The 185,091-nt window shown below is 28.1% G+C and carries 168 protein-coding genes and 25 pseudogenes; 119 read left to right on the forward strand and 74 right to left on the reverse strand.

From position 1 onward, the window contains the following. Position 1 precedes the first annotated feature (1 nt). Positions 2 to 973, reverse strand: a complete 972-nt coding sequence (locus N5A56_RS16345; protein WP_265724304.1) for a transposase — start codon at positions 971 to 973, stop codon at positions 2 to 4. 441 nt (positions 974 to 1,414) lie between these two features. Here N5A56_RS16345 and N5A56_RS16350 point away from each other — a divergent pair, with 441 nt between their 5' ends. The 3 genes from N5A56_RS16350 to N5A56_RS16355 are packed head-to-tail and all read left to right on the forward strand — an operon-like array spanning position 1,415 to position 3,262. After that, positions 1,415 to 2,239, forward strand: coding sequence for an ATP-binding protein (locus tag N5A56_RS16350; protein ID WP_265724449.1), 825 nt, complete (start codon positions 1,415 to 1,417; stop codon positions 2,237 to 2,239). After that, on the forward strand, positions 2,182 to 2,520 hold the full coding sequence (locus tag N5A56_RS17780) for an AAA family ATPase (protein ID WP_420793215.1): 339 nt from the start codon (positions 2,182 to 2,184) through the stop codon (positions 2,518 to 2,520). The genes N5A56_RS16350 and N5A56_RS17780 overlap by 58 nt, the downstream gene beginning before the upstream one ends. Further along, complete coding sequence (locus tag N5A56_RS16355; protein ID WP_265724448.1) at positions 2,513 to 3,262, forward strand: hypothetical protein; 750 nt, start codon at positions 2,513 to 2,515, stop codon at positions 3,260 to 3,262. The genes N5A56_RS17780 and N5A56_RS16355 overlap by 8 nt, the downstream gene beginning before the upstream one ends. Before the next feature lie 169 nt (positions 3,263 to 3,431). Here the strand turns inward: N5A56_RS16355 and N5A56_RS16360 are convergent, their stop codons facing one another. Next, positions 3,432 to 4,424, reverse strand: a complete 993-nt coding sequence (locus tag N5A56_RS16360; protein ID WP_265724292.1) for an IS110 family RNA-guided transposase — start codon at positions 4,422 to 4,424, stop codon at positions 3,432 to 3,434. A gap of 271 nt (positions 4,425 to 4,695) precedes the next feature. Here N5A56_RS16360 and N5A56_RS16365 point away from each other — a divergent pair, with 271 nt between their 5' ends. Together N5A56_RS16365 and N5A56_RS16370 are read left to right on the forward strand one after the other, a co-directional pair. Continuing rightward, the gene (locus N5A56_RS16365; protein WP_013549080.1) at positions 4,696 to 4,941 is read left to right on the forward strand and encodes an AbrB/MazE/SpoVT family DNA-binding domain-containing protein; all 246 of its coding nucleotides are present in this window, start codon (positions 4,696 to 4,698) and stop codon (positions 4,939 to 4,941) included. Continuing rightward, positions 4,932 to 5,255 carry a type II toxin-antitoxin system PemK/MazF family toxin gene (locus N5A56_RS16370; RefSeq protein ID WP_265724447.1) on the forward strand — a complete coding sequence of 108 codons (324 nt, stop codon included), beginning with the start codon at positions 4,932 to 4,934 and terminating at the stop codon, positions 5,253 to 5,255. Before N5A56_RS16365 ends, N5A56_RS16370 begins: the two co-directional genes overlap by 10 nt. Positions 5,256 to 5,330: 75 nt before the next feature. On the opposite strand, the gene N5A56_RS16375 is transcribed toward N5A56_RS16370, so the two are convergent. Beyond that, positions 5,331 to 6,302 (reverse strand): IS110 family RNA-guided transposase, encoded by a 972-nt coding sequence (locus N5A56_RS16375; protein WP_265724446.1) that lies wholly within the window; start codon positions 6,300 to 6,302, stop codon positions 5,331 to 5,333. A gap of 407 nt (positions 6,303 to 6,709) precedes the next feature. Here N5A56_RS16375 and N5A56_RS16380 point away from each other — a divergent pair, with 407 nt between their 5' ends. From N5A56_RS16380 to N5A56_RS16390, 3 genes are read left to right on the forward strand one after another with little or no spacing between them, the layout of a single operon-like run. Beyond that, on the forward strand, positions 6,710 to 6,958 hold the full coding sequence (locus tag N5A56_RS16380; protein ID WP_265724445.1) for a type II toxin-antitoxin system ParD family antitoxin: 249 nt from the start codon (positions 6,710 to 6,712) through the stop codon (positions 6,956 to 6,958). After that, positions 6,951 to 7,250 carry a type II toxin-antitoxin system RelE/ParE family toxin gene (locus N5A56_RS16385; RefSeq protein WP_265724444.1) on the forward strand — a complete coding sequence of 100 codons (300 nt, stop codon included), beginning with the start codon at positions 6,951 to 6,953 and terminating at the stop codon, positions 7,248 to 7,250. Before N5A56_RS16380 ends, N5A56_RS16385 begins: the two co-directional genes overlap by 8 nt. A 45-nt stretch (positions 7,251 to 7,295) precedes the next feature. Then, a complete protein-coding gene (locus N5A56_RS16390; RefSeq protein ID WP_265724444.1) occupies positions 7,296 to 7,595 on the forward strand; it encodes a type II toxin-antitoxin system RelE/ParE family toxin in 300 nt (99 codons plus the stop codon). 157 nt (positions 7,596 to 7,752) lie between these two features. On the opposite strand, the pseudogene N5A56_RS16395 reads toward N5A56_RS16390, so the two are convergent. Further along, positions 7,753 to 8,725, reverse strand: a pseudogene (locus tag N5A56_RS16395) (IS110 family transposase). Positions 8,726 to 9,099: 374 nt separating this feature from the next. Between N5A56_RS16395 and N5A56_RS16400 the strand changes: the two are divergent. The 4 genes and pseudogenes from N5A56_RS16400 (at position 9,100) to N5A56_RS16410 (ending at position 11,384) form a co-directional block, all read left to right on the forward strand. Further along, positions 9,100 to 10,098: a hypothetical protein gene (locus tag N5A56_RS16400; protein WP_274270602.1), complete on the forward strand. Its 999-nt coding sequence runs from the start codon at positions 9,100 to 9,102 to the stop codon at positions 10,096 to 10,098. 66 nt (positions 10,099 to 10,164) lie between these two features. Then, positions 10,165 to 10,782, forward strand: a complete 618-nt coding sequence (locus N5A56_RS16405) for a BAR domain-containing protein (protein ID WP_274270603.1) — start codon at positions 10,165 to 10,167, stop codon at positions 10,780 to 10,782. A gap of 53 nt (positions 10,783 to 10,835) precedes the next feature. Next, positions 10,836 to 10,892: pseudogene (locus tag N5A56_RS17785) on the forward strand (hypothetical protein); the annotation flags it as partial. An 81-nt stretch (positions 10,893 to 10,973) separates the two neighbouring features. Then, positions 10,974 to 11,384 carry a hypothetical protein gene (locus tag N5A56_RS16410; protein WP_274270604.1) on the forward strand — a complete coding sequence of 137 codons (411 nt, stop codon included), beginning with the start codon at positions 10,974 to 10,976 and terminating at the stop codon, positions 11,382 to 11,384. 44 nt (positions 11,385 to 11,428) lie between these two features. Here the strand turns inward: N5A56_RS16410 and N5A56_RS16415 are convergent, their stop codons facing one another. Next, on the reverse strand, positions 11,429 to 12,400 hold the full coding sequence (locus N5A56_RS16415) for an IS110 family RNA-guided transposase (protein WP_265724441.1): 972 nt from the start codon (positions 12,398 to 12,400) through the stop codon (positions 11,429 to 11,431). Between the two features lie 425 nt (positions 12,401 to 12,825). Here N5A56_RS16415 and N5A56_RS16420 point away from each other — a divergent pair, with 425 nt between their 5' ends. Then, positions 12,826 to 13,125 (forward strand): type II toxin-antitoxin system RelE/ParE family toxin, encoded by a 300-nt coding sequence (locus tag N5A56_RS16420; protein WP_265724440.1) that lies wholly within the window; start codon positions 12,826 to 12,828, stop codon positions 13,123 to 13,125. A 3-nt stretch (positions 13,126 to 13,128) separates the two neighbouring features. Next, a complete protein-coding gene (locus N5A56_RS16425; RefSeq protein ID WP_265724439.1) occupies positions 13,129 to 13,413 on the forward strand; it encodes an addiction module antidote protein in 285 nt (94 codons plus the stop codon). 53 nt (positions 13,414 to 13,466) lie between these two features. Here N5A56_RS16425 and N5A56_RS16430 read toward each other — a convergent pair. Next, positions 13,467 to 14,439 (reverse strand): annotated as a pseudogene (locus tag N5A56_RS16430) (IS110 family RNA-guided transposase). A 382-nt stretch (positions 14,440 to 14,821) separates the two neighbouring features. On the opposite strand from N5A56_RS16430, the gene N5A56_RS16435 reads away from it, so the two are divergent. Beyond that, positions 14,822 to 15,004 (forward strand): hypothetical protein, encoded by a 183-nt coding sequence (locus N5A56_RS16435; RefSeq protein ID WP_265724438.1) that lies wholly within the window; start codon positions 14,822 to 14,824, stop codon positions 15,002 to 15,004. A 341-nt stretch (positions 15,005 to 15,345) separates the two neighbouring features. Here the strand turns inward: N5A56_RS16435 and N5A56_RS16440 are convergent, their stop codons facing one another. The 4 genes and pseudogenes from N5A56_RS16440 to N5A56_RS16455 form a co-directional block, all read right to left on the reverse strand. After that, the gene (locus N5A56_RS16440) at positions 15,346 to 17,574 is read right to left on the reverse strand and encodes a TonB-dependent receptor (RefSeq protein WP_265724437.1); all 2,229 of its coding nucleotides are present in this window, start codon (positions 17,572 to 17,574) and stop codon (positions 15,346 to 15,348) included. A 20-nt stretch (positions 17,575 to 17,594) separates the two neighbouring features. Continuing rightward, positions 17,595 to 18,890 carry a tetratricopeptide repeat protein gene (locus N5A56_RS16445; protein ID WP_265724436.1) on the reverse strand — a complete coding sequence of 432 codons (1,296 nt, stop codon included), beginning with the start codon at positions 18,888 to 18,890 and terminating at the stop codon, positions 17,595 to 17,597. 77 nt (positions 18,891 to 18,967) lie between these two features. Beyond that, positions 18,968 to 19,531: a DUF4331 family protein gene (locus tag N5A56_RS16450; protein WP_265724435.1), complete on the reverse strand. Its 564-nt coding sequence runs from the start codon at positions 19,529 to 19,531 to the stop codon at positions 18,968 to 18,970. A 28-nt stretch (positions 19,532 to 19,559) separates the two neighbouring features. Beyond that, positions 19,560 to 20,211: pseudogene (locus N5A56_RS16455) on the reverse strand (DUF4331 family protein). Positions 20,212 to 20,402: 191 nt separating this feature from the next. On the opposite strand from N5A56_RS16455, the pseudogene N5A56_RS16460 reads away from it, so the two are divergent. The 3 genes and pseudogenes from N5A56_RS16460 to N5A56_RS16470 all read left to right on the forward strand — a co-directional run bounded on the left by N5A56_RS16460 (position 20,403) and on the right by N5A56_RS16470 (position 22,721). Beyond that, positions 20,403 to 21,232, forward strand: a pseudogene (locus tag N5A56_RS16460) (ion transporter). Further along, a pseudogene (gene miaA, locus N5A56_RS16465) lies at positions 21,232 to 22,142 on the forward strand (tRNA (adenosine(37)-N6)-dimethylallyltransferase MiaA). Before N5A56_RS16460 ends, miaA begins: the two co-directional pseudogenes overlap by 1 nt. A gap of 60 nt (positions 22,143 to 22,202) precedes the next feature. Beyond that, positions 22,203 to 22,721, forward strand: coding sequence for an OmpH/Skp family outer membrane protein (locus N5A56_RS16470; protein ID WP_265724430.1), 519 nt, complete (start codon positions 22,203 to 22,205; stop codon positions 22,719 to 22,721). A gap of 110 nt (positions 22,722 to 22,831) precedes the next feature. Here the strand turns inward: N5A56_RS16470 and N5A56_RS16475 are convergent, their stop codons facing one another. Both N5A56_RS16475 and N5A56_RS16480 read right to left on the reverse strand, forming a co-directional pair. Next, positions 22,832 to 23,056, reverse strand: a complete 225-nt coding sequence (locus N5A56_RS16475) for a hypothetical protein (protein ID WP_265726089.1) — start codon at positions 23,054 to 23,056, stop codon at positions 22,832 to 22,834. A 99-nt stretch (positions 23,057 to 23,155) separates the two neighbouring features. After that, the gene (locus N5A56_RS16480) at positions 23,156 to 24,493 is read right to left on the reverse strand and encodes an MATE family efflux transporter (protein ID WP_476445313.1); all 1,338 of its coding nucleotides are present in this window, start codon (positions 24,491 to 24,493) and stop codon (positions 23,156 to 23,158) included. Between the two features lie 368 nt (positions 24,494 to 24,861). Here N5A56_RS16480 and tpx point away from each other — a divergent pair. The 9 genes and pseudogenes from tpx to ribB all read left to right on the forward strand — a co-directional run bounded on the left by tpx (position 24,862) and on the right by ribB (position 31,587). Next, positions 24,862 to 25,358, forward strand: a pseudogene (tpx, locus tag N5A56_RS16485) (thiol peroxidase). Between the two features lies 1 nt (position 25,359). Continuing rightward, a complete protein-coding gene (locus N5A56_RS16490; RefSeq protein WP_265724429.1) occupies positions 25,360 to 25,740 on the forward strand; it encodes a diacylglycerol kinase family protein in 381 nt (126 codons plus the stop codon). A gap of 148 nt (positions 25,741 to 25,888) precedes the next feature. Next, positions 25,889 to 26,301 (forward strand): annotated as a pseudogene (locus N5A56_RS17790) (DNA translocase FtsK 4TM domain-containing protein); the annotation flags it as partial. Positions 26,302 to 26,604: 303 nt separating this feature from the next. Beyond that, positions 26,605 to 28,251 (forward strand): annotated as a pseudogene (locus N5A56_RS16495) (DNA translocase FtsK); the annotation flags it as partial. Between the two features lie 19 nt (positions 28,252 to 28,270). Continuing rightward, complete coding sequence (gene lolA1, locus N5A56_RS16500; protein WP_274270606.1) at positions 28,271 to 28,945, forward strand: outer membrane lipoprotein periplasmic chaperone LolA1; 675 nt, start codon at positions 28,271 to 28,273, stop codon at positions 28,943 to 28,945. A 61-nt stretch (positions 28,946 to 29,006) separates the two neighbouring features. Next, complete coding sequence (locus tag N5A56_RS16505; RefSeq protein WP_274270607.1) at positions 29,007 to 29,765, forward strand: LptF/LptG family permease; 759 nt, start codon at positions 29,007 to 29,009, stop codon at positions 29,763 to 29,765. After that, entirely contained in the window at positions 29,699 to 29,944 is a 246-nt protein-coding gene (locus tag N5A56_RS16510) for a hypothetical protein (protein ID WP_274270608.1), read from the forward strand. Before N5A56_RS16505 ends, N5A56_RS16510 begins: the two co-directional genes overlap by 67 nt. A gap of 59 nt (positions 29,945 to 30,003) precedes the next feature. After that, on the forward strand, positions 30,004 to 30,438 hold the full coding sequence (locus N5A56_RS16515; protein ID WP_476445314.1) for an LptF/LptG family permease: 435 nt from the start codon (positions 30,004 to 30,006) through the stop codon (positions 30,436 to 30,438). 3 nt (positions 30,439 to 30,441) lie between these two features. Continuing rightward, positions 30,442 to 31,587 carry a 3,4-dihydroxy-2-butanone-4-phosphate synthase gene (ribB, locus tag N5A56_RS16520; protein WP_265724426.1) on the forward strand — a complete coding sequence of 382 codons (1,146 nt, stop codon included), beginning with the start codon at positions 30,442 to 30,444 and terminating at the stop codon, positions 31,585 to 31,587. Between the two features lie 21 nt (positions 31,588 to 31,608). On the opposite strand, the gene pepE is transcribed toward ribB, so the two are convergent. Then, positions 31,609 to 32,310, reverse strand: coding sequence for a dipeptidase PepE (gene pepE, locus N5A56_RS16525; protein WP_265724425.1), 702 nt, complete (start codon positions 32,308 to 32,310; stop codon positions 31,609 to 31,611). Between the two features lie 138 nt (positions 32,311 to 32,448). Here pepE and N5A56_RS16530 point away from each other — a divergent pair, with 138 nt between their 5' ends. The 6 genes from N5A56_RS16530 to N5A56_RS16555 all read left to right on the forward strand — a co-directional run bounded on the left by N5A56_RS16530 (position 32,449) and on the right by N5A56_RS16555 (position 39,154). Continuing rightward, positions 32,449 to 33,219, forward strand: a complete 771-nt coding sequence (locus tag N5A56_RS16530) for a carboxypeptidase-like regulatory domain-containing protein (protein ID WP_265724424.1) — start codon at positions 32,449 to 32,451, stop codon at positions 33,217 to 33,219. Between the two features lie 25 nt (positions 33,220 to 33,244). Next, positions 33,245 to 33,562: a hypothetical protein gene (locus N5A56_RS16535; protein WP_274270609.1), complete on the forward strand. Its 318-nt coding sequence runs from the start codon at positions 33,245 to 33,247 to the stop codon at positions 33,560 to 33,562. Positions 33,563 to 33,642: 80 nt separating this feature from the next. Next, positions 33,643 to 34,005, forward strand: a complete 363-nt coding sequence (locus tag N5A56_RS16540; protein WP_274270610.1) for a hypothetical protein — start codon at positions 33,643 to 33,645, stop codon at positions 34,003 to 34,005. A gap of 129 nt (positions 34,006 to 34,134) precedes the next feature. Beyond that, the gene (locus N5A56_RS16545) at positions 34,135 to 34,632 is read left to right on the forward strand and encodes a DUF6702 family protein (RefSeq protein WP_265724422.1); all 498 of its coding nucleotides are present in this window, start codon (positions 34,135 to 34,137) and stop codon (positions 34,630 to 34,632) included. 30 nt (positions 34,633 to 34,662) lie between these two features. Continuing rightward, complete coding sequence (locus N5A56_RS16550) at positions 34,663 to 36,771, forward strand: M1 family metallopeptidase (RefSeq protein ID WP_274270611.1); 2,109 nt, start codon at positions 34,663 to 34,665, stop codon at positions 36,769 to 36,771. Positions 36,772 to 36,937: 166 nt separating this feature from the next. After that, entirely contained in the window at positions 36,938 to 39,154 is a 2,217-nt protein-coding gene (locus tag N5A56_RS16555; RefSeq protein ID WP_265724421.1) for a M1 family metallopeptidase, read from the forward strand. A gap of 186 nt (positions 39,155 to 39,340) precedes the next feature. On the opposite strand, the gene folE is transcribed toward N5A56_RS16555, so the two are convergent. The 6 genes from folE to nadC all read right to left on the reverse strand — a co-directional run bounded on the left by folE (position 39,341) and on the right by nadC (position 44,977). Beyond that, positions 39,341 to 40,030 (reverse strand): GTP cyclohydrolase I FolE, encoded by a 690-nt coding sequence (gene folE, locus N5A56_RS16560; protein ID WP_265724420.1) that lies wholly within the window; start codon positions 40,028 to 40,030, stop codon positions 39,341 to 39,343. A gap of 249 nt (positions 40,031 to 40,279) precedes the next feature. Further along, positions 40,280 to 41,908: a histidine--tRNA ligase gene (hisS, locus tag N5A56_RS16565; RefSeq protein WP_265724419.1), complete on the reverse strand. Its 1,629-nt coding sequence runs from the start codon at positions 41,906 to 41,908 to the stop codon at positions 40,280 to 40,282. Between the two features lie 100 nt (positions 41,909 to 42,008). Beyond that, entirely contained in the window at positions 42,009 to 42,947 is a 939-nt protein-coding gene (locus N5A56_RS16570) for a YihY/virulence factor BrkB family protein (protein WP_265724418.1), read from the reverse strand. An 81-nt stretch (positions 42,948 to 43,028) separates the two neighbouring features. Continuing rightward, on the reverse strand, positions 43,029 to 43,364 hold the full coding sequence (locus N5A56_RS16575) for a four helix bundle protein (protein ID WP_337994861.1): 336 nt from the start codon (positions 43,362 to 43,364) through the stop codon (positions 43,029 to 43,031). A gap of 100 nt (positions 43,365 to 43,464) precedes the next feature. After that, on the reverse strand, positions 43,465 to 44,034 hold the full coding sequence (locus tag N5A56_RS16580; RefSeq protein WP_265724417.1) for a pentapeptide repeat-containing protein: 570 nt from the start codon (positions 44,032 to 44,034) through the stop codon (positions 43,465 to 43,467). Between the two features lie 85 nt (positions 44,035 to 44,119). Further along, entirely contained in the window at positions 44,120 to 44,977 is an 858-nt protein-coding gene (nadC, locus tag N5A56_RS16585; protein WP_265724416.1) for a carboxylating nicotinate-nucleotide diphosphorylase, read from the reverse strand. A gap of 242 nt (positions 44,978 to 45,219) precedes the next feature. Between nadC and rlmH the strand changes: the two genes are divergently transcribed. The 7 genes from rlmH to N5A56_RS16620 all read left to right on the forward strand — a co-directional run bounded on the left by rlmH (position 45,220) and on the right by N5A56_RS16620 (position 51,341). Then, on the forward strand, positions 45,220 to 45,693 hold the full coding sequence (gene rlmH / locus N5A56_RS16590; RefSeq protein WP_265724415.1) for a 23S rRNA (pseudouridine(1915)-N(3))-methyltransferase RlmH: 474 nt from the start codon (positions 45,220 to 45,222) through the stop codon (positions 45,691 to 45,693). Between the two features lie 49 nt (positions 45,694 to 45,742). Further along, complete coding sequence (locus N5A56_RS16595; RefSeq protein WP_265724414.1) at positions 45,743 to 46,675, forward strand: hypothetical protein; 933 nt, start codon at positions 45,743 to 45,745, stop codon at positions 46,673 to 46,675. A gap of 7 nt (positions 46,676 to 46,682) precedes the next feature. Further along, positions 46,683 to 47,258, forward strand: coding sequence for a non-canonical purine NTP diphosphatase (locus N5A56_RS16600; RefSeq protein ID WP_265724413.1), 576 nt, complete (start codon positions 46,683 to 46,685; stop codon positions 47,256 to 47,258). 70 nt (positions 47,259 to 47,328) lie between these two features. Continuing rightward, positions 47,329 to 48,357 carry a FecCD family ABC transporter permease gene (locus tag N5A56_RS16605; RefSeq protein WP_265724412.1) on the forward strand — a complete coding sequence of 343 codons (1,029 nt, stop codon included), beginning with the start codon at positions 47,329 to 47,331 and terminating at the stop codon, positions 48,355 to 48,357. Between the two features lie 11 nt (positions 48,358 to 48,368). Then, positions 48,369 to 48,821 carry a GNAT family N-acetyltransferase gene (locus N5A56_RS16610; RefSeq protein WP_265724411.1) on the forward strand — a complete coding sequence of 151 codons (453 nt, stop codon included), beginning with the start codon at positions 48,369 to 48,371 and terminating at the stop codon, positions 48,819 to 48,821. A 106-nt stretch (positions 48,822 to 48,927) separates the two neighbouring features. Beyond that, the gene (locus N5A56_RS16615; protein ID WP_420793214.1) at positions 48,928 to 49,626 is read left to right on the forward strand and encodes an ABC transporter ATP-binding protein; all 699 of its coding nucleotides are present in this window, start codon (positions 48,928 to 48,930) and stop codon (positions 49,624 to 49,626) included. Positions 49,627 to 49,694: 68 nt separating this feature from the next. After that, positions 49,695 to 51,341 (forward strand): M28 family metallopeptidase, encoded by a 1,647-nt coding sequence (locus tag N5A56_RS16620; RefSeq protein WP_265724410.1) that lies wholly within the window; start codon positions 49,695 to 49,697, stop codon positions 51,339 to 51,341. Here N5A56_RS16620 and recG read toward each other — a convergent pair. Then, positions 51,334 to 53,430, reverse strand: a complete 2,097-nt coding sequence (gene recG / locus N5A56_RS16625; protein ID WP_265724409.1) for an ATP-dependent DNA helicase RecG — start codon at positions 53,428 to 53,430, stop codon at positions 51,334 to 51,336. The genes N5A56_RS16620 and recG overlap by 8 nt on opposite strands. A gap of 78 nt (positions 53,431 to 53,508) precedes the next feature. Here recG and N5A56_RS16630 point away from each other — a divergent pair. From N5A56_RS16630 to N5A56_RS16640, 3 genes and pseudogenes are all read left to right on the forward strand, one after another. Further along, positions 53,509 to 54,715, forward strand: a pseudogene (locus N5A56_RS16630) (RsmB/NOP family class I SAM-dependent RNA methyltransferase); the annotation flags it as partial. A 117-nt stretch (positions 54,716 to 54,832) separates the two neighbouring features. Then, complete coding sequence (locus tag N5A56_RS16635) at positions 54,833 to 56,989, forward strand: endonuclease (protein WP_274270633.1); 2,157 nt, start codon at positions 54,833 to 54,835, stop codon at positions 56,987 to 56,989. Between the two features lie 3 nt (positions 56,990 to 56,992). After that, on the forward strand, positions 56,993 to 59,008 hold the full coding sequence (locus N5A56_RS16640) for an endonuclease (protein WP_265724407.1): 2,016 nt from the start codon (positions 56,993 to 56,995) through the stop codon (positions 59,006 to 59,008). A gap of 56 nt (positions 59,009 to 59,064) precedes the next feature. Here N5A56_RS16640 and N5A56_RS16645 read toward each other — a convergent pair whose 3' ends face one another. Beyond that, positions 59,065 to 60,462, reverse strand: a complete 1,398-nt coding sequence (locus N5A56_RS16645; RefSeq protein ID WP_265724406.1) for a cytochrome c peroxidase — start codon at positions 60,460 to 60,462, stop codon at positions 59,065 to 59,067. A gap of 182 nt (positions 60,463 to 60,644) precedes the next feature. Here N5A56_RS16645 and purL point away from each other — a divergent pair, with 182 nt between their 5' ends. The 3 genes from purL (at position 60,645) to N5A56_RS16660 (ending at position 65,612) form a co-directional block, all read left to right on the forward strand. After that, positions 60,645 to 64,316, forward strand: coding sequence for a phosphoribosylformylglycinamidine synthase (gene purL / locus N5A56_RS16650; protein WP_265724405.1), 3,672 nt, complete (start codon positions 60,645 to 60,647; stop codon positions 64,314 to 64,316). Positions 64,317 to 64,384: 68 nt separating this feature from the next. Next, positions 64,385 to 65,392: a threonine/serine exporter family protein gene (locus tag N5A56_RS16655; protein WP_274270612.1), complete on the forward strand. Its 1,008-nt coding sequence runs from the start codon at positions 64,385 to 64,387 to the stop codon at positions 65,390 to 65,392. After that, on the forward strand, positions 65,286 to 65,612 hold the full coding sequence (locus tag N5A56_RS16660; protein WP_274270613.1) for a threonine/serine exporter family protein: 327 nt from the start codon (positions 65,286 to 65,288) through the stop codon (positions 65,610 to 65,612). Before N5A56_RS16655 ends, N5A56_RS16660 begins: the two co-directional genes overlap by 107 nt. Positions 65,613 to 65,758: 146 nt before the next feature. On the opposite strand, the gene N5A56_RS16665 is transcribed toward N5A56_RS16660, so the two are convergent. Beyond that, a complete protein-coding gene (locus N5A56_RS16665; RefSeq protein WP_265724402.1) occupies positions 65,759 to 66,505 on the reverse strand; it encodes a head GIN domain-containing protein in 747 nt (248 codons plus the stop codon). A gap of 472 nt (positions 66,506 to 66,977) precedes the next feature. Here N5A56_RS16665 and N5A56_RS16670 point away from each other — a divergent pair, with 472 nt between their 5' ends. Next, positions 66,978 to 67,691, forward strand: coding sequence for a helix-turn-helix domain-containing protein (locus N5A56_RS16670; RefSeq protein WP_337994871.1), 714 nt, complete (start codon positions 66,978 to 66,980; stop codon positions 67,689 to 67,691). Positions 67,692 to 67,866: 175 nt separating this feature from the next. Then, on the forward strand, positions 67,867 to 68,673 hold the full coding sequence (locus N5A56_RS16675) for a helix-turn-helix domain-containing protein (RefSeq protein ID WP_265724400.1): 807 nt from the start codon (positions 67,867 to 67,869) through the stop codon (positions 68,671 to 68,673). 447 nt (positions 68,674 to 69,120) lie between these two features. Here N5A56_RS16675 and N5A56_RS16680 read toward each other — a convergent pair whose 3' ends face one another. The 5 genes from N5A56_RS16680 to N5A56_RS16700 form a co-directional block, all read right to left on the reverse strand. Continuing rightward, positions 69,121 to 71,478: an ABC transporter permease gene (locus tag N5A56_RS16680; RefSeq protein WP_337994872.1), complete on the reverse strand. Its 2,358-nt coding sequence runs from the start codon at positions 71,476 to 71,478 to the stop codon at positions 69,121 to 69,123. Positions 71,479 to 71,536: 58 nt separating this feature from the next. Next, entirely contained in the window at positions 71,537 to 73,900 is a 2,364-nt protein-coding gene (locus tag N5A56_RS16685) for an ABC transporter permease (RefSeq protein ID WP_265724399.1), read from the reverse strand. A 61-nt stretch (positions 73,901 to 73,961) separates the two neighbouring features. Then, the gene (locus N5A56_RS16690) at positions 73,962 to 76,388 is read right to left on the reverse strand and encodes an ABC transporter permease (protein WP_265724398.1); all 2,427 of its coding nucleotides are present in this window, start codon (positions 76,386 to 76,388) and stop codon (positions 73,962 to 73,964) included. A 72-nt stretch (positions 76,389 to 76,460) separates the two neighbouring features. Beyond that, complete coding sequence (locus tag N5A56_RS16695) at positions 76,461 to 77,162, reverse strand: ABC transporter ATP-binding protein (RefSeq protein WP_265724397.1); 702 nt, start codon at positions 77,160 to 77,162, stop codon at positions 76,461 to 76,463. A gap of 104 nt (positions 77,163 to 77,266) precedes the next feature. Next, the gene (locus N5A56_RS16700) at positions 77,267 to 78,511 is read right to left on the reverse strand and encodes an efflux RND transporter periplasmic adaptor subunit (RefSeq protein ID WP_265724396.1); all 1,245 of its coding nucleotides are present in this window, start codon (positions 78,509 to 78,511) and stop codon (positions 77,267 to 77,269) included. Positions 78,512 to 78,674: 163 nt separating this feature from the next. On the opposite strand from N5A56_RS16700, the pseudogene N5A56_RS16705 reads away from it, so the two are divergent. The 9 genes and pseudogenes from N5A56_RS16705 to N5A56_RS16735 all read left to right on the forward strand — a co-directional run bounded on the left by N5A56_RS16705 (position 78,675) and on the right by N5A56_RS16735 (position 86,986). Beyond that, positions 78,675 to 80,044, forward strand: a pseudogene (locus N5A56_RS16705) (sigma-54-dependent transcriptional regulator). Between the two features lies 1 nt (position 80,045). Then, positions 80,046 to 80,948 (forward strand): hypothetical protein, encoded by a 903-nt coding sequence (locus tag N5A56_RS16710; protein WP_265724395.1) that lies wholly within the window; start codon positions 80,046 to 80,048, stop codon positions 80,946 to 80,948. Positions 80,949 to 81,061: 113 nt separating this feature from the next. After that, on the forward strand, positions 81,062 to 81,367 hold the full coding sequence (locus N5A56_RS17795) for an ATP-binding protein (protein WP_420793216.1): 306 nt from the start codon (positions 81,062 to 81,064) through the stop codon (positions 81,365 to 81,367). A gap of 58 nt (positions 81,368 to 81,425) precedes the next feature. Continuing rightward, complete coding sequence (locus tag N5A56_RS16715; protein WP_265724394.1) at positions 81,426 to 82,205, forward strand: pentapeptide repeat-containing protein; 780 nt, start codon at positions 81,426 to 81,428, stop codon at positions 82,203 to 82,205. Positions 82,206 to 82,415: 210 nt separating this feature from the next. Further along, a pseudogene (locus tag N5A56_RS17590) lies at positions 82,416 to 83,608 on the forward strand (AMP-dependent synthetase/ligase); the annotation flags it as partial. A 45-nt stretch (positions 83,609 to 83,653) separates the two neighbouring features. Further along, a complete protein-coding gene (locus N5A56_RS17800; protein WP_420793217.1) occupies positions 83,654 to 84,175 on the forward strand; it encodes a hypothetical protein in 522 nt (173 codons plus the stop codon). 78 nt (positions 84,176 to 84,253) lie between these two features. After that, on the forward strand, positions 84,254 to 86,032 hold the full coding sequence (locus tag N5A56_RS16725) for an AMP-dependent synthetase/ligase (RefSeq protein ID WP_265724393.1): 1,779 nt from the start codon (positions 84,254 to 84,256) through the stop codon (positions 86,030 to 86,032). 18 nt (positions 86,033 to 86,050) lie between these two features. Further along, entirely contained in the window at positions 86,051 to 86,458 is a 408-nt protein-coding gene (locus N5A56_RS16730; RefSeq protein WP_274270615.1) for a BLUF domain-containing protein, read from the forward strand. 99 nt (positions 86,459 to 86,557) lie between these two features. Then, on the forward strand, positions 86,558 to 86,986 hold the full coding sequence (locus N5A56_RS16735) for a GNAT family N-acetyltransferase (RefSeq protein WP_274270616.1): 429 nt from the start codon (positions 86,558 to 86,560) through the stop codon (positions 86,984 to 86,986). Here the strand turns inward: N5A56_RS16735 and N5A56_RS17600 are convergent. The 6 genes from N5A56_RS17600 to holA all read right to left on the reverse strand — a co-directional run bounded on the left by N5A56_RS17600 (position 86,983) and on the right by holA (position 89,769). Then, positions 86,983 to 87,132 (reverse strand): hypothetical protein, encoded by a 150-nt coding sequence (locus N5A56_RS17600; protein WP_337994864.1) that lies wholly within the window; start codon positions 87,130 to 87,132, stop codon positions 86,983 to 86,985. The genes N5A56_RS16735 and N5A56_RS17600 overlap by 4 nt on opposite strands. Positions 87,133 to 87,143: 11 nt before the next feature. Then, positions 87,144 to 87,434: a hypothetical protein gene (locus tag N5A56_RS17605; protein WP_337994865.1), complete on the reverse strand. Its 291-nt coding sequence runs from the start codon at positions 87,432 to 87,434 to the stop codon at positions 87,144 to 87,146. Beyond that, positions 87,434 to 87,589, reverse strand: coding sequence for a hypothetical protein (locus tag N5A56_RS16745; RefSeq protein WP_265724389.1), 156 nt, complete (start codon positions 87,587 to 87,589; stop codon positions 87,434 to 87,436). The genes N5A56_RS17605 and N5A56_RS16745 overlap by 1 nt, the downstream gene beginning before the upstream one ends. Before the next feature lie 11 nt (positions 87,590 to 87,600). Continuing rightward, a complete protein-coding gene (locus tag N5A56_RS16750) occupies positions 87,601 to 88,101 on the reverse strand; it encodes a hypothetical protein (protein WP_274270617.1) in 501 nt (166 codons plus the stop codon). A gap of 85 nt (positions 88,102 to 88,186) precedes the next feature. Next, entirely contained in the window at positions 88,187 to 88,765 is a 579-nt protein-coding gene (locus tag N5A56_RS16755; protein WP_265724387.1) for a Crp/Fnr family transcriptional regulator, read from the reverse strand. A gap of 2 nt (positions 88,766 to 88,767) precedes the next feature. Continuing rightward, positions 88,768 to 89,769, reverse strand: coding sequence for a DNA polymerase III subunit delta (gene holA, locus N5A56_RS16760; protein WP_265724386.1), 1,002 nt, complete (start codon positions 89,767 to 89,769; stop codon positions 88,768 to 88,770). A gap of 152 nt (positions 89,770 to 89,921) precedes the next feature. Here holA and N5A56_RS16765 point away from each other — a divergent pair. Both N5A56_RS16765 and N5A56_RS16770 read left to right on the forward strand, forming a co-directional pair. Beyond that, positions 89,922 to 90,364, forward strand: a pseudogene (locus N5A56_RS16765) (type I restriction enzyme HsdR N-terminal domain-containing protein). 66 nt (positions 90,365 to 90,430) lie between these two features. Then, complete coding sequence (locus tag N5A56_RS16770; protein ID WP_265724385.1) at positions 90,431 to 91,429, forward strand: glycosyltransferase family 2 protein; 999 nt, start codon at positions 90,431 to 90,433, stop codon at positions 91,427 to 91,429. Positions 91,430 to 91,446: 17 nt separating this feature from the next. On the opposite strand, the gene N5A56_RS16775 is transcribed toward N5A56_RS16770, so the two are convergent. The 9 genes and pseudogenes from N5A56_RS16775 to nusB form a co-directional block, all read right to left on the reverse strand. Further along, positions 91,447 to 92,067 carry an L-threonylcarbamoyladenylate synthase gene (locus N5A56_RS16775; protein WP_274270618.1) on the reverse strand — a complete coding sequence of 207 codons (621 nt, stop codon included), beginning with the start codon at positions 92,065 to 92,067 and terminating at the stop codon, positions 91,447 to 91,449. Between the two features lie 71 nt (positions 92,068 to 92,138). After that, positions 92,139 to 92,840: a response regulator transcription factor gene (locus tag N5A56_RS16780; protein WP_265724384.1), complete on the reverse strand. Its 702-nt coding sequence runs from the start codon at positions 92,838 to 92,840 to the stop codon at positions 92,139 to 92,141. A gap of 10 nt (positions 92,841 to 92,850) precedes the next feature. Then, entirely contained in the window at positions 92,851 to 93,714 is an 864-nt protein-coding gene (locus tag N5A56_RS17610; protein WP_337994866.1) for a sensor histidine kinase, read from the reverse strand. 436 nt (positions 93,715 to 94,150) lie between these two features. Further along, positions 94,151 to 94,405 carry a hypothetical protein gene (locus N5A56_RS17615; RefSeq protein WP_337994867.1) on the reverse strand — a complete coding sequence of 85 codons (255 nt, stop codon included), beginning with the start codon at positions 94,403 to 94,405 and terminating at the stop codon, positions 94,151 to 94,153. 328 nt (positions 94,406 to 94,733) lie between these two features. Continuing rightward, positions 94,734 to 95,114 (reverse strand): dephospho-CoA kinase, encoded by a 381-nt coding sequence (coaE, locus tag N5A56_RS17620; protein WP_337994868.1) that lies wholly within the window; start codon positions 95,112 to 95,114, stop codon positions 94,734 to 94,736. Positions 95,115 to 95,117: 3 nt separating this feature from the next. After that, positions 95,118 to 96,056 carry a YbbR-like domain-containing protein gene (locus tag N5A56_RS16795; RefSeq protein WP_265724382.1) on the reverse strand — a complete coding sequence of 313 codons (939 nt, stop codon included), beginning with the start codon at positions 96,054 to 96,056 and terminating at the stop codon, positions 95,118 to 95,120. A 103-nt stretch (positions 96,057 to 96,159) separates the two neighbouring features. Further along, positions 96,160 to 96,479 (reverse strand): annotated as a pseudogene (gene yajC, locus N5A56_RS16800) (preprotein translocase subunit YajC). A gap of 5 nt (positions 96,480 to 96,484) precedes the next feature. Then, a complete protein-coding gene (locus N5A56_RS16805; protein WP_265724381.1) occupies positions 96,485 to 96,946 on the reverse strand; it encodes a DUF1573 domain-containing protein in 462 nt (153 codons plus the stop codon). Positions 96,947 to 96,996: 50 nt separating this feature from the next. After that, a complete protein-coding gene (nusB, locus tag N5A56_RS16810; protein ID WP_274270619.1) occupies positions 96,997 to 97,935 on the reverse strand; it encodes a transcription antitermination factor NusB in 939 nt (312 codons plus the stop codon). A 149-nt stretch (positions 97,936 to 98,084) separates the two neighbouring features. Here nusB and N5A56_RS16815 point away from each other — a divergent pair. After that, positions 98,085 to 99,838 (forward strand): annotated as a pseudogene (locus tag N5A56_RS16815) (ABC transporter ATP-binding protein). 79 nt (positions 99,839 to 99,917) lie between these two features. Continuing rightward, positions 99,918 to 100,286 (forward strand): PUR family DNA/RNA-binding protein, encoded by a 369-nt coding sequence (locus N5A56_RS16820; RefSeq protein WP_265724380.1) that lies wholly within the window; start codon positions 99,918 to 99,920, stop codon positions 100,284 to 100,286. 109 nt (positions 100,287 to 100,395) lie between these two features. Here the strand turns inward: N5A56_RS16820 and N5A56_RS16825 are convergent, their stop codons facing one another. Further along, the gene (locus tag N5A56_RS16825) at positions 100,396 to 101,451 is read right to left on the reverse strand and encodes an isochorismate synthase (protein ID WP_265724379.1); all 1,056 of its coding nucleotides are present in this window, start codon (positions 101,449 to 101,451) and stop codon (positions 100,396 to 100,398) included. 1 nt (position 101,452) lies between these two features. After that, entirely contained in the window at positions 101,453 to 101,869 is a 417-nt protein-coding gene (locus tag N5A56_RS16830) for a PaaI family thioesterase (RefSeq protein ID WP_265724378.1), read from the reverse strand. Between the two features lie 73 nt (positions 101,870 to 101,942). Between N5A56_RS16830 and N5A56_RS16835 the strand changes: the two genes are divergently transcribed. The 6 genes and pseudogenes from N5A56_RS16835 (at position 101,943) to uvrB (ending at position 111,034) form a co-directional block, all read left to right on the forward strand. Then, entirely contained in the window at positions 101,943 to 102,443 is a 501-nt protein-coding gene (locus N5A56_RS16835) for an IS1096 element passenger TnpR family protein (protein WP_265724377.1), read from the forward strand. A 2-nt stretch (positions 102,444 to 102,445) separates the two neighbouring features. Further along, the gene (locus N5A56_RS16840) at positions 102,446 to 102,577 is read left to right on the forward strand and encodes a hypothetical protein (RefSeq protein WP_265724376.1); all 132 of its coding nucleotides are present in this window, start codon (positions 102,446 to 102,448) and stop codon (positions 102,575 to 102,577) included. A gap of 130 nt (positions 102,578 to 102,707) precedes the next feature. After that, positions 102,708 to 103,607: pseudogene (locus N5A56_RS16845) on the forward strand (ABC transporter ATP-binding protein). 17 nt (positions 103,608 to 103,624) lie between these two features. Further along, positions 103,625 to 104,470, forward strand: a complete 846-nt coding sequence (locus tag N5A56_RS16850) for an ABC transporter permease (RefSeq protein ID WP_265724374.1) — start codon at positions 103,625 to 103,627, stop codon at positions 104,468 to 104,470. 44 nt (positions 104,471 to 104,514) lie between these two features. Next, on the forward strand, positions 104,515 to 108,978 hold the full coding sequence (locus tag N5A56_RS16855; RefSeq protein ID WP_265724373.1) for a T9SS type B sorting domain-containing protein: 4,464 nt from the start codon (positions 104,515 to 104,517) through the stop codon (positions 108,976 to 108,978). A gap of 67 nt (positions 108,979 to 109,045) precedes the next feature. Further along, a complete protein-coding gene (gene uvrB / locus N5A56_RS16860) occupies positions 109,046 to 111,034 on the forward strand; it encodes an excinuclease ABC subunit UvrB (RefSeq protein ID WP_265724372.1) in 1,989 nt (662 codons plus the stop codon). Here the strand turns inward: uvrB and N5A56_RS16865 are convergent. The 4 genes from N5A56_RS16865 to N5A56_RS16880 all read right to left on the reverse strand — a co-directional run bounded on the left by N5A56_RS16865 (position 111,029) and on the right by N5A56_RS16880 (position 116,171). Continuing rightward, a complete protein-coding gene (locus tag N5A56_RS16865; protein ID WP_265724371.1) occupies positions 111,029 to 111,397 on the reverse strand; it encodes a hypothetical protein in 369 nt (122 codons plus the stop codon). The two genes, uvrB and N5A56_RS16865, sit on opposite strands and share 6 nt — an antisense overlap. A 237-nt stretch (positions 111,398 to 111,634) precedes the next feature. Beyond that, positions 111,635 to 112,882, reverse strand: a complete 1,248-nt coding sequence (gene capB / locus N5A56_RS16870; protein WP_265724370.1) for a cysteate-C-fatty acyltransferase — start codon at positions 112,880 to 112,882, stop codon at positions 111,635 to 111,637. Between the two features lie 81 nt (positions 112,883 to 112,963). Continuing rightward, entirely contained in the window at positions 112,964 to 113,959 is a 996-nt protein-coding gene (gene capA, locus N5A56_RS16875) for a cysteate synthase (protein WP_265724369.1), read from the reverse strand. Positions 113,960 to 114,056: 97 nt separating this feature from the next. Further along, the gene (locus N5A56_RS16880) at positions 114,057 to 116,171 is read right to left on the reverse strand and encodes a S9 family peptidase (RefSeq protein ID WP_265724368.1); all 2,115 of its coding nucleotides are present in this window, start codon (positions 116,169 to 116,171) and stop codon (positions 114,057 to 114,059) included. A 144-nt stretch (positions 116,172 to 116,315) separates the two neighbouring features. Between N5A56_RS16880 and N5A56_RS16885 the strand changes: the two are divergent. The 5 genes and pseudogenes from N5A56_RS16885 to N5A56_RS16905 all read left to right on the forward strand — a co-directional run bounded on the left by N5A56_RS16885 (position 116,316) and on the right by N5A56_RS16905 (position 120,020). After that, positions 116,316 to 116,638 (forward strand): annotated as a pseudogene (locus N5A56_RS16885) (YbaB/EbfC family nucleoid-associated protein). A gap of 26 nt (positions 116,639 to 116,664) precedes the next feature. Next, positions 116,665 to 116,940: a DUF2752 domain-containing protein gene (locus N5A56_RS16890; RefSeq protein WP_265726086.1), complete on the forward strand. Its 276-nt coding sequence runs from the start codon at positions 116,665 to 116,667 to the stop codon at positions 116,938 to 116,940. A gap of 12 nt (positions 116,941 to 116,952) precedes the next feature. Continuing rightward, the gene (locus N5A56_RS16895; protein WP_265724367.1) at positions 116,953 to 117,285 is read left to right on the forward strand and encodes a CCC motif membrane protein; all 333 of its coding nucleotides are present in this window, start codon (positions 116,953 to 116,955) and stop codon (positions 117,283 to 117,285) included. A gap of 270 nt (positions 117,286 to 117,555) precedes the next feature. Continuing rightward, positions 117,556 to 119,061 (forward strand): AsmA family protein, encoded by a 1,506-nt coding sequence (locus N5A56_RS16900; protein WP_274270620.1) that lies wholly within the window; start codon positions 117,556 to 117,558, stop codon positions 119,059 to 119,061. Between the two features lie 203 nt (positions 119,062 to 119,264). Continuing rightward, positions 119,265 to 120,020 carry an AsmA-like C-terminal region-containing protein gene (locus tag N5A56_RS16905; protein ID WP_476445312.1) on the forward strand — a complete coding sequence of 252 codons (756 nt, stop codon included), beginning with the start codon at positions 119,265 to 119,267 and terminating at the stop codon, positions 120,018 to 120,020. A 64-nt stretch (positions 120,021 to 120,084) separates the two neighbouring features. On the opposite strand, the gene N5A56_RS16910 is transcribed toward N5A56_RS16905, so the two are convergent. Together N5A56_RS16910 and rocD are read right to left on the reverse strand one after the other, a co-directional pair. Continuing rightward, positions 120,085 to 120,534 (reverse strand): DUF5362 family protein, encoded by a 450-nt coding sequence (locus tag N5A56_RS16910; RefSeq protein ID WP_265724365.1) that lies wholly within the window; start codon positions 120,532 to 120,534, stop codon positions 120,085 to 120,087. Positions 120,535 to 120,639: 105 nt separating this feature from the next. Beyond that, positions 120,640 to 121,884, reverse strand: a complete 1,245-nt coding sequence (gene rocD, locus N5A56_RS16915; RefSeq protein ID WP_265724364.1) for an ornithine--oxo-acid transaminase — start codon at positions 121,882 to 121,884, stop codon at positions 120,640 to 120,642. A gap of 193 nt (positions 121,885 to 122,077) precedes the next feature. Here rocD and N5A56_RS16920 point away from each other — a divergent pair, with 193 nt between their 5' ends. The 16 genes and pseudogenes from N5A56_RS16920 to N5A56_RS16990 all read left to right on the forward strand — a co-directional run bounded on the left by N5A56_RS16920 (position 122,078) and on the right by N5A56_RS16990 (position 132,677). Continuing rightward, positions 122,078 to 123,229 carry a mechanosensitive ion channel gene (locus N5A56_RS16920; protein WP_265724363.1) on the forward strand — a complete coding sequence of 384 codons (1,152 nt, stop codon included), beginning with the start codon at positions 122,078 to 122,080 and terminating at the stop codon, positions 123,227 to 123,229. Positions 123,230 to 123,529: 300 nt separating this feature from the next. After that, a complete protein-coding gene (locus N5A56_RS16925; protein ID WP_265724362.1) occupies positions 123,530 to 124,006 on the forward strand; it encodes a hypothetical protein in 477 nt (158 codons plus the stop codon). Between the two features lie 17 nt (positions 124,007 to 124,023). After that, positions 124,024 to 124,719, forward strand: a complete 696-nt coding sequence (locus tag N5A56_RS16930; RefSeq protein ID WP_265724361.1) for a YiaD family glycine zipper/OmpA-like lipoprotein — start codon at positions 124,024 to 124,026, stop codon at positions 124,717 to 124,719. 101 nt (positions 124,720 to 124,820) lie between these two features. Then, positions 124,821 to 126,274: pseudogene (rlmD, locus tag N5A56_RS16935) on the forward strand (23S rRNA (uracil(1939)-C(5))-methyltransferase RlmD). Between the two features lie 79 nt (positions 126,275 to 126,353). Next, the gene (locus tag N5A56_RS16940; RefSeq protein ID WP_265724360.1) at positions 126,354 to 126,578 is read left to right on the forward strand and encodes a type II toxin-antitoxin system ParD family antitoxin; all 225 of its coding nucleotides are present in this window, start codon (positions 126,354 to 126,356) and stop codon (positions 126,576 to 126,578) included. Between the two features lies 1 nt (position 126,579). Then, positions 126,580 to 126,882 carry a type II toxin-antitoxin system RelE/ParE family toxin gene (locus N5A56_RS16945; RefSeq protein WP_265724359.1) on the forward strand — a complete coding sequence of 101 codons (303 nt, stop codon included), beginning with the start codon at positions 126,580 to 126,582 and terminating at the stop codon, positions 126,880 to 126,882. A gap of 83 nt (positions 126,883 to 126,965) precedes the next feature. Further along, positions 126,966 to 127,262, forward strand: coding sequence for a 4a-hydroxytetrahydrobiopterin dehydratase (locus tag N5A56_RS16950; RefSeq protein ID WP_265724358.1), 297 nt, complete (start codon positions 126,966 to 126,968; stop codon positions 127,260 to 127,262). A 4-nt stretch (positions 127,263 to 127,266) separates the two neighbouring features. Beyond that, positions 127,267 to 127,722 (forward strand): DUF6452 family protein, encoded by a 456-nt coding sequence (locus N5A56_RS16955; RefSeq protein WP_265724357.1) that lies wholly within the window; start codon positions 127,267 to 127,269, stop codon positions 127,720 to 127,722. Further along, a complete protein-coding gene (locus N5A56_RS16960) occupies positions 127,703 to 128,428 on the forward strand; it encodes a DUF6048 family protein (RefSeq protein WP_265724356.1) in 726 nt (241 codons plus the stop codon). The genes N5A56_RS16955 and N5A56_RS16960 overlap by 20 nt, the downstream gene beginning before the upstream one ends. A 27-nt stretch (positions 128,429 to 128,455) precedes the next feature. Then, positions 128,456 to 129,403: an isopenicillin N synthase family dioxygenase gene (locus tag N5A56_RS16965; protein ID WP_265724355.1), complete on the forward strand. Its 948-nt coding sequence runs from the start codon at positions 128,456 to 128,458 to the stop codon at positions 129,401 to 129,403. Between the two features lie 71 nt (positions 129,404 to 129,474). After that, positions 129,475 to 129,798, forward strand: a complete 324-nt coding sequence (locus N5A56_RS16970) for a translation initiation factor (protein WP_265724354.1) — start codon at positions 129,475 to 129,477, stop codon at positions 129,796 to 129,798. Positions 129,799 to 129,847: 49 nt separating this feature from the next. Beyond that, complete coding sequence (locus N5A56_RS17625) at positions 129,848 to 130,063, forward strand: hypothetical protein (RefSeq protein WP_337994869.1); 216 nt, start codon at positions 129,848 to 129,850, stop codon at positions 130,061 to 130,063. Between the two features lie 83 nt (positions 130,064 to 130,146). Beyond that, positions 130,147 to 130,791, forward strand: coding sequence for a hypothetical protein (locus N5A56_RS16975; protein WP_337994870.1), 645 nt, complete (start codon positions 130,147 to 130,149; stop codon positions 130,789 to 130,791). Beyond that, positions 130,792 to 131,660: pseudogene (locus N5A56_RS16980) on the forward strand (nucleoside phosphorylase). It begins immediately after the preceding gene. Further along, on the forward strand, positions 131,661 to 132,521 hold the full coding sequence (locus tag N5A56_RS16985; protein ID WP_265724353.1) for a substrate-binding domain-containing protein: 861 nt from the start codon (positions 131,661 to 131,663) through the stop codon (positions 132,519 to 132,521). Positions 132,522 to 132,539: 18 nt separating this feature from the next. Then, a complete protein-coding gene (locus N5A56_RS16990) occupies positions 132,540 to 132,677 on the forward strand; it encodes a hypothetical protein (protein ID WP_265724352.1) in 138 nt (45 codons plus the stop codon). Positions 132,678 to 132,758: 81 nt separating this feature from the next. Here N5A56_RS16990 and ung read toward each other — a convergent pair whose 3' ends face one another. After that, on the reverse strand, positions 132,759 to 133,421 hold the full coding sequence (gene ung, locus N5A56_RS16995; RefSeq protein WP_265724351.1) for a uracil-DNA glycosylase: 663 nt from the start codon (positions 133,419 to 133,421) through the stop codon (positions 132,759 to 132,761). 37 nt (positions 133,422 to 133,458) lie between these two features. On the opposite strand from ung, the pseudogene N5A56_RS17000 reads away from it, so the two are divergent. After that, positions 133,459 to 135,665 (forward strand): annotated as a pseudogene (locus N5A56_RS17000) (endonuclease MutS2). Positions 135,666 to 135,805: 140 nt separating this feature from the next. Beyond that, a complete protein-coding gene (locus N5A56_RS17005) occupies positions 135,806 to 136,153 on the forward strand; it encodes a hypothetical protein (protein ID WP_265724350.1) in 348 nt (115 codons plus the stop codon). A 115-nt stretch (positions 136,154 to 136,268) separates the two neighbouring features. Here N5A56_RS17005 and N5A56_RS17010 read toward each other — a convergent pair whose 3' ends face one another. The 3 genes from N5A56_RS17010 to sucC all read right to left on the reverse strand — a co-directional run bounded on the left by N5A56_RS17010 (position 136,269) and on the right by sucC (position 139,284). Beyond that, positions 136,269 to 137,165, reverse strand: coding sequence for an anti-sigma factor (locus N5A56_RS17010; protein WP_265724349.1), 897 nt, complete (start codon positions 137,163 to 137,165; stop codon positions 136,269 to 136,271). 77 nt (positions 137,166 to 137,242) lie between these two features. Beyond that, entirely contained in the window at positions 137,243 to 137,914 is a 672-nt protein-coding gene (locus tag N5A56_RS17015; protein ID WP_265724348.1) for a Crp/Fnr family transcriptional regulator, read from the reverse strand. A gap of 173 nt (positions 137,915 to 138,087) precedes the next feature. Further along, positions 138,088 to 139,284 (reverse strand): ADP-forming succinate--CoA ligase subunit beta, encoded by a 1,197-nt coding sequence (gene sucC, locus N5A56_RS17020; protein WP_265724347.1) that lies wholly within the window; start codon positions 139,282 to 139,284, stop codon positions 138,088 to 138,090. A 431-nt stretch (positions 139,285 to 139,715) separates the two neighbouring features. Between sucC and N5A56_RS17025 the strand changes: the two are divergent. The 7 genes and pseudogenes from N5A56_RS17025 to N5A56_RS17055 all read left to right on the forward strand — a co-directional run bounded on the left by N5A56_RS17025 (position 139,716) and on the right by N5A56_RS17055 (position 147,778). After that, positions 139,716 to 141,961, forward strand: a pseudogene (locus tag N5A56_RS17025) (DUF5916 domain-containing protein). Between the two features lie 85 nt (positions 141,962 to 142,046). Further along, positions 142,047 to 142,705: pseudogene (locus N5A56_RS17030) on the forward strand (ABC transporter ATP-binding protein). A 6-nt stretch (positions 142,706 to 142,711) separates the two neighbouring features. Then, positions 142,712 to 143,476 carry a TIGR02757 family protein gene (locus N5A56_RS17035; RefSeq protein ID WP_265724345.1) on the forward strand — a complete coding sequence of 255 codons (765 nt, stop codon included), beginning with the start codon at positions 142,712 to 142,714 and terminating at the stop codon, positions 143,474 to 143,476. Positions 143,477 to 143,551: 75 nt separating this feature from the next. Next, complete coding sequence (locus tag N5A56_RS17040) at positions 143,552 to 144,685, forward strand: BatA domain-containing protein (protein WP_274270621.1); 1,134 nt, start codon at positions 143,552 to 143,554, stop codon at positions 144,683 to 144,685. Positions 144,686 to 145,496: 811 nt separating this feature from the next. Next, on the forward strand, positions 145,497 to 146,753 hold the full coding sequence (locus N5A56_RS17045; RefSeq protein WP_265724343.1) for a dihydroorotase: 1,257 nt from the start codon (positions 145,497 to 145,499) through the stop codon (positions 146,751 to 146,753). Between the two features lie 7 nt (positions 146,754 to 146,760). Continuing rightward, positions 146,761 to 147,087 carry a hypothetical protein gene (locus tag N5A56_RS17050; protein WP_265724342.1) on the forward strand — a complete coding sequence of 109 codons (327 nt, stop codon included), beginning with the start codon at positions 146,761 to 146,763 and terminating at the stop codon, positions 147,085 to 147,087. Positions 147,088 to 147,115: 28 nt separating this feature from the next. After that, the gene (locus N5A56_RS17055; protein WP_265724341.1) at positions 147,116 to 147,778 is read left to right on the forward strand and encodes an alpha/beta hydrolase; all 663 of its coding nucleotides are present in this window, start codon (positions 147,116 to 147,118) and stop codon (positions 147,776 to 147,778) included. 120 nt (positions 147,779 to 147,898) lie between these two features. On the opposite strand, the gene N5A56_RS17060 is transcribed toward N5A56_RS17055, so the two are convergent. From N5A56_RS17060 to N5A56_RS17080, 5 genes and pseudogenes are all read right to left on the reverse strand, one after another. Continuing rightward, the gene (locus N5A56_RS17060) at positions 147,899 to 149,302 is read right to left on the reverse strand and encodes an ATP-binding response regulator (RefSeq protein ID WP_274270622.1); all 1,404 of its coding nucleotides are present in this window, start codon (positions 149,300 to 149,302) and stop codon (positions 147,899 to 147,901) included. 5 nt (positions 149,303 to 149,307) lie between these two features. Further along, complete coding sequence (locus tag N5A56_RS17065) at positions 149,308 to 149,793, reverse strand: Rab family GTPase (RefSeq protein WP_265724339.1); 486 nt, start codon at positions 149,791 to 149,793, stop codon at positions 149,308 to 149,310. Between the two features lie 9 nt (positions 149,794 to 149,802). Beyond that, on the reverse strand, positions 149,803 to 150,621 hold the full coding sequence (locus N5A56_RS17070; protein WP_265724338.1) for a cell envelope biogenesis protein OmpA: 819 nt from the start codon (positions 150,619 to 150,621) through the stop codon (positions 149,803 to 149,805). Further along, positions 150,622 to 150,975: a fructose 1,6-bisphosphatase gene (locus N5A56_RS17075; RefSeq protein WP_265724337.1), complete on the reverse strand. Its 354-nt coding sequence runs from the start codon at positions 150,973 to 150,975 to the stop codon at positions 150,622 to 150,624. 110 nt (positions 150,976 to 151,085) lie between these two features. Next, positions 151,086 to 151,867, reverse strand: a pseudogene (locus N5A56_RS17080) (MBL fold metallo-hydrolase). 78 nt (positions 151,868 to 151,945) lie between these two features. Between N5A56_RS17080 and N5A56_RS17085 the strand changes: the two are divergent. The 4 genes from N5A56_RS17085 (at position 151,946) to N5A56_RS17100 (ending at position 155,043) form a co-directional block, all read left to right on the forward strand. Beyond that, entirely contained in the window at positions 151,946 to 153,394 is a 1,449-nt protein-coding gene (locus N5A56_RS17085) for a TonB-dependent receptor (protein WP_265724335.1), read from the forward strand. A gap of 70 nt (positions 153,395 to 153,464) precedes the next feature. After that, the gene (locus N5A56_RS17090) at positions 153,465 to 154,013 is read left to right on the forward strand and encodes an RNA polymerase sigma factor (RefSeq protein ID WP_265724334.1); all 549 of its coding nucleotides are present in this window, start codon (positions 153,465 to 153,467) and stop codon (positions 154,011 to 154,013) included. A 31-nt stretch (positions 154,014 to 154,044) separates the two neighbouring features. Continuing rightward, a complete protein-coding gene (locus N5A56_RS17095) occupies positions 154,045 to 154,584 on the forward strand; it encodes a hypothetical protein (RefSeq protein WP_265724333.1) in 540 nt (179 codons plus the stop codon). A 30-nt stretch (positions 154,585 to 154,614) separates the two neighbouring features. Further along, on the forward strand, positions 154,615 to 155,043 hold the full coding sequence (locus N5A56_RS17100; RefSeq protein ID WP_265724332.1) for a sensor of ECF-type sigma factor: 429 nt from the start codon (positions 154,615 to 154,617) through the stop codon (positions 155,041 to 155,043). A gap of 40 nt (positions 155,044 to 155,083) precedes the next feature. Here the strand turns inward: N5A56_RS17100 and N5A56_RS17105 are convergent, their stop codons facing one another. The 6 genes from N5A56_RS17105 to N5A56_RS17130 all read right to left on the reverse strand — a co-directional run bounded on the left by N5A56_RS17105 (position 155,084) and on the right by N5A56_RS17130 (position 158,649). Next, positions 155,084 to 155,278, reverse strand: a complete 195-nt coding sequence (locus tag N5A56_RS17105) for a hypothetical protein (protein ID WP_265724331.1) — start codon at positions 155,276 to 155,278, stop codon at positions 155,084 to 155,086. A 129-nt stretch (positions 155,279 to 155,407) separates the two neighbouring features. Further along, complete coding sequence (locus N5A56_RS17110; protein WP_265724330.1) at positions 155,408 to 155,668, reverse strand: hypothetical protein; 261 nt, start codon at positions 155,666 to 155,668, stop codon at positions 155,408 to 155,410. A 38-nt stretch (positions 155,669 to 155,706) separates the two neighbouring features. Then, on the reverse strand, positions 155,707 to 156,399 hold the full coding sequence (locus tag N5A56_RS17115; protein ID WP_265724329.1) for an HAD family hydrolase: 693 nt from the start codon (positions 156,397 to 156,399) through the stop codon (positions 155,707 to 155,709). After that, positions 156,399 to 157,130, reverse strand: coding sequence for a 3-deoxy-manno-octulosonate cytidylyltransferase (kdsB, locus tag N5A56_RS17120; protein WP_265724328.1), 732 nt, complete (start codon positions 157,128 to 157,130; stop codon positions 156,399 to 156,401). Before kdsB ends, N5A56_RS17115 begins: the two co-directional genes overlap by 1 nt. Before the next feature lie 4 nt (positions 157,131 to 157,134). Further along, positions 157,135 to 158,109 carry a type I phosphomannose isomerase catalytic subunit gene (locus tag N5A56_RS17125; RefSeq protein ID WP_265724327.1) on the reverse strand — a complete coding sequence of 325 codons (975 nt, stop codon included), beginning with the start codon at positions 158,107 to 158,109 and terminating at the stop codon, positions 157,135 to 157,137. A 321-nt stretch (positions 158,110 to 158,430) separates the two neighbouring features. Further along, the gene (locus tag N5A56_RS17130) at positions 158,431 to 158,649 is read right to left on the reverse strand and encodes a hypothetical protein (RefSeq protein ID WP_274270623.1); all 219 of its coding nucleotides are present in this window, start codon (positions 158,647 to 158,649) and stop codon (positions 158,431 to 158,433) included. A gap of 319 nt (positions 158,650 to 158,968) precedes the next feature. On the opposite strand from N5A56_RS17130, the gene N5A56_RS17135 reads away from it, so the two are divergent. Continuing rightward, a complete protein-coding gene (locus N5A56_RS17135; RefSeq protein WP_274270624.1) occupies positions 158,969 to 159,238 on the forward strand; it encodes a hypothetical protein in 270 nt (89 codons plus the stop codon). 3 nt (positions 159,239 to 159,241) lie between these two features. Here the strand turns inward: N5A56_RS17135 and N5A56_RS17140 are convergent, their stop codons facing one another. Further along, a complete protein-coding gene (locus N5A56_RS17140) occupies positions 159,242 to 159,655 on the reverse strand; it encodes a 6-pyruvoyl trahydropterin synthase family protein (RefSeq protein WP_265724325.1) in 414 nt (137 codons plus the stop codon). Positions 159,656 to 159,672: 17 nt separating this feature from the next. Further along, positions 159,673 to 160,200: an isopentenyl-diphosphate Delta-isomerase gene (gene idi / locus N5A56_RS17145; RefSeq protein WP_265724324.1), complete on the reverse strand. Its 528-nt coding sequence runs from the start codon at positions 160,198 to 160,200 to the stop codon at positions 159,673 to 159,675. Positions 160,201 to 160,534: 334 nt separating this feature from the next. On the opposite strand from idi, the gene N5A56_RS17150 reads away from it, so the two are divergent. The 12 genes from N5A56_RS17150 to N5A56_RS17205 all read left to right on the forward strand — a co-directional run bounded on the left by N5A56_RS17150 (position 160,535) and on the right by N5A56_RS17205 (position 172,290). Then, positions 160,535 to 161,014 (forward strand): peptidylprolyl isomerase, encoded by a 480-nt coding sequence (locus tag N5A56_RS17150; RefSeq protein ID WP_265724323.1) that lies wholly within the window; start codon positions 160,535 to 160,537, stop codon positions 161,012 to 161,014. A gap of 44 nt (positions 161,015 to 161,058) precedes the next feature. Then, positions 161,059 to 162,651, forward strand: a complete 1,593-nt coding sequence (locus N5A56_RS17155; RefSeq protein WP_265724322.1) for a peptide chain release factor 3 — start codon at positions 161,059 to 161,061, stop codon at positions 162,649 to 162,651. A gap of 5 nt (positions 162,652 to 162,656) precedes the next feature. After that, complete coding sequence (locus N5A56_RS17160) at positions 162,657 to 164,219, forward strand: hypothetical protein (protein ID WP_265724321.1); 1,563 nt, start codon at positions 162,657 to 162,659, stop codon at positions 164,217 to 164,219. 111 nt (positions 164,220 to 164,330) lie between these two features. Continuing rightward, positions 164,331 to 165,260, forward strand: a complete 930-nt coding sequence (locus tag N5A56_RS17165) for a peptidylprolyl isomerase (protein ID WP_265724320.1) — start codon at positions 164,331 to 164,333, stop codon at positions 165,258 to 165,260. A gap of 231 nt (positions 165,261 to 165,491) precedes the next feature. Further along, complete coding sequence (locus tag N5A56_RS17170) at positions 165,492 to 166,817, forward strand: sensor histidine kinase (RefSeq protein WP_274270625.1); 1,326 nt, start codon at positions 165,492 to 165,494, stop codon at positions 166,815 to 166,817. Between the two features lie 41 nt (positions 166,818 to 166,858). After that, the gene (locus N5A56_RS17175) at positions 166,859 to 167,176 is read left to right on the forward strand and encodes a response regulator (RefSeq protein ID WP_274270626.1); all 318 of its coding nucleotides are present in this window, start codon (positions 166,859 to 166,861) and stop codon (positions 167,174 to 167,176) included. 53 nt (positions 167,177 to 167,229) lie between these two features. Beyond that, positions 167,230 to 168,879: a response regulator gene (locus N5A56_RS17180; RefSeq protein WP_265724317.1), complete on the forward strand. Its 1,650-nt coding sequence runs from the start codon at positions 167,230 to 167,232 to the stop codon at positions 168,877 to 168,879. Positions 168,880 to 168,934: 55 nt separating this feature from the next. Continuing rightward, the gene (locus N5A56_RS17185; RefSeq protein ID WP_274270627.1) at positions 168,935 to 170,257 is read left to right on the forward strand and encodes a sensor histidine kinase; all 1,323 of its coding nucleotides are present in this window, start codon (positions 168,935 to 168,937) and stop codon (positions 170,255 to 170,257) included. A gap of 23 nt (positions 170,258 to 170,280) precedes the next feature. After that, on the forward strand, positions 170,281 to 170,598 hold the full coding sequence (locus N5A56_RS17190; protein WP_274270628.1) for a response regulator: 318 nt from the start codon (positions 170,281 to 170,283) through the stop codon (positions 170,596 to 170,598). 11 nt (positions 170,599 to 170,609) lie between these two features. After that, positions 170,610 to 171,461, forward strand: coding sequence for a histidine kinase dimerization/phospho-acceptor domain-containing protein (locus tag N5A56_RS17195; RefSeq protein WP_274270629.1), 852 nt, complete (start codon positions 170,610 to 170,612; stop codon positions 171,459 to 171,461). 14 nt (positions 171,462 to 171,475) lie between these two features. Next, positions 171,476 to 171,982: an ATP-binding protein gene (locus N5A56_RS17200; RefSeq protein WP_274270630.1), complete on the forward strand. Its 507-nt coding sequence runs from the start codon at positions 171,476 to 171,478 to the stop codon at positions 171,980 to 171,982. Continuing rightward, positions 171,970 to 172,290 carry a response regulator gene (locus N5A56_RS17205; protein ID WP_274270631.1) on the forward strand — a complete coding sequence of 107 codons (321 nt, stop codon included), beginning with the start codon at positions 171,970 to 171,972 and terminating at the stop codon, positions 172,288 to 172,290. Before N5A56_RS17200 ends, N5A56_RS17205 begins: the two co-directional genes overlap by 13 nt. Positions 172,291 to 172,352: 62 nt before the next feature. Here N5A56_RS17205 and leuB read toward each other — a convergent pair whose 3' ends face one another. The 5 genes and pseudogenes from leuB to leuC form a co-directional block, all read right to left on the reverse strand. Next, positions 172,353 to 173,408, reverse strand: a complete 1,056-nt coding sequence (gene leuB, locus N5A56_RS17210; protein ID WP_265724314.1) for a 3-isopropylmalate dehydrogenase — start codon at positions 173,406 to 173,408, stop codon at positions 172,353 to 172,355. A 94-nt stretch (positions 173,409 to 173,502) separates the two neighbouring features. Next, a pseudogene (locus N5A56_RS17215) lies at positions 173,503 to 175,021 on the reverse strand (alpha-isopropylmalate synthase regulatory domain-containing protein). Positions 175,022 to 175,152: 131 nt separating this feature from the next. Continuing rightward, positions 175,153 to 175,752, reverse strand: a complete 600-nt coding sequence (gene leuD, locus N5A56_RS17220) for a 3-isopropylmalate dehydratase small subunit (RefSeq protein WP_265724313.1) — start codon at positions 175,750 to 175,752, stop codon at positions 175,153 to 175,155. A 158-nt stretch (positions 175,753 to 175,910) separates the two neighbouring features. Then, a complete protein-coding gene (locus tag N5A56_RS17225) occupies positions 175,911 to 176,261 on the reverse strand; it encodes a four helix bundle protein (protein WP_265724312.1) in 351 nt (116 codons plus the stop codon). A gap of 94 nt (positions 176,262 to 176,355) precedes the next feature. Continuing rightward, positions 176,356 to 177,756, reverse strand: a complete 1,401-nt coding sequence (gene leuC / locus N5A56_RS17230) for a 3-isopropylmalate dehydratase large subunit (RefSeq protein WP_265724311.1) — start codon at positions 177,754 to 177,756, stop codon at positions 176,356 to 176,358. 582 nt (positions 177,757 to 178,338) lie between these two features. On the opposite strand from leuC, the gene N5A56_RS17235 reads away from it, so the two are divergent. The 3 genes from N5A56_RS17235 (at position 178,339) to N5A56_RS17245 (ending at position 179,987) form a co-directional block, all read left to right on the forward strand. After that, positions 178,339 to 178,617, forward strand: a complete 279-nt coding sequence (locus N5A56_RS17235; RefSeq protein ID WP_265724310.1) for a putative quinol monooxygenase — start codon at positions 178,339 to 178,341, stop codon at positions 178,615 to 178,617. Then, complete coding sequence (locus N5A56_RS17240; protein ID WP_265724309.1) at positions 178,617 to 179,447, forward strand: helix-turn-helix domain-containing protein; 831 nt, start codon at positions 178,617 to 178,619, stop codon at positions 179,445 to 179,447. Before N5A56_RS17235 ends, N5A56_RS17240 begins: the two co-directional genes overlap by 1 nt. A gap of 129 nt (positions 179,448 to 179,576) precedes the next feature. Further along, positions 179,577 to 179,987 carry a hypothetical protein gene (locus N5A56_RS17245; protein ID WP_265724308.1) on the forward strand — a complete coding sequence of 137 codons (411 nt, stop codon included), beginning with the start codon at positions 179,577 to 179,579 and terminating at the stop codon, positions 179,985 to 179,987. 51 nt (positions 179,988 to 180,038) lie between these two features. Here the strand turns inward: N5A56_RS17245 and N5A56_RS17250 are convergent. Continuing rightward, a pseudogene (locus N5A56_RS17250) lies at positions 180,039 to 181,010 on the reverse strand (IS110 family RNA-guided transposase). A 363-nt stretch (positions 181,011 to 181,373) separates the two neighbouring features. Next, positions 181,374 to 182,366: an IS110 family RNA-guided transposase gene (locus N5A56_RS17255; protein WP_265724307.1), complete on the reverse strand. Its 993-nt coding sequence runs from the start codon at positions 182,364 to 182,366 to the stop codon at positions 181,374 to 181,376. Between the two features lie 401 nt (positions 182,367 to 182,767). Here N5A56_RS17255 and N5A56_RS17260 point away from each other — a divergent pair, with 401 nt between their 5' ends. Continuing rightward, a complete protein-coding gene (locus tag N5A56_RS17260) occupies positions 182,768 to 184,639 on the forward strand; it encodes a hypothetical protein (RefSeq protein ID WP_265724306.1) in 1,872 nt (623 codons plus the stop codon). Continuing rightward, positions 184,636 to 185,064 carry a S41 family peptidase gene (locus tag N5A56_RS17265; protein WP_265724305.1) on the forward strand — a complete coding sequence of 143 codons (429 nt, stop codon included), beginning with the start codon at positions 184,636 to 184,638 and terminating at the stop codon, positions 185,062 to 185,064. The genes N5A56_RS17260 and N5A56_RS17265 overlap by 4 nt, the downstream gene beginning before the upstream one ends. The last annotated feature ends 27 nt before the right edge of the window (positions 185,065 to 185,091 follow it).

Below are 185,091 nucleotides of genomic sequence, written 5' to 3' on the forward strand. Positions count from 1 at the left end.
TTTATTTCACTTTTAAGACTGAAACGTGAGCTTCATCATAAGGAATTCCTGATTTAACTATCGAAAAACATTGTTTTAATAGTTTATTGGAAACTGCGATTAATGCTAGTTTTTTACTCTTTCCTTTGTTGGTTATTCGTTCAAATATTGCTGCACAACCCTTATTATGTTTATAGGCGCTAAAAGAACATAAGAAAAGTAAATTCCGTAATTTTCTATTACCAACTTTGCTTATTCTGGCTCTACCTCTTACACTGCTTCCACTTTCTCTAATTGTGGGTGTTATTCCTGCATAACTACACAATTGTGATGACGTCTCAAACTTCTTAAAACCATCTGTAACTACTATTAAAAACAACGCTGTCTTCAAACCAATACCAGGAATACTTTGCAATAGCGTCAACTGTTTTTGATGTTCTTTCTTTACTAAAGACAACAATTTATGCTCTATTCCTTTTAACTCTTTATCTAAATATTTAAGCGTTCGTTTTAGTGAACGATACACATAAGGTGATGGGATTCCTAAAACTTTTTCGCCGTGAATTTTGTTTTTTGTAGCCGTTCTTATTTTTAATTGATTATCCATCAAGCGAAACAACTGCAAACATTCACTTTGAACATCTGTAAGTGCAGTATAAAAAGGTACTTCTTGGGTTAATCCATAATTACAAATCGCTTTTGCATCAGCCTTATCCGTTTTTATCTTTGCTAATTTCATCTGTACAAATCGCTTGATAGACAAAGGATTTACAACTGAAACACAAATACCTTGCTTGTACAAAAACTGAGCAAACCTGTAATGATAATAACCTGTAGCCTCCATAACTACTAAACTATTTTTGGGTAGTAATTTGCGAAACTTTTTAAAGCCTAATTCATCATTCTTGAATTGTAAATGACCTTGTATACTACCATAACAATCGAAGACATTTTTACTAATGTCAATTCCAAAAATTTCACTATATTTATTCATAAGAAAATGTTTTATGAAAGAATAACCTACTGGAATCACAACAACTTAAAATCGAGATCTAAAGTCTCACAGAACTGAACGTAATTTTAGTAGAAAAGAGAGAGGATTATCAGTGTTGTCTGAGTCTAAACTCAACCGTATATAGTAACCTTAATTCTCTCTTTTATTCTTTCTGATTAAGTATCAAATTTATTAAAAGACAAACTTAAGCCGTATAAAATTAATTGCTAGTAAAAGCTCACTTGGGAAATTCCTTCGGAATTTCGCCGTTCGTGATTAATCTAGTAAATTAGTTACTTAAAACACGCAACTAATCTTATACAACAACGTTGCCAACAATACGAAAAACCCGCGAAACTGTTTTTAGGATTTTAAATTTAACTGTAAAAAAATTACGGCTATGTAATATATTATATTATATTTGGCAAAAAATAAGTAATTGTGATAACAAAATTTTCAGTAACAAATTTCAAAGGTTTTAACGAAGAATTCGTCTTAAATTTAAATGACACAAACGGTTATAACTTTAATGTTGATAGTGTAAAAAATGGCGTAGTTAATAACGCTATTGTTTATGGTAAAAATGGTGTTGGTAAATCAAATTTAGGTTTAGCTATTTTTGATATAATAAGTCATTTAACAGATAAAGAGACAAATGAATCTTTATATGAAAATTATGTAAACGCTAATAATAAATCGGAAGAGGTAAAATTTCATTATGAATTTTTATTTAACTCTAAAAAAGTTGTTTACGAATATGTCAAAACTGATTTTCAATCAATTAAATCAGAGAAATTATTAATTGATGAAAAAACTTTCGTATGCATTGATAAAAGCAACAACGAACTAGTAATTAATTTTAAAGGAGCCGAAAATCTTAAAACAAATATTCCAGAAAAATTATCTCTTTTAAAATATATAAAAAACAATACTATTTTAGATAATAATCCAGACAATGATGCTTTTCATGAGTTTTTCAATTTTGTTGAAAAGATGTTGTTTTTCAGGTCTTTAGAAGACCGTATATACCTAGGATTACAAGTAGGAACAAAATCAATATCTCAAGATATAATTGATAGAGATAATGTTTCTGACTTAGAAGAGTTTTTAAATACTGCTGGTATAGAATGTAAACTATCAGTAATAAAAGAATCTGAAAAAAAGTTCTTGCCTTTGATTTTGGAAATAAAAAAATTGAATTATTTAGAATCGCTTCACAAGGTACTAGGGCACTTGTTCTTTTTTATTACTGGCTTCAAAGAATAAAGGAAAATTCAAAAGTTTCTTTTTTATTCATTGATGAATTTGATGCTTTTTATCATCATGAACTTTCAGGTCTAATTGTTGAAAAATTAAAAGAAACTGGTGTCCAATTTATTTTAACCACTCATAACACTTCAATTATGACAAATGATTTATTAAGACCTGATTGTTATTTTATAATGGATAACAAACACATAAAATCTTTTTCAAAATCAAATAAAAAGGAGCTAAGAGAAGCTCATAATATTGAAAAAATGTATAAAGCAGGTTTATTCAATGTCTAAAAAATTATTTATTTTTGAGGGTCAAAATACCGAAATTAATATAACAAAGAATCTTTCAGATAAATTCTCTGAATCATTTACTGATATTTTCACAAGTAATGATGTTAAGTGTGCTTATTGCACTACAATTTATGATTTATATAAAAAAATTTCTGAAGATGAATATTTAGACATATTCATGCTTTTAAAAGAAAAAGAATTCAACAAAGAAACACTTAAAGATTATAATAGTTCAGATTTTTCTGAAATATATTTGTTTTTTGACTATGATGGACATGCTCCAATTGCTAATGATAATAAACTATTAGAAGTTTTAGGATTATTTAATGAAGAAACAGAACATGGAAAAATATTCATTAGTTATCCAATGGTTGAGGCTTTAAAACATTTTTCAAGTACAATTGATTTTAAAAATCTCAAAGTTAAGGCTAAAGAAAACATTAATTACAAAAAAATTACAAATCTAAATTGTGATAATAAATATCGAGATTTTAACCAATATAATAAAACTATTTGGTTAGAACTTATAGAAGTACATTTGAAAAAATTGAATTTCATAATGAATAATGATTTTTCTATACCAAAGAACAATGTTTCCCAAAAAGATATTTTTCTTAAACAATTAGAAAAACATATCAATATTGATTCATCAATTGCTGTTTTAAGTGCTTTTCCTCTATTTTTATTTGATTACTATGGACTTCAAACTATTAAAGACTTAATTGAATCTAGAGACTTTTGAAAGTACTGTTGGCAACACCGTATATAATTTATTGCTTGGTTCTAGCCTACTTACGAAAATCCCCTCGAATTTTCTATTCGGTTTTTATTTGCTAACTTTAGTTTTTAAACCACGCAACAAACCATATACGTATTCCAAGATCAAATCCTAATAAAATTTAGTTTTTATTTTAAGCAGCATAATTTTGAAGAACAACATACGGTGTTCCTCTTTTAACTACTGCAAAAGCTCTCGCTATTAGTTTGTTTCTAACATTATTTATTGCTAACATTTTATCTTTTCCTTCTGCTAACTTTTTTTGATAATACAATTTTAGTTCGCTATCATGTTGTATTGCAGAAACACTTGCCATACTTAGTAAACTTTTCATCTTTCTATCTCCTAAATAATGACATTGTTTTCGTCTATGAATACTTGTACCAGAGCGATGCTCAAAAGGTGCAGTTCCACAATAACTGGAGAAAGCACGCCAACTTTTAAAACGTGTAAAGTTACCTGTATGATAAATTAATTGACAAGCAACCACAAGACCAATCCCTTTCATACTTTTTAATAATTCGTAGTTTTTACTCATAGAAATATCATCAAAAATTATTTCTTCAATTCTAATTTCTATTGCCTTTACTTGCTTAGATAAATAGTCAATACTTCGCTTTAAACTGATACAACCTAAATCTGTTGTAGAGCTTGTTAAAAGCTCTTTCATCTCTTTTAAAGTACCTTTTAAACCCGCGTTATTTCTAACTAACTGATCTCTTAAAGCTAACAATCTACCTAACTCTAAATGAGAGCTACTTTTAACAGTACTTGGAGTTAACTCTTCTCTGTAAAGCCAACCATATCTTGCTATTACTTGAGCATCTAGTTTATCTGTTTTCTCTTTTACAATCCCTGAAGAACGCTTAATTTTTAACGGACTTTCCTCAACATAAACTACTTTCTTACTATGCAAATAAAGCGCAAGTTTTAAGGAATAATAACCTGTATTCTCAAAACAATAAAAAACAGCACTTTCTTTTGTTGCTTGTAAAACCCATTTTAAGAGGCTTTTGTAACCAACTAAATCGTTCTTAAACTCTTTATGAACTTGGGCATGATAACAATAAGCATCAATCGTCTTTTTTGATACATCAATTCCTACTACTTCTCTGTAATTTTTCATATTTTTACAATTAGAGTGAATAAATATGTTGCAAAAACTACTTCCTTTATCGGGATTTTTTAAACCTGGTATTCCAAATGGTTCTTTGCAACTTTATAACAACAGAGGACTCGTACGTGTAAGGGAACTACAATTCTAAAACACGTTATAGTTCTCCTCTGTTATTACATAAAGATATTTATTACAAACTAAAGAAACACGTTGCCATTAATACGAAAAAACTTTGTGGATTGAATAATTTGTACTAACTTTGTAATTACAAATGTAAATTATGGAAACAGCAATTATAAAAATCGGAAATTCTAAAGGTCTACGTTTAAGCAAGACTGTTTTGGAAAAGTATAATATTAAAGACAAAGTCGAAATGATTTTGGAAAAAGGACAAATAATCCTAAAACCAATTAGTAGTCCGAGAAAAAACTGGGGAAAAGCATTTGAAGAGATGCGTGAAAATAATGACGACCGATTATTATTCAATGATGTTTTTGAGGACGAAAATTTTGAGGAATGGAATTAGAGCAATATTCAATCGTACTCGTAAATCTTGACCCAACAATTGGTAGTGAAATTAAAAAAACAAGACCTTGTGTGATTGTTTCACCTAACGAGATAAATAAGTTTTTAAGAACAATCGTAGTTGCGCCAATGACGACTAACTTAAAAAATTATCCGACCAGAATTAAAGTAAAACATAACGGAAAGAAAGGAATGATTGCAATTGACCAAATCCGGACAATTGACAAATCTCGAATATTAAAAACGTTTGACCAATTATCGAAATCTGAAATACAGAAATGTAAAGATGTTATCAGAGAAACTTTTGTCGATTAAAACTGAATTTTGAACAAAAAAATGAAAAGTACTAATGGCAACAAAGTACTGTGGTAAAAAACAAGTAAAAACTCATTAATTTTGCACTAAAGTACTTTTATAGTTGTTATCATATATTAATCCTGATTTTGCAATTGCAAAAGCCTGTTTTAGTAACTTATTACATACTGCTATTAATGCTAGTTTTTTACTCTTCCCTTTGGCAACAATTCGATCATAAAGTGCCTTACAAGCTTTGTTATATTTACAAGCATTAAAACTGCACATAAATAATAAATTTCGCAGCTTTTGGTTGCCTATTTTACTAATTCTCGGACGTCCTTTTACGCTACTTCCACTTTGCCTAATAATGGGAGTTAAGCCTGCATAACTACACAACTCTTTTGCACTTGTAAATCTCTCAAATCCATCTGTTAAAACAACTAACATTAGAGCTGTCTTATCTCCTATTCCTGGTATACTTTTTAAGCTAATTAAAACTTCTTGATGCTCTTGTTTTACTAAAATTAATAATTTATCCTCTAAACTTTTCATCTGTTTTTCAAGATATTTTAAACTTTGTTTTAAAGAACTTACAACTGCTTTACTTGGTGTACCTAAAACCAATTCGCCATGAATCTTGTTTTTTAGCATTGTGCTCTGTTTTGTATAGGTAGAAAGGAGTCTAGTCATTTGTAAACATTCTAATTGATGCTTTGAATTACCTTTCCATAATTTTAATTCTACTTGTTTTGCATACTCACAAATTAATCTCGAATCACTCTTATCTGTCTTAATCTTTGACAATTTCATCTGAATAAATCTTTTTACAGATAATGGATTTTCTACTGATAATTGAAAACCAGATTCTTGTAAATAATAAGCCAATTGATAATGATAATAGCCCGTGGCTTCCATTACACAATGACTATCAGAACCTAAGAGTTTTACAAGCTTTTTAAAACCTGTAATACTGTTTTTAAATTGGTAATAATTACCTCCTGAATCTGTAACATCAAAAACTAAATGACTGACGTCAATCCCAAAATATTTTGTGTCTTTAATCATAAGAAAGTGTTTTGTGAAAGGACAATCTACGCGAGTTTCAACGACTTAAAATCGAGGTCTAAATAGCCTCATAGAACTGTACGAAATCTGTGTAGAAAAGAGAGGGGATTTTCAATGTTGACGAAGTCTTGGCTTCTGCGTGTATAATAACCTTATTCCTCTCTTTTGTGCTTTCTGTTTATAAATCTAATTTAATGTTTTACAAACTTAAGACGTGTATAATTCATTGCTAGTTATAGCCTACTTACGAAAGTCCTCGCGGACTTTCTATCTGTGATTTATTTGCTAACTTTAGTGCTTAAACCACGCAACGAAATCATACACAAAACCGTTGGGTGTAATTAAAAAATCGAGATAAACTTGGTGTTTTTACCAAAAATTGGTAACTTTGAGTAAATTTATATAAAATGAAAAATACATCAATATCACTCGGGAATTATTTTGACCAATTTGTGAGTTCACAAGTTACTGTTGGAAGATATAAAAATGTAAGTGAGGTAATTCGTGCAGGACTTCGACTTTTAGAAAATGAAGAAAGTAAAGTAATTGCTTTAAGAAATGCAATACAAGAAGGTTTAAACAGTCCAATAGTTGAAAACTTTGACTTCGAAGAAAATCTAAGAAAATTAAAAGCCGAAAAAAGAAAGAATGGCTAAAGTTAATATAAGACAAAAAGCCAATGATGACTTAAATGACATTTGGAGTTATACTTTTGAAAATTGGTCTGAAAATCAAGCTGACAAATATTATATGATGCTCAAACTATCTTGTGAAAATATCGGAGAAAATCCAGAAATTGGGAAAGTATATAACGGAATAAGTAAAAATTTACTCGGGCTTAAATCGGGAAAACACATAATATTTTATTACTCAATTTCTGTAAATGAAATTGAAGTTGTTAGAATATTACACGAAAGAATGGATTTGAAAAATAAATTGACGGAATAAAAAACTACACCCAACAAAGAAAATTAAAAGCCGAAAAAAGAAAGAATGGCTAAAGTTAATATAAGACAAAAAGCCAATGATGACTTAAATGACATTTGGAGTTATACTTTTGAAAATTGGTCTGAAAATCAAGCTGACAAATATTATATGATGCTCAAACTATCTTGTGAAAATATCGGAGAAAATCCAGAAATTGGGAAAGTATATAACGGAATAAGTAAAAATTTACTCGGGCTTAAATCGGGAAAACACATAATATTTTATTACTCAATTTCTGTAAATGAAATTGAAGTTGTTAGAATATTACACGAAAGAATGGATTTGAAAAATAAATTGACGGAATAAAAAACTACACCCAACAAAGAACTGAGTTAAAAACCAAACAAATTCTTCATTAAATTTAGGCAATAGTCTTCTAGCATTGTTGAAGTAGAATAAATCTCCTTTGGTCGATTTATTTCCAATTCAACAAGCTAAAATTATCATTATAACTTTTATTTTTTTATTTCACTTTTAAGACTGAAACGTGAGCTTCATCATAAGGAATTCCTGATTTAACTATCGAAAAACATTGTTTTAATAGTTTATTGGAAACTGCGATTAATGCTAGTTTTTTACTCTTTCCTTTGTTGGTTATTCGTTCAAATATTGCTGCACAACCCTTATTATGTTTATAGGCGCTAAAAGAACATAAGAAAAGTAAATTCCGTAATTTTCTATTACCAACTTTGCTTATTCTGGCTCTACCTCTTACACTGCTTCCACTTTCTCTAATTGTGGGTGTTATTCCTGCATAACTACACAATTGTGATGACGTCTCAAACTTCTTAAAACCATCTGTAACTACTATTAAAAACAACGCTGTCTTTCAAACCAATACCAGGAATACTTTGCAATAGCGTCAACTGTTTTTGATGTTCTTTCTTTACTAAAGACAACAATTTATGCTCTATTCCTTTTAACTCTTTATCTAAATATTTAAGCGTTCGTTTTAGTGAACGATACACATAAGGTGATGGGATTCCTAAAACTTTTTCGCCGTGAATTTTGTTTTTTGTAGCCGTTCTTATTTTTAATTGATTATCCATCAAGCGAAACAACTGCAAACATTCACTTTGAACATCTGTAAGTGCAGTATAAAAAGGTACTTCTTGGGTTAATCCATAATTACAAATCGCTTTTGCATCAGCCTTATCCGTTTTTATCTTTGCTAATTTCATCTGTACAAATCGCTTGATAGACAAAGGATTTACAACTGAAACACAAATACCTTGCTTGTACAAAAACTGAGCAAACCTGTAATGATAATAACCTGTAGCCTCCATAACTACTAAACTATTTTTGGGTAGTAATTTGCGAAACTTTTTAAAGCCTAATTCATCATTCTTGAATTGTAAATGACCTTGTATACTACCATAACAATCGAAGACATTTTTACTAATGTCAATTCCAAAAATTTCACTATATTTATTCATAAGAAAATGTTTTATGAAAGAATAACCTACTGGAATCACAACAACTTAAAATCGAGATCTAAAGTCTCACAGAACTGAACGTAATTTTAGTAGAAAAGAGAGAGGATTATCAGTGTTGTCTGAGTCTAAACTCAACCGTATATAGTAACCTTAATTCTCTCTTTTATTCTTTCTGATTAAGTATCAAATTTATTAAAAGACAAACTTAAGACGTATAAAAAAAATTGCTAGATTAGTACTAAAATAAAGGCAGTTGCATTTTTATCAACTTCTGAATTTCCTTCGGAAATTCCTCGCTGACAAAACCGCAACTTTCCTTATACAACAACGTTAGCAAACATTAAATACAGAAATTAGATAACAAACTTACTTTCATGAAAAAAACTACTTTATTATTTTTTGTTCTAGTGCTAATATCTGGTTTTTCTTTTGCTCAACAAAGAACTACAGCTATAGTACAAGGAGAAAAAGTGCTAACAGAAAAAGAAATTAATCTTTTAAAAGAAAAGAAAAAATTAGTTAATAAAATTAATACAGCTCTAAAATCATACGAAAAAGCAAAACTTAACACTCCTTTGTTTATTAATTCTATTAAAACCGAATCTGAAATAGATAATTTACTTCACCTCTATTTTGACGCTAAAAGTACCGAAAATACTATTTATGCTGCTACAAAAAGGTTAGACCAATTAACTAACTCTAACTCCAACGTTTCTTCTCATCACAAAAGGAAGAAAGAAATAGATAAAATAATTAAAGATTTAAATTATCAAAGAAATAATATATCCAAGAAGAAACAAAAACAAAAAGTTACCAAAAGTAAAATTGATTTTTTAGCTAAAGATTCAAAAGTTATTGAAAATAAATCAAAAATATTAGAAGAAAAAAATGATAAAAAACTTGACTTTTTAAGTAACTATAATAAAAAAGCTAAATTAAAATCTATAGATGATTTTATTTCTAAATCAAAATCAAGTAAAAGAACAAGTGATTTTTTATCATCTTCTGGCAACTTAAAAGGAAAAATAGAATATAGAGAAAATACGCAAGGTGTTATAAATGATAAAGGAGAAATTCTTATTCCATTTAAAAATTGGAAAATTATAGAATATAAATCAGGTATAGCATTAGTAAGTATTAGCCTGGAAAGTTATTATGAAAAATGCTACGGTACTCGAGGAGGTGAATATTCTGCAAATGCTGGCAAAACAGGTTACGTAGATAAAAACGGAAAATTTATTGATGGTTATAAAATTACTTTTGGTGGAGGGTGGTTCGAAAGAGCAGTAGTAATACTTCAAAAAGGTGAAGATAATAGAAGCAATGCTGAAAAAAAGCTGCTGAAAATAGACGTAAAAGAAAAGAAGAGTTAGCTTATGAAAAGTGTAGAGCTTTGTATATTAACTGGAAAACTGAAATAATAAAAAAATACGATTAAAATGATGAAAAATTTAATTCTAACTTTTATACTTATACTTTTTACTGTTACTACAGTAATGAGTCAAAATATTAGCACTGCAACTAAAAATAAAGTTCGTGTAAAATTTATTGCCGCAGAGAAACTGTATTCAGAAAAAAGCTATGATGATGCCTTAAGTAAAATAAATGAAATAGAAGGCTTACTAGGTTCAATTATTTTACCCACTGCTTTAAATTTAAAAATTAAAGTACTTGTTGGCTTAGAAAAATATGTAGATGCAGAAAAAGAATTAAATATTTTACAAAATAAAGAATTAGACGAAGCTATCATAAATGATATGGCTGTCTACGAAGAAATAATAAGCTCTAAAATCAAAGAGGTTTATAAAGAAAAACAACGTGCTATTACAAAACAAAAAGCAAAAGAAAAAGAAGAAAACAGGCTAAAAAAACAAAAGGAAATTTTTAAAAAAGAAAGATTAAAAGCTAAAGGAAAATATATAGACGGTTTAGGAAAAGTAGTATATCATAATAATAAATATGGCGTTATTAACGAGTTTGGTGATGAAATAATTCCTTTTGAATACGATAAATTAGTTTTTGAGGTTGATGGGAAAAAGTTAGATCCAAAAAAATAATTTTAGCAAAAAAAATATCTGCAGGCAAAAGTGAGTATAACTCATGGGGAGTTATTAATAGCAAAAATCAAGTTATTCTAAATTTTAAATACAAATTTTTACATTATACAAGTGGCAATTTATTACCCCTAGTTAAGCAAAGTATAAGCGGTAATGATGACAAAGTTAAATTAATTAACCTAGTAACTTCTATGCTTATTAAAACAACTTATAGAGATACTCCATCCAAAACTATTTTACCTAATGTTTTTAGAATTGAAAAAGCTCATCGAGAGGAGTTTTTAATTGATGAAAATGGTAAAAATTTGTTTAAAAACGGAGCTAGTTTTAATAGTATTGATTATGACGAAGATGTTGAGAAATGGGTTTTTAACAAAAAAAATAATGCAGCTATGTATTCTAAAAATTTAGATAGAATAATTGTGCCGTTTGGTATTTATTCTAAAATAGATTTCAGAATAAGTGGATATGCTGAAGTTCGTAGAATCGGTCATGGTTTTAGGACACTTGGGTATATTAACGACAGAGGTCAAGTAGTTATTCAACCAACATCCAACTATAAAAAAAGAAATAGGTTGTATCGGAATCTTACAAAAAATTAACATTTGCTAACAAAGTACTGTGGTAAAAAACAAGTAAAAACTCATTAATTTTGCACTAAAGTACCTTTATAGTTGTTATCATATATTAATCCTGATTTTGCAATTGCAAAAGCCTGTTTTAGTAACTTATTACATACTGCTATTAATGCTAGTTTTTTACTCTTTCCTTTGGCAACAATTCGATCATAAAGTGCCTTACAAGCTTTGTTATATTTACAAGCATTAAAACTGCACATAAATAATAAATTTCGCAGCTTTTGGTTGCCTATTTTACTAATTCTCGGACGTCCTTTTACGCTACTTCCACTTTGCCTAATAATGGGAGTTAAGCCTGCATAACTACACAACTCTTTTGCACTTGTAAAACGATCAAATCCATCTGTTAAAACAACTAACATTAGAGCTGTCTTATCTCCTATTCCTGGTATACTTTTTAAGCTAATTAAAACTTCTTGATGCTCTTGTTTTACTAAAATTAATAATTTATCCTCTAAACTTTTCATCTGTTTTTCAAGATATTTTAAACTTTGTTTTAAAGAACTTACAACTGCTTTACTTGGTGTACCTAAAACCAATTCGCCATGAATCTTGTTTTTTAGCATTGTGCTCTGTTTTGTATAGGTAGAAAGGAGTCTAGTCATTTGTAAACATTCTAATTGATGCTTTGAATTACCTTTCCATAATTTTAATTCTACTTGTTTTGCATACTCACAAATTAATCTCGAATCACTCTTATCTGTCTTAATCTTTGACAATTTCATCTGAATAAATCTTTTTACAGATAATGGATTTTCTACTGATAATTGAAAACCAGATTCTTGTAAATAATAAGCCAATTGATAATGATAATAACCCGTGGCTTCCATTACACAATGACTATCAGAACCTAAGAGTTTTACAAGCTTTTTAAAACCTGTAATACTGTTTTTAAATTGGTAATAATTACCTCCTGAATCTGTAACATCAAAAACTAAATGACTGACGTCAATCCCAAAATATTTTGTGTCTTTAATCATAAGAAAGTGTTTTGTGAAAGGACAATCTACGCGAGTTTCAACGACTTAAAATCGAGGTCTAAATAGCCTCATAGAACTGTACGAAATCTGTGTAGAAAAGAGAGGGGATTTTCAATGTTGACGAAGTCTTGGCTTCTGAGTGTATAATAACCTTATTCCTCTCTTTTGTGCTTTCTGTTTATAAATCTAATTTAATGTTTTACAAACTTAAGACGTGTATAATTAATGGCTGGTTATCGCCTACTTACGAAAATCCTCGCGGATTTTCTATTCGGTTTTTATTTGCTAAATTAGGTGTTTAAACACGCCACTAATCATACACAAAACCGTTGTGGTACATAAAACTCACTCTGCTGAAAAATCAATCTGAACTGAATTTATTCAAATATTTTCCTTAACTTTGTATCCAAGTAGATACAATATTTATGTTCTTTATTGAGAAAACATCTGAATTTGATAAGTGGTTAAGAAAGCTAAAAGATTTTAAGGCAAAAGCAAAAATCATATTCAGAATTCAAAAATTGGAAACTGACGAACATTTTGGCGACTGTAAAACAGTTGGAGATGGAATTCGGGAAATGCGAATAAATTTTGCGAAAGGTTATCGTGTTTACTTTAAAGAAAAAGACGGAAAAGTAATCGTTCTGCTAGTTGGTGGAGACAAATCAACTCAACAAAAAGACATTACGAAAGCAAAAGAAATTTGGAAAAAATTAAATAAATAGAAAATGGGAACTTCAAAATTTGAAATAGCTGATTATTTAGACAGTAAAGAAATGATTGCAGAATATCTCAATACTGTTTTAGAAGAAGGTAACAATACGGATGTGATTAATGCAATTGGACATATCGCAAAAGCAATCGGAATGACAAAAATTGCGGAGGAAACTGGTTTGAGCAGACCAAGTTTGTACAAAGCATTATCTGATGGAGCGAAACCTCAATTTGCGACAATTATGAAAGTATTAAAAGCAATCGGAGGACAAATACAAGTGAATCCAATGTCTGCTTAAAAAAATTACGACACCACAACAAAGTACTGTGGTAAAAAACAAGTAAAAACTCATTAATTTTGCACTAAAGTACTTTTATAGTTGTTATCATATATTAATCCTGATTTTGCAATTGCAAAAGCCTGTTTTAGTAACTTATTACATACTGCTATTAATGCTAGTTTTTTACTCTTTCCTTTGGCAACAATTCGATCATAAAGTGCCTTACAAGCTTTGTTATATTTACAAGCATTAAAACTGCACATAAATAATAAATTTCGCAGCTTTTGGTTGCCTATTTTACTAATTCTCGGACGTCCTTTTACGCTACTTCCACTTTGCCTAATAATGGGCGTTAAGCCTGCATAACTACACAACTCTTTTGCACTTGTAAAACGATCAAATCCATCTGTTAAAACAACTAACATTAGTGCTGTCTTATCTCCTATTCCTGGTATACTTTTTAAGCTTGTTAAAACTTCTTGATGCTCTTGTTTTACTAAAATTAATAATTTATCCTCTAAACTTTTCATCTGTTTTTCAAGATATTTTAAACTTTGTTTTAAAGAACTTACAACTGCTTTACTTGGTGTACCTAAAACCAATTCGCCATGAATCTTGTTTTTTAGCATTGTGCTCTGTTTTGTATAGGTAGAAAGGAGTCTCAGTCATTTGTAAACATTCTAATTGATGCTTTGAATTACCTTTCCATAATTTTAATTCTACTTGTTTTGCATACTCACAAATTAATCTCGAATCACTCTTATCTGTCTTAATCTTTGACAATTTCATCTGAATAAATCTTTTTACAGATAATGGATTTTCTACTGATAATTGAAAACCAGATTCTTGTAAATAATAAGCCAATTGATAATGATAATAACCCGTGGCTTCCATTACACAATGACTATCAGAACCTAAGAGTTTTACAAGCTTTTTAAAACCTGTAATACTGTTTTTAAATTGGTAATAATTACCCCCTGAATCTGTAACATCAAAAACTAAATGACTGACGTCAATCCCAAAATATTTTGTATCTTTAATCATAAGAGAGTGTTTTGTGAAAGGACAATCTACGCGAGTTTCAACGACTTAAAATCGAGGTCTAAATAGCCTCATAGAACTGTACGAAATCTGTGTAGAAAAGAGAGGGGATTTTCAATGTTGACGAAGTCTTGGCTTCTGAGTGTATAATAACCTTATTCCTCTCTTTTGTGCTTTCTGTTTATAAATCTAATTTAATGTTTTACAAACTTAAGACGTATATAATTTATTGCTAGTTCTAACCTACTTACGAAAATCCTCGCGGATTTTCTATTCAGTTTTTATTTGCTAAATTAGGTGCTTAAAACACGCCACTAATCATACACAAAAACGTTAGCTTTAATGCTGACCCGTCCTGAAATAAGGCTACATAATTTTAAACATTATGTATAGAAATGACAAAGTAATTAGACGGTATTCAGAACCTTTTAAACTAAAAATTTTAGTTGAACTCACAACCGGAAAACACACAATGAGCGAACTATGTAAACTCTACTCTATTGCGCCAACAACAGTTAATGAGTGTATTAAAAAGTATAATCGTAAAGACTTAATTAAAGCTGATTAAAAATCTAAGGGATTTGCTTCTTTAACTACTATAACCCATTGTTTTGGACTTAAACGTGATGCGTATTACAAATACAAATCATATTGAAAAAATAAACTAAATTTACCTGAACTTACGATTTAAAAACTGACCTAGTTCAAAATCTTTTTTTGTCTTCTTAACGGCTAAAAAAATCTTTTGAACGGTATAAATTAACCTGAAAAAAGGTCAACCTATATCAGTAAAATACAATTTAGTAAAATATTTTAAAAAAATAAAAATGCCTGTTACCAAAAAGTAACAGGCATTTCATCCAACTAAAACTAACTAAACTATTTTTCCAATTTCTTTTTCATAATATTTTAGAAATTATAAGTTATTGTTGCTTTCGCAAAAAATGGTGCTCCAGGTGTAAAATGAATTTCTTCAACTGAATTTGCTTCATTTTGTAATCTACTTTCCGTTGCAAATTGAGTTTCGTTCCACGCAACATCAAACAAGTTTTCTACAGAAACTCCAAAAGTAATGTCTTCCATTTTATAATTGATGTTTAAATCGCTTATAAAATACCCTTTTGCAGTTATCGAATTATCTTCATTTGCAGCTCTATCAGCTAAATACCTGTATCTAAATCCGCCAGAAAAATTTCCTAAATCAGTAAAAGTTAAACCACCAGACATTGTAAAATTTGGCGCTAATGGAATATAATCTTCACCAGAAACTGCTTCTAAACTTCTTGCTTTTGTAATTGTTGCATCTGTATCAAAATAGATCTGATCTGTAATTTGATAACGAGCACCAAAATCGATTCCAAAACGCTCAGATTTTCCTGATGGTTCTACAATACCTGCATCACCAACATACACAAATTCTTCTTCAGAAAACAAATACCAAACAGCAGTATTTAACACTAATTTTTTTGCTGGTTTCCAGATATTTCCTAAATCTAAACCATAAGCTCTTGGTAAAACTTTATCAGCATTTTGTTGTAAAACAACTCTTGCATCATTAGAATGAAATCCAATTCCAGATTTTAAAAACCATTGTAAATTATCATTTAGAGAATATAAAAAATTCAACTTCGGATTTACAATTACTTTTGTTTTACTCAATGTTTCGTATGCTGTACTTACGTTATCATTATATAAAAACTTAAAATAATCTAAACGAATTGCTGGTGAAATTTTAAATTTACCAATCTCAAATTCAGAATTAAAAAAAGCATACATATTTGTTTGTTGTACATCTCCAAATTGAATTCTATTTAACAACTGACTCCTATTTTTTGTATGAGATAATTCGTTATCCTTTATATTGTCAAAACGTAATCCTACACCTTTTGTAAACTTAGCTTCCACATTACCATACTTTTTTTCTGTAATAATTTTTGCATTCATTCCAAAAATATTTCTATCTTCAAATTGCTTAATTTGATCTCCGTTTATTGCATCATCCAAGAAAAAGGTAAAATTAGAATACAACTCAAAATCATATTTAGAATAAAAAGTGTTTGCAATAAAAACAGCATCATTTTCAAGTGTTTTTTGTAATTGAATATTAATATTAGATCTAGAAGTAAATCCTCCTTCTGTATCATCTATTGCTCCAAATCGTGTTAAATTTCCATTAGCAACTTCCCTTTCCGGAATTTGGCCAGAAGCATCCCAACTACTTGTAAAATGAGATGCAGAAATAGTTAACTTATCTTTTCCGTTTAAAAAGGTATTGTATTTTGCAAATAAATTGAATCTATTAAAATTCTGTGGCGACTCAAAAGGACCATCTGTTTCTATATATTCTACAGCAACATAGGCATCGTCTTTTTTAGAATTTTCTAATAAATTAAACATACCAACTGTTCTTAGTGAGTTAAAATCTCCATAACCAATAGAAACAAGATTCTTATTAATAGCTGTTTTCGTAGAAAAATTAACATAACCAGCTGTGTTAAAATCACCTTGATTAGCATAATAAGGGCCTTTACCAAAATCGATATTTTTAATGGTTTCCGGAATTACGAAATGCAAATCTGAATAACCTTGACCATGTGCATGAGAAACCATATTAATTGGCATACCATCTACAGAAAGCGTAATATCTGTTCCATGATCTATATCAAAACCTCTTAAAAAAATTTGTTCTGCCTTACCTCCTCCTGCATGTTGCCCAATAAATAAACCTGATACTTTTCTTAAAATTTCTTGAGAATTGTTAACAGGGTTTAAGTCTAAATCTACTCTAGCAATCGTTTGTAAAGCATTAATTTCTTTTCGCAAAACCAACTCTTCTAATTGAAAAATTTTTGTTGTTAAAATGATGGTTATTCCGTTTTGTAAATGTTGTTTTGTAACATTTATAATTTTCTTTTCAAAACCTAAAACACTTATTTGTATTGTATTATTTACTGCTGTTTTTTCTATTATAAACCCACCGTTTTCATTGGTATGCGTATGTGTATTTGATGATTTATTTACAACATACACGTTTTCTAAAGGGTCATTAAACTGGTCTGTTATTCTACCTTTTAAGTCTTGAGAAAATCCTTTGATACAAAAAGCAAAAAGAAGAAAAAATATGATTTTATGAGTCATTTTATTATTTTTTTGCAAATTTATATATTCTTGATTTCATTTTCTGTTAAAGGACCTAATTCATATATTGCTCCTAACAATTCTTTCTTTAATTCTTGTGCTTTAAGATTATTTCCGTTCGCTTTTAAAATATTTACAGTATGCAATAAAGCTTCTGGTTCAAAAGTTTTACCAATTACATGGTTTTTAGAAATTTCAAGAGCTTTTATTGTTTTACCGTTTTTATAATAAGCCCATGCTAATAAATCATAAGATTGTGCTGTTGGTCTTGCTTTTACTTCTTCTTTAGCAATTTCTAATGCTTTTTGTTTTTGTAAGTTATTATCCGCAAACAATAAAACATTGGATTTTGCATACATTGCTCCATATTTTTGGTTTGCAACTTTAGTTAAATACTTTTTAATTTCTTTTTCTTTTTCTGCAATATTTCCCACATAATCTGCTATTTCTGCTCTCAATAAATGATAATCTGGAGCTGAGTTTTCAGAAACTACCGTTTCTAAAATTCTTAAAGCTTCATTAGGATTACGTTCATAAGAATAAACGATCCAAGCAATTCCTTTTTTTGCATAACTATTATTCGGATTTATTTTTAAAGCATTTAAATAAGCATTGTAAGAATCTTTAATTCTGCCTGCATGACCATAATAATCTGCTAAATTTGTATAATTCCATTGGATTAAATTTTGATTTTTAGAAGATTTTGCAATTTTTAAAGCTTTCTCTAAATATTTAATAGCATTGTCTAAATTACCTATATGATCGTTGTATTTAGAAACTCTAATTAAATAATCAAAATCTTTAAAGTTTTTTACTTTTGATAAATAACTTTCTACTTTTTTTAGGTTTCCAATTTCTAAATACACATCAATTAACATATAATGAGTTTGTAATAAACTTTCTCCATTATACTCCGCTTTTGTTAGTAGCTCTAAAGCTTCCTTAAAACGATGTTGAGATATATAATTTTTAGATAAACTTCTTAAATAACCTACATTATTAAAATTTGTTTTTTTATTTGCTAAAAGTAAATTCTCTTCAGCATTTTTTAGTTGATTGATATCTCCTGTTAATTGAAAAATTTGAGAATTTGCACTTGCTAATTTTGAGTTGTAAGGATATTGACTTGGTGTTTTGTCTAATTTATTTTTCCAGAAATTCAACTCCTTGTTTGCCTTTTTTAAAGATGCATTTTCATCAATATTTAAATAAGTTTGGTAATCTCTTGGATTTGTTATTTGTTTAGTTTTATTTTTATTGCAACTTATTGCGATAGAAAAAGTTACAAACAATAAAATTAGTTGGATATTTTTCATAATTTGTAGTTTTAGGTTTTAATAAACTGGCGTAAATTGTAATACACCAGTTTATGAGTAAGTATATTTTATTTATTTTACCAAGGTGAAGCTAAATAAGGAAAAGAGGTTAAAAACTCTTTGTCGTTTGCATCTACATTATCATTTGATAAGTTTGGATTTTCTGTAAAATCTTCACCACCAAAAATCAATAATAATTCTACAGTAATTACATCGTCTGCTAAAGCTCTACCTGTTAAAACATTTGTACCATCATAGAAAGTTGTAGTGCCATCTAAAGAAACATTTAAAACGTCTGTTGCTAACAAACCTGTAAATGTAGCAGCATCTAAACCTAATGCATTTTTATCTCCAGAATTTGCATAAGCAGGACTTAAACTGGTTAAATTAGCTTCGAACATAGATTGAAACGCTGCTCCTTGTTTAGAAGGTATCGTAGTATTAAATCTATCTTTACTAGATGAGGAAACGAAAACTGTATTTACAGCAGGTCTACCCATTTGATCTTTTACTCTATAAGTTCCTGCAAATTCAGATTCTATAACAGTGTTAACCATTACTTCATTCTCATTATCAGAACAGCTTGCTAAAAAAATAGATAGCATAAAAATTGAAAGGTATTTTATATTTTTTAAATTCATAATATTGTGTTTTAAGTTGTTAAATTTATTATTGTTTCACTTTTGCTTGTACCCAAGTATTAATTGCCCCAGAGCCTCCAATTGCACTTTTAGGTACTTCAACTACTATCGATAATACATTAGACCCTGCAAAAGTATCTGAACCTGGATTACTAAAACCTGGTGCATTACCTGCTAAAATTTCTCCGTATCTAGCAAAATCCATAAAAAAAGGATCATCTCTTGGTCCTGCAAAAAAATTCATATTATTACTATTCTCAATAACAGCAGAAGATCCATAAGAAGAAATTAATACTTCAGATTTTGTTGCCATATCATCAATTTTACTATCGATACCTGTAATGCTTGGCACATAAGGCCCAAAGAAATACATTTTTTCCATTTTTAGGAATAGCTTGTATCACGTAATCTTCTACTTTATCATCATTTGTATCAATATTAAACTGAATCATTACGTTTTCATCAAAAGTTGCATCTGCTGTTGAAGAAGGACTTAACAAGCCTTGTACATTTGCTACAAAAACTAAATTATTTGTATCTTCTCCTTGAAATGCATAGAAATCTGTAATATCTGCACTTGTTCCACTTATTGCAGGTGCATCTATATGATCTGCTGCAATTGTAATTAAACCAATTATCGCTGAGAAAATGGTTACTACTAAAATTTTACTTTTTTTCATTGTGTGAGTTTTTAAGTTAATAATTAATTGAATCTCACTAATACTTACGAGAAGAATTGAAGTACGGTTTTAAAAAGTTTATTTTTTTTGATTTATTTTATAAATCCTTATAAACAAAGAGAAAAATGAAATAAAAAAAATTATAATTCCAGTAAATATTTGTAGTATTGTAAAAGAAATTTTAATGAAATTTGGAAAATAATAATAAAAAAATAGGATGGAAACATCGACTTCATGAAATTATTTATGAAGCAGATACTGGTGAAGGAAAACTATTTGATGTTATATTATTAGTAGCTATAATTGCTAGTATTATTTTAGTAATGTTAGAAAGTGTTGAAAGCTTTGATGCTGAATATCACAATTTCTTAAATATTTCTGAATGGATTATTACAATTCTTTTTTCTATTGAATACATTATTAGAATTATTACAATTAAAAAACCTTTTAAATATATATTTAGTTTTTTTGGTATTATAGATTTGTTATCAACTATACCTAAATATTTATCTTTTATACTTGTAGGTTCACACAATTTGGCTGCTTTAAGAGCTTTACGTTTACTTAGAATTTTTAGAATATTAAAATTAGCTAGATATATAGGAGCTTCTAATCGGTTATTAATTGCCTTAAAAGCAAGTAGGGCCAAAATTTTAGTATTTCTTTTTTTGTAATTATTCTATGTGTAATTCTTGGTACTGTTATGTATATGGTAGAAGGAGAAGAAAATGGATTTACTAGTATTCCTAGAAGTGTTTATTGGGCTATAGTTACCTTAACCACTGTTGGTTACGGAGACATTGCTCCTCATACTCCATTAGGTCAATTTATTGCAAGTATAATTATGGTTTTAGGTTACGGTATTATTGCAATACCAACAGGAATTGTAACTACAGAAATGACAAAATCTGAGCAAAACAAAATAGAAACAAATACACAATCTTGTCCTAGTTGTTTAAAAAATAATCATAAAGAAAAAGCTGTTTTTTGCTATAATTGCGGAAGTCAATTAAATCCATGATGAAAAATACATTAATTACAATTGTTGGACCTACTGCTATTGGTAAAACTGCATTAAGCATAAAGCTTGCAAATTATTTTAACAGCGAAATTATTTCTTGCGATTCTAGACAATTTTATAAAGAAATGAGAATTGGAACTGCTGTTCCTGAACCAGAAGAACTTGCTGCTGCAAAACACCATTTCATCCAAAATAGGAGTATTTTTGAAGATTATAATGTTGGAAATTTTGAAAGAGATGCTCTAAAAAAAATAGAAAACTTATTTGAAAAAAATCCTATTCAAATTATGGTAGGAGGAAGTGGCTTATATGTAGATGCTGTACTTAATGGATTGGATTATTTCCCAGAAGTAGATCCTAAAATAAGAGAAAACCTTTCTAAACAACTACAAGAAAAAGGAATTGAGTTTTTACAAAAAAAATTAAAAGAATTAGATATTGATACTTATAATACAATTGCCATAGACAATCCGCATAGAATTATGAGAGCTTTAGAGGTTTGTATTGGATCTAACACACCCTACTCTACTTTTAAAAATAAACCCAAAGCTCCAAGAAACTTTAATTTAATTAAAGTTGGTTTAAACGCCGATAGAGACATTATTTATAAAAGAATTAACCAACGAGTAGATATTATGATTGAAAATGGGTTAATTGATGAAGCTAAAAACCTATACTTAAATAAAGAATTAAACGCTTTACAAACTGTTGGATATAGAGAGTTATTCTCTTTTTTCGATGGTAATTTTACTAAAGAATTTGCTATTTCGGAAATTAAAAAAATACGAGACGATTTGCAAAAAGGCAATTAACTTGGTTTAAAAAAGACGAAAACACATTATGGTTTGATTATCAAACAAATATAAACCAAATTACAAATGAAATTTCTAATAAAATTAACACTTTTTAGGTTTTCAAATTTTAAGTAATAACTTAGCTTTTATATATTTGCGCCACAAAAACTATATCCATGAAATCAAAAATTACAATTCTTTTTATTACATTTTTAAGTACTATTTCTTTAGCACAAACTAAAGTTGGTACCATAAATAGTGATTATATTATGAGCCTAATGCCAGAATCTCAAATAGTTTATAATAGAGCAAAAGCTTATGGAGCAAAATTAGACTCATTGTTTGATATTAAAGCTCAAAATTTTAAAACTAAAGTAGATGCTTTTAGGAAAAGTGAAAAAGAGATGGACGAAGCTCTAAAAAAGACTAAAGTATCAGAAATTTCTGCATTAGAACTAGACATCAAAAAATATAAAGACAACGGAAATAAATTAATGCAATTAAAACAAGATGAATTAATGCGCCCTTTATATAAAAAATTAGGCGATGCAATAAATCAAGTTGCAAAAGAGCAAGGTTATACTCAAGTATTAACTTCTACAGGAAATCAGTTTGTTTACATCGACGAAAAGTTTGATATAACTAAATTAGTAATGAATAAATTAGGTGTAAAAGAACCAGAAGTTAAAAAATAGATTCTTTTAATTACATAAAAAAACTCGCTTATTGCGAGTTTTTTTATGTAATTGTATATTATTACAATCCAATTTACTTGTTTTAGCTAATATTAAAGTCTAGAATAACTTTATTCTAAATCTTTCATTTCAGCATCATAAAACTCACCAGCTTTATCCATTAAATCTGCTAATTCTGTTGCTATATCTTCTTCTTTTTCTCCAGTCAAATCTTCAAACCATTCAATTTCATCGTCTTTTAAATTAATTATAAAACGTGGGAATTCTGTATGTAATACAAAAATATCGTCTGGATAATTGCTGTTATCTGCTAATAAAAACTTAGGTAATTCCATCATATTTGTTTTATTTAGTTCATTTACTCATGTTTTATTATGAGAAAATGAAATTATTATTTTCTTTTTTTAAGAGCAAGTTTCTCTTTATAAATTTAATTAGTTAATTTCGAGTTTAATGTTTTCTTTATCTTTTATTAATTTTAAAGTTAAAGAATTAAATCTAATAAATAATAAAATTGATGCAGTAGTTAAACCTGCTAATAAACCTAACCAAATACCAAAACTACCATACATTTCTTCTTTACCTAAAAAATAAGAAACAGGAAAACCGACAACCCAATAAGAAATAAAAGTAAGAAATGTTGGTATTTTAACATCTTGTAAACCTCTTAAAGCACCAAGTACAACTACTTGTATACTATCAGAAATTTGGAAAAAAGCAGCAGCAATTAATAATTGAGAAGCAATAGAAAGTACTTCCATATTATCTACATAATTAACTTTATCACTTAAATCAACATAAATTGTTGGCATTACTTTATGAAAAATAAAGAATACTAAAGCAAAAATTACTGCTAATATTAACCCTAAAAAAAAGATAGAAAAAGCGATTCTTCTTAACTCTTTAAAATTTTGCAATCCTTTTTGGTTTCCTACTCTAATCATTGAAGCCACACTTAAACCCATTGCAACCATAAAGGTCATAGATGATAAATTTAAAGCTATTTGATTTGCTGCTTGTGGGTTTTTACCCAATAAACCACTTAACCATATCGCAGAAGTAAAAATTGCAACTTCAAAAAACATTTGCATAGCACTTAGTGATCCAATATTAATTATTTTTTTTATCATTAAAACATCTAGCACAAAGAATTTTATATTCTTAACAATTTGTGCAGATCGTTTTTTATAACGCAATAATATTGCTAAGTAAACAACCATAATTACTCTTGAAATTAACGTACCGTAGGCTGCACCAACAATTCCCATTTCCGGAAATCCAAATTTTCCAAAAATTAAAATGTAATTTAAAACTACATTCACAATATTAGCAATAAGTGTAGCATACATAGGGTATTTTGTCATAGACATACCATCGCTAAATTGTTTAATAGCTTGGAAAATAACTAATGGAATTAATGAAAAAGCAACTAAATTAAGATAAGGAATTGCTAAGGCTACAACTTCTTCTGGTTGTTTCATTAAATACATAAGAGGTTTTGATAAAAACACTAAAAGGAATAATAAAACACCTAAAGAAGTACACAAAAATAACCCGTGTTTATAAGTAGATCTAGCTTGTTGTAAATTATTTGATGAATCTGCTTCTGCAATTAAGGGTGTTATAGCAGTAGAAAAACCAATACCAATAGACATAGCAATAAACATAAAACTATTACCCAAAGAAACCGCAGCTAATTCTGCTGTTCCAATTTGCCCTACCATAATATTATCTACAAAAGAAACAAATGTATGTCCTAACATACCTAACATAACAGGTGCTGCAAGTTTCCAATTGTATTTAAATTCTGAAGTATATTGTTTAATATTCACTTTAATTATAAATTTTCCGTTGGCAAAAATACAAATTTGAAAACCTAAAGAATGTTATTTTACTAATTAAAAGCAAGTGAAATTTATAATTTCATAAATATAATACTTCAATATATCTTAAATTAAGAAAATGTTATTATTAATAATTTATAATTTTTATTTTACTTATTAAGAAGTTAAGACGACTGTTGTTTTAAAACCTTAAAAGTCAATCAGTTATTTTGTTAATAAGCAATTGCAAAAACTACTTATTTATACAAAGAGTTTTTCTTTTTTATCTTATTTTTGATAAAAATAAAAAAAATAAAATGGCAGATATTACTCTAAAAGGAAATGCAATAAATACAATTGGTAACCTACCTAATAAAGGTACTAAAGCTAAAGATTTTAATCTTACAGCTGTAGATTTATCTAAAAAAACTTTAGTAGATTTTTCTGGAAAAAAATAATTTTAAACATTTTTCCAAGTGTAGATACTGGAACGTGCGCTACATCTGTTAGAGAATTTAATAAAAAAGCCTCAGAATTAGAAAATACTGTTGTTTTATGTATTTCTAGAGATTTACCTTTTGCGCAAGCTCGTTTTTGTGGTGCAGAAGGAATTGAAAATGTTGTAATGCTTTCTGATTTTGCTACTGGTGAATTTGGTAAAGATTATGAATTAGAAATTGTAAACGGACCACTAGCCAACTTACACTCTAGAGCAATTGTAATAATTGATGAAAACGGAAATATTGTTTATAACGAACAGATTTCTGAAATTGTAGACGAACCTAATTATGAAGCTGCTTTAAAAGCTTTATAATATGAAAAATACTAAAGATGGTTTTTTTATTGGTAGAGTTAAAAGTGTAAAATTTGCTTTAAAAGGTATGTGGATTTTAATAACTACTGAAGATAGTATTAAAGCGCAGTTATTTTTTGCTTTTATAGCTACAATTTTAGGGTTTTATTTCGATATTTCGGGTACAGAATGGGCTATTCAAGTTCTAGCTATTGGATTGGTATTAGTTGCAGAAGCTGCAAATACAGCAATTGAAGAAGTAGCAGACTTTATACATCCAGAATACCATGAAAAAATTGGATTAATTAAAGATATTGCAGCAGGTGCACCTAGTTTTGCTGCTTTTATTTCTTTAATTATTGTTGGTATAATTTATGTACCAAAAATACTAGTCTTATTTTAATAAGAGATAATCAATACCAAAAGAATTTTTAAATTTAATGACAAAAAAAACAAGCATCAAAAAAACTCCTGTTCAAAAAGAAGAAAAATTAAGTTTTTTATCTTTTTTAAAAACAAGACAAGCAAAAACAATATTTGCAACATTTTTAATGTTGTTTTCTGTTTTTTTATGCATTGCTTTTATTTCGTTTTTCTTTAATTGGCAAGAAGATCAGAGTACACTAAATTATTTATCAGACAAAACAATAAGAAGTAAAAACTTATTAGGTAAAATTGGAGCAAATATTAGTCATTTCTTTATTTACGAAGGTTTTGGACTTGCCGCATTTATAATTTCAATTCAGGTTTTTAAAACCGGATTTTACATTTTAATTCAAAAAAATTATCTAAAATTATTCTTTCATGGAACTGGAGCTTAATTTCAATGCTTTGGATTTCTATTGTATTTGGTTTTTTAAATAAAAAGTACGCACTTTTATCTGGTGTTGTTGGGTTTGAAGTAAATAATTATTTACAAACTTTTATTGGTAAAACAGGTTTAACAATTGTTTTAATCTTTTTATTAATCTGCTATTTAGTAATTAAATACAGAGTAACTTTTGATGCGTTTATTGAAAAAATGAAGGAAAGAAAGTTAGAAAGAGAAGCAGCTAGGATAGAACTTGAAGAGCAAAAAAACATATTTGATGTCTCGAGTAAAGACTCTGATTCTGTTATATCTAAAGAAACGAATTCTAAAACTGTTAACCCTGAGAAAAAAGAAAAATCTGCTGTTGAATTATCTTTAGAAAACTTACAACCCACTATTTCTAAACATTCAGATGTAAGTGCAAAAAAAGAGGAAATAAATTTAAAAGTATCTCAAGAAACTATAACAGATTCTATAGAGAAAAAACCAATGGAAATAACTATCAATACTGAAGAAGTAGAAATTGATGTTGAAGAAATTGAAGAAGAAGAACACTCAAAAGAAAATTTATCTGACAAAATTTTAAAAGACTTTGGAGAGTTTGATCCAACATTAGAGTTATCAAATTTTAAGTTTCCTACTTTTAACTTATTAAAAAAATACAACGATAGTATTTCTATTGATCCAGAAGAGTTAGAAGCAAATAAAAATAGAATTGTAGAAACTCTTAAAAATTATAAGATTGGTATTGCAGAAATTAAAGCTACTGTTGGTCCTACAATTACTTTGTATGAAATAGTACCAGAAGCTGGTATAAGAATTTCTAAAATTAAAAATTTAGAAGATGATATTGCACTTTCTTTATCTGCTTTAGGTATTAGAATTATTGCGCCAATTCCAGGAAAAGGTACAATTGGTATAGAAGTTCCAAATCAAAAATCTACTATTGTATCTATGCATTCAGTTATTTCTTCAAAGAAATTTCAAGAATCTCAAATGGAATTACCAATTGCTTTAGGTAAAACAATTTCTAATGAAACTTTTGTAGTTGATTTAGCAAAAATGCCACACTTATTAATGGCAGGAGCAACTGGTCAAGGTAAATCAGTAGGTCTAAATGCTGTATTAACATCAATTTTATATAAAAAACATCCAGCTGAAGTAAAATTTATTTTAGTCGATCCTAAAAAAGTAGAATTAACATTATTTAATAAAATTGAACGTCATTATTTAGCAAAACTACCCGATGTAGAAGAAGCAATTATTACAGATACAACTAAAGTTGTACATACATTAAACTCTTTGTGTATTGAAATGGATAATCGTTACGACTTACTTAAAGCTGCAATGGTTCGTAATATAAAAGAATATAATACTAAGTTTAAAAAACGAAAATTAAACCCGAATGATGGGCATCAATTCTTACCATATATTGTTTTAGTTATTGATGAATTTGCAGATTTAATTATGACTGCTGGTAAGGAAGTAGAAACTCCTATTGCACGTTTAGCTCAGTTAGCTAGAGCTATTGGTATTCATTTAATTGTAGCTACACAAAGACCTTCTGTTAATGTAATTACAGGTATTATAAAGGCTAATTTCCCTGCAAGAATTGCGTTTAGAGTAACTTCTAAAATAGATTCTAGAACTATTTTAGATGCAGGCGGAGCAGATCAATTAATTGGTCGTGGAGATTTACTTTATACAGCTGGAAATAATTTAAATAGAATTCAATGTGCATTTGTAGATACTCCAGAGGTTGAAAAAATTACTGATTTTATTGGTTCTCAAAAAGCCTATTCAGAAGCATATTTATTACCAGAATATGTAGATGACGAAAGTGGCACAAGTATTGATATAGACATTGCAGATAGAGATAAATTATTTAAAGAAGCGGCAGAAATAATAGTAACAGCACAACAAGGCTCTGCTTCTTTATTACAAAGAAAATTAAAACTAGGTTATAATAGAGCTGGTAGATTAATAGACCAATTAGAAGCAGCAGGTATTGTAGGTGGATTTGAGGGAAGTAAAGCAAGACAGGTATTAGTTCCAGATTTTATAACTCTAGAACAATTATTAGAAAACGAAAAAAAACAATAACATCTTAACAAAGTTTTAGATGATAAGAATAAAAAACATGAAAAAAGTATCAATATTATTTTTAAGCTTATGTATATCAACAATTACATTTTCTCAAAGTTCAAAAGAAGCAAAATCTTTATTAGATGAAGTTTCTACTAAAATGGGAGCTTATAAGAATATGTATTTAGGTTTTAGCCAAACATTAAGTAATGAAGATGCTGGTATTAAAGAAGGTGATGAACCACCAATAAGAGGAGAAATAAATATTCAAGGAGAAAAATATAGCCTTAACTATTTAGGAAATAAATTTATTTATGATAGTAAAAAGCTATACATAATTAATAATGAAGAAAAAGAAATTTCAATTACTGAAGGAGATTTAGAAGGAGATGATGGTTTTATTTACCCTTCTAAATTATTAACTTTTTACAAAGAAGGCTACAATTTTGAAATGGGTGAACTAACAAACTTAAATGGGAGAAAAATTCAATTTGTAACTTTAAACCCTATAGATAGCAACTCAGATATTGTAAAAGTTGAATTAGGTATTGATGCAAAAACAAAACATATTTTTAAATTAATTCAAACCGGATCTAATACATCTAAAACTACATTTACAATTACTAAATTTAAAAGTAATCAAACATTATCTGACAACCTTTTTAAGTTTGATAAACAAAAGTATTTAAGTCAGAATTTTACTATTGATTAATTCATTCAATTAACAGAAAATTAGTAGCATCTTAATTTTTAAGATACTATTTTTGCTTTTTATGAAAATTTTAGATAAATACATCTTAAAAAGTTTTTTTAGGCCTTTTATAGCTACATTTCTTATTGTCCTTTTTGTATTGGTAATGCAAACTTTATGGCAGGTTTTTGAAAGTATAGCTGGTAAAGGAATTAGCTTTATTTTTATACTAAAGTTTTTATATTATACTACTTTAATGATTATACCACAGGCATTACCAATTGGTGTCTTGTTATCTTCTATAATGGCATTAGGTAATCTTGGTGAAAACTATGAGTTTGCCGCAGCAAAATCTGCAGGAATTTCTTTACAAAGATTAGTACGACCTCTTGGTATTTTGGCTATTTTTTTAAGTATTCTTAATTTTTTATTTCTAAATAACGTGTATCCGTATGCAGTATATGAACAAATAAATTTAAAAAGGAATATTAAAAATAAGCAACCAGCTATGGCACTTATTCCTGGTAGTTTTAATGCCGATTTACCTGGTTATCAAATAAAGTTTGATGAAAAGTATGGTGAAGATAAAAACCTTTTAAAAAATGTTTTAATTTATGATCTAACTAGTAATAGAGGAAATCAAAAAGTTATAACTGCAGAAAGAGGTAAAATACTTTCTGAAGAAGGGAGTAGATATATGACCTTTATACTTTATGATGGAAATTATTATGAAGAGCATGTAAAATCTGCCAGAACAGCAGCTAAAAGAAAAAAATGGCTGCATCTAGTGCCACGTTTAAAGAATACGAATTTAATATTGACATTGGAGATGCCTCTATAGATACTACTATGAGCAAAGGGTATCCAATGATGTATCGATTAAAAGAAATAAAAGACACAATACCAAAATTAAAAAACACTTATTACGAAGTTCTTAGCTTAAGATCTAAAAATATTTTTATAAGTACAAATGCTAAAACTTTATATGAATATCCAGACTCTTTAAAGGCAAAAAAATAGATAGTATTACACTAGAAAACTTTAAAATTAACGAGAAAATTTCAATTTTAAATTCTGCAATTACTAAAACTGGTAGAGTTGTAAACACTTTAAAAAACAACAATAGTTCTATTAAATGGAGAAGAAAAATACTTAATTTTTACGATACAGAATATTATAATAGAATAGCATTTTCTTTATCTTGTATTATCTTATTTTTTATTGGAGCTCCTTTAGGCTCTATAATAAGAAAAGGAGGTTTCGGGTTGCCAATGATTTTAGCAATTGCTATTTATGTAATGTATTTCTTTGCAAATACATTTGGCAAAAACTTAGCCGAAGAAAGTTCTATAACAGCATTTTTAGGATCTTGGGTTTCAGCTATAATTATGGTTCCTATCGCAATTTTATTAACAAGAAGAGCTACTAAAGACAAAGGATTATTTAATATTAGTTCTTTTCTTCAACCAATCACTAATTTTTTCAAAAAAATTATACCTAAAAAAGGTAAATAAATTATGACAACTAATACTTCACAAAAAAGAACTCAATTACATTCAATTGAAGAAGCAATAAACGATATTAGAAATGGTAAAGTTATCATTGTTGTTGATGACGAAAACCGTGAAAACGAAGGTGATTTTTTAGCAGCTGCAGAAAAAACGACTCCAGAAATGATTAATTTTATGGCTACTCATGGTCGTGGGTTAATCTGTGCTCCTCTTACCGAAAATCGTTGTAAAGAATTGGAGTTAAACATGATGGTTAATAATAATACAGATCCTATGGAAACGGGTTTTACTGTGTCTGTAGATTTACGTGGTAAAGGTGTTACAACAGGTATTTCTGCATCAGATAGGTCTTTAACAATACAAGCATTGGTTGATGCAGATACTAAACCATTTGATTTAGCAAGACCAGGTCATATTTTTCCATTAAGAGCTAAAGAAGGAGGTGTTTTAAGAAGAACAGGCCACACAGAAGCTGCTATAGACTTTGCAAGATTAGCGGGTTTAAAACCAGCAGGAGTAATTGTTGAAATTATGAATGAAGATGGTTCTATGGCACGTTTACCAGAACTGCTGAAAGTTGCTAAAAAATTCGATATTAAAATTGTTTCTATAGAAGATTTAGTTGCCTATAGAATGGAACATGATTCTTTGATTGAAAAGAAAGAGGATTTTGAAATTGAAACTCGTTTTGGAAGCTTTAGACTAAGAGCTTATGAGCAAACTACTAATAAACAAATACACATTGCTTTAACAAAAGGTGCTTGGACAAATAATGAGAGTGTTTTAACAAGAGTAAACTCTACACTTGTTAATAATGATATTCTTGGTACACTAACCAATAATGCAGATAAAAAACTAGATCAAATGTTTAAGGTGGTAAATGACGAAGGTAAGGGTGCAATCTTATTTATCAATCAAACAAATCAATCTAAAAATTTATTAAGTAGATTATCTTTTCTTAAAGAGAGTCAGAAAAATGGAGAAATAAAAGCCCCTTCAATTGCTATGGATCAAAGAGATTTTGGAATTGGAGCTCAAATTTTACATGATTTAAATATTAGTAAATTAAAACTAATAACTAATACGCAACAAACAAAAAGAGTGGGTATGATTGGTTATGGTTTAGAAATAGTAGATTACGTTACTTATTAATATTTTAGAATTAATATAAAACTATAACCTTACTTCTACCCCACTTTCTAATTCTACAGCATCGTTGTTTTGTAAAAATAATCTTGCTGTAAGTTTTCCATTTAAAATTACTTTATTGTTTAAAACTTCTAACCAACTTCCTTCTCGCAAACCTAAAACTGGTGTTTCATTAAAAATATGAAACTCTTTTATTCTTGTTGCTCGGGTTTCTCCCATATGGGTAGAACCATGAATAGGATCTAAATAATGTGCATTTATATTAAACGGAATACAACCTAAGGTTGTAAAACTAGGCGGATACACAATGGGCATATCATTGGTGTTTTTCATATTAATCCCACAAATATTACTTCCTGCACTTGTACCCAAATATGGAGTTCCTTTTTCTAGAACCTCTTTCAAAGTAGAAATTAAATTGTTTTTATACAATTGATTTACAAGCTCAAAAGTATTTCCTCCTCCAGTAAAAATAGCCTCTGCTTTTTCTATAGCATCTTTTGGTTTTTTAAATTCATGAATCCCTTTCACATCAATATTAATTTTAATAAATGCTTTTTTCGCAATTTTAGTATAATCATCATAGGAAATTCCACTAGGTCTTGCATATGGAATAAAAAGAATCGTTTTTACATTCTTAAAAAAGACGGCTAATGTTGGTAATAAATACTCTAAGTATCTGCTACCATGAATTGTAGATGTACTGGCAATAATCATTTTCTTCATACTTCAAAAATAATTGTTTTTTATGAGAACTAAAACTTCTTAAAAGAATCTTAAAAATGAAACTAAAACATTCGTTTAACAAAAATTTACAAGACTGTTAATAGATTTTTAAGACTTACTACTCTTTTCTTTGTCAGCATGAAAAAACAACTAGTTAATTGTCTATTACTTTTTATTTCTGCCACTTATGCTCAAGTAGAAAAAACGATAACAGGAAAAGTTGTTTTTGATAACATTGCTGTTTCAGATGTACATATTGTAAATAAGAATACTAATATTGGTACCATAACAAATAAAAATGGTGTGTTCGATATTTCTGCATCATTAGGAGATACTTTACATTTTACTCATATTAATCTCGAAGAAAAATTAGTAGCTATAACAAAAAAAATAATCACTAAAAATAGTTTAGAAATAACACTTGTAGAAAAAACATATGCATTAGATGAAATTGTAATTGGTAAACCTAGAAGTATTTTTTATGTAGATCCTGAATTAATGCCTCCATCAACTGTAAATGCAGCCACACTAAAATTACCCTATGTAAATACTATTCCAAAACAAAATACTTCTATCGTAAAACTTAGATCTGGTGGTGTAGTAAGTTTAGATAACTTAATCAATTCTTTAAATGGTAATAAAAAAAGAATAAAAGAACTAAAAAAAGCAAAACTTGAGGATTCTTCACTTAATAAAATTAGAAAACATTTTACAGATGATTTTTTTATCACAGATTTAAAAATTAATAAAGAAAATATAAACCCTTTTTTAAATTATTGTTTTAAGAAAAACATTGTTTCTTATTTTAATAGAAACGAAAATATAAGACTAACAAAAATCTTAATTGATGAGAGCAAAAAGTTTCCTCAAAAAATTAAAACGGATAGTGTTTTAATATCTATAAAGTAAATTTTTAACAGAAGTTTAAAATAAATTGTACTATTTATTAGAGATAATATCTTTAATTTGTGAAACAACAATAACACTGTATGGTAAAAAAACTACTTACTTTATTTCTTTTTTTATCAGTACTTCTAGTAGTTTTTCTCAAGAAAAAAACAAAATAATTATTGGTACAATTCTAGACTCTTTAGGAATTGTAAAAAACGCAAATATTATCAACTTAAACACTAAACAAGGTACTTTTTCTAGCGATTTAGGATTATTTAGAATTTTTGTTTCAGAGGGCGATTCTATAAGTGTCTCTTCTATACAGCATATCTCAAAAAAATTTTTATTACAAAAGATATAATTCTTAATAAAAAGTTAGACATTCAATTAAAAACAAATGTCTATCAACTGGATGAATTTGAATTAAAAAGACATAATTTAATGGGACGTTTAGGTATAGATTCTAAATCTGTTCCTATAGATAAAAAAGAAAAAACATTAAGAGGTGTTTTAGATTTCTCTAATATAGATTTCTCAAAAAAAGATTTAACAATTGATGAAAATATTAAAGCGAAGCCACCAATAAACAATGTAGACCCTAGTAGCAGGTTTGCGGGCGTTGGAAGTTCTGCTGTTATTCCTTTTAAAGACTCAGAACGTTTATGGGCATTACGAAGAGATTTAGCACAAAAAAAGCTTTTCCTTACAAAATACTTTCTGAACTTGGAGAAAAATTCTTTTTTGATACACTTAAAATTCCTGTTGATAAATATTTTCATTTTCTCGAATATTGCAATCCATTAGGAATCGAAGATTTACATAAAAATGGGAATCTTTTAGAGGTTATAAAAATTTTAAGAAGAGAATCTATCAGTTACCAAAAAATAATAAAAAATGAGTAATTTGGCTCAATAATTGATTTTTTTAGAATACATGAAATTTAAACATACTTTTTTACTTTTATTTATAGTACCACTCTTCTCTTTTTCTGCTCATAAATATTACTTAAGCTTAACTCAAATTAATTTTAAGAGTGAAACTAAATCGGTTCAAATTATTATAAATGTTTTTATGGACGATATAGAAACTGCATTAAATAAAGATTATAATATAAATTTGCAGTTAACTACTAAAGAAGAATTAAAAAATAACGATGTCTATTTTAAAAAGTACTTAAAAGAAAAATTAGCTTTTAAAATAGATGGAGTTGCTAAAGAATATATTTACATTGGTAAAGAATATGATGGCGATTTAGTCTATTTTTATCTTGAATTAGAAAACATAAATAAGGTAAATACTATAGAAGTTACAAATACAATTCTTACAAATCATTTTCCTAATCAACAAAACTTAATAAAATCTAAAATTGGTAAAAAACATAAAAGTATCTTACTAACCAAAGATGAAAGTTATGGGAAATTAAAATATTAATAATCAGTAAATTCAAATAATCAAACACTTATGAAAAAACTAGGAATCTTACTTTTCTCTCTAGTTTTTGTTGCAAATTCATTTGCACAAAAAACAAAACAAGGGCACAAAAACGAAAATAAGTTTAGACAACTAAAACAAGAATTACCAACTCCAAATTTAGAAAGAACAGCATCTGGAGCACCTGGTAAAGAGTACACTCAACAAAAAGTAGATTATGTTATGGACATCATTTTAGATGATGAAAAAACAAAAATTACAGGTTCAGAAACAATTACTTATCATAATAATTCTAAAGACGATTTAGCATACTTATGGGTTCAATTAGACCAAAACATGAGAGCTTCAGACTCTAAAACTCCAGATATTAGCTCTGGTAAAATTCCAAAAAAACTAAGCAAAGTTAGGTTTAACAGAAGTTTCCCTACTACTCCTTTCGATGGTGGTTTTAAAATTACAAGTGTAACCAATACAGATGGTAGTAAATTATCGCATACCATAAACCAAACAATGATGCGCATTAATTTACCGCAACCATTAGCTTCTGGAGCAACTTTTAAATTCAATATTTCTTGGTGGTATAATATTAATAATCATAGAACACAAGGCGGTAGATCTGGATATGAACATTTTACAGAAAATGGAAATAATAATTATGTAATTGCACAATTCTATCCAAGAATGTGTGTGTATGATAACGTTGAAGGTTGGCAAAATGACCAATTTTGGGGAAGAAGTGAATTTGCTTTAGAATTTGGAGATTTTACGGTAAATATAACGGTACCAGAAGACCATATGTTAGGAGCAACTGGAATTTTACAAAATAGAGAAGAAGTATTTTCTAAAAAAGAAATGAAGAGATTTGAAAAGGCAAGAAAAACTTTCGATAATCCTGTAATAATAAGAACACAAAAAGAAGCAGAAAAAATTGAGAAAACAAAAGCTTCTGGTAGTAAAACATGGAGGTTCTATGCAGAAAACGTACGTGATTATGCATTTGCAACTTCAAGAAAATTCATTTTCGATGCAATGGCCGTTAATATTAACGGAAAAACTGTAATGGCAGAATCTCTTTATTCTAAAGAAGCAAATCCATTATATGGAGATCACTCTACAAGAGCAGTAGCTCAAACATTAAAAACTTATTCAAAGTATACTTTTGACTATCCTTACCACAAAGCAATTTCAGTTGATGGGCAAATGGGAATGGAATACCCGCAAATTTGTTTTAACCCTGGAAGACCAAATGCAGACGGTACCTATTCTGATAGAGTAAAATATAGAATGATAAAAGTAACGATTCATGAAGTTGGTCATAACTTTTTTCCAATGATTGTAAATTCTGATGAAAGACAATGGACTTGGATGGACGAAGGTTTAAATTCTTATATGGAAATGTTGGCAGAATTAGATTATGATAAAGATTTCCCAATTACAAGAGGATATCCTAAAAATATTGTAAGATATATGGCTGGAGATCAATCTAGAATAGCACCAATAATGTCTAAAGGAGATAATGTTTATAGTTTTGGAAACAATGCCTATGGTAAACCTGCAACTGCGTTATGGATTTTGAGAGAAACAATTATGGGTAAAGAATTATTTGACCATGCTTTTAAAACATATTCTCAAAGATGGATGTTTAAACATCCTTCTCCTGCAGACTTTTTTAGAACTATGGAAGATGCATCTGGTTTAGATTTAGATTGGTTTTGGAGAGGTTGGTTTTACACAACTGATGTAACAGATATTGGTATTAAAGGAGTAAAAAAATACGCAACCAAAAATGTAGAAAACTCAGTAGAATTTATAGAAGATTCTTCTAAAGGTTTAGGTTTTACAAAAAATCAAGAAAAATATCACTACGAAATAACCTACAATAAACCAGGAGGTTTAGTTATGCCAATAATAGTAGAGTTTACCTACAAAGATGGCTCAAAAGAGAAAAAAACATATCCTGCACAAATTTGGAGATATAATGATAATGAAGTAACTAAAGTATTTTCATCATCAAAACAAATAGAAAGTATTAAATTAGATCCAGATTTAGAAACTGCAGATGTTGATATTTCTAATAACAGTTTCCCAAGAGAAAAAGCGAATAAGTTTGATAAATTTAAGAAGAAAATAAAAGGTTAATTTAAAGTTATTTACTATAAGAAAGCAACATTTAGAAATGTTGCTTTTTTTATTTAAAATTTAGTGTACATAAAAATGATAAAGCTTTGTTAAATTTTTAACATTCTTTAACATATTAACTTACTTATTATTAATTTAGACGTCATTTTAATTCAAATCATAACAAATGAAAAAAATCAGTTTACTAATGTTTTCTTTATTTTTTGTAGCTACTACTGCATTTGCACAAGAGCAGAAAAAAGAAGAGAAAAAAGAAACCCCAAAAGGACACACAGACCAAAACAAATTCAGACAAATGAAGGACGTTTTGGCAACACCAAATGAGCAACATACTGCTTCTGGAGCACCTGGATATAAATATACGCAACAAAAAGTTGATTATATTATGAACATCCGTTTAGAAGAAAGTACAAATATGATTTATGGTGATGAAAAAATCACATATCATAACAACTCTCAAGATAACTTAGAATACTTATGGGTTCAGTTAGATCAAAACATGAGAGCAGATGATTCTAAAACTCCTTTAGCTACTTCTACCGGAGCTTCTGCCTTTTTAACACCAGATAAATTTCAAAGCACTTACATGAAAGAAGGTAAAGGTTTTGGGTTTAATATTGAAAAAGTAGAAAGCAATGGAAATCCATTATCTCACTTTATTAACAGAACAATGATGAGAGTTAATTTACCTACAGCTCTTGCTCCAGGTGAAACTTTTAAATTTAGAATTAAATGGAACTATAAAATTAACAACTCTGTAAAAGATGGAGGACGTTCTGGTTTTGAAGATTTTCCTGATGGAAATAATAACTACACTATAGCTCAATTTTTTCCAAGATTAGCGGTTTACAACAATGTAGAAGGATGGCAAAACATGCAATTCTGGGGGCGTTCTGAATGGGCTTTAGAATTTGGAGATTATGAAGTTAACTTAACTGTACCTGCAGATCATATTGTAGATGCAACTGGAGAACTACAAAACGAAAAAGATGTGTTAACTAAAACACAACGTAAGCGTTTTGAAAAAGCAAGAAAAACTTTTGACAATCCAGTAATGATTGTTACTCAAGCAGAAGCTGAAAAAGCTGAAAAAGGTCGTGCTACAAATACTAAAATATGGAAATTTAAAGCAAAAAATGTTAGAGATTTTGCTTGGGCTTCTTCAAGAAAATACATTTGGGATGCAATGGCTGTAAACATTAATGGTAATACAAAAATGGCAGTATCTTTATATCCTAAAGAAGGAAATCCTCTGTGGGAAGAGCACTCTACAAGAGTTGTTGCAAATACTTTAGAAGAGTATTCTAAATTAACTTTCGATTATCCTTATTCTAAAGCTATTTCTGTACATGCTAAGAATCAAGGTATGGAATACCCAATGATTTGTTTTAATTATGGAAGACCTAAAGCAGACGGAACTTATTCTGATAGAGTAAAAAATGGTATGATTGGAGTTATTACACATGAAGTTGGTCATAACTTTTTTCCTATGATTGTAAATTCTGATGAAAGACAATGGACTTGGATGGATGAAGGTTTAAATTCATTTGTAGAAATTTTAGCTGAGTTGGATTATGATCCAAACTTTAACACTGGTAACTTACCAAAAGATATTGTACGTTATATGGGTGGAGACCAAAATAATATTTCACCAATTATGTCTCAAGGAGATTATGTAAAACAATTTGGACCAAATGCATACACAAAACCAGCCGCTGGTTTATATATGCTACGTCAAACAATAATGGGACCAGAATTATTTGACCATGCGTTTAGAACGTATTCTAAAAGATGGATGTTTAAACACCCAACACCTGCAGATTTCTTTAGATCTATGGAAGATGCTTCTGGTATGGATTTAGATTGGTTTTGGAGAGGATGGTTTTACACTACAGATGTAACTGATATAGGAATTAAAAAAGTAAAACCTTTATACCTTACAGACAAACCAAGTCAAAGAATACAAGATATTATTAAAACAAACCCAAGAGCAAAAGCTTATTTTGAAGGTTTAGGAGATCTTGTTTATATTACTGACAAAAAAGAAGATGCAAACGCAAAAGCATTAGACAACCATATTACTGGTAAAGAAATTCCTTCTTTTATTTATTCTGTAGAGTTTGAAAAACCAGGAGGTTTAGTGATGCCATTAATTGTTGAATTAACTTTTGCTGATGGAACAACTGAAAGACAAACTTTCCCTGCTCAAATTTGGATGAAAAACGATACTTCTGCAAAAAGAGTATTTGCTTCAACTCAAGAAATTAAGAGTATTAAGATTGATCCAGACTTAGAAACTGCAGATGTAGATACTTCTAACAATAGCTGGCCAAAGAAAGAGGCTGATAAATTTGATAAATTCAAAAATAAAGTAAAAGGATAAACCTTTAATTTTATTCATCAAATTAAAATCCGTTTAGATATTTTCTAAACGGATTTTTTTAGTTTTAAATATATGTTAAAAGATAATTATTTCTTGTAAACTATAAAATTGTTAAGTTTTGTAAAAAAACCGTTTAGAGCTAGAACTCTAAACGGTTTAAATATATTTTTTACCACTTATTATGAATCAATCAAAATCAGTATTCATTTTAAGATAATCTAAAAATTCTCTTTTTGTTTCTTTTTCTTTAAACTTACCACCAAATTCTGCTGTAACTGTAGAACTTTCTATGTCTTTTATACCTCTAGAGTTAACACATAAATGTTTTGCATCTATAACACAAGCTACATCTTCTACTCCTAATGCTTCTTGCATTGCTTGTACAACTTGCATTGTTAAACGTTCTTGCACTTGTGGTCTTTTAGAAAAGTACTCTACAATTCTATTCATTTTTGATAGACCAATTACCTTACCATCAGAAATATAAGCAACATGTGCTCTACCAATTATAGGTAATAAATGATGTTCGCAAGTAGAATATACAACGATATTCTTCTCAACCAACATTTCGCCATAATTGTAATTATTATCAAATGTAGATGCTTTTGGCATATTTGCAGGATTTAATCCCATAAATATCTCATTTACAAAAGATTTAGCTACTCTTTTTGGAGTACCTTGTAAACTATCGTCTGTTAAATCCATTCCTAAAGTGGTTAAAATATCTTTAACACTTTCTTGGATTCTATTAATTTTTTCTTCATCAGAAATATCAAAAGCATCTGCTCTTAATGGAGTTTTTGCAGATGTACCTACATGATTTTCTCCTATTTCTTCACTTCTTTCTTCATTCATTTTGCTGCTCAATTCAAACATTTCAATCTATATTAAAGTGCAAATTTACGTGTTTGCAACGTATTATTTTAATTTTTGTATCAATTATAGTTATGTTTCTATAAACATAGCTATAATTAACATTCTATACTTGGTATTCTTTATACAAAATTTCTAAAAGGAAATTTCAATCGAACAGACACATTCTTAATATTACCAGTTAAATACTGTCACATCGAGTGATTTTGATTTTAGCAAAATTGTATCGAGATGTTTATTAATTTTAAAAAACTACTTTAATTTTTCTATTAATTCTTCTAAAGAACAATTTGTTTGTTCTCCAGAACTCATGTTTTTTAATATAAATACCTCATTTTCTACTTTAGAAACAACAAATTCTATTGCTCTATTAGAAACATATTTCCATTGTCGTTTTTGTGCCTTATTACTTTCACCTAAATCAGGATAAAATTCACTTTTTACATTTTTTTCTCTTAAGCTTTTAATTGCTTTCATTTTAATAACATCTGTAGTTGCATCAAAATTTAAGAAAATAACTTTAGGTTTAGGCAAAGCAACTGTTTTAAACAATTCTAGTTCTTCTAAAACTAAATAAATTCTATCTAATCCAAAAGATATTCCAACACCAGAAACATCTTTTAAACCAAAAACTCCCGTTAAATCATCATATCTTCCACCACCACCAATAGAACCCATTTTTACACTTTTTGGTGCAGCAACTTCAAAAATTGCACCTGTATAATAATTTAATCCTCTAGCAAGAGTAACATCCACTTCTAATACAGCAGTTTCTAAACCTAATGTTTCTATAGAATTAATTACAAAACGAAGTTCTTCTACTCCACTTTTCCCTTCTTCAGATGTTTGTAACATCGCTTCTAAAGAAGTTAATTTATCTTGGTTAGAACCATCAAAACTAAACAAAGGTTCTACTTTTTCGATAGCCTCTTCTGTAATTCCTTTTGATAGCATTTCTTTTACGACACCTTCTTTACCAATTTTATCTAATTTATCTAAAGCTACAGTAAAATCGATTAATTTATCTTGTGCTCCAATAACCTCTGCAATACCAGATAATATTTTTCTATTGTTTATTTTAATGGTTGTACCAGCTAAACCTAACTTTGTAAAAACAGTATCATACAATTGAATAAACTCTACTTCTTGCCAAAGCGATTTACTACCAACTACATCTGCATCACATTGAAAAAACTCTCTAAAACGTCCTTTTTGAGGTCTATCTGCTCTCCAAACTGGTTGTACTTGATAGCGTTTAAAAGGAAATGTAATATCGTTTTGGTGCTGTACAACATATCTTGCAAAAGGTACAGTAAGATCGTATCTTAATGCTTTTTCTGAAATTTGAGAAGTAATTCTTATAGATCTTTTATTCTCATATAAAAAGTCTACTAATTTTTCAACAGTATCAAAATCTCTCATTGCAAACTTATGAGTAAACTTTATGTCTAATAAGTTTTTTACAACTAACTCATCTTCTAACAGGCTAAATTTATCTTTTATTTTACTTTTTAAATAAAAGATAACGTTTGTTTTAAATTCTGAATTATAATAATCATCTTTTCCAAAATTATTATCAGAAATATATTTATTAATTAAATCTCTAATTAAATTTACTTCCTTTTTTAAGGAGTTTTTAAATTCGTGTAAATCATCAGCTTTCTTTAGAAAATCACCAGAATTTAAAATTTTAAAAATTAAACGATCTCCTTCTTCACCATATTTTCCCATTAAAGTAGATGAATTTTCAAAACTTGGTGTTTCTATCGGTTGAAAACCGAAAGTTTCAAACGCTGTTTTAATCGTATTCATAATATACGTACGATTAGCTACTTCTGTAGGTGAAAAATCTCTTGTTCCTTTTGGTATGCTTGGTTTCATAAAAATCAGTTATCAGTATTCTTTTATCAATTATCTGTTTTAAAATATTAATTAGTAATTGATAATTGAAGTGGCAAATATCGTGAAAAACTTAGAAATGTTACAAAAGAGAATCGATTTTATTTCTGAATCTTAAAGCGTGAATAGAAGCGTTTAATTCAAAACCTAAAAGTAAAATAATTGCGTTTAACCACACAAATAGCATCAATATTAAAAGCGTACCAATTGAGCCATATAATTGATTGTATTGCGCAAATTTAAGAACATAAATACTAAATAAATAAAAGGTACATAAAGATAAAATAGTTGTTAAAATTGCACCTGCAGAAAAGAACCTGGTTTCTTTACCTTGCTTTGTTCCGTATCTAAAAAGTAAAGAAACTATGGTAAAAATCATCACTAAAAAGATAAAACCTCGTCCGTAATAAAACAGATTTAAATCACTGGTATTTAACCAACCTCTTTCGTCTATTTTGGTTAATGCTACTTGATATAGTATAACTAAAATTATAGTAATTATTAAGAATAATGATGTTAAAAGAGAAACAGCCAAAGAAACAAAGTAAGATTTAAAAACATTTCTTACATCTGTTATATGATACGAATACTCAAAACCACCAAAAATGGCATTTATTCCATTTGTCATTAAAAAAATGGAGAGCAAAAAACCAAAAGATAACAAACCACCATATTGATTGTTAATAATATCGCCAATTACAAGGTTAACTGCTTCAAAAGTTTGCGGTGGCAAAATATCTTGTATAAACGAAAAAAGTCCGTCTTGAAAACCATCTATTGGTATGTAGGGAATTAGCGTTAAAATAAATAATAGAAATGGAAAAACTGCCATAAAAAAACTAAAAGCAATTCCGCCAGCTCTTGTAGTTAAAGCACCTTCTACAATACCTATAATGTACATTTCTATTACATCATATAAAGACATACCTTGCAAACCTGGAATTTTTATTTTCTTCCCAAATTGCACCAAAACATTTACGATTGGTATTTTTTCTAGTTTGTCTTCTATTTCTTTACTCATTTTTTTGTGATAAAGTCTCAAGGTAGCAAAGCTACAAAGTGGCAAAGTTTTAAAGCTAGTTTCTTTTAGATTTTATACTTCTTATAAAACTAGATAACATTCTTTCAATTTCTCTTGATAGCTCATATAATTCTTCAAAAATTTCTTTTTTGATAAACTTAAATTAAAAGCAATTTCTAATTGGGTTTGTAATTCAAAAAGTGATGCGAAAGCAATATTTAAAAAACGAAGATAATCATTGATTCCTTGTCTTCCATAACCTTCAGAAATATTACTTGGTACAGAAACTGCAGATCTTCTAATTTGAGATATTAAACCGTAAACTTCTTCTTTTGGAAATGATTTAGAAACTTTATAAATTTCATTAACAAAACTCATAGATTTTTGCCAAACCAATAAATCTCTAAACGTTTTCATATCTTTCTCTTAATTAGTTACAAAGTTAAAGTTAGTAACAAGGTTACAAAGCAAGACTCTGTTACTTTACACCTCTTTAACTTTTTAACTTTGCTGTTTTTTACTCAACAATAACTTTATATTCTGATAGTAAACCAACAACATTATCCTTACTAAACTTCGCTCCTTTTAACTTATTCTCAACTGGATTGATTTCAAAATTAAAAGCGGTTCTAAAATCTGATTTTTCAAGACTTGTTCTATCAAAAATAGTCAATTTTAAATCGCAATTATCAAAAATAGAACTTGTTAAAACCGTTTCTGTAAAATCTACCTCTTGTAAATTACAATTAGTAAATTTAGTATTCGGTATTTTTAATTGATAAAAACTAGAAAAGTTTAATTGACATTCTTTAAAAGAAAACTGCAATAAAAAAGAATCACACTCATTAAACTTTACTCCTATCATTTTGCAATTAATAAAAGCTACCTCTTTAAAAGCAGTATCTTTTATAATAGTATTACTAAAATTACAATCTATAAATTCACACTCTACAAACTGAATGTTAGATGCATGAATTCCTTCGAAATTACAATTTAAAAAGGTACAATTATCATATTCTCCTTTTTTAATCTTCGTTTTAGTATAATCAACTTTAGAATATTCTTCGCTATCAAAAAAATGTTCCATTTTTTAGTATTAATGTTAAAAAGTTAAAAGTTTATATAGTACTTGTACTTTACAAATTTCTACTTTTAAAACTTTATAACTATTTTTAAATCGCTTTCAAACTTAAATCTAAATTATAAACAGAATGCGTTAATGCACCAGAAGAAATAAAATCTACACCACATTCTGCGTATTTTCTAATTGTATCTTCATTAATACCTCCAGAAGATTCAGTTAAACAAGTATCACCAATTAATGCAACTGCTTTTTTTGTGTCTTCATAATTAAAGTTATCAATTAAAATTCTGTAAACACCATCAACAGATAATATTTCTTTAATTTCTTCTAAACTTCTAGCTTCGACAATAATTTTAATATCAATATTATTAGCTGCTAAATATTTTTTTGTTTTTGTAATTGCCGCTGTAATTCCGCCAGCAAAATCGATATGATTATCTTTTATCATTACCATATCATACAAAGCAAACCTATGGTTTTCTCCTCCACCAATTTTTACAGCCCATTTTTCTAGCGCTCTAATTCCTGGTGTTGTTTTTCTAGTATCTAAAACTTTGGTTTTTGTGCCTTCTAATAATCCTGCAAAAAATGCTGTTTTTGTTGCAATTGCACTCATTCTTTGCATTGCATTTAAAACCAAGCGTTCTGCCATTAAAATGGATTGTGATTTACCTGCAACATAAAAAACAACATCTCCATATTTTACTTTATCACCATCATTTATAAAAGTTTCTACTTGCAAATCTGTATCTACATACTTAAAAACTTGTTTTGCAAATTCTACACCAGCAATAATTCCTTCGTCTTTAACTAAGAGTTTTGCTTTCCCTGTAGCATCTGCAGGTATACAAGAAAGTGATGTATGATCTCCATCGCCAATATCTTCTCTTATAGCATTTTTTATAATAAGGTCTAATTCGTTTTCAAATTGTTCTTTTGATATCATATTTTTTTATTCTGATGTAAAAATAGCAATGATTTTTAATTTTTTGTTACTTCTAATGATTTTATGTTTTAAAACTGATAAATAAAAAGACTTTTAGCTACAATTTCGATAGAAATCGAAATCACTCGAAGTAACAGAATTCCTAAATTTTACGTTTAAGTTATCAAGGATTTTTACATCAGTTAAAATTCTTTTTTGAGAATTTTATAACGAGATGTTATTTGAATTCGTAATTTTGAAACATGAAAATTAAGCTGCTTGCAATTGGTAAAACGGATAACAAACAATTAATTGCTTTAATTGATGAATATAAGAATCGATTAAAACATTATATAAAGTTTGAATTAGAGATAATACCCGACATTAAAAATGTTAAGAATTTAAGCGAAATTCAACAAAAAGAAAAAGAAGGTGAATTAATTTTATCTAAGTTACAAAACACAGATAATTTAGTTTTGTTAGATGATAAAGGAAAACATTTTACATCAATTGAATTTAGTAAATATTTACAGAAAAAAATGAATTCTGGTATTAAGCAATTGGTTTTGGTTATTGGCGGACCTTATGGTTTTTCTGATGCTGTTTATAAAAAATCAATCGGAAAAATATCTTTATCTAAAATGACATTTTCTCATCAAATGATTCGCCTTTTTATAGTTGAGCAACTGTATAGAGGTTTTACTATTTTAAAGAACGAGCCTTATCATCATGAATAATTAAAAATATGTTTTACTATTAAATTTATTACATTTACTAAAAAAAGAAATGAAAATTAAATTACTATTCATTTTGCTTGTTTTTGCCTCCTTAAAACTAGCATCTCAAAGTAACAAAACAAGAATTTATTTAGATAAAGACAATAACCTCATTCCTATGATTGAGTATGTGCAAAAATGTAATTCATATTTATACAAGTGCTCAAAAAAAGAAAACGATTCGCTTTTAATAAATACCGCTTTTTTACAATTTAAATTTGGTAAATTATCCCTTAAAGAAAACAGCCAATTAAGAAAGTATTTAGCTAAAAAAATGAATAATAAAAATTTATTAAAGGCTGCAATTATTATAAATCATAAAAAAGAGCTTTTAGGTTTTCATAAAATTCCGGTTAACGACACATTAACTCATGGTCGTTTTCCTAAAACAGAAAAAGAATTTAATCTTAGAAACTTAAATATAGATAATTACAAAAAGAAATGTAGTACTCTTATGAGTTCTAATAATGCCATTACTTTAAACACATATATTAAAAACTCAGGTTATACTTTTAAAAACAAAAGCTATAACTGGTATAAAGTAAATATGTTAACTTCTATCTTTAAGAATAAATCTGGAGTTTTAATTTTAAAACCAGATGGAGAATACTTTTTAAACCAAGGCTTTATGCTAAATGATTATGCTAAAACTTTATTATCTAATTATGATTGGAATACATTTACAAATCATTATAAAAATGCATTAGCTAGCAATGTTAAACATAGAACTTCATTTTTTAAGTTTGATAAATACAAAGGATCTAGTGTAGTTTTTATCGATGAAAAAAGTTTTAAAAACAGAGGTAACCTTACTGAATTTAAAAAAAGTATTAGAAGTCAAGGAAACAGGAATCTTGTAATAAGAGATCGTAGTGAAATGAAAGCTTATAGAAACGAAATGGTAGCTAAAATTAGTGGCTATTGTTATAGTAAAAGTTATTAAAAATAATATGAAATTAGTCTTTGCAACAAATAACTTAAATAAATTAGCAGAAGTTCAAAAAATGCTTCCAGAATCTATACAATTACTAAGTTTAAAAGACATTAATTGTTTTGAAGAAGTTGATGAAACTGAAACTACCTTAGAAGGAAATGCTCAATTAAAAGCAGATTATATTACAAACAAATTTGGATACAACTGTTTTGCAGATGATACAGGTTTAGAAGTTGATAGTTTAGAAGGGAAACCTGGAGTTTATTCTGCTCGGTTTGCTGGTGAACCTAGTAATTCTGAAAATAATATGCAAAAACTAATTTTAGATTTAGAAAATAAAACGAATAGAATAGCACAATTTAGAACTGCAATTTGCTTAAATATTGATGACAATCAATATCTTTTTGAAGGAATTTGTAAAGGTGAAATTCTAACCAAAAAACAAGGGGTAAAAGGATTTGGTTACGATCCTATATTTAAACCAGAAGGTTATACAACTTCTTTTGCAGAAATGTCTTCAGAAGAAAAAAACACCATTTCTCATAGAGGAATTGCTGTTCAAAAATTAGTTGCATTTTTATCTAAATATTAGTCTTAAATTTGTTTTAGAGTTGTTAAGAGGTAAACCTATTTTTTTTACTGATTTAACACGACCTTTATAAATGGAAAACAAATCGTATTTAAAACACTTTATAACCTTATCCGTTTTACTAATAGTTTTGTTTTTTGCAAATATTAGTTTAGGTTCTGTTAGTATACCTATTAAAGAAATTTTAAAAACATTAACTGGTGGTATTACAACAAAAGAAAGTTGGGAAATTATTGTCCTAAATTTTAGACTTCCTAAAGCAATTACAGCCATTTTAGTAGGATCTGGTTTGTCTATTTGTGGGTTATTAATGCAAACACTTTTTAGAAATCCTTTAGCAGGTCCTTTTGTACTTGGTATTTCTTCTGGCGCAAGTTTAGGTGTTGCTCTATTAATTTTAGGGTCATCTTTATTTGGTGGTTTTTTCTTATCAAGTTCTATCTCTAATTGGTCTTTACCAATCGCTGCAAGTTTAGGTTCTTTTTTAGTTTTATCTGCTGTAATTATTGCTGCTAATAAAGTGCGTAACACTATGTCTATTTTAATTATTGGTTTAATGTTTGGCAGCTTAACTTCTGCAATAATAAGTGTTTTAGCTTATTTTTCTGAAGCCAAACAAATACAACAATATTTATTTTGGAGTTTTGGTAGTTTAGGTAATTTAACTTGGAATGAATTATTGGTTTTTGGCCTTATTTATTGCATTGGAATTATTGGTGCTATTTCTGTTATTAAACCTTTAAATAGTTTTTTACTTGGAGAAAATTACGCTAAAAGCCTTGGCATAAATATAAAAAAGAGTAGAAATATTATTTTACTGATTACAAGTTTACTCACAGGTGTAATTACTGCTTTTTCTGGCCCAATTGCTTTTGTTGGTTTAGCAGTACCACATATTGCAAGAATGTTGTTTACAACATCTAATCATAAAATACTTATACCTTCTACAGCAATAATTGGTGCTATTGTATTGTTAATTTGCGATGCTATTGCACAATTACCAACAAGTGAGTTTACACTACCAATTAATGCTATAACATCTCTTTTTGGAGCACCGGTTGTTATTTGGTTATTAATTAGAAAAAAGAAAATATTTGTTTAATTAAGTATAGTATGATAGAAAAACTTAAAAATAAAGAGCCTCGTATTTCAGAGAAAATTAGAGAAATCTTTCAACAATCCTATAAAATTGAAGCAGAAATACTAGAAGCAACAGATTTCCCGCCATTAAAAAGAACTTTAGAAAATTTTATCAATTCAGATACCGAGTTTTATGCATATATTAAAAATAATAAATTTGCTGGCGTTATAGAAATTGATAAAAAACCAAACTATGTTCACATTCAGAGCTTAGTAGTAAATCCTCTAAATTTTAGACAAGGTATAGCAAGTGAGTTAATGAATTTTACATTAAACCACTTTAAATCAAAATTATTTGTAGTAGAAACTGGTTATAAAAACGAACCTGCATCAAACCTATACAGAAATTTTGGTTTTATAGAAGTTAAACAATGGGAAACAGATTTTAATATTAGAAAAGTAAAATTTGAACTTTTAAAAAAGTAATATTATTTTAAAAAAAACAAAACATACAATCGTTCTAAAAACCGATAATTTATCTATAGGTTATCAATTCAAAAAAGCACAAAACATTGTAGCTTCTAATATTAACTTGTCTTTTAAAAAAGGAGAGTTAATTACTGTTTTAGGTAAAAACGGAATTGGTAAATCCACTTTATTAAGAACAATTGCTAAGGTACAAGAACCATTAAACGGCGCTGTATTAATCAAAAATAAAAGTTTAGAAAATTATACAAATCAAGAATTATCTACTTCTTTAAGTATGGTTTTAACAGAAAGGCTTCCAGAAAGTCAATTAACTGTTTTTGAACTTGTAGCTCTTGGTAGACAACCTTATACTAATTGGATTGATAAATTATCTGAAACTGATATACAAAAAACTAATTGGGCTATTAAACAAACTGAAATTCAGCATTTAAAAAACAAGCGTTTTTATGAATTAAGTGATGGTCAATTACAACGAGTTTTAATAGCAAGAGCCTTAGCACAAGACACCGAAATAATTATTTTAGATGAACCAACAGCACATTTAGATTTACATCACACAATCAAAATTTTTACCTTATTAAAAAATTTGGTAGAAAAAACTTCAAAAACAATTATACTGTCTTCACACGAGGTAAATTTATCTATAAAATTTGCTGATAAAATTGTTTTATTTACAAATTCAAAAATATATTTTGGAACTTCAAATGAATTAATGGAACAAAACGCTTTCGAAAATTTATTTCCTAAAGAAATTGTTAATTTTAACAGAAATTTACAACAATTTATCATTAACAAGAACTAATTTTGAAGACTCTGTAACTTTTTGTTACATTTGAATACTTATATACCAAATTTAAACACTTTTTAATAATGAAAAAAATTATTTATTGTGCTAGCTTATTAGCTTTTGCAGCTTGTAGTTCTAGTAAAGATGCTTCTAAAAAAAATGAAGCAAATGTAGATCAAGCAGCAAAATATGCAGCTACAATTACATCAAAAGAGCTAAGCGAACACTTATACACTTATGCTTCTGATGAATTTGAAGGTAGAGAAACTGGAGAACCAGGTCAAAAGAAAGCCGTTGAATATTTAAAAGACCATTATGTTTCTTTAAAAATTCCTTCTCCAATTTCTAAAACAGATTATTTTCAAGAAGTTCCTTTAGTAAAACAAGGTACTCCAGATATTAATTTTACTGTAAATAGTAAAAGTTTTAAAGTTGTAGATGATGTTGTATCTGTAGGTAAGGGTTATAATGCAACAATAAATGAGAACGAAATAGTATATGCAGGTTATGGTATAGAAGATGAAAAATACTCTAGTTATAAAGGATTAGACGTTAAAGGCAAAGTAGTATTAATTAAAGCAGGAGAACCAAAAAACGGTGATACTTATACTGTTTCTGGTTCAAACAAAGCTTCTCAATGGTCTACAAGACAGCAGTATAGCGCTAAAAGAAAAGCAGCTATGGAAAAAGGAGCTAAAGCAATTTTGTTATACAGCCCGCAAATTTACCCATTAGTAGCAAGACAATATGGAGGTTCTGGAGGTAGAATGGCTTTAGATAAAGAAGATAAAAAAAGTGAAAAATTCTTTTACTTTTTTGTAAACACCTCTCTTGCTACTGCAATTTTACCAACAATAGAAACTGAAACTGAATCAAAAGTTTTAAACACACCAGTAAGTTTTACATTTACAGAGAAATCTGAAAAATTTAATTCAGAAAATGTTGTCGCTTATATAAAAGGATCTGAAAAGCCAGATGAAGTTTTAGTAATTTCTGCACATTTAGATCATGAAGGTATTAAAGATGGTAAAGTTTATAATGGTGCAGATGATGATGGTTCTGGAACTGTAGCTTTAATGGAAATTGCTGAAGCTTTTAAATTGGCTGCAAAAAACGGACAAACACCAAAACGTTCTATTTTATTTTTACATGTAACTGGTGAAGAAAAAGGTTTATTAGGTTCTAGCTATTATGCAGATGTAGATCCTCTTTTCCCTATTGCAAATACGGTTGCAAACCTTAATATTGATATGATTGGTAGAACAGATCCTAAAAGAAAAGAAGGAGACAGAAATTATATTTATTTAATTGGTAGTGATAAATTAAGTACTGAACTACATAACATCTCTGAAGAAGTAAACAAGAAATATATGAATGTAGAGTTAGATTACACTTATAATGATGAAAACGACCCAAATCGTTTTTACTATAGATCTGACCACTATAACTTTGCTAAAAACAATGTACCAGTAATCTTTTATTTTAATGGAACTCATGACGATTATCACCAACCAAGTGATACTCCTGATAAAATTGAATACGATTTATTAGAGAACAGAACACGTTTAGTTTTCCATACTGCATGGGAATTAGCAAACAGAGAAAACAGGATTGTTGTTGACAAGGCTGTAGAAAAAAATAAACAACAGAAAACAATCTCCAAAATGATTAAGACCTCACAATTTATTTGTGGGGTCTTTTCTATTAAAAAAATAAAAGGTTTTAACTAATTTCGCTCCAAATTTTTGAAGTTTTAGACAATACTACATACGCTATTTTAATATTAGTATTTTCTGGTTTCGATAAATTAGAATCTTCTTGTAAAACATCAATTGCAGTATTTCTAGCAGCTACTAAAATTTTAGTATCTTTTACAACATCTGCAATTTTTAAGTTTAAAACACCACTTTGCTGTGTTCCCATTAAGTTTCCAGGGCCACGCAATTTTAAATCTACCTCAGCAATTTTAAAACCATCAGTAGTATCTACCATTGTTTTTAAACGTGTTTTTCCTTCTTCAGACAATTTATAACTAGAAAGTAAGATACAATAACTCTGGTCTGCTCCTCTACCAACTCTACCTCTTAATTGATGCAGTTGACTTAACCCAAATCGTTCAGAGCTCTCAATAATCATAACACTAGCATTTGGTACATTTACCCCTACTTCTATTACAGTTGTTGCTACCATAATTTGAGTTTCGCCTTTTACAAAACGTTGCATTTCGTATTCCTTATCCGCGGGTTTCATTTGACCATGAACAATACTTATTTGATATTTAGGAGGTGGAAACTCGCGAGAAACACTTTCATATCCGTCCATAAGGTCTTTATAATCCATTGCTTCAGATTCCTTTATTAATGGATATACAATATACACTTGCCTCCCTTTTTCAATTTCATCTCTCATAAATTTAAAAACAGATAAACGATTGCTATCAAAACGATGTACTGTTTTTACTTCTTTTCTTCCAGGTGGTAATTCATCTATAACAGAAATATCTAAATCGCCATAAACAGACATTGCTAATGTTCTAGGTATTGGAGTTGCAGTCATTACTAAAATATGAGGCACAACAGTATTTTTCTTCCATAATTTAGATCTTTGAGCAACTCCGAATCTATGTTGTTCATCAATAATTGCAATTCCGAGGTTTTTAAACTGCACTTTATCCTCTAACAAAGCATGCGTACCAATTAAAATATGAAGTGTTCCGTCTTCTAAATTAGCATGAATTTCTCTTCTTTTTTTTACTCTTACTGATCCAGTTAATAAATCAACTTTTATATTCATGCCCTCAACCATTTCTGCAATGGCATGATAATGCTGTGTGGCTAAAATTTCTGTTGGCGCCATAATAGTTGCTTGAAAACCATTATCTATTGCCAAAAGCATTGTTAATAATGCTACAATGGTTTTACCAGATCCAACATCACCTTGTAAAAGTCTATTCATATGTGCACCAGAAGCTACATCTTTTCTAATTTCTTTAATAACTCTTTTCTGAGCATTAGTAAGATCGAAAGGTAGTTTTGTACTATAAAACTCATTAAAAACGGCACCAACATTTTCAAACAGAAAACCTTTAATTTTTGTTTTATTAATGAGTTTCTTTCTAAGTAATTGCAACTGAATAAAAAACAGCTCTTCAAATTTTAATCTATTTTGTGCTTTGGCTAAATTTTCTTGACTTTTAGGAAAGTGAGCATTTAATAATGCATCACGTTTAGACATCAATTTAAAATTGTCTATAATATCGGGTGATAAAGTTTCTGTAATTGAATCAAAAAATTGTTTTAATAAATTCTGAATATATGTACGTATCAATTTATTTGAAACTCCAGAGTTTGTTAATTTCTCTGTTGATGGATATACAGGTTGCATTTTGGTTTGCAATTTTTTCTTATACTCACTAACCAACTCTAACTCTGGATGCGGAATACTAAAACTACCATTATAATGATTCAATTTACCATAAACCACATAAGGTTCATTTACTTTTAAAGCATCTTTAATCCATTTTTGCCCTTTAAACCAAACCAACTCCATAGAACCTGTAGCATCTTGAAAAGTAGCTACTAACCTACTTCCTCTTTTTTGAGCAACAGATTTTACACGTGTAATTTTACCTACAATTTGTACTTCAGATGAATTTGGTTGTAAATCTTTTATTGCATAAAAAGCAGTTTTATCAATATACCTAAAAGGAAAAAAGTTTAATAAATCGTTACATGTTTTAATACCTAGCTCTGTATACAAAAGGGTTGCCCTTTGTACACTTATACCGTTTAAATATGTAATTGGATAACTTAAATTCAATTTAGAAAGATATGAATAACGAAAGTACAAAATACCTTTTATTTCACGTATATTTGCACCCCATTATTCAATAAAAAAATGAGATTACATAGAAACTTAACTTTTGCTGTAATAGACAGTATTAGAGATATATTTAACGAAGGAGTTTACGCAGATAAGGCTGTAGAAAAAGCTTTAAAACGAGATAAACGTTGGGGAGCAAGAGATCGTAAATTTGTTGCAGAAACTATTTACGAAATTGTACGTTGGAACCGATTATATGCAGAAATTGCAGAAGTAAACATACCTTATGATAGAGATAATATTTGGAGATTGTTTTCTGTTTGGTGTATTTTAAGGGGAATTAAATTACCAGATTGGAATCAAATTGGAGATGTACCAGAAAGACGTATAAAAGGTCGTTTTGCAGAATTATCTAAAACAAGAAAATATAGAGAATCTATACCAGATTGGATGGATGAATTATGTATTTCTGAATTAGGTGAAGAAGTTTGGACCAAAGAAATTGCTGCTTTAAATATACAAGCTAGTGTTATTCTTAGAACAAACACCTTAAACATTTCTAGAGAAATACTTCAAAAGAAATTAAAAGCTGAAGATGTAATTACAGAAATTGTACCTCATCATCCAGATGCTTTAATTTTACCAGAAAGAGCAAACGTGTTTAGAACTGAAGCTTTTCATAATGGTTTTTTCGAAGTTCAAGATGCTTCATCTCAATTAGTAGCTGCTTATTTAGATGTTAAACCAGGAATGAAAGTTGTAGATACTTGTGCTGGTGCTGGTGGTAAAACATTGCATTTATCTGCCTTAATGGAAAATAAAGGACAAGTGATTGCTATGGATATTTACGAAAGTAAGCTTCGTAAGTTAAAAGTAAGAGCAAAAAGAAATAAAGCACATAATATAGACATGCGTGTAATGAGACTCTACAAAACCTATTAAGAAATTACACGGTAAAGCAGATAGAGTTTTAATTGATGCTCCTTGTTCTGGTTTAGGAGTAATTCGTAGAAACCCAGATTCTAAATGGAAATTACAACCAGAATTTATAGATAATATTAAAAAAGTACAACAAGATGTATTGCAACAGTATTCTAAAATGGTAAAACCGGGCGGAAAAATGGTGTATGCAACTTGTTCTATTTTACCTTCAGAAAATCAAGATCAAGTTAATACTTTCTTAACATCTGAAGCCGGAAAAGATTTTACCTTTGTATCTGATAAAAAAGTATTAGCTCATATTTCTGGTTTCGACGGATTTTATATGGCTTTATTAGAAAAAAATAAATATCACCTGTTTTCATTGCTAGAAGTAGGTTTTATATTGCTGAAAAAGAAATTGTTTGTTTCAATAATTTTTTAAATTTTATAATATGATAAAAAAAGACTTTCAACTCTTATCCTTTTATTTTTAGCAACAGTTACATTTTCGCAACAAAGTTATTATAGCGATGTAGATTTAACATTATCTGGTACAGCTTTAAAAGATGCATTAGCAGCAAAAATTATAGCTACACATACTAGAACTTTAGAATACTCAAGTAGCGGACCAGATGTTTGGGATGCTACAAGAGCTACAGATGAAAACACTTCTAATGATAGAGAAGTTGTTTTATATTATGGTTGGGAAGATGGATCTGACCAAGATAGTACGAATGATCTTTATAGAGATAAAAACTTACAAGACAGCGGTAGTGGAGCTACTTTTGTTTGGAATAGAGAACATGTTTTTCCAAAATCTTTAGCAAACCCAAAATTGGATACTGATATACCCGGACCTTCTACAGATGCTCACCATTTAAGAGCAGCAGATAGAGGAAGAAACTCTGCTAGAAATAACAGAAAATATGGTAGAGGAACAGGAAACTCTGATTATTCTTCAGTCGATTTTCATGAAGGTTTAGATGGCCCAAATACTGCTGCTTGGTATCCTGGTGATGATTGGAAAGGAGATGCTGCAAGAATGATTATGTATATGTATTTACGTTACGGTACCGTTTGTTTACCAACTGCAGTTGGTGTTGGTAGTAATGAGTTTACACAAGACGAAATGATCGATTTATTTTTGCAATGGAATGTAGAAGACCCAGTTTCTCAAATAGAAATTGATAGAAATACATATCATGAAAACACAGCTAATACTGCTGCACAAGGAAATAGAAACCCTTTTATAGACAACCCTTATTTAGCAACAAGAATTTGGGGAGGAAACTCTGCAGAAGATAGATGGGATTATTATATTAGTACAGATACGGAAGCACCTACTACTCCAACAAATGTAACTTTAAGTAATATTAGCTTAAATTCTATTACTGTTAATTGGGATGCTTCAACAGATAATAAAGGTGTAACGGGTTACAATGTTTATATTGATGGTGTGTTAAAGACACAAACAACAAATACAAACACTACTTTTTCTAACTTAGAAACAAATACTTCTTATAATTTTACAGTTGTAGCTAAAGATCTTATAAACAATATGTCTGCAACAAGTACAGCTGTAAACGGAACAACTTTACAAGATACAGAAGCGCCAACAATACCAACTAACTTAGTTGTTAGTGAAGAAACAGACTCTTCTTTTAAAGTAACTTGGTCAGCATCTACAGATAACAATGCAATTAGTAGTTACGAAATTTATGTAGATAATACTTTAAATGGTACATCTGCAAATAATGTATATACAATTACTGGTTTAAGCACATCTACAACTTATGCTGTAGAAATAGTAGCTGTAGATACTGATAATAATAAATCTGCAAAAAGCGCAACAGTAAACGCAACAACAACTGCAGGAACTTCTAACGGAATAACAGAATTATTTATATCTGAATACGTTGAGCCAGATGGAGGAAATAATAAAGCCATTGAAATAGTTAATCTTACTGCTTCAACTATTAATTTATCTGAATATAGCATACAAAAACAACATAATGGAAGTTCTTGGGTAGATGATTTTAATTTAGGTAATACTAACATTGTACCTGGTGATGTATTTGTGATAATTAATGGAGGTGCAGACGATGCTACTTTAATTGCAGAAGCAGATTTAGTCCGCGCAAACAATACTTCTACAAATAATGGTTCTCCAATGAATTTTAATGGAAATGATCCTATAGGGTTATTTAAAAATGGGGTTTTGGTAGATATAATTGGTCAAGTAGGAAACTCTAGTAGTCATATAGAAAATAAAACTTACAGAAGAAAAGCTTCAATATTATCTAATAATACAACTTACACAGTAAACGAATGGGATGTTTTAGCTGCTAATACATTTACAGGAATTGGTAGTCATGATTCTACTTTAAGTACAGAAGAATCTTCTTTAATTTCTTTTAAAATGTATCCGAACCCTACAAACGGTAACAAAGTATTTTTTGAAACTACAAAAAACTTAACGATTAAAGTTTACAATATTGTAGGTAAGTTAATTCTAGAAAATAAAGTTAGTAGTTCTAAAAATCAACTAGATATTACAACATTATCAAAAGGAATTTATTTTATAAAAATAGATTCTGATAAAAACTCTGAAATTAAAAAATTAATAAAGAATTAAACTATGATTAAAAAATTACTCTTAATACTATTTATTACAAGTTTAGGAAGCGTTAATGCGCAATTAACACCTCCATCAGAATTGCAATCTTATTATAATAATGTAGATTTCTCACTTACAGGAATTCAATTATTTAATGATTTAGCTACAAAAACTATTTCTAAACATACTAATATTTTAGAATACGGACAAAGACACAACTACTTATACAATGCTGATGAAGATTTAGCTAATACTGCTAATGTAATTTTAATGTATAGTGGAGAAAGTAGAGACGAAAGAGAATACCAATCTGGTAGTAACTCTCATCAAACACAGACTTATAATACAGAGCACGTTTATCCGCAGTCTTTAATTATTAACAATGCTAAAGGAGATTTACATCACCTTAGAACTTGTGATATTTCTATAAATTCTGACAGAGGAAGCAGAAAATTTATTGAAGGTTCTGGTAATTATGGTGTGGTTGATTCTTCTTGGTATCCTGGTGATGATTGGAAAGGAGATGTAGCAAGAATGATTATGTATTTAAACCTAAGATATAATGAGTCTTTTAGCGATATTGGAACATTAAATCTATTTTTAAAATGGAATGCAGAAGATCCTGTTTCTGATTTTGAAAAACAAAGAAATGAAATTATTACTGCGGCACAAGGAAATAGAAATCCGTTTATAGACAACCCTTATATTGCAACCATAATTTGGGGAGGAAATGCTGCAGAAAACACTTGGGGAGAAGCAGATACAGAAATTCCTACAGTTCCAACAAGTATAGCTTTAAGTAATATTGCAACATCTACAATAGATGTAACTTGGAATGCTTCAACTGATAATAATGGAATTGGTAAATATGAAATATATGCAAACGGAGTTTTAAACGGAGAGTCTACAACTACAAATTATACTGTTATCAATTTAACCCCTAATACCACTTACAGTATTACTGTTTTAGCTAAAGATATTGCCGGTAATGAATCTGCACAATCTACAGCTGTAAATGGTACTACTTTAGTTGATAATACACCACCAACTATACCAACAGATGTTACAATTGCTAGTAAATCAGGAACAAGTTTAAAAATAACTTGGACAGCATCAACAGACGATTCTGCAATTTCAGCTTATAACGTTTATGTAGATGGTACATATAACGATAGTACTACAGAAACCAATTTTACTATTACAGGCTTAACAGTTTCTACAACCTATGCAATTACAGTTTTAGCAAAAGATACGTCAAACAACGAATCTGAGCAAAGTAATGCTGTAAACGGAACAACAACTGATGGTTCTGCACCTTCTAACGAGTTGTTTTTCTCTGAATATCTCGAAGGTGGTGGTAATAATAAAGCTCTAGAAATTGCTAATTTTACAGGGCAAACAGTTTCTTTAGCAAATTATGCTGTTAAATTAGGTTCTAATGGTGCCGATTTTGGAACTCAAATTTTAACCTTTACAAATCAAACAATTGAAGATGGCGATGTTTTTGTAATTGGTAATGCTCAGTTAGCAGTTTGTGAATCTGAAGTAGATATAGAAAGTACTGTTACTTATTTTAATGGAAATGACGTTTTAGGTTTATTTAAAAATGATGTTTTAATAGATATTATTGGTAAAGAAGGAGACACTAATACATTTGGCTCAAACGTTACTTTAAAAAGGAAATCTACTATTGTATCTCCTAATTTAGTTTTTGATAGAGATGAATGGGTAGAAGGTTCAGGAGTAGATGATTGTACTAACTTAGGAAAGCATACTGTAAGTACAGCGAGCATTGAAAATGAAAATCTAACAGTTATAAAAATGTACCCTAACCCTACAAATGGAGATAAATTATACTTTAAATACTCAGAAGATCTAAAAATTAATATCTACAATGTTTTGGGTAAATTATTAGTAACAGAAAAAGTAGACAACAATAATAATCAAATTGATATTTCTTCACTTTCAAAAGGAATTTATTTAGTTAAAATTAATTCAGAAAATCAGTTCATCACAAAAAAACTGATAAAGAAGTAAATAATATTTCTATAAATTAAAAAAAGAGCAACTATGGTAGTTGCTCTTTTTTTATATCAATTTTTTATTATTCTTTTAGTAAGAACTTCATTTGTGAGATAATTTATAATTTTAATAATATAAATACCACTATCTAAACCCGATACATCTAAAATAGAATTCCCTACTATATTTTTAGCATACATTTTTTTACCTTGTATATTATAAACAGTTATATTAAAATCTCCATTTTCAATAGTTATGTTTAAATTATTTTGAACAGGATTAGGATAAATATTAACCATATTTCTTAAACTAGGGCTGTTTAAGCTTAAAACACTGCCTGTTATTGTTATATCTCCGTTTTCATCAAAAGGGTTAGACCATTTTTCGTTAACATAAACATCTGTTCCTGTTAATGTTTTAAGAAAAGCTATTAACGCATTTTTTTCATCATCATTAAGATTTAATCTTTGGGTGTTAGGACCTGTCCTTAATCTATTATCTAAATCTGTATTTAAAGAGTTATTTGGAATTTCATTATAATGATTTATTACATCTAATAAAGTTTTTAAGCTACCATCGTGCATTAATGGGCCATTTAAAATACCATCAGGATTTACTAAATCTCTTAATGTTGGAGCTCTAAAATTTGTTAAATCAATTTCCGAAGTATTACCTGCAACTCCAATAATACCATTATTTCTAGAATTTGGATCAATATCAAATTCATCACCACGATGACATCCAATACATCCTGCTCCATTCATATTAGGTGGAGTTATAAATAATCTTTTCCCTTCATTCTCTTGTACTGTAAAATTTGGAAAATTTGCAATAATATTATTTACTTGAGCTCTTCCAATATCATATTTAGAATCAAAAGATTGTATACTTCTAATAAACTGTGATAAGGCTAACTGAATCCTTTCTTCTGTAATTGTTTTATCGCCAAAAGCAAAATTAAATAAGTTTTGATAGTATTCTATTGCAGAAAGTTTTGATATTAAATCATTAATATTCTCATCACCATTTGTTCCACTAAACCCCATTTCTACATGATCTTGAATTGGTTTTGTAGTTTGGTCTTCTAGAGAAATTGCTCTTTCGTCCCAAAAAAACTTTTCTTCATCAGAAAATTTAGAATTAATTAAACGCATAGAATGTCTTCCTGTTAATCCACCATTTAAACCAATACTTTGTGTAGCATCATCTCCAAAAGCTTTTTCTTGTTTATGACAGCTAGCACATGCAATTGTATTATTAGCAGATAATTTTTTATCATAAAAAAGAACTCTACCTAATGTAGCTGTTTTATTATCAATAGCATTATTAATTGGTGTATTATCTTTTAATATATATTGAGACTTAGTTTGATTCGAGTAATTAAAAAGATTATCTAAATCAATTGTACCACTTATTGTAATAAAAGCAACTCCAAGAATAGTAATTAAATTGGGTAAGGTTTTGTTCATTTTTGGTTAATTATTAAATGTTTTATTTGTTAGACCTTTCAATTTTATAATAGTTTGAAAAAATAAATTTTAATGTTAAAAGATTTTGTATAACTATCTTTATTCTTCAATTTAAATGCAAATAAATATATTCAAAAAAACTAAATTTGCATTTTTATTACAACACACAAACACAACATAAAATGATTCATTTCTTTGGAAACAAAAACAGTAAAATATTCGCTGTTCAAACAACAAAAGAATTAACTTCAGAAACCATAGCCAAATTAATATGGTTATTTGGTAATCAACCAAAAATAGAAGAAACATCAATAGATGCTTTTTTTGTTGGACCAAGAGCTGCAATGATTACTCCTTGGAGTACAAATGCTGTAGAAATTACTCAGAATATGGGGATTTCAAATATCATTAGAATAGAAGAATTTGAAGTTATTGAACAAGATTTTTCTGATTTTGACCCAATGATTTCTGAAAAATTTAATGGATTACATCAAGATAGTTTTACTATTGAAATTAAACCAGAAGCAATTTTAGATATTGAAGATATTGCTTCTTACAACAACCAAGAAGGTTTATCTTTAAGTGATGAAGAAGTTGAATATTTAGAAAGTGTTGCTACTAAAATAGGAAGAAAATTAACAGATTCTGAAGTATTTGGCTTCAGCCAAGTAAACTCAGAACACTGTAGACATAAAATATTTAACGGAACTTTTGTTATTGATGGAGAAGAAATGCCTACTTCATTATTTAAGTTGATTAAAGAAACATCAAAGCAATTTCCTAACGATATTGTTTCTGCGTACAAAGACAATGTTGCTTTTATTAAAGGACCAAAAGTGGAACAATTTGCACCTAAAACGGCAGATAAACCAGACTTTTATGAAACATTAGATTATGAATCTGTAATTTCATTAAAAGCAGAAACACATAACTTTCCAACAACTGTAGAGCCTTTTAATGGTGCTGCAACAGGTTCTGGTGGAGAAATTAGAGATCGTTTAGCTGGTGGAAAAGGTTCTTTACCTTTAGCAGGTACAGCAGTTTATATGACTTCGTATTCTCGTTTAGAAAAAGGTCGTTATTGGGAAGATAAGTTTGAAGCTAGAGATTGGTTGTACCAAACTCCTATGGATATTTTAATAAAGGCTTCTAATGGAGCATCTGATTTTGGAAACAAATTCGGTCAGCCTTTAATTACTGGTTCTGTGTTAACTTTTGAACACGAAGAAAATTCTTCTGTAAGTGATGCAGCTGCAAGAAAACTTGGTTTTGACAAGGTAATAATGCAAGCTGGTGGAATTGGATATGGAAAAGCAGATCAAGCTTTAAAAGACACACCAAAAGAAGGTGATAAAATTGTAATTCTTGGTGGAGAAAATTATAGAATTGGAATGGGTGGTGCTGCTGTTTCTTCAGCAGATACAGGTGCATTAGATTCAGGAATTGAATTAAACGCGGTGCAACGTTCTAATCCAGAAATGCAAAAACGTGCTGCAAATGCCGTTCGTGGAATGGTAGAAAGTGAAGAAAACTTTATTGTTTCTATTCACGATCATGGAGCTGGTGGGCATTTAAATTGTTTATCTGAATTAGTAGAAGATACTGGTGGAAAAATAAATTTAGACGCTTTACCTGTTGGAGATCCAACTTTATCAGCAAAAGAAATTATTGGTAACGAATCTCAAGAAAGAATGGGATTGGTTATTGCAGAAAAACATATAGATACTTTACAAAAAATTGCAGAACGTGAGCGTTCGCCAATCTATACTGTTGGAGATGTTACTGGAAATGATCGTTTTACTTTTGAATCTAAAACTACTGGTAAAAAACCAATGGATTTAGCTTTAGAAGACATGTTTGGTTCATCACCTAAAACTATAATGACAGACAAGACTGTTGTTAGAAATTATAAAAATTCTAGATATAAAATTAAGAACTTTAAAAAATATTTAGAGCAAGTTTTACAGTTAGAAGCTGTTGCTTGTAAAGATTGGTTAACAAATAAAGTAGACCGTTGTGTTGGTGGTAAAGTTGCCAAACAACAATGTGTTGGACCATTACAAATTCCGTTAAATAATGTTGGTGTTATGGCATTAGATTATAACGGTAAAGAAGGTGTAGCAACAAGTATTGGCCACTCGCCTATTTCGGCTTTAATTAATCCGGAAGCTGGAAGTAGAAACGCCATTACAGAAAGTTTAACCAACATTATTTGGGCACCTTTAAAAGATAATTTAGATTCAATTTCATTATCTGCAAACTGGATGTGGCCTTGTAAAAATGAAGGTGAAGATGCTCGTTTATATAAAGCTGTTAAAGCAGTTTCAGAATTTTCTATCGGTTTAGGAATTAATGTTCCTACTGGTAAAGATTCTTTATCTATGAAACAAAAATATCCTGATGGTGATGTAATTGCACCAGGAACTGTAATTATTTCTGCTGCTGGAAACTGTAATGAAATTAGTAAAGTTGTAGAACCTCTTTTACAAGTTAATGGTGGAAATATCTATTATATTAATATTTCTCAAGACGAATTTAAATTAGGAGGAAGTTCTTTTCATCAAGTTTTAAATACCATTGGAAATGAAGCGCCAGATGTTACTGATGTAGCTTTTGTAAAAAATACTTTTAATACAATTCAAGAATTAATAAAGGCTGATAAAATTACCGCAGGACATGATGTTGCTTCTGGTGGTTTAATTACAACGTTGTTAGAAATGTGTTTTGCTGATGTTAATTTAGGTGCAGATTTAAACATTTCTTCTTTAAATGAAGAAGATGCTATAAAAGTATTGTTTGCTGAAAATTCGGGAATTGTTTTTCAATCGGATGCTTCAATAGAAAGTATTTTATCAGAAAACAATATTGAGTTTTTTAATATTGGAACTGCTACTAACTCAGGAACTGTAAACATTCAAAATAACGAAGATGCTTTCTCTTTTAATGTTTCTGAAATGAGAGATGTTTGGTATAAGACCTCTTTCCTACTCGATCAAAAACAAACTGCAAACAGGTTAGCAAAAGATCGTTTCGACAATTATAAAAAACAGCCTTTACAGTTTACCTTTCCTGAAAACTTCACAGGGAAATTACCTAAAATCGGTAAAAAGAAGCCAAAAGCTGCAATTATTCGTGAAAAAGGAAGTAATTCTGAACGTGAAATGGCAAATGCAATGTATTTAGCTGGTTTTGATGTAAAAGATGTTCATATGACCGATTTAATTTCTGGTCGTGAAACTTTAGAAGATATTCAGTTTATTGGTGCTGTAGGTGGTTTTTCTAATAGTGATGTTTTAGGTTCTGCTAAAGGTTGGGCTGGAGCATTTAAATACAACGAAAAAGCAAATACAGCTTTAAAAAACTTCTTTAAAAGAGAAGATACATTATCTGTTGGTATTTGTAACGGTGCACAATTATGGATGGAATTAGATTTAATAAACCCAGATCATAAAGTACACGGAAAATTAGTGCATAACGATTCTAAAAAACACGAGAGTTCTTTTACTTCTGTAAAAATTCAAGAAAATAATTCTGTAATGTTATCTAGTTTAGCAGGAACGGAATTAGGTGTTTGGATTTCTCATGGAGAAGGAAAATTTAACTTACCAGAAGCCGAAGAAAACTACAATATTGTTGCAAAATACGGTTATGAAGGTTACCCAAATAACCCAAATGGATCAGACTTTAACACAGCAATGTTATGTGATAAAACAGGAAGACATTTAGTAACAATGCCTCATATTGAGCGTTCTACTTTTCAATGGAATTGGGCAAATTACCCAACTAATAGAAAAGATGAAGTTACGCCTTGGTTAGAAGCGTTTGTAAATGCTAAAAACTGGTTAACAAAATAATTTTTAAAAAAAGTATATCTAAAAAGGGCTTTTTTTAAAGCCCTTTTTTTGTTTTAATATAAAGTGAAATGAAAATTCCAGAAAAATATCAATTTATAGTTGCGCTTGGAAAAGCGTTACATGTTTACGGTATTCCTTCTTACAAAATACAAGCTTATCTAACTGAAGTTGCTACAAAACAAGGAATTACTGGCAGTTTTATGGATTCTCCAACATGGATAAATTATATTTTCTATGAAGATGAGAGTTCTTATAGTTATGTAGAATGTGTGCTTCCTGGTTCATTAAATTTAGGAGCTTATTCTAGAATTGCAGAATTAACCAATAAAGTTATAGATTCTAAAATAGATAATGAAGCTATTAACAAAGAATTAAATATAATACATTCTAAAACAAAGAGCATAAATCACTTGTTTTTAACTTTAGCTTACGCTGCTTCTGCTGGTTGTTTTAGTATAATGATAGGTACTAATTTGGTGTCTTTTGCTTTTTCTTTATTATTAGGTGCATTAATCTATCTTTTAGTATATTTTACAAGTAAATCTAACTATTTACACAATATTTTTGAATCTTTAAGTGCATTGATTGCAACTATTATCTGTTGTTCATTATCATTAATTTTTCCAACCTTTAATATAGGTTTAACCATTTTAGCTTCTATTATTATTTTTATTCCTGGTTTGGCTATTACTACTGCTTTAGAAGAACTAACTTCTAAAAGCTTGGTTTCTGGTAGTGCAAAACTTTTTGATGCTGTACTACTATTATTTAAACAATTTTTTGGTGTATTGCTGGGTATAGCCTTAATGACCTCTTTAGCAGATATTGATTTAACCTATCATGTTTCTGAAATGCCAAAATGGACTATTTATTTAGCGATACCAATATTTTCCATTGCGTTATTACCCATATTTCAGGTACGAAAAAAACATGCTTTTTGGAGCTTTAACTGGTATTACAGCATTTTTTATGACGGTTTGGTTGTCTGGGTACGGAGTATTAATAAGTACATTTATTGGAACTCTTGTTGTTGTTGGGGCAAGCCGTTTGTTTGGCAGAATTTCCAAAACACCTAAAACAGTTTATTTAATTCAAGGAATTGTAATGCTGGTTCCTGGAAGTAAGTCTTTTATGGGCTTAAGTAATTCATTTTTTAGCCCTTCTACTAGTACTGGTTCTATAGATTTATTTGAACAAGTAGCTTTTATATTAATGGGCATAATTGGCGGTTTACTTTTTGCTGGTACATTTAGAGACAGAACTCCGAAAAAATTTGGTATGAAAACCAAAAATTAAAACTATTATTTTATATAAAAAAAACAGCTTTTAGAAGAATCTAAAAGCTGTTTTGCGTTAGGGATTGAAGCTTTGTTTGAGCTCTCACGCTTTTTTTAGCGTGAAGCGAGTGCGGAAAGCCCGTTTAAACGCCCAAAAAATTTAAACTACATTACTTTTCTAATAGTAGATTCTCCAATAACAATTCCTTTTTTTAACTGAGCATCTCCTGTATATAATACAGTAGCTTCTCCATAAGAACTTACTTTTATTTTTTTAGATACATTAAATTGAAAAGTACCATTACCATATGCTGTAATTTTGGTTTCATGAGACTTTACATCTGATGCCATAATTTTACTAGCTCCATAAGCTCTAAATTTTTGTTGCTTAACTGTACCTTTTTCAATATTTAAATAACTATCACCATAAATTGAAACATCTAAATTATTTACATTTATTTTATTGATTATTACTTCTGATTTACCATAAATTCTTAGCTTACAATCGTTTTGTTTTATTGATGATTTAAATGTAATTTTCTCTTCGCCTCTTAAAGAAAAAGTATTTACGCTAGAATAAGTAACAATTACCCTAGCAACTTTGTTTTTATATAATGGCACTTTTTTATTATAATTATTGGCAATGTTTTTATTATTTTTAGTGTAAGTTTTTGCACCTTCTAAATACACTTGAAGAGTTCCTTTTTTTAATTCATATTTAAATTTTTCTCTAGGAACACTAATATTATCTATAACAATACTTGGATTTTTGCCTTCTATGAATACTGTTTCTATATGCGGACTTACTATGATTTTGTCAAAACTTTTAGTAAGTTTTATTCTATTTTGTGCTTTTATATTACTATTAATACTGAATAATGTAAGAAGGAAAATGGTTAATTTAAATTTCATCTTTTTTATTTAAGTTTGTTTTTTTAATGGACATTCTTTTTTAAACTATTGTACACTAAATAAAAGACTCATCAAATTTTAATTTGTGACTGTTTCAAAAAATAAATTTTAAATAAACTGCATATTAATCTTAAACAAAAAAATGTTCTAGATTAATAAAAACACTTTAACTATAGTATATGTTTAATAAACGATAGTTAGCCTTAGTTTATCAGAACAAATTTAATTTCTGTAGTATTTTATTTAGTTTTGAATAATTGTACTTATTTAAAAATAAATATAAAATAATCTTTTCCTAGTTAAAGTTTATTTTTTTTAACATGAAGACCCTATAAATAAAAAAATTAAGTCGATTAAAATTTAGATCTAAAAGAAAAATGAAATTCGATTATAAAAATGAAAAAGACTCTAGAAATATAATAAATAATATTTTTATTTTATCTTTTGAAAAAAAGACCTACCATTTAAATCTATAATTGTTCCTACTGGGCTACCTTCTATTGCTTATATTTTTGGAGAGAAGCAAAGAATAATTCATAATAAAATAAGAACAGATTTTAATAATTTTATCGTTTCTGGTCAATTTGATTCTACATATGAATATTTTGTAAATAGTGAAGCTACAAACTTTGGTATCAACTTAAATCCAACAGCGTTGTATAAATTATTGAAAACGGATATTTCTTTATTAACTAATAAACACATATGTATAGAAGAATTAAATAAGTCTCTTAATTATAATGCAAGTAAGATCTTTATAAAGCATAAAAATAATGTTGACGGTTTTATAAAAGAATTTATAGAACATATAGAAAATTTAGATTTGTTAATTGATAATGATGTAAAAAATATTGACCTAGCAATAGATTATATTTTTGAAAAAGAAGGAATGTTACAAGTATTAGATTTGCTTAAAATTATTCCGTTATCTCAAAAATCATTAGAAACAAAATTTAAAAAAATAATTGGCTTAACACCTGGTAAATATTTAAGATTAATCCGCTTTACTAAACTAATGCGGAAGTATGAAAGTAAAGAAATAGATATTAACGACCTTATATATATGTATAATTACTACGATCACTCGCATTTTATAAAAGATTTTAAATTATTTATGTCTGAGTCTCCAAAATTATATTTTAAAAAAGAATACCCATTGATTAAAGCCTACTCAAAAGATTTATAAATAGCAAGTAACTTTATATTTTCAAATTAACTAAATATCATTTTTTTAAAAAAACAGTTTAACTATACTTTATTGTAAACCAACTATACTTGATTATGGCTTAACATAATTAATAGGAATTTAATTTTTTATTATTTAATATTGCTATAACACATTAATACCCAAAAACATAGTCATGGAATTTAATTTTATAGAGGGTAAGGATAGTAGAAATTTAGTTAAAAACTTATTTAAATTAACTTTTTCAAAGAATGATTTGCCTTTTGAGTCTATTATACTTCCATTAGGTTTTCCTTCTTTAGCATATATTTTTAGTAATACGCAAGAAATCGATTTTAAAGGAAAAAAATCATCTATTAAAGGATCTGTAATCACTGGTCAATTTTATGGCACTTATGATTTTTCTGTAAAAGATGAGAGTACTAATATTGGCATAATATTGCATCCTACTTCTTTATATAAAATTTTTAAGACAGATATTTCATTCTTAACAAATAAAATTACACCAATAGAAGAGTTTAATTTAAAAATTTCAAAGGAACTCTCTTCAATTTTTTTAAACAATAAAGATGAGCTGTTAAACTATGAAAAAGAAATGTTGATTTTTATTGAATCTTTAAATATTAAAACAGATTCTGAAGTTAAACAAATTGATAAAGCTATTAACCTAATAATTGAAAAAGATGGCTTAATACAAGTTAATGAGCTATTAAACGTTATTTCGTTTAGTCAAAAATCATTAGAAACTAAATTTAAAAAAATTGTAGGCTTAACTCCTGGTAAATTTATAAGACAGTATCGTTTTATGAATCTAATGCAAAAATATCAATCAAAAAAAATAGCCTTAACAGATTTAATTTACATGTTTGATTATTATGATCAATCACACTTTGCAAAAGATTTTAAATTTTTCATGAAACAAAGCCCAAAAAAATTCTTTAAAAACGATTATCCTCTTTTAGAAAAATATTTAATCGAATAAGTTTTTCCCTTTTAAGAAAAACAATTACGATTTTTTACAATATTTAACTTTAATAAATTATTACTTTTATAGTGTAAGGTTTTATTTATAATTTTGGGGGAAATTATAAATAAAATTAAATAAAACAGAGCTGATTAATAATCTACTCTGTTTTTTTATGCTAAAAATTCAATTACGATTTTTTACCTTTTTTTTGTTAAAAAACAATTACATTTATAATATAAAAATTATTTATACCTTTTAGGGGAAGTTATAAATAATAAAAAAGAGCTAGTTTATTCTAGCTCTTTTTTCTTTATAATAAATGTGATTTTTTTACGATTTTTTACAATAATTAAAAGCCTTTTTAATATAAATTTACAATGAACATAATTATTAATAGTTTTGGGAGAAACTTTTAATTATATAAAAAAAGACTGAATTTAATTCAGTCTTTTTTTATATAATTTATTCAAACTTTAAATATTTAATTAAATCAATTTTAGTTGCCTTAAAAGCTTTTAATCCAACAACAATAAATACTAAGATAGTTAAAATAATTGGTGTAATTACAAAAGGTAAAATTGGCATATCTATTCTATAAATAAAATTATCTAACCAAGTTTGCATTAAATAATATGCAATTGGTATTAAAATAATTGAAGCAATTAATGTAATTTTTAAGAAATTTTTAATTAATTGAAACATAATCTCCTGAACAGATGCTCCTAAAGTTTTACGTATTGCAACTTCTTTTAATCTTTGCTGAATTGTTAAAGTAGCTAAAGCAAATAAACCTAAAAGCGAAATAAAAATTACCACAGAAGTTAAAATTAAAAAAAGTGTTTTTTGATTTTGATATTTTTTATACGTTCTCGCAAAACGCTTATTTAAAAACTGAGCTCTAAATGGATAGCCTTGTTCTATGTTCGCATGCCAATAATTCTCTATAAACTTAATCGTTTCTTGAGCGTTATCTGGTTTAATTTTAAATTGCATCCACCAAAAATTTTGTTTCATCCAATCAAAAGTATTCCAATGCATCATCATAGTAGGTAAAATTTCACTATCTAATCCGTTAGTATGGTAGTCTTTTAACATACCTACTATAATTAAATTTTTTCCATCATTTACCTCGTCACCAAAACCTGCATCTATTTTTTTTCCAATCGGATCATCATAAATATTAAATTTCTTAGCTAAAGTTTCGTTTATTAAAATGTTTTTTAATGTATCTGAAGCAAATGATTCTTGTAAATATCTTCCTTTAACAAGTTTAACATTCATTGTTTGCAGATAATTAAAATCAATTGCATTTGCATAAGTTTGAACAGAAATATCTTTATAATCTACATTGGTAGAATTAGAGCTACCACCACCAATAGTATAAGAATTACTAGTAACTACATCTATACTTGGGTGCTTTACTAATTCTTTTTTTGCTAATAAGTACTTTTTATATCTATCATTATTAGCATTCATGTTTACTAAAACAACTTGATCGCCTTCAAAACCAAGATCTTTATTCATCATATAATCTACTTGATAAAAAATAATTATAGAACCAGATAAAAAGAATCCCGAAATTAAAAATTGTAAACCCAACATAATGTTTCTTGCAAAAATACCTTGCTTACTCCTCGAAACGTTTCCTTTTAAAACTTCTACAGATTTAAATTTAGATAAATATATTGCAGGAATAAAACCAACCAATAGAGAAATAAGCATTGCTATACAACCAACTTTTATAAGTAATTCAAAATTTAGAATCGAAATTTCTTTCTTCATAAAATCATTAAATGAAGGTAAAATTAATTCTACTGTTATTAATGATAAAATAAAGGCTATTAATCCCTGTAAAACAATTTCTAATGCATATTGCTGAGTTAATGATATTTTAGACAATCCTAAAGTTTTCTTTACTCCTACTTCTTTTGCTCTTTGTGTTGCAGAGGCAATTGATAAATTTATAAAATTAACACACGAAATTATTATTAGTAATATCGATAAAGACAGCATTATAATTATTAACTCATAGTTACCTTTTCCTTCTGGCCCAGCATCTGAAGCAATCGTTTTTAAACGAATGTCTTTTAAAGGCTCTAAAATTACGGTTGTACCATGTTTTTCGAAAAATTCTTCAATCGAAATACCATCTTTTTTTGCTTGAGGTTCAGTAACATTTTTAAACCATACCTCGTTTACCTTTTTATTCAAAAGTTTTAAATCTGATTCTTTATTAACCTTTACAAATAAATTATTAGAAAAACTTCCCCAATGGCCAGAGGGTTCTTTTTTAAATTGAACAACCATTTTAGGCATAAAATAATGTTTACCAGTTATTTTGTATACAGTTGTTATAATAAAACTTCTGTCAGAAAACTCAATCGTTTTACCAATTGCAGATTCTTTACCAAATAAATCTATAGCTTGTTCTTCTGAAATTGCTAAATTACTCCTACTTTCTTTAAAAGATTGAGCACTTCCTTCTACAATTTCAAAAGAGAAAAAATCGAAAAAGCTTGGATTACCAACCAATATATCTTGTAAATAAATATCTTTTCCTTTTACTCTAACCACTTTACTATTTGGCCAAGACCTGCTTAAATAAAAATTATTTATTTCTGGTATTTCTTCTTTAAACTTTAAACCTTCTACATTGTTACTACTTGCCCAAATATCGTTATCAGACATTTTATGAACAACTCGGTATATTTCATTACTATTTGAGTTATTGGTGTTATAACTTTCTTCATCATTTAAATAAAGTAAAACTATGAGTAAACCAGCAAAACCAACAGTTAAACCAAATATATTAACAAGTATATTTAGCCAGTTTTTTTACTATTTCTATAAAAAATTTTAAACCAAATTTTTAACATGTTTATTCGAATTTTAAATATTTAATTAAGTCAATTTTTGTTGCTTTATATGCTTTTAAGCCTACTACAGCAAATACTAAAACTATTAAAATAATTGGTGTAATTATATACGGAAGTAGTGGCATGTCTATTCTATATACAAAGTTTTCTAACCAATTTTGCATAAAATAATACGCAATCGGAATTAAGATTACAGATGATATAATTACAATCTTTAAAAAGTTTTGTAATAACTGAAACATAATTTCTTTTACGGATGCACCTAATGTTTTTCTGATAGCAACTTCTTTTAATCGTTGTTGAATTGTTAAGGTTGCTAAAGCAAATAAACCTAATAATGAAATTATAATTACCAATAAAGAAAGTACTAAAAAAAGTGTTTGTTGTTTTTGATATTTTTGATATGTTCTAGCAAATCTTTCATTAATAAAACTAGTACTGAACGGGTAGCCTTGCTCAATATTTTCACTCCAATAACTTTTTATGTAACTTAAAGTTTTCTCTATATTGTTGGGTTTAATTTTAAACTGAATTGATGAAAACATCCTTCTTGCAAAATCATCACTATTCCAATGCCTATAAATTGTTGGAAATATTTTGGTTTCAAAACCTTGAAGATTATAATCTTTAACCATACCAATTATATTTTTACTCACTTTGGTAGTAAGCCCAGTAGGAATATTTATCTCTTTACCAATTGGATCATCATAAATATTTAACCTTCTAGCTAAAGTTTCATTAACTATTATATTATTAATAGTGTCTGACGCAAGGTCTTCCTTATAGTTTCTTCCCTTTAAAATTTTAATATCCATAACATTTAAAAAATTGTAATCTATAGTATTTATAGATACAGGTTGCAATGTGATATCTTTAAAAGTTACAGCTGTCATATCAGTTAAAAAACCACCAATTACAGATGAATTACTTGTAACAGCATCAATATTTGGATGTTTAACCATTTCTTTCTTTGCTAATAAATATTTTTTATATGGATTATTTCCATCATTCATATTTGCTACAATTACTTGATCTCCATTAAAGCCTAGCTCTTTGTTCATCATATAATTAATTTGTTGATTAATTATAATTGATCCTAAAAGAAAAAATCCTGAGATTAAGAATTGAATACCTAACATTAAATTTCTTATAAAAACTCCTTTTCTGCTTCTTGAAATATCTCCTTTTAAAACTTCTACAGCTTTAAATTTTGACAAGTAAATTGCAGGAATGCAACCAATAAAAACTGAAATTGATAATGCTAATAATGCTATTTTTACAAACAAATTAAAATTAAATAATGAAATATTTTTATTTGTGAATTCATTAAAATAAGGCAATAGTAATTCTAGTATTAACAAAGAAAAAAGAAAAGCTATAATACCTAGTAAAACAATTTCTAAAGCATATTGCTTGATTAAAGAGATTTTAGAGAGTCCTAATGTTTTCTTTATACCAACTTCTTTAGCTCTTTGAACAGCAGATACAATTGAAAGGTTAATAAAGTTTACACAAGAAATAATTATTAGTAAAATTGAAAGGGATAACATCAATACTATCAACTGATAATCTCCTGCTCCTTCTGGTCCTGCCCCACCAATGTTATCAGCAATACTCTTTAAACGAATATCATTTATAGATTCTAATATAGGCGTTACACCTCGTTCTTTCACAAACTCTTCCGGTGAAACTCCATTTTTTTTAGAAGTTGGTAACACATAGTTTTTATACCAAATAGCTAATGCTTTTTCTTCGATATCTGCTACGTTAGATTCTTTCGTCTTTTTAACAAATAAATTAGCTCTATAATTTCCCCAGTTTTTATTTTCTGGTTGTTTGCGATACTGAATTACAAAGTTTGGCATAAAAAAATGCTTTCCTTCAATTTTATAAACAGTTGTTATAATAAATGTTCTTTCAGAAAATTCTAATACTTTCCCTATTGCAGATTTATTACCAAATAGAAGTGTAGCTTGTTCTTGAGAAATAGCTAAATAATTTCTTGCTTCTTTAAATTTGTTTGTAGTTCCTTCTATAATTTTAAAAGGAAAAAAATCAAAAAAGTTTGGAGCTCCTTCTAAAATATCTTCAGTAAATTGATCTTTTCCATTTACTTTTATTAAAATATTTGAATACCAGTTAGAACTAAGATATTGGTCTGTAATTTCTGGGATCTCTTCTTTATATTTTACTCCCTCAATTAAATTACTAAGAGACCATGTTCCGCTTTTAACTGTTTTATGAACAACTCTATAAATTTTATCTTTTTCAGTATTTGACTTATTATAATTTTGTTCATCATTATAATACAATAACACAATTAATAAACCTGAAAACCCCAATGTTAACCCCAGAATATTAACCAATGTGTTTAGCCAATTTTTTTACTATTTCTAAAAAATATTTTAAACCAAATTTTAAGCATAATTATTCGAATTTTAAATATTTAATTAAACTAATTTTTGTTGCTTTATATGCTTTTAAGCCTACAACAGAAAAAACTAAAACAATTAAAATAATTGGTGTAATTAAATACGGAAGTAGTGGCATGTCTATTCTATAAACAAAATTCTCTAACCAATTTTGCATAAAATAATACGCTATAGGTATTAGTATTACTGATGATATAATTACAACTTTTAAAAAGCTTTGTAATAACTGAATCATAATTTCTTTAACTGAAGCTCCTAAGGTTTTACGAATTGCAACTTCTTTTAATCGTTGTTGAATTGTTAAGGTTGCTAAAGCAAATAAACCTAATAGTGAAATTAAAATAACAAGTAGAGATAATATTAAAAATAGCGTTTGTTGCTTTTGATACTTTTTATAAGTTTTTGCAAATTTTTTATCTAAAAACTCATAGGAAAATGGATATTTTGCATCTACGTTTTGTTTCCAAAAACTTTCTATTTCTGCAATAGTTTTATCTATATTATTTGGTTTTACTTTAAATTGAATTGCAGGAATCCAACTATGTGTAAAAGACATTCCTTCCCATAAAACCATAAACATTGGTGATATTTTAGAATCAAAACCATCAAAATGATAATCTTGAATCATACCTACTACTTCAAAATTATTAGCTGCATCCTCATCTTCTAACCAACCTAAACTTAATTTTTCACCTAAAGGCTTATTGTAAATTCCTAATTCTTTAGCTGCAGTTTCATTTATTATAATTTTAGTATCACTATCCGAAGTAATTTCTTTAGAAAAATTTCTTCCTTTTAATAGTTTAATTCTTGCAAAATCTATATAATTATAATCTACAACATTAGAGGCTGAATTAAAACTTTTGTCATTTATTTTGTGCTTTAAACCAGTACCATTTACAAAACCTTCTCCAGGTACAAACATACTTGAAGTAACATCAATAATGTTTTCTTTTTTAGACAAAACTTCTTTTGCCAATTTGTATTTTTTATACTTATTTGGCATGCTATATACATCAACAGAAAGCACTTGTTCTTTATCAAAACCTAAGTCTTTTTCCATCATATAGTTAATTTGATTTCCTACAATTAACATACTGATAATAAAGAATCCAGAAATTAAAAACTGTAAGCCTAACATGATGTTTCTTGCTATATTTCCTTTTTTACTTTTAGAAACACTTCCTTTTAAAACTTCTATTTCTTTAAAGTTTGATAAATAAATAGCAGGAATACTTCCTACTAAAAATGATACAAAAATTGCTGTAAAAAATAATGTTATTAATGAATTTGAATGCAATATTGAAATCTCCGTTTCTACAAACTCATTAAAAAATGGCAATGCTAATTCTACAATTACTAATGCAAAAACAAATGATACAAACCCTTGTAAAACAATTTCAGAAATATATTGCATCAATAATTGCTTTTTAGGCAAACCAAGTGTTTTCTTTACGCCTACTTCTTTAGCTCTTTGAGTTCCTGTAGCAACAGATAAATTAATAAAATTTACACAAGAAATAACAATAAGAAGAATAGATAAACCTAATAAAACCATTAATAATTGATAATTACCTGTTCCGCTTGGTCCAGCTCTTTTTGCTGTATTATGTAAGTACAATGTATCTAACTTATCTAAAAGAACTGTAGGAATTCCATATTTCTCATCAAATTCTTCAATAGTCATTCCGTTGGCTTCAACATTAGGTCTATAAGCTTTTTCAATAATAACTTGATTCATTTTTTGCTTTAGATTTTCTAAATCAGTTCCATCTGTTATTCTTAAGAAAACTTCATTATTATGATTTCCCCAATTTACTTCAAAAGCTTCATCAAATTGTATTAATAAGTCTGGTTCTTGATGCGAGTTTTTTGGAATTTTATACACACAACTCACAATATAATTCTCTCCATCAATTTTCACAGTATTTCCAACAGCTTTATTATCTTTAAAAATGCGTTCTGCATATTCTTTAGACAAAGCAATATTTGTTCTTGTCTCTGCAAATTTTTGTGTAGATCCTTCTATAATTTTAAAAGGAAAAAAATCAAAGAATTGTGGTTCTGTAAATATAGTTTTATCATTAAATTCAAACGCATCTTTACACTGAATTACCTTACTTCTATAAAATGGTTTTACCATTAAAGCTTCAGTAACCTCAGGCAATTCTTTTGGATATGTTAAATACATTCCTGCATTTACTGTAAACCAAACCTCACTATTTTTAGCTTGTTTTAAATTTACTCTATAAACATCATTTTTATTAGGATTCCATTGATTATAACTTTTTTCTTCGTTTAGATATAATAAAACAATTAATAAACCAGCCAAACCTAATGTTAAACCGCTGATATTTATTAGCGAATTGAGCCAATTCTTTTTACTGTTTCTAAAAAATATTTTAAACCAAACTTGTAACATCTATTTAATCTTTATGCTCTCCGCTATTAGCTTTAAGCTTTAATATTCTCTTTTTAACTAAAACTGTTACTACTATTTCACTAAAACATCTACTTTATGTTCATTTTCTTTTTCTGAAATAACCTCACCATCTTTTAGTGTAATTACTCTAGATGAAAATTGCGCATCGTATGAGGAATGAGTAACCATAACAATGGTAGCACCATTTGCATGTAATTCTGTTAATAACTCCATAACATCATTTCCACTTTTACTATCTAAATTACCTGTTGGTTCATCTGCTAAAATTAATTTTGGGTTTGTTACCAAAGCTCTTGCAACTGCAACCCTTTGTTGCTGACCACCAGACAATTGTAAAGGAAAATGTTTAGCTCTGTGTGCTATACCTATTCTTTCTAAAATTTCATTTACTTTAATTTTTCGAACGGATGCTTTTACTTTATTATATATTAAAGGCAATTCTACATTTTCATACACCGTTAATTCATCAATTAAATTAAAGTTTTGAAAAACAAAACCAATATTTGCTTTACGCAAACTAGCACGTTCTTTTTCGTTAAATTTTGCAACTTCTGTTTCATCAAAAACATAACTTCCTTCATTTGGTGCATCTAACAAGCCAATAATGTTTAATAATGTAGATTTTCCGCAACCAGAAGCTCCCATAATAGAAACAAATTCTCCTTTTTTAACTTCTAAACTTAATTTGTTTAATGCTGTAGTTTCTACTTCTTCTGTTCTGTAAACTTTTACTAAATCTGTTATTTTTATCATTTTGTATGTTTTTTTAATTGTTTTATTTAATAGTTCTCAACTACGCTCGAACTGACATTAATTTTGCTACTTTACCACTTTGTGACTTTACTACTTTTTAAACTCTAATTTATATTTACTTCTTCAACCGTTTTATAATCGTCATAGCTTGAAGTTATAATTTTATCTCCTTCTTGTAATCCTTCTGTAACTTCGTAATAAAACGGATTTTCTCTACCTATTTTTATATTCCTTTTTACCGCTTTATTATCAGAATTTAAAACAAAAATCCATTTACCGTTTGTACTTTGATAAAACAATCCTTTAGGTAATAACAAAGCTTTTTGTTTGCCAGATAAAAACATTTTCGTTTTTAAAGACATTCCTCTTTTTACAGCTGATGAAAGAGAATCTTGCTCAAAAATTAATTCTAATTTAAATTGACCATTTACAATTTCTGGAAATACTTTAGACAACTTAATTTTATAGTTTTTAGCATTTAAAGAAACAGTACCAGAAATTCCTTCTCTTAATTTAGAAATATAATATTCATCTACATTTGCTACTAATTTATATCCGTCTAAAACATCCATTTTACCAATAGGTTGCCCTTGGTTATAGCTTTCTCCTAAGATAGGATTGAATGACGACAACATACCACTCACAGGAGCTTTAACGGTGAAATTTTCTTTATTTTTTCGTAGCAATTGCAAACTTTTCTCCATGTTTGAAAGAGAAGAATCTATACTAGATAATTGCAAATCTCTACTCTTTTTTTCTTCAGATACACTTTTTTTAATAACACCACTTCTTTCTTTTTGAAACTTATATTCTTGTGCAGTAATTTGATAATCGTTTCTTGCAACAACTTCTTTTTTATATAAAGTAGAGTCTAAAAGATATTGTCTTTTTGCATTTCTAAAATCATTATCAATACTTAATAACTGTTGATCTAAACTCAATTGCTGATTCTTAATACTTACACGCAAGTTTCTAAGATTATTAATTTGTTCAATCATTGCTGTTTCTTGTGTTAAATAATTTAGTTCAGCATTTGGATTGTACACTTTTAAAAGCGGTGTTCCTTTTTTAATAATTTGTCCGCTTTCCACAAAAATCTCAGAAACAGAACCACCTTGAATAACATTTACTAAAACAGAAGTTTTGGGTTCAACTGTACTATTAAAAAGTACTACATCTTCAAAATCTCCTTTTATCACTTCTCGAATGCTAATTGAATCCTTTTTAAGGTTTACTTGTTTTTTTCTTGTTGCATTCATCAATACTACAGCAATAAGTAAAAATGACGGTATTACCCATATCAGCATTTTTTTTGTCTTTCTGTTTTTTGGTTTTATTTGCTTATCCATTTGGTTTCTTTTCGTTTGGCATAGTTAAAGCCATAAATGTGCCATCAAAAACATAAACCTCAAACATCTAATAATCAATAAATTAACATTTAACTAAACTATAAAAGTGTTCATAAATGAACATTTACTTGTTCATATCCAAACAAATAACTAATTATGTACTATGAGAAAAAAGGAAGCAACCATATTAATTGTAGATGATGATGATGATATTCTATTTTCAGCTAGAATAAGTTTAAAGAAATATTTTTCTGAAATTATTACGGAGAATAATCCAAAGAAAATAAGTAATCATATAACAATTTCTACCGTAGATGTTGTTCTGTTAGACATGAATTACCGTATAGGTTTTGAGGATGGTAAAGAAGGTTTATATTGGTTAAAACACATAAAAGAAATAAGCCCAGAAACTACGGTAATATTAATGACTGCTTTTGGTAACGTTAATTTAGCTGTTGATGCTATTAAAAAAGGCGCTACCGATTTTATTTTAAAACCATGGAAAACAGAAAAACTTTATGGTGTTGTAAATGCTGGGTTAGAATTGTCTCGTTCAAAACGAAAAAACACACAATTACAAACAGTACAAAAACAGCAAGACAAAGACTTTCATCAACAAACAGAACATATTATTGGGTTTTCTCCAGCGATGCAAACTGCTGTTAAGTTGGTTAAAAAAGTAGCTCCAACAGATGCTAACATTTTAATTTTAGGGGAAAACGGAACGGGCAAATTTGTATTTGCTAAAGAAATTCATTTATTATCTCAGCGAAAGAATCATCCTTTTATACATGTAGATTTAGGCTCTTTAAATGAAAATTTATTTGAAAGCGAATTATTTGGCTACGCAAAAGGTGCTTTTACCGATGCTCACAAAGACACTCTTGGTAGGTTTGAATTAGCAAAAGGTGGTACTATATTTTTAGATGAAATAGGAAACTTACCATTACATTTACAGTCAAAATTACTAACCGTAATTCAAAATAGAAAAGTTACACGGTTAGGTGAAGGAAAAGAAAGAGATTTAGATGTTAGAATTATTTGTGCTACAAACGCTCCTATTCATAAAATGGTAGATGAGCAAACGTTTAGACAAGATTTACTTTTTAGAATAAATACTATTGAACTAAACTTACCACCACTTAGACAAAGAGTTGAAGATATAGAATTGTTAGCAAATCATTTTCTTAAAAAATTAAATCAGAAATACAGAAAAAAATAAATGGCTTTGGCAAAGATGCCATTAAAGCTCTAAATAATTATAACTGGCCTGGTAACATAAGAGAAATTGAACATATAGTAGAAAGAGCTGTAATTATTACAGACAACGAAAAAATACTAACTGAAGATCTACATTTTTCTAATAAGAAAACTTCAGTAAATTTAGAAAAAGTATTAAATTTAGAAGAAACTGAAAAATTATTAATTAAGCAAGCTATAGAAAAACACCAAGGTAATATTTCTAGAGCTGCAAAAGATTTAGGATTAACTAGAGCTGCATTGTATAGAAGGTTAGAAAAGCATCAATTATAGTATGGGAAAACCACAATATTTTCAAATTAATTTAAGAATTTTATTAATTATAATAAATGGAATTATCATTTTTATCAGTTATAAAAACTCTTATATAATTAATACCATAGGTTTTTTTATATTACTTCTTTTCCAAATTTTTATTTTTATTGACTTTCTTAAAAAGTTATTTAATGATATTGAAAAATCTATGGATTGTTTGTTATTCGATGATTATTCTAATACTATCTCTTCTAAAAAACGAAAAAATCCGCTGCATAATAAAACGGCTTTGCTTTTAGAAAAGCATCGAAAACAAAGTATTCGAAAAAACTCTGAACAACTAATTTTTACTAATATTATAGAAAGTTTAGCAATTGGTATTTTAATTTTAAGAAAAAATGAAAATCAAAAAATTGAAATTTTCCAAATAAATAATGCTTTTACACATTTTTTAAAAATCCCTAAATTTTACAACTGGAATTTATTAAATAAAAAAATTGGAAAATTAAATGATATAATATCTGAATGGGAAGAAAACAAACTCACAATTTCATTAACTATTAATGAAGAAAAGGAAGAGTTCTTTTTAAAAACATCATTAACTAAAACAAATGAATACAGCTACTTAATTGTAAGTTTAGAAACCATTCAGCAATTAATAGATAAAAAAGAAAAAGAAGCTTGGTTTAAATTAATGAATGTAATGTCTCATGAAATTATTAACACAATTACACCAATTAGTAGTTTAGCAGAAAACTTAGATTCTTTAATTCAAGAAGAGAATACAGATGAAGAAACTTTAGATGAATTATCTCAAGGTTTAAAAATTATTAAACGTAGATCTCACCATTTAACTTCTTTTGTAGATACATATAGAAGACTTGCAGAATTACCTTTACCTCAAAAAAAGAAGAAGACTTAACTATAATTATTAAAAACACAATATTACTTTTTGAACAAGAACTTACTCAAAAAAATATTAAAACAAATTTCTTAATCGAAGATTCTTTTAAAATTAATGTAGATAAAAAACAGATTGAACAGATAATTATAAATTTAATCTCAAATTGTATTTATGCAATTCAAAACGAAATAGATCCATTAATAAAAATAAACATTACTCAAGATAAACAAAGAACACATTTATCAATTACAGATAATGGAATTGGAATTTCTAAGAAAATAAAAGACAATGTTTTTATACCATATTTTACAACTAGAAAAGACGGCTCTGGTATAGGTTTAACTCTTTCTAAAAGTATTATAGAAGCTCATAATGGTACTATTCAATTTATTTCTAAAAAAGGAGAAACTACATTTACTTTAACATTTATAAACTAAAGTGTCACAAATTAAATACTAATATGTCATTAATATAGATACATTAAAAACCTATAAAATGAAACATACATTTAAAATCTTCTTAAGTTTATTTTTAATCTCAACTTTTACATTTGCTCAAAAAACTATTGAAGCTTCTGATATTATGAGTGATATTAAAAATGGTAAATCAATTTCTTATAAAAACGCAATAATTGTTGGAGTTTTAGACTTTACTTTTATGGAGAAAGCATTAGAAAAACTCCCAAAGAAAAAGAAAAGTAGTTGGTGGAGTAATGGTAACTCTTCTAACACAATAGAAAAATTAATTGAAGTACAAATTTCTTTTATTAATTGTACTTTTAAAGATGATGTTTTAGCCTACATACCAGATGAAGATTCTGGCTATACATTTACAGCAAGCTTTGAAGATATTGCAATATTTAAAAATTGTAATTTTAAAGGAAAATCTATGTTTAAATACTCTCATTTTGAATTAGATGCAGATTTTTCTAATTCTACTTTTGATGATGATACAACTTTTAAATATGCAAAGTTTGACAAAAAAATTAGTTTTTCTAAAACAAAATTTACAGAATCTGCTACTTTTAAATATGCTAAATTCATTAAAAATGTAAGTTTTTCTGATGCTGTTTTTGAAGATTCTGCTACTTTTAAATATGCAAAATTTAACAATGGTGTTTCATTTAAAAACACAAACTTCGAAGAGGATTTAAATATAAAATATATGAATGTTAATGGAGACTTTAATGTAACAAACATGAAAGTTGGTTATAATATAGATTCTAAATACACTAAAATTAATGGTAAAAGTTTTAGCAAACATTTATTAAATTAGAAACATGTATTAATACGTGTTTCTAATATTTTAATAAAAATTATTTTGCAATCTAATTAGTGCTTTTAGATTTGAGATTCTTCTTCTCAAAAAAAACTAGTTTCTTTATTTAAAAGAAGCTAGTTTTTTTGAATTAATAATACTACATGTAATACTATTTTAACCTTAAAAAACTTTTTTAGTAACTTGTCAGAAAATAAATCTCTTTTTATGTCTGATTCAATTTCTAGAATTTTTGATTTTGCATATTATCAATTAGAAAATTTTCCTCAAGAAAAATGTTTTAACTATAAAGAAGAGGAAACATGGAAAAGTATTTCAACTTCGAAATATATTTTAGATGCAAATAAAGTAAGTAACTCTCTACTTTCATTAGGAATAAAACAAAATGATAAGATTGCGGTAATCACCTCAAATAACAACCCTAATTGGCATATTTTAGATACAGGAATATTGCAAATTGGCGCCCAAAACATTCCTCTTTATGCAACACTCTCAGAAAAAGATTATGAGTATATTTTAAATCATTCAGATGCTAAATATTGTTTTGTTTCTGATGAAGAATTATATCAAAAAGTTAAATCAATAGAAAATAAAACTCAACTTAAAAACGTCTTCTCTTTAAAAGAATTAGATACAAATTATGACTGGAATTCATTTTTAAAAATTGGAAAAACAGAAGATCATAATGCCAAAATAGAAACTTTAAAAAAGAATGTAAAACCAGAAGATTTAGCAACAATTATTTATACTTCTGGAACCACAGGAACACCAAAAGGTGTTATGTTAACACATAAAAATATTGTTTCTACTGTTTATAAAACAGCCAATAGAATAAATCTTAAAAGAGATAAAAACAAGATAATTAGCTACTTACCAATATGTCATATATTTGAAAGAAGTGCTTCATATTACAATTTGTTTATGGGTTTTGAAGTTTTTTTGCTGAAAGCTTGGATAAACTTGGTGAAAACATTAAAGAAATTAAACCACACTATTTAGCTGTTGTACCAAGACTATTGGAAAAGATTTTTGATAAAATTGTTGATAAAGGCAGTAATTTAAAAGGATTAAAAAAGAGCCTCTTTTTTTGGGCTTTGTCATTAGGTGAAAAATACGAACCTTATCATAAAAACGGAGCTTGGTATCATTACAAGTTAAATATTGCAAAGAAACTTATATTTAAAAAATGGCAAGAAGCACTCGGAGGAAATATACAATTTATGATTTCTGGGAGCGCCCCACTTCAACAAAGATTAATTAGAGTTTTTACTGCTGCAGGAATTCCCATTTTTGAAGGTTACGGAATGACAGAGTCTTCTCCTGGCGGAACTTTAAATGACCTAAGAGAAAATGGATTAAAAATAGGTACAGTTGGTAAACCTCTTGAAGGTATAGAAATTAAAATTGCCGATGATGGTGAAATTCTAATGAAAGGTGATAATGTGATGCTTGGTTATTACAAGAATGAAGAATTAACAAAAAAAACAATTATTGATGGTTATTTACATACTGGAGATATTGGTGAAATTGATTCTGATAATTTTTTAACAATAACAGACAGAAAAAAAGAAATATTTAAAACTTCTGGTGGAAAATACATTGCTCCTGCTGCTTTGGAAAGTGAACTCAAACAATCTCGTTTTATAGAACAAGTTCTAGTTATTGGAGAAAGCGAAAAAATGCCAGCAGCTATAATTCAACTAAATTTTGCTTTTATAAAAGAATGGGCAGATAGACATAAATATGAAATTCATGATATTACTACCGATAAAAGATTAATTAATAGAATACAAAAAGAGGTCGATTTTTACAATCAAAAATTTGGGAAATGGGAAAAAATAAAGAAATTTGAAATAACAAATGAAGAATGGTCTATAGAAGCAGGGCATTTAACTCCTACTATGAAAATGAAAAGAAAAGTAATTAAAGAAAAATATAAAAACTTATATCAAAAAATATATAATTAGTAAAAAATTACCAATTTATTTTCTATTTGTTAAATCAATGTAAATTTCATACTTTGCAGTTCTACAAAAAAGAAATTTATGGCAATAAAAATTACGCGCACATTTGATTTTCCTTATTATCAATTAGAAAAGTATAATTTAAAGAAATCTTTAAACACTAAATATGATGGTAAATGGGTTTCAACTTCTACTCAAGAATATATAGATAAATCGAATACTTTAAGTAGAGGATTATTAAAATTAGGAGTAAAACCTAATGATAAAATTGCAGTAATTTCTACAACTAATAGAACAGAATGGAATATTTGTGATATTGGAATAGGCCAAGTGGGAGCACAAAACGTTCCTATTTACCCAACCATTTCTAAAGAAGATTATGAATATGTTTTAAACCACTCTGGAGCTACATACTGCTTTGTTTCTGATGCTAGTATTCTAGAAAAACTTAATCAAATTAAAGGTAATACAAGTCTTATAGATATTTTTACTTTCGAAGATCTTGTAAATGAAAAAAATTGGAATGAAGTTTTAGATTTAGGTAAAGATACTTCTAATCAAGCAGAAGTGGAAGCCAGAAAAAATGCCGTTACATCAAATGATTTAGCAACTCTAATTTATACTTCTGGTACAACTGGAAAACCTAAAGGTGTTATGCTTTCTCATGGTAATATTGTTTCTAATGTACTCGCTAGTGAAGACCCTGTTCCTTTAGATTATGGAACCGACAAAGCTCTAAGTTTTTTACCAGTTTGTCATGTCTTTGAAAGAATGATTTTATATTTATACCAACTTTGTGGAACAGAAATATATTTTGCAGAAAGTATAGAAAAACTAACTGAAAACGCACAAGATGTTAAGCCAGATGTAATGACGGCTGTACCTCGTTTATATGAAAAAATCTATGATAAGATTATTCTAAAAGGAGAAGGTTTATCTGGTATAAAAAAGAAATTATTTTTCTGGGCAGTAGATTTAGGTTTAAGGTATAAACCTTATGGTGAAAATGGTTGGTGGTATGAAAAACAATTAGGTTTAGCCAGAAAACTTATTTTTTCTAAATGGCAAGAAGCTTTAGGCGGTAATTTAAAAGTTATGGTTTCTGGAAGCGCTGCGTTACAACCACGGTTAACAAGTATTTTTGCTGCTGCTGGTATGCCAATTATGGAAGGTTATGGTTTAACAGAAACATCACCAGTTACATCTGTTAATTTTGTAGAATATGGCGGACAAAGAGGTTTTAGAATAGGAACTGTTGGGAAAGTTATTAAAGATGTGGAAGTTAAAATTGCCGAAAATGGAGAGATTTTAATTAAAGGACCAAATGTTATGCAAGGGTATTATAAAGATCCTGTTAAAACTGCAGAAGTTTTAATAGACGGATACTTTCATTCTGGAGATAAAGGAGAAATTGATAAAGATGGGTTTTTAAAAATAACTGGTAGAACTAAAGAAATGTTTAAAACTTCTGGAGGTAAATATGTGATACCACCATTATTAGAAGGAGAGTTAAAGCAGTCTTTATTTATAGAACAAGTAATGGTTGTAGGTGAAAATGAAAAAATGCCAGCTGCTATTATTCAACCAAATTTTGAATATTTAAAAGATTGGGCAGAAGAAAATAATATTTCTTTTTCTAATAATGAAGAATTAATAGCAAATGAAAAAGTCTTAGAAGAAATTACTAAAGCAGTTAAAACTTGTAATAATAGTTTTGGTAAATGGGAACAAATAAAAGTGTTTAGACTTACTCCTGACGAATGGACATTAGATGCTGGCCATTTAACACCAACAATGAAAATGAAACGCTCAGTTATAAAAGAAATTTATAAAGATTTATATAATAGTATTTATAATTAAATAAAAGCTCTCATTTAAATGAGAGTTTTTTTATATAACCAATTTTACATTAGCATGATTGAACTTGTTTATTATTCTATCTCAAACAACGAGATTAATACAAATGTTATTAATAATATATTAAATACATCTCGTAACTATAATAAAAAGAACAACATTACTGGTTGTTTATTATATCATGATAAAATTTTTCTACAAATATTAGAAGGCGAAAAAGATGAAGTATTAAAATTATATGAAAAGATTAAAAAAGATACTAGACACCAGAATGTAACATTAGTTATTAAAGAAAATATTGTAGAAAGATTATATTCTGATTGGAATATGGCTTATAAAGAATTAAATGACAGTCACTTAAAGGTTAAACAATTTATAAAAAATATTCGTTTTTTTCTGACAATAATGAAAAACAATCTGAGGCAATAGACATTTTTTGGAGAATGGCTAAATTAATTGTTGTAAAATAACTCATTAATAAACAGATAGTTATATCTTATCAAATAAATATTCTATTTACTTTTTAAAATGAATAATAATCTAGAAATTAAAATAATTTCAACTCAAGATACTTTAGAAATTCGTCACAAAGTTATGTGGCCAAACAAACCTGTAAAATACATAGAATTACCAGATGATAATGTTGCTAGACACTTTGGTTTATTTGTAAATGGAGAAATAACTTCTATCATTTCTTTATTTTCTATTGATGGTGTAGTTCAGTTTAGAAAATTCGCTACTTTAAATAAATATCAAGGTTTAGGATTTGGTTCTTTATTATTAAAAAACATAATAAAGCTTTTAGAAAAAGAAAATATAAAGAAATTATGGTGTAACGCACGAGTAGAAAAAAAGAACTTTTACAAAAATTTTAACCTTAAAACTACTAATAAATTGTTTAAAAAAGGGAATATTGAATATGTTGTAATGGAACGTTATTTCATTCAAAAAAATTAAACTCCAAACTGAGTTAAATGATGATCTAAATGCTTGTAAAAAGTATTATTCCATTCCTTCTCTGTTAATTTACCAAAAGAATGAGATTCTTTTCCGTCAAAATAATCTGCACCTAATTCTTGTGTTTTTAAAATAAAACCTATCAAGCGTTGTTTTTCTAATTCGAATTCTCTTTTATTAGAAATAACAAATTGCGGAGCTGTTTTTCCGTTTTTTTATACTCCTTTTCTGACACAACAGCATTCTTCACAAAAAGTTTAAGCATCAATTTAACTAATCCATTAGGTTTTGGGTGTTTATCTGTATAAATCATCTCATAAGTTACAGAACAATGAGCTAACATTTGTGCCACAGACATTTTACCCCAATTTGCTTTAGTTTCTGATGATAAATTGTTTACTCTTCTTATTATTTCTTCTGTAACAGATTTTGTAAAGATGTTTTTCATTATTTTATTTTTTTTATTAATACTATAATATCTGAAATATGTGTATAAATTACTATTGGTACAATAACACCTCCTAATAAAATAAATGGAAAATATGCTATAGCAGTATTTGGCACACTATAACCAAATTTTTTATATAATAGCTCTTGAGACAAGAAACCATTGGTTAAAATAAAAAAATAAATAGTAAACCCAATATATTCCAACCCAATAAAAATTTACTATTTATGCTCTTATATTTCATCCAAAGTAACAGTAAAATTGAAGTTACACCAGGAATTATATCAAAATTCCAACCTTCATAAGTCATTTCCATAGGTAATAACTCTCTAATAGCTAATTGAAATAATAATAGTTCTACAGGAAAACGAACTATATGTACTGCTGTACTCCATTTTAAATTTCTATTCTCATAAAACTTATTTCTAAGTAAATATATTATAAATATTCCTGGAGGAACTATAACTAAAGGAAAAGTAGAGTACTGATCTCCTTCTGTATAATGATATACTCCAAAATAAGCAAGTATAGATATTAAAATAGACCAACCAATAATAATTGGTAAAGTTGATTTTTTAATAGCATTAGACTTCACAAAAGTAAAAACTATATATATTGTAATTATAAAAAAAGAGACGGGAATGTAAAGTGGTAAATCATTAATCATAAAACATGTTTATTATTAACTTCAAAAATACAAACGTCTTTTTACACTTTACTTGTCTTATGACAAGAATGAGAATTAAGAGTGCTTATTTTAAAACTTCTTTTCTTATTCTACTTAAAGAACTATCAGTTATACCTAAAAAAGATGCAATATGTTTTAATGAAGCTTTTTGAAAAATTTCTGGCCTATTAGAAATTAATTCTAGATATCTATCTGAAGCCTTATCCGTTATCATGCTTAACGAACGTTCTTTTAAAATAAAAAAATTACGTACTAAATGAGATCTTCCCCAATCTCTATAAGCTTCATATAAATTATAATGTTCATTAAAAGTTTCTATATCTTTTTGCCAAAGTACACAGTTTTCTGTGGCTTGCAAATACTCTTTAGTAGGTGTTTGCATAAAAAAAGAGTTCTCTTCCAGAATTAAATCATTTTTATCATAAAAATTAGTAGTTACCTCATTTCCCTCGAAATCTATAACAAAAGAACGTATAAACCCACTTATTAAAAAATAATAATTTTTTACTACAGTACCTCCTTTTATTAAAAATTCTCCTTTTTTTAATTCTATTTTTCTGTAGCCATTTAACAGTTTCTCAAGTTCATCTGTAGTTAACCCAATAGCTCCTAACTCATTTTTTAAGATTCTTTTATCATCCATAATTAATGTAAAATCTTAAATAATAATTCTTTTAAAATATCTTTTTGAGTTTGGCTCGCTCCTACTCCTTTACTTTTAACATCTGCTTCTCTTAAAAAGGCAATTACTTGTGCAACTTTACGCATAGGATAATTTCTAGCTGCTAAAAAGTATTCATCAACAAAATAAGGGCTAACACCAATTGATTTTGCAACAGAATTTTTAGATTTATCCTTTAAACCATGAAACATTAAAAGTTGAGTAAAGAAACCATTTAATAAAGAAATTGTCATTACAGTTGGGTTGCTTTTAGGGTTTTCAGAAAAATAATTAATTATTCTATTCGCTTTTAAAAGGTTCTTCTCTCCTACTGCTTTTCGCAATTCAAAATTATTAAAGTCTTTAGAAATACCAATATTATCTTCTATATGTTTATCATTAATTATTGTGTCTTTAGGTAAAATAATCATTAATTTATCTAACTCATTAGATATTTTACTTAAATCCGTCCCTAAAAACTCTACCAACATTTGTGCTGCTTTAGGTTCTATTTGATAATTTTTACCACTTAAAACTCTACGAATCCAATCAGAAACCTTATTTTCATAAAGCTTTTTACTTTCATAAATTAAACCTGTTTTAGCAATTGCTTTGTGTAACTTTTTACGCTTATCTAGTTTTTTATATTTATAATTAATAACAAGAACTGTTGTTGGTTGTGGGTTTTCTGCATAAGACACAAGTTTCTCTATATTTCTACTTAAATCTTGCGCTTCTTTTATAATTAATACTTGCCTTTCTGCCATCATTGGATATCGCTTAGCAGAAGAAACAATGTCTTCAATACTTGCATCTCTACCATACATTATTTGTTGATTAAATCCTTTCTCTGCTTCATCTAAAATAGATGCTTCTATAAAATCTGAAATCTTATCAATATAATAAGGCTCATCACCCATTAAAAAATATATTGGTTTAATATCTCCTTTTTTAATATCAGAAACAATATTCCTTATTTCGTTCATTTATTTTTCTATTATTACAGAATTAATCAATACGTTTTATCTTGTTTTTAAATAAGATATGGTCATATAATTGTGGCATATAAATAGAATTATTATTCTTTTATTAATAAGTATTAAATTAATAATAACCAATTTTTATTTACTTTTGAGTAATGCAAAAATTAAATCTACCAAATTATAATTTCAAACTCAAAAATAAAGAAAATAAGACGCTTATTTTTGATAATTTGAGAAAAAAATATTTGGTTTTAACACCTGAAGAATGGGTAAGACAACATTATGTTTCTTTTTTAATAGAACAAAAGAAATACCCAATTTCTTTAATTGCTTTAGAAAAACAACTTATTATTAACAATAGAAAAAAAGAACAGATATTTTAGTATTTAATTCTGATGGACAGCATGATATTATTATAGAGTGTAAAGCACCTCAAATTAAAATAACACAAGATACTTTTGATCAAATTGCACGTTATAATTTAAAACTTAAAGCTAATTATTTAGTGGTTACCAATGGTTTAGAGCACTATTGTTGTAAAATGGATTTTAAAAATGAAACCTATATTTTTTTAAAAGAAATTCCTAAATATAAATAATAAAACATTACGTTTATTAAGAAAAATTTAGCCAAAAATTAAGTATTAAGCTGTAAATTCGCAACCTTGAAAACAGCAATCGTCATATTAAATTGGAATGGAAAAAAATTGTTAGAACAATTTCTTCCATCTATTGTAAACTTTAGTTCTAAAGAAGCTGAAGTTTACGTTGCAGACAATGCTTCAACAGATACTTCTCTATCTTTTATTAAACAACATTACCCAAGTGTTAAAATTATTACAAACAATGTTAACGGTGGTTATGCTAAAGGATACAATGATGCTTTACTAAATATTGAAGCAGATATTTATTGCTTAATTAATTCTGATGTTGAAGTTACAGATAATTGGCTTAAACCTGTCTTAAATGTATTTAATGATGATGAGAATACTGCAATTATACAACCTAAAATTTTAGATTACAAAGACAAAACTAAGTTTGAATATGCTGGTGCTGGCGGTGGTTTCATAGATTTATTTGGTTACCCATATTGTAGAGGTCGTGTTTTTAATAACTTAGAAATAGATAACAATCAGTTCAACGATACTTCTGACATTTTTTGGGCTTCTGGAGCATGTTTTTTTATACGCTCTGTAGTATTTCATGAACTTAACGGTTTCGATGAGGATTATTTTGCACATCAAGAAGAAATAGATTTATGTTGGAGAACTCAAAACAGAGGTTTTAAAATAAAATATGTTGGAGAATCTAGAGTTTTTCATGTTGGAGGCGCAACCTTACAAGAAACAAACCCACATAAAACTTTTTTAAATTTTAGAAATAGTCTTTTAAATGTTGTTAAAAACGTACCAACAAAATGGTTTTTATTTGTAGTATTTTCTCGTTTAATTTTAGATGGAATAGCCGGCGTTAAGTTTTTTATTGAATTTAGACCAATTCATACTTGGGCAATCGTAAAAGCTCATTTTAGTTTTTATAAAAAATTGCCTACATTTTTAAAAAAGAGAAAAAAGTTAAATAAAAACCCAAACTACAATTTACATACTAGTATTGTTTGGCAATATTTTATTTTAGGTAGAAAAAAATTTGATAATTTAAAATAATCAAATATTGTATTGAACTATAAAATATCTAAACTTCCTTTTCCTTCTCTAATTACTTCTGGAAAACCATCTGTTAAATCTATTATTGTAGAAGCATAATTATCTCCATAACCACCATCTATAACTACATCTACTATACTTTTCCATTTCTCAAAAATTAATTCAGGGTCTGTTGTATATTCCAATACATCATCATCATCTCTTATAGAAGAAGATACAATTGGGTTTCCTAAACTAGATACTAAAGTTCTAGCAATATTATTATCTGGTATTCTAATTCCTACTGTTTTTCTTTTCTTAAAGGCTTTTGGTAAGTTATTACTACCTGGTAAAATAAACGTATATGGTCCAGGTAAAGCTCTTTTTAAGAGTTTAAAAGTAGTAGAATCAATTTGTTTTACATAATCAGATAGGTGACTCAAATCATTACAAACAAAAGAAAATTTAGCTTTATCTAGTTTTATTCCTTTAATCTTAGCTATTTTTTCTAAAGCTTTGGTATTAGTAATATCACAACCTAAACCATAGACTGTATCTGTAGGATAAATAATTAACCCTCCGTTTTTTAAAATCTTTACAATTTTATCTAATTCTCGTTGATTAGGATTATCATTATATAACTTTATAAACTCTGCCATAATATAAAAATACAAAAAAACTCAACCTGAATTACAAGTTGAGTTATATTTTTGGGAAGAATTTCCTTTATTTAAGATTTATCTACTAATCTAAATCCTTCTCCATGAATATTTAAAATTTCTACATTCTCGTCTAATTTTAAATACTTTCTTAATTTAGCAATATATACATCCATACTTCTAGATGTAAAATAGTTATCATCTCTCCATATTTTAGTTAACGCTAATTCTCTTGGCATTAGATCGTTTTTATGAATAGCTAACATACGTAATAATTTACTTTCTTTTGGAGAAAGTTTAGTAGGCTCTTCTGCTTCATTTATTGATAAGTGACGTAATTTAGAATTAAAGAAAAATGAACCAATATTAAATTCAAATTGTTCAGATTCTTTAGACTTATCTGTTTCTTTTCTTTGCAAAATTGCCTTAATTTTATGCAATAAAACTTCAGAATCAAACGGTTTGTTTAAGTAATCATCTGCACCAACAGAGTAACCTTTTAAAACATCTTCTTTTAAGGTTTTTGCAGTTAAAAATATAATAGGCACTTCTTTATTTGTACCTCTTATATCTTGAGCTAAAGAAAAACCATCTTTACGAGGCATCATAACGTCTAAAATACAAAGATCATAATCACTGTTCTTAAACATAATTAAACCTTCTATTCCGTCTTTTGCATGTGTAACGTTGTAATCGTTTAATGCTAAATAATCTTTTAAAACTGTTCCAAAATTTGGATCATCTTCTACTAATAATATTTTTTTACTTCCCATTTTATATATTTTAAATTAAAGGTAATTTTACTGTGAATATACTTCCTTCTCCTTTTTCACTTTCAACAAATACTGTTCCATGATGTTTTTCTACTATTTCTTTTACATATGCTAATCCTAAACCATGACCTTTTACATCATGAATATTCCCTTTTTGTTCTCTATAAAATTTATCGAAAACCATTTTTTGTGCACTCTTACTCATCCCAATACCTTCATCCTTTATCTTAAAGATGAAAAATTTGTTGGTACTTTCTGTATAGACATCTATATTTGGACTATCTCCAGAATATTTTATTGCATTCTCTAAAATATTAACAATAACATTAGTTAAATGAAATTCGTTTCCAGAAATTTCTGATGTTATAGCTTCAAAATGGGTTGAAATATCTCCATTTTTAGAAGTAACCAATAAACTAACATGGTTTATTGCATCATCTATAGTATCATGAATATCAACAATTTCTTTACTTATTTCTAGTTGATTCTTTTCTAATCTAGATATTCTAAGAACATTTTCTACTTGAGTATGCATTCTTTTATTTTCATCACGAATCATACCAATATAACGCAACACTTTGTCCTTATCGTTAATTATTTTAGGGTTTTTTATAGAGTCTAAAGCTAAATTTATGGTAGCAATTGGGGTTTTAAACTCATGCGTCATATTATTAATAAAATCAGTTTTAATTTCAGAAATCTTTTTTTGTTTAATCAATTGATATAATGATCCAGAAAAAGCGATAATGATAATAAAAATGAAGAATAATGATAATAACAGAATGTTAGATATATCTGATAAAATATGATCGTTTTTTTCTGGAAAACTTACGTACAATAAATACTCAGGTTCATTTTCAGAATTATAAAACAAAGGATAAGGATAACTATCTTTTTTATTTACAGTGTAATAACCCGATTTAAGTTTGGTAGCTAAACCATCTCTACTATAAACTCCATATTTAAAATCTAAGTTTATATTTCTTTTCTTTAATTCATCTTTTATTGTAGCATTAAGCTCTCTGTTACTTAATCTTTTATGAATAGGATTTATTCTATTATAGTCTTTAAAATATTCTGCAAATTGACTTTTTTCTATATTAGTTAACCTTTTTGTAAAAGAATATTTTTTTCATCAACTGAAGAAAATAAATTATCTGCACCTTTTATAAGTTTAGATTGGAAAAAATCTTTTTTCCCAGTAAGTCTTTTAAATATTATAGAATCATCGCTTAAAAAATCTACAGGGATTTCAAAATTTTCTTCTAAAATAGTAGAACCAAAAGATATTTTTTGATTGTTAGTAGTATCTATTTCTTGAAAAAAAGACTTTTAATTTGAGCTTCATTTGCTAAAACTGCATTTTCAATAATCCCTTCGAATTTTTTATCAAAAAGAGACCTTTCTTTTTCATTTATTCTTTCAGATACACTACCTAAAGATTTCTGTACATCGTTCTTAAATTGTTCCTTTTTACTTTCAACAGCATTGTTAATCCAATACATCTGTACAGCAATAATTCCTATTAAGGAAATGCTCATTAAAAACACGATAAGAACAAACATCTTTTTGCCCATATATCAAAGTTAAGCTATTCAAAATTTGAAATTCGCGTTTTTAACGTTGATTAACAAAATAGATTCAATTTTAAGAATAATTTAACAGAATCGTTGCAGATATTTTAATTCACCACTTTTTTTGTGTTAAAATATTATGAATCTTATTTACCTGATTTTTAGTATCATCTAGGTTTTCATTGCAAATTATGTAGTTAGATTGCAATATTTTTTTCATCATTCCATTGATTTTTCATTCTATTTAACACTTCTTTTTTAGTAACAGAATCTCTTAATAAAACACGCTTTATTTTAGTATTAAGCTCTGCATAAACTGTTACAATAATGTCACAAAAAAATTGCTCTTACTTTCAAAAAGTATTGCGTTTTCATAAATAATGTATAATTTATCTACATTATTTTTTACAAAATCTTTAAAATGTTTTTTTACTTCTGGATGCACTATCGCGTTTAAACTACTAAGTTTATCTTTGTTATTAAATACTATACTTGAAATGTATTCTCTATTTAAAACATTATCTAAAAAAGCTTCTTCTCCAAATTCTTTAATTAATTTTTCTTTAATAATTTGAGAGGAATTCATCAGTTTTTTTGCTTCAATATCCGCAATATAAATAGCAACATTTTTAAATTCTGAAAAATAGTTTGCAACTGTAGTTTTACCACTTCCAATTCCGCCTGTTAAACCAATAATCATAACTTATTTTTGAATTAAAAAATCAATTTTTGTAGGTATAATTTTTACACTCTTTATAAAATCTGGTTGTGAAATTATTTTAGGAATTAAATATCCAAGATTATTATTTTTAGAAATAGCATAATCGCATTCAATTTTAAAAGATGCTTCAGAAACCTTAGCAAAATTAGATAAAGCTACTACAAAAAAAACATCAACTTTTTCGGTTAAAGTGGTTAAATTAATTTTATTAGGTAAATTTTTAGTCTTAAAAGCGATCTGTAAATTACCTTCTGTAAATTTTTCTACAGAACCAGATATTGTAGCTTTTAATGTGCTAAATTTTATATTATCTATTTTATCGTTTTCTAGAATATCAACTTTACTTTCAAAACTATTTTTTACATCATTTAATTTTAACTCACTTAAATTTAAATAATGAATATTTTTAATTTTTGACTCTGGTCCAGAAATAATAATTGAATCTGGTTTTACAAAAATTTCGTCTAAGAGATCATAACCAATGTGATAATTGATATTAATATTAGGTTTTAATACAACTTTTTTAGATTTTAATATTCCTAAATTAAGAGAGATTGTATCTTGTATAACTTCCTGAATTTCTACTTCGTTAGGTAATTGTAATTGAATTTTAGTTAATTGGTTTCTTATTAAAAAATAAAACTTCGATTTACTTTTCCTTTTTAATTTTGATGCATCTAATTGTAAACTATAATTATTAAATTTAGTTCTTAAAAGCTTAAAACCAGAAGCTTTAACTGTAATATCTATTTCTTTAATAGGAGTTTCTTGTAATAATTTGTTTTGTGGAATATTACTATAACTAACTGGGAATGTTACAACTGTAGTGTATTCTTTTGAAAAAGTAATTAATAACCAAATTAAAAAAGAGGCTATTAAAAATCCAATAAATGTTTTTGGTATTTTATTTAAATTTTTCAATTTCTAATTCTTAATTTATTGCAATCTAATAAAAAGTGTTTAACAAAAAAAATGAGCTTTTACTAATTAAAGAAAAGCTCATTCATATTAAGTTGTAAGTAAATTATTTTTTAACAGCTGGTGCTAAATATCTTTTACTTAATTCCATTGAAATAGCAGAACGTTCGAATTTAATTTTCCCTGCTCCTGTTTCTATAGTCACGGTATTATCTGCAGCATGTAAATCTACTATTTTACCATGAATACCAGAAGAAGTAACAATTTTAGTTCCTTTTTTTATTTCTGATTGAAATGATTTTTCTTTTTTTGTTTATTCATTTGAGGTCTTATCATAAAGAAATACAAAACCCCTATCATTGCTACAAATGGCAGCATAGACATTAAACTTCCAGAATCTGTTTGTAATAATATTGTTGAAAACATATTAATTATTTAGCTTTTGGTGTAACCATACCTTTAAGAGTTAAAACTTCTCTACCAGATTCTGTATTTGTAATTAATGTAATGTTTTTTCTTTGTCTATTACGCTTACTAGCTGTGTTAAATTTTACTTTAACCTCTTTAGTTTCTCCTGGTTTAATTGGTGCTTTAGGCCAAGCAGGAACTGTACAACCACAAGTTACTCTTGCATCTGTAATAACTAAATCTGTTTTACCAGAATTTGTAACTAAAAAAGTTTTTTCAACGATATCTCCTTCATTTACAGTACCAAAATCGTACTCATTATTATCTACAGAAATAGACGCTGTTCCTTTTTTAATTTCTAAATCTCTAGATTTTGCTTTATCTAAATTACCTTTATTAATTTTAGTTTTGGCATTACTATCTGCACAAGAAACAAATACGTTTGCACAAATTATAAAAGCGAATAAAATTGTTATTTTTTTCATGATGTTTAAATTTTTGTAAAAATACTAAATAATTTTGCTAAAACAAAAGCTTAAATTAAGCCTCTACCAATTTTAACAATTCTTTTATTACTAATATACTCTTTAGATATTCTATCTAAAACTCCGTTTATAAAATAACTGCTTTTTTCTGTAGAATAATCTTTAGAAATCTCTATATATTCATTTATAGTAACTCTAGTTGGAATCGACGGAAAATTTAAGAACTCTGTAATAGCCATTTTTATCAAAATCATATCCATATCAGCAATTCTTTCCGACTCCCAGTTTGGTGTTTTCTCAGAAATATCGTCTTCATAAGTTTTATGCTTTAAAACTGTTTTAGTAAATAAAGATGAAACAAAATCTTCATCATCTTTATCTTTATACAAGCTTCCAACCACAAATATTGATGTTTCTTTAAACTTACTTAAAGACTTAACAACCCAAGTATTTACAAATGGTATATCATCAGACCAAGAAATTATTTCTCCTTCAAAATATTCTGCAAGTTTTTCATTAGGTGCTATTATTTCTTTAAAAAAATCGATTACAAAAGATTTATCAACTTTAAAAGAATTCTCTACAGTATCTAAATATTTTTTATACAAATTGCTATTTTGTAATTCTTCAAAAATAATTTTTACATATTCACTATCTATCTCCCAATTTTTAAGATTATTCATCTCAATATAGCTTTCAACACTTATGCTTTCTGCAATTGCATTAATTACTTTGTTTTCTAAAAATTTAGTATTGGGTTTTAATTCTTCTTTTGTAGCAAGAATTTTCTTTTTGGATAGTGCAATTTTTTTTGCCGCAAATTTTTGAACTTCAACCAATAGTTGAATATTTAAAACGTACAAATCAAACATTTTTAAAATACTATGTTTTAAAAACTTTTCTTCTCTAATGATATCATCATTATGAGATTGCTGCATTGCATATACAGATTGCATTACTTTAACTCGAATATGTCTTCTGTTAATCATTATAAAGAACTTAAATAAATTGCATTTTTTTGCTTTGCAAAAATAGTATTAATTTAGTTTCTCGTCACCTCTTTTTAATACTTTTTTAAGAAAGTTTATCTTTTCGAAACTCGTATATTCGTGCTTTATTTTTTAATCCATTTTTTTCTTTGAAAGCACTACAATATTTAAACAAATATTTCTCTAAATACAAATGGCGTATTTTAATAGGATTACTAATTACTGTTTTCTCTAAATTACTTGCCTTAAAAATTCCTCAAATAATTAGAGATTCTTTAAACGTTGTAGAAGATTATCATAATAATACCATTACAGATGTTTCTCAGGTTAAAAATCAATTATTAATAAATGTTTTTATAATTATTGGTATTGCCCTTCTTGGTGGTTTTCTAACTTTTATTATGAGACAAACATTAATTGTAACGTCTAGATTAATTGAATTTGATTTAAAGAATGAAATTTATCAACAATACCAAAAACTATCGCTTAACTTTTATAAAAAAATAGAACGGGTGATTTAATGAATAGAATTAGCGAAGATGTTTCTAAAGTTAGAATGTATGTTGGTCCTGCTGTAATGTATACTATGAATATGATTGTACTTTTTGTTGTAGGTTTTACTCAAATGGCTCAAGTAGATTTTAAATTAACACTTTACACATTAATCCCTTTTCCTCTTTTATCAATTTCAATTTTTGTTTTAAGTAGAGTTATTCATAAAAGAAGTACAATTGTACAAGAATACTTATCTAAATTAACTACTTTTAATCAAGAATTTTTTTCGGGAATTAATGTTGTAAAATCTTATGGAATTGAAGCTTCTATTATTAAAGATTTTGATGCTATTTCTGATGCCAGTAAAGAGAAAAATATTCATTTACATAAAGCTAATGCATTATTTTTTCCTTTAATGATTTTATTGATTGGAATAAGTAATTTATTAGTTATTTATATAGGCGGAAACCAATATATAAATGGAGAAATTAAAATTGGTGTTGTTGTAGAGTTTATGCTCTACGTTAATATTTTAACTTGGCCAGTTGCAGTTGTTGGTTGGGTAACATCTATGGTTCAGCAAGCAGAAGCTTCTCAAGCAAGAATAAATGAGTTTTTAAATCAAGTTCCAGAAATTCAAAATTTCAACAAAGAGCAAACTGAAATTAAAGGGAAAGTTAGTTTTAAAGATGTTACATTTAAATATGAAGATACAGGTATAACTGCTCTTAAAAATATTAATTTCACTGTAAAACCTGGTGAAACTATTGCAATCTTAGGTAAAACTGGTTCTGGAAAAACAACTATAATCGAATTAATTTCTAGACTTTATGATACTACAAAAGGTACAGTTTTATTAGATGATATACCAATTAAAAAAGCGAACTTAAATGATGTAAGAAGTCAAATTGGTTTTGTTCCCCAAGATCCTTTTTTATTTTCTGACACTATTGGCAATAATATTAAATTCGGTAAAGAAGATGCTAAAGAGGAAGAAATTATTAAAGCTGCAAAAAACTCTGATGTTCATAAAAATATAATTGAGTTTACAAACGGGTATAAAACCATACTTGGTGAACGAGGTGTAACTTTATCTGGAGGGCAAAAACAACGTGTTTCTATTGCAAGAGCAATTATTAAAAACCCTAAAATTTTAATTTTTGATGACTGTTTATCTGCTGTTGATACAGAGACAGAAGAGAAAATATTATCAAACTTAGAAAAGGTTTCTAAAAATAAAACTACCTTTATAATTAGTCACAGGGTTTCATCTGCAAAAAATGCAGATAAAATTATTGTTTTAGATGCGGGTAAAATAGCACAACAAGGAACTCACAATCAATTAATAACAGAAGAAGGATACTATAAAGATTTGTATGAACAGCAACTTTTAGAAAAAGAAATTTAATCTTTAACATTGCTACATAAAATATTTTATTAGATTTGTTGAGTACAATAAACATTTTATAACTACTATTTTAAAAATTATGGCAGAGAGAGTTGAACAGGAAGAAATTTTTTCACAGGTATTAAGAGCAGGGAGAAGAACCTATTTTTTTGACGTTAGAGCTACTAAAGCAGACGATTATTATTTAACAGTAACAGAAAGTAAAAAGTTTACACACGATGATGGTACTTTTCATTATCAGAAGCATAAAATTTATTTGTATAAAGAAGATTTTACAGACTTTCATGAGATGCTAGGTAAAGCAACTGACTATATTATTAATGAAAAAGGCAACGAAGTAATTAGCGAACGCCATCAAAAAGACTTTAAGAAAGAAGAAACTAATACTACAGAAGAGACACCTAAGTCTACAGAAAGTTTTACAGATGTTTCTTTTGATGATATATAACAAATTATAACTTTAATAAAAGTTATAATTTGTTATTACAATATTAATTCAAATTCAAATTAGTTTACATTAAAAACTGCAATCTTATTAGATTGCGGTTTTTTCAATTTCATAATACACGTTTCATTATACTACTTTTTGCGACAGTTTCTTCCCATTCTTTTTTAGAATTACTATCTTTAGTAATACCTCCTCCAACAAAAATTGATGCAGTTTTATTTTCTATGCTCATACATCTTAAGTTAACAAATAACGAAGAATTTTTATCAGTACTTTTGGGGTTAAAATTTATTTCTCCTAAAAAACCTGTGTAATATGTTCTTTTATAATTTTCATTATCTACAATAAACTTCTTTGCTTTTTCTCTTGGCAAACCACAAACTGCAGGAGTTGGATGCAAAGCTCTAATTAATGTTTTTAGATTAGAGTTTTCTAATAATTTTCCTGTAACTTTAGTTTTTAAATGCAGTAAACTTCCTGCTTTAACTGTTTCGGTTTTATCAATTGTTAAATTTGTTGAAATGTTTCTTAATTGGTTCTCAATAAAATCTGTTACTAATTGCTGTTCTTCTAATTCTTTATTTTTCCAAACTACGTTATTTACATTTTTAAATAATTGTGTTCCCGCCAAAGACATTGTTTTAAAAGTTGAATTGTTAACTTCTAAAAGCGTTTCTGGTGTTGCTCCTAACCATAAACCAATCTTTGGGTGAAACCAAATGTAAACAAATGCGTTTTTATAATTGGAAAGTAATTTTTGAAAAACGTTTATCAAATTAAAATCTGAAAGGGCTACTAATTCTTCTCTAGAAACAACTACTTTTTTTAAATCGTTATTTTTAATTTCTTTAATAGTTTTATCTACAAGTTTAATATGATTTTTTTTAGATTTCTCATCTAAATTATTTTTTTTATCATCTGAAATTAAAGTATCTAAAGAAGTTTTTTCATTTATATATTCTGAATTTTCTAATGAAAATAAAATTGCTTTTTTTGTATTATCAAAAGGTGCAAAAACAAAACCAGACTCAGTAAAACTATTTGTAAAAGTTAAAGAGTCAATGGTACTAAAAAGAGCAGAAACTGATTTTTTATTCGGTTTTCTATAAACTACAAAAGGCATTTCCTTATTATAGCTAGTAATTATTTTTTCGAAAATTTTCAAACTATTTTTTGTCTAAAATAATATTAGTTAACTTACAAATAGAAATTAAATTATCTTCTTCATCAACAATTTTAATTTCCCATAAATGAGTCGTTCTCCCTTTATGTATTGGTTTAGCAATACCAAAAACCACACCCTCTTTTTTACTTTTAAGATGATTAATACTTAACTCAATACCTTTAACAATCTTAGTTTTAGTATCTACAAAAAGTGCAGAAGCACAACTTCCAACAGTTTCAGCTAAAGCAGCAGTAGCACCTCCATGTAAAATCCCATAAGGTTGATGAACCCCTGAGTTTACAGGCATTTTAGCAACAATATAATCTTCTCCAACTTCAATAAACTCTATATCAAGAGTTTCCATTAAAGTGTTTTTACTTAAGCTGTTTAAAGTTAATAATGTTTTTATTTTATCCATTAAAGAGAAATTTAAACAGTAAAAATAAGCATAATTTATTGTACTTTTGCCACTATATTTTTGATCAATTTTTATGTATAAAATCCGCATTATTTTAGATACTAAAGAAGATGTTATTAGAACTATTTTAACAGATAGTAATATCAATTTAGAAACTTTACACACCACTATTGCCAAAGCTTTTGGTTTTAAAGGACTAGAAATGGCTTCATTTTATAGAACAGATGAGGAATGGAATCAAGGAGAAGAAATTCCTTTATTCAATATGGCAGAAGCTGGAGAAGAAATTTCGATGCAAACTTGTATTTTAAATGAAACTTTAACGAAGGAAAATGATAAACTAATTTATGTTTATGATTTCTTAAATATGTGGACTTTCTATGTTGATGTAATTGAAATTTCTGCAGAAAAAAGAAATGATCTACCTCAAACTATTTTAAATGTTGGAGAAATTCCAGAAATTGCTCCTGAAAAAGAATTTGTTGCAGATAAGTTAGAAAATGAATTTGGAGACGAAGGTGATATAGATGACGAATTCGGTCATTTTGATGATTTTGATTATAACGATTATTAAAAATGAGTACAAAAAAGAAGGGAGTTTTAACTTCTGATAGCGAGTGGAGAAAACACTTACGCAAAGTTGGAAAACGTTTTTTTTGGAAGGCAGAAAGAAAAGCTGGTAAGAAACAAGCAAAAAAAGAATCTTAGGTTTTCTTAAAAAAACTCAATATCATATTTATGATAAAGTTATTCTTATAAATAAAATTTTACACTCTAATCACGTAACAAAATTGTAAATTAGTCGTCTAAATTTATATAACCGACTAAAACAATTTCTTTGGAAACTATCTTATCTCTAAAAAATCTTGACAAAAAATACGGCAAAGTTCATGCAGTAAATAACCTTTCTTTTGATATTGAAAAAGGAAATGTTTACGGAATACTTGGGCCAAATGGAAGTGGAAAATCTACTACTTTAGGAATTATTTTGAATGTTGTAAATAGAACTTCAGGAGATTTTTCTTGGTTTAACGGAAGAACTATCTACACATGATGCACTTAAAAAAGTAGGTGCAATTATAGAACGCCCAAACTTCTACCCTTACATGACTGCAACTCAAAACTTAGCTTTGATTTGTAAAATAAAAGGCATTTCTACTGAAAAAATAGATGAAAAACTAACAACTGTTAATCTATTTGAAAGAAGAGATAGTAAATTTAGTACATTTTCTTTAGGTATGAAACAACGTTTAGCTATTGCTTCTGCCCTATTGAATGATCCTGAAATTTTAATTTTAGATGAGCCAACAAATGGTTTAGATCCTCAAGGAATTCATGAAATTCGTCAGATAATAAAAAAATTGCAGCAAACGGAACAACAATTTTATTAGCATCTCACCTACTTGATGAGGTTGAGAAAGTATGTTCACATGTTGTTGTTATTAGAAAAGGAGTAAAACTATATAGTGGTAGAGTTGACGAATTAACAGCTTCTAACGGTTTATTAGAGCTTAAAATAGATGAGAAAGAAAATGAATTAATTAAGCTTTTAGAAAACCATGATGCGATTGGTAAAATAACAAAAGATCATGATACATTAATTGCAACCTTAATTCGTGGTATATCTTCAACAGAAATCAATAAATATTTGTTTGATAATGGCTTCGTTTTATCTCACCTTGTAAAACGTAAACCTAGTTTAGAACAGCAATTTTTAGATTTAACAAACAACAACTAATCAACTTAAAAAAAGTCATGCTAAGACTACTTACCATAGAATTTCATAAATTAAGATACAATAAAGCCAGTAAAATATTATCGATAATATACTTTGGCTTACTAACTTCTATTGCGCTAATTGCAGCCATAAAATTCGAATTTGGAGATTTTAAACTCCATTTAGCAGATGCTGGGATTTTTAATTTCCCTTATATATGGCATTTTAACACCTATATAGCAGCAATTTTAAAATTCTTTTTATTATTAGTTATCGTTTCTATGATGTCTAATGAATATAGTTACAAAACGTTAAAGCAAAATTTAATAGATGGTTTAAGTAAAAAAGAATTTATTTTATCTAAATTTTATACAGTTATTGCATTTGCAGCTATTTCTACCGTTTTTGTTTTTGTAGTTTCTTTAGTATTAGGCTTGGTATATTCAGATTATAATGAGTTTGCTATTATAATTTCAGATTTAGATTATCTTTTAGCCTTTTTTATAAAATTAGTTGGTTTTTTCTCTTTTGGTTTATTCTTAGGAATATTGGTTAAAAGATCTGCCTTTGCAGTTGGCGCAATGTTTGTATGGTTAATAGTAGAAAGTATGTTTAAAGGATACTTATACTGGGCTTTTAGAAGTGCAGATAAAACTGGTGATAAAGTAGATGCTATTATGCAATTTCTACCATTAGAAGCTATGACAAATTTAATAAAAGAACCTTTTTCGAGGTTAGGAGCTGTTAGATCTGCTGCTAATACTATGGGTGAAACTTTCACTAAAAGTTATGCTGTAGAATTTACCACAATCTTAGTGGTTTCTTTTTGGACATTTCTATTTATTTACTTGTCTTATGCACTGTTAAAAAAGAGAGATTTGTAATACTTTTTAGATATATTTGACGTTTGTAAAACAAACTTTGTCAAATGAAGAAATTATTACCTTTTTTACTCCTATTTTTTACTATAAATATATTTTCTCAAAAAGAGGCTAACATTTGGTATTTTGGTAGAAATGCTGGTATAGACTTTAATACTACACCTCCAACTGCAATTACAAATGGGCAAATAAATACTCTAGAGGGTTGTTCTTCTTTTGCTGATGGTAATGGTAACTTATTATTCTATTCTGATGGAATTACTGTTTATGACAAAAACCATCAGAAAATGACATATACAGATGGAACGCCAGCAGATAATTTAAGAGGAAATCCATCTAGTACACAATCCGGAATGATAATACCGAAACCAGGTTCTACATCAATCTACTATCTTTTTACAGTTGGAGACAACAACAATCCTGCGTTTGACTTATATACAATAGATATGTCTTTAAACGGTGGAAACGGGCAACTAATTGATGAAGATGGTGATGGTGATTTCTCAGAAAACTTAGCTCAAATTCAAACTAGTTCTGGTAGTTGGACAGAAAAAGTAGCAGCGGTTAGAGGTAAAGAATGTAATACATTTTGGGTAGTTTCTAAAGTTGCACGTTCTTTTTTCTCTTATAAAGTTGATATAAATGGTGTGAACCTTACTCCTGTAGAGTCTCAAGTTAATAATAATACAGTTAATTCTAGAGGTTATTTAAAACTATCTCCAAACGGACAAAAATTAGCTATTGCAAATCAAAATACAACCAACGATCTGTTACTATATAGTTTTGATAATGAAACAGGTATAATAGCAAATGACGGTATTTCTTTATTCAATAATTTTCAAGATGGTGAAGCTTATGGTGTTGAGTTTTCTCGGAATTCTGAGAAGCTTTATGTTTCTTCAGCTTCTGGCTTCAGACAAGATTTAAGTGCACCTGCAACCACTTATAAACTATTCCAATATGATTTAACAGCATCAGATATTGAAGCTTCAAAAACTATAATTCATGAACAAACTGGATATAGAGGAGCTTTACAATTAGGACCCGACGGAAAAATTTATGCAACTATTCCGCTAGCTTATGACGATACTAATGGAGATGCTACTTCTTTAGATGTTATAGAAAACCCCAATGCTGCCGCTGCTGATGTTGTTTTCACTAAAAATGCAATAAATTTAGGCGGGCAAAAATCTACACAAGGATTACCTCCTTTCATATCCTCACTACTATTACCAATAAAAATAACAGATTCTGATACTAACCAAGAAATTAATGACCAGGATTTAGAATTTTGTGTTGGAGACAATAAAACCATTGTTCCAGAACCAGTTATAGGTAATAACATAACTTATGAGTGGACATTTGATAACGGAACTACTACTTCAACTGTATCAAATACTTCTAGCCTAACTTTAAATAATTTAGATAAAACAGATAGTGGGGCTTACGCTTTAAAAATTGAATTAACTGATGATTGTGGAAATATTACTCAATTTGATGGTACTTTTAATATTGAAGTTTTTGATGCTGCCTCTGCTTCTGCTCCTCAGTCAATAGTTTTTTGTGATTCAGATAGAGACGGATTTAATTCATTTGATTTTCAAGCTGATAAAAATGCTGAAATTTTAAACGGATTAGATCCTGCAATTTTTGAAGTTTTGTATTTTACTTCTCTTGCTGATGCTAATTCTGGAGATAATCCTTTAACAAACCCTTATACAAACCCGTCTGCTTTTAGTTCACAAACTATCCATGCTAGAGTGCAAAATAAAAATGCTTTCGAAGCATGTTTTGATACCACAAGTTTTACTTTAACTGTAACAGATTTACCTGTTCCTACTCAACCAGAACCTTATAGAATATGTGATGATATAGAAAGCTCTAGTGATACAGATGGAATCATAAACACATTTTTACTAAACACTAAAGATGTTGAAATTTTTGGAAGTTTAGATCCGAACCAATACAATATTACATATCATACTACACAAAACGGCGCAGATACAAATGATCCTGGAACGCTAATTGATAAAAAAGCAAACCATACAGTTTCAACATCACAAACTGTATACGTAAGAATAGAAAACAAAGACAATATAGATTGTTACGACTCAAGTATCCTTTTAGAATTAATTGTAGACCCTTTACCTACATTAAAACCTAACCCTACATTAGACCAATGTATTAGCGATACAAATAGCAACCCTACAGTAAATTTAACATTGGCAGAAAGTTCAATTTCCGAGACCTTAAATATTCGTTTTGAATATTATGAAGATGCCATTGGAACAAATTTAATTACAGACCCTACTTCTTTTCCAGTACAAGTAAATACTACACAATCTGTTTATGTAAAAGTTATTTCAGAGTTTGAATGCGCTAGAGAATTAATTGAATTAACTATTAACGTTGGGCAAACTCCAAACAACCCTTACAATGAAACTCAAACTCCTGTTTGTGATGATTTTTTAGATGCTGATGGAAATGATATAACAGGAATGAATGATGATACAGATAATATAACGAACTTTACGCTAGACCTAAATGCTATAATTAATGGTATAAACCCACCTGCAAATACAGAGGTTTTCTTTTATGAAAATTCTAACGATAGAACAAATTCATTAAATGAAATCGATGTTACTAATTATAGAAATGATTTAAATAAAATTGATATTACAAATACTCCAGAGGGAATTCAATTTCCTATTTATTATAAAATTTTAAGTACAATTAATAATAATTGTCAAGGTTTAGGAGAGTTTTACTTAGAAATAAACTCTGTTCCTACAGCAGAAGTTGTTCCAGATCTAGAATTATGTGATGATACTAATGATGGTGATCCTACAAATGGAATTGTACAAACTTTTGATTTAGAATCTCAAAATACAACTATTTTAAATGGACAAGATCCTGCTAACTTTACAGTTACTTATTACTTAAATAGTAATGATGCTAATATTGGAAACAATCCAATAACCTCTCCATTTGCGAATACAATAAGAGACTCTCAACCTATTTTTGTAAGAGTTACTAATAATACTACCGGTTGTTTTACAGATCATACTTCATTTAACGTTATCGTAAATCCATTACCCGTTGCAAATTTTGTTAATGATTTAGAAGTATGTGATGATAATACTGATGGTTCTGCTAGAAACGGTTTTTCTCAAATAATAGATTTAGAATCCCAATCTGCAGGAATTCTAGGTAGCCAAGACCCAAACTTATATAATGTAACATACCACCGTTCTTTAACAGAAGCTCAAGCAGGAGATAATCCATTAATATCTCCATACTCTAATTTATCACCTAACAGAGAAACAATTTTTGTTCGTGTTTATAATTCTGATACAATGTGTGCTAATGGAATATCTAATTTTGATGTTATCATAAATCCAGAACCTATTTTTGAAACCATTTCAAACCTATCATATTGTGATAACAATTTAGATGGAGATGACACAAATGGAGTTATACAAACTATAGATTTAGATTCTCAAATAACTAACATTTTAGGTACAAGTCAAGATCAAGATGATTATATTGTAACTTTTCATAGCTCTCAAGCTGATGCTGCTTCTGGAGACTCTGCTATTACATCACCATATACAAATACAAATTCAACAGAAACAATCTTTGTAAGAATTCAAAATAAAGTAACCTTATGTGTAAATGATGATGCAACTTTTGAAGTTATAGTAAATCCTTTACCAGATTTTATGGTAACAACCCCACAAATTTTATGTTTAAATGATTTACCTCTAACAATTTCTGCTGAGAATCCAAATACAGTTTATACTTATGAATGGAGAAACTTAAATGGAGATTTATTAGGTACAAATCAAGATTTAAATGTTACAAGTGGAGATACTTATAGCGTTACAGCTACCACCACTAACGGAACTAATTGCTCAAGAACAAAAGATATTGTAATTAATGAATCTAATCCTGCTACTTTAGAAGCAAGCTACGTAACTATTATAGATGAAGGTAACAATATTGGAAGTGAAAATAATTTATCTATTTCTATAAATACTTTAGATAATGATTTAGGACCTGGAGATTATCAGTTTGCCGTTTTAAATAATGATAATAATGATAGATTCCCCTCAATAGGTTTCCAAGACGAACCACTTTTTGAAAACTTAGAAGGTGGTATTTATACAATTATTGTAAATGATAAAAACGGTTGTTCTCCAGACACTACATTATTAGTTTCTGTAATACAATTTCCTAAATTTTTTACCCCAAATGGTGATGGTGAAAATGATACTTGGGTTGTTAAAGGAGCAAATAAAACTTTTTATCCAAACAGTAGTATTAATATATTTAATAGATATGGTAAATTAGTTGCACAAAGCCCAATAGACGGACAAGGATGGAATGGAACATATAATGGTAAAGTACTTTCATCAGATGATTATTGGTACAGTATTACACTAATTCCTGCTGATAATACTAAACCAACAATTAACAAAAAAGGACATTTCTCCCTTCTGAGAAAGTAAAAAACTCAAAAAAGAATACATCTTAAAATACGGATACTTTTATATAAAGTATCCGTATTTTTACATTATGGAATTTAAGTTAGTATCAGAATTTTCTCCTACTGGAGATCAACCGGAAGCTATAAGACAACTATCCGAAGGTATTTTAGCAGGCGAAAAATATCAAACTTTATTAGGTGTTACAGGTTCTGGAAAAACATTTTCTGTAGCAAACGTAGTAAAAGAAGTAAAAAAGCCAACTTTGGTTTTGGCACATAATAAAACTTTAGCTGCGCAGTTATATTCAGAATTTAAGCAATTTTTCCCTGAAAACGCTGTCGAATATTTTGTTTCTTATTACGATTATTATCAACCTGAGGCGTACATTCCTGTTACTGGTACTTATATAGAAAAAGATCTTTCTATTAATGATGATATTGAACGATTAAGACTAAGTGCAACCTCATCTTTATTATCAGGAAGAAGAGACATTTTAGTTGTAGCTTCTGTTTCTTGTTTATATGGTATTGGAAATCCTGTAGAATTTAAGAAAAACGTAATTCCTATAGAAGTTGGTCAACAAATAGCTAGAACTAAATTTTTACATCAATTAGTTCAAAGTTTATATTCAAGAACAGAAATAGAAATTAAAAGCGGAACTTTTAAAGTAAAAGGTGATGTAGTTACTATTTATCCTTCTTACGGAGATAATGGCTATAGAATTCATTTTTTTGGTGATGAAATTGAAGAAATAGAATCTTTTGATTTAGAGAATAATACTGTAATAGAAAGCTTCGAAGAACTAACCATTTATCCTGCAAACTTGTTTGTTACTTCTCCTGATGTACTACAGAATGCGATTCATCAAATTCAAGAAGATATGATGAAACAAGTTGACTACTTTAAAGAAATAGGCAAGCATTTAGAAGCTAAACGGCTAAAAGAAAGAACTGAATTCGATTTAGAAATGATTAGAGAACTTGGTTATTGTTCTGGTATAGAAAATTACTCTCGATATTTAGATGGTAGAAATCCAGGAACAAGACCTTTCTGTTTATTAGATTATTTCCCAAACGACTACTTAATGGTTATTGATGAAAGTCATGTAACAGTACCCCAAACACATGCAATGTATGGTGGCGATAGAAGCAGAAAAGAAAATCTTGTAGAATATGGATTTAGATTGCCCGCAGCAATGGATAACAGGCCTTTAAAGTTTGAAGAGTTTGAAGAAATCCAAAATCAAACCATATTTGTATCTGCTACTCCAGCCGATTATGAGTTACAAAAAACTGAGGGTGTATTTGTAGAACAAATTATTAGACCAACAGGTTTATTAGATCCAATAATAGAAATTAGACCCAGTTTAAATCAGATTGATGATTTAATTGAAGAAATACAAATTAGAGTAGAAAAAGACGAACGTACATTAGTAACAACACTTACTAAAAGAATGGCAGAAGAATTAACAAAATACCTTACTCGAGTTGCTATTAGATGTCGTTACATTCATTCTGATGTAGATACTTTAGAACGTGTAGAAATTATGCAAGATTTACGTAAAGGTTTGTTTGATGTACTTATTGGTGTAAATCTTTTACGTGAAGGTTTAGATTTACCAGAAGTTTCTTTGGTAGCCATTTTAGATGCTGATAAAGAAGGCTTTTTAAGAAGCCATAGATCTATAACACAAACTGTTGGTAGAGCTGCAAGAAACGTTAATGGTTTGGCAATTTTGTATGCTGATAAAATGACCAATAGTATGCAAAAAACAATTGATGAAACCGAACGAAGAAGAGAAAAACAAATAGCATACAATACTAAAAACAACATTACTCCTACTCAAATAAATAAAAAAATTGATGATACTTTATCTAAGTCTGCTGTTTCTAGTTATCATTATGATAATGCTATTCAAAAAGCTGCAGAGCAAGACTTACAATATTTACCTAAAGAAGAAATCGAAAAACGTATAAGGGAAAAACGTAAACAAATGGAAGCTGCTGCAAAAGGTTTAGATTTTATTGTTGCCGCTAAATTACGTGATGAAATTGCTATTTTAAAAGAGCGTTTATAGTTTATTTTTAATCATTCTTAACTTGATAATACTATCAATAAACACCTTTGCTTTTTCTTGATATTTTAATTCATCTTTTTTAGACCAATTATTTCTATTTTGCTGACTCGTTTTATTGTTATTTAAGAATTTAAGTTCTTTTTGTAGTTTCTTAACCCTCTCTTTTACAGATAATTCTTTTGTTTCTTTATAGCCTAATTTTTTTAACCCGTTTTCTAGTTTAGAAATTTGTTTAACGTATACATTCTCCTTAGCCTCAGACCATTTTTTTAACTTTATTAGTTTTTCTTTTTTATTTTTTAAAGAACCAATTCTATCCTTTATTTTTTTAATTAAAATGGTTTTGTCTTGATAAACTTTCATCTTAAAAAAATCTCCTTTTATTTCAATTTCATTTGAAAAAGAAGAGCCCGTGATAAAAAAAAGTAAAAAAAATAAAATAATAAACTGTTTCATAAAAGTATGTATACATCAATAATACTCAAAAAGTAAGCCAAAAAAATTAACTAAATAAAAATTCATTCTATTTGAAAATAAAAAAAGGTAGCAATTAAAATTACTACCTTTTTTGTATTAAAAATTATTTTCAAAAAAATAAAACTACATCATTGCTGCTGCAATTTTTTTATAAGTACCATTTTCTAAATTCTCTCTAATAGCTGAAAAAGCAGTAATCGTTTCATCTATATCTTCTTGAGTATGCGTTGTTGTTGGTATCAATCTTAAAATAATTAACCCTTTTGGTATTACAGGATACACTACAATAGAACAAAATATACCATGATTTTCACGTAAATCATTCACCATTGCCATTGCTTCAGGAATTTCTCCTTTTAAAAACACTGGAGTAATACAGGTTTGTGTTGTACCTAAATCGAAACCTGCAGCACGTAAACCAGATTGTAAAGAATTAGTGTTTTCCCACAATTTAGCTTTCAATTCTGGCATTGTACGCAACATATCTAAACGTTTTAATGCTCCTTTAACCATTGCCATTGGCAAAGATTTTGCAAACATTTGAGAACGCATATTGTATTGTAAGTACTGAATTACATCTTTATCACCAGCAAAAAATGCACCAATACCAGCCATAGATTTTGCAAAAGTTGCAAAATATACATCAATTTCATCCTGTACTCCTTGCTCTACTCCTGTTCCTTTACCGTCTTTTCCAAGCGTTCCAAAACCATGAGCATCATCTACTAATAATCTAAAGTTGTATTCTTTTTTTAAAGCAACAATTTCTTTTAAACGCCCTTGCTCTCCACGCATTCCAAAAACACCTTCAGAAATTACTAAAATTCCTCCTCCAGTTTTTTCTGCCATTCTTTTAGCACGCTTAATATTTTTCTCAAAACTCTCCATATCGTTGTGCTTATACACAAAACGTTTACCAGCGTGTAATCTTACACCATCTATAATACAGGCATGCGTGTCCATATCATAAACGATAATATCATTCTTAGTAACTAAAGCGTCTATAGCAGAAACCATACCTTGATATCCGAAGTTAACTAAATAAGCAGCTTCTTTTTCAACAAATTCAGCACATTCTTGTTCTAATTGCTCATGAAATTTAGTATGCCCAGACATCATTCTAGCTCCCATTGGGTAAGCCATACCGTGTTCTGCAGCAGCTTCTCCATCAACTTTTAATATTTCTGGATGATTTGCTAAACCTAAATAATCATTAATACTCCAAGTAACTACTTTTTTGCCATTAAAAGACATTCTGTTAGAAATTGGTCCTTCTAACTTAGGAAATACATAATATCCTTCTGCCTGTTTAGCCCATTTTCCTAAAGGTCCTTTATCTTCTTTTATTCTTTCAAATAAATCTATCGCCATGTTTCTGTTTTTGATTTTTACGAACTACAAAGAAACCGCTTTTTTTGCAGTTATTCAAATTGATAAATAAATAGTATAATTTTATAGAAATCCTTGTTCTTTCATCCAAGAATCATTGTAAATTTTATTCATATAACGAGAACCATGGTCTGGAAAAATAAGTACTACAAAACTATCTTTTGTAAACATTCCTAAATCTGCATATTGCTTTGTTGCTTGTAAAACTGCGCCAGAAGTATATCCTGGAAAAATCCCCTCTTTTTTTACAATTTCTCTTGCAGTTAAAGCTGCATCTTTATCAGATACTTTTTCATACACATCAATTACATCAAAATCTGTAGCTGTAGGAATTAAGTTTTTACCTAAACCTTCTATTTTATAAGGTGAAACTTCGTTCATATCAATCTTACCAGTTTCATGATATTTCTTTAAAACAGACCCAATTGCATCTACTCCTAATATTTTTATATCAGGATTTTGTTCTTTTAAATACTTTCCGGTTCCAGAAATTGTACCACCTGTTCCGCTAGCAACTACTAGGTGTGTAATTTTACCACCAGTTTGTTCCCAAATTTCTGGTCCTGTAGTTCTGTAATGAGCATCAATATTTAATTCATTAAAATACTGATTTATATAAACAGAGTTTTTAGTTTTTTTATGAATGGTTTTTGCAACTTCGTAATAAGATTTTGGATCTGCAGCTGGCACATTTGCAGGACAAACATGTACTTCTGCTCCCATAGATTTTAGCATATCTATTTTGTCTTGAGACGATTTATCGCTAACAGCTAATATACATTTATAGCCCTTTACAATACTAATCATAGCTAAACTAAAACCAGTATTACCAGAAGTAGTTTCTACAATTGTAGATCCTTTTTTTATAATTCCTTTTCTTTCTGCATCTTCAATTATATGTAATGCAATTCTATCTTTAGCAGAATGTCCTGGATTAAATGCTTCTAACTTTGCAAAATAAGAACCTTTAAAATCTTTTGCTATATTATGTAGTTTCACTAATGGTGTTTCTCCTACTAACTTTAATATATTTTCAGTAATTCCTTGGTGTCTTGTCATTCTATTCTGTTTATCAAAAAAACCAAATTCTAAAAGAATCTGGTTTTTTTGATTCGAATGCAAAAATACACATCCTTATTGAAATACAAAATTGATTTTATAGCTTAATTGACTCTACACCCAATTTGTTTTCTAATGCTAAGAAGAAAGTATAATCTTTAGCTGTTTCTTTTAATGCTTCAAAACGACCCGATGCGCCACCATGACCAGCTTCCATATTAGTACGTAACATTAATAAATTAGTATCCGTTTTAAGTTCTCTTAACTTAGCTACCCATTTTGCAGGCTCCCAATATTGTACTTGAGAATCATGAAAACCTGTAGTAACCAACATATTTGGGTATGCTTTTGCTTCTACTTGATCGTAAGGCGAATACGATTTTATATAATCGTAATACTCTTTATCATTCGGGTTTCCCCATTCATCATATTCTCCAGTTGTTAACGGAATACTATCATCTAACATTGTAGAAATTACATCTACAAAAGGTACAGCAGCTATTACTCCATTATATAATTCTGGATTAATATTTATAATTGCACCCATTAATAAACCTCCTGCAGAACCACCCATTGCATATAAGTGTTTTGCTGATGTATAATTATTTTCAATTAAAAATTTAGAACAATCAATAAAATCTGTAAAAGTGTTTTTCTTATTCAACATTTTACCATCTTCATACCATTCTCTACCTAAATATTCACTTCCTCTAATATGTGATAAAGCAAAAACAAAGCCTCTATCTAATAAACTTAAACGAGTAGATGAAAAACTATCTGGAATTGTATAACCATAAGAACCATAAGCATATTGTAATAAAGGTGTACTTTCATTTAGTTCTGTATCTTTATGATGGACTAATGAAATAGCTACTTTTTTACCATCTCTAGCAGTTGCCCAAACACGTTTGCTTACATAATTATCTTTATTAAACTTACCTCCTAATACTTCTTGCTCCTTTTTTACTTCTTTAGATTTATCGTTCATATTAAAATCGATAACAGAACTTGGTGTTGTAAAAGAGTTATAAGAGTATCTTATAATATCTGTATCAAATTCAGGATTACCAAAAACACCAGCCGCATACGTTTCTTCATTAAAAGGTAAATAGTAATCTTCTTTTTTATCCCAACGTTTAATGCGAATTTTATTTAAACCATTTGTACGTTCTTCTAAAACTAAATAGTCTTTAAATATTGAAAAATCTTCTAATAAAGTATCTTCTCTATGCGGAATTACATCTACCCAATTTTCTTTAGAAGTATTAATTATAGAGGTTTTCATCAACTTAAAATTTGTAGCATCATCTTTATTGGTTAACATATAAAAATGATCTTTATAATGAGAAACATTATATTCTAAATCTTTTTCTCTCTCTTGGATAACAGTAAAATTACCTGTAGGATTATTTGCATCTAAAAATTGCGCTTCTGTAGAAAGTGTACTGTAAGAACCTATTATTATATAATCGTCAGATTTAGATTTTGTTACATAAGTACCAAAAGTATCGTCTTTTTCATGAAAAACTTCAACATCATCGGTAGTAGATGTTCCTAAAACATGTCTAAATATCTTTTCACTTCTTAATGTTTCGGGGTTTTTCTTTGTGTAAAAAATGGTTTTATTATCATTTGCCCAAACAGAACCACCAGTAGTATTCTCTATTTTATCTTCATAGATTTCACCGGTTTCTAAATTTTTTACTTTTAAAATATACTGTCTTCTACTAACCGTGTCGGTTGCAAAAACTGCCATTTTATTATCCGGAGAAATATTTAAACCTCCTAATTGAAAATAATCATGCCCTTCTGCTAATTCATTTACATTAAATAGAATTTTTTCTTCAGCTTCTAAGTTTCCTTTCTTACGACTATAAATTGGGTATTGCTTACCTGTTTCATAACGAGTTATGTAAAAATACCCGTTATCTTTATAAGGTACAGAAGAATCATCTTCTTTAATTCTACCTTTCATTTCTTCAAATAAATCTTCTTGAAACTTCTTAGTATAATCTGTAACCTTATCGTAATATTCGTTTTCTGCTTCTAAATAATTAACAACTTTTTTAGTTTGTTCATCTTTAGTTTCTGCATTTTTTTGGGCATCAGACAAACGCATCCAAAAATAATTATCTATTCTAATATCTCCGTGTTTCTCTAATTTTGTTGGCTGTATTTCAGCTACAGGATATTTTGCATCTGTACTCTTCATATTTTTAGTTTCGTTTTTACAAGCGACTGTAAAAATAAGACTAAAAAGCATTGAGCTTATCATAAATTTTCTCATTTTTTTGTTGTTTGAATTCAGCATCAATTTACTAATTTTGTTTTTATTATAAATTAAAATAAAAAAGATATGCTAGGAGACCTTTCTGGAATGATGAGTAAACTTAAAGATGCTCAAAAAAAGTTGAAGAAACTAAAAATAGATTAAATTCTGTTTTGGTTGATGAAAATTCTGCAGATGGAAAAATAAAAGTTACACTTACTGCAAACAGAGAAATAAAATCGATTTCTATTGATAACTCTTTACTTAATGATGCCGAAGAATTAGAAGATTTTTTAATTATCACTTTAAATAAAGCGATTGAAAAAGCTTCTAAAATTAATGAAAACGAAATGGCTATTGCTGCAAAAAGCGGAATGCCAAATATACCAGGAATGGATATGTTTAAATAATTTAAGTTTTGAGTTTAGAAGATTACATGTTGCCTTGCTTAAACAAACAACTGTTTGGTATAGATTGTGTTGGTTGTGGTTTTCAAAGAGCATTTATACATGTTGTAAAAGGTAATTTTACAGCTGCTTTTAACATATATCCTGCAATTTATACATTATTGCTTTTTGCAATATTTTTGCTTCTAAATTTAAAATTCAAGTTTAAAAACAGTAGAAAAATAATTATTACTTTCGCAATTATAAATGTTTTGATAATATTAATAAGCTATTTTATTAAAATGAAACATCTATTTACACTCTAATTAAAAAATAAAATGGAAAGACAAAGTTTACCCAATGCAACAGTATCACTAGTTTTAGGAATATTTTCTATATTAACTTGTATATGTTATGGTGTTTTAGGACTACCTCTTGGTATTGTTGCATTTGTACTTGGTAATAAAGCGCTAAAAGTATTTAATGAAAACCCAGAAAATTATAAAAGTTCTGGTAATGCAAGTGCTGGTAAAATTTTAGGTATTGTAGGTATCGTTTTAAACCTTGCTTTTATTCTTGTTATTGTTTGGGCAATTTCTAAAATTGGATGGGAAAACATGCAGGACCAAGAATTGATGCAACAAAGAATGAACGAAATATTAGGTAAATAAACTTACTTTTTAATCATAAAACATAAATGCAACTCAGTAAGAGTTGCATTTTTTTTGTGCTAAAAATATAATTAACGTTACGTAAACATAGTTTATCTATTGTAAATGATAACTTTGCATTCACAAAAAAATTAAATACTTATTTTTAATAATGAATACAGAAAAGAAATCAACAATAAAAAAATTGTAAAGTGGGTTGTTATAACACTTTTAGTGTTCATAATAGCGTTATTTTCAATACCTTTTTTATTTAAAGATAAAATTGTACAAATGGTTGCAAATACCATTAATAACAACATAAATGCAACTGTTACATTTAAAGAGGCAGATTTAAGTTTACTAAAAAACTTTCCATTAGCAAGTATTACTGTTAACGAAATTAATATTGCAAATAAAGCTCCTTTTATTGGCGACACTTTATACAGTGCTAAAGAATTAAATTTAAGCATGAAAATTACTGAGCTTTTTAAAAAAGCTGATGAAGTTATAGAACTAAAAAGTATTGCTACAAAAAACGGACAAGTAAATATTATATTTAATAAAGAAAATGAAGGCAATTTCGATATCGCAATTAAACAAGATAAACCTACAGAGGAAGAAACCTCAAGTAATTCGTTTTCTTTTAACATAGAAGAATATCAATTAGAAAACATCAATTTTAACTATATAGATAGAAGTTCTGATTTGGTTATGAGGTTAGAAAATATAAACCATACTGGTAAAGGAAATTTTGCCAAAGAAATTTTAGATTTAGACACAAAATCTACAGCAATTCTTTCTTTAGATTTAAATAAAGTAAATTATTTACATGATGTTGCAGTCTCATTAAATGCTGTTTTAGGTATCGACTTAAAAAACAACAAATACACATTTAAAGAAAATACGGGTTATATTAATCAATTGCCATTAGAATTTAATGGTTTTATTCAATTAGTAGCAGATAGCCAGTTGTATGATATCAATTTTAAAACACCAACTTCTTCATTTAAAAACTTGTTGGCCTTATTACCAAAACAATATTCAGGTAATTTAAAAACTATAAAAACTGCTGGTAATTTCGATTTAAATGGTGTTGTAAAAGGTACTTTATCAGACAATAGAATTCCTACTTTTAACATCTCTTTTTCATCTAAAAATGCCATGTTTAAATATGATGATTTACCTAAATCTGTAGAAAAGATAAACATCGCTTCGAAAATTATTAACAAAACAGGTAAAATTGAAGATACGTATGTAAACGTTGATAAACTTACTTTTAAAATTGATGAAGATGTTTTTTCTGCTAATGGAAGTGTTGCTAAAATAACGACCAATCCAAAAGTAAATATAGCTGCAAAAGGAACTGTTAATTTAGCGAATATTAGTAAAGTTTATCCTGCGCTAGAAAAAGATTTATCTGGTATTTTAAATGCTGATATTTCTACCATTTTTGATATGAATTCTATAGAAAAAGGAAAATATGAAAACATAAAAAATGCAGGTACAATAAATGTGAGCAATTTTAAATATGATGGAAAAGATGTTGCAAAAGCTTTTTACATTAAAAAAACCAGAATTTCATTTAACACAAATACAATTAAATTAAATGAATTTGATGCTAAAACAGGAGATTCTGATGTTTCAATTACCGGTAATTTAGATAATTTTTATGGATTTCTATTTAAAAACCAAGTGTTAAAAGGAGATTTTACACTAAAATCTAACACCTTTAAAGTTTCAGATTTTTTAACAACAAATGAAAATTCTACAGAAAAAAAGGAGAAACAGAGCAGTTAAAAATACCAGCTTTTTTAGATTGTAAGTTTTATGCAAATGCAAAAAATGTAACTTATGATAATATTAATTTAAAAAATGTTTCGGGAACTATTTATGTTAAAGATGAATCTGTAGACTTACAAAATTTAAAATCTGAAGTTTATGGTGGTAATATTGCTTTTACGGGTAAAGTTTCTACAAAAGGTGATACTTCTAAATTTAATATGGCTTTAAATTTAAAAGAGTTAAACATTGCAGAATCTTTTGGTACCTTAGAAATTCTAAAATCTATAGCTCCTATTGCGAAGACTATTGAAGGAAAAATAAATTCTACAGTTAATCTTTCTGGTAATTTAAATAAGGATATGACGCCTAACTTAAAAACGATTACTGGAGATTTATTTGGAAAATTATTAAACCCTAAATTAAATGCTAGCAATTCAAAATCTTTAAGCTTATTAGGTAGCAAACTTTCTTTTTTAAATACTGATAAATTAAACTTAGATGGAATTAATGCTTTTCTTTCTTTTAATAACGGACAAGTAAATGTAAAACCAATACCGTTAAAATATAAAGATATAGGTATAGAAGTATCTGGAAATCATAATTTTGATAATACGATGAATTACAATCTTGTATTTGATGTACCTGTAAAATATTTAGGTACAGATGTTACAAACATCATTTCTAAACTTTCTGTTAAAGATGCTGCCGAAATTAAAAGTGTACCAGTAAAAGCTAATTTAATTGGTAGTTTTTCTAGTCCTAGTTTTACTACAAACTTAAAAGATGCAACTTCTAATTTAATAAAAGATTTGGTTGAAAAACAAAAACAAAGCCTTATTGGTAAAGGAAAAAATAAACTACTTAATTTATTGGGTGGAAATAAAACAGACTCCACAAAAACAACAAAAGATAACAATGGAGATAAAGTTAAAAACCTTTTAAATGGATTGCTCAAAAAGAAAAAGGGTAATTAAAACATGTAAAAAAAGGGAAAAATGTAAGTTTACATTTTTCCCTTTTTAAATTTTAAAAATTGTTTTAGAATATTGAACCACTGATTAAAGTTACTACAATTAACATCACATATAAAGACAATAAAATTATTGTAAAAACTCCTATAAATTTATAATGAGATTTTAAAAGTTCAAACGCATCAGCTAATGTTTCATCGTTTTTAGAAGCCAAAGCCTTCTTCATTTTTGTAGAAAACTTCATTAAATAATATACAGGAAAAAAATAAATAACACCTAAAAACAAATAAGTTATAGTCATTGTCATTCCTAAATCAATTGGAAAAGCTTGTGGTTGTGCTTGCTGAATGGTTGCAAATATTAGATTAGAAAATAAAGCTAAAATTACTAAAAAAGCAATTCCTATAAAACCAAGAATAGATAAAAAGAAAGCCCATTTTGCAATCTCTTTTAAAAAGGATTTAGATTTATTATTAATGGTAATTTGCTCTAATTGAGTAATCGGATTTCCTATCATATTATAAATTTATTTAATTATTATAATTTCAAAAATAATAAAAAAAGCCACTAAAACACAAATTATATTTTGTGAAATAGTGGCTAATATATGTCATAAGAAAAATTATTTCTTAAATTCAGAAATAGTTTTCTTTATTATTGAAATACAATCCATTAATTGCTCTTTATTCATAACTAAAGGTGGTGCAAAACGTATAATATTACCGTGAGTAGGTTTTGCTAATAAACCATTATCTCTTAGTTTCATACAAATATCCCAAGCTGTTGAACTCTCTTCAGTATCATTAATTAAAACAGCATTTAGCAACCCTTTACCTCTTACTGATTTTACTAAATCTGCTGTTTTAGCAAATTCTGCTAGTTCAGTTCTAAAAATTTTACCTAAAGCTTCTGCATTTTCTTCTAAATTTTCTTCTTTTACAACTTCTAATGCAGCAATTGCAACTGCAGCTGCAATTGGGTTTCCTCCAAAAGTAGAACCATGATTACCTGGTTTAATAACATCCATAACATTATCATCTGCCAAAACACCAGATACAGGGTACGCTCCTCCACTTAATGCTTTTCCTAAAATTAGAATATCTGGTTTTACATTTTCATGATCTACCGCTAACATTTTACCTGTTCTTGCAATACCTGTTTGTACTTCATCTGCAATAAATAATACATTATGATCTTTACATAATTTTTTTGCTGCAGTTAAATATCCTTCAGAAGGCACATAAACACCCGCTTCTCCTTGAATTGGCTCAACCAAAAATGCTGCAATATTATTACTACTTTCTAACGCTTCTTGTAATTCTTGTAGGTTATCATATTCAATTTTAAGAAATCCTTTTGTATATGGACCAAAATTCTTTCTTGCTACAGAATCATTAGAAAACGAAATAATTGTAGTTGTTCTACCATGAAAATTGTTTTCACAAACAATTATTTCTGCTTTATTTTCGTTAATTCCTTTTACTTCGTACGCCCATTTTCTTGCTAGTTTTAAAGCTGTTTCTACAGCTTCTGCACCAGTATTCATTGGCAATAATTTATCAAAACCAAAAAGCTCAGTAGCAAATTTCTCATATTTACCTAACATATCATTATAAAATGCACGAGATGTAAGCGTTAATGTTTTTGCTTGATTTATCATTGCATCTACAATTTTAGGATGACAATGTCCTTGGTTTACTGCAGAATAAGCAGATAAAAAATCGTAATACTTTTTACCTTCTACATCCCAAACATGTACTCCTTCTCCTCTACTTAACACCACTGGAAGTGGATGATAGTTATGAGCTCCATACTTGTTTTCTAATTCAATCGCTTGTTGCGAAGTTAATTTGTCTAAAACAGCCATTTGTTTTGTTTTAAATGTTTATAATTAAATAACCATTCCTGTTCTACCTTTATCCTTTCAGCTTTAACTGAAAATTCAGCGTGGGAAAGAAATCATCCTCGAAGTTCTACAAAAGTATGATTTTTTTCATCAGTGACTTTATTTATTTTTTAGTGTCTTAACAAATAACAAAAATTAACTAAAAAAACAGAAAATGAATCAAATTTTAGAAACGTACAATCAAATTACAGGTAGCTTTGGAGCGCCAATTTCAGCATTAATTATTATAATTTTAGGATGGCTACTTGCTGGAGTTCTTAAAAAAGTTATAAAAAAATTATTACAAAAATCTGGTATAGACGATAAATTAACTAGTAAAGTAAAAATTAGCGATATTATATCAAAAATTATTTACTTTCTAATTATGATGTTTGTTTTTATGCTAGCTTTAGAAAAGTTAGGTATGACAAGTGTTTTAGAACCTGTTAAAAATTTATTAAACGGTTTTACAAATTTTATACCTAATATAATTGGAGCTGGTTTAGTTGGTTACATTGGTTATATGTTGGCAACAATCGTATCTGAATTAGTTGGTCTTTCTGGTAACACCATAAAAAAGTTTGCCCCAAAACTAAACTTGCCAGAAAACATTAACTTAGTTACCATATTAAAGAAAGTTGTATTTATTTTTATATTTATTCCTTTATTAATATCTGCTTTAAATATCTTAAATTTAACAGCTGTTTCTGAACCAGCTACAGATATGTTACAAAGCTTTTTTGAGGCAATTCCTAAAGTTTTAGTAGCAACAATTATCATTATAATATTTGTTGTAGGTGGTAAATTTTTAAGCGGATTGATAAAAGACTTATTAGATAGCTTAAATTTAAATGAAGTATTAAAAAGTGCTAATCTAGATGGTTTGTTAGGTAAAACGAATGTTGAAAAACTAATTGCAAATATTGTTTATGCATTTATTGTTTTATTTGGTGTTATTACTGCTATAGAAAAATTAGAATTTTCTAAATTATCAGAAATGATGAATACCATTGTAAATCTTGGTGGTAACATTTTATTCGGATTAGTAATTTTAGCAATAGGAAATTGGATTGCAAACATAGCTTCTAAGAGCTTTATGAAATCTGGTGATAATATATTTGTTGGCAACGTTATAAAAGTAGCGGTTTTAGCAATCTTTTTAGCAATAAGTTTAAGAAGAATGGGTATTGCAGACGATATTATAAACCTAGCATTTGGTATTACTTTAAGTGCAGTTGCATTAACAATTGTTTTATCTTTTGGGTTAGGTGGTCGTGAAGCTGCTGGAAAACAAATGACAAAAATTTTAGAAAAATTCAATAAATAATATACGAGCCTATATAAATTTTAACACCTTAAAAATTATTTTTTAAGGTGTTTTTTTTTATAAAAGCCCTAAAAAATCTATTTTTTTTATTAAAAAAAGTAAATAGTTCTAAAAATTACGACTAAAAAAACACAATTTTATTATAAAAATTATATCACAAATAATACTTATTTAATAGTAATCTTTTAAAATAATAACTTTACTTTTCGTATCTTAAAAGTGACCTTTTAAGCATCTATTGTGTCTTAAAAATAAACTTATAAATTTTTATTATAAAACTTATTAAAAACCAATTTATCAATGAAAAAAATAACAATTCTAATTTTACTACTTACTGTTATTATTAGTTGTAAATCTACTTCTGTAGGTAATACTAAGTTAGACAACAAAACAGAGAGAATTCTAAAAGGAAATTGGATTATTTCTGGAGTTAACTTTCCTGGATCTAATTATATAAATGTTACTTCTTTTAATTTAGGAGATTCTAAATGCTTAATTAATAGCGAATGGAGTTTTATTTCAAACAATAATAAAGGAGAAATGAAACTAAATAATTCTAGTAGCGTTTGTAAAGATTACAGCTCTCCAATTACTTGGTATATAAATAAAGAAGGCAATTTTGTTTTTAAATTTATCAATAATTATAAAGCAAAAGAAGTAAATAATGGCTATGTTTTAGATATAAAAAATGTATCTGAAACTAGTTTTGATTTAGTTGACAAAATAAACGTTGCTGGAGAAATTAAAAATATTACTTACACATTTCAAAGAAAATAATTTTAAAAAAATACACAATGAAAAAAACAATAATTTATAGTTTAACAGCCATATTTATATCTGTAAGCACATTATCATCTTGTAAAGCAATAAAAAATGCAAACAATACTCAAAAAGGTGCTGGTATTGGTGCAGCAGCAGGATCTATTTTAGGTGCAGTAATTGGAAATAATGTTGGTAATAAGAAAAACTCAGAATTAGGTGCAATATTAGGCGGTGTTATTGGCGGTGTAGCTGGTGGTGTAATTGGTAATAAAATGGATAAACAAGCACGTGAAATTAAAGAAGCTTTACCTGGCGCAGATGTAGAAAGAGTTGGTGAAGGTATTATGTTAACTTTAGGTGAAAATGCTGTTAGATTTGCAACAAACAAATCTAATTTAACATCAGCAGCAAAAGCTAATTTACAAAAATTAATACCTGTACTTAATAATTATGAAAACACAAATATTGTTATTTATGGTTATACAGATAGTACTGGTAGTGTAACATATAATCAATCTCTTTCTGCTAAAAGAGCTAGTTCTGTAAAAAATTATTTAGCAACAAATGGTATTAATGCTTTAAGAATTAAAACAAAAGGCTTAGGTATTAACGACCCGATTGCTACCAATGAAACTGCAGAAGGAAGAAGTAAAAACAGACGTGTTGAGTTTGCAATTGTTGCCAATGAAGAAATGGTTAAAAATGCAAAAAAAGAAGGCGGAAATTAACTAAAATATATATTTGACTAAAAGGCTACTCAATTGAGTAGCCTTTTTTGTTTCTTCAAGCTATATTTTCCTTAATTTTGCTAGCTTCTAAATAACTGAAAATGCCACGTAGAGAACGAAATAAATTTGTAAAAAAGAATCAAGTTTTAGAATTAAGAATTGAAGATTACGCTTTTGGAGGAAAAGGTATTGCAAGAATACATTCTGAAGAAGGTAGTTTTGTTGTTTTTGTTCCCAATACATTACCTGGTCAATTGGTAAAAGTTCGTATTAGTAAATCTAGTAAAAAATACGCAGAAGCTAAACTAATGGATGTTATTGAGCCTTCAGAAAACGAAGTAGAAGTTCCTTTTCAAGATATTCCTGGAGCTCCTTACATTCAATTACCACTAGAATTACAACATCAATATAAAAAAGAAAGTACATTATCTCTTTTTAAAAGAATTGGTAAAGTAGAAAATATAGAAGATTTATATGATGAATTTATATCGTCTCCAAACGTATTTCATTATAGAAATAAGATGGAATATGGTTTTTCTGCAATTGGTTATGATAGAATTAACAAAACCGATAAAGACGAATTTACACTAGGTTTTAAAAGACGTGGTGTTTGGTGGATGGGAGATAATCTTGAAAAAGATTCTGGTTTGTTTGATAAACAAATGGAAGACAACCTAAAAAATATTCGTCAGTATTGTATAGAAACGGGGTTAGAGCCTTGGCATGGCCCTAAAAAAGAAGGATTCTTTCGTTATTTTGTAGTTAGAAAATCTTTTAAAACAGATGAGCTATTATGTAACTTAGTAACTACTTCTCCAGATCTAGATAAATTTGATTTAAACACGTTTGCTAATTTTCTAAAGGATATTTTTGGAAATCGTTTAGCTGGTTTATTACATACAATAAACGATGAAACTGGTGATAGAACGATTGCTACTTCTGGAAGTTTAGAACTGGTGTTTGGAAAAGATAAAATTGTAGAAGAATTATTAGGTTTAAATTTTGAAATCAGCATGAAAAGCTTTTTCAAACCAATCCTAAATGTGCAGAAAAATTATATTCTAAAGTGGTAGAATATGTTTTAGAAGACAAAACTAAAGTAGACAATACTGTAGTTATGGATTTATTCTGTGGTACAGGAACTATAGGACAAATTGTAGCTTCTAGAAGTGAAAATGCAAAAATAGTTGGTGTAGATATTGTAGCTTCTGCTATTGAAGATGCAAAGAAAAATGCAAAAAGAAACAATATTGAGGGTTTAAAATTCTATGCGGCAGATGTTGGTAAATTTTTAATTGCACATCCAGAGTATCAAGATAAAATTAAAACAATTATTTTAGATCCTGCTAGAGCAGGTATTGCACCTAAAACATTACAGAAAATCATCAATTTAAATGCTGATAGAATGGTATATGTTTCTTGTAACCCAGCAACACAAGCAAGAGATACAGAATTGTTAAGTGAAGCCGGTTACAAAATTAAAAAAATTAGTTTGGTAGATCAATTTCCTCATACAAGTCATATAGAGACTGTTGTTTTGTTTGAGAAAGGTTAGAGTTCGAAATCTTAGAAATATCCATATTTGCTAAATATGGATATTTTATATACTTTTATGTTTTAAAATATCATAAATTATGAATATAAGTTTCACAAAACAACAAGAAGAATATATAACTACTCAAGTAGAATCTGGTGAATATCAAAATAATAGTGAAGTTATTAGAGATGCGTTAAGACTTCATACTGTTTACAGAAATAAAGTTATTAATGATTTAAAGATTGAAATTGAAAAAGGGCTAGAAAGTGGAATAAGCAAACGCTCTGTAAAAGATATTATAGAATCTAAGCGTAAAAAATAAAATGTCTAACCTCAAAAATTATGAATTAACTAATGAAGCTGATGCAGATTTAGAGTATATTTTTGAATATTCAGAAAAAAGTTTTGGTCAAACTCAAGCTATAATTTATTTATCTGATATTGAGAAGATTTTATTTCAATTATGTAAACAGCCCAATTTAGGAAGGTTAAGAAATGATATTAAAGAAAATACTTATAGTTTAGCTTTTCAAAAACACATTATTTTCTATACAATAGAATTTCAAAAACTAATTGTTATTAGAGTTTTACATAGCAGCAGAGATATGCCTAAATACTTGAAATAAAATAGCACGAAAAACATCAGCATAAATACAGTTTATAAAATCATAAAGATGAAACCTTATAAGATTATTGAAAAATTTAACTAATGAAAAAACTTACAGACTTCGAAATCAATAAAAAATTAGAAAACCTTATTGATTGGGAATATTATGACAATGCATTACATACCGATTTTGAATTTGATAATTTTAAAGATTGTATGTCTGCAATGAATAGAATTGCATTTGAATGTGAGGCTTTAAACCATCATCCAGAATGGACAAATATTTATAATACTTTAGATATTACGCTTACTACGCATGATGCAGATGGTGTAACAGAATTAGATTTTAAACTAGCAAGTGCTATTAATACAATAGTAGAAGTTGAAGAAGAAGATTAATTTTATGAGAAAAATATTTGCATTTCTTTTTTTATCAATTATCATTTTATCAGCTTGTGAAAAAGATGATTTTTGTGTAAAAAACCCAATTACGCCTAATTTAGTTTTACGTTTTTATGACACAGATAATAGAGAAACCTTAAAAGATGTAAGTTCTTTTTATGTTTGGGCAGAAGGAAAAGATACTATTTTCGAAAATGTAAAAACTGATTCTTTATACATTCCTTTAAATAGCTTAACCGAAGAAACTATTTATAATTTATCATCAGGAAATATTGTAAATAAATTCATCATAAAATATACTCCAAAAGATGAATACGTTTCTCGTTCTTGTGGATTTAAAGTAATTTTTAATGACGTTTCTTTTATTTCTGATAATACTTGGATCAAAGATTTTACACCCGAAAACATAACTACAATAGACAATCAAAATGAAGCTCATGTACAAATATTTCATTAGCATTTTCTTTCTTTGTGTTTTTGCTAATAGTTTTTCTCAAAAACAAGAATTCAAAGAAAACAATAAAGATACAATCATTTATAGATCTCCTTATGGTATTCGTTTAGGAATGGATATAAGCAAACCAATATTATCTAGTATTAGGGGCACTTATAGTGGTTTTGAAATTGTAGGAGATTATAGAGTAACAAAACGTTTATTTGTTGCTGCTGAACTTGGGTTTGAAGAGAAAACAGATAATGAAGATTATACAAACTCTACAGCAAAAGGTAGTTATGTAAGATTAGGGATAAACTATAATGCTTATGAGAATTGGTTAGATATGAATAATGAAATATTTCTAGGTTTAAGATATGGTTTTAGTTTATTTGATCAAACACTTAACAGTTATACACCTAATGTAAACAACACTTACTTCCCTTCAAACATAATAAATACACCAATAACTACATCTAATTTAAATGCACATTGGTCTGAACTAATTGTTGGAATTAAAGTAGAAACGCTAAAAAACTTATTTGTTAGTTTTAGTGGATCTTACAAAATATTGATGAGTGTTAAAGAACCAGAAAATTTTAAAACTTTATATTCTCCTGGATTTAATACAATATTCGAAAGTAGTACAGGTTTTGGTTTTAATTATACTATTAGTTATTTAATTCCATTTCAAAAAAATAAAATAGAGCTAATTGTTAAATTTTATTAACTTTATCCATTGTTAAAACTTATTATTATGAACAAAATACCTAGTGTAAATTTAGCTGACTTTTTATCTGATGATAAAAATAGAAAACAAAAATTTATAGATGAAATTGGTCATGCTTATGAAAACATAGGTTTTGTGGCTTTAAAAGGTCATTTTTTAGATGATACTTTAGTCGACAACTTATATTCAGAAATTAAGAATTTCTTCGATTTACCAACTGATATTAAAGAAAAGTATGAAGTTCCAGGAATTGGAGGGCAAAGAGGTTATGTCTCTTTCGGTAAAGAATCTGCAAAAGGGAAAAAAGAAGGAGATTTAAAAGAATTTTGGCACTTTGGTCAATATGTAGATAAAGACTCTAAATATGCTAATGAATATCCAGAAAATGTTACTGTTAATGAATTAGCTAACTTTAATGCCGTTGGTAAGCAAACTTATCAAATGTTAGAAAAAACTGCAAAATTCGTTTTACGCTCTTTAGCTTTACATTTAGACTTAGAAGAAACATATTTTGATAATTATATAAAAAACGGAAATAGTATTTTACGTCCTATTCATTATCCGCCTATTAAAACAGAACCTAAAGGAGCAGAAAGAGCTGCTGCACACGGAGACATTAATTTAATAACTTTATTAATGGGAGCTCAAGGAAAAGGTTTACAGGTTCAAAATCATAATGGCGATTGGATTGATGCTATGGCAGAACCAGACGAATTAATGATTAATGTTGGAGATATGTTGTCGCGTCATAGTAATAACAAATTAAAATCTACAATTCATAGAGTTACAAATCCGCCAAAAGAAATGTGGGGCACATCGCGTTACTCTATTCCATTTTTTATGCATCCAGTTTCGGATATGAAATTAGATGTCTTAGAAAATTGTATCGATGAAAATAACCCAAAACAGTTTGAAGATATTACTGCTGGTAATTTCTTAGATGAACGTCTAAAAGAATTAGGATTAAAAAAATAATACAATTTTCAATAAGTAATTATCATTGATCAGAAATTGATAATTATTTATTGATAAATGACAATTAAAATATGGATTTTAAAGATCAGTTAAAAAACTTATTTCCAGAACATAAAGAATCTGAAGAACCGGTTAAGGAAAAATCGAATATTTGGTTGCAAGAAGACCCTATAATTTGCAAATATGAAAAGCGAAAAGGAAAACCAATAACAATTTTAGAAGGTTATAATGGCGCTACTTCAGATTTTAAAATACTTGCTAAAGAAATAAAAACAAAGCTTTCTGTTGGTGGAAGTTTTAAAGATGATAAAATTATTATTCAAGGTGACTTTAGGGATAAAATTATGACGATGTTAAAAGATAAAGGTTTTAAAGTGAAACGAGTAGGCGGGTAATTTTTATACTTACACAATAATTTAAAGCAAGGAACGTTATCAATAAATTATGGAGGGTTCTATATTACATATTACAAACGGAGATACTACTACTAATTATCTTCATAAATTAAATTTTTCTGGAGAGTTTATAACTTGGAGAGAAATGCTTTGTGAGGGGAAAACAACTACAGATGTTGGTAGTGAAGATTTTTGGAAAAATAGATTCGATTTTTTTAAAACTTCTTATAAAATAAGTAAAAAAAGTTTATTGATTATACTGTAAAAGAATATCGTAATCTCTGTAATAAAAAAGGGCAAAAAGAAATTGTTTTATGGTTTGATTACGATTTATATTGTCAAATAAACATGCTTGCAGTAATTAGTTGGTTAAAACGATATAGAAATGGTTATCAGCTTTCTTTAGTTTGCGCTGGTAAACTAAAAGGTTCTAATAAAATGTTTGGATTGTCAGATTTAAATTCAAAACAAATTCACCAACATTATAAAAATAGAATCGAATTAAAACAAGATGATATTGAATATGCAGATTATATTTGGCAATTGTATTGTTCAGATTCTCCATTAAGGTTAGAAACGGTTTATAAATTTAATCCAATGTCTCCTTTTAAATATTTATCAACTGCATTAGAATTACATTTGCAACGTTTTCCTTCTATTAAAAACGGATTGAATACAATTGAAAACACAATTTTAAAAACAAGTTTAGAACATAAACCTACCTCTAAAAATCAATTAGTAAATAAATTAATTAATAATGAGGATTCTTACGGTTTTGGAGATATTCAATACCTGAATTCAATCGATAAAATGAATCAATTATTTTCTTCATTTAATCCTATTACACTTTCTAAAAAAGGAAAACAAGTTTTAGAAAATCAACTTAATTTTTATAGCCAAATTAGAAATGATATTTCTTATCTTGGAGGCTCTAAAAAATATAGCTTTTTGTATCAGAACGAATCTAAAAAGCTATTACAAATTACATCATAAATGAGTATAAAACAATCTGAATTAATCTTAAATCCTGATGGAAGTATTTATCATCTAAATTTAAGACCAGAACATATTGCTGAACATATTATTTTTGTTGGAGATCAAGATCGAGTAGACAAAGTTACCCAACATTTTGATTCGATTGAATTTACAACTCAAAAACGCGAATTTAAAACGACAACAGGTATTTATAAAAATAAGAGAGTTTCTGTAATTTCTACAGGAATTGGTCCCGATAATATAGATATTGTAATTAATGAGTTAGATGCTTTAGTAAATATCGATTTAGAAACTAGAATTATCAAAAAAATCATACACAATTAAATATTGTAAGAATTGGTACTTCTGGTTCTCTACAAAAAGACATTCCAATAGATTCTATTTTATTAAGTTCTCATGCTTTAGATATAAATGGTATGCTTCGCTCCTATCAAGTTGATGAAATATCACACTCTGAGATTGAGGATGCTTTTGTGAAACATACAAATTGGAATCCTAAAAAGACATACCCATTAATAGTTTCAAACTCTAAAGAATTATCAGAAAAAATAGCATCAGAAAAAACATTTACAGGTATTACAGCTACTGCTGGTGGTTTTTATGGTCCTCAAGGAAGAGTTTTAAGATTAGCTTTACAAGATTCTGAGTTAAATAATAAAATTGATAGTTTTAATTTTAATGGAAATAGAATTACCAATCTAGAAATGGAAACTTCTGCTATTTATGGTCTTGCTAAATTATTAGGTCATAATGCGGTTTCTATGAATGCAATAATCGCAAACAGAGCTAATGGTACTTTTAGTGAAAATCCAGGTAAAATTGTAGCTGATTTAATTAAATATACACTCGATAAATTAGTGGAATAAATGACTAACCTAAAAGTTGGTGGTGTACCAGAGCATTTTAATTATCCTTGGTACATAACTTTAAAAAATAAGGAATATAACGAGCATAACATTAACCTACGTTGGCAAGATTATCCTGGAGGAACCGGACAGATGTGTAAAGCATTAAGGGAAGGTACTGTAGATATTGCTATTGTTTTAACAGAAGGCATAATTAAAGATATTGCTGCTGGAAACCCTTCGAAAATTTTACAAACCTTTATAAAAACTCCATTAGTATGGGGAATTCATGTAGGCGCAAAATCTTCTTTTAATAAAATTGAAGATTTAGAAAACGCTACAATTGCAATTAGTAGGTTTGGTTCTGGCTCTCATTTAATGGCTATTGTAAATGCTCATAATCAAGGTTGGGATGTTTCTAAACTTAAGTTTAAAGTAATTGGAAACTTAGAAGGTGGTATTGATGCTTTAACAAATGGTGAAGCAGATTATTTTATGTGGGAGCATTTTACTACTAAACCACTAGTAGACAATGGGATTTTTAGACGTATTGATGATTGCCCAACTCCATGGCCTTGTTTTGTAATAGCAGTAAGAAATGAGGTTTTAGAAAACAACTTTGAAGAAGTTAAAAAAGTTTTAGACATTATAAATTCTGAAACCAAAGACTTTAAAAAACGTGATAATATTGATGAAACTTTAGCCAAAAGGTACGAGCAGCAATTAGAAGACATTCAAAAATGGTTAAAAATAACAGAATGGAATGATGGAAAACCTATCACAAAAAATTTAATTACTCGTATTCAAAATAAAATGGTACAATTTAACGTTATACAAGAGAAGAAAAACTCAGGAGAATTCATAAAAAACATGTACCTTTAAATCGTAAAATAAGTTTCAATGAAAAAAACAGTATTTATTGCAGTTTGTATTTTAGGAGTCATTTGTTTTTCTTCTTGTAGAAGCACAAGTTCTTCTTGTGGTTTAGCTGATAATACAACAATCCAAACAACATTAAAACAAGCCGATTTAGTTTAAATTATCTTGTTTCTTAATTTCAAATTCAATGAATCCGCTTTTTTAGCGGATTTTTTTTGCTTTTATTCTAAAGTTCCTTCTCTACCAATCTATTGGTTTCTCTCCTATTCCTTCTAAAAAATTATTCGTTTTAGAAAAATGTTTACAACCAAACCAACCTCTCCAAGCTCCTAATGGAGATGGATGTGGGGCAGTATAAACAGTATGTTTTTCTAAATCTATTAATTTCGATTTGCTTTCAGCAAACTTTCCCCAAAGAAGAAAAATAACTTTTTCTTTTTCTTGAGATATTTGCTTTATAACTTCATCTGTAAAAACTTCCCATCCTTTTTTCTGATGACTTCCAGCCTCATGAGCTCTAACTGTTAATGTTGAATTTAATAATAAAACCCCTTGTTTTGCCCATTTTTCTAAATTACCACTTAATGGAATCTCATTATTTAGATCTGAAGAAACTTCTTTAAAAATATTTTTTAATGAAGGAGGATGTTTAATTCCATCTTGTACAGAAAAACACAATCCGTTAGCTTGATTTTGATCATGATAAGGATCTTGACCAATAATAACCACTTTTAAATCATTAAAAGAACAAAAATCAAAAGCAGCGAAAATGTCTTCTCTCTTTGGAAAACATTGTTCGTTTTTATATTCAAATTCGACAAAAGTTATTAAATCATTAAAATAAGGTTTATCAAATTCTGGTTGCAAAATTTTTTTCCAACTATCAGCTACTTTTACATGCATAGTTTGTTATTTTTGTAGTAATATCAAAGATAATATTTTGAGTAAAAACATTTCAGAAAAAACATTACAAGATTTAGAATTTTCTACGGTTTTACAACACGTTTCAGAATATTGTATTTCTGGTTTGGGTAAAGAAAAAGTTCTAGAAATAACACCAATAGATAAAAAACAACTATTATTTAAAGAACTTCGTTTAGTAGATGAGTATCTAACTTCCTTTGAAAGTGATAATAGAATTCCTAATCATGGATTTGATAATATTACAGAAAGTGTAAAGCGTTTAGCAATCGAGAATAGCTTTATAGAAACAGATGCATTTTTAAAAATTGCCACCACATCACTTACTGTAAATGAGCTGATTAAATTTTTTAAAAAATTCAAAATACAGTTTCCAACATTTTTTGAGATTTCACAAGAAATAGAATTTACTACTTTAATTGATGATGAAATTAAAAAAATTATTGATATATCTGGAGAAGTTAAAAACAACGCTTCAATTGTTTTAAAACAATTAAGAAAAGACATTAACAATGTTAGAGGTAAAATTGGAGCTAGTTTTACAAGTGCATTGTCAAAAGCAATAGGTGCTGGTTATTTAGATGATATTAAAGAAACAGTTGTAGATAACCAACGTGTTTTAGCTGTTTCTGCTATGCATAGAAGAAAAGTTGCTGGTAGTTTATTAGGTTCTTCTAAATCTGGAAATATCGTTTATATTGCTCCGCAAGCTACACTATCTTACAGTAGAGAATATCAAAATTTAATATATGAAGAAAAGCAAGAAATAGTAAAAATACTTCGTGCTTTAGCAGAAACTATTAGACCATCAGTTTTTTTAATAAAAGAGTATATTAATTTTTTAATCCACATAGATTGTGTTGGCGCAAAAGCAAAATATGCCCAAGAAATGAATGCAATCTTGCCAAAAATATCAAATAAGAAAAAGATATTTTTTAAAAATGCATATCATCCTATTTTATGGAAAAAAATAAAGAACAAAAAATACATACAGTTTCACAAAGTATAGAACTGAATGAAAAACAACAAATAATTGTTATTTCTGGCCCTAATGCAGGAGGTAAAAGTATAACTTTAAAAACTATTGGTTTGCTGCAAGTTATGCTTCAAAGTGGTATTTTAATACCAGTTGATGAAAAAAGTGAAACTTATATTTTTGACACATTACTTACAGATATTGGTGATAATCAATCTATTGAAAATCAATTAAGTACTTACAGTTATCGATTAAAGAATATGCGCTATTTTTTACGAAAATGTAATGAAAGCACTTTGTTTTTAATTGATGAATTTGGAACAGGTTCAGATCCTGAATTAGGTGGAGCTTTAGCAGAAATTTTCTTGGAAGAATTTTATACTAAAAAAGCATTTGGAATAATAACTACACATTATTCTAATTTAAAAGTACTAGCAAATGAATTAGATAATGTAACGAATGCAAACATGCAATTTGATGAGCGTACTCTAGAACCTTTGTATAGATTGTTTGTTGGACAAGCTGGTAGCTCTTTTACTTTTGAAGTAGCACAAAAAAATGGAATTCCTTATAGTTTAATAAATAGAGCTAAGAAAAGAGTAGAAACCGAAAAAGTGCGATTAGATAAAACCATATCTAAATTACAAAAAGAAAGAAATAGACTTCAAAAAAACTCTGATAATTTAGAAAAACAAAAGTTTAAAGGACAAGAGCATTTAGATAATTTACAGGAAAAAGAACAACGCGTACAAGATAAACTATCTGGTTTTCAAGAATTATATGATAAAAACCAAAAAATGCTTGCCTTAGGAAGAAAAACGAATGAACTATTAAACAAATATTTTCAAACCAATAATAAAAAAGAACTTACAACCAATTTTAATAAATGGGTAACAGATGAGAAAGTAAAACATTTAAAGAAAAACCCAAACAAACCAAAAACTAAAGCTCAAAAACAGAAAGCTAAAGTCGTCGAAAAAAAGCTACAAGAAGTCATTAAAAAAGTTGAAAAAGAGGTTTTAGAAAAGGTTGTTGAAGTAAGAAAGGAAAAGAAAATAGAAGCGATAAAAATTGCCAAAGAAAAATCTGAATACATATACAAACTTAATGATAAAGTAAGAATTATAGACTCTAACTCTGTGGGTACTATAGATAAAATTGACAAGAAAACTGTTACCATAAATTATGGTGTCTTTACAACTAAAACTACTGTCGAAAAATTAGAACTTGTTGAAAAAGCTAAAAAGTAATGGTTCTCCTTTTAAAATACTATTCAATTCTTAATTTCAGTTAAATAGTGTTAATAATGTATTAAAGTGTATTTTTTAATGAAACTTTTATAAGTTTTAAAAGTCTTATAGATATACAATTTAAACTTAAAACACTTATTATGAAAAATTTAAAAACAGTTATCGCAATTTTAGCAATTAGTATTGCAACAACTTTCTCTGCTTCAGCAACTGAAAAATCACCTTCTAAAATTACAAAAAAAATGAGAACCGAAGTTGTTTCCTTATTAGGAGATAACTTAAAAATAGAATTTAATAATTCAGTTACCACTGCAGAAGTATCATTTATGATAAATAATAAAAATGAAGTTGTAGTTATAAATGTAAATTCTGATGTAAAAGAATTTAATTCTTATGTAAAATATAAATTAAATTATAAAAAACTTAATTTAAAAGGTATAGAAAAAGAAAAAATATACATTTTACCTGTAAAAATTAATAAAAAATAACAATTGATTGGTTAGTTGATGCCCATTATTAGTTTAGTTATTAATTTGGGCATTTTTTAAATCAAAAAAGGAAGCAATTATTGCTTCCTTTTTTTGTGTTATTTTGAACAAATAATTATCTAGAAACACTTCCAGATAAAATATTTTTAGGTCCTGTAACCATATTTATAACTGTATGATTCATTGCATTTACTGGCACAACATGTGCTAAAGGTTTTAAAGTAAAAGGTGCTACGCTATTATCTGGACTAGGTTCAACAGAAATAACAATAGTAGATTCTTTTAAATCCGTAGGGAAATTTACTCCAGCGGCAGAACCCATTAGATAATCTTCTCCAGGATAACCAGGACCATCGCTTATAGACCCTTTATACGGTGAAATAGAAGCGTTATCATCTGCTTCATCAACTACTGTAAAAGTTCCTGTACTTACTGGCGTTCCATTTAAGACAACCCAACCTTCGTATTTCCAACCATCAGCTAAAATAGGTAAACCCAAACCTTCAATCGCAGGCATATTTGTATTATCTAAAAACCAAACTCCACTAGCTTCATTACTATCATCAGAATCTGTTGGTGTAGCTAATATGTATTTACCCCAAGAATCGCTTAAAGAACTTATATTACTATTAGTGCTTATTACAATATTATCAGAATTAACTCTTGCATTGCTACCAACAAAATCTCCTGCTAAAATTTTTGTTGCTGCAGGTAAAGGATCATTATCTATGGCTGATTCAATAGAAAGTACAAATTTAGTAGCATTCTGTAAATCATTAATATCTACGTTATAACTTTGTGGAAAATCTATGCTTGTAAATGTTCCTGTACTTACTGGATTTCCATCTACAATTAACCATCCTTCATAAACAAAATTAGCACCTAATTCTTCTAATCCATCTAAATTTACTGTTAATAACCCAGTTGTAGGAATATTTTCTTCGCTGTTATCACAAGAAATAAAAAATATAATTGTTACAAGCAAGTATGTTAATCTTAAAACTTTTTTCATCTTATTAATATTTATAGTTAATGTTAGATGACAAAGTTATTTTATAACAATAAAATTAAATGTTAGCTAGCGAACACTTATGTAATATTTTGAAGTAATCTAATTTCTCTCCTATTAAAATCGATAATACTTTCCTCTTTTAATTCGTTCATAAGAACGTTTAAATTAGATCTAGAAGTACCTATTAAAGATGCAATGTCTTTTTGTGTGTATGGATGTTGTATTACTTTATCTCCAGAATTTTCACAATTATAACCATACTCATCACACAATTCTTTCATAAACTCTAGAAATCGAGTTCGAGTATCTTTAAACAGAATTAATTGAAGTCTTCTTTCTAATTTTTTAAACCTTAGGCCTAAGAATTTATAAATTTTTAAACTAAAGGTTTTATTTTCTTGCATTAAATCGTGCATAGTATTTACATTAATTGGGCAAATCGAGGTAAATTTATCTAAAGATTGTGCAAATTCATTTCTTATTTCTTCTCCTAAAATAGCTTTCTCACCAAACAATTCTCCTTTTGTAAGAATAGCTTTAACAACTTCAGTTCCGTCTTCATTATAATATCCTAATTTTATTTTTCCTTTTTCTATTAAAAATATTTTATTTGCAGCATCCTCTTCAAAATAGATATAATCACTCTTCTTATATACATCAAAAGAATGGCATTTTTTGTATTCCTTAAATTTATGAGGACATAGAATATTAAATAAATTTACATTATCAAGAAACCAAAAATTATCCATTTTTAAAACTTTAAGAGGTTATTATCTAAGTCTAAAAATGTTACTAATACTTACAAAAATGGATTTCTTTATTATTATATGTATTTAAAAATAATTTATAATTAAAAAAGACGATAATCAATGATTATCGTCTTTTTTAATTATAAATTTTAGGTATTTTTTTAAACAAAATATTAAGCTCCTAAAACTTCTGCAACTTTATCTGCAGCTTCTTGAAACTCTGTAGCAGAAATAATTTCCATTCCAGAATTGTCTATTAATTCTTTTGCTTCAACTGCATTTGTTCCTTGTAATCTACAAATAATTGGTACAGTAATCTTGTCTCCCATGCTTTTGTAAGCATCAACAACACCTTGTGCTACTCTATCACAACGTACAATACCTCCAAAAATATTAACTAAAATTGCTTTAACATTTGTATCTTTAAGAATAATACCAAAAGCAGTTTCTACTCTTGCTGCATCTGCAGTACCACCAACATCTAAAAAGTTTGCTGGCTCTCCTCCAGATTCTTTAATTAAATCCATAGTTCCCATTGCTAAACCAGCTCCGTTTACCATACATCCAACGTTTCCATCTAAATCTACATAGTTTAAACCTGCAGCTTTAGCTTCTACTTCAATTGGGTTTTCTTCACGTAAATCACGCATTGCAGCATAATCTTTATGTCTATATAATGCATTTTCATCTAAAGAAACTTTAGCATCAACAGCCATTATTTTAGAGTCAGAAGTTTTTAAAACTGGGTTAATTTCAAACATTGCAGAATCAGACTTAATATAAGCAGTATATAAAGCAGTAACAAATTTTGTCATTTCTTTAAATGCAACACCAGATAAACCTAGATTAAAAGCAACTTTTCGTGCTTGAAAAGGCATTATTCCTAATAAAGGATCTATTTCTTCTGTAAAAATTAAATGTGGAGTTTCTTCTGCAACAGTTTCAATATCCATTCCACCTTCAGTAGAATACATAATCATATTTTTACCTGTAGCTCTGTTTAGTAAGACAGACATATAATACTCATCTGGCTCAGCATCTCCAGGATAATATACATCTTCACAGATTAAAACCTGATTTACTAATTTTCCTTCAGCAGAAGTTTGAGGTGTAATTAACATCATTCCTAAAATATCATCAGAAATACTTTTTACATCATCTAAGTTTTTAGCCAGTTTAACACCACCACCTTTTCCACGACCACCTGCGTGTACTTGTGCTTTTATTACGTGCCAACCTGTTCCTGTTTCTTCTGTAAGTTTCTTTGCAGCTTCTACTGCCTCAGCAGGAGTACTTGCAACAATTCCACGTTGAATTCTAACGCCAAAACTGTTTAAAATTTCTTTTCCTTGATATTCGTGTAAGTTCATTGTCTGATGTTATTTTAAAACGTAACAAAAATACAAATTCAAAACAAAATCCTTGCAAAATTTTAAATAAAGTTAGGCGAAAAAAATTATTGCTTAAAATAAGGCAAAAAATCATTTTAAGATATAATTAACACTTACAAACTGTAACACTTTAAATTTTATCATGTCTATAATTATAATTAACACAGCTTTAAGGATTTTTATAAAAATGATAAATAAATTAGCACTGTGTTTCACACATAATCAACCAATTATATGTTTAAGAAATTATTATTACTACAACTTATTACTGTTTTTACATTTCAAATAAATGCCCAAGAAAACAAAAACAGAAAAAAATAAAGACAACAAGAATTAGCAAAGCTCCTAAAATAGATGGTGTTTTAAATGATGATAGTTGGAAAAACGCTGAGATTTGTAAAGATTTTATAATATTAAGACCTGAAAATGGTGAACTAGTTTCTTCTGAATATCAAACAACAGTAAAGGTTATATATGATGATGATGCTATTTACATTGCTGCGCAAATGAGTGATCCTGATCCTGCAGGTATACCAAAAGAATTTTCAACAAGGGATAATTTTAGTCAAGCAGATTTCTTTTTAGTTACTATTAACCCTAATGATGACGGACAAAATCCTTTTGAGTTTATTGTTCAAAGCACAGGAAATCAAATAGATGCAAAGGTCTCTAATGGAAATGAAGATTTTAATTGGAGTGCTGTTTGGGAAAGTGATGTAACAATTGATGAGAAAGGATGGAATGTAGAAATGAAAATACCTTATAGAGCATTGCGTTTTGCAAATAGAACGGTACAATCTTGGGGTTTCAACTTTCATAGAAGGTTAGAAAAATTAAATTCTCAACACACATGGACACATATTGATAATTCTGTTGGAAGATGGACACAATATGATGGTTTAATTGAAGATTTTCGAAATATAAAACCACCAACAAGATTAAATCTTTATCCGTATGCATCTGCTACAACTACTTCCTACGAAGGTACTACGAGTTCTGACTGGAGCATTGGTATGGATATTAAATATGGATTAACAGATAATTTTACTTTAGATGCAACACTTATTCCAGATTTTAGCCAAGTAGGTTTTGATGATGTTGTACTTAATCTTGGACCATTTGAACAACAATTTACAGAGCAGAGACAATTTTTTACTGAAGGAACTGAGCTTTTTAATAAAGGAAGGTTATTTTATTCGAGAAGAATTGGCGGTAATCCAATAGATCAATTTGATGTAGAATCGAATTTAGGTTCTGATGAAGAAATCACAAACTACCCTGGAAAAGTTACTATGTTAAATGCTATTAAGATTTCTGGTAGAACAAAAAAAGGATTGGGTATCGGTTTTTTTAATGCTATTACAGAAAAAACTGAAGCAACAATAAAAAACAATCAAACTGGTAAAATTAGAAAAGAAGTAATTTCTCCTTTTACAAATTATAATATTTTAGTTTTAGATCAACAATTTAATCAAAACTCAACAGTATCACTTATAAATACAAATGTAACAAGAGATGGTAGGTTTAGAGATGCTAATGTAACAGCATTAGATTGGCATATAGAAACAAAAGATAGTAAATACAATGCAGATGGTTCTGTAAAAATGAGTAATATATCTGATGATATTAATAACCTTAGCACTGGTTACACTTTTGATAATAGTTTTGGATATAATTCTGGGCATTGGAATTGGGAAGTTGGTTATAATTTTGAAAACAAAGACTTTAACCCTAACGACTTAGGCATATTGTTTAGTAATAATGAACAAACTTTTTATGGTAGCGCTGGGTGGAGAACTTTACAACCAACAAAAAAATTTAATAGATATAGCTTTAGATTTTACAACCAATTAAATTACCAACATTATTCTGGTATTTACACTGGTTACAATGCAGGTTTAAATTTTGGTGCTCAAACTAGAAATCGTTTTTCATTTGGAGGAAACTTAAATTACGGATCTGAAAATAAAGATTTTTTTGAACCTAGACAAGGTTCTACAAGCGGTGTTTATTTTTTACAACCAGAAAGAAAAAACATAAACGCTTATATATCTACCAATTCTCAAAAAAATTAGAATTAAATGCTAATGGATATTATACAAGTTTTAGCAAAAACCCAAAAACTAGTTTTGGATTTAGCATAGCTCCTCGTTACCGTTTTACAAATCAATTTTCATTATCCTACAGAATGAACTACAACAAAACCAAAAATGACCAAGGATATGTAGATGAAGACACCTCAAATATAATTTTTGGAATGAGAGATCGTAAAAATTACACAAATACAATTTCTGGTAAATATAATTTTAGCACCAATTCTTCACTTTCTTTAAGCTTTAGACATTATTGGGGTTCTGTAGACTATAACAGCTATTACAATTTAAATAGCGATGGCGATTTAGATCAAAATAATACATATACTGGCGATAATTTAAACTTTAATAGCTGGAATTTAGATTTAAATTATATTTGGCAATTTGCTCCTGGTAGTCAATTAATAGCATTTTATAGAAACTCTATTTTTAACGAAGACACAAATTCTAACTTAGATTTCTTCAAAAATCTAGACAACTTATTTGAACAATCTCAAAGTCATACTTTTTCTGTAAGATTTGTATATTTTATAGATTACAATAAGTTAAAAAGCATATTTTAATTCCCCAATTTTTTACTTAAAAAACGGATATGCTTCTCAAAAGTATGTCCGTTTTTTTATACATTAGTACCTAGAATTATTTTTTATGATTATTACAAAAAATATCCATAAATATTATGGAGAAGTACAAGTTTTAAAAGGCCTTGATTTACATATAAAAAAAGGAGAAGTAGTTGCTATTGTTGGCCCTTCTGGAGCAGGAAAAACAACTTTATTACAAATATTAGGCACATTAGACACACCAGAAAATGGTCAAGATTTTGAATTAAAAATTAACAATATATCTCTTAAAAACCTTTCTGATAAAGAACTATCTAGTTTTAGGAATAATCATATTGGTTTCATTTTCCAATTTCACCAACTTTTACCAGAATTTACAGCCTTAGAAAATGTTTGTATTCCTGCTTTTATAGCAAAAAAGAGTAAAAAAGAGACAGAAGTAAGAGCTAAAGAACTTTTAAATTTTTTAGGTTTATCTCACAGAATACATCATAAACCAAGCGAGCTTTCTGGTGGAGAACAACAAAGAGTTGCAGTAGCAAGAGCTTTAATAAATAAACCTGCAGTAATTTTTGCAGATGAACCTAGCGGAAATTTAGACAGCGAATCTGCTAAAAATTTGCATGAACTTTTTTTAAACTTCGTGATCAATTTGGCCAAACCTTTGTTCTTGTTACACATAATGAAGAATTAGCTAATATGACCGATAGAAAATTAACAATGATTGACGGAAAAATTACATAAAAGAAGATGACAAATAATGAGCTCAAGGAATTTTTAAATGAAAAAGTAACATACTATAACAATCCAAAATTTATTGAGACAGACCCTATTCAAATTCCACATTTGTTTTCTAAAAAAGAAGATATAGAAATAGCAGGGTTTTTAACTGCAACCATATCTTGGGGAAACAGAACAATGATTATAAAAAACTCTTACAAAATGATGGAGTTGATGGATAATACTCCTTATGATTTTGTTTTAAATCATCAAGAAAGGGATTTAGATTCTTTTCGGAACTTTGTACACAGAACATTTAATTATATAGATTTTCAACAATTTATAAAATCATTACAACATATTTATAAAAATTATGAAGGTCTAGAAAATGCACTTTTAATTAAAGATAATACCTCTAATTACCAAACTGCTATTCATCAATTTAAAAAAATGTTTTTTGAAATTGATCATCAAAAGAGAACACAGAAACATGTATCTGACCCTTTAAAAAATTCTGCGGCTAAACGTATAAACATGTTTTTAAGATGGATGGTAAGAAATGATAATGCTGGTGTAGATTTTGGCATATGGAACTCTCATAAAACCTCTAACTTATCTTGTCCATTAGATGTTCATTCTGGCAACGTTGCTAGAAAGTTAAAACTTCTATTAAGAAAACAAAATGATTGGAAAGCATTAACGGAATTAGATAGTAAATTAAGAAAATTAGACAAAAACGATCCTGTAAAATATGATTTTGCTTTATTTGGATTGGGAGTTTTCGAAAAGTTTTAATAAGAAATTAACATCATTATTTTACTTCTAATTTTTATAATACTTTAGTAGAATCTAAAAAAATTCTATTATAAAATGCAATTTAATAATCCGAATATTTTATACTTTTTAGCACTTCTAATTATCCCCATTTTGGTGCATCTTTTAAATCTACAAAAATTTGTAAAAACACCTTTTACCAATGTTGCTTTTTTGCAAAAAATTACAAGAGAAACACGTAAGAGTTCCAAGCTAAAAAAATGGTTAATTTTAAGCACACGTATACTTTTATTTTGTGCGATACTTTTTGCTTTTTCTCAACCTTATTTTAGTGATAAAAAAAACATAAAAAAACAACATAATTTTATTTACCTAGATAATTCTTTAAGCACAAACAGCAAAGGAGAGAAAGGAAATCTATTGAAAACTTCTGCTCAAGAGATCATAAAAAACGCTTCTAAAAATGATTTATACTCTCTACAAACTAATAACAATTTTTATAAAAACATTACTTATCCTGAATTAAAAAATAGGTTATTAAACATCGAAAATACTACATCAAAAATTGATTTAAGTAATATTTTACTAAAAATTAGCAACAACAGAAACAACAAAACAAACACTTTAAATAACAACATATTAATATCTGATTATCAGAATACATACATTAAACAGTTTACAAATGTAACACAGCCTTTTTCTGCTATAAAACTAGAAAACAACCAAAAAAACAATATTTCTATCGACAGTGTATTCATAAATAACACTAACACAAATAACACCTTAGTAACTGCAGTAATTAAAAACCAAGGAGAAGAAAAAAACAATATCCCAATTGCTATTTACAACAATAAAAAACTCATAAGCAAACAATCATTTCTTATTAAAAAAGACGAAAGCAAAAACATTTCTTTTACTATTCAAAATCAATCTAATTTTACAGGAAGAATAAAAATAACTTTCAACGACATTTATGCATTTGACAATGTATTTTATTTTAACATAAACAACAACAAAAAAACGAATGTATTAAGCATTGGAAATGACTCAAAATTCTTATCTAAAATTTACACAAAAGAAGAATTCAATTTTACAGAATCTTCATTACAAAACGTAAATTATAATTCCATTTTAAAACAACAATTAATCATCTTAAATGAGTTAGAAGAAATCCCAGAAATCCTGTCAAAAAGTCTTGTTTTTTTTCTAATCAAGGAGGTAATATTGTAATCATTCCAAGCAGTAATTCTAAGATTGAATCTTATAACTCTTTTTTTAAAAAAATCAGCAGCTTAAAAATTTACCCTAAAGTTTCTGACACTTTAAAAATTACCGCAATTAATTACAATCACCCATTATTTAAAAACGTTTTTTCAAAAAAAGTAAACAACTTTCAATATCCTATTACTTATAACCACTACCCTTTTTCTTTTAAAAATAGTAGTAAAATTGTTTCTTTTGAAAACAATTTACCTTTTATAAGCCAAATAAACACCTCTAAGAGTAAAATATACTGGCTATCGAGCTCTATCAACAAAAAAAACAGCAACTTCCTTAATTCCCCCTTAATAGTTCCCGTTTTTTTCAATTTTGGAAAAACAAGCTATAATCACTCTAAATTATATTACTATCTTAATGATGAAAATATTATAGATATAGATATAAATTTAAAGAATGATGAAATTTTAAATCTTTCAAACTTTAATTATTCTTTTATACCAAACCAACAATCATTTCAAAATAAAGTTAAAATAACAACTAAAAATCTGCCAAATAAAGAAGGTTTTTATAGCATAACAAAAAAGAAAGACACACTACAAACTATTGCTTTTAATACTCCAAAAGAAGAAAGCTTACTTCAGTTTTTAGACTTAAACACATTAAGAGAAACTCATAAAAACATTAACACCTCAACCTCAATAGGTGAAGTTTTTAAAAATTTAAACGAAAAAAATGAAGTTCATTGGCTTTGGAAATGGTTTTTAGCTTTGGCAATTGTATCTTTGCTCTTAGAAATTTTTATTTTAAAATTCTATAAACCATGAGTACACTTATTAAAAACGCAACTATTATAGATGCTGAGAGTCCTTTCCATAATCAAAAAAAGGACATTTTAATACGTGATGGAAAGCTTGAAAAAATAGCAAATTCCATTCCAAAAAAAGAGAACTACACTATAGTAGAACTAGAAAACCTTCATGTTTCTTGCGGTTGGTTTGACACTAGTGTTTCCTTAGGAGAACCAGGTTACGAAGAAAGAGAAACCATTAATAAAGGCTTAATTGTAGCAGCTAAGAGTGGCTTTACTTCTATTGCTGTAAATGCCAACACCAATCCTATTATAGACTCTAAATCTGATGTAGAATACTTAATAAATAAAGCTAGTAATTCCCCAATCAATCTACACCCAATAGCAGCTTTAACACAAAAAAGTAAAGGTATAGAAATGGCTGAATTATACGACATGCAACAGTCTGGAGCAATTGCATTTGGAGATTACAATAAACCTATTGAGAATGATAAGCTAATGAAAATTGCGCTTTTATACGCTCAAAATTTTAACGGTTTAGTATTAAGTTTCCCTAAAAACAACACAATCGCTGGAGAAGGTATTGCAAACGAAGGAATTAACAGTACAAAACTAGGCTTAAAAGGGATCCCTTCTTTGGCAGAACATATTCAAATTGCCAGAGATTTATTTTTACTAGAATACACAGGAGGAAAACTTCACATACCTACTATTTCTACAGCTAAGTCTGTAGCATTAATTAAAGAAGCAAAAAAGAAAGGGCTAAATATTACGTGTAGCGTTACAGCTCACCACCTAACTTTAACTGATGATGAATTACATAGTTTTGATAGCAACTTTAAAACAAACCCACCTTTAAGAACTAAGGAAGACGTAAAAGCATTACAAAAAGGTATTAAATCTGGAGTTATAGATATTATTACATCTGATCATAACCCAATTGATATTGAACATAAAAAGGTTGAATTTAGCGAAGCAAAAGACGGTGTAACTGGCTTAGAAACCGCTTTTATAGCTGTAAATTCTGTTTTAGCTTTAGAAGACTTTATTAACTGTTTTACAACAAAACCTAAAGGAATTTTCGGTATTAAAAACTACTCAATTACAGAAGGCAACATTGCAGATATTACTCTTTTTAACCCAAAAACTACAACTATTTTTACGAAGACTAATATTTTATCAACCTCTAAAAACAGCCCATTTATAAATAAAAGGTTAAAAGGTGAGGTTTACGGAATTTTTTCAAACAATCAATTAATCAAAAATTAAATACATCATGATAAATCAAAGTGTTAACGAAGGAAAAACTGCTGCAATAATTAGTCATTTTTGGATTATTGGCTTAATTATAGCTTTTATTATGAATATGAGTAAGAAAAATTATTTTTCTAGCTTCTATATTAGACAAATGATAGGACTTAACGCATTACAATTTTTAAACGGATGGATTGTTTATAAATTTTTAGGAGGTACTGCAGGTTGGATTGTTGGCGTTTTATTATTTGTTCTTTGGATTATTTCTTTATTTGGCGCAATAAAAAGTGAAGAAAAATTAGTTCCTGTAGTTGGAGAACAGTTTCAAAACTGGTTTAAAAATTTTTAATCCTTTACCTTAAAATTATTTATTTCTTATGAGTTTACAATACATAGTAAGAGAACCTAAAAAAGGCACAAAAAACGCACCTTTATTAATTTTACTTCATGGTTACGGAAGTAACGAGCAAGATTTATTTTCGTTTGCAGAAGAATTACCAGAAGACTTATTAATAGTAAGCGCACAAGCACCTTACACAATGGGTAACAGAGCCTATGCATGGTATGCAATTAATTTCGACAATGTAAATGGAAAATTTTCTGATTTAAAACAAGCTAAAGAATCTATTGATAAAATTGCCATTTTTATTGATGAAATAAAACAAAAGTACCAAACAAACCCTACTAAAACCTTCCTTTTAGGCTTTAGTCAAGGTGCAATTTTAAGCTATTCCTTAAGTTTTTTCTATCCAAATAAAGTACAAAACGTTATAGCTCTAAGTGGCTACATAAATTCTGAAGTTTTACCAAATACAATTTCGAAAGAAATAACAACTAACTATTATTGCTCTCATGGTTCTGTAGACCAAGTTTTACCTGTTGAATGGGCCAGAAAAAGTAAACCTTTTCTTGATAACTTAAACCTACAAAACACGTATTCAGAATACCCTGTTGGCCATGGTGTTGCTCCACAAAATTTTTATAGCTTTAAGTCTTGGATAGAAGAAAGATTACAAATAACGAACAACCCGCAAGATTAATTAATTAAAAAAAGCCACTTATCTTTTCAATTAATTCATCAGCCTTAAACGGCTTAAAAACAACATTAGAAAAACCTAAATTTAAGTAATTATCTCTATCTTTTTTAGTTGCATTACCAGTTAATGCAATAAAAGGGGTTTGTTTATTTTTTTAAAACCTAACTTCTTTTGAATTAATTGCTCTCCAGAAATTTCTGGCATATTTATATCTAATAATACAACATCAAAATGCTTCTTATTTAAAATATTTAATGCCTCTAACCCATTATTTACTATTGTTACATCTACCCCTACTTTTTGCAAAAAATGTGTTGTGATTTTTTGATTCAAAAAGTCATCATCTGCTACTAAAATACATTTTCCTTTCAATAAATTATTATCAAAAACATTACTTACTTCCTTTCTCTTACCATTAAATTTTTCAACTTTTTTAAAAGGAATTTCTACAGAAAAAGTTGTACCAACATTTAACTCACTAAAAACAGAAATTGTTCCATTCATAGCTTCTACAAGTCGTTTAACTATAGATAACCCTAATCCTGCACCTCCAAATACTCGATTATCATTAATTTCATTTTGCTGATACTCTTCAAAAATTTTTGCTGTTTGCTCATCGGTCATTCCACGACCCGTATCTATAATTTTAAAACAAATTTCTGAAGTTTTATCACTATTATAAACCAATTCACTTACCAAAGAAACAAAACCTGTATTCGTAAATTTTAATGCATTATTGAGGAGATTAGATAGCACTTGAACTACCCTAACTTCATCTCCTAAAACAATATCTGGAATAACATTTGAAGTTGAAATACTCAAAACCACTTCTTTGTTTTTTTGCTGGTCTTTAAAATTTATAAAACAGTTATTTATAATTTCTTTAATATTTATTTCTTCAGAAACCAACTCCAACTTACCTGCTTCAATTCTAGATAAATCTAAAATATCATTTACAATAACATTTAAGTTTTTTCCGGCTAAAGACAAATAACCAACGTACTCTTTTACTTTATTACTTAAAACTTCTTCAGAAATCATATCAGTATACCCTAAAATAGAATTTAAAGGATTTCTAACTTCATGACTCATCATTGCTAAAAAGCGAGTTTTCTCTTCGTTAGCCTTATCAGCTACTTTTCTTAATCTAGCTAATTCTTTATTTTTTTCTACTATTTCTCTTTTTACAAAAAAAACATCGTTTCTACTTTGATTTAATTGATCTACAAACTTATATACATTGGTTCGATCGTGAATTAAAACAGATATAGATTCATTAGACTTAAACAAGTCTAAATCGATATTGTATTCTTTATTATTAGAACTTACAACCATACCTTCCATAGAAAAAGGCTCTTTTAAAGGCAATGCTTCTAACGTTCCTATTAAAAAAGGGCATGTGGTAAAAATAGATTCTTTAAGAGTAAAATTATCCTTAACAAACCTACCTGCATTTATAGCTATTATTATACCTTTAAAATCGGTAGTAAGCTCAATAAATACTGAATCAATTTTAGCAAGTATCAAAAAAATTATTTTAAAGTTTGTTTAGCGAGAATAGTAAATGCATCTTCTACATTTTCATCTTCTTTAGCACTTGTAATTAAATCTACAGAAATAGAAATGGTTTTTAAAATATGATTAATTTCATCAGAATTAAGCAAATCTTTTTTATTACCAACTACAGTAATATTTTTTAAACCTGATAATTCTTTTACAACTTCAACCTTGTTTTTTAAATTTAAATAAGTTTCCTCTCTACTAACATCAAACACATACATTGCAGCACTTGCTCCTAAAAAATAAGCTTTAGGCACTTTTTCATCATCATTTGTTCCTGCTACATCCCAAATTAACAATTTAATTTCTTCTTTATTAAATTTTACAATTTTAGAACTAACTCTAACACCAATTGTACTTATATAATCTTCAGAAAATTCACTCAACACAAACCTTCTAATTAAAGATGTTTTACCAACCCCAAAATTACCAACCAATAAAACTTTTTTTGCAATCATGAAATAATCTTAAATAATTTTATTTGTTTTTAAAAAAGTTTCTTCAATAATTTTACTCAACCTCTCTTCATCAGATAAATAAGCTCTATCTCGTAAAATTATTTCTGCAAGGTTATTTATGTTTTCTAACAATTCGTCTTTAAAGTCAGGATTTAAAACCCCAGAAGTAGCTGTTGCTATATAAATTGTTTTAAAATTCTGTATAGATAATTGAAATGTTTCAAACTTTATATCTTCTAAGTTCTGCCCTTCTTTAGAAAAAGCATCTTCAGCAAAAGACTTAATAGCCGTTAACATGCCAGACACCATATCTTTATCAGCTATTTCTCCTCTAGAATAATTACCTGCAAGAATTCCAGAATCTTTTTCTATAACAAAAACCTCTTCTATAATAGGCTCAAAAACCTCTTGCAAAACATCTTCAGCATCAGTTTTTTTACCTTTAAATAAACGTTTTAATATATGCTTAATAGAAAACTTATTATTAATAGTTTCATTAATACTATTAGAGAGTTTTGTAATTTCTGCAACAATAAATTTCTTAATCAGTTTACCCATAATTGGGTAAAGTGCTTCCACTACTTCGTCTTGAGATTCTCTAATTTGAACTTTTATACTTTCTGTTATGTTGTCTCCAAAATATTCGGGAAAATTTAGTTTTAAATCTTCTATTTTTTCATCAATAACAGGGTCTACTTTTAACTTGAACTTTTGACGTTCTAGAATTTCTTCTTGAAGTAATTTGAAGTCTTTTCTATCTTCTGCTAAAAGCAATTCTTTGAGTAACTCAAAACGATTGTCTTTATTATCTACAGTCGTTTCTTTCATCTATTCTTGCAACATCAATGCAATTTTTTCTAAAGCTTTACCTAGTTTTCTTCTATCCGCTTTTTCATCATCTAAATCTGCAAGCTTCTTTTCTAAATCATCATTTAAATCTTGAAACTTATGATCTACTAAGCTTTCTAAGTCTGCTAATTTATTTTCAATATTTGCTACAGATTCTGATAAGTTTTTACGCGATTCGTCTTGTAAAGCTTTTATTTTATCGTAAACATCTGCAAATTCTGAATCATATTGTTGAATGTTTTCACCAAATATAAGATCTCTTACTGCTGCAATTCTTGTATCTATTTGCTGATTAGCAGGAGATTCATTATTCTGTTCTGGTTTTTTTGACATAGATTTTAAGTTTAAATAGGGTTTTTATAACTTTCTTGTTATTACTTAATAAAGTTCTGAAAATAACAGCTATATATACAAATATACATTAAAAAATAATTTATTAAAATCTATACCACTATTTTTAAGCCATCAAAAGCCAAATAAACGTTTTCGGGCAATATTTTAGATACTTCATTATGAAAACCTAACTTGTGACTTATATGTGTAAAATATGTTTTTTTAGGCTTAATCTCTTCAACAAACTTTAGAGCTTCATTTAAATTAAAATGTGTTGGATGCTCATCTATTCGTAAAGCATTAACGACTAAAACTTCTAAATTTTTTAACTTATTTTTTTCAATTTCAGATATCGATTTCACATCAGTTAAATAAGCAAAGTCTTGAATTCTATAAGCAGTAACTGGTAAATTACCATGCATAACCTCTATTGGAATTACTTGAAGCTCATCAATCAAAAAAGGTTTATTTGAAACAACTTTAGATTTTACACTTGGAGCTCCAGGATATCTATTTTTTTGCTAAATATATACTGAAAACGTTGCTCTAAACTTTTTAAAGTTCTTTTATCTAAATAAATAGGCATCTCTCCTATTTTATAACAATAAGGTCTTAAATCATCTAAACCAGCTGTATGATCTGCGTGTTCGTGAGTAAATAAAACACCATTTATTAATTGAACCTTCTCACGCAACATTTGTTGCCTAAAATCTGGACCACAATCAATTACATAAGAAAAATTATCCCATGATATTAAAATAGAAGAACGCAATCTCTTGTCTTTAGAGTTTTTAGATAAACAAACGGGATCATTACTCGCAATCATTGGAATTCCTTGAGAAGTACCAGTTCCTAAAAAAGTTATCGTTAAGAGTTTCTTATCATTCTTCATTTAAACAAAAGTAAGATAAAAATTGACTGATAGTATTCTATTTTATTACATTTGTTATAGATAAAAATATAACCATATATGGCAATTTCTTTAAAAGGGGATCAAGAAATTAGTAGTGTACCAACTACTAAAAGCAAAGCTTTAAGAATAAATTTAAATACAGATATTTACGGAACTTTTGCCGAAATTGGAGCTGGACAAGAAACTGCTCGTAATTTTTTTAGATCTGGCGCTGCATCTGGCACCATTGCAAAGGCAATGAGTGCTTATGATAAAGATTTTTCTGATGCTATTTATGGAATTGAAGAAGATAATAGGTATGTAACTCAACCTCGCTTACACACGATGCTACGTCATGAGATTGATTTAATTGAAGATCGATTAAGTAGACAAAAACACCCAGATAAGCTATTTTTTAGTTATGCTAACACTGTTACTACTATTGATTTTGCTAGAAAATTTAAAGGCCATGGTTGGGTTGGAATCCGCTTTCAATTAGACCCACTTGAAGATTACAACGAAATTGTACTTCATTTACGCTTTAAAGAAACCGATGCACGTTTACAACAAGAAACACTTGGGGTATTAGGAGTGAATTTAATATATGGTGCTTTTTACTTAAACGACAACCCAAAAGAACTTGTTAAATCTTTTTATGACAACCTAGGAAATCATCAATTAGAGATTGATATGATTAATTTTTCTGGGCCACGTTTTATGTATGTAGACAATAGGTTAATGAGTCTTCAACTACTAAAAAACGGAATGACTAATGCAGTTATGTTTGGTCCTGATGGAAATAATTTATTACCAGCACAAGTATTATACAAGAAAAACATTTTAGCTTTAAGAGGTAGTTTTAGACCTGTAACGAAAGTTAATATGGATATGTTCGAACAGTCCAAAAAAATGTTTTTAAAAGAAAACAAAGTAAAAGAAGAAAAAACTCAAGTTATTTTTGAAATTACTTTAAGCAACCTTTCTGCGGAAGGTAAAATAAATGAAAGAGACTTTTTAGACAGGGCAGAATTACTATGTTCTTTAGGACAAAATGTTATGATTACTAGTTTCCAACAATATTTTAAACTTGTTGAGTATTTTAGTGAATTTACTAAAGAAAGAATGGCTTTAGCAATGGGAGTTTACAATCTAATTCAAATTTTTGACGAAAAGTATTATAGAGACTTAAGCGGAGGTATTTTAGAAGCTTTTGGAAAACTCTTTCATAGAGATTTAAAAATTTACATGTACCCATACCACGATCAAGCCTCTGATGAGTATATAAACAGTGAAAATTTAAAAGTACACCCTAGAATGAAAGAATTATATAAATTCTTTAAAATTAATGGTAGGCTTGTAGATTTAAAAGACTTTGATAAAGAAATTTTAGATATTTTTTCTAGAACTGTTTTAAAAATGATAATGAATGGAGAAGAAGGTTGGGAAGAAATGCTACCTAATGGAATTCCTGAAACTATAAAACAAAAACGTTTATTTGGCTACTCTAGATCTAGATCTAAGAAATAAATTAAAAAAAATATTTTTTAATTAAACCTTTATAGTATTTTTCTGTCTTATAAAAACAAATAGTTTTTTTTTGATAGACGAAACTACATTAGTATCTCAGCTAAAAAATAGCAAAACCAAAGAGCAAGCTTTTCGAGTATTGATAAATCAATACAAAGAACGCTTGTATTGGCATGTTCGTAAAATTGTAATTTCTCACGATGATGCAGATGATATTTTACAAAATACATTTATTAAAATATTTAAAAATATAAATAAATTTAATGAGCAAAGTAAACTTTATTCATGGATGTATAGAATAGCGACTAATGAATCTATTACTTTCATAAACAAAAGAGCGAAAGAAAGAAGTGTTGATATCTCTGAATATCACGAAAAATTAGCATCTACATTAGAAAGTGATGATTTTTTTAGCGGTGATGAAATTCAGCTCATTTTACAAAAAGCTATTGCAACATTACCTCAAAAGCAACAACTGGTTTTTAACATGAAATATTTTGATGAGTTAAAATATAATGAAATTTCTGAAATTCTAGAAACTTCGGTTGGAGCTTTAAAGGCATCATATTTTCATGCTGTTAAGAAAATAGAAAAATACATAAATTCAGAAGCTAATTAAACCTTTTAAGATAATTATTGTCTAAGTAATAATGAAAAGCGATATAAAAAATAGCGAATACTTTATAAGTACTAAAATTGGTAAGAAAACTGGTTTTAAAACTCCTTCAAATTATTTTAATAATTTGGAAGATGCCATTGTCGCAAAAGTTACAGAAGAAAATTTCTCTAAAAAAAATGGATTTACAGTTTCTGATTCATATTTTAATAACCTAGAAGAAAATATAATAAACAAAATAACTAAAAAAGAAACTAAAATTATTTCGTTTAAAGAAAGTGTTTTAAAATTAATTCCATTAGCAACAGCGGCTTCAATTATTCTATTTATAGGTTTAAATTCTTTTATTTTTAATAAAACCGAGGAAAACCCTTTTGATAAATTAGCTGATTTTGAAGTTGAAAACTGGATTTCGAATAATATTAGTTTAATAAATGATGATGATTTAGCTCTTACTTATAATGATGTTGAATTTGATGATTTAGAAACTATACCAAATTCAATAAGTAATGATGAATTAGAAAACTATTTAAACAACGAAGAAAACTTATCATTAATTTTAGAAAATGATTAAAATGAAAAAAAACTTTTTTTAATAGCAAGTTTGTTTTTTATTTGTTTTAGCACATACGCTCAAAAATCAGGTAAAAAAGAATCTCATGGAGAAAAAATAAAAGCTTTAAAAATTGCTTTTATTACCGAAAAATTAAATTTAGACACTAAAGAAGCAGAAAAATTTTGGCCAATATATAATAAATACAACGACTTATTATATCAATTAGAAAGAGTTGAAAAACATAAATTGGTGTACATAATAAAAGAGGCTAATGGAATTGATGCAATTTCAGAAAAAGAAGCAAAATCTATATTTGAAAAAAACACTAATTTAGATGCTAAAATTCATAAAATAAAAATGGATTATGACAATGCATTAACTAAAGTCTTATCCCACAAAAAAATTCTAAAGCTAAAAATAACCGAAAGAGAATTTATTAGAAATTTAATGAAAAAATATAGAAATAAAAAAATCTAAAAAAACGATAATAAAAAAGGAAGCTAATTAGCTTCCTTTTTTATTTTATTAAACTTAAACAAACATATAATTCAGGTTTGTTTGCTGTAAACTGTTTTAACCAAATTGTTAACTCATCAATCTCATAAGGCAACAATCTCTTTAATCCTTTATCTAACTCTTTGCAAAATAAATCTGAATTAAAACTAACTTTTTTTAGTACAGTTTTAGTGTACTCAAACATTGCTCTAGCCATTTTTCATTAATTATATTAATCTTATAACGTTAACTATACATTTTTAGTATAAGCTAATACAAAGTTAACAAAAAGACCAACATCTATAATAGATGTTGGTCTTAAAGTTATGTTTAAAAAATGTTAAGATTATAAACTATTAATCTTTTCAACTAAACCTTTTGCTTTAGTTTCTAGATCTAAGTTTATAGCTTTAAAATGCGCTTTTTTGTTTTCAACTTTTTTAGTATTAACACTAGCAATTAAAGAGTCGAAAGTTACAATAGCTTCATCAATAATTTCATCACCTTTTTTCTGCTCGTTTTTTAATATTGCAACATCAATTGCATATTCTATAACATCGCCTAACACGTAGTTAATATCTTTCTTTAAGTTTTTAATACTTGACATAATATATTTATTTTAATGCTGCAAAAGTAGTGTATTTATTATAAATAGGGTAATACTTCTCTAATATTTGAAACAGTTTTATAAGTAGCGTTTGTTTGATTTTCTTTTGAAACCTCTTCATGTGCCCAAGTTGTATGAAAAGGAACATGAATAGCTGAAGCTCCTATAGAAATTAAAGGTAATACATCCGATTTTAAAGAGTTACCAATCATCAATAACTCAGATGCTTCAATATCTAAATGCTGAATCAATCTTAAATAATCTTTATCCTTTTTATCACTCATTACCTCTATGTGGTGAAAATATTTTAATAAATTAGATTTTTCTAATTTACGCTCTTGATCTAACAAATCTCCTTTAGTAGCAACAACAAGTTTATATGAACCTTGTAAAGTTTCTAAAACATGTTCTATTCCGTCTAATAAGATTATTGGCTTTTCAAGCATTTCTTTACCAATATTTAATATTTTATCAATTGTTTTTTGACCAATTTGATAGTTTGATAATTCTAAAGCACACTCTATCATAGATAATATAAACCCTTTAACACCATAACCATAAAATTCTAGGTTCTTTATTTCTGTCTTAAAAAGTTCTTGATCTATCTTATTTTCGGTTTCATAACCAGACAATAATTTTGCAAACTCTTTTTCTGCTTCTCTAAAATAAGTTTCATTTACCCATAAAGTATCATCAGCATCAAAGGCTATTACTTTAATTTTTGATTTCATTATAGATTTAAGTGTTTTTTTGCTTTTTCTAAATCTTCAGGCGTATCAATACCAACAGCTTCAACATCTGTTTCTACCATTTTTATTTTTTTACCTATTTCTTGATATCTAATTGCTTCTATTTTTTCTGCTGCTTCTAAAGGTGTCATTGGAGTATGATAAAAATCTATTAAAGCTTGTTTTCTAAAAGCATACACTCCTTTGTGCTTAAAATATTTAACCTCTATACTTTTATCTCTATGAAATGGTATAACACTTCTAGAGAAATAAATAGCCATGTTATTTACATCTGTAATTACCTTAACATTATTTGGATTTTCTATATCTTCTTTATTTGTAATCTGTACTTTTAAAGATGCTAAATCTACCTCTTTTAGTATATCTTTTTTAAAGACATCTACTAATCTAGATAAAGAAACCGTATCTATAAATGGTTCATCTCCTTGTACATTAATAACAATATCAGCTTCAATATTTTCTACAGCTTCTGCAATTCTATCAGATCCACATTCGTGCTCTTTAATACTCATTATTGCTTTTCCGCCAGCTTTCTCTATTGTATTGAAAATAATTTCTGAATCTGTAACAATAAAAACATCATCAAATAAATTAGTATGTAAAGCTGCTTCGTAAGTTCTTAAAATTACAGGTTTTCCTCCTAAATCTTTCATCAATTTTCCAGGAAAACGACTTGCACTATAACGTGCAGGAATCATAGCAATTATTTTCATAAATCTATTTTATATAAACTTCTAATAATTCTGATTTTTCATCAGCTATTATTTTAATATTTTTAATACAAGCAGGCACTAAAATAGTTTCTCCCATTTGTAATTTTTCTGCTTGATTTTTATACTGAAACTCTACACTTCCCTCAACACACATATATATAACAAAACTATCTTTATCATTATGATCAACAAAAACCTCACCGTTTAAAGGTAAAACATTTGTTGTAAAATATGGGCAAGAAACAATTTCTGAAGCTTTATTTTCTTCTTTAGAATAAGCCGATTTATACGAATCCTTAATTGAATAATCTATAGCATCAATAGCTTCTTCGGTATGTAAATCTCTAAAAGTACCATCTGGATTTGGTCTATCCCAATCATAAATTCGATACGTAACATCTGATGTTTGCTGAATTTCTGCCAACATTACTCCTGCTCCAATTGCATGTACTCTACCAGTAGGAATAAAGTAAACATCACCTTTATTTACTTCATCAACATTTAAAATTTCTAGTAAAGTTTTATTTTCTAAGTGCTCTAGGTATTCAGCTTTTGTAACCTCTTTTTGAAAACCAACAATTAAATTTGCTTTCTCATCTGCTTGCATTACATACCACATTTCAGTTTTTCCAAAAGAATTATGACGTTTTTGTGCTAGCTCATCATTAGGGTGTAATTGAATGCTTAAGGCTTCTTTTGCATCAATAAATTTAATTAACAAAGGAAACTTTTCTCCAAAATGTTTAAATATCTTTTCTCCTACTAATTCTGACTTATATTCAGAAATTAAACTTTTTAAATTCTCTCCTATTAAATTTCCATTTAAAACCACAGAAGTATCACCTTCAACATCAGAAATTTCCCAGCTTTCACCAATATCACTTCTCTTTGTATCTTTGTTTAAGTATGTTGCTAATTTTTCTCCTCCCCAAATTTTATCTTTTAAAATTGGTTCAAATTTTATAAGTTGATTAACCATATTTTTTTTACTTTATTTTGCAAAATTAATATTTTAAAATACAAATTCACTTACCAGACACAAAAATCTAATTAACCACTCATTATCAGGTATTTAAAAATATTTATTAATTCCATAATAATTATAAAAAAACATAATTACAATTATAAGTTAAAACTCATAACAATTACAAATTTTATGTATTTTTAAACCCAATAATTAAAAACAGTTTAGTGTTAAAAAAGCAATTATTTTTTTATATTTTCTTTTTGATGTGCTTTAAAATAGCAGCATTTCAAAGAACTTTATATGTAGACAATTTTAATAACATTCTAGGTAACCCTAGTAAAGAAGACAAACTGCTTTTTTTGCTAAAAGAAATAACTTTAATACACTTATTCTATACCAATTAAACAAAGTAGACAAACGTTTATCTTTATCAGACCCCAGAAAAAACAATACTTTAGCAGAATTTATTTCTAAATCAAAAATTAAATTTGGACTAAAACATATTGGAGCCTCTGGTGAAGCTGCTTCCTTTTTTACCGATGTAATTGACATCTATAATAAATCTAGAAATAAGCCAGAAGAAAAATTTGACATCTATAATTTAGAATACGAATATTGGTCCAGAAAAGCTTCTGGCATCGATGGTTATTACTGTATAAATTACTTAGAAGAAAACAAAATCACCTGCAATAGAGAAGGTTCTTTCAACTATTTTATAAGTAATTTAAAAACTTTAAAATCACTTTCAAAAGAAAGTAAACATAAAATAAATATAGAGGCTTATGTAGGTTATTACACTAAAAATGAAATTAGTGAGATAACTAAATATTGCGATAGATTATTAATTCATGCTTACGGAAAAACACCTAAAATGAGTTTTTCTACAGCAAAAAGTAGTTTAAATCATTTATATAAAATAAATAGCAAGGTAAAAGCTTCTATTTTATTTTCTACAAGAATGGACCAACTAGGATATTGGTTAAAGTTTGAAAGTATAGGAAATTGTGAGTCTCAGTTTATTAAAGAAATGAATATTAAAAATATTAACTTAAAAAAGAATTTGAATTTTGATGGTTTTACTTATCACACTTATTCGTTTTTAGAAAAATCTATTAGTTACTTTTCTTATAGTAAAAATTAATTCCTATTCGCCAGAGTAGCTTACAAAGTTTCTAGGTGTTTCATATAAAGTAATTTTTAAATCTAAATTTAAGGGGATATGATTTCTCAATTTAGTATAAATTACTACAGAAATATTTTCTGCTGTAGGGTTTGTATTTTTAAATTCTGCTACCTCCATATTTAAGTTTTTATGATCAAAACTATCTTCAATTTCAGACTTTATTAATCGTCTTAAAATAGCTAAGTCCATAACAAAACCCGTTTCAGGGTTAATTTCTCCAGTTACAGAAACTATCAATTCATAATTATGACCATGAAAGTTTGGATTACTACATTTCCCAAAAACGTCAAAATTTTCAGCATCAGTCCAATCTTTTCTATGCAATCTATGAGCTGCATTAAAATGTGCTTTTCTATGAACAGTAACTCTAGGCATCTTCTTTTATTAAAATATTAAACAATTGAAAGATTAACAATTCGATCAAAAGATTTATCAAAAATTATTTTAAACCACTCTGTATATAAAAAGGGGTTTTTCTCAATATCATGCTTTACATCTTCTAAAAACATCCATTTATAATCTTCTACTTCTTCTTTATTTATAACTGCTTCATCATCAAAATAACCTATTAAAACATGATCTAATTCGTGTTCGGTTAAGCCGTTATCAAAAGGTGCTTTATAAATAAATGAGAATACTTCTTTTAAATCAGTTTTAAAACCCATTTCTTCTTCTAATCTTCTAACACCTGCATCTAGATTACTTTCTCCATTTCTTTGATGAGAACAACAAGTATTAGTCCATAACATTGGAGAATGGTATTTATGAGCTGCCCTTTGCTGTAACATTAATTCTCCTTTTTTATTAAAAATAAAAACCGAAAAAGCTCTATGCAATAATGCTTTCTCATGCGCTTCCATCTTAGGCATTAAACCTATTTGATTGTCATTTCTATCAACTAAAACAACTTGTTCTTCCATATTTGCAAATATAATGTAAACTACTAGTATTAAAACTTAAAAAATGAATAAAACCATTAGATTTTTCTATTGTTTTATTTTGTTGATTTATATTTGACTTTTCTAAAAAATCATTCTAAAACAGTGAAGTGTTTCTATAAAATATTATTTTTTTAATTACAGTTTCTTTCTTTCAATGTAATGAAGAGAAAAAAGAAGAATCTGTTAAAATTAAAAAGAAAATCAATCTTAAAAAAAGAAAGAAGAAGAAATTTTAAAACCTTGGGACAGCTTAAATAGGCACAATACAGAAGCTTTTTTATTAGAATACGGGAAGCAAAATCCAGAAACAAAAGTGATTATAAAAACTAAGTTTGGTAATATTAAACTTCGTTTATATAATGATGTGCCTGTTCATAGAGCTAATTTTATTTTTCTAACAAAAATTAAATATTTTAATACAACAGTAATTTATAGAGTTGCTAAAAACTTTGTTATTCAGGGTGGAAATTCTGATAATATGTATACGCAAAAACAACGTAGAAAATACGGTAATTATTTAATGCAACCAGAATTTAGAAAACATAGAAAACATAAATTCGGAGCTTTAGCAGCTGCTAGACAATGGGAGAAAAACCCAAATAAACTCTCTAGCCCTTTTGAATTTTATATGGTACATCAAAGAAACGGAGCACATCATTTAGACAATGAACATACTGTGTTTGGTGAAGTTATTTCTGGTTTTGACACTATGGATAAAATATCTAAAGTAAGAGTTGGAGTTGATGAATGGCCAATTGATGATATTAGAATGACAATTGAAATTTTAGATTGATAATTGCCATTGTAAAATGTATCTTTGCACCTCAAATTTTGTAGATGAGTTTTTTAAAAGAAATAGCACGTAGAAGAACATTTGGTATCATTTCGCATCCAGATGCAGGTAAAACTACTTTAACAGAAAAATTATTATTATTTGGTGGGGCAATTCAGGAAGCTGGTGCCGTAAAAAATAATAAAATTAAAAAAGGCGCAACTTCCGATTTTATGGAGATTGAGCGCCAAAGAGGAATTTCTGTTGCTACTTCTGTTTTAGCTTTTATTTACCAAGATAAAAAAATAAACATTTTAGATACTCCTGGTCACAAAGATTTTGCTGAAGACACTTTTAGAACTTTAACAGCTGTAGATAGTGTTATTGTTGTAATTGATGTTGCAAAAGGTGTTGAGCCTCAAACAGAAAAACTAGTTGAAGTTTGTAGAATGAGAAGCATACCAATGTTGGTTTTTATCAATAAATTGGATAGAGAAGGAAAAGATGCTTTTGATTTATTAGATGAAGTTGAGCAAAAACTAGGTTTAAGAGTTACACCAATGAGTTTCCCTATTGGAATGGGGTACGACTTTAAAGGAATTTATAATATTTGGGAGAAAAAATTAAATCTTTTTTCTGGTGATAATAAAACAACAATTTCTGATGGTGTTCAATTTGACGACCTTTCTAATCCTAAATTAGATACTATTGTTGGCGAAACTGCAGCAGAAACTTTACGTGAGGAAATTGAATTAATAGACGAAGTGTATCCGCCTTTTAGTCAAGAAGAATATTTAAAAGGAGAACTCCAACCCGTATTTTTTGGTTCTGCTTTAAATAATTTTGGTGTAAAAGAATTGTTAGATGCATTTATAGAAATTGCGCCTTCACCACAATCTAAAAAAGCAGAAGAACGTTTAGTAGATTCTAAAGAAGAAAAACTAACAGGTTTTGTGTTTAAAATTCATGCAAATATGGATCCTAAACACAGAGATCGTTTAGCATTTATAAAAATAGTTTCTGGTACATTTAAAAGAAATGCTCCTTATTTACACGTTAGAAATGGTAAAAAGGTAAAATTCTCTAGTCCGAATGCATTTTTTGCAGAGAAAAAGGAAATTGTAGATATTTCTTATCCTGGAGATATTGTTGGCATACATGATACTGGTAATTTTAAAATTGGAGATACTTTAACAGAAGGTGAAAAATTAAACTTTAAAGGAATACCAAGTTTCTCTCCAGAACATTTTAGATATGTAAACAACGCAGACCCAATGAAATCTAAACAACTTTATAAAGGTTTAGATCAGTTAATGGATGAGGGTGTTGCTCAATTATTTGTTTTAGAAATGAACGGACGAAGAGTAATTGGAACTGTTGGTGCTTTACAATATGAGGTGATACAATATCGTTTAGAACATGAATATGGTGCAAAATGTACCTATGAAAACTTAAATGTTCATAAAGCTTGTTGGGTAGAACCAGAAAATGTAAAAAGCGAAGAGTTTAAAGAATTTAAACGTGTAAAACAGCGTTATTTAGCAAAAGACAAACAAGGTCAATTAGTATTTTTGGCTGATTCTGCATTTACTATTCAAATGACTCAGAGTAAATACCCTAGTGTAAAACTACATTTTACAAGTGAATTTAAAAACTAAGAATCATGAAAAAATTATTGCTATTATTTTTTATAACATCTAGTTTTCATAGTTTTTCTCAAACCTATGATTTATCTGATTTAAAAGGAAAAGAATTAAATAACAAAATTCGTTTAAACTATATTTTAATTCATCAACCGGTAGATCAAGTAAGTTATCCTTTAAAACCTACAATGGGTTTTATTGGTTTAAACTATAATATCCCTATAAATGAGTGGTTGTATACAGGTGCAGGTTTTCATTCAGCAATTACAGGAGATCAAGGAGGTTTATTTACATTGGGTGTAAACCTAGGTGTAAACTTACCTATCTATAAAAACTTATATTTTGATGCTAACGTACATTTTGGTGGCGGTGGTGGTTATAGATCTTTAGTAAACGGTGGCGGAATTATATACCCAAATGCTGGTTTACAGTATAAGAAAAATGGATATTCAGTTGGAGTTCAATATGGTTCTGTTAACTTTTTTACAGGAATTCAAAAAAACGATAATGTTTCTTTCTTTGTAGAAATACCTTCATTACTAAGAACTAGTTCTTACGCAGATGCACAAAAAACTTTTACTGTAAATAATACATCAAGAGATGAGTTTTGGCAAAAACCAGCAGTAAAAAGTGTTCAACAAGTAACTTTTGATTATTTCTTTCCGGTTGGAGACTCTAGATCTGATGCAAGTACAACTCCAAAATATCATGCTTTAGATAATACCTTATCTATAATTGGTTTCGAATATCAACGTTATTTAACAAGCAACACTTTTATCTACGCACATGTAGACGCTATGTACAGCGGATTAATAGCAGGATTTATGGATATGTTTTTTGGGGTTGGAAAAAACTTTATAGAAACAAAGCATGTAAATTTCTTTGCAAAAATGGGAATTGGAGCTGCAGGAGGAAGAATATTTCCTGAAAACGGATTAACAATATACCCAAGCACAGGTTTTGATGTAAAGCTTACAGATAAATTTGGAGTAAGTGCTCATGGTGGATATCATAGATCTGTTGGTGGAACATTTGAAGCTTATACTGCTGGTTTTAGTTTAAAATATTATGGTTTAAGTGGTAGTATTAATCATCCTTTTACTGATGAAAAAGCATCTGCTATAAAAACTCAAGGAATACAACTTGCTGTTCAAAACCAAACCTATTTTGATGTTGCTAAATTTGGAATTCCTGATAGTGATTTGCAATTAATTGCTTTAAAAGTAATGTATGATATTAATAAGCGATTCTATTTAGCAGGTGAAGCTTCTTTTGCTTATGAAGGAGAATCTGGTGGTTATGCTCACGGAATTTTTGGTTTAGGTATTAGAAGTAATAAATTTCTAAGCAATAAGCTATCAACATTTGTAGAATTAGCTGCTGGTGTTGCTGGTGGCGGTAGAGTTGATTCTGGCGAAGGAATTTTAGTAAGACCAACAGTAGGATTAAATTATCATGCTAACGACGATTTATCTTTTAGTGTTGCTGGAGGACAAATGTGGTCTCCGTTTGGTAATGTTAACTCAACAAATATAAATATTGGATTGGCTTATGGTTTATCAATCTTAAATTCAAAAAAATAAATCTTGGTATAAATCAAGGTTAAAATTAAAGTAAGTTCGAGCGCAGTCGAGAACTAATATAAAGAACAATACCTCTCGACTGCGCTCGAGTAGAAAAATTAAATTAATACAATGAATAACGGAATCTACGCAAAATTCACTACACCAAAAGGTGAAATTTTAGTACAATTAGAACACGAAAAAACACCAGGAACAGTTGGTAACTTTGTAGCTTTAGCTGAAGGAAATTTAGAAAATGCTGCCAAAGATCAAGGAACTCCTTATTATGATGGATTAAAATTTCATAGAGTTATACCAGAATTTATGGTTCAAGGAGGCTGTCCTCAAGGAACAGGAACAGGAAACCCTGGTTATAAGTTTGATGATGAATTTCATCCTGATTTAAAACATGATGCTCCTGGAAAATTAGCAATGGCTAATTCAGGACCAGCAACAAACGGAAGCCAATTTTACATTACACACGTACCTACTCCATGGTTAGATGGTAAACATACGGTTTTTGGTACTGTAATCGATAGTCAAGATGTTGTAGACGCTGTAGCTCAAGGAGATGATATGAAAGTAGAAATCATTAGAGTTGGTGCAGAAGCAGAAGCTTTTAATGCTATTGAAGCTTTTAGAACATTTGAAGGTTCAAGAGAAAAAAGAGAAGCAGAAGAAAAAGCCAAACAGAAAGAATTATTAGATTCTGTTGCAGCTGGTTATGATGAAACTTCAAGTGGTTTACGTTACCAAATTTTACAAAAAGGTGAAGGAAAAAAAGCGACAAAAGGTGCAGGAGTTTCTGTACATTATAAAGGTCAATTATTAGACGGTACTGTTTTCGATTCTTCATACAAAAGAAAACAACCTATCGACTTTAATGTTGGTGTTGGTCAGGTAATTTCTGGATGGGATGAAGGAATTCAATTATTACAAGTTGGTGATAAAGCTCGTTTTGTAATACCTTCTAATTTAGCATATGGTTCTGCTGGTGCTGGAGGAGTAATACCACCAGATGCAACACTTATTTTTGATGTAGAATTAATGGATGTAAAATAATTTTTATCCTTTAATAAAATAGAAAAACTCTCGAAATTCGAGAGTTTTTCTATTTTACAAGCCTTTTTTACTTTTTTTCACTACTTTGGTCTAATATTGTTACGTATTATCTTAATAGGTAACGTCAATTTAATTTCTCTTTTTTAACTATATAAGAGTATTAAAAATAAAAATCTTCCCCCATAGATTCATTTATTTTTTTGGGATAGATTTATATACACTATTAAAACTATGTCAAAAGCTAATAAAAACCCTACATCAAAAAGGCTTAACAAGTTAATGTATACCATAAGTTTATTAACTGGTGGTCTTGCACTAGTTTGCACCATTATAGGCTTTATTTTAGGTTTAAATTCTTTAGCTTATTATCATTTAGTAACCGTTTTCATTTATATTTATTGTGCATTCATTTCTAAAAAAGGGAATCTTTTTTATTCTAGAATTATTTTTTTTATTTTACTTAATTTAGGGATTACAACAACTGCTTCATTTGTAGGTAGAGCAGGAAGTGTAGAATATATGTTCTTATACTCTTTAGCATTACCTTTTTCTGTATTTTCTTTTAAAACAGAAAAAAGGTTTGTCTATTTTTTCTCTCACTTATCTGGAGTATTATGGATAACTTTAGCAATTACCAATTTTAAATTATTTACCAATACACCTATAGACCCTGAAATTGCATTAACTTATATATATCCAATTTCTGTATTATGTACTTTTTTAATGGTGGTTGTACAACTTTCTTATTTCTCAATTTTAGGTGTTAAATATTACACTAATATTCGTAACAAAAAAATTGAGGCTCTAGAAGCTTCTATGGCTAAATCTAGTTTTTTAAGTACTATGAGTCATGAAATTAGAACTCCTTTAAATGCTGTTATTGGTCTTTCTCATATTTTAGGCGATAATGAACCTAGAGAAGATCAAATAGAGAATATTGAAGCATTAAACTTCTCAGGAAAATCTTTACTAGGTCTTTTAAATAATGTTTTAGATTTTAGTAAAATGCAATCTACAAGTATAGAATTAGATAATATACCTACCGATATTTCAACAGATATAAAGCAAATTGAGAAAATACATAAAGCAGCTTGTATTCGAAAAGGTATCTCTCTAAAATTAGAAATTGATGATAATATTCCTTTTGTTTGGTTAGATTTAGTTCGTTTTAATCAAGTAATAAATAACTTAATTTCTAATGCCATAAAATTTACAGATAAAGGTCAAGTATCATTAATAATCAAAAAGAAAAAACAAGTAAAAGAAACTGTAACTCTACATATAGAAGTTAAAGATACAGGTATTGGAATTCTAAAAAATAAACAAAAAACCATTTGGAAAGCTTTTGCTCAAGCATCAAACACTACTAATAGAATATATGGCGGAACTGGACTTGGCTTACCTATTGTAAAAAGTATAGTTACAGTAATGGGTTCTAAAGTTAAATTGATAAGCCGTAAAAACAAAGGGAGTCGTTTTTATTTTACACTTACTTTAAAAATAGCTTCAAATGAAGATGTAGGAATTACATCAGAAAAAAAGAGCATAACTTTATAGGGAAAAAAGTATTATTAGTAGATGATAACTTAATTAATGTAATGGTAGGAAAACAAATTTTAGAAAAATCTAACTTAAAAGTTGATGTTGCACATGATGGGTTAGCTGCCTTAAATTTAGTTAAAGAAAACACCTACGACATTGTATTAATGGATATTCAAATGCCGATTATGGATGGATATACTGCTACATCTGAAATTAGAAAATTTAATACCGAACTACCTATTTTAGCACTATCTGCAAATGTTTTTATGGAAATAAAGGATAAAATTGAAGAGTGTGGTATGGATGGATTTATTTTTAAGCCTTTTACTCCAGAAGACTTACTTAATCAAATAGAACAATTCACTACTAATTAAGAAGAAATGGCAAAAAAAATAAAACTAACAGCTTTTCTAAAAGAAGGATAAAAATGATTTTTATCACTTCTATGGTTTGCTTTTTTGTAACCTTAATTAGTTTTATTATTGCTTATATAATAGGTAAATCTGTTATAAATTCTTATATTTTTGGTAGTGCAATAATATTTTTAATTACAGCAATACTTTCTAAAAAAGGCTTCCCTAAATTAGCCCGTTTTATTTTTTTAATATTATTTAATCTTATAATAGCTTTTATGGCTTCTTATCTAGGTAAAGAAGCGAGTGTCGAATTCTTTTTTATGTTTTCTATTGGATTGCCTTTTGCTTTCTTTTCTTTTAGTAGAGAAAAAATAAAAATAATTATCTTTTGTTTAGTTCCAGTTATATTGTGGTTTATCTTGTTTTTAAATGGTTTTAAATCTTTTATTGATTATGAATTACAAAAACCAACTCAAACAAGAAACATTGTTTATCATTCTTCGATTACCATTACATTACTTTTAGTTGTATTTCAATTAATATACTATTCTTATGTTAATGCAAAAGTTAATATTACTGCTCACAATACAAAACAAGAAGCTATTGAGGCATCTGATGCTAAATCTCAATTTTTAAGTACAATGAGCCATGAAATTAGAACACCACTAAATGCAGTTATAGGTTTATCACACATTTTAGGAGATAATGAACCAAGGAAAGATCAAGTTCAGAATATTGAAGCTTTAAATTATTCTGGTAAAATTTTATTAAACCTACTAAATAATGTTTTAGATTATAGTAAAATGCAATCTACAACTATAGATTTAGACGAAATTCCAACAGATTTATCTAAAGCTATAAAGCAAATTAAAAAGGTTCATGAAGCTTCTTGTTTAAGAAAAGGAATAGAAATGAATTTAGAAATAGATGAAGACATTCCATTTGTTTGGTTAGATATAGTAAGGTTTAATCAAGTAATTAATAATTTAGTTACAAACGCTATTAAGTTTACAGAAAAAGGAAGTGTGACTTTAAGAATTAAGAAAACAGGTCAAAACGAAAATACAATCAATTTACTTACAGAAATAATTGATACTGGTATTGGAATTCCAGAAGACAAACACGAGAGTATATGGGAAGCATACACACAAGCCTCTACAACAACTAATAGATTATATGGCGGTACAGGTTTAGGGTTACCAATAGTAAAAAGTATTGTAAAATCTATGGGGAGTGATGTTAAGATTAATAGTGTTATTGATAAAGGAAGTAGTTTTTATTTTAGTATTAATTTAAAGATTGCATCAGAAAGAGAACTTAATAAAACTACAGAAAAGAGAATTCATCATTTTGATGGCAAAAAAATATTATTAGTAGAAGACAACCAAATAAATATTATGGTTGGAAAACAAATTTTAGAAAAAGCAAAATTAGAAGTGGAAATAGCTAAAGATGGTTTAACAGCTGTACAAATGGCTAAAGAAAATCATTATGACACTATACTTATGGACATACAGATGCCTGTTATGGATGGCTATACCGCCTCTAAAAAAATTAGAGAATTTAATAAAAAGGTTCCAATAATAGCTTTATCTGCTTCCGTTTTTATGGAATTAAAAGATAGAATGATAGAAAGTGGTATGAACGGTTTTATTTTTAAACCTTTTGATCCCGAAGATTTATTAAATGAAATAGAAGATGCAATAAATGCTGTAAAATAAAACCAAAAAAACTTTTTGTATATTTATTTATACAATATTATTTAATTTAATAGTTATGTCAGATTTCTCCATAAGACGTAAACAAATGATTTATACTCTTTCTGTTATAACAGGAGTTATAAGTCTGCTTAGTTGTTTCATTGACACTTACTTAAATATTCCTCAAATAATATACATACATAGTACTACAACAGTTATTTATTTTTTGGCTGCTTTTATTGCAAAAAAAGGAAATTTAAGGTTTTCTAGGTTTCTTTATTTTCTATCTCTAAATGTAAATATTGTTACAACCTCATCTTTTATTGGACAAGAAGGTGGAGCTGAATTTATGTTTATGTTTGCTTTGTCTTTACCTTTTTTAGTATTTTCTTTTAAAAGAGATAAGATTTATATCTTTATTTTTTCGCTTATACCAATGCTATTATGGGCAGCTTTATATTTTACAGATTTTAATTTAATTACAAACTACAAAGTAGATGTATCAAAATCTTCAAATTTAATTTACCCTTTATCTATTATAATGACATTGTCATTAGTAATGTTTCAATTATTATATTATTCTAAACTAAATTTTAGAAATTTTTCTTCTATACATTCAAATAGAGAAGATGCAATTGAAGCCTCTAATGCTAAATCTAATTTTTTAAGTACTATGAGTCATGAAATTAGAACACCACTAAATGCAGTTATAGGTTTATCACATATTTTAAAAAATAACGGCCCTCGAAATGACCAAGTAGAAAATATTGAAGCTTTAAATTATTCTGGTAAAATATTATTAAACTTACTAAACAATGTACTTGACTATAGTAAAATGCAATCTACAAAAATCGAATTAGATAATATTCCTACCGATTTAACTGTAGCTATTAATCAAATAAAAAAAATCCATGAACCTTCTTGTAATAAAAAAGGAATTAAAATGAACCTTGAGGTAGATGAAAATTTACCTATAGTTTTATTAGATATCGTTCGTTTTAATCAAGTTTTAAATAATTTAATTACTAACGCTATTAAGTTTACAGAAAGAGGAAGTGTAACTTTAAAAATCACTAAGAAAAAACAAACAGATACCATTGTAACTTTGTTAACAGAAGTAATAGATACTGGTATAGGAATACCTAAACATAAACAAGAAAATATTTGGGAAGCGTTTACACAAGCCTCAACTAATACCAACCGTTTATATGGTGGTACTGGCTTAGGTTTACCTATTGTAAAGAGTATTTTAGAGTCTATGGAATCCAAAGTAACTATAGATAGTAAAGAGAACAAAGGAAGTAGATTCTATTTTGAAATAAACTTACAGGTTTCATTAGATCAAGAACTAAATAAAAAGAAAAAAATAAAGGCTTTACTGGTGAAAATGTTTTATTAGTTGATGATAATTTAATTAATATTATGGTTGGTAAACAAATTTTAGAAAAATCTGGCCTAAATGTAGATGTTGCTAATGACGGTTTAATTGCTGTAAACAAAGTAAAAGAGAATGATTATAAAGTTGTTTTAATGGATTTACAAATGCCAGTAATGGACGGATATTCTGCCTCTAAAGAAATTAGAAAATTTAACAAATCACTTCCAATACTTGCTCTTTCTGGAGCCGTTTTTATGGAAGTAAAAGACAAAATATATAAAAACGGAATGAATGGTTTTATTTACAAACCTTTTAATCCAGACGATTTATTAAATAAAATTGAAGAAGTAATAATCCTATAATAGTATTAATTATGTCTAATTACTCGCAAAGAAGAATTAACCTTGTATTTACAATAGCATTGATAAATATTGGGTTTGCTATACTTTGTACTATTATTTCAGACAAATTTGATTTCATTTGGTTAAGAAATTACAATGCAATTAATATATTAGCATACATAGCAGCTGCTTATCTTGCTAAAAATGGGCACCTTACTATTGCTAGAATATTATATTTAATTACAAGTAGTATTGGTATTGCTGTAATATCTTCTTTTGCAGGAAAAAATGGTAGTTTAGAATTTATTTATATTTTTAATATCGGTTTGCCTTTTATAATGTTTTCTTATAGACGAGAAAGAGCATATATAATTTCTTTCTTTATTCTACCACTAATTTTATGGTTTTTACTTTTTATTACCGATTATAATTTATTTGCTATCAGAAAAATAGATCCAATAATAGCAAAAAAAGTAATTTACCCAATAACGATTTTAAGTACTATTTCTTTAGTTATTTTTCAATTAATTTATTTCTTAATAATTAACGCAAGTTATTTTAATCGAATTCAGAAGAAGGAATTAGAAGCATTAGAAGCTTCTAATGCAAAATCTAATTTTTTGAGCACGATGAGTCATGAAATTAGAACGCCTTTAAATGCAGTTATAGGTCTTTCTTATATTTTAGGAGATAATGAACCTAGAAAAGATCAAGTTCAAAATATTGAAGCTTTAAACTACTCAGGTAAAATTTTACTTAATTTATTAAACAATGTTTTAGATTTTAGTAAAATGCAATCAACAAAAATTGAATTAGATAATATACCAGTAGATTTATCTGAAGCAATTAAACAAATAAAAAAATTCATGAAGCTTCTTGTTTAAAAAAAGGAATTATTATGAATCTTGAAATAGATGAAGATATACCTATAGTTTGGTTAGATATAGTTAGATTTAATCAAATTATAAATAACTTAGTTTCAAATGCAATTAAATTTACTGATAAAGGAAGCGTAACTCTTAGAATAAAAAAACAAAAGCAAAATAAAAACAACGTTACTATACATACAGAAGTAATAGATACAGGATTAGGAATACCATTAGACAAACAAGAAACTATATGGGAAGCTTTTACACAAGCTTCTAGTACAACTAATAGATTGTATGGTGGTACCGGTTTAGGTTTACCAATAGTAAAAAGTATTATTGAAGCCATGGGATCTAAAGTGCATATTGAAAGTAAAATGAAAGAGGGTAGTCGATTTTATTTTGATATAAACCTAAAAAAAGCCACTAGAGAAGAATTGCTAAAAACCACAAAAAAAGAATACATAATTTTAAAGGGAAAAGAATATTATTGGTTGAAGATAATCATATTAATGCTATGGTTGGAGTGCAAATACTAGAAAAAGCTAAATTAAAAGTTGAAGTTGCTAGAAATGGATTAACAGCTGTAGAAATGGTTGAAAAAAATAGTTTTGATGCTGTATTGATGGATATTCAAATGCCAATTATGGATGGATATACTGCTAGTCTTGAAATTAGAAAATTTAATACCAATATTCCTATTTTAGCCCTTTCTGCTTCTGTTTTTATGGAAGTAAAAAATAAAATAACAGAAAGCGGAATGGATGGTTTTATTTTTAAGCCTTTTGATCCACAAGATTTATTAAATCAGATTGAAGATGCCATAGAAAACAATACTCAAAAATAATCAAAAATGCTCTCGAAATTCGAGAGCATTTTTTTTAAAAAATATTCAACTACTATCTATTACTAGATGTTTTTTGCCAACCAATCTCCTACTTCAGAAGTTCCGTAAGCATTATCTCCATTTGCTAAATCCTCAGTTACAAAACCTGCATCTAAAGCTTTATTTACTGCATTTCTAATTGCATTTCCTTCTTCTTTTAAACCAAAGTTTTCAAACATCATTGCTGCAGACAAAACCGTTGCCATAGGGTTTGCAATATTTAAGCCTGTTGCCTGCGGATAAGAACCGTGTATTGGTTCAAATAAAGCGTTATCTGTTCCTACGGATGCACTTGGCATTAATCCCATAGAACCAGAAATTACAGAAGCTTCATCTGTTAAAATATCTCCAAATAAGTTTTCTGTAATTAAAACATCATAACTATTTGGCCATTGTACTAAACGCATTGCAACTGCATCTACAAACTCATAAGATACCTCAACTTCTGGATAATCTTTTTCCATTGCTTGTACTGTTTCTCTCCATAATCTTGATGTTTCTAAAACATTTGCTTTATCTACACAGCATAATTTCTTAGAACGAGTCATAGCCAATTCAAAACCCTTTTTTGCAATTCTTTGCACCTCTACTCTAGTATAAACACAATTATCAAAAGCTGTTTCTCCTTCATCTCTTCTACCCTTTTCTCCAAAGTAAATTCCTCCAGTTAATTCACGTAAAAAAACCAAATCTGTGCCTTCTATTCTTTCTCTTTTTAAAGGAGATTTATCTAACAAAGAAGGAAACGTAAATGTTGGTCTCACATTTGCAAACAAACCTAATTTCTTACGCATTTTTAACAAACCTTGTTCTGGTCTTACTTTTGCAGAAGGATTATTATCGAACCTTGGATGCCCAATTGCTCCAAATAAAACGGCATCGGAAGCCACACAAATATCATGTGTTTCATCTGGGTAAGGTTCTCCAACAGCATCTATTGCAGCAGCTCCTGTTAAAGCTGGTTTCCAAGTAATTTCATGATTAAATTTCTTTGCAATTGCATCAGATACTTTAACTGCTTGGTCTATTACTTCAGGTCCTATTCCATCTCCTGCTAATAATGCGATATTTAATTTCATGTTTTAATTTTTATTTAGTCATTGCGAGTTCACGAAGCAATCTGCTTTAAAATTGAGAGATTCCTTCAGTCATCCTTCCGAATGACAGATTCTATTATATTATATTCAACATTTTCTCGGTAGCTTTAATTGCAGATACTGTTTGATCTGAATCTAAACCACGTGTTATAAATTCTTTTTTCTCTTTGCCAAGTTATAATAGTTTCACATAAAGCATCAGAATTACTACCTGGTGGAATTCTTACTGCATAATCTATTAACTTAGGTAATTCTTTTTTACTATGTATTTTGTATAATTTTTTTAATGCATTCATAAACGCATCAAATTGTCCGTCGCCTTGAGCATGTGCTTCATAAAGAACACCTTCTACTTTTAATTGTAAAGTTGTAGATGGTTTCATCCCTTTTGCATGTCCTAAAACATAATTTTCTACAACAACACGTTTTTCAATGGTATCAGAATCTAAAACATCAGAAATTATATAAGGTAAATCTTCTTGAGAAACTACTTCTTTTTTGTCTCCTAATTCAATAATTCTTTGGGTTACTTTCTTTAATTCATCATCATTTAAACTGATGCCTAAATCTTGTAAATTCTTCTGAATATTTGCTTTTCCAGACGTTTTGCCTAATGCATATTTACGTTTTCTACCAAAACGTTCTGGCATTAAATCGTTAAAATAAAGATTGTTTTTGTTGTCTCCATCTGCGTGAATTCCTGCAGTTTGCGTAAAAACATTAGCACCAACAACTGGTTTATTTACAGGAATTCTAAATCCTGAAAATGTTTCAACCAACTTACTTACTTTGTTTAATGCTTTTTCATTTACAGTGATTTTCACATCACTTAAAAAATCATTAATTACAGCAATTACACTTGCCATTGGTGCATTTCCTGCACGTTCACCCATTCCATTTATGGTTAAATGCAAACCATTTGCACCAGCTTTTACAGCTTCCATAACATTGGCAACTCCTAAATCATAATCATTATGTCCGTGAAAATCGATGTGTAAATTTGGATATTTTTGACGAACTTCAGTTATAAAATTAAAAGTTTCAACGTGGGTTAAAATTCCTAAAGTATCTGGCAATAAAACACGTTCTATTTTTTGGGTTGATAAAAAATCTAAATACTCAAAAACATAAGCCTTTGAATTTCGCATTCCATTTGACCAATCTTCCAAATATACGTTTGTTTTTATATCATTTTTTGCAGCTAAATCAATTGTAGCTTTAATATCAGTAAAATGTTGTGCTGGCGTTTTTTTAAGTTGATGTGTTAAGTGATTTAAAGAACCTTTGGTTAATAAATTTTGAACTTTTGCACCAGATTCAAGCATCCAATCGATAGATTTTCCGCCATCAACAAAAGTTAACACCTCAATTTTATCTAAAAAATCATGTTCTGTAGCCCAAGAAGTTATTTTTTTAACTGCTTGTAACTCACCTTCAGAAACTCTTGCAGATGCTATTTCTAAACGATCTACTTTTAGCTCTTCTAGTAATAATCTTGCTATTGTTAATTTTTCAGAAACTGAAAACGATACGCCTGATGTTTGTTCTCCATCACGCAGTGTCGTATCCATTATTTCTATCTTTCTCTTGGTCATTTTATAATAAATTGTAATCTGTCACTTCTAGCGCAGTCGAGAAATTAATTTAGGTCTCGACTGCGCTCGACCAGACATTCTCACGTTATCAAAAATATTTGTGCTTTTTTGTTTGTACTATCAACACCAATTTAAAATGGTCTAGTTTCAGCAAAAGCAGAAATTTCGTTTTCGATGTTTTTTAAGTAATCAATATCATCAAAACCATTTAACATATTGTCTTTTTTGTAGGCATTAATTACAAAAGGTTCAGATTCTCCTGTTGCTACTAATGTAACTTTCTGATTAGGTAAATCAACCTTAATTTCAGTTTTAGGATCTGCCATAATTGCTGCAAATAAAGTATCTGCAAATTCCGCTGAAACCTGAACGGGTAAAACCCCTACGTTTAAACAGTTATTTTTAAAGATATCTGCAAATGCAGAAGAAATTACACAACGTAATCCAAAATCGTACACAGACCAAGCTGCGTGCTCTCTAGAAGAACCAGAACCAAAGTTTCTACCTCCTACTAAAATTTTAGAACCTGCATAAATTTCTTTGTTTAAAGGAAAATCTGCTTTTGGTGTTCCGTCTTGTTCAAATCTCCAATCACGAAAAAAGTTGATATCAAAATCTTTACGCTCTGTTGCTTTTAAGAAACGAGCAGGAATTATTTGATCTGTATCTACATTCTCTGTTGGTAATGGATATGCTGTACTTGTTAATACATTAAATTTATCGTAAGCCATGTTTTTTGTTTAGCTTTTTGCTTTTCGCTTGTTTGCCATTCGCTTTTCATTCTTGACAAAACTACCTAAGCAGTTATTTTATTATATTTTTACTATTAGTTTAATTTCTAACGTTTTTAACTAATAGCTAATTACTAAAAGCTAAAGGCGTTATGCCATCAACCTAATTTACTTATCAATCTGTTTAAACTTCTTTTTAATTGATCTACTTTTTCAACTAACTTTTCTATTGATTCTTGTTTAGCTAATTTTAAATCTTTTATCAAAATTAAAAAATATTCTAATTCTGTTGCTGATCCATTTGCGATTACTAAAAACCGTTTAAACTCTTTTTCTGTTTCCCTTCCACATCCTTCTGCAATATTTGCTGGTACTGAAGAAGAACATCTTCTCATCTGACTCGTTATTCCAAATAATTCTTCTTTAGGAAATTGTTTTGAAATTTTATAGACATCTAATGTAATTTCGTGTCCTAACTCCCAAACTTGATATTTTCTAAAGGTTCTCATTTTTTTAAGCCTTTCGTTTGTTAGCCTTTCGCAATTAGCCGCTTTTTGTTTTCAATATAGGAAGCCAAAAGCCAACTGCCAAAAGCGAACGTTGCTAGCCTACTAGCAATGTTCTAGGGTCAGTTACAACTCCACTAACCGCAGATGCTGCAGCAACTAACGGAGAAGCTAATAATGTTCTAGATCCTGGTCCTTGCCTTCCTTCGAAGTTTCTGTTTGATGTTGAAACAGATAATTTTCCTGAAGGAATTTTATCATCATTCATTGCTAAACAAGCAGAACACCCTGGTTCTCTTAATACAAAACCTGCGTCTGTAATAATTTTGTCTAAGCCTTCTGCATTAATTTGATCTACTACTTTATGTGAACCTGGAACTAACCAAGCAGTAACATTGTCTGCTTTTTGTCTTCCTTTAACAATAGAACAAAATGCTCTAAAGTCTTCAATTCTACCATTTGTACAAGAACCTAAGAATACAAAGTCGATTTCTTTACCAATCATAGAATCGCCTTCATTAAAAGACATATATCCTAAAGATTTTTTGTAAGTTTCTACACCGCCTTCTACATTTTCTGCTAAAGGAATAGATTTTGTTACTCCAATTCCCATTCCTGGGTTTGTACCATAGGTAATCATTGGCTCTATATCTGATGCTTCGTAAGTAAATTCTACATCAAATTCTGCATTTTCTTCTGTATATAAAGTTTCCCAATATTTCATTGCCTTGTCCCAATCTGCTCCTTTAGGAGTTTGAGCACGCCCTTTTAAATATTCGAACGTTTTTGCATCTGGAGCAATCATTCCTCCTCTTGCACCCATTTCTATAGACAAATTACAAACTGTCATTCGTCCTTCCATAGACATATCTTCAAAAACATCTCCTGCATATTCTACAAAATAACCTGTAGCTCCAGAAGTGGTTTGTTTAGAAATAATGTATAAAGCCACATCTTTTGGAGTAACTCCCAAACCTAATTTTCCGTTTACGTTAATACGCATCGATTTTGGTTTTGGTTGCATAATACATTGTGTAGATAATACCATTTCTACTTCACTTGTTCCAATTCCGAAAGCAATTGCACCAAAAGCCCCATGTGTAGATGTGTGAGAATCTCCACAAACAATAGTTGCTCCTGGTAAAGTAATTCCGTTTTCTGGACCAACAACATGCACAATTCCGTTATTTTCATCACCTAAACCCCAGTGAGAAATACCGTGTTTAGCCGCATTTTTCTCTAAAGCATCTAACTGATTTGCAGACAAAGGATCTGCAACTGGTAAATGTTGATTTATAGTTGGTGTGTTGTGATCTGCAGTTGCGAATGTACGCGTAGGATATACAACACTGTTTCCTCTACTTTCTAATCCTAAAAAAGCCACAGGACTTGTAACTTCGTGGATAAAATGACGATCTATAAAAAACACATCTGGTCCGTCTTTTACTTTACGAACAACGTGCGAATCCCATACTTTGTCAAATAATGTATTTGCCATTTTTTTATGCTTTAAATCTTGAAATTATAATCAATTCTCAAAAATAAGATATTAAACTAATTCTAATTTACTAGTTGAACGTTTAAGCATTATTTTCAACTGTTAAATAAAGTTTCAAAACATTGACTAACAACATTTTAAACTGTTTTAAAATATGATGTCTATTTATTTAAGTGTATTTATCTTTAATTAAAAAACGATCTTCAACATTTTATAATTTCATTTTCTAGCAAAATTATTAAAACAGCATTTTTATTAGTTTTTAGAAAGCCAATTTTTCTACCATATAGTTAACCATTTATCTGTTGATAAGTCTGATAAGAATTTTATAAATAAAAATAATAGTACCATTATTTTTTCTATATTTAGACGTGTAAAATTCTTCTTATTTGCTATGAAAGAATTCACTGATAAAAAAACATAATAGTTCTGCATATTTGTCAAAATTGGCTTTTAATGCATAATTATTATATGTATATAAATAAGTTGGCAACAAGCTGAAAAAACCCGGATATAAATGTCGTCTTTTTACAATCATACAACATTCCGATTTTTCATGTTTGCAATCTAATATAGATAAATATGGAAAAGACAATTATTGCACAATTAAGTATTCAAGAAGGAAAAACGGAAGATTTTTTAAAATTAGCAGAAATTATGGTTAATAATAGCATCGAAGAAAACGGATGCTTAAAGTACAGGTTATTAAAAGAAGTTGATAAAGAAAATGATTTTCTTATCTATGAAAAATATGAAAATGAAGAAGCTGTTGAAAATCATAATTCATCTGAACATTTCAAAGGATTTTTAAATGCAGTAATGCCATTATTAACAAAAGAACCTATAATTGAAGTTTTTTAATGACAAGAAACGAATCTTACAAACCAACTAAATTTCTTTCAAAATATATTGATCGATTTTACATTTTTGAAAAATCGAGTGCTGACTATTTTGAACTTCCTTCGGTTCTTCCAGGAACTGGATTAGAATTAGTGTTTTATTTAGATAAACCTTTATCCATTAACAAAAAGATACTTCCAAAATCACATACTGTTTGCCCAAGAAACATCTTGAATTTTGATAAAGAAAAAAATGTGTCACTCTTATCTGTAAGATTTAAAAGTGGAGCTTTTAGACATTTTACATCTGTTCCATTTTCGGAATTGAACGATAATTATTTTTCTGTCCAAAATTTATGGAAATCAAAAGGCAATAACTTATTGAACAAACTTGAAAACATTTCAGGAATTCAAAACAAGGTTAAAGTAATCGAATCTTTTTTAATAAGTAATTTTAAAGAATATCATAAAGACGAAGACGATAAATGGGATTTAGTTCTGGACGAATTATATTACAATTTTGACAGTAATACAATTGATCTCATATCTCAAAAAGCTAATTTAAGTCTTCGTCAGTTTGAAAGAAGTTTTAAATCACAATTTGGAATAACAGCCAAAGAATTTCAGAAGATTACAAGGTTCCAAGATGTTATCAAGAAAATACTTCTCAATAGAAAATCTGATTATTTGGATACCATTTTAGATAACGGATATTTTGACCAAAGTCATTTTATAAAAGAATTTAAGTCTTTAACGAAAAAAACACCTTTGGAATATTTTACTAAAGAAAATTTTGATAGTCATTTCTACCATAAGTCATTGAATAAAAAGCCAGTTGCCAACAACGTATAAAATTAATTGCTTGGTATGAGCTTACTTACGAAAATCCTCGCGGATTTTCTATTTGGTTTGTATTTGCTAAATTAGGTGTTTAAACAACGCAACTAATCTTATACAAAACCGTTGGCAAACATATAAGAAATGACGAAAATCAGATATTCAAAAGAGAGATTAAGAAGTAATTCAAGAATGGGAATATTCTTTGTAGCAATCGGAATTATTCTCGTTTTACTATCTTTTATTATTTCAGAATGGAAAGAAATTTCACTCGCATCAATTGGAATCGGACAAATAGGAGCTGGAATATTTATGTTTATAATTTATTACTTTGAAAACAGAAATCAATATCTGACTCTGAAAAACGGAGAGTTGATAAAAAACACTCTATTTCCAAAAAAAATAAAATTAGCCGAAATAAAGTCTATAAAGGAATTTGCTGGAGACTTAAAACTGATTACGCAAAAAACTGAATTTATAATTGATACTCAAATTGTTGAACCAAATTCTCTTGTGGAATTAAAAAATGAATTGAAAAATTATAATCTGAAATAAAAAATACGATTTGCTAACAAAGTACTGTGGTAAAAAACAAGTAAAAACTCATTAATTTTGCACTAAAGTACTTTTATAGTTGTTATCATATATTAATCCTGATTTTGCAATTGCAAAAGCCTGTTTTAGTAACTTATTACATACTGCTATTAATGCTAGTTTTTTACTCTTTCCTTTGGCAACAATTCGATCATAAAGTGCCTTACAAGCTTTGTTATATTTACAAGCATTAAAACTGCACATAAATAATAAATTTCGCAGCTTTTGGTTGCCTATTTTACTAATTCTCGGACGTCCTTTTACGCTACTTCCACTTTGCCTAATAATGGGCGTTAAGCCTGCATAACTACACAACTCTTTTGCACTTGTAAAACGATCAAATCCATCTGTTAAAACAACTAACATTAGTGCTGTCTTATCTCCTATTCCTGGTATACTTTTTAAGCTTATTAAAACTTCTTGATGCTCTTGTTTTACTAAAATTAATAATTTATCCTCTAAACTTTTCATCTGTTTTTCAAGATATTTTAAACTTTGTTTTAAAGAACTTACAACTGCTTTACTTGGTGTACCTAAAACCAATTCGCCATGAATCTTGTTTTTTAGCATTGTGCTCTGTTTTGTATAGGTAGAAAGGAGTCTAGTCATTTATAAACATTCTAATTGATGCTTTGAATTACCTTTCCATAATTTTAATTCTACTTGTTTTGCATACTCACAAATTAATCTCGAATCACTCTTATCTGTCTTAATCTTTGACAATTTCATCTGAATAAATCTTTTTACAGATAATGGATTTTCTACTGATAATTGAAAACCAGATTCTTGTAAATAATAAGCCAATTGATAATGATAATAGCCCGTGGCTTCCATTACACAATGACTATCAGAACCTAAGAGTTTTACAAGCTTTTTAAAACCTGTAATACTGTTTTTAAATTGGTAATAATTACCCCCTGAATCTGTAACATCAAAAACTAAATGACTGACGTCAATCCCAAAATATTTTGTATCTTTAATCATAAGAAAATGTTTTGTGAAAGGACAATCTACGCGAGTTTCAACGACTTAAAATCGAGGTCTAAATAGCCTCATAGAACTGTACGAAATCTGTGTAGAAAAGAGAGGGGATTTTCAATGTTGACGAAGTCTTGGCTTCTGCGTGTATAATAACCTTATTCCTCTCTTTTGTGCTTTCTGTTTATAAATCTAATTTAATGTTTTACAAACTTAAGCCGTATATAATTTATTGCTAGTTCTAACCTACTTACGAAAATCCTCGCGGATTTTCTATTCGGTTTTTATTTACTAAATTTAGTGCTTAAACCACGCAACAAACCATATACGTATTCCAAGATCAAATCCTAATAAAATTTAGTTTTTGTTTTAAGCAGCATAATTTTGAAGAACAACATACAGTGTTCCTCTTTTAACTACTGCAAAAGCTCTCGCTATTAGTTTGTTTCTAACATTATTTATTGCTAACATTTTATCTTTTCCTTCTGCTAACTTTTTTTGATAATACAATTTTAGTTCGCTATCATGTTGTATTGCAGAAACACTTGCCATACTTAGTAAACTTTTCATCTTTCTATCTCCTAAATAATGACATTGTTTTCGTCTATGAATACTTGTACCAGAGCGATGCTCAAAAGGTGCAGTTCCACAATAACTGGAGAAAGCACGACAACTTTTAAAACGTGTAAAGTTACCTGTATGATAAATTAATTGACAAGCAACCACAAGACCAATCCCTTTCATACTTTTTAATAATTCGTAGTTTTTACTCATAGAAATATCATCAAAAATTATTTCTTCAATTCTAATTTCTATTGCCTTTACTTGCTTGGTTAGATAATCAATACTACGTTTTAAACTGATACAACCTAAATCTGTTGTAGAACTTAGTAAAAGTACTTTCATTTCTTTTAAAGTGCCTTTTAAACCTGCATTATTTCTAACTAACTGGTCTCTTAAAGCTAACAGTCTACCAAGCTCTAAATGAGAACTACTCTTTACAGTACTTGGTATTAATTCTTCCCTGTAAAGCCAACCATACCTTGCAATTACTTGCGCATCTAGCTTATCTGTCTTCTCTTTTACAATCCCAGAAGAACGCTTAATTTTTAACGGACTCTCCTCCACAAAAACAACTTTCTTACTATGTAAATAAAGTGCCAACTTTAAGGAATAATAACCTGTATTCTCAAAACAATAAAAAACAGCACTTTCTTTTGTTGCTTGTAAAACCCATTTTAAGAGGCTTTTGTAACCAACTAAATCGTTCTTAAACTCTTTATGAACTTGGGCATGATAACAATAAGCATCAATCGTCTTTTTTGATACATCAATTCCTACTACTTCTCTGTAATTTTTCATATTTTTACAATTAGAATGATTAAATATGTTGCAAAAACTACTTCCTTTATCGGGATTATATACTCCTGGTATTCCAAATGGTTCTTTGCAACTTTATAGGAATAAGAGGACTCGTACGTGTAAGGGAACTAAAATTCTAAAACACGTTATAGTTCTCCTCTTTTCCTAAATAAAGATATTTAATACAAACTAAAGAAACACGCTGGCAACAAGCTAAAGAAACTTCCGAACTTAAAATTAAGACAAGAAAATAGAACAAAATATTTACCTAAATAAACTACTAACCGCTGGTAACTATAAGGAATTATCAAGATAAATCAACGGTATAATAAAATGTAACTAAATTTTTAGTTTAAACTAAAAATTTAGTTACATTTGTTTTTCACATAATATTTTATCCTATGAAGCATTTCCTTTTTACTTTAGTTTTTTTATCGTGTAGCTTATTCACAGAAGCTCAAACAGTAAAATATTTTAAACATCTCATTTTTCGTGAAACACCTTATTCAGAAACAAAAGGAAGAATACCGTTAACAGAAGAAGAAACAAAAAATGTAAATCATTTTAAGTTAAACTATGATGCACAAAATAGATTAATATTGATTGAATACCAATACAACAAAAACCTTATTGATTTAAGTAGAAGCGGATTACTTGATGGTAAAAGAGCATTAGCTTCAAAAACTGAAATAACATATGCCGAAAATACGGAAACACGACTATTTTTTGATGTTGATAATAAACAAACTACAAATGGAATGGGAGTATTTAAAGAAGTGTATACCTATAATAAAAAAGGAAAAAGAGTTGGTTTAAAATATTATAACAAAAATGATGAACCTATAAATAATAGCTGGAATATTTTTGAATACACTTGGAAACACATTGATAATAATTCTGTATTAGAAACAAGAAAAGATAAAAATGGAGTAAATGTAACTATGCGACCTTATTATAAGTTTCATAACGTTCTATATAAATTCAATGATAAAGGATTATTACTATCAATGAATAATGTAGATAAGAGATTGAAATTAATAAATGATGAAACAGGAATAGCCACAGATAAAGCTACTTATGATGAAAATAACAACCTCATTAATTTTAAGTTTTTTAACGCTGAAAACAAACCATCTGTTGGTTCATTTTTAGGGACAGCTGGAGGTTTTGCAACTTATGACAAAAACGGAAATTGTTTAAAATATGCAACAATTGGTTTAGATGGAAACTATAAAGTTGATAAAAGAAGTAATGATGCGTATTCAAAATATAAGTTTGATAGTATTGGTAATTTGATAGAACGCAGTAATTACGATATAAATAACAAAATACAAAAAAGACGAGGAGTTGTAAGCGTTAAATATATTTATGATAAAGATAATCCATTACAGCTTTTAAAAACCGAATTACACCACACTCTATCAAATAAAGTGGTTGAGGACTCTATTCTTAAAAATCTCAATAGCCAGATTGAAAAAGATAAGTTAGTCAAAGATTTTAATCAATTATTAGAAACACTAAAAGAACATCCAACACAGTTTGAATTTATTGATAAAGAATATTACGAGAAGCTTGTAAATATTCAACGAGACAAACTAAAAGATTCTATGACTGTTAAGGAATTTTATCAAATAACTTCACCTATAGTTACAAGTTTAGGGTGTTTACATACACGAATAGTCGATACTCGATTTTTTAGAACACCTCAAAAATATTGGTTACCATTAATTGTATGGTTTGAAGATGAAAAAATGTATGCCATAAACAATTGTATAGAAAATATAGAAATGAATGTAGGTTCCGAAATTTTAGAAATTAACGGAATTTCATCAAGCGAAATATATAAAACGCTAAAAACAACAATCTCTGCAGATGCTTTTAATCAAAGCTTTTATAGAGGAGATTTAAATGTAAATTTTTTATATTACTATCATAGTTATTTTGGTTTTGAACCTGAATACAACATAAAATTTAAGCCTTATAATTCTAAAAAAGTAATTACAACATCCTTTCTTATTGATGAACCAGCCCCTAATTACAAAGCAAAACTAAATAATAAGCCAAGATTAGGCTTAGAAATTATTAAAGAAAAGAAAACAGTAATAATCAAGATTAAGAATTTTAGTTATTTCCCTAGAGGTAGACAAAATATTGATTTTTTTAAAGAAACAATAGATACATATATGAAAAAAATTAAAGATGAAAACATAAATAAAGTAGCGTTTGATTTAAGGGGAAATAGAGGGGGAATCCAGAATGTGCCAAACATGTGATATCTTATATTCTTGCTAAAGAAATTAATTATTATGAAGATAATGACTTAAATAAAAGACGAAATAGACCAATAACAATAACACCCAAAACAACAAATAACATTAGTGATATTAAGATATATATGTTAATAAATGGTCGTTCTGCATCTGCAACTGCACAAATGTTAGCTGTTGTAAAACATAATCAGTTAGCTACCATAATAGGAGAAGAAACAGGAGGTACTTACAGTACGCATCCTGGTAGAGTAATACCATCATTAAAAAACACAAAACTTAGTTTGCAAATAGGTACAGAAAGAGAATCTGTCAATGTTCCTAAATTAGTTTTAGACAAAGGTATAATTCCAGATAAAAAAATTAAGTTAAAGCTCTCAGATATAATAAGGGCAAATGACCCATTATTGAACTATATTTTGGAGGAATAAACAATCGGAAATAAAGCCAGTGGCTAA

Source organism: Polaribacter ponticola, assembly GCF_026191475.2.
GTDB classification, from domain to species: domain Bacteria; phylum Bacteroidota; class Bacteroidia; order Flavobacteriales; family Flavobacteriaceae; genus Polaribacter; species Polaribacter ponticola.

Bases quoted from the DNA above. Each gene is read 5' to 3' on its own strand.
- N5A56_RS16925 (WP_265724362.1), top strand. From the start codon at position 123,530: ATGAAAAAAATAACAATTCTAATTTTACTACTTACTGTTATTATTAGT.
- N5A56_RS16645 (WP_265724406.1), bottom strand. From the start codon at position 60,462: ATGAACAAAACCTTACCCAATTTAATTACTATTCTTGGAGTTGCTTTT.
- N5A56_RS17245 (WP_265724308.1), top strand. From the start codon at position 179,577: ATGACGAAAATCAGATATTCAAAAGAGAGATTAAGAAGTAATTCAAGA.
- N5A56_RS16620 (WP_265724410.1), top strand. From the start codon at position 49,695: ATGAAAAAAATTATTTATTGTGCTAGCTTATTAGCTTTTGCAGCTTGT.
- N5A56_RS16505 (WP_274270607.1), top strand. From the start codon at position 29,007: ATGAAAATTTTAGATAAATACATCTTAAAAAGTTTTTTTAGGCCTTTT.
- N5A56_RS16570 (WP_265724418.1), bottom strand. From the start codon at position 42,947: ATGAGTAAAGAAATAGAAGACAAACTAGAAAAAATACCAATCGTAAAT.
- coaE (WP_337994868.1), bottom strand. From the start codon at position 95,114: ATGATTATTGGTTTAACAGGCGGAATTGGAAGTGGTAAAACTACAGTT.
- N5A56_RS17255 (WP_265724307.1), bottom strand. From the start codon at position 182,366: ATGAAAAATTACAGAGAAGTAGTAGGAATTGATGTATCAAAAAAGACG.
- sucC (WP_265724347.1), bottom strand. From the start codon at position 139,284: ATGAACTTACACGAATATCAAGGAAAAGAAATTTTAAACAGTTTTGGC.
- rlmH (WP_265724415.1), top strand. From the start codon at position 45,220: ATGAAAATTAAGCTGCTTGCAATTGGTAAAACGGATAACAAACAATTA.
- N5A56_RS17050 (WP_265724342.1), top strand. From the start codon at position 146,761: ATGATAAATCAAAGTGTTAACGAAGGAAAAACTGCTGCAATAATTAGT.
- N5A56_RS17605 (WP_337994865.1), bottom strand. From the start codon at position 87,434: ATGAAAAACATCTTTACAAAATCTGTTACAGAAGAAATAATAAGAAGA.
- N5A56_RS16820 (WP_265724380.1), top strand. From the start codon at position 99,918: ATGGCAGAGAGAGTTGAACAGGAAGAAATTTTTTCACAGGTATTAAGA.
- hisS (WP_265724419.1), bottom strand. From the start codon at position 41,908: ATGAAACCAAGCATACCAAAAGGAACAAGAGATTTTTCACCTACAGAA.
- idi (WP_265724324.1), bottom strand. From the start codon at position 160,200: ATGGAAGAACAAGTTGTTTTAGTTGATAGAAATGACAATCAAATAGGT.
- N5A56_RS16700 (WP_265724396.1), bottom strand. From the start codon at position 78,511: ATGGATAAGCAAATAAAACCAAAAAACAGAAAGACAAAAAAAATGCTG.
- N5A56_RS16780 (WP_265724384.1), bottom strand. From the start codon at position 92,840: ATGGGAAGTAAAAAAATATTATTAGTAGAAGATGATCCAAATTTTGGA.
- N5A56_RS16865 (WP_265724371.1), bottom strand. From the start codon at position 111,397: ATGAAAGTTTATCAAGACAAAACCATTTTAATTAAAAAAATAAAGGAT.
- N5A56_RS16435 (WP_265724438.1), top strand. From the start codon at position 14,822: ATGTATAGAAATGACAAAGTAATTAGACGGTATTCAGAACCTTTTAAA.
- N5A56_RS16695 (WP_265724397.1), bottom strand. From the start codon at position 77,162: ATGATAAAAATAACAGATTTAGTAAAAGTTTACAGAACAGAAGAAGTA.
- N5A56_RS16735 (WP_274270616.1), top strand. From the start codon at position 86,558: ATGAATAATAATCTAGAAATTAAAATAATTTCAACTCAAGATACTTTA.
- N5A56_RS16540 (WP_274270610.1), top strand. From the start codon at position 33,643: ATGGGACGTTTAGGTATAGATTCTAAATCTGTTCCTATAGATAAAAAA.
- N5A56_RS16610 (WP_265724411.1), top strand. From the start codon at position 48,369: ATGATAGAAAAACTTAAAAATAAAGAGCCTCGTATTTCAGAGAAAATT.
- N5A56_RS17055 (WP_265724341.1), top strand. From the start codon at position 147,116: ATGAGTTTACAATACATAGTAAGAGAACCTAAAAAAGGCACAAAAAAC.
- N5A56_RS17115 (WP_265724329.1), bottom strand. From the start codon at position 156,399: ATGAAATCAAAAATTAAAGTAATAGCCTTTGATGCTGATGATACTTTA.
- N5A56_RS17105 (WP_265724331.1), bottom strand. From the start codon at position 155,278: ATGGCTAGAGCAATGTTTGAGTACACTAAAACTGTACTAAAAAAAGTT.
- N5A56_RS16690 (WP_265724398.1), bottom strand. From the start codon at position 76,388: ATGTTACAAGTTTGGTTTAAAATATTTTTTAGAAACAGTAAAAAGAAT.
- holA (WP_265724386.1), bottom strand. From the start codon at position 89,769: ATGAACGAAATAAGGAATATTGTTTCTGATATTAAAAAAGGAGATATT.
- capA (WP_265724369.1), bottom strand. From the start codon at position 113,959: ATGACAAGACACCAAGGAATTACTGAAAATATATTAAAGTTAGTAGGA.
- N5A56_RS17070 (WP_265724338.1), bottom strand. From the start codon at position 150,621: ATGAAAGAAACGACTGTAGATAATAAAGACAATCGTTTTGAGTTACTC.
- N5A56_RS17160 (WP_265724321.1), top strand. From the start codon at position 162,657: ATGAAAAAATTATTGCTATTATTTTTTATAACATCTAGTTTTCATAGT.
- N5A56_RS16480 (WP_476445313.1), bottom strand. From the start codon at position 24,493: ATGTTAGGTATGTTAGGACATACATTTGTTTCTTTTGTAGATAATATT.
- N5A56_RS16930 (WP_265724361.1), top strand. From the start codon at position 124,024: ATGAAAAAAACAATAATTTATAGTTTAACAGCCATATTTATATCTGTA.
- N5A56_RS17135 (WP_274270624.1), top strand. From the start codon at position 158,969: ATGAGTTTTTCTACAGCAAAAAGTAGTTTAAATCATTTATATAAAATA.
- leuC (WP_265724311.1), bottom strand. From the start codon at position 177,756: ATGGCAAATACATTATTTGACAAAGTATGGGATTCGCACGTTGTTCGT.
- N5A56_RS16380 (WP_265724445.1), top strand. From the start codon at position 6,710: ATGAAAAATACATCAATATCACTCGGGAATTATTTTGACCAATTTGTG.
- N5A56_RS17140 (WP_265724325.1), bottom strand. From the start codon at position 159,655: ATGCCTAGAGTTACTGTTCATAGAAAAGCACATTTTAATGCAGCTCAT.
- N5A56_RS17240 (WP_265724309.1), top strand. From the start codon at position 178,617: ATGACAAGAAACGAATCTTACAAACCAACTAAATTTCTTTCAAAATAT.
- N5A56_RS16920 (WP_265724363.1), top strand. From the start codon at position 122,078: ATGAATCAAATTTTAGAAACGTACAATCAAATTACAGGTAGCTTTGGA.
- N5A56_RS16755 (WP_265724387.1), bottom strand. From the start codon at position 88,765: ATGGATGATAAAAGAATCTTAAAAAATGAGTTAGGAGCTATTGGGTTA.
- N5A56_RS16425 (WP_265724439.1), top strand. From the start codon at position 13,129: ATGGGAACTTCAAAATTTGAAATAGCTGATTATTTAGACAGTAAAGAA.
- N5A56_RS16665 (WP_265724402.1), bottom strand. From the start codon at position 66,505: ATGAAATTTAAATTAACCATTTTCCTTCTTACATTATTCAGTATTAAT.
- N5A56_RS17260 (WP_265724306.1), top strand. From the start codon at position 182,768: ATGAAGCATTTCCTTTTTACTTTAGTTTTTTTATCGTGTAGCTTATTC.
- N5A56_RS16970 (WP_265724354.1), top strand. From the start codon at position 129,475: ATGGATTTTAAAGATCAGTTAAAAAACTTATTTCCAGAACATAAAGAA.
- N5A56_RS16750 (WP_274270617.1), bottom strand. From the start codon at position 88,101: ATGATTAATGATTTACCACTTTACATTCCCGTCTCTTTTTTTATAATT.
- N5A56_RS16725 (WP_265724393.1), top strand. From the start codon at position 84,254: ATGGCAATAAAAATTACGCGCACATTTGATTTTCCTTATTATCAATTA.
- N5A56_RS17800 (WP_420793217.1), top strand. From the start codon at position 83,654: ATGCTTGGTTATTACAAGAATGAAGAATTAACAAAAAAAACAATTATT.
- nusB (WP_274270619.1), bottom strand. From the start codon at position 97,935: ATGATTAACAGAAGACATATTCGAGTTAAAGTAATGCAATCTGTATAT.
- N5A56_RS17190 (WP_274270628.1), top strand. From the start codon at position 170,281: ATGGTTGGTAAACAAATTTTAGAAAAATCTGGCCTAAATGTAGATGTT.
- N5A56_RS17125 (WP_265724327.1), bottom strand. From the start codon at position 158,109: ATGGTTAATCAACTTATAAAATTTGAACCAATTTTAAAAGATAAAATT.
- N5A56_RS16900 (WP_274270620.1), top strand. From the start codon at position 117,556: ATGGTTGCAAATACCATTAATAACAACATAAATGCAACTGTTACATTT.
- N5A56_RS16660 (WP_274270613.1), top strand. From the start codon at position 65,286: ATGACGGTTTGGTTGTCTGGGTACGGAGTATTAATAAGTACATTTATT.
- nadC (WP_265724416.1), bottom strand. From the start codon at position 44,977: ATGATATCAAAAGAACAATTTGAAAACGAATTAGACCTTATTATAAAA.
- N5A56_RS16345 (WP_265724304.1), bottom strand. From the start codon at position 973: ATGAATAAATATAGTGAAATTTTTGGAATTGACATTAGTAAAAATGTC.
- N5A56_RS16385 (WP_265724444.1), top strand. From the start codon at position 6,951: ATGGCTAAAGTTAATATAAGACAAAAAGCCAATGATGACTTAAATGAC.
- N5A56_RS17015 (WP_265724348.1), bottom strand. From the start codon at position 137,914: ATGGATAATTTTTGGTTTCTTGATAATGTAAATTTATTTAATATTCTA.
- N5A56_RS16675 (WP_265724400.1), top strand. From the start codon at position 67,867: ATGGAATTTAATTTTATAGAGGGTAAGGATAGTAGAAATTTAGTTAAA.
- N5A56_RS16600 (WP_265724413.1), top strand. From the start codon at position 46,683: ATGAAATTAGTCTTTGCAACAAATAACTTAAATAAATTAGCAGAAGTT.
- N5A56_RS16410 (WP_274270604.1), top strand. From the start codon at position 10,974: ATGCTTATTAAAACAACTTATAGAGATACTCCATCCAAAACTATTTTA.
- N5A56_RS16945 (WP_265724359.1), top strand. From the start codon at position 126,580: ATGTCTAACCTCAAAAATTATGAATTAACTAATGAAGCTGATGCAGAT.
- N5A56_RS16835 (WP_265724377.1), top strand. From the start codon at position 101,943: ATGTATAAAATCCGCATTATTTTAGATACTAAAGAAGATGTTATTAGA.
- purL (WP_265724405.1), top strand. From the start codon at position 60,645: ATGATTCATTTCTTTGGAAACAAAAACAGTAAAATATTCGCTGTTCAA.
- N5A56_RS17165 (WP_265724320.1), top strand. From the start codon at position 164,331: ATGAATAACGGAATCTACGCAAAATTCACTACACCAAAAGGTGAAATT.
- N5A56_RS16470 (WP_265724430.1), top strand. From the start codon at position 22,203: ATGAAATCAAAAATTACAATTCTTTTTATTACATTTTTAAGTACTATT.
- N5A56_RS16830 (WP_265724378.1), bottom strand. From the start codon at position 101,869: ATGGATAAAATAAAAACATTATTAACTTTAAACAGCTTAAGTAAAAAC.
- N5A56_RS16910 (WP_265724365.1), bottom strand. From the start codon at position 120,534: ATGATAGGAAATCCGATTACTCAATTAGAGCAAATTACCATTAATAAT.
- N5A56_RS16440 (WP_265724437.1), bottom strand. From the start codon at position 17,574: ATGACTCATAAAATCATATTTTTTCTTCTTTTTGCTTTTTGTATCAAA.
- ribB (WP_265724426.1), top strand. From the start codon at position 30,442: ATGACAACTAATACTTCACAAAAAAGAACTCAATTACATTCAATTGAA.
- N5A56_RS17040 (WP_274270621.1), top strand. From the start codon at position 143,552: ATGCAATTTAATAATCCGAATATTTTATACTTTTTAGCACTTCTAATT.
- N5A56_RS16555 (WP_265724421.1), top strand. From the start codon at position 36,938: ATGAAAAAAATCAGTTTACTAATGTTTTCTTTATTTTTTGTAGCTACT.
- N5A56_RS16895 (WP_265724367.1), top strand. From the start codon at position 116,953: ATGGAAAGACAAAGTTTACCCAATGCAACAGTATCACTAGTTTTAGGA.
- N5A56_RS16550 (WP_274270611.1), top strand. From the start codon at position 34,663: ATGAAAAAACTAGGAATCTTACTTTTCTCTCTAGTTTTTGTTGCAAAT.
- N5A56_RS16990 (WP_265724352.1), top strand. From the start codon at position 132,540: ATGAAAAAAACAGTATTTATTGCAGTTTGTATTTTAGGAGTCATTTGT.
- rocD (WP_265724364.1), bottom strand. From the start codon at position 121,884: ATGGCTGTTTTAGACAAATTAACTTCGCAACAAGCGATTGAATTAGAA.
- pepE (WP_265724425.1), bottom strand. From the start codon at position 32,310: ATGAAGAAAATGATTATTGCCAGTACATCTACAATTCATGGTAGCAGA.
- N5A56_RS17615 (WP_337994867.1), bottom strand. From the start codon at position 94,405: ATGTTTGTTCTTATCGTGTTTTTAATGAGCATTTCCTTAATAGGAATT.
- N5A56_RS16390 (WP_265724444.1), top strand. From the start codon at position 7,296: ATGGCTAAAGTTAATATAAGACAAAAAGCCAATGATGACTTAAATGAC.
- N5A56_RS16580 (WP_265724417.1), bottom strand. From the start codon at position 44,034: ATGGAACATTTTTTTGATAGCGAAGAATATTCTAAAGTTGATTATACT.
- leuD (WP_265724313.1), bottom strand. From the start codon at position 175,752: ATGGCTTACGATAAATTTAATGTATTAACAAGTACAGCATATCCATTA.
- N5A56_RS17225 (WP_265724312.1), bottom strand. From the start codon at position 176,261: ATGAGAACCTTTAGAAAATATCAAGTTTGGGAGTTAGGACACGAAATT.
- N5A56_RS17085 (WP_265724335.1), top strand. From the start codon at position 151,946: ATGGCAATTTCTTTAAAAGGGGATCAAGAAATTAGTAGTGTACCAACT.
- N5A56_RS16975 (WP_337994870.1), top strand. From the start codon at position 130,147: ATGCTTGCAGTAATTAGTTGGTTAAAACGATATAGAAATGGTTATCAG.
- N5A56_RS16490 (WP_265724429.1), top strand. From the start codon at position 25,360: ATGAAAAATACTAAAGATGGTTTTTTTATTGGTAGAGTTAAAAGTGTA.
- N5A56_RS16840 (WP_265724376.1), top strand. From the start codon at position 102,446: ATGAGTACAAAAAAGAAGGGAGTTTTAACTTCTGATAGCGAGTGGAGA.
- N5A56_RS16370 (WP_265724447.1), top strand. From the start codon at position 4,932: ATGGAATTAGAGCAATATTCAATCGTACTCGTAAATCTTGACCCAACA.
- N5A56_RS17005 (WP_265724350.1), top strand. From the start codon at position 135,806: ATGAAAAATTTAAAAACAGTTATCGCAATTTTAGCAATTAGTATTGCA.
- N5A56_RS16375 (WP_265724446.1), bottom strand. From the start codon at position 6,302: ATGATTAAAGACACAAAATATTTTGGGATTGACGTCAGTCATTTAGTT.
- N5A56_RS16475 (WP_265726089.1), bottom strand. From the start codon at position 23,056: ATGGAATTACCTAAGTTTTTATTAGCAGATAACAGCAATTATCCAGAC.
- uvrB (WP_265724372.1), top strand. From the start codon at position 109,046: ATGGAATTTAAGTTAGTATCAGAATTTTCTCCTACTGGAGATCAACCG.
- capB (WP_265724370.1), bottom strand. From the start codon at position 112,882: ATGGCGATAGATTTATTTGAAAGAATAAAAGAAGATAAAGGACCTTTA.
- N5A56_RS16405 (WP_274270603.1), top strand. From the start codon at position 10,165: ATGATGAAAAATTTAATTCTAACTTTTATACTTATACTTTTTACTGTT.
- N5A56_RS17625 (WP_337994869.1), top strand. From the start codon at position 129,848: ATGGAGGGTTCTATATTACATATTACAAACGGAGATACTACTACTAAT.
- lolA1 (WP_274270606.1), top strand. From the start codon at position 28,271: ATGATAAGAATAAAAAACATGAAAAAAGTATCAATATTATTTTTAAGC.
- N5A56_RS16575 (WP_337994861.1), bottom strand. From the start codon at position 43,364: ATGAAAACGTTTAGAGATTTATTGGTTTGGCAAAAATCTATGAGTTTT.
- N5A56_RS17185 (WP_274270627.1), top strand. From the start codon at position 168,935: ATGTCAGATTTCTCCATAAGACGTAAACAAATGATTTATACTCTTTCT.
- N5A56_RS16715 (WP_265724394.1), top strand. From the start codon at position 81,426: ATGAAACATACATTTAAAATCTTCTTAAGTTTATTTTTAATCTCAACT.
- folE (WP_265724420.1), bottom strand. From the start codon at position 40,030: ATGTTTGAATTGAGCAGCAAAATGAATGAAGAAAGAAGTGAAGAAATA.
- N5A56_RS16450 (WP_265724435.1), bottom strand. From the start codon at position 19,531: ATGAATTTAAAAAATATAAAATACCTTTCAATTTTTATGCTATCTATT.
- N5A56_RS16905 (WP_476445312.1), top strand. From the start codon at position 119,265: ATGGCTTTAAATTTAAAAGAGTTAAACATTGCAGAATCTTTTGGTACC.
- leuB (WP_265724314.1), bottom strand. From the start codon at position 173,408: ATGAAATTAAATATCGCATTATTAGCAGGAGATGGAATAGGACCTGAA.
- N5A56_RS17045 (WP_265724343.1), top strand. From the start codon at position 145,497: ATGAGTACACTTATTAAAAACGCAACTATTATAGATGCTGAGAGTCCT.
- N5A56_RS16545 (WP_265724422.1), top strand. From the start codon at position 34,135: ATGAAATTTAAACATACTTTTTTACTTTTATTTATAGTACCACTCTTC.
- N5A56_RS17200 (WP_274270630.1), top strand. From the start codon at position 171,476: ATGAATCTTGAAATAGATGAAGATATACCTATAGTTTGGTTAGATATA.
- N5A56_RS16415 (WP_265724441.1), bottom strand. From the start codon at position 12,400: ATGATTAAAGACACAAAATATTTTGGGATTGACGTCAGTCATTTAGTT.
- N5A56_RS16850 (WP_265724374.1), top strand. From the start codon at position 103,625: ATGCTAAGACTACTTACCATAGAATTTCATAAATTAAGATACAATAAA.
- kdsB (WP_265724328.1), bottom strand. From the start codon at position 157,130: ATGAAAATAATTGCTATGATTCCTGCACGTTATAGTGCAAGTCGTTTT.
- N5A56_RS16940 (WP_265724360.1), top strand. From the start codon at position 126,354: ATGAATATAAGTTTCACAAAACAACAAGAAGAATATATAACTACTCAA.
- N5A56_RS17235 (WP_265724310.1), top strand. From the start codon at position 178,339: ATGGAAAAGACAATTATTGCACAATTAAGTATTCAAGAAGGAAAAACG.
- N5A56_RS17130 (WP_274270623.1), bottom strand. From the start codon at position 158,649: ATGTCAATTACATCGGTAAAAAAGGAAGCAGCTTCACCAGAGGCTCCA.
- N5A56_RS17175 (WP_274270626.1), top strand. From the start codon at position 166,859: ATGGTAGGAAAACAAATTTTAGAAAAATCTAACTTAAAAGTTGATGTT.
- N5A56_RS16445 (WP_265724436.1), bottom strand. From the start codon at position 18,890: ATGAAAAATATCCAACTAATTTTATTGTTTGTAACTTTTTCTATCGCA.
- N5A56_RS16355 (WP_265724448.1), top strand. From the start codon at position 2,513: ATGTCTAAAAAATTATTTATTTTTGAGGGTCAAAATACCGAAATTAAT.
- N5A56_RS16730 (WP_274270615.1), top strand. From the start codon at position 86,051: ATGAGAGTTTTTTTATATAACCAATTTTACATTAGCATGATTGAACTT.
- N5A56_RS17170 (WP_274270625.1), top strand. From the start codon at position 165,492: ATGTCAAAAGCTAATAAAAACCCTACATCAAAAAGGCTTAACAAGTTA.
- ung (WP_265724351.1), bottom strand. From the start codon at position 133,421: ATGCATGTAAAAGTAGCTGATAGTTGGAAAAAAATTTTGCAACCAGAA.
- N5A56_RS17035 (WP_265724345.1), top strand. From the start codon at position 142,712: ATGACAAATAATGAGCTCAAGGAATTTTTAAATGAAAAAGTAACATAC.
- N5A56_RS16595 (WP_265724414.1), top strand. From the start codon at position 45,743: ATGAAAATTAAATTACTATTCATTTTGCTTGTTTTTGCCTCCTTAAAA.
- N5A56_RS17110 (WP_265724330.1), bottom strand. From the start codon at position 155,668: ATGTCAAGTATTAAAAACTTAAAGAAAGATATTAACTACGTGTTAGGC.
- N5A56_RS16985 (WP_265724353.1), top strand. From the start codon at position 131,661: ATGACTAACCTAAAAGTTGGTGGTGTACCAGAGCATTTTAATTATCCT.
- N5A56_RS16955 (WP_265724357.1), top strand. From the start codon at position 127,267: ATGAGAAAAATATTTGCATTTCTTTTTTTATCAATTATCATTTTATCA.
- N5A56_RS16655 (WP_274270612.1), top strand. From the start codon at position 64,385: ATGAAAATTCCAGAAAAATATCAATTTATAGTTGCGCTTGGAAAAGCG.
- N5A56_RS16960 (WP_265724356.1), top strand. From the start codon at position 127,703: ATGTACAAATATTTCATTAGCATTTTCTTTCTTTGTGTTTTTGCTAAT.
- N5A56_RS16365 (WP_013549080.1), top strand. From the start codon at position 4,696: ATGGAAACAGCAATTATAAAAATCGGAAATTCTAAAGGTCTACGTTTA.
- N5A56_RS17010 (WP_265724349.1), bottom strand. From the start codon at position 137,165: ATGAAAAAAGTTTTAAGATTAACATACTTGCTTGTAACAATTATATTT.
- N5A56_RS16605 (WP_265724412.1), top strand. From the start codon at position 47,329: ATGGAAAACAAATCGTATTTAAAACACTTTATAACCTTATCCGTTTTA.
- N5A56_RS16880 (WP_265724368.1), bottom strand. From the start codon at position 116,171: ATGAAGAGTACAGATGCAAAATATCCTGTAGCTGAAATACAGCCAACA.
- N5A56_RS17095 (WP_265724333.1), top strand. From the start codon at position 154,045: ATGAAAAGCGATATAAAAAATAGCGAATACTTTATAAGTACTAAAATT.
- N5A56_RS16710 (WP_265724395.1), top strand. From the start codon at position 80,046: ATGGGAAAACCACAATATTTTCAAATTAATTTAAGAATTTTATTAATT.
- N5A56_RS16805 (WP_265724381.1), bottom strand. From the start codon at position 96,946: ATGAAAAAAATAACAATTTTATTCGCTTTTATAATTTGTGCAAACGTA.
- N5A56_RS17180 (WP_265724317.1), top strand. From the start codon at position 167,230: ATGATTTTTATCACTTCTATGGTTTGCTTTTTTGTAACCTTAATTAGT.
- N5A56_RS17195 (WP_274270629.1), top strand. From the start codon at position 170,610: ATGTCTAATTACTCGCAAAGAAGAATTAACCTTGTATTTACAATAGCA.
- N5A56_RS16775 (WP_274270618.1), bottom strand. From the start codon at position 92,067: ATGGCAGAGTTTATAAAGTTATATAATGATAATCCTAATCAACGAGAA.
- N5A56_RS16965 (WP_265724355.1), top strand. From the start codon at position 128,456: ATGAACAAAATACCTAGTGTAAATTTAGCTGACTTTTTATCTGATGAT.
- N5A56_RS17155 (WP_265724322.1), top strand. From the start codon at position 161,059: ATGAGTTTTTTAAAAGAAATAGCACGTAGAAGAACATTTGGTATCATT.
- N5A56_RS16640 (WP_265724407.1), top strand. From the start codon at position 56,993: ATGATTAAAAAATTACTCTTAATACTATTTATTACAAGTTTAGGAAGC.
- N5A56_RS16420 (WP_265724440.1), top strand. From the start codon at position 12,826: ATGTTCTTTATTGAGAAAACATCTGAATTTGATAAGTGGTTAAGAAAG.
- N5A56_RS16855 (WP_265724373.1), top strand. From the start codon at position 104,515: ATGAAGAAATTATTACCTTTTTTACTCCTATTTTTTACTATAAATATA.
- N5A56_RS16950 (WP_265724358.1), top strand. From the start codon at position 126,966: ATGAAAAAACTTACAGACTTCGAAATCAATAAAAAATTAGAAAACCTT.
- N5A56_RS16890 (WP_265726086.1), top strand. From the start codon at position 116,665: ATGTTGCCTTGCTTAAACAAACAACTGTTTGGTATAGATTGTGTTGGT.
- N5A56_RS16400 (WP_274270602.1), top strand. From the start codon at position 9,100: ATGAAAAAAACTACTTTATTATTTTTTGTTCTAGTGCTAATATCTGGT.
- N5A56_RS16360 (WP_265724292.1), bottom strand. From the start codon at position 4,424: ATGAAAAATTACAGAGAAGTAGTAGGAATTGATGTATCAAAAAAGACG.
- N5A56_RS17065 (WP_265724339.1), bottom strand. From the start codon at position 149,793: ATGATTGCAAAAAAAGTTTTATTGGTTGGTAATTTTGGGGTTGGTAAA.
- N5A56_RS17075 (WP_265724337.1), bottom strand. From the start codon at position 150,975: ATGTCAAAAAAACCAGAACAGAATAATGAATCTCCTGCTAATCAGCAA.
- N5A56_RS16530 (WP_265724424.1), top strand. From the start codon at position 32,449: ATGAAAAAACAACTAGTTAATTGTCTATTACTTTTTATTTCTGCCACT.
- N5A56_RS16510 (WP_274270608.1), top strand. From the start codon at position 29,699: ATGGCTGCATCTAGTGCCACGTTTAAAGAATACGAATTTAATATTGAC.